Here is a 230686-nt window from a genome sequence, read left to right as displayed (position 1 = left end):
GCTGTTGAAAAGAACATCTCTGTAAAAAAAGGAGATGTCTTAGTTAATGGTTTTGTCACCCAAGGAAACAAAAGGATTTTAACAAGTGCAGAAGGAAAGGTATACGCTAGCTATTGGGTAGAGCTATCATTTGAACTGCCAACGCAAGTTGCTGTTACTAATCCGAACTCAAAAGAATTGATCATCCAGAAAAAGGTAGACAATAAACAGAAGTTTTGGAAAGAAATACAGTTGCCCGCTTTCATCCAGAAATACGTTCAGGCAGGTTATGTACAAAAGAATCACCATATAACTTATTCACTAACGGAACAGTCCATAGAACACCTCATAAGACCATTACTTTTTCAAAAAATTATGAAAGAATTACCTACAGGAACTCAATTATTAGAAGATAAAGTTTTACAGGTATCAATACAAGATGATAAAGTAAAAGGGAAGATACTTTTACTGATAAATGAAAATATTGCAATACCACATGTTATACCCCAAGGAGACGAATCATGAGCGAAACTAAACAATTAGATATTAATTTGCAAGATCCAGCAGAAGCGGTAATGCTGCTTGGCATCTCGGATAAAAATGTAAAACTTATTGAAGCGGAGCTAAAAGTTCAACTTATTACTAGAGGTGAACAAATTCAGATTATTGGTGAAGAAAAGAATGTAGAAGATGCTAGACAGCTTATGATTCAACTATTAGCAGTCATTCGAAAAGGGATCAATATCAATTTGCGTGATGTATCTTCCGCAATAGAAATGAGCTTGAACGGCACGATTGAGTATTTTTCAAGTTTATATGACGAAGAAATAGCACGAAATACAAAAGGTAAAGCGATTAGAGCAAAAACAATAGGGCAACGGGAATATATCCAAGGAATTAGACATACAGATCTTACTTTCGGAATTGGGCCTGCAGGTACTGGTAAAACGTATTTAGCGGTAGTAATGGCTACACAAGCACTTAAAAATGCTCATGTAAAAAAAATCATTTTAACACGCCCAGCAGTCGAAGCAGGAGAAAGCCTAGGATTCCTACCCGGAGACTTAAAAGAGAAGGTAGACCCTTATTTACGGCCGTTATACGATGCGCTCCATGATGTATTAGGAACAGAACAAACGGATCGACTTATGGAGCGAGGTACAATTGAAATTGCACCTTTAGCCTATATGCGAGGTCGTACATTAGATGACGCATTTGTTATTTTAGATGAAGCACAGAATACGACAAAAGCTCAAATGAAGATGTTCTTAACACGTCTGGGATTTGGTTCTAAAATGGTAATCACTGGTGATAAAACACAAATTGACTTACCAAAAGGTGCAGAATCTGGTTTAATCGTTACAGAAAAAATATTGAAAAATGTGGCGGGAATTCATTTCCAATATTTGGAGCAAGGGGATGTAGTACGTCATCCGTTAGTTGCTAAAATTATACAAGCATATGAAGAACTATAATATCCAATTCTTAAAAGAAGCAATTGTCTATGTTTAGACGGTTGCTTCTTTGTTATTTGGGAAACATTAGTGAATTGTGAAAAAAATAAGGTATAATGGAATAACTAGTTGGTGGGGGGATGAGAAGAAATGAAAAAAATCCTTATAAAGTGGAGAGAATGGAAAAATAGTAGGTATCTCCCTTTCATCGTTACTTTTATAACAGCGATTTGTTTGTTCTTTTTACTCATTGGAAATGTAAAGGAAAGTAAATATGATTTTGAATTATTCCAGCTTTCACCTGATACAATCAGAGCAGTTAAAACTATGGAAGACTCGGAAAAAACAGAGCAAGAACGTAAAAGAACAGAGCTAGAAGTCCCAGCTGTTTATCAATTTCAAGATGAAACGGCTGCTAACCAGGCTGCTATAGTTAAATCTATTTTTGATAGTGTTTTACACGTAAAAGAAAATGCAAAGCCCGAAGAAGATACCCCAGTAACTTTAGTAGGAAAACTGAAAAAAGATATGGAAGAGCTGGCAGAGAATGCGAGTTATGTTCCACTTAACGATGAAATGTTAGCTACATTAATTAACCAAAATAATATTATTTTAGAAGATTCAAAAACAAAATTATCGGAACTAGTAGAGAAGAACTTAAGTGAACCAATTAGACTGGAGAATATATCTATTTCCAGAGAAAAAATTGGTCAGCAAGTAAATAACATTTTTTTATATTCACAGGATTATAGAAATGTGCTCATTAATATTGCAAAAACCTCTATTGTACCAACGGAAGTAGAAAATGAGATTTTAACACAAGAACGAATAGAACAGGCGAAAGCAAGTGTTGAACCTACTCGTATACTTCAAGGACAAATTCTCGTTCAAAAGGGTGAAATTATTGATCGAGATGTTTATCGACAGTTGGAATTGCTTGGCATGCTTACGAATAAGGCATCCTATAAGCCATATCTTGGAGTAGCTATATTTGTTGCACTCACCATGTGGGTATTATTTGGACAAACAATCAGTAAAAGGAAAAAAACGATAAACAATTCAAAAAATTTAATTGTAGTTGCCTTCAGTGTTATTTTATCTGTACTAATGATGAAGGTAATTCAATCTGTTGCATCTAATTTTGATGTAATTATTGCGTTTTTAATCCCTACTGCAATGGTTGCAATGCTAGTTTATTTATTGGTCGATGAACGTGCAGCGTATATTTCCAATTTTGTATCAGCTGCATATGCAGGTATTATCTTTCAAGAAGGCTATACACTCGTATTTCAAATGGAAGCTTCTTTATACATATTATTTGGGGGCGTTGCAGGAATTTTCGCCATGCAAAGGATGCAAACTAATTCTCAAATATTGCGCTCTAGTCTCATCGTATCTTCTGTGAATATTGTCTTTATTATATTTTATTTGTTAATGACGAAGGCTTCATATGAAATTACGGATATATTATTTTACATCGGAGCAGCTCTTGCTTCAGGGATATTATCTGGGGCAATGACTATTGGGATATTACCTTTTTTTGAATCATTCTTTGGTATTTTATCTTCCATGAGACTCATAGAATTATCAAATCCCAATCATCCTTTGTTAAAGAAAATTTTAACCGAGACACCTGGTACATATCATCATAGTTTAATGGTGGCCAATTTAGCAGAAGCTGCTTGCGAAGTAGTTGGGGCAAACGGTTTATTGGCACGCGTTGGCTGTTACTATCATGATATTGGTAAAACAAACAGGCCAGGATTTTTCATCGAAAATCAAGTCAATGGTTATAATCCTCATGATTCTTTATCTCCAGAAGCGAGTAGAGATATTATTATTGCACATGCAGTGGATGGTGCGAAGATTTTGAGGAAACATAAATTACCGAAAGAAATTGTAGATGTAGCGGCGCAACATCATGGTACAAGCCTATTGAAATTCTTTTATTTTAAAGAGAAAGAGATTAATGATAAAGTGGAAGAAGACGAATACCGTTATCCAGGTCCAAAACCGCAAACAAAAGAAATTGCCATCATATCGGTTGCAGATAGCGTAGAAGCAGCTGTTCGCTCGATGAAAGAGCCAAATGCTGATAAAATTAAAAAATTGATACAGTCTATTATTAAAGAAAAAATACTAGACGGGCAATTCGATGAATGTGATCTATCACTAAAGGAAATAAAGAAAATGGAAGAAAGTTTTTGTACTACCATGAATGGAACATTTCACTCTCGAATTGAATATCCAAAATAATTTATGAGGAGCCAAAAATATGCTAGAACTAGATTTAATGGATGAAACGAATTCTATACCCGAAGAAACATTAGCTCTTGTAGGGAAAGTATTACAATCTGCTGGAGAACAACTTTCTGTAAAAGAGGGCAGTGAGGTTAGTGTAACCTTCGTAACGAATGAGGCAATTCAAGAAATTAATAAAACGTATCGCAACAAAGATATGGCAACAGATGTAATCTCCTTTGCAATGGAAGAGATGGGAGAAGGGGAAGTTGAAATTATAAATGCAGATATTCCAACCCTTTTAGGGGATATTATCATATCTGTCCAACGTGCAACGGAACAAGCAGAAACTTATCAACACTCATTTGAGCGAGAGCTGTGTTTCTTGGCCGTTCATGGCTTCTTACATTTATTAGGTTATGATCATGGGACTGAACAGCAAGAAAAAGAGATGTTTGGACTACAGGAATCTATATTACAAGCTTTTGGGTTAAAACGTGAAGGCCATGAACCCTCGTAAATTTTTTCGGTCGTTTATCTATGCTGCTAATGGAATTTATCACGTAGTTAAAAGTGAACAAAACTTTCGTTTTCATTTACTAGCAGCAATAGTTGTTGTAATAGCAGCAGCGGCAACTGGTCTATCTGCATTTGAGTGGATAATCATTGTGATTTCGATTTTTGGCATGTTCATGATAGAATTAGTAAATGCGTCCATAGAACGTGTCGTCGACTTGGTGACGCCGGAATTACACCCACTAGCTAAACAAGCAAAAGACTTAGCTGCTGGAGCCTGCTTAATATATGCTATTTGTACTGTAATTGTTGGTTTAATCATATTTATCCCGAAATGGTCGGGAATCATATTATAGAGGTGAATTATTTTGAATAAAGAAATGTTATTAAAAGCGTCCATAACAGCAAGAGAAACAGCGTATGTTCCATACTCAAAATTTCAAGTAGGGGCAGCACTTTTAACAAGAGATGGAGAAGTATTCCTTGGTTGTAATATTGAAAATGCATCGTTTGGATTAACAAATTGCGCAGAGCGGACTGCCATCTTTAAGGCCGTGTCAGAAGGAAAAAAAGAATTTTCTGCAATTGCTATTTCAGGCGATACAGAAGGACCTATTTCTCCTTGTGGAGCATGCAGACAAGTTATAGCTGAATTTTGTGATCCAGATATGCCTGTTTACTTAACAAATTTAAAAGGAAATGTATCGGAAACGACGGTAGCAGAATTATTACCTGGAGCCTTTAAAACGGAGGACATGGATTATGCTGCAAAATAATGAGAATTATAAATCAGGATTTATATCAATAATAGGAAGACCAAATGTAGGGAAATCTACATTTTTAAATCGAGTAATTGGGCAAAAAATAGCGATAATGAGTGACAAACCCCAAACAACTAGAAACAAAGTACAAGGTGTGCTTACCTTAGAAAACAGTCAAATGATTTTCATCGACACACCAGGAATTCATATTCCGAAACACAAACTTGGCGATTTTATGCTTAAAGTTGCCAAAAATACTCTTCGTGAAGTAGATGTAATTATATTCATGGTTAACGCAGTAGAACCAAGAGGCAAAATTGATGAGTATATAATGGAAATGTTAGAAAATAACGAAACCCCTGTATTCCTTGTGATCAATAAAATTGACCAGGTTCATCCTGAAAAATTAGTAGATATAATTGAGTCCTATACAAAGAAATATAATTTCGCGGAAGTTCTACCAATTTCTGCTCTTCAAGGTAATAATGTGGAGAAATTACTAGAAACGATTCAATCCTATTTACCACAAGGACCACAATACTACCCGGCTGACCAAGTAACAGATCACCCAGAAAGGTTTATTATTTCTGAACTAATCCGTGAAAAAGTTTTGCATTTGACGAGAGAAGAAATTCCACATTCAATTGCGGTTGTAATTGATAAAATCAAAAAAGAAGAAGATACCGAAAAAGATATGATTCGTGTTTCTGCAACAATTATAGTAGAACGAGATTCCCAAAAAGGAATTGTCATCGGTAAAAAAGGTGCTTTACTGAAAGAAGTTGGAACAAGAGCACGTAAGGATATCGAAATGTTGTTAGGAACAAATGTTTACTTAGAATTATGGGTTAAAGTACAAAAAGATTGGCGCAATAAATCAGCGCATTTGAAAGATTATGGTTTTAGAGACGATGAGTACTAAGAAAGAAGGGAAGGCAATTGCTACAAAAAGTAGAGGGTATTGTCTTACGAACTTCTCCTTATGGCGAATCGAATAAAATCGTTACCATTTTTTCACGTGAATTAGGGAAGAGAGCAGCGATGGCTCGAGGGGCAAAAAAACCAACGAGTCGTTTAGCTTCGATCTCACAGCCTTTTACGTACGGCTATTTTCTGATTCAGCAAGGAAAAGGAATGGGTACTTTGCAGCAAGGTGAAATTATTGACTCGATGCGGTCTATTCGAGAAGATATTTTTACTACAGCGTATGCAAGTTTTATAATGGAGTTAGTAGATAAATTAATCGATGATGAGGCACCAAAGCCACAGCTATTTGATATTTTGCAGCAAGCGTTACATGCAATCTCAGAAGAGTATGATCCAGAGGCGATAAGTTTGTTTGTGGAATGGAAGCTTCTCCCGACAGCTGGTATTTATCCAACGCTTCATCAATGTACCAATTGTGGTGCAACAGATGGGGAGTTTGCTTTTTCTTTTTCTCAAATCGGATTTCTTTGTCATCGTTGTTTTTCCATTGACCCATATATAATTAGACTTTCTCCATCCCAAGTGAAGCTTATCCGAACTTTCTATACAGTTCCTATCGATCAAGTAGGGAAGTTAACACTAAAAAAAGAAACGAAGGGCTTTATCAAAAAGATTGTGCGCACTATTTATAGTGAACAGGTCGGAATTCGATTAAAGTCCCAACACTTCTTGGATCAAATGGAGAAAACCCCAGAGTTTTTCACACCTAAAAAAGAAAAACCAAGTCCCGAAGAAGAGTAATTCTTTGGACTTGGTTTTTTTATTGGCTATTTTAATACTATGCTTCACACAGAGAGTTGTGAACTTATATTGAGTTGTGGAGTTAATGCATATACAAAAGAAGAGGTTTAATTAAGAATGTGAAACGATGTACTTAAACTAACGAGTGTTTTACTTCAAGAGGAAGCAAAATCATTTTTAAAAGAAAATATAGAGGTGTTAGATGACAAAATTTAATGCGAAATCAATAATATTGGACAAATTCAGTATTTCTAAATCAGATTATTTAGGTTCAGGCATGGAAGCCGAGGTTTATGCTTATGACGATAATAAAGTTGTGAAATTGTATAATGATATGTCTGATTCAAATAAGCAAAGAATTCTAAAAGGTTTTTACTCCAAGATTGATTCAAGTTCTTTGAGCTATGAGCTTCCCTTTATTTACGATACCTTTGAGGAAAACGGCATATTAGTAACTATTGAAAAACGAATTGAAGGTAATAATTTACAAAGTATGCTCTCAAAGATGAATTATATAGAACAAAATAATATGATGGAAACTTATCTTAATACAAATATTGAATTGAAATCTGTGAAAATAAAACCTAATCTCGAAGGATACATCCTATTCAATGATCAGCAGATTTCATCATTAAATATAAATAGTTGGTTTGATTTATTGAAAGAAGAAATTTTTCGAAAACAAAAGGAACTGGAGTCTTATTTAAAAAGAGATGTTGTGAATTATAGTGCAAAAGTAAAACAATTAGTAGGAATTTTGTCATTAGGGTATGAAGGTGAATATTCTTTAATTCACGGAGATTTTTATCCTGGGAACGTAATGATTAATGAGAGTGGGAAGGTTACAGGATTAATTGATTTTGGATTAATGACAATGTACGGGGACAACTTATTTGATATAGCAATAGGATGGGTATGTTTTGATATGTATAATGAGTTGAATGCAAATATATATGAGAGATATCTAAACATAATTATTTCAACACTAGGTGAAGATGTTAGAAAGAGATTATATTTCTATGTTCTAATATATAGCTATATATCTGCCAATCTTTATTCTCATAATTGCGAAGACGGTCATTATCAATGGTGTGTTACAAATTTAAATAATAAAAATTATTGGGAAGTTCTATAAGAAACGAAAAACTAACTATATCCTTAAAATAATCAATTAGTAGCAAAGATTATAACTGGAATACCTTCAATGTTTGTAGCGAAAATCCCTCTATTCGCTTAATCAGATTCAAACGATGCCTATGCTTTTGAAGCAAAAGGATTAATGCCAACTTAATAGAATTACAGACATAGGCTATTTTCACTAACGCCGCTGTTTAGTTGAAGACGAGAATGGGAGTTCTGTGTCGCATTTTACTTATAATGCGACATAAAAAAGGAAATAGACTTAAACGTCTATTTCCTTTTGCATCTCTTTCAATTTTGCTTTATGTTTAGCTTTAGGAATTGCGTAATATTGCTCAAATCGGCACAGCTTGCAAGAACAGTGAACTTTTCCTTTGCTTAATGTACCGCGTATAGGCAAGTACTCGTCTTCCAATTGAAAGACAGTGTGTAAAATCGACAACTTTTTTTGAATGATTCGCTCTCGCTGGTGGCGAGTATAGGCTTTGGTACGGTTTTTCATGTGAATCAGCTCCCTTGAGAAACCCGAGCTTGCAAGGAGCATCAAGGAATGTAGCGGTACTCCCTACAAGCTCGGTATGCTGATCAACTTGTATAAAATATTCATGGCAAAATTCCTTTCAATATGTACTAAATGATAGTACCATAGAATGAAAGAAAACACATTTAGCAAGTTGGTTAATAAGCAGTACGGCCAAAAGGTAATAAAAGAGAAGGTCTTATTCCACTTATGGATGTTTTAGTTCAAGAAGGATTAAAGCCTCTGTTGAAAAATTAGCTATAGTGATACATGAGGTCTTCGATAAAATGTTATTGGTGAGTGAAAAACCTTCGATTAATAATTGTTATCCAAGTGCATTAAAAATTTGGAACAAAATTAACAGCAGTGAATTTCCAAATGTAAAAAAACGACACAACAAATAAAAACGACATTAAATATTGTTAAGCTAACGGGTGCTTTACTTCAAGAAGGAGTGAAGCACTTTTCTTATTAAACTAACGCGAAATTTTAGTTGAGGAAGGAATCGTTAAAATTTTGTTGAAATAGAAGTATAAAGGAAATAGAGGAAATTTTGTTTTAATTAAGGAGTGAACCTACTTGAGTCAGTTAGTGTCTATAGAACCACCTGTCTTAGAGAGTGATAGCATCATAATCAGACCTTTACAACAAGAGGATGCAAGATATTTATTTTCTATTAGCTACCCTGAAGTTTGGACATATATGTTCGGTGAAATTAAAACGGAAATTGAAATGGAAAAACATGTGTCAAAAAAAATTAAACTTCGCAATTAAATGAAAGCATTACCGTTTGTTGTTGTTTTAAGAGAAACTAATGAAATTATTGGAACCACAAGTATTTACGAAATTAACCTAAGTCAGAAGTCATGTGAAATAGGTGCAACTTGGTATGCGAGTAAATTTTTAAGGACTTTTGTCAATTCTGAGTGTAAGTACCTATTACTAAATTTTTGTTTTGAGGAATTAAAGATGATAAGAGTACAATTTAAAACAGATGAGAGAAATGTCCGTTCTCAAAAAGCTATCGAACGTTTAGGAGCTATTAAAGAAGGTATTTTAAGAAAAGAAAGAATTCTTGAAAACGGATATATTAGAAATGCAGTAGTATACTCAATTACAGATGATGATTGGGGAAAAGTAAAACAAGTGATATTAGAAAAAAAGCATGAGAACAACATTGTGAAAGAATGCACATAAACTAACGAGTGCTTTACTTCAAGATGAGGTAAAGGCTTTTTTCTTATTGAACCAACGAGGCAGTTTAGTTGAAGAAAAAAATGCCACTATCTCATGGTAATATAAGGATAAATACAAAGGGGGAATACTTAAATGTCACTTATAACCATTGCAAAAGCAACCATTACGGATGCTGAAAAACTAACAGAAATTAAGAAAAGGACTTTTGATGAAGAATTGAAAAAGTGGCTTCCAAATCAAGAAAATGTAGTTGATTACAATATTCAGCCACCAGGATATTCTTCTATTGAGATGACTAAGTATATGATTAGAGAATTGGAGTACTTTAAAATCTTGCGTGGTAAAGAAATTGTAGGTGGAATAATAATAACTATTTCTGGTGCGAGTTACGGAAGAATTGACCGTATTTTCATTGACCCTAACTACCAAGGTAATGGAATCGGTTCAAGGGCAATAAATTTAACAGAGAATGAGTTTCCTAATGTTAGAACTTGGGACCTTGAAACGTCAGGTAGACAAATTAACAACCATTACTTTTATGAAAAAATGGGCTATAGAACAACCTTTGAAACCGAAGAGGAATATGGTTTTCTAAAGCAAATAGAAACTTCATCGGAAATAGAAAACTTAGTTAAAAATAAAAACATTTCAAGTACCCAATACGAGAATTGCGAAATGGCAACAACGGAGTTTTATGGTGTCAATTTAGAAGGAAGTTCATTCAGTAACAGCAATGTAATGAATAGTCATATAAGCAATTGTAATCTCAGCCACTCAAAGTTCCAAAATTTAAATCTTAGAAATTCACTGTATGCCGATTTAAATCTTTCTAACAGTGAAATGATATTCGTCACTTTAGGTGGAGTTAATTTTATTGATACAAACCTTGGAGATGAAAGTTTGCCAATCACATTTGAAAGATGTGATCTTGAAGGAAGTAAATTTAGTAACAGTAATCTAAGAAATGTAGAAATACAAAATAGTGATTTGTCTGGTATGAAAATAGATGATGTTCCAGTAGAAGAGCTTATTGATGCTTACAATCAATTGAATAAAAATAATCAAAAGAGTATCAGAGAATTTTAAATTTATCCTCTGAACATACAGTTATAGGCCCTTTTGATATTAACAAAGAACAAATAGAACTTTCGCAAAAATTCATGAAGTATGCTCTTATCTTCTGTTAATAAAAACGCAAGAATAATGGTTTAACTTGATAACCATCATTCTTGCGTTATTAATTTTAATAAAGTTTCACTTAGAACTGTAAGTGATCTTCGATATATGCTTTTACATCGGCCATTGGCATTCTTGTTTGTTCCATCGAATCTCGGTGGCGGACAGTTACTTGGCCATCTGTTTCTGAATCGAAGTCATATGTGATACAGAAAGGTGTTCCAATTTCATCTTGACGGCGGTAACGTTTACCGATAGATTGGGATTCATCAAAATCTACCATGAAATGTCTACTTAAGTCTGAGAATAGAGCAGTTGCACCTTCAGACAGTTTTTTAGACAGTGGTAAAATTGCTGCTTTGATCGGTGCTAAAGCAGGGTGGAAGCGTAATACTGTACGAATATCTCCACCTTCTAATTCTTCCTCATCAAATGCTTCACATAGGAATGCCAATGTTACACGGTCAGCTCCTAAAGATGGTTCGATGCAATAAGGTACATAGCGTTCGTTCGTAATTGGGTCAATATAATTGAAATCTTCCCCAGAATGCTCCATATGTTGTTTTAGATCAAAGTCAGTACGATCTGCAATACCCCATAGTTCACCCCAACCGAATGGGAATTTATACTCGATATCTGTTGTTGCGTTTGAATAATGAGAAAGTTCGTCTTCTGAATGATCACGTAAACGGATGCTATCCTCAGACACTCCAAGGTTTAACAACCAGTCCTTACAATAGGTACGCCAAAATTCAAACCATTCCATATCTTCGCCTGGTTTACAGAAGAATTCTAATTCCATTTGTTCGAATTCTCTTGTGCGGAACGTGAAGTTACCTGGTGTAATTTCGTTACGGAAACTTTTACCTACTTGTGCAATACCGAAAGGCATTTTTTTACGCATAGAGCGTTGCACGTTTTTATAATTTACAAATATACCTTGTGCTGTTTCAGGACGTAAGAAGATTTCATTAGTAGAAGCTTCTGTTACACCTTGGAACGTTTTGAACATCAAGTTAAATTGGCGGATTTCTGTGTAATCAAAAGCACCACAGGATGGACAAACTACATTGTGCTCTTTCATGATTTCTTCCATTTTCTCGAATGAAAGTCCGTCAATTACCATCTCAATACCTTTTTTGTCTAAAGCATCTTCAATAATTTTATCAACGCGGTGACGTGACTTACACTTTTTGCAATCAATCATAGGATCATTGAAGTTACCAATATGACCAGATGCTACCCAAGTTTTTGGATTCATCAAAATTGCTGCGTCTAAACCTACGTTATAAGGTGATTCTTGAACAAATTTTTTCCACCAAGCTTTTTTGATGTTATTTTTTAGTTCCACTCCAAGGGGACCATAATCCCAAGTATTTGCTAGACCGCCATAAATTTCAGATCCAGGAAATACAAAACCTCTTTGTTTTGCTAAACTAACTACGTTTTCCATTGTAATTGTCATTTAAAAACCTCCATTAATTTTTTCTTTTAACCCGGAACACAAAAAAACTCGTCTCCGGGCAAAAATGCCCGGGGACGAGTTTATAACCCGCGGTTCCACCCCGATTGATTGCTAAAAAACAATCCACTTTAAAAGCATAAGCTCCGAGCTGCCGTTTTCCTACAATGTGGTCTTTCACTATCTCCACTCGCTTTGGTGTAGTACTTATTAATGCTCTTCAACGCTTTATTATTTGTAGCTATTGTATCACGAGCCACTTTACTTCGCAATCACTTAGAAAGTTGTTTTAAAAAAGTGCAACATACCTTTGAACCAAACTACATAGAGAGAATAGACAAACAACAAAGTGATAAGGATTTGTTGGCTTGTCTCCTGGGTGACAAAATAGCTTCATTGATCCTATAAGTCTATTAGAAAACGATTTATTAACCCGGTCGTTGCGTAAATAATTGTTAAAGTTGGTTTACCTGAAAAGACTAATGCTAATGCAGCTAAACCAAATATTAATAGTTCTTGTAATAGTCGATGAAATCCTTTGAAAGGTATTGGAGCTGCAGGGGATTATTTTAACTAATCATTAGAAGTATAAAAATGAGACTTTTAAGGTAGGTGACCATGTTAGTTTTATTTTACGGGAATTAAGTAATAATCCTTAAAATAAGATGGTAAATATAGGATCTATTATGATTGTCTTCCCAATCTTGTTGATACCATAGTGCTCCATATTGTATGATATTAGTAATACAAAAGAAGGGACGAATCAATGTTATATTTACTAGCTATCTTTTTACCACCAGTTGCAGTATTGCTTGTAGGTAAACCATTCCAAGCATTTATTAATTTCTTATTATGTTTTTTAATTTGGATTCCTGCTGTCATTCACGCTATCTTAGTGGTTAATGAACACAAAGCGAACAAAAGAATGGTCAAGCAAGCAAAATTAATAAGCAATGCAAACAAACAATAGTTACTTAAAGTCATGCCTAATAAGGTATGGCTTTTAATTATGTCTAAATTAAGGAGGGTAGGTTATCTATACACCTTATGTCATAATGTTCTAAGACTGGAGATAAATAAATGTGACATACTAGGTAGCTACAGTAGCAAGATAATGTAGAATTATAAAAGATGAAAACCACCAACCAGGATAATGGAAGGTGGTTTATTTTAAATTAAAAGGGTGGTATATTGAACATGTTTTTGTACTTACGCCTGTTAAGATTATGTTTTTTATTCCCCCAAAAATTCTCACAAATAAGGATAAGCACAAATATGACTTAATTCCTTGAAACATTGGTATATCTAGGATTCTTAATTTTGATTGTAGGGTTTCAATATGCTACAATACTTTAGTATTAAGTATAACACTTTGAGGCGGTGAATCCAATCGAACTCAACAAACGGCAAAATGAGATTTTGGACATAGTAAAAGGAAACGGTCCTATCACTGGCGAACAAATCGCGGAGCGACTTAGCTTAACTAGATCCACTTTACGTCCAGATTTAGCTATATTAACGATGGCAGGCTTTCTTGATGCTCGACCACGTGTGGGATACTTTTATTCTGGCAAAAAAACAAGCCAAGCAATTTCAGACAATATAGCTCAAATGATGGTGAAGGATTTTCAATCAATTCCTGCAGTTGTTGATGAAAGTATGACGGTGTATGATGCTATATGCCATATGTTTTTAGAGGATGTAGGGTCATTATTTGTACTAGATAAAAATTCAATGCTTTCAGGAGTTCTTTCCAGAAAAGACTTTTTACGAACAAGTATTGGTAACCATGATTTGAACAAAATCCCAGTACATATGATTATGACAAGAATGCCTAATATAACATATTGTTTGAAAGAGGATACACTTTTTGAAGTGGCCAAGAAGTTAATGAATCGTCAAATTGATTCTTTACCTGTTGTAAAAGAAGGAAAAGAAGGGTTAGAAGTAATTGGTAGAATTACAAAAACTAATATTACTCGTGCCTTTTTATCATTAGCCGATGACCATGATCTATAAGGAGTGAAACGATGAAAATGCTAAACCTGTTTATAGTCTCGGATTCAATTGGAGAAACGGGCGAACTAGTAGCAAAAGCGGCAGTAAGTCAGTTTAGACCTGGTCTACAGCATACTAAATTTAAGCGATTTACTCATATTGATTCTTTAGACCATATTAAAGAAATTACAGAACTTGCTAAAGAGCAAGGTGCTATAATCTTGTATACACTGGTACAAACTAAAATGCGTCAAGCATTAGTAGAATACTGTAACTTATATAATTTGGAATCTGTAGATTTAATAGGACCGGTTATTAATCTATTTGAAAAAGAATTAAATGAAAAACCATTTGAAGAGCCTGGTTTAGTAAGAAAGTTAGATGAAGACTATTTCAAAAAAATTGAAGCCATTGAATTTGCAGTTAAGTATGATGATGGAAGAGATCCCCGTGGCTTACTCCAAGCTGATATCATTCTAATAGGGGTTTCGAGAACTTCTAAAACACCATTATCGCAATACCTCGCAAACAAAAGATTCAAAGTGGCGAATGTTCCACTCGTCCCAGAAGTAGAGCCACCAGAGCAACTTTTCCAAGTAGATCCAGCTAAATGTGTGGGTTTGGTAATCACACCAGAAAAATTAAATTCTATTAGAAAAGAAAGACTGAAAGCAATTGGTTTAAATGATGATGCAAGTTATGCTAAAATAGAGAGAATCAACGAGGAAATTCTTCACTTCGAGAAAATAGCTAAAAAAATAGGCTGTAAAGTTATTGATGTGACGAATAGAGCTGTTGAAGAGACTGCTAATTTAGTAATAAATCATATTCAACAAAAATAATTTAGGAATTTTTAAACCGATTCACGTTTGTGAAAAGGTTTTTTCTATTGTTTATCGAATAAATAAAGAATAGATTAATAATCTAAAATGTTTTATAATAGTAGTTTGTGGAAAAATAGCTATTAAGAGATATTTTATATGTTTTTTTTGTCGATTCTTGCAGGATTTTTCTTTCCTTTCACGAATTATTAAAGGAGCAAGTAAAGATGGTGAAAAAGTGTCGGGTCGTATAGAAGAAGAGGTAATCGAACAAGTTAGGAATAACAATGATATTGTCGACGTCATAAGTGAATATGTTCAACTTACAAAAAGAGGTCGAAACTATTTCGGTTTATGCCCTTTTCATGGTGAACAGACACCATCTTTTTCAGTAACACAGGAAAAGCAAATTTTTCACTGCTTTGGTTGTGGTGCTGGTGGAAATGTAATTACATTTTTAATGGATATTGAAAATCTTTCCTTTCACGATGCGGTTAGTAAACTTGGTAGTCGAATTGGTATGACTATTGAAGAACGTTCTTCTGGTGATACAGAGTCAAAAGCGCCTGTTTCTAAAGAGGTTACTCTGATGAAAAAAGCACATGAGTTTGCAAGTGATTATTATCATCATTTACTACTTCATACAGAGGAAGGAGAAAATGCATTACTTTACCTGGAGGAAAGAGGGTTTTCTAAAGAGATTATCGAAAAGTATAAAATAGGGTGGTCCCTACCGAAATGGGATGCTTTAACTACGTTACTTGAACGTAAAGGTATGGATTTACAAGAAATTGAGAAAACTGGGCTCATTATCCGAAAAGAAAATGAATTAAAGTATTTCGATCGATTTCGTGGAAGAATTATGTTCCCAGTTTTTGATGAAACTGGGCATGTTATCGCTTTTTCCGGTAGAATACTCGAAAAGCATGAGAATGAAGCTAAATATATGAATAGTCCTGAATCTCCGATATTCCAAAAAAGCCATGTGCTTTATAACTTGGACAAAGCAAGATTAGATATTCGAAAACAACGTAATGTAATTGTTTTTGAAGGTTTTCTCGATGTAATTGCTGCCTCTAAAGCAGGTATTGAGAACGGTATTGCAACTATGGGTACCGCTTTGACGTCATCTCATATAACAAAACTAAATAGACTTACCTCTCATGTTACGTTGTGTTTTGATGGGGACCGAGCAGGTATGGAAGCTGCTAAAAAAGCTTCTACTGCTTTACAGGCCCAACAAATACAAACGGAGATTGCAATTATTCCGGATGCAATGGATCCGGATGATTACATTAAAAACTATGGGGAAGAAGCATTTAGAACAAAGATTATTGAAAAACCACATTCTTATTTATCATTTATGATGATTGTTTCAAAAAGGGACAAAAATTTTAATAATGAAAATGATACTTTACAGTATATCCAAGAGATATTGGAAATACTGAGTGATAGAAGTTCTTCAGTTGAACGTGATTTGTATATACGTCAGCTTTCACAAGAAACGAATGTATCAGAAGAAGCAATTTATCAACACCTACGCAAAATTCAAGGAAAAAAAGCAAAACAATCTAAACAGGAATCTTCTATCCCTATAACAATTAAACCAGAAATGACGAAGATAAAGAAAGCAATATCCGCAGATGAAAGAGCTGAGCGGATATTATTATCACATATGCTTCATAATCCTAGTGTAATTGACATAGCAAGAAGAGACTTGGAAGATCAATGTTTTATCAGAGATGCCTATGAAGTAGTATTTGTTCGTTTAACTGGGTTTTATGAAGAGTATCCAGATGGAGATTATCAACGTTTTTTAGAAGTATTAAACGATGCTGAGTTAAGAAAAATAGTAATGGAAGCAGCGCTCTCAGAACGTGATCCAGAGCATGAAACAGAGGAAGTCATGGACTGTTTGCGCCATATACGAAAATACCGGATTGAACTGCGTATTAAACGTAAGTTACATGAAGCGAAAGAAGCAGAAAAAATGAGTGATATTTCAAAGGCTTTAGAACTCGCTCAAGAAGCAATACAGTTGAAAAAGTCTTTGAAAACTTTAGAGTAACTATCCGGTAGCAAAAGGAGGAATTTCTTATGGCGGACAAGTCCGAACGCACAAAAGAAACAGAAATTGAATTATCTTTAGAAGAGGCAAAAAAACAATTAATCGAATTAGGTAAAAAAAATGGTGAACTAACGTACCATGATATTGCAGAAAAATTAGCTCATTTTGAGCTTGAATCTGATCAAATTGAAGAATTTATCGATAATCTTGAAGGTAGAAATATCGAACTTAGCCGCAAAGATGGTGATGAGGAAGATTTGGATCGTTTAATGAAAGGGAAAGAAGAGACTTTCGACTTAAATGATTTGAGTGTTCCACCAGGTGTCAAAATCAATGACCCCGTTCGTATGTACCTGAAGGAAATTGGACGAGTAGACCTACTAAAAGCTTCGGAAGAGATCGCTTTAGCTGAGCGTATCGAACAAGGTGATGAAGAAGCAAGAAAACGTTTAGCAGAAGCTAACCTTCGTCTAGTAGTAAGTATCGCGAAACGTTATGTTGGACGTGGCATGCTATTCTTAGACCTTATTCAAGAAGGTAATATGGGACTTATTAAAGCTGTTGAAAAGTTTGACCATCGTAAAGGATTCAAATTTAGTACGTATGCAACTTGGTGGATTCGTCAAGCGATCACACGTGCAATTGCAGACCAAGCAAGAACAATTCGTATTCCAGTGCATATGGTCGAAACAATTAATAAATTAATACGTGTTCAACGTCAATTATTGCAAGATTTAGGTCGTGAACCTTCTCCAGAAGAGATCGGGGAAGAAATGGACTTACCAGCAGAAAAAGTTCGTGAAATTCTGAAGATTGCCCAGGAACCAGTTTCCTTAGAAACACCTATTGGGGAAGAGGATGATTCTCACTTAGGAGACTTCATAGAAGATGCAGATGCACAATCACCATCTGATCATGCCGCTTATGAACTTCTTAAAGAGCAATTGGAAGACGTTTTAGATACGTTGACTGACAGAGAAGAAAATGTATTACGTTTACGTTTCGGTCTTGATGACGGACGTACGAGAACACTTGAAGAAGTTGGTAAAGTTTTTGGAGTTACTCGTGAGCGTATTCGTCAAATTGAGGCAAAAGCATTACGCAAACTACGTCACCCTTCTAGAAGCAAGCGTCTGAAAGACTTTTTAGAATAGAATGAAGACATCCACTGCGGATGTCTTTTTCAACATTCTATGAATCTGATAATACTGGTTTACCAGATGAAAAGAGGACTAACAATGTCACTTCAGCGTAAACAAATAATAATGAATGAAATTTCATTTTGGAAAAAAAACAAGCTGCTGCCGGAGCATTATTGTGATTTCCTTCTCACTTTATACGCTCAAGGTGAAAATCAGGAAGAAGAGCAAACGGAGAATCCGTCGAAAGCAGTACTAGCAAAAAACCAAAAATATAAAGTTATATTGTATGTAGTAGTTGGTTTGTTGACTGCAATCTTGTTAGCGAGCTTATTTGTGATGACAACTGCTGTTTTTATACCTATTATTCTTGTGGCAGTTGCAATTCTTTCTTTTTTATACATAGCTATTAAACTAGTAAAAAATAAATCTTTAATGGCACCCCTGCTGTTCGTATTTTCCGCGCTTTTGCTGTTAGGTTTATCTTTTAAAGTATGGGACATATATTTTGTTGAGGAACCTTTAGTGTTAATCGGATTAATCTTCGGAAATTGTCTATTATGGCTGTTTTCCGGTTTAATGATGAAGTTAGTATATTTTAGTATTTCCGGAGTTTTAGGAGTTTTATTAATAATTGGATATTATATATTCATGTAAATGGAATTGAATAACAAAATATAGAGTGCCAACTATCATTTTTATGAAAGATAGTTGGTATTTTTTATGCCTAAAAATATTTACACCTAATAACCCAAATTATAATATATCTTTGAATTTCTTATATTTTTAGTATAATAGAAATGTAAGCGTTTTTATTTACAAAGGGGATGAAAGAAATGAATTTTGATTTAACACAGGAGCATAAAATGATCCGCAAAACTATTCGTGAGTTTTCGGATGAGGTTGTAGCGCCAGGAGCGATTGAGCGCGATAAAACGAAAGCTTTTCCAAAAGAAATCTTTAAACAGTTAGCCGACATGGGGATGATGGGCTTACCGTTTTCAGAAGAGTATGGCGGAGCAGGTGCAGATACAGTTAGTTTTGCAATCGTGACAGAAGAGTTGAGTAGAGCATGTGCTTCTACAGGAATCACTTATTCTGCACATATATCGCTTGGTGGAGCTCCACTTAATCTATTTGGTACAGAAGAGCAAAAACAAAAATATTTGGTTCCAGTATGTACAGGCGAATCCTTTGGGGCTTTTGGTTTAACGGAACCTAATGCAGGATCAGATGCAGGCGGTACACAGACAACGGCTAAAGAAGATGGCGATGATTATGTTATTAATGGAAACAAAGCTTTTATAACGAATGCTAGCTATGCAAAACACCTAGCATTAACAGCAATTACGGATATCAAAGATGGTAAAAAAGAAATTTCTGCAATAATTGTGCCTACGGATGCAGAAGGCTTCTCTGTAATTGATAATTACGAGAAGATGGGTCTAAATGCATCTAATACAACTGAGCTAGTATTGGAAAATGTAAGAGTACCAAAGGAAAACCTACTAGGGGAGAAAGGGCAAGGATTCAAGCAATTCCTTGTAACTCTTGATGGTGGCCGAATTGGTATTGGAGCAATGGCAGTTGGAATTGCACAAGCAGCTTTCGACAGAGCGCTACGTTATTCTAAAGAGCGTAAGCAATTTGGAAAAACACTTTCCGAGTTTCAGGTAACGCAATTTAAATTGGCAGATATGGCGATGAAAATTGAGCTAGCACGTACAATGGTCCATAAAGCGGCATGGTTGAAAGATCAAGGACGAGCTTTTGGGAAAGAAGCTTCTATGTGTAAACTATATGCATCCGAAATAGCAATGGAAGTAGCGGATCAAGCTATTCAAATACATGGTGGATATGGCTATATGAAAGAGTACGAAGTAGAGCGCTATATGCGAGATGCTAAATTACTAGAAATTGGTGAAGGAACTTCTGAAGTACAAAGAATGGTAATTGCTCGACATATTGGGTGTTGATAGTAGAAAATGAGCTAAGATTATGTCTAAAATGTCACAATCTAAGAAAACTTCTCTCCTAAGACTTTTAGTTTTCTTAAGAATGCAGTACAATATTAATGTTGACTAATTCTATATTAGAAAAGATTGTATTAAAAGGGAGGGTTAATTATGCAAAAAAATCCAATAATTCCATTTATCTTAATTATGGCTTTTGGTATTGGTTTAATTTTCTTCTTGTCTATGGATGGTGTAGGAAACAAAGAAGAAATTGCTGCAACTGAAGAGCATGCAGAAGGAACTGAAGGCGGAGAAGCTTCAGCTGGAGAATTTGATCCAGAAGCTTTAGCTCAAGGGAAATGTATCGGTTGTCATGGTAATAGTTATGAAGGCGGCATGGGTCCAGCTTTAGTTGGAACTGCATTGTCTGAAGACGAAGTAAAAGACGTTTTAGCAAATGGTAAAGGTGCAATGCCAGCAGGATTAGTACCTGAAGAAAACATTGACGCTATGGCGGCATGGGTTAAATCTTTAGAATAGTATGTAACGAAAAGACCTTTGATTCTGTAAAAGAATCGAGGTCTTTTTTCTTTTTTGCTATAATAGTTAATGAAGAGGTGTTGAAACAATGAATGCAAAAAATTTGTCGACTAGACTGAGAACAGTCGCTTCCTTTGTAAAAGAAAATACTACTTTGGCGGATATCGGTAGTGATCATGCTTATTTACCATGTTTTTTGGTACATGAAGGTGTCATTTCTAAAGCTATTGCCGGAGAAGTAGTCAAAGGTCCATTTGAATCTGCTCAAAAACAAGTAATAAGTGAAGGACTTCAAAATAATATTGATGTTCGTTTCGGGAATGGTTTAGAGGTCATCACGGCTAACGACAATGTCCAAACGGTTACTATAGCTGGAATGGGTGGTCCGCTTATAGCTTCTATCCTAGAAACCGGAAAAGAAAAACTTACCACTGTGGATACATTAATCTTACAACCAAATGTTCATGCCAAAGCTATACGAGTGTGGGCTATTCAAGAACAATGGAAGATAGACCAGGAAGTAATTTTAGAAGAACATGATAAAATATATGAAATTCTTGTATTAGTAAAAGGGCAAATGAAACTTTCGGAAAAGGAATTATTAGTTGGACCAATTTTGAGTAAAGATAAATCGCCTGTATATCTAAAGAAATGGACCAATGAAGTAAATGAATGGCAACGGATTGTAGATGAGCTTAACAAATTACAAGGAACTGAAGTACAGCAAAAGAAACAATTACTTGAAAACAAAATTGCCTTAGTAAAGGAGACTTTATAAGCGATGAAGGAAACAAATGGGCAACATATTATTTCCCTTTTCGAACAATGGGCACCAAAGTCTTTGGCAGTTGAAGGAGATCCAGTAGGTCTTCAAATTGGGACTCTTAACAAAACTATAACTAAAGTGTTGGTTACTTTAGATGTAAATTTAAAGACAGTAGAAGAAGCGATTGTAAATGGTTGTGAGCTAATTATTGCTCATCATCCTCCTATTTTTCGCGGATTGAAAAATATGCGAACAGATTTACCTCAAGGCATGTTAATAGAGAAATTGATAAAGCATGATATTGCTGTATATGCTGCGCATACCAATTTAGATATTGCTTCAGGTGGGGTAAATGATCTACTTGTTACTGCTTTGCAACTAGAAAACATAGATATTCTAGAGCAGACTAGCTCTGAACAACTAATGAAGCTAGCGGTCTTTACTCCTAAGGAATCAACAGAGCCAGTTAGAACAGCATTAGCAATTGCTGGTGCTGGTCAAATTGGAGATTACACGGATTGTAGTTTTACTTCAGAAGGAGAAGGAAGGTTCAAACCGTCTAGCTTAGCAACTCCTTTTATTGGACAAGCGAATGAATTAGCAGTAGTAGAAGAAGATAAAATAGAGGTTGTTTTTCCTATTTCTATGAAAAGTAAGGTGTTAAAAGCATTACTGACAAGTCATCCATATGAAGAACCTGCTTATGACTTAATATTGCTAGAGTTAGAAGTCAATGAAAAAGGACTTGGGAGAATTGGAACACTGCCGCAAAGCCAAACATTAGCTGACTACGCAGAAGTAGTTAAAAAACAACTGAATGTACCTTTTGTTCGAGTGGTAGGAAATTTGACGAAGGAAGTTAAGAAAGTTGCTGTTCTTGGTGGAGATGGCAATAAATATATACAGACCGCTAAAAGAGCTGGAGCGGATGTGTTTGTAACAGGTGATTTATATTTCCATGTGGCACAAGATGCAGAAGCTATAGGTTTAGCAGTTATAGATCCGGGTCATCATGTGGAACAAATTATGAAAATTGGTGTTGCGGAGTATATGACTAAGGTTTGTATGCAACACAAACTTGCTGTTGAATTCATCCCATCCAACATTTCAACGGAACCCTTTCAATTGATTTAAAACAATATATACAAAAAAGCTGCTCTATAGTGAGCAGCTTTTTTTATTTAACTGGATAAGGTTCAATTCGATCTACTGGTTTTGGTACTTTAATTTTAGGTAGAATTTTGGATGGTATTGTTTTTTTCGTTGTATCGTGAGTTTCAGGGTCGTTTGGATCATATTTTTCTAAGAATTGAATAACTTCTTTTACTATTGGAGTAGGTGTGGAAGCACCTGCTGTCACTGCAACATGAGAAATATTATCCAACCATTCCAATTGTAGTTCGGAAATGTCGCCAATTCGGTAAGAAGGTGTTCCAGCGATTTCCTCTGAAACTTGTGTCAATCTATTAGAATTGTTACTCATAGGATCTCCAACTACTATTAAAAGTTCGGCATCTCCAGCTTGTTCAGCAACCGCTTCTTGACGAACCTGAGTAGCTAAACAAATTTCTTTATGGACTTCAATATGAGAGAACTTCTCTTCTAATTTCTTCATTAAATCCACAACATCCCATTGAGACATTGTAGTTTGATTGGTAACGAGTAACTTATCGGTCTTAATAGTTAAATTCTCAATGTCCTCTAACGATTGAACTAGATGGACCTTGTCTGGAGCTACACCAATTGCACCTTCTGGCTCTGGATGGCCTTTTTTACCAATATAAATAATGTCATAGCCCTCAGCCGTTTTTTCTCTTATGAGATCATGCGTAACTGTAACATCTGGACATGTAGCATCTATTGAAACAAGGCCCTTTTGACGAGCTAACTCTTTCACTTCTGGTGAAACACCATGTGCGGTAAAAATAACCGTACCTGTATCGACTTTTGATAATATATCTAAGCGATTTTCTCCGTCTAACGTAATTATGCCATCCATCTCAAATGCATCTGTTACATGTTTGTTGTGGACGATCATTCCCAAAATATATATTGGCCTAGGCAGAGAAGTATCTAATGCAGCATTTCGAGCAATTACCATTGCATCCACTACACCATAGCAGTATCCTCTAGGCGAAATTTTTTGAACTAACATTTACGTAACTCCCTTCAATACGAGCATACTCATATTATAACGGAGCGGCTAGACGATTACAAAACTTTAAATTGGAGGCTGGAAAATTCTAGGTATTGATGCTCCGTTTGTTAGAGAAGCAGCAGTACTAGTTGCTCTCGCAGCTGTTGAAGCAGCTGCAGCAGCACCTAAATTACCAGTAACGGCAGTAGTAGCAGCTGGTACAGATTGAAAACCACGGTATAATTTTAACAGTGCCGGTACATTTTGTATCATAGGAGCAAATTGTCTAACCATTGGTGTAAGCTGCTGGGCAGTATTTAAGAATTTGTCGGCTGTTTGTAGGTAACCCATAGTTTTCGATACTGGTTGACCTTGTTGAAAGCCTCCTGTGGGAGCAGCAGACTGAAATTGACTAAAAAAGTTAGTAGCCGGACCTGCAGGTGCAGTTGGTGGTGGAGGAGGGGGAGCAGCCTGATTCCCTCCCCAAAAATCAAAAGAATTATTTGGAACATTCTGAGGACTTGAATTAGACATGCCAAAAAAGTCATTTCCCTGATTTTGGGCAAACGGATAAAAAGATTGGTAACGCATTTTTTCATCTCCTTTCGAACAGCAAAGACTATTATATTCTATGCAAATTGTACGTTTTATGTACAATCGTGGTACAATAAAGAAATGTGAGGGAGTGACGTACAATGTCAAAATATACAGATTATAGTTTTCAGCCTTTTTTATTAGATGCAATAGAAAAATTAGGCTTCCAAGAACCAACGCCAATTCAAAAAGAAATGATTCCACTTGTATTAAAGGGGAAAAGTGCGATTGGTCAAGCACATACTGGAACAGGAAAAACACATAGTTTTTTAATCCCAATTGTTGAAAAAATAGATGCTAGTAAAAGAGAAGTACAAGCAGTTATTACATCACCAACAAGAGAGCTTGCAACGCAAATTTATAATGAGTTGAACAAGCTAGTAGAAGGCACAGATATTCAAACAAAATTATTTATTGGTGGAACGGATAAAGCTCGTTCAATCGAAAAATTAAAAACTCAACCACAAATCGTAGTTGGAACGCCAGGTAGACTTCGTGATCTTACTGTAGAGCAAGCACTACTTGTTCATACAGCAAAAGTTTTAGTTGTAGATGAAGCTGACTTAGCTTTCGATCTTGGCTTTATCAATGAAATTGATCAATTTGCATCTCGTATGCCTGATAAATTAGAAATGTATGTATTTTCTGCTACAATTCCAGAAAAATTACAACCTTTCTTAAAAAAATATATGGATTCACCAGTCCATATAAAAATAGGCGAGAAACGTCGAGTAGCAGAGGGTATTGAATTTATTGTAACTCCGGTTCGAAGCAAATCTAGAAAGAAACGCTTGTTGGATGTAATGGAAGGTATTAATCCATACTTAGCCATTATATTTACAAATACGAAACAACATGCAGACGAAGTAGCGCATTATTTAGAAGGAAATGGTGTCAAAGTTGGTGTTGTTCATGGCGATATTTCACCTCGTGATCGTAAACGTGTGATGAAACAAATACATGAACTCGAATTCCAATATATCGTGGCAACCGATTTAGCTGCTCGTGGTATTGATATTCCTGGAGTAAGCCATGTGATTAACTATGAACTTCCAGATGATTTAGAGTTCTTCGTTCACCGCGTAGGCAGAACAGCTCGTGCTGGCATGACTGGGATCGCAATTTCTTTATATGAACCATCAGACGAAGATGCTTTAGTGCGCCTTGAAAAAATGGGGATTCCACTAGAGCATAAGGATGTCGTTAATGGTGAATGGTCTGAACTTAAAGAACGCCATGCACGTAAAAATCGTACAAAAAATGAAAATGAAATAGATGCAATCGCTAAAGCCCAAGTTCGTAAGCCTAAAAAGGTTAAACCAGGCTACAAACGTAATATGAAATGGGAAATGGATATTGTGAAGAAAAGAGAAAGACGTATTAAAAACCGTAAGAAATAAGGAGTTGTCATCATGTTATTAGGTTCACATGTTTCGATGAGTGGAAAAGAGATGCTACTGGGTTCAAGTAAAGAGGCTGCATCATATGGTGCAAATACTTTTATGATTTATACAGGAGCACCACAAAATACTAGAAGAAAACCAATTGAAGAATTGAATATTGACGCTGGTATCGCTCATATGAAAGAAAATGGGATGTCCAATATCGTCGTGCATGCTCCTTATATCATCAATTTAGGTAATACAACAAAACCTGAGACTTTTGCTCTTGGTGTAGAGTTTTTACAAAAGGAAATTGAAAGAACTGCTCATATAGGTGCTACTCAAATTGTATTGCATCCAGGAGCTCACGTAGGAGCAGGAGTAGAAGCGGGTATTGCAAGAATTGTTGAAGGTTTAAATGAAGTGCTGACAACCGATTGGCCTGTTCAAATAGCTTTAGAGACAATGGCTGGAAAAGGCTCAGAATGTGGTCGCACTTTTAATGAACTGGCACAAATTATCGACGGTGTTGTAAATAATCATCGATTGTCCATTTGCATGGATACTTGTCATATTCATGATGCTGGTTATAATATCGTGGAAGATTTTGATGGAGTCTTAAATGAATTCGATAAAATAATCGGTATTGATCGTTTAAAAGTACTTCATATCAATGATAGTAAAAATGTATGTGGAGCAGCAAAGGATCGACATGAGAACATCGGTTTTGGTGAAATTGGATTTGATGCTTTGCAGTACATTGTGCACCATCCTCAATTGATGGAAATCCCTAAAATTTTAGAAACGCCTTTTGTGGGTGTAGACGCTAAATCGAAGGAAGCTCCATACAAGCATGAGATTGAAATGCTTCGCTCAAAACAGTTTAATGCAGAAGCAATAGATGCGTTGCGCTAACATGCAAGAGCACGTTCTTTTCAAATTAAACGCTGTTTTTAGATGATTACCGAGCTTATTTATAGGGGTGTTGGTTGGTTGTAACGAGATGTTACAACCAACCAACATCTCTTTTTTCGGTAATCTGTGTATGGTGTTTTTCTATATGTCGCCCACTAACTTCGGTGCACAAGAGGCGAGGACGGTGCAGCGTTCATTTGTATCGGAAATCAGTAAGTATTATTGTATTGCAATTACCTATTTAAGAAAGAAATTTTAAGGTATTAACTTCTTTCATCCAAAAGAAGTTGGTGCCTTTTCTTTAATTTCTTTATAAAGTTCCATAGCACGTTGTTCCCCAAGTATTTGTATTAGTTTTTGTTGGATAGCAAGCGGAACCCCAAATAAAAGCCAGGAAAGGGAAATTTCTTTTAGTAATGGATAGACACTTTTTAATTCTTTGTCGGAAATTTCTATATCAAAGCCCTTTACGATTGTCTTAAACTCCTTAATAGAGCATGTTTGTAACTGTTGAACAAATTTATGGATATCCAGAATAACATCCTTCCAAGTAATATTTATTTACACATGGTGCAATATGGACTATACTAATACTTTGTAAATCGTAATCATTCTTAATTAGAATCGAGGAAAAATAATGGGAAGCCCATTGATCAACTTACATAACATTTCGTACCAATACGAGCAAACTAAGGCATTAATCGATATTAATCTTACTATTGCAGAAGGTGACTTTCTTGCGATTATTGGACCTAATGGTTCTGGTAAGTCTACATTATTGAAAATAATACTAGGATTATTAAAACCAACGAGTGGTGAAGTACTTCTTTTTGGTAAGCCAGTTAATCAGTTTAAAGAGAAAGAACGCATTGGGTATGTTTCACAAAAGTCCAATTCGTTTAATACGGGATTCCCGGCAACGGTGACTGAGGTAGTTAGAAGTGGTTTAGTAAAGAAGACAGGGTTATTTCATCGATATCCTGCAAATGTTAACAAACAGGTAAGACAAGCGTTAAAATCAGTCGGTATGGATGAATTTTCTATGAAAAATATTGGCGATCTTTCTGGAGGACAGCAACAGCGTGTTTTTATCGCTAGAGCGTTAATTAGTAATCCAAATGTATTGATACTTGACGAGCCAACTGTTGGAGTAGATAGCAAAAATGTAAAATCTTTTTATAATATGTTAAGTCATTTAAATCGGGAACATAATATTACCATTGTGTTAGTTACCCATGATGTCGATGCAGTATCCAAAAGTATAAGTCACGTTGCTTGTTTGAACCAGCGAATTCATTTTCATGGTTTTAAAAATGAGATGGACCAGATGAGTGATGAACAATTAGAGGCTTGGTATGGTCACTCAGTTCGTAAAGTCGATCATCAAAGTGAGGTAAAATCATGATTGACTCTATTTTTCACTATGAATTTTTACAAAATGCTTTTGCCTCAGGTCTAATCATCGGTTTTATCGCTCCACTATTAGGGGTTTTTATAGTTGTTCGTAGACTTTCGTTAATAGCTGATGCTTTGAGTCATGTAACATTGGCTGGTATTGCTGGTAGCTTATATTTGAGTCAGTCTGTCGGGGCATTGGCCCTATTAAACCCATTATATTTAGGAATAGTCGCATCTGTGACTGGGTCGTTGTTTATCGAGAGATTAAGAAGATTATATAAACACTATGAGGAACTTGCTATACCTATTATCATGTCTGCTGGCCTCGGTTTTGGAGCAATTTTCATCTCATTAGCAGAAGGATTTAGTTCGGACCTATTTAGTTATTTATTTGGTTCCGTATCTGCAGTAAGTCGTCAGGACTTGTGGATTATTATAGGCATTGCGTTAATTGTCATAGTATTTTTAAGTTTATTTTTTAAAGAATTATTTGTACTTTCTTTCGATGAGGAATATGCAAAAGCATCAGGACTTCCTGCTAAATGGATTCATGTATTATTTATGATTGTGACGGCATTAGTTATTGCAGGGTCGATGCGAATTGTAGGTATCTTACTCGTTTCCTCACTTATGACACTGCCGGTTGCTGCTGCTATGCGTATATCCAAAAGCTTTAAACAGGCAATTTTGCTATCTGTTATATTCGGTGAGTTGTCTGTTATTGTTGGATTGGTTAGTGCATTTTATTTGGATTTAGCGCCAGGTGGAACAATTGTTGTTACTTCAATTATCATTTTACTTCTAACTATTTTTTCTAAAAAGATAGGGAGCAAGGGAGCTGTTTCAGGGTGAATATAGAAAAAGCATGGGATATTTTAAAAAATGAAGGATTTAAAAAAACAGATAAACGCGAGCAAATACTAAGCATTTTTACCGAAACGGAAAAGTATATAACTGCTAAAGATATTCTGAATGTGATGAAAAAAGAACATCCCGGGATGAGCTATGATACAATTTATAGAAATTTAAGTACCTTTGTAAATCTGGGTATATTAGAAGAAACCGAGTTAACAGGGGAGAAACATTTTAGAATGCAATGTGAGGCTGATCATCATCACCACCATTTCATCTGTATGTCCTGTGGCAATATTAAAGAAATTCCATTTTGTCCAATGGAAGTATTGCAAAATGCTATACCAGGCTACGAAATTGAAAACCACAAATTCGAAATCTATGGTAATTGCCCATCCTGTCATTAATAAAAAGTAGCGTAGACCAGTATAAGGTCTACGCTACTTTTTTGTATATTGCTTAATCACTCAATCCAACGGATGTATTTTCATATTCCTTGTTCATAAGAGCCTTATATATAAAATCTGCTACATTTGCTCTAGTAATAGTTCTACCTGTGCTTGGCACCCCCGTTAAAGCCTCTTTATAAACACCTGTAAATTCTTTATCGTTCAAACCCATAGGGCGTACTATTGTATAGGTTAAATGATTATTTTTTATATAACGTACTGCATTCGAATGATCAGTTAGCACATTTTTAAGCATTTTTATCATTAATTTGCCCATTAAACCTGGTATCTCATTTTCTATTCCTGCCGAGGCAACATAGACAATGCGTTGGACATTATTAGCGACCATTCCGTCAACAACATTCTTTGTCATCTCTTCTAACTGCGTAGATTTTTTCATACCGGTTGTAGAGCCTAGACAAGAAATAACAGCTTCCTTATCTGCAATAGCTTCTTTAACGGCCGCTTTATCAAAAGCATCACCTTGGATAATAGTTAAACGTTCATGCACTAATTCTAATTTCGAAGGGGACCTCACAAAAGCGGTAACTTCATGTCCTTTATCTAAAGCAAGTTTAGTAAAATGCTTTCCGACACCGCCATTTGCCCCAAATACAATAATATTCATACTCTATTCTCCTTTATATTTAAGATAGCATTGCTCTAGTTATTTTAATGTTAAAAGTAAACAAGTTCTAGCTAATAAAAATAGAGTATAAAACCTCAGGGATTTTATACTCTATTATCTATTTCAGCTGTCCTAACTATTCACATGAAACTCTGAAGTTTTACTTTATAGCCATTGAAAATTCTTTTTCAATCCAGTTATTCGCTTCAATCCAATTATTCACTCGGATAACACGAGATGGAACTGGCAACTGATTATAGGGTGTATTAAATAATATTACGGGAATATCAAGTTCCTCACTAATTTCAACAGCATTATCGTGTTTGTCTTCAAAAAATGCATGAACACCATGTCTACGAGCCGTCTCTATTTTGTTATGTGTGCCAATCAGTTCAATATGATCGTATAACAACTCTTGTTGTTTAAACCAATCTAGTGTAATGTCCATGACATTATCACCACGAGCAGAGATAAAATATAACTCGTATTTTTCTTTCCAAGCAGATAATACAGCGTGTGCATCTGGTTGAATAGGGGATGTGGCATAAATAGTAGCTTCTGCTTTTTTAAACCATTCGTAAAATTCTTTTTGACTTACTGGAAATGCCTTCGTTAAATCATATTCTTTAATATCTTCTAACTGTAAATTACATTTAAATGCTTCGTTAATATGAGGAAGCAAAGAAGTAGGGGATGTTACTGTCCCGTCTATATCGATACCAAATCGTATATTCGTCAATTACACCATTCCTTACACTTGTGTTTTTTCTTGCTTTTGCTGCTCTTCTAGCTCTTTGTTTGCAAAATATTCTGCAGCAAGTTTGTCTATTTCTACTTTAAGTTCTTCGACCATTGTTTCTTCAGGTACTTTACGCACTGTTTTGCCTTTCATGAATAACAGACCTTCACCACGTGCACCTGCGATCCCTATATCTGCCTCACGAGCTTCTCCTGGGCCATTAACTGCACAGCCAAGTACTGCAACTTTAAGAGGGGCTTTAATGTGCGAGATATATTCTTCTACTTCATTTGCAATTTTTATTAAGTCAATTTCAATGCGTCCACAAGTAGGACAAGAAATTAGCGTAGCTGAATTAGAAGATAGTCCGAAAACTTTTAGTAATTCACGCGCTACTTTTATTTCTTCTACTGGGTCTGCACTTAAGGATACACGCATTGTGTTACCGATTCCCATGCTTAAAAGTGTACCTAATCCAGCGGCACTTTTGATTGATCCTGAGAAAAGAGTACCAGATTCTGTAATTCCTAAGTGAAGAGGGTAGTCAAATGCTTCGGATGCTTTACGATAAGCCTCTACAGCCAATGTTACATCCGATGCTTTCATGGAGACGATGATATCATGAAAGTCTAAATCTTCTAGTATTTTAATATGATGTAACGCACTTTCTACCATTCCATCTGCAGTTGGATAACCATATTTTTCTAAAATTTTTCTTTCAAGGGAACCAGCATTTACTCCTATACGAATTGGAATACCTTTTGCTTTAGCTGCATTTACAACTGCTTCCACTTTTTCTTTACGGCCAATATTACCTGGGTTTATACGTATTTTATCAGCACCCTGCTCTATTGCGATAAGTGCTAACTTATAGTCAAAGTGAATATCTACTACTAAAGGAATATTAATGCGTTTTTTTATCTCGCCAATCGAGTAAGCTGCACGTTCATCTGGACATGCGACACGTACGATTTGACAGCCTGCTTCTTCTAAACGTAAGATTTCAGCAACTGTTGCTTCTACATCATGTGTTTTTGTTGTTGTCATACTTTGTATAAATAGCTCGTTGCTTCCACCTATTGTTAAGTTTCCAACTCGTACTGGACGAGTTTTGGAACGATGTATTAATCCGCTCATGAAATTCTCTCCTTCTTGAGGCATATGCCATCACTATTCACCATTTTATCAGTCTTTCCAATGAAATGACAAGAAAGAACGCTCTATTTTACATTATTTACATTCAGTTGACGAAGTATAGGTAGGTAAAAGAACATTTTCGCCTGCTTTAAACGCCTGATTTATAAAATGTGGATTAAGCGTGTAGAAGTCAGTAAATCTCTCCGTATAGGTGATTGTTTCACTAGAAGGATATAGGGCAAATAAAGAATGTAGTGTATCTCCAGCCATAACTTTCACAGTTATATAATCTAACTCTTTCTCACATGTTACTGGTTGAGAGGAGTAGGCTAGTGGGATAGTTCCTTCGATCAAATCTACTTTAATAATATAGAAAGAAACTAGTAATAGAATAGTTGCTACAAATATTTTCATAAGAAAACCCCCTTACTCTAATCTATGCGAGGTAAGGGGGTACTATGTATTATCTTTTCACTGGATAGTATTTAGTCGTTAAAAAGATAATTATCAAAGTTAGTGTATAGATTACTAATTGAAGATAGTTGTTTGAAACTTGTAAAATAGCCAAAATAATAGAGATTATCATTGGAATTGTACTTGCAAAGAGAGTAGTTCTCCAAATATGACGAAATTCACCTTTTCTCTTTCTAAGCAGAAGAATAATACTACCTGTATATGCAAATATACTTATACGAACAAAAATTAACAAAGTGTTTAATACAAATAAAAATATAAAGGAGAATGGATATAAAAGCCATTGAATCTGGGCAAAATATTCTAGTAAACCTTCCATCGATTGTTGTTGGTCAGAAATTCCGTTGATGAAATAAATAAAAGAAATAATGGACATGATAAATATATAACTAAATATATATTGCATTACTTTGCCAATCGGTATAAGTCGAAAAGCAGCCATTTTTTTAGGACTATATAAGCTAGATTTAAATAATTGAAATAAACTCAAATGTTGTCACCCTTTCAATCTCATTCTAACATTAAGCAAATAAAAACATAAAGTAGCATTTGCTTTGTTAAGAAATTGTAAAGAATGTTTTAAACTATTTACAATACGTTGCTGCTTACTGAATAATAGAGAAGTATGTGAAAATTGTCGAAAATGGGAGTTGAGTATAGAGTGGAATTAAATTGGCAGGAAATACTCTTTCAATTTTTTGGTGGGCTGGGTATTTTCTTGTTCGCAATTAAATTTATGGGTGATGGACTTCAAAAAGCTGCAGGCGATAAACTTCGTGATATTTTAGATAAGTATACGACTAACCCATTTATGGGTGTATTAGTAGGTATTATTGTTACGGTGCTTATTCAGTCTAGTTCTGGTACAACAGTTATTACTGTTGGTTTAGTAAGTGCCGGATTCATGAAGCTTAGACAAGCAATCGGTGTAATCATGGGTGCAAATATCGGAACTACTATAACTGCTTTTATCATTGGTATTGATGTCGGTGCTTATGCTTTACCTATTATGGCGGTTGGGGCATTTTTGTTGTTTTTCTTTAAGAAGAATAAAATCCAAAATTTAGGGGAAGTTATTTTTGGATTTGGTGGATTGTTCCTTGGCCTCGAATTAATGAGTGGTGGGATGAAGCCGCTTAGAGAATTGACTACCTTTACTGATTTTACACTTAGTATGAGTGATAGCCCTATTCTTGGATTATTAGCTGGAACAATTTTCACACTAATCGTTCAGAGTTCCAGTGCAACTGTTGCAATTTTACAAGGTCTATATGCAGAAAACCTTCTATCATTATCAGGATCTCTACCTGTTCTATTTGGAGATAATATTGGTACAACAATTACAGCAATACTTGCCTCTCTAGGTGCTTCAGTTGCAGCTAAGCGTGCAGCAGCTACACATGTATTATTTAATGTAGTAGGTAGCATCATATTTTTAATACTGTTGACACCATTTACAATGTATGTCGAGTGGATTTCTGGTGTACTTGATCTGGAAAATAAAATGCAAATAGCATTCGCGCATGGATCATTTAATGTAGCCAATACAATTATTCAATTCCCGCTTATTGGAGCATGGGCTTATCTCGTTACTAAACTTATCCCTGGTGAGGATGTTTCAATCGAATATAAACCAAAACACTTAGATGTTCACTTTATTGAACAGTCACCATCTATCGCTATTGGTCAAGCAAAAGAAGAAATATTGCGAATGGGTGCATTAAGTGTGCAAGGACTAGAAACGACATACGCTTATTTAAAAACAAACCTTAAAAAAGATGCAGATTTAGGTTATCAAATAGAAGATGCATTAAATAACTTAGATCAAAAAATTACAGATTATTTAGTGAAAATCTCATCACAACCTTTATCAGTACAAGATTCTAACAGACATAATATATTAATGGACACAGTTCGGGATGTAGAAAGAATTGGAGATCATTTTGAAAATATCATAGAATTAGTCGATTATAAAGAAGTGAATCGTTTAATCCTTACGGAAGATGCTATAAAAGATGTTTCGGAAATGTTCGAGCTTACAATAGAAACTGTTTCTATATCATTGGAAGCATTAGATACGAGCAATGTCGAATTGGCGAAAAAAGTGTCAGAACAAGAAAATGTAATTGACAAAATGGAACGTCAGTTTAGAAAAAATCATATTCTACGTGTGAACCAAGGAACTTGCTCTGGACAAGCAGGAATTGTTTTTGTTGATATTTTAAGTAATTTAGAACGTATAGGCGATCACGCTTCCAATATTGCGGAAACTGTATTAGGTAAAAGAATATGATAGATATAATTGGTTGGATAGTAATCATTTTATGTTTTATCGTTGCTTTTATCGGCACGTTTTATCCTATAATCCCATCGGTTGTGTTTATGCTACTGGGATATGTTGTATATGGATTATTTTTCTCCTTTGCAGAGCTGACCTGGTTGTTTTGGGTAATTCAAATTCTTTTTGTTGTATTACTATTCGGAGCGGATATGGCGGCAAATGCTTTTGGAGTGAAAAAGTTCGGAGGGACCAAAGCGGGAGTGTGGGGAAGTACTATTGGGCTCCTTTTTGGCCCATTTGTTATTCCTGTAGCGGGTATTTTAATAGGACCCTTTATTGGTGCTGTCTTGGCAGAACTGATTGTGACACGGCTCGGTTTAAAACAAGCGTTTAAATCGGGAGTAGGTTCTTTAATAGGATTTTTAACTTCTTCAGTAGTAAAGATTATTGTTTTAGTGATAATGCTTATTGTGTTTATATTCTTTGTGTAAGTTCAGTCAAAAGTATGATTATAATTATTTTAGTCGATTTTAATTGAACGATTGTTCATAGTTTGATACGCTAATACATGGAAAGAATTTTCTAAAATATTCTTTAGGAGGAAACAATAATGGCATATGAATTACCAGAATTACCTTACGCATATGATGCACTAGAACCACATATCGACAAAGAAACGATGAATATTCATCACACTAAACACCACAATACTTACGTGACTAACGTAAATAACGCACTTGCAGATCATTCGGATCTACAAGGCAAATCAGTGGAAGAGTTAATCGCTAATTTAGACGCTGTTCCAGAAGCAATCCGTACTGCAGTTCGCAACAATGGTGGCGGACATGCTAACCACTCATTATTCTGGCAAATCTTATCTCCAAACGGTGGCGGAAATCCAACAGGAGAATTAGCTTCAGCAATCGACGCTAAATTCGGTAGCTTCGACGCATTCAAAGAAGAATTCGCTAAAGCTGCTACAACACGTTTTGGTTCAGGTTGGGCTTGGTTATCAGTAGCTAACGGAGAATTAGAAGTTTCTTCTACAGCAAACCAAGATTCACCGATTATGGAAGGTAAAACTCCATTATTAGGTTTAGATGTTTGGGAACATGCTTACTACTTAAACTATCAAAACCGTCGTCCAGACTACATCGGTTCTTTCTGGAATGTAGTAAACTGGGATGAAGTATCTAAACGTTTCACTGCTGCAAAATAAGAATTTTGCTAAAGTAACGTAACATCTATAATAATTGAAACTTTGCACACACTTTTTCGTCTAAAAGTGTGTGCTTTTTATGTTACACTGTTCATATGTAAATTATTTAATAAAGAAGGTGAACTCATGCGAAAAATTCCAAATAAACGTGCACAAAATATGAAGGCTAAACAACGAGCAAATATTACATTTCGTATGAACATACTATTTTTCTCGATATTTATCCTCTTTACTATGCTAATACTCCGATTAGGCTATCTCCAAATTGTTAAAGGTGAAGATTACACCCGAGAATTAGCCCGTACCGAGGAAGTACCAGTAAACACTAGTGTTCCCCGTGGTCGTATTTTCGATAGTGAAGGACGTATAATGGTTGATAATCTTCCACAGCGAGCTATTACATATACCAAAATGCAAACAACAAAATCCGAAGATATGTATGAAATTGCAGAAGAACTAAGTCTTTTAATAGAAAAAATACCAGCAGGAATTACAAAGAGTGATTTGCAGGACTTCTGGTTAAAAGAAAATCCAGAGGAAGCTCTCGAGTTAGTGAGTGATAAAGAGAGAAAAAAAATAGAAGCAAATGAAGACTTAGACAAAAAAGAGAAAAGTAAAGAAATCAACCGTTTAACTAGAAGCAGAATTACGGAAGAACAACTGAATTCATTTACTCCCGAACAATTAGAAATCATTGCTATTTATCGAGTGATGGCTTCTGGTTATGCATTATCTCCACAAATTATTAAAGGAGATGACGTAAAGGAAGAAGTTTCAGTGGAAGAATTTGCGCGGGTTTCTGAAAGACTTGGAGACTTAGAAGGAGTAAATACCACGACAGATTGGCGTCGAGTGAAAAATTCATCACTGGCTATCCTAGGCACCACAACACTACCGAAAATAGGTATTCCTAAAGACCGCTTAGATTATTTTCTAGCTCGTGATTATTCTCGAAATGATCGGGTTGGTACAAGTTATATTGAACAACAGTATGAAGAAGTTCTTCAAGGTCAAAAAAGTGTTGTAAAAAATATAACGGATGGAAAAGGAAGAGTAATTGATATTCAAACTGTTTTTGAAGGAGAGCCAGGCAAAGATTTAGTGTTAACAATGGATAGTGAAGTTCAATTAGCACATGAAGAAATTCTTGCAAAAGAACTACTTAAATATAGCAATAGCTATGGTGGTAAGTATTTAGAGCATGCTTATTTTATAATGATGGATCCTTACACCGGTGAGGTGCTTTCCCTTGTAGGAAAACAAGTCGGGCGTAATGAAAAAACGGGAGCAAAGGAAATTCAAGACTACGCATTTGGTGCATTTACCAATGCATATGAAATGGGATCCACTGTTAAGCCCGCTACAGTACTTACAGGATATCGCGAAGGTATATATTCCATTAATGGTACGTTAGTTGATGAACCTATCCGTATAAAAGGCTCAGCACCTAAGAGCTCCGTATTTAATAGGTCTGGCAGTATTCGTGTAAGTGATTTACAAGCGTTGGAGCGTTCTTCCAATGTATTTATGTTTAAAACTGCGTTTGGAGTAGCTGGTAAAAACTATGTGCCTAATCAGTCTATCAATTTTGGAACGGAAGCCTTTCTTAAAATGAGAAGTGGTTATGCTCAGCTTGGACTTGGTTCATTAACTGGTATTGATCTGCCTGGAGAGGTAAACGGGGAGACAGGTGGATTTGCAGATGGTAAGCTACTTGATCTGAGTATTGGTCAGTATGATACGTACACTACATTGCAGCTTGCGCAATTTGTTTCAACCATAGCAAACGGAGGAAACAGAATTCAACCTCATGTAGTCAAAGAGATTAGAGAACCTTCTGAAGATGGTGTTCAATTAGGGTCAGTAGTAAAAGAAATGACTCCAATCATTTTAAATACTGTAGATAACTCACGTGCAGAAATAGAACAAGTTCGTAAAGGTATGCAACGTGTCTATTTTGGTGACAAAGGAACCGCTAGAGGTGCATTTGCAAACGCTCCATTTACAGGTGGGGGGAAAACAGGAACTGCCCAAGCTAGCGAGTTTGATGCAGATTTATGGCAAACATTGAAAACTGTAAATTTAACGCATGTTGGTTTCGCACCATATGATAATCCTGAAATTGCATACGCACTTGTTATCCCAGATGCTTCCTTAGAATCATCATACAAAACCAATTTTTCTACAGCAATAGCAAAAGAACTTGTGGATAAATATTTTGATATTAAGAAAAAAAATAAAGAGACAACCGAAATTGATTCCACTTCTACCTCTCTTATAAAACCCGCATTTACAAATGCTAAAATTGATGAAGAAGAAAACGAATAATATAATTTCTTTATAAACAAAAAAGGAAGTGACGAGATTACTTCCTTTTTTAATAAGAATAAGAAAGTATATAAAAGCAAAGCGTTCTTCTTGAAGTGGGAAATCAATGGCATATCTACATTACTGTTATTTAAAACCGGGCATCTTTTTGCTCGGTTTTTTTATAGCATAAAAGATTTGTGACTGTTAGAAAAAAACTGCTAACTCAACAAAGTTAGGGTACGCGCTAGAAGGTGGAAATTTATCTTCTGGCGCTTTTTTATGTCTAGAATCTTTTTTTCTTCTATATAAAAGTTTTTTACCTTAAGCATTTGCTTTGAACTCTCAAATTTACTCTCACCCCTATTTACAAAAGCTTTACACTCCATTCATACGGTCTAAATATAGAACCTATAAAGTAAATCTTGTAAGTAAAAGAAAACAAAACAACACATAGGGGGATTTACCTGATGAAAAGCTGGAAGTATTTAATGATGACAACAATGGTTGGTTCGGCACTGGCACTAGGAGCTTGTGGAGATGATTCAACTGCAGATGAAGTTGAAAATGAAACTGGTACAGAAGAAGCAGCAACAGGTGAAACTCAAGATGAAGCAACTTTAGAAGGACAAGTATCCGGTGATGGATCAAGTACTGTAGCACCGATAATGGAAGCACTTGTTGAAGAATACGCAGCTGTACAAGAAAAAGTTAAAGTAACTGTGGGTGTATCGGGAACTGGTGGGGGTTTTGAAAAATTCATCGCTGGCACAACAGATTTCTCTAATGCATCTCGTCCGATTAAAGATGAAGAGAAAGCAGAATTAGAAGCAGCAGGAATTGATTATACAGAATTTAAACTTGCAAACGACGGTTTAACAGTTGTAGTAAGTAAAGATAACGATTGGGTTGAAGATGTAACAGTGGAAGATTTAAAGAAAATGTGGATTGAAGATGGAACAACAAAAAAGTGGTCGGATATTAATGCTGAATGGCCTGATGAAGAAATTATCTTCTACTCCCCTGGAACAGATTCAGGAACATATGACTATTTTGATGAAGTAATTTTGGATGAAGCTGACCTTGTAAAAGCAGCAACACTTTCAGAAGATGATAATGTTCTAGTACAAGGTGTTCAAGCGGATAAAAATGCAATTGGCTTCTTCGGTTACGCTTACTACCTAGCAAACCAAGATACATTAAAAGCAGTGAAAATTGAGGGTGTTGAGCCAAATAACGAAACAATTGAATCTGGAGAATATTCTCCATTATCTCGTCCATTATTTACGTATGTAAGTAACAAAGCACTAGTAGAAAATGCTGCGTTATATGATTTTATGGAATATTCTCTTGAAAATGCTGGAGATATGGCTGAAGCGGTTGGCTATGTTCGTCTTCCAGATACTGAATACGAAAAGGGTCTATCTACTCTAGAAGCTTTAAAATAAGCGAGTAAAAATTGTAACTTCAATTTGTGAGAGATGTACTTTACTAATAAGGGTTGAAGCATGTGCTATTACAGCCTGTTATACCGGGAAAATTGGTAAACGGAAAAGGTGTGGAATGGGTAGCTTCTGCTACTCATTTCTTGCGTTTTGGTAAAAGGGGGATTCACCGTGGGTCAAAAGCAAAGGGCTGACAAGCTTTCAGTACAAGAGCTTATTCAAAATTCAAGTGGTAAAAAGCAGAGAAAAATAATAGAAAAGATGATTCCAATCATCCTTTTATTGATTGCTTCTGTATCTGTACTAACGACATTTGGTATTGTTGGAACACTAATTGTTGAAACGGTCATATTTTTTAAAGAAGTAAAAATACCTGACTTCTTATTTGGTACCGAATGGTATCCATTTGCAAATACTGAACAATTATTTGGAATACTACCACTGATAGTGGGAACTTTAAAAGTTACTGCTATTGCGGTTGTAGTTGCTGTACCCTTTGGTATTGCTTCAGCAATATTTTTGAGTGAGTATGCAACTGATAAAAGTAGAAGAATTATTAAACCTGTTTTAGAAGTGTTAGCAGGAGTTCCAACTATTGTATATGGATTCTTTGCTTTAACATTTGTTACACCTTTACTTCAACAATTTATACCGGATTTAAAAATCTTTAATGCGCTAAGCCCCGGTATAGTTGTAGGGGTTATGATTTTACCAATGATCGCATCCTTATCAGAAGATGCAATGTCCTCTGTACCGAATTCGATACGAGAAGGCGCTTTAGCCATGGGTTCTACTAAATTAGAAGTAGCATTAAAGGTAGTTCTACCAGCTGCACTTTCAGGAATAACAGCTTCGGTAGTTTTAGCAGTTTCAAGGGCAATAGGTGAAACAATGATTGTTTCTTTAGCTGGTGGCTCTACACCAAAATTCGATTTAAATATTACAGAATCAATTCAAACAATGACAGCGTATATTGTCCAAGTTTCTTCAGGTGACGCAGGTTACGGTACAACTATTTATTATTCGATCTATGCAGTTGGATTTACGCTATTCCTCTTTACTTTGTTAATGAACTATCTTGCTCACGTTATTTCCAAAAAGTATCGGGAGGAATATTAATATGAGATATGTGAATCATGAAGCAGTAGTAAAGAAAATGAATAAACGATTAATAGTAAATGGTATATTCAAAACTATCTTTTTAGCAGCAACGTTATTTGCATTATTAGTTTTGGGAGTACTGTTCTACCGCATCATCTCCCAAGGGGTAGGTTATTTAACTCCTGAATTCTTCCAAAACTTTGGATCTCGTGTACCCGAAAAAGCCGGTATTAAAGCAGCGCTAGTTGGCTCAATATGGTTAATGTGTGTAGTTGCTCCAGTATCTATTATTTTGGGAGTTGGGACAGCTATTTATCTGGAAGAATACGCTACAAAAAATAAGTTGAATAATTTTATACGAATGAATATCTCAAACTTAGCAGGAGTTCCTTCTGTTGTATTCGGTTTACTAGGGTTAACAATTTTTGTTCGAGCATTAGCACTGGGAAACAGTGTATTAGCTGCTGGCTTTACAATGAGCTTATTAATACTGCCAGTAATAATTGTAGGGTCGCAAGAAGCAATTCGAGCAGTTCCACAAGATGTGCGTGAAGCTTCCTACGGTATGGGAGCTACAAAATGGCAAACAATCATTAATATTGTATTGCCTTCAGCTATACCGGGAATAATAACTGGGGCAATTTTAGCACTTTCACGTGCAGTTGGAGAAACAGCTCCTTTGGTAGTAATTGGTATCCCAGTAATTGTTCACTTTCTACCCGATAATTTACTTAGCCAATTTACAGCTTTGCCAATGCAAATTTATGATTGGGCAAAAAGGCCGCAAGAGGCTTTCCAATACGTTTCATCTGCAGGTATTCTCGTACTTATGATATTCTTGCTTCTGATGAACTCGGTTGCTATATTTATTCGAAATAAATTCCAAAAACGCTATTAAATACGATGAATATTAGGAGGAACTAAATGATGGTACAAACGTTGGAAAAAGGGTCCGCAAAACAAATGGTAGCTTCTAGCATTGTTTACGATACGCAAAAGTTAAACTTATGGTACGGGAATCATCACGCGCTAAAAAACATAGATTTACAAATTAAGGAAAATGAAGTAACTGCTATAATAGGGCCATCGGGTTGTGGTAAGTCAACATATATTAAAACGTTGAATCGTATGGTAGAATTAGTGCCAACGGTTAAAACATCCGGAGCAATCCTATATCGTGAACGAAATATCTTTGATGCAAATTATGGAGTTGAAGAGTTACGTACAAAAGTAGGAATGGTATTTCAAAAGCCTAATCCTTTTCCTAAGTCCATTTATGACAACATTGCGTATGGACCTAGAATTCATGGTATAAAAAACAAAAAGGTTTTGGATGAAATTGTAGAGAAAAGTTTACGCGGTGCTGCCATATGGGAGGAAGTTAAAGACCGATTAACTACAAATGCCTATAGCCTATCAGGTGGTCAGCAGCAACGCATATGTATCGCTAGATGTCTTGCAATAGAGCCAGATGTTATACTAATGGATGAACCAACATCTGCACTAGATCCAATTTCTACACTTAAAGTAGAAGAACTCATACAAGAATTGAAGCAAGACTATTCCATCATTATAGTGACGCATAATATGCAACAAGCAGCACGTATATCGGATAAAACAGCATTTTTCTTAAATGGAGAAGTGGTTGAATTCGATAAGACAGATGTTATTTTTTCAACGCCTGAAGATAACCGTACAGAAGATTATATATCTGGGCGTTTTGGATGATGAAAGGGGTAATTTAAAATGGTTGGAAGAGAGAAGTTTGATGCAGATTTAAACTTTGTTCAATCTTTGTTACTAGATTTAAGTAATGCAGCTATTGATAATTTAGATAGCTCAATGAATTTTCTTTTTCAGAAAAATATTGAAGGTGCTCTAGCTATACTCGAAAATGATGAGCATATTAACCGTATGGAAGAAGAAATAAATGATCGAGTAATTTTATTGATAGCAAAACAACAACCGGTAGCTACTGATTTACGTAGACTAATGGTACTTGTCAAAATTGCAGCTGATATGGAGCGGATTGGTGATTATGCATGTAATATTGCGAAGGAAACAATTCGTATAGGAAAAGACGAGCATATTGAGCCTATTGTTTTGCTTGATGAAATGCGCAATAAAACGATTAAAATGCTTAAACAAGTTCTGGATGCCTTTACAAACGAGAACATGGAAGAAGCTAAAACTATAGCCAAATTAGATGATGAAGTAGATGAAATGTATGGGCATATTATTAGAACCTTGCTCAACACAGGAGTTAATAATCCTGCTCAACTAAGCCAAGTTACTCAATTATCTTTTGTATGTCGTTATTTAGAACGATCAGCAGACCATGCAACTAATATTGCAGAACGCCTTTTATATTTATTAAAAGGGAAACATTACGAGTTAAATAATTAAATAAGTGATTGTTAAAAAACGGTAGATACCTAAATGGTGTCTACCGTTTTTTAAAAGATTTAACGTATAAAATTTTGAGCATTTGACTCAGATATCCAGGTATTAAAAAAGATCAATAAAATGATATTACTGATTTCCGTTTCAGGTGGAGAACAAAGGCTAAGACCGCCACGTCCTGTGGCAACGCCTTTGTGACCAACATTCTGTTGGCCTCCGTGGCCTTGGCTTCAGCCTCCTAGTATAATTTCTCTAGTTACCCAAAATTCACTAACATATTTCTAAGAGTTATAGGAAGACGATGGACAGGCAAACGCCTTAAGATTACCGAAAAAAAGGGTGCTACTTTGTTGTGACAACCATCACAAAAAACCAGCATCCCTAAAATTTCTCGGTAATCATATAGCAAAACTTCTGTCCAAAGTCCTTCGAAAACAATAAAAACACGTTATGACCTTAAAGGGGCGTATTTTTCTCTGTTTTTAGCGTGTAATAGTTTCAGCAATTTGTTTTAAAGACATAGAGGAATTAAGCTCGTAGTTTCCAACTTGAACGCGTCCTGCTAATCCTTGATCAGACAAATAATTATCCATATCGACTTTATTTAAAATGATGCCAGCATCTGCTAGTTTTTCACTAATTTCAGAAGATGTCATTCCAACTTCGATAGAAAGAGTCATCGAAGCAGCTGTAGGAGCTTGTTCCTCTGGTGTTTCAGTTTCAGCAGTTTCCTTGGGAGCAACTGTTTGAACTTGTTGTGCCGCATTTAAATCAAGCTGTAGCTCCGCTAACTGTTTTTTTACTTCAGTAAGTTCCTGTTGTGCCTGCTTATAAGCTTCGTCTGTAGTTGTAGCAGTGGAACTAATACTATCTTTTTCGACAAGTTCTTCTATTTGAAATGCAGCACCAGCAAGAAATAATCCAATTCCTATATTTCGAATGGTTTTATTCATTACTTACCACCACCAATTACATATTTAACTTCATCAATGGTTAATGAAGAGCGCACACTAATTTCATTTAACGAAAAACCTTGTTTATGTAGCTCTAAGACTTGGTTTTTTATAATATCATGGATAGCGGGCTTAGTTTGTTTTTTTAATGGTGTAGAGACTTTTGTAGATTCGATCAGTAATTCTTCTTCTATTACTTTAAGTCTACGGTTAATAGTACTTGTGTCCTGATAAACTGTGAATGATAATTCCTCTAACTCCGACTCCACTTTTTTGGAGGAATCCTTGAAGAAAAAAGAAACTGCGATTAGTACAATACCTATAATCATTATAATGATGGAAAAGTCCATAATACTCACCTCTTATTGTTATATTTCTACACTTATACTAACACATTCGAAAAAACTTTGAATAAATTCTTGCATTAATAGTAGATTTTATTTTGATGTATGCTATAATTGGTTAGTCGTATAAATCATGCTCAAGTTTTATATTTAATCCTGACAAAGAGTGGGAGGGACAACCATGCGCGTTAATATTACACTAGCTTGTACAGATTGCGGAGAGCGCAACTATATTTCTAAGAAAAACAAGCGTAACAATCCAGAACGTCTTGAACTTAAAAAATATTGCTCTCGTGATAAAAAAATGACTACTCATAGAGAAACTAAATAATAACCTAAACCAAAACCGATTATGGTTTTGGTTTTTTTCTATTTCTTGGAGGAATATCGATGACTAAGAAAATTATGAGAAATGCGATGAAAAAAAAATTAACCTCTTTGGATCAAGTAGCATATAATAATCAGTCCAAACAAATTGAAGAAAAGTTTTTACAACAAATAGCAGATTCATATACTACTACAATCGGATTAACGATATCTAGCTTCCCTGAAGTGGATACATGGAGTATAATAAAAGAGTTATGGAGTATAGGGAAAAAAGTAGTAGTACCTAAATGTACACCCATAGATAGATCCATGATATTTTATGAAATACAAAGTTTTGACCAATTAGAACGAGTTTATATGCATTTACTTGAACCAAATCCTCTGAAAACCAAAGCTGTTGCTTCCCAAAACATCGATTTACTCGTCGTACCTGGAATAGTTTATAGTCAACAAGGCTACCGCATTGGATATGGTGGAGGCTATTATGATCGTTTCTTAACGAAATTTAAGGGAGATACTCTATCACTGGCATTTGATATACAAGTTGTTAATGATGTTGAATATGATGTATTTGATCTACCCGTTAATAAGATAATTACACCAACGAATATTTTTCAATGCAAACAGATTCGTGAGAAGGATGAAATAGTATGAATTCAGTATACGACGTTATGCAACTTTTAAAACGATTTGGAATATATGTATACACGAAAGATCGTTTAGCCGATTTAGAAATGATGGAAGATGAAATAAGAGAGCTATATAAAATGCAAATGATTGAGTCGAAAGACTTTCAAATAGCTATATTATTATTGAAACAAGAGCAAAGTAGGAGCAAGATTTAAAGGACATCAGAGGCGATTAAGCTCTGATGTTTTATGTTTTTATAAATAAGTGAAACTTTTTACGGGTTGAATCCGTCTTATATAGGGTATGGTATAAAAGACTTGTACAATTCTATCATAATCATTGTTCTTTTTTATTGATTTATTGTTAAGAAAGGATTAAGATAAGTTCTGTTACTTTGAAATAATTATAAAATATAGATTGAAAAAGGGGAGGGTGTAGGCATGATGAAAAAAAATTGGCCAACACATTCTATTCTAATTCTTGCTATTGTGGCAACTTGGATAAAAACATATATTGTTTACCACACCAGCTTTGACATGGATATTGAAAATACAATGCAACAAGTGATACTCTTTTTAAACCCGCTTAGTTTTTTACTATTTATCTATGGGATTTCATTGTTCTTTAAGAGTCCTAAAGCTAGAAATAGATATATAGTAATTACAAGCATAATACTTTCCGCTATTGTATATGCGAATGCGGTGTTTTACCGTTTTTTCACGGACTTCATTACAATACCGGTACTATTTCAAACAAGTAATTTTGGTGACTTAGGTTCATCTGCAGCAGAAAGTATCTTTTTGACTGATATCTTCTATTTCACAGATGTTGCAATCATCATTATTGCATTGAAGTGGTTGAAAATCGGAGCAGAGGTTAAGCTAGTTAAACCAGCTGTTAGAAGAGCATATTTTGTTATAACTGCAGCAATTTTATTTTTAAACTTAGGTTTATCTGAAATTGAAAGACCACAACTATTAACAAGAAGTTTTGATCGTGAAATGCTTGTAAAGAATATTGGTCCATATAATTATCATTTATATGATATTTATATCCAATCTAAATCACATGCGCAAAGAGCGCTCGCTGATGGTAGTGAATTAGTAGAAGTAAATAACTATGTTCGTTCTAACCAAGTAGATGCAAATGAAAAAATGTACGGAGTAGCTAAAGATCGTAATTTAATCGTTGTTTCGATGGAGTCCTTACAATCTTTCGTTATTAATAATGATATGAATGGTCATGAAGTAACACCGTTCTTAAATTCATTAACGCAAGATAAAGACACATATTATTTCTCTAACTTTTATCATCAAACGGGCTTAGGGAAAACGTCTGACTCTGAGTTCTTACTAGAAAATTCACTATATCCACTTGGTGGAGGAGCGGTATTCTTTACTCATAGTGGGAATACATTCCATTCGATGGCGGAAAGCTTAGGCGAAGAAGGATATTATACAAATGTATTACATCCTAATAACAAAAGTTTCTGGAATCGCGATATAATGTACAGAGCATTGGATATCCAAAAGTATTATGATGAACAAAGTTATGTTGTGAATGAAGAGGATGCAGTTAACTGGGGTATGAAGGATATACCTTTCGTAAAACAATCAGTTGATTTGATGGCAGATATGCCTCAGCCGTTTTATTCTCGTTTAATCACTTTAACAAATCATCATCCTTTTACACTGGATGAAGAGGATAAGTTGATACCTGAGTATGATTCCAACTCAAATACACTTAATAGATATTTCCAATCGGTTCGTTATATGGACGAAGCTTTGAAGGTGTTCTTTGAAGATCTAAAAGAAAAAGGTTTATATGATAACTCTATTATTGTTATGTATGGAGATCATTATGGTATATCTGAAAATCATAACAAAGCAATGGAGCAATATTTAGAAAAAGAAATTACACCATACGAATCAGCGAAACTTCAACGTGTTCCACTATTCGTTCACATTCCAAATAGTGGCGAGGGTAAAGAAATGACTGAAACGTCTGGTCAAATTGATTTACGACCTACGATATTACATGCTTTAGGTGTAGAAACTTCAAAAGATATGCAACTTGGTGCAGATATGTTCTCTGAAGAACATGAAGAATTTGTTGTGTTCCGGGATGGTGGATTTGTAACAGATAAGTTTGTTTATGCTGGTAATGCTTGCTATGAAAATGCGACAGGGCTACAGATTGAAATAGATAACTGTCAGCCATATATAGATAGAGCAACCCAAGAACTTGGCTATTCCGATCAAATTATTAATGGTGATCTATTACGCTTTTATGATTTGAAAACAGGAAACTTATTGTTAGATGAAGCAATAAAAGAAGACAAATAAGCTAAAGCACAGACATATTTTTGTCTGTGCTTTTTCTTTGAAACAAAATGAATTTAAATTCGTCTAATACATTGTGAAGGGGGGAGTCGGTTGAAAAAAACTTTGATGTTATTACTTTGTATAGGATTCCTGCAAGGTTGTAGCGAGAAGGAATCTAGCAATGATACAGTAAAACAAGATGTTGATAGTGAAATACGAGCAGATAGTGATGAAGTAGGGAAATTAGCGAATCCAGTTAAACCTTCCATTTTGTTGGATAATAATGCCTTCCATAGTGTGGTAGGGTGGATGTCCAATGATGAAATAGTTTTTGTTATTGTTGAAAAAGGACAATGGATGATTAGAACTTATACTGTATCAACGGCTAGTTGGAGAACGATTTATTCTACAACTACTCCTATTATTCAAGCTACCATTCATCCTTCAAAAGAAATGATTTTATTACATACTTCTAAAGATTCATCCTCTGCAGAAATTCAATTTTTACATAAAAATGGTTATATTATTCAGAGCCTTTCGTTTGAATCGGCAGAAATTTATATGGATTGGCATCCCACTAATCCAAATTTAGTTGTGTTCTCTATATTTTATGAGGACTGGACTTATAATACGTTTGTATATGACGGTGCTACTCAAGATTTAACATCGATCGAAATAGAAAATCCGTTTGTAAAATGGTATGATGAAGAGAATTTAATGGTATTTAGATGGTCGGATTCTGCCTTAGATGGAAGTGAACTTTTCCTTTACTCGAACATAGATGGGACTCTGAAAAGTACTGGTGAAGAAAAGATATTGGATGTGACGAACATAGGGGAAGCTCTGCTATATGTTCAAATAAACGAAGAGAACAAACAATTTGAATATCGTTTGGAAGAGAATAATGGTAAAAGAGAATTTAAATGGGCAACGCCAGCTGTCTCTAATTACTCTGAGTGGGTCATTCCTTCTTTTTCCATCGTTTCGCCACAAGAATTACTATTATTAAACGCTAAAGAATCTCGTAATCAGGATGATCCAAGTCAAAAAAGTATACTATCGAAGATTTCTTTAGGGGGTCAAAACATATTAGGTGAAGTAGAGGAACAATCTATCATGTGCTCACCTTCTGCTAATATTTGTTTGGGCGGGTATACAAAAGATAATTGGATTCAAGTAGAGCCGCTAAAAGTTGAGAAGTGGATTTATTTAAATGAATAGAAAAAAGCTGCTGTACATATAAAAAATGTACAGCAGCTTTTTTAATTACGTTTTAGTGTAAGCTTGGTGGGAAACCTTGTTGCACAATTGTCATGACAGTAAAGAAGCCAAATACAGCCAATGTACCAAAATTAAATAGAACACCTAAAACATTCTTTTCTTTAAAAGCTTGATAAGTACCAACTACAGCTAAAAGTGTAACTAGTCCAAAAATAACCATTAATAAGTTCATAAAAGACACTCCTTTCGACATCAGAAAATGAATGTCGCATTTGCATATTTCTCTTCTATTGTAATTCTAATTTGAAGTTTTGTCGAGTAGAAAAGTGGTGAATTATCGTATAAGATTAGAAAGAGGTGATTTTATGTTAAACGTTCGAACTTATCCGTTAGGTTATATTCAAACAAATTGTTATATTGTTTCAAATGCTACGAAACAATGCTTAATTTTTGATCCGGGGGGAGAAGGAGACAAGTTAATTAGTGAGCTTCATCGATTAAAGATGAACCCGTTGGCGATTATATTAACCCATGCACATTTTGATCATATTGGAGCCGTAGACCAAGTGAGAGACAGTTTTAACATCCCGGTATATATCCATACTTCTGAGAAAAAGTGGTTAGTGGATCCTGTTAAAAATGGTTCAGCCAAATATGCAGAAATCCCATCTATTATTTGCAAAGAGGCAGATGTATTGTTGAATAAGGAGTCAGAGTTAAAAATTGGTGATTTTCATATGAAGTTAATACATACTCCCGGGCATTCGCCAGGTAGTTTAACGTATTATTTTAAAGACGATGAATTTTCAATTGTGGGGGATACGCTTTTTCAAAATAGTATCGGTCGGACAGACCTTCCAGGGGGTAATGAATCCGAACTTTTGAAGGCTATTCATACAAAACTGCTTACATTACCTGAAACCACTCTAGTTTATCCAGGACACGGTTCATCCACTACTATTGCAGCAGAAATGGAATCGAATCCGTTCTTAAATGGTTTTTAAAAGGTTCACATAGTTTTACCCTTTTAATTGGAGAAAATACACAAAAAGCAGCTCATTGAAGTGAGCTGCTTTTTGGTGAACAATTATTAATGTCCCGCACCTGGTACGTGCATGAATGTCGTGTAATATGTAAAACCTGCGAAGAAGAACATTAAGTAAGCTCCGAAGATGTACATATACATACGTTCCGAAAGGTTTAAAAACCCTAAAAGAAGGAATAATCCCGTATTTGCTAAAAATAGTAAAGAAGCTTCTGTCATATCACCTAAATAAAACATAACTGCAAAAATCCCTGTCCAGAAAGCCATTACTTTATACATATTGCCCATTTGTAGTCCCTCCTTTTACAACCATACAAATAATTCTCATATTTATTATAAATGAAAGTGATCGTACATGTAAACTGATTATTAGTTTTCTTTACACATTATACTCTCTATTGTCACAAATATGTATTATCTATGCTTTCATTATAGGACTTCTATTTGATATACGCAATTGCTACATTGTTTTTGTTTACTTTCAAGCTGAATAAATTCGTTATTTGAGAACAAAGCATCAAACTGGCCTTTTAAAAATGATTCGTGAATACTGCAAATAATATGGGGATGATTAGTTAGTTGACCTTTAAAAGGGCAATTAAAAATAGAGAATGTAATAATTTGTTTATCGTCTTTTTTTTCGATATTTGGGATATATCCTACAGCGAGAGCAGCAGCAGATAGTAGTTCTATTTTTTGGTCGAAGCTCTGATCGTTTATTTTGGCCTGTTGCATAGAATCGTATCCCGAAGTATAACTAATATTTTTTACTTTTTCGAGCGCTTCTGTACCCATTGTTTCCACTAACTCTAATAACCAGCCTAGTAACAGCTGATTTTCTTGTTTTGGAAAACTTAACTGAATAGGTTGATCTGCAACGGTATATATACGCGCTGGTCTACCGCCTTTTTTGTTGTACAGTAACTCCGAGGTAATTAATTTAGTCTCATTTAGCTTGGTTAAATGTAATCTTGCAACATTAGGATGTATGCCGAATCGATCTGCAATTTGCTGCACATTTACTGATTGTACTTGCTTAACAATATACAAATAAATTGAATACCTAGTTTCGTCCGCTAAAGCATTAGTTAGCTGTAAAGTATTTGGCACACAATTACCTTCTTTCTTCTATTAGTTATTATTATAATCAATCACATAAGAATAATAAAATAATTATAATATAACAGAAAATTTAAAAAACTACTTCCAATTTTAGATGTAAGCCAGTATAATAATCGGTACAAGCTGTTTTGCGGTCACAACTTGTATCTGGGGAAAGGAAAATTATGCAACAAGTAGAAAATGTTATTGAAGAAAAGTGCTTTCGACTACTTAGAAAAGCTCATAAATTCGGTGCTTCCGATTTACACATGATTCCTAACGAAGACAGTTATACTTATTTTTTTAAAAAAAATTCTCAAATGTTTGAAGCGGGTAAGCTACCATTGAACATTGGAGAACGCATCATCTCATTCTTCAAGTTTCTCTCCTCTCTTGATATCAGCGAAAAAAGAAAGCCACAAAGCGGTTCCTTTCAACAAGTATTTAACTCTCATAAATTCTCATTTCGTGTGTCTACACTTCCCTCCATTTTTAGCAAGGAAAGTATGGTAATTCGTCTCCAACAACATGACAACGCTAAAATTATTCATTCCCTCTCTTTGTTTAGAGATGCAACAGAAAAAATTGTAGAACTTGCCAATAATCGTCAAGGTTTGATCTTATTTGTAGGTCCTACAGGCTCTGGAAAATCCACCACTATGTATTCACTCACCAAATATTGTTCAGAAAATTTAAATCGACATGTCATTTCGTTAGAAGACCCAGTCGAGAATAGCCAGTCCCATTTACTTCAAATTCAAGTGAATGAACGGTCTGGAGTGACTTATTCGACTGGTCTAAAGGCTATATTACGCCACTCACCAGACGTTATTATGATAGGAGAAATTAGAGACGAGTCCACAGCTAAAGCAGCAATTCAAGCAGCGCTCACAGGCCATCTTGTCGTTTCAACTATTCATGCAAAGGACGGTGTGGGATCTCTTTATCGTCTTGTCGATCTAGGGGTAACCTCAGAAGAGCTAAAGCAAACAATTTCCGGTATTGTTACGCAAAGATTAGTCGTTGCATCAAAAAGCAGTGAATCTGAATTATCCGCAGTTTTTGAGATTCTATCTGATGATTTGTTAGAGGAAGCATTTCAATCTATGTATATTGGTAAAATTTATCATATTCCCTATCAATATTCTTTATCCTATCAAATAGAGAGAGGGGTTAGAGAAGGTGTTATTGAAAAAGGTTAAAGCTTATTTGGAAAGGAAGCAACAAACAATTCCTCCAAAAATGCATTCCTCTTTTTTGAGTAGATTAAGTGATCTCTTAAAGGAAGGTTATACCTTTCATGAATCCATTACTATGTTGTTGCCCTTTCATGTGAAAGACTCAGATACTGTTAGTAAAAGAATTACCGATGTACAACGAAATGGATTAAATGTGGTCGATGTATTTAAATTATTAGGTTTTCCAAATAGATTATTGTTGCCATTGAACCTTGCTTCTGTACATGGTCAATTACAACAAACGATTACTGTATTAAGCATAAATACTGCATTTTTTGAAGGTGCCAAAAAACGTCTAAATAACTTATTGATGTATCCTATCTTTTTGTTTTCGATCCTATTTTTATTGTTTACGATGTTTAGAATTTACTTCATGCCTAATATGGAATCGTTGATTGGTTCAAGGGGAAATGAGTCTTCGGACAATTCTTTAGCTTGGACAGGTTATCTTCTACAAATGCCAAATATATTTATCTTCGCAGCAATAATTGGAATCAGTTTGATTGTTTTATCCTATCTTGCCATACAAAGACTTTCATTAGAGAAGCAACTCCAAATTTATTTGAAATTACCAATAGTGAGAAGTTGGTACCGATTGCTTCTTACCAGAATATTTGCAAGAGAAATGGGTGGACTATTGGAAAGTGGCATGTCGTTACAACAATCATTTGAAGCACTTAACTACCAAAAGGAGCATCGAGTTCTTCGCTATATCGGGGAACAGATGAAAGACAAGGTAGTACATGGTGAATCATTCTCACAGGCCGTGTTCCTTTTAGATTCATTCACAACCGAATTATTTTATTTTGTTGTACATGGTGAAAATAGTGGTTATTTAGGGAGAGAACTATCTCTCTATAGTGAGTTTCTTAGTCAAGAAATAGAAAGTAAGCTATCTCGCTATATAAGTATAGTTCAACCAACGTTATTTTTAATATTAGCCATATTCATCATTGGTGCTTACTTGGCTATATTATTGCCTATTTATAACATGATTAATATTGTATAAAGGAGATATTATGAGAAAATTACTGAAAAATAACAGAGGCTTCACTTTAGTTGAAATGATGATAGTTTTGCTGATTATTTCTGTATTAATTCTTATTTCTATTCCAAATGTAACAAAGCACTCTGCAAGTATCGATGAAAAAAGTTGTCAAGCCTTTGTCAAAATGTTGGAGGGCCAAATTGCGGCATATAAAATGGATCATAAGAAAATACCTACACTAGTCGAACTTGAAGAAGGAGATTATTTACCAGGCAAAAACACAAAATGTCCTAATGGGGACAACATTACGATCAATTCCACAACAGGGAAAGTGACTAGTGGCTAACTTCGTACAGTATAAGTTTAAGTCTGACGAGAAGGGATTCACAATAATCGAGATGTTGCTTGTTTTATCAATCGTTATGGTTGTTTCTTCTTCAGTCATTTTATTGTCGGCATCTAAGCTGGAGGAAATGGAGGAAGAGAGATTTTATAAGCAACTGCATTTAGATATCCAGAGAATTCAAGCAATCTCTATTGGAGAAAACAAATATACCTATATTTATTTTATTAACAATCGAAGGAGTTACCAAGCAAGATCGGCTAATGTCATATTGTTTGAAAAAGAATTACCGAGGAATATGCATTTAGCAGATGAGAGTACGATCAAAACGATTTCCTTTCATCCAAATGGTAATCTTAACAATTTTGGAAACTTATTATTTGAAACAGAAAGAGGGGAGAAGCGAATAACTCTATATATAGGTAGAGGTGTTATAAATTATGAAAAATAGTGAAGGATTTTCTTGGCCAGAAACAGTTTTATCTTTGAGTATCATATTTATCATTACTACGACAATTTTACCGTTTCTAAATTATATGGTTGTGCATTTAGAAGATAAAAAAAGAGAATATCATTCATCGCTAGTTATGTATGAAGTTTCAAAGATGTATACCGTAGAAAATATGAAAACTGGAGGTATGCAAGTGAATAAGATTATGTATTCATATGAAATTAGTAGCGAATCAATTTGTATAGATTATGATGGGATGCAGGAAAAGAAACATAAATGTGTGTCCCTTATCAAATGAAAATTCGAGATCAGTCAGGATACACTTTACTGGAGGGGATTCTCCATTTAGCAGTATTTATGCTATTCGCTCAGGTAGTGGCTGGCACTATGTGGTGGATGACGAACGCCGAAGCAAATGTGACAGATACGACAGAAACAGAATGGGCTTTGTTCATCCAATATGCAGATTCGTATTTAACCGAAGTAGACTCCATCGCTGTTCATGATAATTCGAAAGGAATTACGATTGAAAAAAATGAAATGAAATACAAATTGGAATCCTATCAAAACGTTATTCGCAAAACAAAAAATATGGACGGTCACGAGCATATGTTAGTTAATATAGAATCTTTTTTTGTTGAAGTGATAGGAAACTCACTACGAATACGAGTGGTTTTTTTAAATGATTTAGAAAAGGAGCATGTTTTTTATGTCACATATGCTAGGTAATGAAAGAGGAGTATTTTTTCCGGCTGTAGTTATTCTTTTAATGGTTGTGACAATCTTCTTGCTGTCTATTACTGCTGCTTATCAATCCAAATATCAGACGTTTACTGCTTTAGAAATGTTTTATACAGGTGCAGCCATCGAAAAAATAGAGCTGTTCCATCGACAAAATTTGCAATAGTTGTTCATAGGGCTATTTTTATAGTTGTAATAAAAAAAGCCACTCACTATAATAAAGAATAACTTGATGGTGTTGCGGCGCCGAGAAAATTGGAATTTAGTGAGTTGGTGAATCATGTATAAGGTATATTTAGTAGGATTTATGGGAAGTGGTAAAAGTGCAATCGGTAGAAGATTGAGCTTTTTCTTAAAAATGCCTTATTACGATATGGATAAGGAAATTGTTAGAATACAAAATAGAACAATCCCTGAGATTTTTGAACAAGAAGGCGAAGCGTACTTTCGAAAAGTAGAGACAGATTTTCTTGAGAATTTCCGAAACGAATCTTGTATCATTTCGACAGGTGGTGGCGTTGCCATGAGCGAAAAAAATATTGAAGTGATGCGAAGAACTGGACTTGTATTATATTTAGATGCCACTTTTGAAGATATTTGGATGAGAATTAAAAACGACAAAAATAGACCGATTGTGCAAAACAGTACAAAGGAAGAATTAGAAAGATTGTATAGAACGAGGAGATGGTTCTATAAAAAGGCTGCACATATTTCAATTCGAACAGAACATAGACCTCTTAGACAAATTACAGAGTATGCAGGATATCAAGTGAATAGGCTCAAAGGCGAATGAAAACGTAACAATATAATTGTAATGTTCGTGTTTTACTAATTTTATCAAAAAGTATTGCTTCTGAATTACTTGAATGTTAGGATATAGACAAAGAGTGAGTTATACAGATATCGCGGATGATTATATGGGGAGAGAACGTACTAGCTGCGTCGCCGAAGGAGCAAGTAATGAAAATTATGAATCTCTCAGGCAAAAGAACTCATATAGGACGCAACTCTGGAGAGCGCTTTCGTTTATCCTACGTAAAGCCACCAAAGAGGAAAGCCATTTTTGGTAAACTTTCAGGTCCCAGGACAGAGAACCCTTGTTTTTCCAAAGGGGTTTTTCTGTCCTTTTTTGTATGGAAATGTGAAGGAGGAGATTATTTTGGCAGAACAGTTGAAACGAACACCTTTATTTGATGTATATGCAAATTACGGAGGAAAGACGATTGACTTTGGAGGTTGGGAGTTACCAGTACAATTCTCTAGCATTAAGGCGGAGCACGAGGCAGTAAGAACGAAAGCGGGATTGTTTGATGTTTCTCATATGGGTGAAATCATCTTAACAGGCACAGATAGTGAAGAATATCTTCAAAAGATTATGACGAATGATGTCTCCAAATTAGTAAAAGGCCAGGCTCAATACACAGCTATGTGTTATAAGGACGGCGGAATAGTCGACGATTTGTTAATTTACAAAATGGATGACAATCATTATCTTCTAGTTGTAAATGCTGGCAATATTGAAAAAGATTTTAACTGGATGCAGGAAAATGCTTCAGGTGATGTAACATTAGTAAATAAATCAGAAGATTATGGTTTACTTGCTTTACAAGGTCCGTCAGCGCAAGGCATTTTACAAAAGCTGACTACTCAAAATTTAGACGAAATAGGATTCTTCCGTTTTGCAAATAATGTCGATGTCGCGGGTAAAGATGTAATTGTGTCTCGAACTGGCTATACAGGCGAAGATGGATTTGAACTATATGCATCTTCAAAAGATTTAAGAGACCTATGGAGTAGTATTTTAGATGCTGGAACCGAAGAAGGTATATTACCCTGTGGTTTAGGTGCGCGTGATACTTTACGTTTTGAAGCCTGTTTACCACTGTACGGTCAAGAACTGACAAAAGATATTTCACCACTTGAAGCTAATATCGGTTTTGTTGTGAAACTTAAAAAAGAACAAGACTTCAATGGTAAATCTATATTGCTTGAACAAAAAGAGAACGGTGTACAAAGGAAGAGTATTGGAATCGAAATGATAGATAAAGGAATTCCTCGTACGGGATATCCAGTATTTGTAGATAATAAGCAAATTGGTCATGTAACATCTGGTACACAATCACCTACATTGAAGAAAAATATTGGTTTAGCTTTAATTAACGCAACATTTGCTGAACTTGGGCAAGAGGTCGAAATTGAGATAAGAAATAAACGATTAAAAGCAATTACAATAGCAACTCCGTTTTATAAAAGAGAAAAATAAGACTTAGAAAGAGGTTGTACATTGATGAAGCATCGTTATTTACCAATGACTGAGCAAGATCAAAAAGAAATGTTAGATGTAATTGGCATTTCCGCAATTGATGAATTGTTTGCAGACATTCCTGAAAAAGTTCGTTTTAAAGGTGAGTACAATATTAAACCTGCAAAAGCAGAATCTGCTCTATTGAAAGAATTGAGCCAGCTTGCTGCAAAAAATGCTGACAGTAAACAATATGCTTCCTTTTTAGGTGCTGGTGTTTATGATCATTTCAAGCCAATTATTGTAGATCATGTTATTTCTAGATCAGAGTTTTATACTGCCTATACTCCGTATCAACCTGAAATCTCTCAAGGTGAACTTCAAGCAATTTTTGAATTTCAAACGATGATTTGTGAACTAACAGGAATGGACCTTGCGAATTCTTCTATGTACGACGGTGGTACTGCACTAGCAGAAGCGGGCAACCTTGCTGCAGCTCATACGCGTCGCAAAAAGCTACTCGTATCAGAAGCAACACACCCAGAATATATAGATGTGGTGAAGGTATATGCAAAAGGACAAAATATCGAAGTAGTTACAGTGCCAATGAAAGATGGAGTAACTGATTTGATGAAATTAGAAGAATTAGTAGATGAGGATACTGCTGGAGTAATGGTTCAATATCCTAATTTCTTTGGACAAATAGAGGATTTAGCAAAAGTAGAGCAATTAACCCATGCGCAAAATGCCTTGTTCATTGTTTCGGCCAATCCGTTAGCACTTGGTGTCTTAACACCCCCGGGTAAATTTGGAGCAGATATTACAGTTGGAGATGCACAAGTATTCGGGATTTCCGAAGCTTTTGGTGGTCCACACTGTGGGTTCTTTGCAGTAAGCACTAAGCTTATGCGTAAAGTTCCAGGTCGTTTAGTAGGTGAAACAACAGATGAGGAAGGCCGTCGTGGTTATGTACTAACTTTACAGGCCCGCGAACAGCATATCCGCCGCGATAAAGCTACATCCAATATTTGTTCAAATCAGGCATTAAACGCACTTGCAGCTTCCGTTGCGATGACAGCACTTGGTAAAAAAGGTGTTAAAGAAATGGCAACTCAAAATATTGTAAAAACACATTATGCAAAACAATCCTTTGAAAAAGCAGGATTCGAAGTGCCGTATCAAGGTGCACATTTTAACGAAATTGTTGTAAAAGTAAATGGTTCCGTGGCAGATGCAAATAAAGTACTTCTTGAAAAAGGAATGATCGGTGGATTTGATCTAGGACGAGTGAACGCAGATCTTAAAAACCATGTATTAATTGCTGTTACAGAGCAGCGTACGAAAGAAGAAATAGATGCACTCGTGCAAGAAATGGGGGCTCTTCATGCATAAAGATAATCAACCACTAATTTTTGAAATTACGAAAGAGGGTCGTGTAGGTTATAACCTACCTGAACTAGATGTACCTGAAGTAGATTTGTCAACTCTATTACCAGAGGGTATGCAGCGCGTGGAAGAAGCTGAATTGCCGGAAGTATCCGAACTAGATATTATGCGTCATTATACGGCTTTATCTAACCGAAATCATGGGGTGGATACAGGATTCTATCCGCTTGGTTCTTGTACGATGAAGTATAATCCAAAAATTAACGAATCAGTTGCACGTTTCCCTGGGTTTGCGAATATTCATCCATTACAAGATGAGGCTTCTGTTCAAGGCGCAATGGAGTTAATGTACGATCTTCAGGAACATTTGATCGAAATCACTGGGATGGATGAAGTGACACTTCAACCAGCTGCAGGTGCACATGGAGAATGGACTGCGCTCATGATGATTCGTGCATTCCATGAAGCAAATGGGGATACCCAGCGTACAAAAGTAATTGTACCTGATTCAGCGCATGGAACGAATCCTGCTTCCGCAACAGTTGCAGGTTTCGAAACTATTACCGTCAAATCAAATGAGGAAGGCTTAGTAGATTTGGAAGATTTACGTCGTGTAGTAGGTCCAGATACTGCTGCTTTGATGTTAACTAATCCTAATACATTAGGTTTATTCGAAGAAACAATATTAGAATTAGCAGAGATTATCCACGGTGTGGGTGGCAAATTGTATTATGACGGTGCAAACTTAAATGCCGTTATGTCAAAAGCACGTCCTGGAGATATGGGCTTTGACTGTGTTCACTTAAACTTGCATAAAACTTTCACAGGTCCACATGGCGGCGGAGGTCCTGGTTCAGGTCCAGTTGGAGTTAAGGCTGATTTAATACCGTTCTTACCAAGCCCGGTACTCGTAAAAGAGGATGACAAATATACATTTGACTATAATCGTCCGCAAACAATTGGAAGAGTTAAACCATTCTACGGAAACTTCGGTATAAATGTTCGTGCCTATACGTATATTCGTTCAATGGGTCCTGATGGTCTTAAAGCTGTAACAGAGTACGCTGTATTGAATGCAAACTATATGATGAGACGATTAGAGGGACATTTCGATCTGCCTTATAACCGCCATTGTAAGCATGAATTCGTACTAAGTGGTCGTCGCCAAAAGAAACTGGGCGTTCGTACGCTAGATATGGCCAAACGTTTGCTTGACTTTGGTTATCATCCACCTACAATCTACTTCCCATTGAATGTAGAAGAGGGTATGATGATCGAGCCAACAGAAACGGAGTCAAAAGAAACTTTGGATGCATTCTGTGATGCAATGATTCAAATTGCAAAAGAAGTAGAAGAAAATCCAGAAATCGTTCAAAATGCTCCTCATACTACAGTTATTAACCGTTTAGATGAAACAAAAGCTGCGCGTAAGCCGGTATTAAGATATATAAAAGCATAACAGAAAAAGGGTGTGATTCTTCCAGGATCACACCCTTTTAGTTGTATCTATTAGTACTTTCAATTGCTGATAAAACACTTAATATGTTTCTAACTATCACCCCCAACCTATATTGTCTCCGGCTTTTCTTATCGAGCATGTAAATGTATTCCTTTGAAGGACATACTACTCTATTAAAATATAAAATTCTTATTGTAACTTTGTGTCCATATACGTATACTATACCTGTAAACTAAAAACTTTACAGGTGTAAAGACAACAATGGTTGATTAGTAATGAAAGAAAAACGATAGCCTCAACTTCTGAGGGTAGTTGGGTTCGTTTATATTCATGTTGGTCCTAATCGATGTCGGTATCTCTTGTTCTTTATTTAAGTCCTAGTATTGGGTTAATGCTAGAGAAAGAAGAGTATGCTTGCTTTTTAGCCTATAAAGTATTAGTTTCGCTTCCGAGTATTCTACGACTTTTACAAGTAGGTATCAGCGGCAAATTTAAACTTTTTGGAGGGTACGATGAAAAACTGGACGAAATTTGAGCTAGCTTGGCTAGGAGTCTTTACTTTAGTAAATATTTATTTGTTTTTTGCATGGGGTGACTCGTTGCTCGGTTTGATTAGCTCTCTGACAGGGATGCTATGCGTTGTTCTAGTAGCGAAAGGGAAAATCAGTAATTATTACTTTGGGATTGTCCAAACTGGAACATATGCATACATATCCTATACATACGGATTATATGGAGAAGCGATGTTAAATGGATTGTTTTACTTTCCGTTGCAGTTTGTTGGAATTTACTTGTGGAATAAAAATAAAGTTGATCAGTCAACAACTGGAGAGGATGTTAAAGTAAAGACTTTAACCAAAATACAGTGGATTCAGTTAATTGTAATTGCTGTTATAACTTCGGTTCTTTATGCATACTTCTTGCATTTAATTGGAGGTCAACAGATAAGAATTGATTCAGTTGCTGTCGTGTTATCCATTATTGCTCAAATTTTGATGATTAAACGATATGCGGAACAGTGGGTGCTATGGATTGTCGTCAACGGATTATCCATTGTATTATGGGCTATTACATTATTGCAATCAGGTGGAAACGATTGGTCGATGTTAGTGATGTGGACCGCATTTCTCGTTAACTCAATATACGGATATGTAAATTGGATAAAAATGAGCAAAGAACAAGACGACGTGGGGGGATTAATCGAAAGCGAAAGCAAACTTATATTGGAGGGGTAATATTATTCATCATAAAAAGGCTTGTCAATTAATAACTGGCAAGCTTTTTTTAGGTTATCCTAAAAACTTTTCAGCACCTTTAATCGGGGTATACCTAGTGTTTTTGAGCAATAATAGGATAAATCCATTTATCCACTACAAAAGCTATAAAAATACCAATACAATACCGTAGTAGATCTTTTCCAAGAAAACCTTTACCGAGTATTAGAGCACCCAGCAAAGTATCACGTATTGTATTAATCCAATTTGCTTGATACAGCTGACTAAATTCAACTATAAAACAAAAAATAACACTTAGATATAATGCTGCATACTTACTTCTGTGTACAAAGAAAAACCGAAAAAGAAAATACACCATCATTGCCCATACTGTATCACCGGCATGACTTTGGATAAAAGGAGGCAACGTATTAAAATATCTACTACTCAACCCAAGGGCAATAGTGAGTATAACCGCAATTACGTAAAAAATCCTTTTCGGTTCATTGGTAAAATGCAAATTTATCACTCAGTTCTTCATTAGTAGTTAAATCCAATAGAGTTTTCATCATTTTCCCAGTTGTTTTTATTTGATCGATTATTTTGCTTTGTTAGTTCTTCTATTCTCTTCTCGTAATCCAAGTTCCCATCATAGTGCCAGTTTAGCGCAACGGACATATATAGTTCGTTTAACTGGGACATAGACAGCCCTTTAGAAAGCTTGGCCATCTCTTTCACTTGGTCGTCAGAGAGTATTCCTTTGATATCTAGTTTGCGTAAATAATCTTGTCGAACTTTTGCTGTTGGAGAAGGAATTTCATACGCTCGGTCAAAACGACCAGCACGGTTAATAAGCGCAGGATCAATTTTTTGAGGGTAATTGGTTGTCCCTATGATAAATAGTCCTTCTCTGGATTGGGCACCGTCTAGGGTGTTTAAAAAGACTGAACGAGTATATTCAGGCATGGAATCTATATCTTCAATAACTAAAATAGCAGGTGCTAGTCTTGTCACAATACCAAATACTTCTTGGATGGAATGACTACCCGTAAACTCTGTAATCTGCCAATAGACAACCGGTGCTTTCGTTGATCCAGTAATTGACTTTACTAAAGTTGTTTTACCATTACCAGGGGAGCCATAAAGAAGAATACCTCGCTTATAGGGAAGTCCATATTCTTTAAAGAAATACCCATCTTGTTTAAAAAATTCATCAATGGAACGAAAAATATCTTGTTTAATACTTTCTGCTAAAAGGACATCGTCTCTACTCACAGCTGCCTGCTCTCCATAATTTCTCCGTTGGACACCATTTTCTGTATCCACCAGATAAGTTACAGACTGCATTAACAATTGTCTTAGCTTTTCGTTAATTTCTTGTAAGAAACTCAAGGCTTGATCTACCGAAGTTGAAAAAAACTGATATTCTGGCCAGGTGTTTCCTCCAGAATAGTTAAATGCAAGAGTTAAGGCCACATTATATTGTGGAAAGAAAATAAGATTGTTTTCAAATGTTTCTACAACTTCTAATTTATTCTCAAAGCTTAATGGAGACTTACTAGAAATCTTACGCTGAGCCTTTGTTTCGAAAATAGAACATAGCACTTCGTATGGAAGTAAGCCTTTTCCCATCATATCTAACAAATTTCCCTCCAGTTGAAGAATAGAGTCGCCAATATCAATTACTTGCCAATCTCCTGTTGCCCGTTCATTCAACGTAGAAATAATTCGTCTTGAAACAATAGCAAAATCATCATAATTTGGGTGAGTGATTCTAAAATCTTCTAAATGAGAAAACAAAATGTGTTTTTGCATCTAAACCCTCCAGATTGTGTGGATGAAAGAAAAAAGGTTCCTCTGTTTAGAAGAACCTTATGTATTACTTAGATTTAACTTTACCTGTCCAAGCTTTGAACCCACCTTGGAGCTGGAATAACTGTGTATATCCTTTTTTCTTTAAAAACATTGCTGCACGCGCACTTCTTGCACCACTTTGATCATACAAGTACACGGGCTTGTCTGGACGAATTTCTTTATAACGCTGACGAAATTGAGTAGAAGGAACATTTCTTGCTCCTAAAATATGTCCACCATCAAATTCTTTTGGTTCACGCACATCAATCAGCTGTGCTTTACGGTAACCCTCAATAAATTGTTCTTGCGTGAGATTGGTTACAGTTTTCTTTAAACGATATGCCGAGATTCCAGCATAGACTAAAAAGGCAACAAGTATAGCGATAACGAAGTACAATAATTCTAACACGGTCTTTCCCCTCTCTATGTTTCCTATTCATTATAAAAGAAGTGCTAGATACAATTCAATCTATTTGATAAAATGATACACGTTGTGAAGGGAGAGATTAAGGTGGAAAAGACAAAATGGTACTTCATAAATTCTGGCCCCTGCAGTCCATCATACAATATGGCGTTGGACGAAGCCTTACTGGATTGGCATAGTGAGGGTCTTATTCCCCCGGTTATTAGATTTTACGAATGGAATCCAGCAACATTATCTATTGGGTATTTTCAAACTGTGGAAAAAGAGATTGATATAGAAGCAGTGAAAAGATTAGGGCTTGGTTTTGTGCGTAGACCTACAGGGGGAAGAGGGGTACTTCACGAACATGAACTTACATACAGCGTAATCGTTACAGAGAGTTATCCAAGTATGCCAGCAACTGTAACCGAAGCTTATCGTGTTATTAGTGAGGGTTTACTGCTAGGATTTCAAAATCTTGGTTTAAACGCTTATTTTTCTGTTCCGAATACAGACGAACAGAAAGAAAATTTAAAAAACCCAAAATCAGCAGTTTGTTTTGATGCACCAAGCTGGTACGAATTAGTCGTCGAAGGAAAGAAAGTTGCTGGTAGTGCACAAACAAGACAAAAAGGTGTTATTCTACAACATGGTGCAATATTACTTGATCTTGATGAAGATAAATTAATTCAAACGTTTAAATTCTCTTCAGAAGAGATAAGAGAGAAAGTGAGAAAAGGCCTATCTCAAAAAGCTGTCTCCATTAACAAAATAATATCAAAACCGGTAACAATGGAAGAATGTAAAATTGCTTTTAAAAAAGGATTTGCAGATGCCATGGAGATAGAATTGGTCGAATATAACTTAACGCAAGAACAGAAGAATTACGTAAGACAACTAGAAGTGACAAGATATGCTAATGATAAATGGAATTATAAAAAATAAAAGTAACAATGTCTTATAGTAAATTCGAAAACTAGGAGTTAGGGATTATATTAATTAATCCTGACTAGTTTCGCTTTACTCTTCAATATATTGTGTCGTATTATAAATGAAACTACTACATGTTGTGTCAATTGCAATTTGTAGAATGGAGGAAGAGTAAATGGTAACAACTAAAAATGAAACGAACCTTACTTTAAATGTTGAAGCATTAAACAAAGATATCCAATTATTTCCACAAGTGCATTCGATTACAGAAGATATGACACTTACACATAAAGGTGTGTCAAGACTTGTCATGATCGATCGTTATTCCTTTAAGGATACGGAAAAGAAAACGTTAAAGGCAGGAGACTTTGTTGTTCTAACAGTTAAAGAAGATCCTAAATTTCCAGCGCGTGGCCTAGGGTATATCGTTTCGATTAACGAACAAGCGAAAACAGCTGAAGTGCAAATCGAGGAAGATTACCGAAGTGCGATTGACGATGCTGCCAAGATCGAATCTGGAATTATTACTCGTCCTTTAAGCGTGATTGAAAAACCTCTTGAAGTATATTACGAGCAAATTGCCAAAAGAAACGCGACAGGACTTGCGTCTGTAGAAAAAACAGAAGCAAAACGGGAAGAATGGTTTGAGAAATTCTACCAACAACTAGTTTCTTTAAAATTCATCCCAGCTGGACGAGTACTATATGGTGCAGGAACGGGAACAGATGTTACTTATTTTAATTGTTATGTGATGCCATTCGTTGCAGATTCGCGTGAAGGGATTAGTGACCACCGCAAACAAGTTATGGAAATTATGAGTCGTGGTGGTGGAGTTGGTACAAACGGTTCTACTCTAAGACCAAGAAATACGTTAGCTCGAGGAGTAAACGGAAAATCCTCTGGTTCTGTTTCATGGTTAGACGATATCGCTAAACTAACTCATCTTGTCGAACAAGGTGGTTCCCGCAGAGGTGCACAAATGATCATGCTAGCAGATTGGCACCCTGATATTGCGGAATTTATAATCTCTAAAATGCAAAACCCTCGTATTTTACGTTTCTTGATTGAAAACACAAATGATGAAACGATCAAACAACTCGCGAAGGACAAGCTTAAATTCAAACCACTTACTGTTCAGGAAGAAGCGATGTATCAAGGGATTATCAATTACAAAGCTATTCCAGGTCTAGGTGGATTTAATGCAGATATCATTCGTGATGCAGAAACAAAATTACGTGATGGCGGAACTTATTCCGTTCATAATTCTGAGTTTTTAACTGGTGCAAACATCTCCGTGACGCTGACGGATGACTTTATGAAAGCAGTAGAAGAAGACAGCGACTTTGACTTGCGTTTCCCGGCAACTGAAGCTTATTCTCCAGAAGAAATGGATTTCTACAACGAAAATTGGCATAAAATTGGCGATGTTCGTGAGTGGGAAAGAATGGGCTATGAGGTTCGAACTTATCGTACAGTAAAAGCGAAAGATCTTTGGAATTTGATCAATATTTGTGCTACTTATTCTGCAGAACCAGGTGTTTTCTTCATCGATAATGCAAATGAAAAAACGAATGCTACAGCATATGGACAAAAAGTTGTCGCTACTAATCCTTGTGGAGAGCAACCACTTGCACCATATTCTGTATGTAACTTGGCTGCTGTGAATTTAGCACAATTTGCAAACAAAGAAACTAAGACTGTGGACTATGAAGCGTTGAAAGAAACAGTAAGTGTTGGTGTACGTATGCAAGATAATGTTATCGATGCAACTCCATACTTCTTAGAAGAAAACAAAGTACAAGCACTTGGTGAAAGACGTATAGGCTTAGGTGTTATGGGTCTTGCCGACTTGTTAATCTATTGTGAAAAAGAGTATGGTTCAGATGAAGGTAATGTTTTAGTAGATGAAATCTTTAAAACAATTGCGATTGCAGCATATGAAACATCAGCAGAACTTGCTGTAGAACGCGGAAGCTTCCCATTCTTAACTGGTGAGACAGAAGAGGAAACTAATCGCTTGCGTAAGGCATTTACGGAAACAGGATTTATGAGTTCAATGCCAGAAGACATTCGAAATTCTATTTTAGAGAATGGTGTTCGAAATTCTCATTTGTTAACAGTCGCACCTACAGGTTCAACTGGAACAATGGTTGGTGTTTCTACTGGACTTGAGCCGTATTATTCCTTCACTTACTATAGAAGTGGTCGTTTAGGTAAATTTATAGAAGTGAAAGCAGACATTGTGCAAGAATATTTAGGTAAAAATGAATCTGCTGAAGAAGAAAATCTCCCAGAATGGTTTGTTACTGCGATGGAACTTGCTCCTGAAGCTCATGCAGATGTGCAATGTATCATTCAACGTTGGATTGACAGTTCTATTTCTAAAACGGTTAACGCACCACGTGGATATACGGTTGAACAGGTTGAAGGAGTGTACGAGCGTTTATATCGTGGTGGAGCTAAGGGTGGTACTGTGTATGTCGATGGAAGTCGCGACTCACAAGTTCTGACGTTAAAAGCAGAGGAAAATACATTAGAAGATCATCCAAAAGAAGAAAGAGTAGAAAAAAGACATGTAGTTTTAATAGATACGATTCAAGATTTACGCTCAACCAATGTAACGATTGGTTCAGAAGTTGGAAATACATGTCCTGTTTGTCGTAAAGGTACTGTGGAAGAAATGGGTGGATGTAACACATGTACCAATTGCAATGCTCAACTAAAATGTGGGCTGTAAAGTACAAAACCAATAACAAATTTCACGTGTACTAAGATATGATCGTTCCATGGATCTCATATTTTCCTATAATAATTCTAAAGCACAAGCTGATAAGTTCTCTTATCACTTGTGCTTTTATTTTGTTGCAATGTTTAATTACTAGCTCTTTCGCTTAAACTATAGGAAAAACAAAGGAGATTTACATGAAAGGATTATCGATTATTACTAGTATGGTTGCGGCAATTGGAACGACCATTCTATTTAAAATGTTGGATTATTTTCAATTCATCAAGTGGAATCCTATCGGATATACGAAAACTTTTCTCTTTTTAAAAGGGACCAATGTATATTTGAAATGGATTATTTTATTTTTAGTCATTTGGGGAATTTGTTTTCTTCTATACTATTTAGGATTATTATTTATTAAAATTCCAGTTTCCATCACTAGTTTTACTATAGGCCTCATCATTGCGATTGTACTTGAATGGATTATTTTAGATGCAGATTCAATAGAGAAAACGATAAAAAAAATATCGATCCCTTTTATCTGTATAGTTATAGTAGCTGTTCGTTTCATCATGGAATCGGCGATATTTCACTACAAAGATAATCCTCTAGAAAAATGAAAAATTTACCGCCCTCACTTACTATGATAAAATATACAAAGAAGTAATATAGAAAATGAGATGAGGGCTAAAAATGAAACTTAGTAAATTACGTGCAGCACTTGAAGAAAATGGAGTAGACGCTCTGTTAATTACGAATGGTCATAGCATCCGCTACATGACAGGATTCACTGGAACAGCTGGTGTCACAATAATTTCTAAAACAGATGCAGTGTTTATAACAGATTTTCGTTACACAGAGCAAGCCGCGAGTCAGATTAAAGATTTTCGTATAGTACAACATAAGAAAACAATGATGGAAGAAATTGCTACACAAGTAACAGATATGGGGATCAACTCATTAGGATTTGAAAAAAATGATGTGACGTATAGCGATTATGAACTATACAAGCAAGCTGTACAAGTCGATTTAGTGCCACTTTCAGGCCTTGTTGAAAAAATTCGCTTGATTAAGACGGACGAAGAGATTAGTATAATAAAGGCAGCTTGTCGTATTGCTGATGAAGCATATGAGCATATCGTTACTTACATAAAACCAGGTATGACTGAGCTTGAAGTATCGAATGAATTAGAATTTTTCATGCGCAAAAAAGGAGCAACTTCTTCTTCCTTTGATACAATAGTAGCTTCTGGAACACGTTCAGCACTTCCGCATGGTGTTGCTACGGATAAAGTCATTGAAAATGGAGATTTTGTCACATTAGACTTCGGTGCATTATACAATGGGTATATTTCGGATACGACACGTACGTTGGCAGTCGGGGAACCAAGTGATCAATTAAAAGAAATCTATCAAGTAGTCCTTGATTCTCAACTATTAGCTTTAGAAAAAGTTAAACCAGGAATGACTGGTAAAGAAGCAGACGCTATCGCTCGAGATTATATTGCTTCAAAAGGTTACGGGGAAGCATTTGGTCATTCGTTGGGTCATGGGATTGGTTTAGAAGTGCATGAGGGTCCTGGATTGTCATTCCGTTCCGATATCGTTTTGGAGCCAGGTATGGTTATCACGATTGAACCTGGTATTTATCTGCCGAATATTGGTGGAGTAAGAATTGAAGATGATGCTCTTGTGACAGAGAATGGTTTAGAGAAGCTAACGCATTCAACAAAAGAATTACTAATCTTATCTTAATTTGGAGGAAAAATAATGATTTCAGTAAATGATTTTAAAACAGGCTTAACAATTTTAGTGGATGGTGTATTATATCGAGTGCTAGATTTCCAACATGTAAAACCTGGTAAAGGTGCAGCATTTGTACGTTCTAAGTTGAGAAATTTACGTAACGGTGCAGTAAACGAAAAAACTTTCCGCGCTGGAGAAAAAGTGGAAAAAGCACAAATTGATAACTTTAAAATGCAATATTTATATGCAAATGGTGATCAGCATGTATTTATGGATACTGAGTCTTACGAACAAATTGAGTTAAATGAAAACCAAATCGAGTATGAATTAAAATTCTTACGCGAAAACATGGAAATACATGTAATTCAATTCCAAGGGGAAACATTAGGAGTAGAATTGCCAAAATCAGTTGTTCTTGAAGTAACGGAAACAGAGCCAGGTATCAAAGGAGATACGTCAGGCGGCGGTTCTAAAACTGCTAGTCTTGAAACTGGTTTAGTAGTAACGGTTCCATTGTTTATCAATGTTGGCGATAAGCTAATCATCAATACAGATGAAGGTTCATACGTATCAAGAGCTCAATAAATTAAAACTATATTCGATGAAGGGTCTCACATTTGTGAGGCTCTTTTTTTTTTTTTTTACAAAAAAATAGCATTGAAATATAAGTAAAAATGAGCTAAGAAAAAGGCTTTACTTCTTATTGAAGTAAAGCACGACAGTAGTTGCACAAACACTATTTAATTTTAAGGTATTTTTCATAACAAACACATTCATGAATTCGTTGGCTAGATGTTTTAAACTGTTCCATTTCGTCTCCTACATAATGTGCAAATGCATTGACTAAATGGAGTTTAGGAATGTTACTTTGAATTTTATTTTTCATTTCTTATCCTTCCAAGTAAATATGGTAGTATGAATGCACGTTAAGGAACAACATTTTTTCATACCAGTTCCGTACACATGGGTCATCTCTAGTCCAAGCTTCAAAACGATTTAGACCGATATTAATTGCTTGCTTTTCCGCTGCATGAAGTAGTTTCTCGCCAATTCCTTGTCGATAATAATCTGGATGAACAGCAATATGCCAAATCATTCCTCCTAAACCTTCTCCTCTTGAACAAACGGTCTTTTCTTCCTTTTCATACTCAACGTCAATGAGTCCAACAATTTGTCCGTTTAATTCTGCAACTAATTCAATTGCAGGATTTTCATAGCTTTTCTTTTTGTTTAAAACATTATCAAAATAAGCTGTATGCAAAAATGATAGTACTCTACATCGAAGCCAACCTATTTCATCAGAATCTTTATATGCACGAATGATCAACTAATATATTCTCCCCTTCATACCAAATTTAAGAATTTGTTTGTTTAAGTTAACATCAATACCTCTTAAATAATTCGACTAAGAACATCAAAACCCTTTCTTTACTAGAATATAGATCTAAGTATTCATCCTCATATGCACTTTTCTTTCATATTACGCTCTACGCTATCATATGTTGTTTGTATGGAAGGGGGAGGCATTGTGGAACTTCACGATGTACTTCGAGTTGCGGGAATTGGTATTTTAATAGCTATTCTTCACTTGTTTTTTGAATCTACAGGCAAAAAGGAATTTGCGTTTTTTTTATTTTTCGTTGGCTATATCTATATGACAATTGAATTATTGCGACTGTTAAAACTTTTCTTTTACGAAATATCTACATTTTTAGAATGGCTTATGATGACGAGTTAGCCTATGATCATTTACATAACAATCATTCTAGCATTTGTGCTATTGCAGCTTATAAAAGAAATTTACCCTCGCATTCATACAATTGTGTATACAATCTACATTTTTCTCTTTTTAACTTATATTTTAACCGTATTTATCATTCCTTTGGTCTCCCAGTATATCAACGTCTTACCAACTAATTTATTACCGGTCTTCAAACTACTGACATTCTCAGTCGTACTATTGTTCCTTTCACAAATAATTGAAGACCTGCTTTTGGACTATGAATATACAAGCCTGGCATCGTTATTTACTTTTACGACCAAAGCTATTTTACTCATTGTCTGGTTGAATCATATGCAACAATTTTACGACAAGTTTATATCAATTTTGGGACTACTCTCTTGAAGGAATGAACAGCTATGGAAGAGATGCTTATGTCTTTAGTGCAACCGGTTAAAGAGGTAGCACAAACTTTTTCGTACATGCTATTATTTGGATTTATCTTTATTTGTCTAGAATGGTTTATCCCGTCGAGCAAGAAATTATTGAAATTGTTATTTATGTTAATAATATGTATCTATTGTTTAGAGCCAGCTATCCGCTCTTTAGAGATGATTCAAGCGATGACAAAAGAATTAGTGACTCTCTTCTTAGGAATTTATCCAATTTTAACGCTAGGAATTGCAGCTTCTGGAGGAGCGTTTTTAATAACCTCTTGGAATCCAGCAGTTATGCTATTTGCCTCATTTACTACCGTGTTAGCTGGGAAAATATTAATACCTGCTATAATGGCTGCGTTTATATTTGATTTGATCAGTAGAATTCATCCTCCAACTTCTTTTGCCAAAATGGCTGATCTCATCCGGCTAACTTTAATAGGATCTACTTCTATTATTCTACTGTTATATAGTATTTTCATGTCCGTCAATGGTGTCATAACATGGTCCGTAAGTGGAACTGTCAATGAGACTGTAAAAAGACTTATACAAAATAATATTCCTTTTGTTGGATCTTTACTAACAGAAAGTATTAGTACGATGAAAAATTTCTCCTCATCTGCTTCGGTTATAACCGGAAACGCAGTAATTCTATCAGTGCTAATGTTAGTGTCTATTCCAACGATCCAAACAATTCTCATTGCTTTTCTATATCGTTTACTTAGTGCTATTTTGGAACCGTTTGTAGAAGGTAATATAAGTGGATTGTTAGATGACATTGGAAAAACGCTATTTGTACTATCTATTATTTCGGTATTAATTGCCTTTACATTTTTCTTCACAATTATATTAACCATGCTATTTGCAAAACTACTAATAAGTGGGAAAGGATAGTAACCATCGTTACGACACTTCTCTTTGGTATTTTAATAATTGTTCTAGTCGGTGAGTTTCTTTCTATTTTATTGGAGCATACAGATACGGAACGAAATGGATTTCTTGTAAAAATTGCAATTATCTATTGGATTCTGAGCTTTCTCTTCATATAAACAGGTTGTCTTGCATAAAGTATTGTATCCAGCATGAAAAGAAGGGTGAATCAAATTTCATTAAAACAAAAACCCACTTTTCGTTTTGTTGTTATTTGTATAGCTGTCCTTTTCATAAGTCTTCTTTTTTCTGATTTACTCACTCGTGATGAGGGGAAGGTTGTTAAACCCGAAGAAACTGTCAACCAAACTACAGAAAACCTAACTTCGATTTTAGAGAAGATAAACGGAGTGGGCAAAGTTGCAGTGTATTTCCATTACGAAGAGAACTCTGAAAAGAATGCGGAAAGTGATTTATCATTTTTCCAGTGGACAAGTGAGACTAAAAAGGACAAGGAGAATTTGATTGGAATACTAGTAGTTGCGGAAGGGGCGAACGACAAACGTATACAAAATAGTTTGATAAAAACACTATCATCTGTATTGCAAATATCTCCACATCGAATTGTGATAGAAGAAATGGAATTGGAGGATAAAAAATATGAATAAAAAGAGATCTGTATGGTTTTTAACATTATTTAGTCTAGTTGCAGTAGTAACAGTTTTTTATGTATCGGATCAACCATCACCATTCGATGGAATTGCTTTATTTTCCGATGACACGATAGATGAGGTAGGGCTAGTAGAAACGTCATCAACAAATGAGGAATCATTCGTTTCACAGAGCAATGCTTTTGAAGAAATGAGAATGGAAGTTACAGAAAAACGTAGTCAATTACGCGATCAGCTAACTACAAAAGTAGGTTCCAATGAATTCACAGCTGAACAAAAAGACGAGGCATATAACAAAATTGAAGAGTTAGTTAAAATAGATTCTACAGAAGCGATGCTGGAGTTAATCATCAAATCATTAGGTTACGATGATGCATTAGTACGAATCGAAGAGAGTGATGTTTTAATAGACGTTGTTTCTAACGAACAATCAACTAAAAAAGCATCTGAGATTATTTATGCTGTGAAACGTGAGTGGCCAAAAGCATATAATGTTGAAGTAAACTTTGATGGCCAGTAAGCTAAATAGTAATTTTGAAGAGTGCCTGAATAGGCGCTTTTTTTTTGATATAAACCAAAAGGAAGAAAAAATAGTATAAATATGCTTTTGAAGTTATTGTTATTGATAAAATAAGCGAAGACTAAAATGTTTTTGAAACCCTCTAACAAAGGACTTTCAATATATTGATAAGGCATCATTTATTTATTATTTCAGAATAATTAGCTCTATCTATTTCAAATTTACGAAAAAAAGTCTAAAATAGAATATGGAGCTATAAATAATGTAGATTAAAGGGGATTAAACAAAATGAAGATACAAGAAATTAGAGAAATTATTAAACTAGTAGATCAGTCTTCTTTAGATGAATTTTTATACGAATCAGAAGGCACTAAGATTAAATTGAAAAAGAATGAAAAAGGTTTTGTAAATTCTACGAGTGAAACGTTTGAGAGCTCAGCTATGGTCGAACAACCAAAACAAGTAGAAGTAAAAGCACCAGTCGCTCAAGAAGCACCAAAGCAACAAGTTGTAGAAGAAGCTACTACTGAAAGTGTTGTGGATAGTTCATTACATACGATTATTTCACCAATGGTAGGAACATTCTACCAATCTTCATCTCCTGATACAGCTGCATACGTAGAGGTTGGTACGAAAGTATCTGCTGATTCGATTGTTTGTATCGTGGAAGCAATGAAGCTGTTTAATGAAATTGAAGCTGAAATTGACGGGCAAGTAGTAGAAATTCTTGTGAAAGATGGACAATTAGTTGAATATGGTCAACCTCTGTTCCTCGTTAAAGGAAACTAAGAAGGGAGCTAGGATGATGAAAAAAGTACTAATTGCCAATCGCGGAGAAATAGCTGTCCGTATAATACGTGCATGTAAAGAATTAGATATTGAAACAGTCGCTGTATATTCAGAAGCGGATCGGGAAGCGCTTCATGTTCAGATAGCTGATGAGGCTTACTGTATAGGACCAAGACTCTCGAAGGATTCTTATTTGAATTTCTCTAATATTATTACTGTAGCAAAACTTACCGGTTGTGATGGAATTCATCCTGGTTATGGGTTCCTAGCAGAAAATGCGGAGTTTGCTGAGCTTTGTGAAGAATGTGATATTAAATTTATCGGACCAACTTCCTCTGCCATTAAAAGCATGGGGATTAAGGACGTTGCAAAAGAAACAATGCAAAAAGCAGGAGTTCCAACAGTGCCTGGATCTAAAGGTATTGTAGAAACGGATGAAGATGCATTGAAAGTTGCAAATGAAATAGGCTTTCCTGTAATTATCAAAGCAACAGCTGGAGGCGGCGGTAAAGGTATCCGTGTTGCAAAAGATGAGGAAGATCTTCTTAATGGCATTAAAATAACTCAAAAAGAAGCAGCAGCGGCATTTGGTAATCCTGGTGTTTATTTAGAGAAATACATTGAAATATTCCGTCATGTAGAAATACAAGTGTTAGCAGATGGCCATGGAAATGCAGTTCACTTAGGTGAGAGAGATTGTACCGTGCAGCGTCGTATGCAAAAGCTAGTGGAAGAAGCCCCTTCTCCTGCGTTGTCAGAAGCGCTTCGTGCAGAGATGGGTGAAGCAGCTGTAAAAGCCGCACTTGCTGTTGGATATGAAAGTGCAGGCACTGTAGAGTTTATCTTTGATCATATTGCTCAAAAATTCTACTTTATGGAGATGAACACACGTATTCAAGTGGAGCATCCTGTTACAGAAATGATTACAGGCGTTGATCTTATCAAACAAATGCTCTTAGTGGCATCTGGCGAAAAGTTGCCATTCGAACAAAAAGATATTAAACTTAATGGATGGGCAATTGAATGTCGTATCAATGCAGAAAACCCTTCTAAAAACTTTATGCCTTCACCAGGATTAGTTGAGTTTTACTTGCCTCCAGGTGGATTAGGAGTTCGGGTAGATTCAGCTGTATACCCAGGTTATACGATTCCCCCGTTTTATGATTCAATGGTTGCAAAGCTTATTGTTCATGCAGCAACTAGAGAAGAAGCAATTGCTAAAATGAAACGTGCACTAAGTGAATTTGCGATTGAGGGAGTCGAAACTACTATTGGATTCCATTCGAAGCTCATGAATCATGAAGTATTTAAGTCAGGAGATTTTGATACGAAATTCTTAGAAAAATATGATGTAATGAATTCATAATAAGGAGTGAATGATATGACAGAAACTACTGAACAAAAGTTTGTTCAAATGACTCCTGAAGGAAAAGAAGATCTAGGGACAATTGAAATAGCTCCCGAAGTAATTACTGTAATTGCTGGTATTGCTACAACCGAAGTAGAGGGAATTGCTGGTACACGAGGCAACTTTGCTGCAGGTGTAGTGGAACGTCTAGGGAAAAAAGTACATGGTAAGGGGATCAAAACGGAGATAAACAATGATGGCCTGTTTATAGACGTATATTGCCTAGTAAAATATGGCTCTTCCGTTCCTAAAGTTGCTAGAGAAGTACAATCTCAAATTCGTCAAGCAATTGAAAATATGACGAGTTTAACTCCTAAAGAAGTGAATGTACATATTACAGGTGTACAATTCGATACAGTAGAATAAAAGAGAAAGAGCTATTAGTTAGATAGCTCTTTCTTTTTTTGCCTTTCTAATGCGCATACTACAAAAAAATATGCTATGATTGTCTAGATAGTTACATTTAAAGGAGAACTAAATTATGAAACGAAGACAAGCTCGAGAATTAGCATTACAAGCACTATTTCAATTAGATAATCATGAAATTTCCATAGAAGAAGCTATTGGGCATGTGACGGAAGAGACAGATCCTTTCCTAACTCAAGTAGTAACTGGAGTCGTGAATTACAAAGAGGAAATAGATGCAACATTAACAGATAAATTAGAAAACTGGTCGCTTTCCAGACTTCCGAAGATTGAACGTACAGTGCTTAGAATAGCAGTATTTGAATTACTTTATAACAAAGAAACTCCAGCTAAAGTTGTCATTAATGAAGCACTAGAAATTTCTAAAATATTTGGTGACGAAAAGTCAAGTCGTTTTGTAAATGGTGTTTTATCTAAATATACTGAGCAATAATCTACATTGCCTTAAGGAGCTTATGAAGTGTCTACTACAAAAATTGATGGAAAACAAATTGCAGGTTTAGTTACAGAAAAAGTGAAAGAACGTGTGGAGAACCTAAAATCTAAAGGTGTCGTTCCAGGATTAGCAGTAGTTTTAGTAGGTAATAATCCGGCCTCACAAACATATGTAAACAACAAAGCAAAAACGTGTGAACGTTTAGGTATGTATTCCGTACAAATAGAGTTGGACGAAAATATTTCTGAAGTGGAGCTTCTTAAAAATGTAGAGGCACTAAACGTTGATGACAAAATTCATGGTATTTTAGTTCAATTGCCTTTGCCTCCTCAAATTAATGAGGACAGAGTAATCGCAGCTATCTCACCACAAAAAGATGTAGATGGTTTCCATCCGGAAAATGTGGGAAAAATGATGATTGGTCAACAATCGTTCCTTCCATGTACACCTTTTGGCGTAATGAAATTACTTGAATATAGTGATGTAGAAATTGCAGGTAAACATGCTGTTATTATTGGTCGCAGTAACATTGTTGGTAAACCAATGGGACAATTATTGCTACAAAAGGATGCTACCGTTACATACTGTCATTCTAGAACAAAGGATTTACATTCTTTTACGAAACAAGCGGATATTTTAGTTGTAGCAACTGGTAGAACTAAAATGATAGATGCAAGTTACATAAAAGAAGGTGCTGTAGTCATTGACGTAGGCATTAACCGCGACGAGAACAACAAGCTTTGTGGTGATGTGGATTTCGAATCTGCTCAAAAAGTAGCTTCTAAAATTACTCCAGTTCCTGGTGGAGTAGGTCCGATGACAATCGCAATGCTAATGGAAAATACTTGTTTAGCGGCTGAAAATACATTAACTAATAAATAATTGTGGAGCTGTTTTTCTATGAAAGACAGCTTTTAAATTGAATGACAAATACAGTGAGCTGCTAATCTGTTAATGCTACTGATTTCCGTTACATGTGGACGCTTTCCGCGGGGTGAGCGATGAGCTATCACCGTCGCTACGCGTCGTTGTGATATCTCATATGTCTCACTCATCCCGCTGGAGTCGCCACATTTCACTTCAATCAATTAAGGGAGTAGTACCTATCAATAAGATTTTGCGAAGCCTATGCTAAGAAGAATTAGATTAAGATTTAGGTCTAGATAAATCGTCTTGTAATCACTGTTGAATTTGAGAATGCTCTATTTTTATCTGCTATTTTATAAATGATTCAGTAAGTGAGTAAGTTTCGTAATTACTTATTTTAATATAAAATACGAGTTTTTATGTGATATTTTATTTAATTATCCTTTTATACAAAGAGGATTTCGTTGATTGAAGCCGTGCCCACGGAAAGCGTCCGCCTGAAGCGCTAATCAACATTGTTCACATTTCACTGTTTCATATGTCTTATGAGATTGACTCAAGTAAATTTATTTTTATACTAATGGAGTTGTTTTTGTGACTACAGAACCGAGTAAATACTTAACTGTAAAAGCCTTAACCAAATACATAAAGCGAAAATTTGATGCGGATACACATTTGCGAGATGTGTATGTTAAAGGGGAGCTTTCTAATGTGAAAGTTCATTCTAGCGGACATATCTATTTTACGCTTAAAGACGATGCTGCTCGAATTACTTCTGTTATGTTTGCCATGAATGCCAAAACATTAAAGTTTGTTCCTGAAAGTGGCATGAATGTACTCGTAAGAGGAGATATAAATGTATTCGAGGTAGCTGGACAATACCAGTTATATGCTGCTACTATACAGCCGGACGGTATAGGGGAGCTTTTTTTAGCATTTGAACAATTAAAAAAGAAATTGCAACAAGAAGGACTCTTCCATCCAAGTCGCAAAAAAGCCATACCAACATTTCCGAAAAAAATTGGTGTGGTCACTTCTAAAACCGGAGCAGCTATACGAGATATCTTAACTACATTGGAACGCCGTTATCCTATTTCTGAAGTAATCGTATATCCTAGTATCGTTCAAGGACCTCAAGCTGCGCCTTCTATTGTGAAGTCTATTGAAAAAGCCAATCGAACAGGCGACATAGACGTTTTAATCGTAGGACGAGGGGGAGGTTCTATTGAGGATCTCTGGGCTTTTAACGAGGAAGTTGTAGCTAGAGCTATTGCTAACAGCGAGATTCCAATCATCAGCGCAATTGGTCATGAAACAGATACAACTATTGCTGATTTCGTTTCTGATTTAAGAGCTCCAACTCCAACAGCTGCAGCTGAAATGGCAGTACCTAGCAAAGAAAATCTGATGCAAAATATTTTATCATTCCAATCGGCTAGCTTACACTTCATTACGAAACGTATAACAGATGAAAAAAATAGATATAACAGAGCTATGGAATCACCTGTACTGGCAACCCCAGAGAAATTATATCGTCCTTTTATAGAAAGGTTCGTTCGTACGGAACAGCAGCTACAAAGAGAAACTAGTTTTCTCTTTAAAGACAAACAACGTGATTTTTTACAAGTTCAAAATAGATTTTCTCAATTATCTCCACAAAAAGTAATTGATCAACATCATAAATCTGTACAATCCGTAACGAATCAATTGAACCAAGCTTCACTATCCACATTTGAAAAACATCGTCAGCAATTTGTTAGTTCTATTCGAACATTAGAAGCGTTAAATCCATTAAAGATTATGGATCGTGGATACAGTATTATATACAAAGAAGGTCAACTAGTTAAATCCGTAGAAAATGTAAAAAAAGATGATTCTATATTTGTTACATTACAAGATGGTCAATTAGAAGCAATCGTTAGGCGAGTTGAAGTGAAAGAAAGTGAGGATTAATATTTATGACTAAAAAGGATATTCTATTCGACGAAGCAATGCTGCAATTAGAAAATATCGTTCGTCAGTTAGAACAAGGCGACGTACCTTTAGAAAGTGCTATAGAGTTGTATCAAAAAGGTATGGAGCTTTCTAAAGTTTGTAGTGACAAATTACAAAAGGCAGAGAAACAATTAGTGACATTTATGGATGAAAACAAAGAAGATGCTGGTGGAGTCCATGAGTAATTTATTAACTTCATTTATTGAAACCAATCAGCCACTTATTGATAAAACATTACATGATCTTATAAAAGATTTAAAGGCACCTCAGCCTTTAAAAGATGCTATGCTCTATTCACTTCAAGCAGGTGGAAAAAGAGTGCGACCACTGTATACGCTTGCAGTTTTAAAAGAATTGGATGTTCAAAATGAGGATGCCATTATTGTGGCAAGTACGATTGAAATGATTCACACATACTCGTTAATCCATGATGATTTACCGGCGATGGACAATGATGATTTACGTCGCGGAAAGCCGACCAATCACATTGTATTTGGAGAAGCACTGGCTATTTTAGCGGGAGATGCTCTTATTACACTTGTTTTCGGTATAATTGCGAGACTACCAAATATATCACCTGAACTAAAAATAGCTTTAATAGATAAGTTTAGCTTCGCTGCTGGTGCTGAAGGCATGGTTGGAGGCCAAGTATTAGATATGCTTGGGGAAGGTCAAACTTTAACTTTAGAACAACTGGAAGAGATTCACTTGAACAAAACAGGTGCATTATTGTCTTACAGTATTTTGGCTGGAGCTATTATTGCCAATGTGTCCGAGGAAGTAATGAGTGCATTAGAAGAATACGCTTTTCATATTGGGCTGGCATTCCAAATTCAAGATGATATTCTTGACATAGAAGGTACATCAGAGCAATTGGGTAAAACTGCGGGGAAAGACTTAATAAGTGAAAAAAATACATATCCTTCAATTTTGACAATGGAAGGTGCCAAAAAAGAGCTTCAAAATCGGTATAATCTAGCTTTTCAAGCATTAGAAAGTATACAAATGCAGAATGGTTTACTAGTAGAATTCGCCAATTATATTACGAAAAGAACCAAATAGTAGCTAATAATTTTGTTTTTTAGCCGTTTATTGCTATGATATTAACTAGTTGTAAAGAAGGAAATCTAATAGAAGGTGTGTGATGGCAATGGATTTAACTTCAATTTCTAGCCCATCCTTTTTAAAAAGTTTAGATAATGAACAATTAAAGGAACTTAGTGAAGATATTCGATCGTTTTTAATAGGAAATTTATCCGTAACTGGTGGGCATATTGGGCCAAACTTAGGTGTTGTAGAACTGACCATAGCTTTGCATAAAGCATTTAATAGCCCAGAAGACAAATTTCTTTGGGATGTAGGACATCAAGCATATGTCCATAAAATTTTAACCGGCCGAGCGGATCAATTCGATACGTTACGTCAGTTTAAAGGATTATGTGGATTTCCAAAGCGTATTGAAAGTGAACATGATGTTTGGGAAGCAGGACATAGCTCAACGTCTCTTTCAGCTGCAATGGGTATGGCAAAAGCGAGAGATTTACAAAACAAGAAAAACTATGTGGTGCCAATTATAGGTGATGGTGCACTAACAGGTGGTATGGCGCTAGAAGCATTAAATCATATCGGGCATGAGCAAACGGATATTACCGTTATATTAAATGATAACGAAATGTCTATTGCTCCAAATGTAGGTGCTCTACACAATGTATTAGGAAGACTGCGTACTCATGGAACTTATAACAAAGCAAAAGATGAACTAGAATCATTGCTGAAAAAAATTCCAGCGGTAGGCGGAAAGCTTGCAGGAACTGCAGAACGAGTAAAAGATAGTCTGAAGTATTTACTAGTTTCTGGTGTGTTTTTTGAGGAACTTGGATTTACGTACCTTGGACCAATCGATGGCCACGACTTTGAAGCATTAGAAGAAAACTTACAATATGCGAAGAAGATGAAAGGACCGGTACTTTTACACGTTATTACGAAAAAAGGTAAAGGCTTTAAACCAGCGGAACTTGATAAAATCGGCACATGGCATGGAACAGGACCTTATAAAATGGAGACTGGGGATTTGATCAAATCCGCATCCAAAGGTCCTTCATGGAGTGCACTTGTTGCAGAAACAGCAAGGAAGCTTGCAAGAACAGATAAACGTATTGTAGCGATTACTCCAGCAATGCCAGTCGGATCTAAATTAGAAGGATTTGCATCTGAATTTCCAACTCGTATGTTCGATGTAGGTATTGCAGAGCAGCATGCTACTACAATGGCTGCTGGGATGGCTGCAGATGGTATGAAGCCAATGCTTGTTATTTATTCAACATTCCTTCAACGTGCTTATGATCAGATGCTACATGATATTTGTCGTCAAAACTTAAATGTTGTAGTCGCAATTGACCGAGCTGGTTTGGTTGGAGCAGATGGAGAAACTCATCAAGGGGTATTTGATATTTCTTTCTTACGTCATATGCCTAATATGGTTATTATGATGCCTAAAGATGAAAATGAAGGACAGCATATGGTTAAAACTGCCTTCGAATATTCTGATGGACCAATAGCACTTCGTTACCCAAGAGGAAATGGTCTTGGTGTACCAATGGATGAAGAATTGAAAACAATACCAATTGGTACTTGGGAAGTACTAAAAGAAGGTACACAGGCAGCTATCCTAACATTTGGAACAACAATTCCTATGGCTATGAAAGCAGCAGAGGTACTTGCCGAACATAATATTTCCGTTGAAGTGATCAATGCTCGTTTTATAAAACCACTAGATACAAAAATGCTACTAGACCTTCAAGCGCGTAATATTCCAATTATTACAGTGGAAGAGAGTGCGCTTCAAGGTGGTTTCGGTAGTGCGGTGCTAGAAGTTTATAATGAGAACAACCTACAAGTAAATGTACATCGTATAGGAATACCTGATATCTTTATCGAACATGGCGAAGTAAATCAATTACTGGAAGAAATTCATGTGACTACGGATGAAATTGTCAAAGTAGTGACTAAAAAAGTGAATGAACCATCTAGGTATATTCCGTCATGACTAAAATTCCGAAAGAGCGCGTGGACGTACTATTAGTAGAGCAAGGATTATTTGATACGAGAGAAAAGGCTAAACGGGCGATTATGGCAGGGCTTATTTATAAAAACGAAGAGCGTATAGACAAACCTGGAGAAAAGGTGGAAAACACCTCTGTTTTAACTATAAAGGGTCAGGTATTAAAGTATGTTAGCCGCGGTGGATTAAAGCTAGAAAAAGCGTTAGAACAATTTGACTTGAATATTGAAAACAAAATCATGCTTGATATCGGATCTTCCACAGGTGGATTTACAGATTGTGGTTTACAAAATGGAGTCAAGCATGCTTATGCTTTAGATGTAGGAAGCAACCAGTTAGCTTGGAAAATTAGACAAGATGATCGTGTAACTGTTATGGAAAAAACGAATTTTAGATATTCAACACCTGCAGATTTTTTAGAGGGCTTACCATCCTTTGCATCGATTGATGTATCATTTATTTCGTTAAAGCTTATTTTTCCAACTTTAAAAACAATTTTAGTACCTAATGGTGATGTTATTGCCCTTGTAAAACCTCAGTTTGAGGCAGGCAAAGATCGAGTGGGGAAAAAAGGTGTAATTCGAGACAAAGCAGTGCATATCGATGTTTTGAATGATATAGCTAATTTTGCAGAAAGTCAGCACTTTCAGCTAAAAAGTGCTTCTTTCTCTCCTATTACGGGTGGAGAAGGAAATATCGAATTTTTATTTCATCTTACGAACATTGTCGATGAGGAGTTCTCTCCGCATCAGATCGATTTCCATAAACTAGTAGGCGAAGCACATCAACTGCTTAAATAATCTTGCGGCTCTTGTAAAAGAGTCGCTTTTTTCTTGTTACTTTTCTAAACCAATGCTATTGTATAAATTAAATAGTATAAATATACAATGAGGTGAACCCCATATGAACAAGGGACAACGACATATTCGCATAAGAGATATTATTGCAAAACACGAAATCGAAACACAGGATGATTTAGTAGACTCTCTAAAAAATGCGGGATATAATGTCACGCAAGCTACTGTTTCGAGAGATATTAAAGAACTTCATTTAGTAAAAGTACCATTGCCAAACGGTAATTATAAGTATAGTTTACCTGCAGACCAACGCTTTAATCCTATTCAAAAATTGAGAAGAGCCCTGTCTGATGCATTTGTTAGTATCGATGGTGCAAGTCATTTTTTAGTGATGAAAACGTTACCTGGTAATGCTCATGCTATTGGCTCCTTAATAGACTACTTAGACTGGCCAGAAATTCTGGGAACTATTTGTGGAGATGACACTTGTTTAATCCTATGTAGAGAAGAACAAGACAGTCAAGTTATTAAAGAGCGCTTACTCGAAATGCTCTAAAATGAGGTGAAAACTATTGTTGAAAGAACTAACGATAAAAAACTTTGCCATTATTGATGAATTGACAGTTAGTTTTGAAGAAGGGCTTACTGTTCTTACAGGAGAAACGGGAGCAGGGAAGTCTATAATTATTGATGCGGTGCATTTGTTATGCGGTGGTAGAGGCTCGCATGAATTTATCAGACATGGCGCTAAAAAAGCAGAATTAGAGGGTTTGTTTTTAATAGCTAATCCCGGGCATGGAGTGATTAAAAAACTAGATGATATTGGGATAGATTTTGAAGACGAGTCTATTATACTTCGAAGAGATATCAATCTTTCAGGAAAAAGCGTTTGTCGAATAAACGGGAAACTTGTAACTATCGGTATTTTAAGAGAAATTGGTGCTTCTTTAATAGATATCCACGGTCAACATGAGAGCCAAGAATTGATGGATGATAAGGCACATATTCATCTATTGGATCAATTTGCAGGAGAAAGCTTAAAAGAAGTAAAAGATTCTTATCAAGAACTTTATAAGCAGTATAAAAAATGGAAAAAAGAGCTAGACAAACTATCAGAGAATGAACAACAGATTGCACACAAAATCGATCTGTATACATTCCAGGTTGAGGAAATTGTTGACTCAAACTTAGTTATTGGTGAAGAGGAACAGTTACAGGAACAGAAAAAGAAATTACAAAATTTTCATAAAGTATTTGATAAGATGAGTAGCGCCTATGATGCCATACTTGATGAATCTAAAGGGTTGGATTATATAGGAACTGCTATGGCAGATCTTCAAGATATCGCAGATATGGATAAGAATATGCTAGAGCTAAGTGAAAATGTATCGTCAGCATTTTACATATTACAGGATGCGGCTTATCAACTGAAAAATGAGTTGGATGAGATGGAATTTGATAATAACCAGCTACAAATTGTAGATGAACGCTTAGCTACTATCCAAACGTTAAAACGAAAATATGGTCCCTCTATTGAAGAGATACTTGCATACAAAGATCAGATTCAATATAGTTTAGACCAATTAGTGAATCGTGATGAGCAAATTCAAAAAATGGCTGAAAAAATACATCAAATTGAAATTGACTTGGAACTAGAAGCAACGGATTTAACAGATAAACGTAAAAGTGCAGCAAAACGATTAAGCGTTGCTATTATGGAGCAATTACAAGAACTGTATATGGAAAAGGCCACTTTTTCGGTTATGTTTCATGAGACTGTTAAACCAGTTTACAATGAAAATGGATTAGACGATATATCATTTTACATTTCAACAAACGTAGGGGAACCTTTGAAAGCATTAACTAAAATTGCTTCAGGCGGAGAACTTTCTCGAATGATGCTGGCACTCAAGAGTATCTTTTCCAAACATCAAGGTATCACATCCATTATTTTTGATGAGGTTGATACGGGAGTAAGTGGACGAGTTGCTCAATCGATTGCAGAAAAAATTGCAGGAATTGCTTCGAATTCTCAAGTACTTTGTATATCTCATTTACCACAAGTTGCTGCAATGGCAGATCAGCATTTAATGATTAAAAAAGAAGTAAGTGGAAATCGAACGTTTACTGTTTTAGAAGAAGTGCAAAACGATAAACGAGCGGAAGAACTTAGTCGCATGATGTCTGGTGCAGAAATCACAAGCACAACATTACAGCATTCGAAAGAACTATTAACTTTAGCAAAAGATCGAAAAAAAATTATAAGAAACGTCTAAAGACCTTATTTAACTAAGGTCTTTTTTTTATCAATTATTTACCTCTCATAGCCGACATTTTCTAGGACATAGTATCAATATAGGGAGGTGAAATATGCAGAAAAACTATCGAAAATGGTCGCTAATGCCACTACTCTTCTTTACTTTATTCTTCGCAAACAATTCAGCTTTTGCAGAACAGACTTCAGTAGTACCACTCGGACAGTCCATTCAAATTGATTTACATTATGGTACCGTTTTTGTAAATAATGATGTTTTAATTTCAGATGATGAATGGCTGCGCACGGGTGACTCGATTCATCTGATCAACAACAAGCCGGTGACAAATCTAATTGACGTAAAAAGTCATTTAAAAGATAGTACACAAATTATTATCCAGTATGAGCATAAAAAAGAAAAGTATACGAAAAGCATTACTCCAAATCAAATGGTGAAATTACTTCCATTTTTGAGAGATGCAACAGAAGGCATTGGTACTTTAACTTATTTTGATCCAAGTACTAAAGAGTTTGGTGCCTTAGGTCATCAAATAGTGGACCAACAGTCTGGAATTACTCCGAATTTCTCGGAAGGTTCAATATATTTATCATCAATAGAGCAGATAAAGAAAAGTACTCCAGGAAATCCTGGCTATAAAATAACCTCCCACACTTCAAATACGCTACCGATAGGTGGAGTAAATGAAAATAATGTATACGGTGTTTTCGGAAAATTGGACAATAGTGCATTAGAAAATATATCTATGCAAGAGGTAGAAATTGTAGATCCAGAAGAAATAGTGACAGGTAAAGCAGTTATGCGTACCTCCATCGATGGTAAAAAAGTTCAGGATTTCGCCATAGAAATTTCTTCTGTAGAAGGTCATATATTTCAATTTACTGTAACGGACAAAAAGCTCATAGAAAAGACAGGTGGAATCTTACAAGGTATGAGTGGGAGTCCGATTATGCAAAAAGATAAACTAATTGGTGTTATTACTCATATGTATGTGGATAGACCAGAAAATGGTGCTGCGTTAGCGATTACGGAAATGATGAAAAAGAGTCCATGAATAAATAAAGGGGTAGACCGAATTTAGGTCTACCCTTTTTACACATTTAGGTATAATATGGTTATAAAGATAATTCGACATCAATGTTATAATATTCAAAACTTTGTCGTAACGTAACGAAACTGTATTATAAAAGACTTATTTTTAACAACAATAAAGGATTTGGGCGTATTAAAGAGAATAATACCTGAGTGAAAAATTACAAAAGGTGGATGAGAAAATGGAAAAGATAAGAATTGCAATTGTGGATGACAACAAAGACTTAATTCGTACGATGGAATCTTATTTCGATCAACATCCGGAAATTGAAATTATTGGAACAGCTGTTAATGGGAAACTTTGTTTAGAGCTTTTGGAATCTACTAAACCAGATGTGTTATTACTCGACATTATTATGCCTCACTTAGACGGAATAGCCGTTTTAGATAATCTACAAAGAGACAATAAACTTAAAGATATTCATGTAATTATGCTTACCGCTTTTGGGCAAGAGGATGTTATGAAACAAGCAGTTGACCTGGGTGCATCTTATTTTATGCTTAAGCCATTTGAGTTTGAACGCTTAGTAACACAGATTAAACAAGTCGCAGGCAAAAAAGGCTTTGTTCAAGAAGCGCCTGTTAAAAATAGCCCAGAAAAAGAAGCGCTACAAAATAAGCGAATGATTGACAATATCATTACGAATGTTATTAAGGAAATTGGCGTACCTGCGCATATTAAAGGATATTCCTATCTGCGGGAGGCTATACAAATGGTATACAGTGATATCGAATTACTAGGTTCCATCACGAAAGTCTTATATCCAGAAATAGCTAAAAAGTTTCAAACGACACCATCCCGTGTAGAACGAGCAATTAGACATGCAATCGAGGTTGCGTGGAACCGTGGTAACTATGAAACTATTTCTAAACTATTTGGATACACCGTCCACCATCTAAAATCTAAACCTACTAATTCAGAATTCATCGCGATGATTGCTGATAAGATTCGTATGGAGAATATGGCTAGTTAAATTTTACTCTCTAGACTAACCTTAAATATTCAACTAAAAAATACTTCTTCTAAAGCCACCGAATTTTTTATTCGCTGGCTTTTCATTATACTCAAATTTGAAATAGAAGCTATTATACACAGTACTTTCTTCGTTGAGGAGTTTTCAGATTATAATGACTTAATACCCTTTATAACACAATTTAGTAAGACTATTTATCTGTATCAGATTTATAGGTACGAGCTTTTTAGCAGTTGCTTTTAGGTATTAATAGCGATATTTTTAGTTTATTTAAAATATATATTCTAACTTTTTCAATAGTGAGTATAATTAATATCGAGAGGTAGTGTTGCAAGTTATGATAATTATAGAAAATGATGAAATAATACTTTCTGAAGATAATGGACGAGTATTTATGACTATAAAAAAGGAACGGTATAATTTAAAAAAAGTTGATGAATTAACTAGAAATCACCCCAGACTTAAAATATTAGATTTTATGGCTGTAAAAAAAGCAGTAGATAGCGGTTCTCATGAGCCCATTGAGTTGGGCACTTGGCTAGATAGTATGGAATTAGAAATAAGCAGTGATAAAATGCAAGCGATGCTCACTATATATGAATCTCCAAAATTTATACAAGAGAACTTAGAAAGTCTTCAAATGAATATACAAAAACTTCTACAAGACAATAACATTATATTCGGTCAACAGCCCTTGGATTTAATGTCGATTAAAACAGGTAAATCATACATAATTGCAGAGGGACTTCCACCTGAGAAAGGTGCCGATGCCAATATTACTTATTTAAAACAAGCGGAAAAAACACCAGTGATCAATGAAGACGGGAAAGCAGATTACTTTGATATGAACTTCCTAGTAGAGATTAATGAGGGTTCTTGGCTTGGTGAAAAAATTCCTGCTCAGCTAGGTATGGAAGGAAAGAATATTTTAGGTGAAATAGTTCCTGCACTAATGGGTGCTGATTTTCCTCTAAAATATGATACTAAATCAGCTTATGAAGTAGAAGAGGAAGGGAAGACGGTCCTTCGTTCTAAAACTAAAGGTGTAATAGGAGAAATTAATGGAGTACTTACGGTACAAAAGCATCTAGTAATAGAAGGTGATGTTGGACTGGGAACAGGAAATTTAAAATTTGATGGATCTATCCAAGTTAAGGGAACGGTAATGGCTGGTTACTCCATATTAGCTTCAGGGGATATCTCCATTGAATCCAATGAAGGTGTACATGCGGCTGAACTGATAAAATCCACCGAAGGAGATGTGTTCATTAAAGGTGGTATTTTCGGTAAAGGGATTACAACCATCGAAGCACATCAAAATATTTTTGTTAAACATGCAAACGAATGTACGTTAGAGGCTAAAGACACGATCCAAATTGGGTTCTATGCGTTAGGAGCTACAATATTTTGTGATAAACTTGTTGTAGATGAGCGTAAAGGGAAAATTATTGGGGGTAAAGCGATTGCTATCAATTCAATTACCACGGGTTATTCTGGTAACAACTCAGAAAGAAAAACAGAGTTGATTGTCCAGGGAATTGATCGTAAAATCTTAACGGAAAATACTAAATCCAAGGCACAAGACATGATGAAGCTACAGGAAGAGTCAACAAAGCTTGACTTTAGTTTAAGTCAATTAAACAAATTTAAAAGCTCCATGTCTGTTCAACAAGTAGCTTTATACGAGCAAACTAAGCAAAAATACAATGAAACAAAGCGTAAAGTAAAAGAGTTGGATGAAGAGATACAGCGGATCCTGAAAACGTTAAGACAAACTTCGGATTATTTCATCGATATTAAAAGAGAAGCAAATCCCGGGACTGTTCTTCAAATTGGAAACAAGTCTTCCTATCTAACGAAACAAACTAAAGGGAAATTCAAATTGGAGAATGGGGAGTTAAATGTCTAATATTCCTGTCTATGCTCACCGTGGAGCTGCAGTCAAAACAGTAGAAAATTCTATGAAAGCTTTTAAAAGAGCTGTGAAACTAGGGGTAGATGGGATTGAACTAGATTTACAGCTTTCAGCAGATGGCGTACCCTTTGTCACGCATGATATCGACTTTTTTCGACTTGCCGGAAACAAGCGAAGAATTACGGATATGCTAGCGGAGGAAATTTTGCAACTAAAGCTTGGTCGAGTGTTTTACCGTAAATTTCTCTATTCCCGAGTTGTGACATTTGATGAATTCATTCGTTTTGTGACACCCTTAGGAATTAAGTTAAATGTTGAATTGAAAGAATCCTTTCTAGGGAAAAATGAAAAGATTAGAGAAGTAGTAGAAATGGCATCACCAATTGCAGATGTTCACTTTTCTTCTTTTGAATTTAGTGTACTACAAACCATACATGCGATGAAAAGTGATGTCCAAACAGCTTTTATAGGCAAAAAAAATTCTGATTGGGATTATGTGTTGTCCATTAAAGAAATAGATGCTATTCACTTCAATAAAAAATTTTATGATACTGATTTGATGAGAAGAGTGTGGGATGCTGGTTATCCGATGCGCTTTTATAATATTAAGGGGAACGAGAAGTATATTCAACATCCCCATGAGTCTGTCATTGGATGGATTACTGATTACCCTGAAAAAGTCTTGCTACAACAAAAAAGACGTTGACTATTATAGTCTACGTCTTTTTCTTTTGAAATCGTGGAGCTACTTTCCCATTTTTACGATCACGGTTCAATAGGAAGCCTGCAAAGAAGCCTAATCCAAGAACTGTAAATATTAATCCGCTTATAAATTGTATGGCCAAGCCACCAATAGGGAGGATTTGCAATCCGAAAAACGTATCTCTCATTAATTTAATCCCAAATGCTGCTAAAATTCCAGGAATTAATAACACGATTAAAGCCGCTAAACGAGCCATTTTTTCACTCCTGTTCCTACTAATTTAATTTTACTATCAACAATATGATTGTCAACGAAAGAAACTTGCGTTATGATAAATGAGAAGTGCAATAAGTTGCAGATGATTAATGGGGGTGTGCATATTCTTGCAAAACATAATAATAGTAGGCGCTGGTAATGGAGGATATGCACTTTTGAAATTAATACAACAAGCAGAGTACCTTCAAGTAAAAGCTATTGTAGACATTGATGAAAATGCTCCCGGGTTAAAACTTGCAAAAGAGAATAATATTCCTACATATACAGATTGGAAACCTCTCCTAAATGGAGATATTCAGATCATCATTGATGTCACTGGAAACAAAGAGGTATTTCATGAGCTTCTTGCAAATAGACCTGCCACTGCGGTATTAATACCAGGCGAAATCGCCAACTTAATTGTTTCACTTTTAGAAGAAAAAAATAAATATATAAACATTATTGATCAAAAAAAGATGATGCAAGAGTTAATCTTCAATTCAATTGAAGAAGGTATGATTGGTATTGATGATCAAGGTATCGTGAATTTATTCAACAAAAGTGCTGAAAAAATGACGCATATATCAGTCGATAATGCCATTGGAAAACATGTGCATGAGGTAATTTCATTAAGTGAATTACCAAGAGTGTTCGATTCAGGTAAGGTTGAGCTAAACAAAGAACTTATTCTTGAAAGCGGTACCAAAATTGTTACCTCGCGTTATCCGATGATAGATGAAGCGGGAAAACAGGTTGGTGCAATTGCAGTTTTTAAGGATATTTCGGAAGTAGTTCGACTAGCCGAAGAGATTACTAACTTAACAGAAATTCAAAAAATGCTAGAAGCGATTATTTATTCAAGTGATGACGCTATTTCTGTTGTGGATGAGGAAGGTAAAGGGATTCTTATTAACCCAGCCTATACTAGAATAACTGGCTTTAGTGAAGCTGAAGTAATTGGGCAACCCGCAACGGCAGATATTTCTGAAGGGGAAAGTATCCACTTGAAAGTGCTACAAACTCGTAAACCTATCCGTGGTGTAAATCTACGAGTAGGAAAACAGAAAAAAGATGTAATCGTCAATGTCGCACCTATTATTGTTAACCAACAACTAAAAGGTAGTGTAGGTGTTATTCACGATATGACGGAAATGCGTGGCTTAATGAAAGAATTAGACCATGCACGGACACTCATCAGAACGTTAGGCGCAACTTATAGTTTTGAAGATATCGTCGGTACATCAAACGAGATAAACTTTACAATTGAGCAGGCTAAGCTAGCGGCAAATGTTCCGATAACCGTTCTCTTAAGGGGAGAGGTCGGTTCTGGAAAAGATTTGTTTGCGCTTTCGATACACAGTGAAAGTGAACGTGCAAATCATCCGTTCCTTCGTGTTAATTGCAGCTCCTTGGAAGAGTATTTGTTAGAAACTGAGCTATTTGGTTCGGAAAAAGATGGATATATACAACATGGTTTTTTTGAACAAGCAACAAATGGAACCATTTTCTTGGATGAAGTTGGGGAACTTACGAAAAAGACACAAGCCAAACTGCTCCGTGTTCTTAGAGAAAATGCAATCATTCGAGTGGACGGGGCGACATCGATACCAGTGGATGTGCGAATTATAGCATCTAGTAGCTTGAATCTCGAAAAAGCCATGCTAGAAGGTACTTTTAGAGAAGATTTCTATTATCAATTGAATCGAATGCCCATTCATATTCCTTCCTTGCGCAATCGTAAGCAGGATATTCCGGCAATCGCGGAGCATTTACTTGTCCGATTAAATCAAGAATTTGGTCGCAATATAGAAGGCTTTTCGGAAGAAGCAATGGGAAGTTTACTATTATATGATTGGCCGGGGAATGTACGAGAGCTAGAAAACGTTATAAGTCGTTCGATGATCTTTTTGCAGCCGAACGATCGAATAGTGGAAGAGTATCACTTACCAAAATCAATGCTAGTCTTACCGAATGAGGACAAGGGAGAGACTTCACTTGGCACGCTAGCGGAGCAAATGGATGAAATGGAAAAGAAAGTATTGGCACAAACATTGAAAGTTTGTGGAGGAAACAAATCACAAACTGCCAAACAACTTAATATTTCACTCCGCACATTATATTACAAGTTAGAAAAATATCATTTAGCATAAATGGGATCACTTCAAACAATAGGGGTATTGAATATATAAGTTAGACCCATTTAACTACTAGGAGGAACTACACATGGAAATCTTTAAATATATGGAAACTTACGATTACGAACAATTGGTATTTTGCCAAGACAAAACTTCAGGGTTAAAAGCAATTATTGCCATTCACGATACTACTTTAGGGCCTGCACTTGGTGGGACACGTATGTGGAACTATGCTACGGAAGAAGAAGCTATTGAGGATGCATTGCGTCTTGCAAAAGGGATGACTTATAAAAATGCAGCTGCTGGTTTAAATCTTGGTGGCGGTAAAACCGTAATAATCGGAGATCCATTAAAAGACAAAAATGAAGAAATGTTCCGTGCTTTCGGTCGCTTCATCCAAGGGTTAAATGGTCGTTATATTACAGCAGAAGATGTTGGAACAACTGTAGCAGATATGGACTTAATCCATGAAGAAACGAATTATGTAACAGGTATTTCTGAAGCATTCGGTTCATCGGGTAACCCTTCACCAGTAACAGCTTACGGAGTTTATGTAGGGATGAAAGCTGCGGCTAAAGAAGCATTTGGTTCAGATTCTTTAGAAGGTAAAACGATTGCAGTACAAGGTGTAGGAAACGTTGCATATACTCTTTGCGAATACCTACACAAAGAAGGCGCGAAACTAATCGTTGCAGATATTAACCAAACTTCAGTTGACCGTGCAGTAAATGCGTTCGGTGCTGTTCAAGTAGATGTAAACGATATTTACTCAGTAGAAGCAGATATCTTTGCTCCATGTGCTTTAGGTGCAATTATTAATGACAATACAATTCCACAACTAAAAGCAAAAGTAATTGCTGGTTCAGCAAACAACCAGTTACGTGATACTACACACGGAGATCTAATCCATGAAATGGGCATTGTTTATGCACCAGATTATGTTATTAACTCAGGTGGCGTTATTAATGTAGCAGATGAATTAAATGGATACAACGCAGATCGTGCGATGAAACGTGTTGCTACTATTTACGATAAAATTGAGCGTATTTTTGAAATTTCCAAACGCGATGGTGTGCCATCATATGTCGCTGCTGACCGTTTAGCAGAAGAAAGAATTGCACGTGTAAGTAAATCACGTAGCCAGTTCCTTCAAAATGGCAAACATATCTTAAACGGACGTTAAGAAAACAACTAATTTCATCTAATGAACTAAAGTAGGCCGTCTTTCTTTTAAAGTAAGCGGCCTTCTTAGATGGAAATTTAAGGAGATGGGTCAGTTGGCAAAAGATTATGATGTAGTAATTATCGGTGGCGGTACGGGCGGATATGTTGCTGCTATACGTTCAGCTCAACTTGGATTAACAACAGCAATCATTGAAAAAGGAAATTTAGGTGGTACTTGCTTACATAAAGGGTGTATTCCGAGTAAAGCATTACTTCGTAGTGCTGAAGTGTATGCAACTACTAAAAATCATGCAGCAGATTTTGGTGTAAATACGGGAGAGGTCACACTCGACTTTAGTAGAGTACAGGCGCGTAAGGAGTCAATCGTCAACCAATTACATCAAGGCGTACAAGGCTTGATGAAAAAAGGGAAAATAGATGTCTACGAAGGTACTGGAAGAATGTTAGGGCCATCAATCTTCTCCCCTTCACCAGGTGGAACTATATCGGTAGAGATGAACAGTGGCGACGAAAATGAAATGCTTATACCTAAAAATGTAGTAATTGCTACTGGCTCTAGACCACGAACTTTACCGGGATTAACGATTGACGGAGAATTTGTGATGAGTTCTGATGAAGCACTTGCTATGACAGAGTTACCGAAATCTATACTAATAGTAGGTGGCGGCGTAATTGGAATTGAATGGGCATCGATGCTTAATGATTTTGGGGTAGAGGTCACAGTCGTTGAATATGCAGATCGTATCATACCGACAGAGGATAAAGATGTCTCGAAAGAAATGCAAAAGCTGCTTGCTAAAAAAGGGATAACATTTGTAACGTCCGCAAAAGTACTTCCAGAAACATTAGAAACAAAAGAAAAAGAAGTGCAAATTTCTGCTGAAATAAACGGTGAAACAAAAACCTTTGTAGCACAAAAAATGTTAGTTTCTGTTGGCAGACAAGCTAATGTAGAAGGTATTGGCATTGAAAATACAGATATCGTTGTAGAAAAAGGATTTATCCAAGTATCAGAAACATTCCAAACAAAAGAATCTCATATATATGCAATTGGGGATGTAATTGGTGGACTTCAACTGGCACATGTAGCTAGTCATGAAGGAATTACGGCGATGGAACATATTGCTGGTAAAGAGATCACTCCAATTGACTATGCATTAGTTTCACGTTGTATCTATTCAAATCCGGAAGCTTCTAGCGTAGGTATTACGGAACAACAAGCTAAGGAACAAGGATTTGATGTGAAGGTTGGTAAATTCTCATTTAAAGCGATTGGAAAAGCACTAGTATACGGCGAATCAGATGGCTTTGTTAAAATCGTTGCAGACAAAGCGACAAATGACATTCTAGGCGTTCATATGATCGGTCCACACGTTACTGACCTTATTTCAGAAGCTGGCTTAGCAATGGTTCTTGACGCAACACCATGGGAAATTGCCCACACCATTCACCCGCACCCAACTCTAAGTGAGGTAATGGGAGAAGCAGCACTAGCAGTAGACGGAAAAGCCATTCATAACTAGAAAAGCGGCGGACGCCGTTTAGCAGCGAACAGCGCTGGAAGACTTGAAGCAATCGAGATACTGGCGTCTAGTGCTAGCCAACTAGAAAAGTGTGTAAGCCCTTATGCTAGCCTAGCTATCCTAAGGTGCTTAAGATGTCCAATATTAGATAATGCAAGGATTAAAGTAAATACAAAACTGCTTGTCTATTAATAAAGGGGGAGTACTAATGACAAATCGTCATGCTGAATTAGGTTTAACAAATGAAGATGTGTTAACAATGTTTGAAACGATGCTAATGGCACGCCGTATTGATGAGCGTATGTGGTTATTAAACCGTGCTGGAAAAATTCCTTTTGTAATTTCTTGTCAAGGTCAAGAGGCAGCGCAAGTAGGAGCTGCTTTTGCGCTAGATAACACAAAGGATTATATTGCACCTTACTACCGTGATATGGGAGTTGTTTTACACTTTGGAATGACTGCCCAAGATCTAATGCTTTCCGCTTTTGCAAAAGCGGAAGATCCAAATTCGGGTGGTCGTCAAATGCCAGGACATTTTGGTCAAAAGAAAAATAGAATTCTAACTGGTTCTTCACCTGTTACTACTCAATTACCACATGCTGTGGGAGTCGCATTAGCTGCGAAAATTGAGAAAAAAGACTTCATTACATTTGTAACACTAGGAGAAGGTTCTTCTAACCAAGGGGATTTCCATGAAGGTCTAAATTTCGCGGGAGTTCATCAATTACCATGTATTACAATGGTTGAAAACAATAACTATGCTATTTCTGTACCATTTGAGCGTCAAGTTGCGAGTAAAACGGTTGCAGAGCGAGCATCTAGTTATGGAATGCCTGGTGTGACGGTAGACGGCAAAGATCCAATCGAAGTTTACCGAGTGGTGAAGGAAGCTGCAGATCGTGCGCGTAATGGCGGTGGCCCGAGCTTAATAGAAGCAGTAACTTATCGCTTAACAGCTCACTCTTCAGATGACGATGACAGACAATATCGTACTGCAGAAGACATTGCAGAAGGTAAAGCGTTGGATCCACTTATTACATTCGCAAAATATTTGCGTGATTTAGATATATTACCAACAGAATTAGAAAAAGAGATTAATGATCGCATTATGAAAGAAGTAAATGAAGCAACGGATTACGCAGAAAGTGCTCCATATGCTTCACCAGAAAGTGCGCTATTACATGTGTACGCTGAAAAAGACGGGGGGAACGCATAATGGCAATCATGTCTTATATTGATGCAATCACACTTGCAATGAAAGAAGAGATGACTCGTGATGAACGCGTTTTCGTTCTAGGGGAAGACGTTGGTCGTAAGGGTGGAGTATTCAAAGCGACAAACGGTCTCTATGATGAGTTTGGAGAATACCGAGTATTAGATACGCCTCTTGCAGAATCTGCGATAGCTGGAGTTGGTATAGGAGCAGCAATGTACGGACTACGTCCAATTGCAGAAATGCAGTTTGCTGACTTTATCATGCCTGCTGTTAACCAAATTATTTCCGAAGCGTCACGTATTCGTTACCGTTCTAACAATGACTGGACTTGCCCAATCGTTTTCCGTGCACCATTTGGTGGAGGAATTCACGGAGCACTTTATCATTCTCAATCGGTAGAAGCAATTTTCGCTAACCAACCAGGCTTGAAAATTGTCATTCCATCTACTCCATACGATGCTAAAGGTTTGTTAAAAGCAGCTATTCGCGATGAAGATCCAGTCATGTTCTTTGAGCATAAACGTGCGTATCGTCTTATCAAAGGGGAAGTTCCTGAAGAAGATTACACTATTGAAATTGGGAAAGCAGATGTGAAGCGTGAAGGGGAAGATATTACGGTTATAACGTACGGTCTTGCTGTTCATTTTGCATTACAAGCTGCCGAACGTTTAGAAAAAGACGGTATTTCTGCACATGTTTTAGATCTACGTACTATTTATCCTTTAGACAAAGAAGGAATTATAGAAGCCGCTTCTAAAACAGGGAAAGTTTTGCTAGTAACAGAAGATAACAAAGAAGGTAGTATTATCGGGGAAGTTGCGGCTATAATTGCAGAAAACTGCTTATTCGACCTAGATGCACCGATTATGCGTCTTGCTGGTCCTGATATTCCAGCTATGCCTTATGCACCAACAATGGAAAAATTCTTCATGATCAATCCAGATAAAGTCGAAAAAGCGATGCGTGAGCTAGCGGAATACTAACTTCATTAAGCAAAAAAAAGACTTTGCCGAATGAAGTTAGTGCCTCCGGCGGATGTCACAGATTTTTTTAAGGAATCATCGAGCTAGCTCGATAAAAATCTGGACACAGATACGCCAAGGCGAATTTGATAAGGAGGAACTCGAATGGCAATCGAACAAATCAAAATGCCCCAACTAGGCGAAAGTGTAACAGAAGGAACAATCGAGAAATGGTTAGTTAAACCAGGCGATCACGTAAATAAATACGATGCTCTAGCTGAGGTAAATACAGATAAAGTAACAGCTGAAGTACCGTCCTCTTTTACAGGAATTATTAAAGAGTTGATCGCAAACGAAGGAGACACATTAGCTGTCGGAGAAATCGTTTGTACGATAGAAACAGAAGGTGGGGCTTCTGAAGAAACAGTAGAGGTAAAAGAGGCTGCACCTGAAGAGCCAACTGCTGAAACTGTAAAACCTGCGGAAGTACAAAAGCATGCTGCGCCTGTAGAACGTGAAAAAGGTTCCAAAGCACGCTACTCACCTGCAGTGCTGAAAATTTCACAAGAACATGGAATCGATCTTTCTTTAGTTACTGGTACAGGTAACGAAGGGCGAATCACTCGTAAGGATCTACTGAAAATTGTAGAAAGTGGAGAAATTCCAGTAGCAAAAGTAGAGCAACAAGCTGTTTCCACGCCATCACCAACAGCAGCTGCACCTACTTCAGCTCCATCACCGAAAACAGCAGCTCCTAATGTTCCAGTGGCAGTGGGAGATATCGAGATTCCTGTAACAGGTGTTCGGAAAGCAATCGCGGCAAATATGCTACGTAGCAAACACGAAGCTCCTCATGCATGGACAATGATTGAAGTAGACGTTACGAACATGGTTCAATACCGTGACTCCATCAAGCATGAATTTAAACAAAAAGAAGGATTTAATGTTACATACTTTGCTTTCTTCGTGAAAGCTGTATCGCAAGCATTAAAAGAATTCCCAATGATGAATTCTATGTGGGCTGGGGATAAAATCGTTCAGAAAAAAGACATCAATATTTCTATAGCAGTAGCAACAGAAGACGCGCTATACGTTCCAGTTATTAAAAATGCGGACGAAAAAACGATTAAAGGTATTGGTCGTGAAGTAAACGAACTTGCTGCAAAAGTCCGTTCAGGAAAGTTAAAATCAGATGAAATGCAAGGTGGTACATTCACTGTAAACAATACTGGATCATTCGGTTCTGTTCAGTCAATGGGAATCATTAACTTCCCACAAGCAGCGATTTTACAAGTAGAATCTATTGTGAAACGTCCAGTTATTATGGATGGTGGCATGATTGCTGCGCGTGATATGGTAAACTTATGTCTTTCATTAGACCACCGTGTACTAGATGGTTTAGTTGCTGGTCGTTTCTTAGCACGTGTGAAAGAAATTCTAGAAAATATCACTAAAGAAAATACATCGGTTTATTAATAAATAGTTAAAAAAGGTAGTGCTTTTTAGCACTACCTTTTTAATTTTGCTGCGTTCCATTCCATTATTTTCTCTTTTTACTAAAGCACACCGTTATTGAAAGTAGATCTAAATCTTCCTTTGCAATAAATTTATTAAATAGTACATAAGAGATATCAAAAATGATAGAAGTACAATGATTATTGTTCCTATTGTATAAATTGCTGTTTCGGCATAATCACCACCATCAAACACTCCAGCAAATAGAGAGAATAAAATTACACTAGCGACTAATGCTAAACAAAATATACTAATATATTTGGACATATACTACCCCTTTGCAACTCAACTTTATTTACTATAGTTCATTAAGAAATACTTTAAATTCTGATAGAAATAAAACCGATGATGTTAGCTAAATATAATAGTCTACTTATTTTTCAGGATACATAGGTAGCGTTCCACACCTGGATACTTTTCTCCCAAACTCGTTATTTTAAATCCGTAATTTTCATAAAAAATTACAGCTTCTTTATCGGTTTCAGCAATAACAAAAGGTACTGGATGTTTAACTTTAATAAAACTAATCATTTTACTTCCTAGACCTTTTCCTCTATGGTTTGGAAATACTGCAATATGTTTAATTTCACACCACTTTAAATCTAAAATTTCTATTCCTATACAACCAACGACTTCATCTTCAAAGATATATCCATATAATACTCTAACTGGTGAGTGGATATATAATTCGTATTCTCGATCGATATTCCATTCCGAGGTTGCGAAGGATAAAAGTTTTCTCAAGTTTGGTTGAATAAATGGTGATATCATTTCTTCCATAAAGCACATCCATTCTTGTATTACTTATTTCAATAAAAAAGGCTTTACTTCCATATGTAATAAAGCAAAATATTAGTTGTGCAGCGACTAGAAGTTTCGTCCTTAACTTAACGACTCACCATATTGACGTCTTACTTATTTGTATTTTAACATAAATCTCCATTTGGTTTGTAACACGAAAATGCCATATGATTACTGAAAAAAGAGGAGCTAGTTGTGACGACTCTACAACTAGTTCCACTTATGTTCTATATTTCCAACATATTTTTCCCCTTACGCTATTTAGCTAAATCCAACCTTTATCCAAGAGAAGAAGTAGATAACTACCTGCACAGAGAAAAATTGCTACTTCTGTTAACAAAAACATCGAAAATTCAAGGGAAGTAAGCTTTCTTTCTCTTTTCGTTTTTTTAAAATGTCTATAGTAATAGAGAGAACATAGCAGTAGTATTATTGCCGAGATTTGGAATATATTTTCCAACAGGCTAACCAAAAAATCATCTCCTCACGTTTAGATTGAACTGTTAAGATTTTATGTCTCCATAGAATTTAAAAGAAGTAGAAATTTTAAAGTGCCAAGGAGGTTAGCGATTTACTTCAATAATATTTCTATTATCAAGTCCCTTTCGTTTACTTTTTAATTTTAATTCGATAGCATTTGAAAAGAAACGTATTAAACGAGCATTTGTTGAAGGGGAGATATATAGATGAAACTAAGTGTATTAGATCAAGCGCCAGTCACATCTGGCAATACGGCAGCAGGAGCATTAAAAAAAGCAGAAGAATTGGCTATTTTAGCAGATGAACTAGGCTATCATCGTATGTGGATGGCCGAGCATCATGGAACCGATGCATTTTCAAGTTCTGCACCGGAAGTAATTGCGGCTCACTTAGCTGCGAAAACCAAAAAATTACGTATCGGTACAGGTGGCGTGATGATGATGCACTACTCACCATTGAAGTTAGCGGAGGTTTTTAAAACCTTAAGTGCACTTTCTCCAGGTCGTATTGACTTCGGTGTAGGAAGAGCTCCAGGGGGAGATAATCATGCGATGTATGCTCTTTCGGAAGGTCGTCCTCCATTGGTCAACAATATGTATGAAAAGTTAGCAATTGCCCTGCAACTGATCAATGATGAAGTTCCAGAGGATAGCTTATACAACAGAACGATTGCCAGTCCTTCTAAAATCGTATTACCAGAAGCTTGGTTACTTGGCTCCACTGGTAATAGTGCTGTACAGGCTGGAAGAATGGGTCTTGGCTATTCGTTTGCACAATTTTTCCAAGGTGGTATGACTCCAGCGATATTAGACACATACCGTAATAACTTCACGCCGTCTGCTTTAATGGAAAAGCCAGAGATTAATGTTACATACCTTGTAACGGCTGCAGAAACCAAAGAAGAGGCTGAATTTGAAGCATTACCTCAGGACATTGCACGTTTGTCTCTTATGAAAGGGCAAATTCGTTCATTAATGACACCAGAGGCAGCGCAGGATTATCCGCTGACGGAAATGGATCGCATGATGATTCAAGAAAATCGTAAAATTCATCTAGTCGGTTCTGCAAAAGAGGTAGCGGAGACTTTACAGGAAGAACAAGGTAATTATGGTTTCGATGAAGTCATGATTTGTAGTATTCCGCATTCGCAAGAAAAACGTTTAAATGTCTATCGGTTACTTGCAAAAGAATTGATGTAGATTATAAAGATTAGACACGTTCATTATGAGCGTGTCTTTTTATTAGGAAGAATGGTCTTATCTGTGAGAATCGATCGATGCTGTCTAATAATCGATTGATGGAATCAAATAATCGATCGACGAACACCGATAATCGATCAATAGAAACCAATAACCGATCAATCACCTTCCATAATCGCTCCATCATTGTTATGTACACTTTTGAAGATCATTTTTTCAGCGGCCATTAATTCCCGCTTGAAATAAGAACAAATGTTCGGTATGATAAGTAAAAAAGAGAGATGTGATAACATGGCTAACTTTGAAGAAGATTGGAACCAATTGGATTTATCTCGATTGCAGGATCGTGGGTCGAAAAAGTGGGTAGCAATGATGTTGCCGGAGCATGTGAAGATGCTTCGAGAATATGGAGAAGAGATAAAAAAAGAGCCTCGCCCAGATTTAAATGAGTTTGACTATGAAGTTATTCATGATCAAATCGCACTCGCAATGCAACGAAACGTTGAAATCAAAATAAAACGGTGGAAAGAGGGAGAGTTTATCTATAACCGCGGTACGATCCAATGGATTGATTTGAGAAAGCGAACAATTGAAATAGAGGATCCTTTTCGCTCGTTTGAACTATCAATCGACGAAATCGTAGACGTCACCTTATCGGAATAGTAATTACGAATGGCATCATCCTTTATACATGGATGATGTTTTATTTATGAATAAATAAAAGAAGGATTTGAACCAGGAGATGTAGAAGGTAATCCAAAAGACTTAAAGTAAGTGAAAGGAGAATAACATGATAAAAGCAGTTCTGTTCGATTTAGATGGTACTTTACTCAATAGAGATGAGTCATTAAAGTTGTTTGCAGATAAGCAATACGATAGATTTAGTCACCTCATAGGTCCTATTACAAAAGATGTGTACACAGCAAGGCTTATACAATTAGACAGTCGAGGATATGTTTGGAAGGACAAAGTATATAGCCAATTAGCAGAGGAATTTGGAATTACCAAAATTACTTGGCAAGAACTACTGGAAGATTATTTGAGTGAATTTAAGTATTGCTGTGTACCTTTTGATAATCTTTTATTAATGCTAGAGAAATTGAAGGAGAGAAAGATGTTAATAGGGATGATTACGAATGGATTCGGTCAGTTTCAAATGGACAATATAATGGCTTTAGGAATAGAAGATTATTTCCAAACAATTTTAATTTCTGAATGGGAGGATGTTAAAAAGCCAGATCCCCAAATATTTTTACGGGCTGCCGACAAACTTGGGCTCCAACCAAACGAATGCGTATTTATCGGTGACCATCCAGATAATGATATGCGAGCGGCTAAACATGTAGGGATGAAGGGTATTTGGAAGAAAGATATGCAATGGAAGGATGTGGATGTTCAAGCAGAGTATGTTGTAGATAATCTAATGGAAATCCCAACTATAATCGATGAGTTGGTGAGAGGTAAAAACGGAAAATTGTCCGTTTTGTAATCCTTATAAAGGTTAAAACAGAATATTGTATTTGGAAATGAAACTAGCTATTTTTTCAGTGGAAAAACGAGCCAGATATATTAATGGGCTGTTGTGTCATAGTTCCGATAACACAGCATAAAAATGTATTTGAACTGAGGAAATAATGGAACGATACATATGAACTGCTTTTAATGGCAAAAGAGTACCTTGATGATTTGCATCTGCCAGGTGGAAAATAATAAGCCTTTAGCTGGAAAGGTCAAATAAAGTTTAAGGGAGGGAAGGAGATGAGAAAGCAAGTAATAATCTTGCTCATATTAGCTAGTATTTGTATAAAACCAACCTCTATCTTTGCAAATGGCACGAGTTATTTTGAAGAGCCTACCACTCCTACTGGACATGTCTTACCACTGGAGGAAAGTGTGATCAGTATAGAGAGTGAAAAATTATATATAGAAATTGAACAAGAAGGAGAAGTATCACCCTATCAAATGATGCTTGCAAATATTCGAGTAATATATGAAATGGAAAACAAAACGGAAGAAAATCTTCTAGTACCTATAGCATTCCCTCAGCCAGGTATGTCAAGCGAATGGAGTGTAGACTTAGATGGAACGGATATCTCTATAACCGGTAATACTCCTTTTTACCCAGAAGAATTAATAGGGAATAAACCACACAGGGAATGGATCGATCCAAGAACAGGGCAAACATATTCCTTTAGAGGGTATGATCTAATAGGAGCATCCGGTAAATTAGGAGCAAAAACATTTAATATCACTTTGAATGCAAAGAGCAGACATACTTTAACTATTGAATACAAAGCAGATTTAGGTATAGATGAGAGAGCCAATCTCCATCCTATTTACCGCTTAGATTACCTGCTGCATCCAGCGTCCTATTGGAGTGAATTTAAAAACTTAGACATAGAAGTTAAAGTTCCAAAAAGGGCTAGTGTCTATGTGAATTTACCATTACAAAAAGAAGATAATACGTATGTAGGGGCGTTTGATACACTTCCTGAAGGAAATCTCGTAGTATTCCTATCCCCGCATTCTGGTTTACTGTTTAACCTTTTTACTTCTAGAAGTGTAGCTCTACTTGCACTTGTTATAATGCTACCCATTTATTATGTGATAATCCGGTTAATGAAGCGAACTTCCCTAAAACATCAAAAGGGCATATCACTAATTATTTTGGGGGTATTTGCTTTAGCAGGTTTGGATATCGTAAGACATAAAATACTAGGATACCCAATAACTATAGTTCAATATATCCTTTACATCATATGCTTATTAATTTTATGGTGGATGTGGAGTCGAGTATTTAGAAAGAATGGAAAGTTAGAGAGGAATAGTAACGACTGATTGTATAAGTATAATCCGCAAGTTAACACATGATTTTAATGTTGAACTGCTTGAAGATTCTTCACAAGGAAAAGTGATATTAAGAATTACGTAGAAACACAAGAGTAGGTGAAGAAATGGAGTTTTCAAAGCTAGTTATAGAAACGGAAAGGTTCATCATACGTCCTTTTCAAAAAGAGGATTATAGTAATTGGTACGAGCAGTTTGACAACAGAATGCCCTCACAATATAAATATGATGATGGTCGCCCTTTAAAAATGCCTACTTCTACTGAAGAATGGTTTGTTGAATGGATTAAAGGCTTTAATGAATTAGCTAAAAAAGATGAAATGTACATTCTTGGGATATTCCGTAAAGAAGATGGAGTAAACGTTGGAAAGGTTGAACTTATAACTATTTTACGAATGGATTACCAGTGGGCTATGATGGGTTACTCCATTCACAATCAGTATTGGAACAATGGGTATGGTTTGGAAAGTGTATTAGCAGCTACTGAAGCTTTCTTTTCCACTTTGAATTTTCACCGAATTGAATTACATATTAATATCGATAATTATCCCTCGATACGCCTCGCTGAAAAAGCTGGATTTATCTTTGAATGTGAAAGAAAAGAGTTTTCGCTAGAGAATGATCAGTGGACTGACTTTTTGATTTACTATAAAAATCATAAAATAGAATGATATAAACAAAAATTGTACATAAATAACCAGGTTCATTGAACTTGGTTATTTATTTAATTTCAACGTATTAGCGAACAAAATACAGGAGAAACAGGATAAATTCAATTTCTTTTCCTTTTTTAAAATATTTGTGCGTCCTAAGTAGCCTCACCGTCGCCTAAAAGGTAGGAACAATTAAAGGGGGTTTACGCTTGGAACAGAAAACACTGATATCACGGATTCAGAAAGGTGAGGACGAAGCTTTTGCTGAACTAGTCACTCCTTTGATTGAGAAGGGTTACAGGACCAGTTTCGGTATCCTGAAGTCGAAGGAACAGGCAGAAGAAGTTGTCCAAAATGCTTTGGTTGAGGCATATCGAAATATCATGAGTGGAAAAGAAATTACTTATTTCAACACCTGGTTTTATAAACTGGTTTCTCACCGATCCATCGACGCTTGGAGAAAGAATGAACGCTTGAAAGAATCCCCGTTTGAAGTCGATGTGGTAACGGACAAGTATAGCGTGATGGAATGTCTACTAAAAGAGGAAACCGAAAACGAGATTAAAAAGGGCATATCATCCCTCGATAACAGTGACTACAAAATCGTACTCATCCTTTACTATTACCAAGAGCAAGCAATCCAAGAAATAGCAGAATTGCTGGGACTGAAAAGCTCTACGGTCAAATCCCATCTTCGCCGGGCAAGGAATGCTCTGAAAAAAAGGTTGATCGAAAATCAGTTTATAGGGGTGAATACACAATGAAAATCGATGAATCCGTGAAGAAAGAAATTCAAGAAGAGATGGATAAAATCCAGACACCACCTTCCTTATACGAATTTGCTAAAAATATTAGCAAAGAGTCGAAAAATAGAACAGACGTTGAAAAGTCAACAGGAAGAAAAAGAGGAAGGAGAAAACTGCATTTTGTAGTAGCTGCGGTTATCAGTTTTGTAATCCTAACAGGTTCCGCATTCCTTAGTCCAACCATGGCGGAAGTAGTATCGAAAATTCCGTATTTAGGGCAAATATTTTATAAACCTATTCAAGAAGTAATCTGGGAAGATTTGGCGAAAGAAGGGTATCAACTATCAACTATTGGCATGGGGAAATGGGAACAGAAGCCATACTTTGACATAGAGCTGAATGGAACGGAAGAATACGTCAAGCAAGAAGAGGGCAAAGTTATAAATCTTTTGAATGAAATTTTGGATAAAAGGGGGTATGACAACTACGAGTTAATGGTTTCTGCCAAGAATGAGAATGAGGTGTCATCCGTTCAAAAAGAGATAGACAAACAAAGGGAGGAACTGGGTGAGAAGTTGATGTCAGACTTGGAGGGAGCAGGATATCCGATTATGAATGTTAACACATACGGCCCTGTAGTCAGTGTGTACATTCCAATAGCTGATGAAGCTAAGAAAGTAGAAATCTACAAGGCGGCGATTGAACTATTAAAAGCAAACGAAACACCAAAACAGGTACAAGTTATAACTCGAGACCTTTCAGAAGAGGAAATCGAGAGTCGATGGATGCCCGTTATGAGTAGCATAGAAGAAGAACTCTTTCTAAAAAAAGAATATGAGGTAGCTGACATTAGATATTCTTACAACCCTGAAAAAGTAACTATTACCATCATGACTAATATGAAATCGTCGGATATAGAAGATAATCAGACGACCATCAAAATAAGTAAAGAAATTATTGAGTTCCTGAATAGCGAAGAAGTTAAAAGAATGACAGAGAATCAGAAATATGAGTTAATTATCCAAGACAAAAACGGCGATGATTTTCTGTTTTAACGAATCACACAAGCTGTAGCTACAGACACTAATGTTTTCTTAAAGGGAAATTTTGTTATTCAAATGCTATTCTCTTACCTTAGCTTGCTATGTTTCAAAGTAATTAAAATAAATGACGATAAATCGAGGGGATGATTTTATGGGATTTCCTGAGTTAGAAACGAATCGACTGAATTTAGTTCAAGTAAGAGAGGAACATACAGAAAGCTTTTTCGAAATTATGTCAAAAGATGAAGTGACTAAATATTACGGTATGGATAGCTTGAGAAGTATAGAAGATGCTAGAAAAATAGTTGAGTCCTTCCAAAGCACATATGAAAGTAAAAGAGGTATAAGGTGGGGCATAGTATTAAAAGATACAGGTGATTTTGTAGGTACATTAGGTTTAAACAACCTGAGCACTTATAGTAAGAAAGCTGAGATTGGGTTTGAATTGCACCCTTCTCATTGGAATAATGGAATTACCTCCGAAGCAGTAAAAGAAGTTTTAAGATACTCGTTTGAATATTTGGAGCTGATCAGGATTGGTGCAGTGACTTATCCGCAAAATGAGCCATCTATACAATTATTAGAGCGTCTAGGTTTTACTAAGGAAGGTTTGTTGAGGGGATACCTCTATCAGAATAATCAATCACACGATGCTTTCATTTTTTCGTTGTTAAGAACTGAATGGACAAAAATAAAATGAAGCTAAAGGGGACTATTATTAAATAGTCGAATATCGAAATAGTTATGGCTTAGTTCTCCTTGGGAAAGAACTAAGCCATTCCTAATTAGAATTTTCTATTGAATTTAATTTTGTACTACTGAATGGGATGAGGTAAAGAATTCCATCGTGTTTTTCTCAAGATGTTCCACCAAAATAATATTTCGATATTTGGTCAATGAATAACTTTTCCAGGTCTCCTTTCTTTTTAACAATGATGAAGGTGGAAACAGTAGGTAATTCAAATAAATCAAAATGGGGCTGCATTACTTTCCCTTCTAATAGCTCACGTCGAACAATCGAGTGAGGTAAAAAGGAGACACCTAGATCATCTTGTACAAAACGTTTGGCAATATGTGCCTGCGTTACTTTCATCGTTCGGACTCCACTAATGTGTTTATGTAACTTCACAAGAAGATCGTCCCAGAAAACAGGATGATGATGTGTAAACAAATAGTTTTTCTGTAAAACTTCCTTAATATCAATCGGTGGACCGCTTTCCTCATCATAAGTATCTACTGGCATAACAAATAATATAGGATCCTCATAGATGGAGATGGATTCTACTCCTTTTCTTTGTGCATCGAGTGCCGAAATGCCAATGTTGACTTCGCCAGCATCTACAAGCTCTTCAATCAGATAGGATTCCTCCACCCGAATATGTATTTCTAAGTTAGGTTGTAGCTTCATAAATGACCGTAAAAAATAGGGAAGGATGGTTTCGGCCATGAGAGGTGAAATCGCAATCGTCCAAGTCTGACGATAACCTTGTTTAAAGGCGTGCATCTTGTGAATCGTATTTTCCGTACTATTTACTAACTTTTGTGCTTCAGGTAGAAAATATTTTCCTGCCTCAGAGAGAGTTACTCGATTATTTTGTCTGTCAAAAAGAGCGGATCCTAAATGCTCCTCCAGTAACTTGATATGAACAGTCACACTTGGTTGAGACATCAATAACCTCTCAGAGGCTTTTCGAAAGTTTAGTGTTTCTGCAGCGGTACAGAATGTTTTTAACCACTGGTATTCCATCTAAACACCTTCTTTGATTAATAATAGTAATTAATACGATTATATATATTTAATTTTTATTATCAAGTTTTTCTCATATACTAAAGAAAAGGAGGAGTTATAAATGTATCAAAAGGGACTAAAAGATGTAGTAGCAGTTCATACGAAAATTGCTTCAGTGGATGGGGACATTGGGGAGCTAAGATATAGAGGAATACTAGTAGACAAATTAGTAGCAACTAAATCATTTGAAGAGTTGGCAACTTTTATATGGACGGGAGAAATAGATGTTGCGAAAGACTCTAAGATGAATCATTATAGAGAGCTACCTTCCCACATAAAAGCGGTAATAGACGTGCTTCCTAAAGAAGTTTCTTTAATGGATGCGATGAGAACAGCTATATCTGCATTTGCACATCCATCATTTAAAGCAACGCCAATAGAGGAGCAGGCGGTTATATTAACAGCCGGACTTCCGATGATAGTAGCTAGACATTACCGAAACCAACTAGGGCTTCCGATTATTGAAGCAAACAACGATCTTTCACACACAGCAAATTATTTATGGATGTTAACTGGAGAAGTACCAAGTGAGGTTCAAGTGGAAGCGTTAGAAACGTACTTAAAACTTACGATGGAGCATGGTTTAAACGCATCGACCTTTGCGGCTCGTGTAACAATTTCAACTGAGTCAGATTTAACAGCCGCCATAACTTCAGCACTTGGGACGATGAAAGGACCTCTCCATGGAGGAGCACCGTCCGGAGTTATTACTATGCTAAACGAATTCAAAGATCCCACGCAAATCCGTACTATCGTAAAAAATAAAATAGAAAATGGCGAAAAGATCATGGGCTTCGGACATCGAATATATAAAACAGAGGATCCTCGTTCCATTTTACTGCGAGAGAAATGTAGCGAGCTTCAAGGTAAAGATCCATGGTTAGATATAGCAACAATCGCCGAAAAAGAAATTATTGAGTTACTTGCCGAATATAAACCGGGTAGAAAATTATACACAAATGTAGAATATTATGCAGCAGCCATCATGCGATCCATTAATATGCCATCAGAATTGTTCACTCCAACATTTAGTGTTGCAAGAATAGTTGGATGGACTGCACATGCTATAGAACAACTGGAAGACAACACAATTTTTCGACCACAATCTATCTACGTAGGAAAATTAAAATAACTTATGAAAGATGCCGTTTTGGAAATACAGAACGGCATCTTTTTTGATGAGAGAGGGAAACCTCTTCGCCAAGGCGAATATATAAATATGGTGTAACCGGAAGGGGAGTCATGTTGAAATATTTAATAATGGGAGCAACGACGTTACTCTCAGGAATCATATTATTCGGGATGACATGGATTGCAGTGGCTATTTATTCAACTAGATTAGGGGGATATGAGAATTTTTCAGCAGCTATGTCAGCTATAGGTTATTTTCCGATATTTATAAGTATTATATTAGTTTTAACTGGTATTAGTTTTTTTGTAATGTCCTTTAATAAATACTTAGTAGATGAGAAAACTACTGTGGATTGAATAACAACGGTGAAGAGTATAAATTTAATCGGCTATAAATTAACTGAATAACGAAACTTTTCTATCTCTTTATTAGTATAGTAATTAGTAAGAATACAAAAGGGGAGAAATAGAAGAATGACTAATACGACTATGGCTTTGAGAAATGCCAATGTAATAGACGTGGAAACTGGACATATAACGTTGAAAAACATCATGATAAAAAATGGCCGAATTGCGAGTGTAGAAAATACAAAAGCACAGGAAGAAAAGTTAAACACAGATGTTGTTGTGCTAGATCTCCAAGGAAAATGGATTATACCAGGACTTATAGACATGCATGTACATATAAAAGAAGGGTATGCACCGCTGTTCACTGCTTCTGGTGTAACAACTGTGCGGAATACTGGAGGTAATGTTCATGAGTTAAAGGATATGATTCATGCCTCAATGGAAGCGCCTGTCCCCCGAGTTATTTCAGCTGATCGTATTATTGACGGGCCACCTGGTTTATGGGGTGAAACAAGTCCTTGGAGTATGAATGCGGAAAGCCCTGAAGCTGCAAAAAAAGAAGTAAGAAGACAAGTGGTAGCAGGAGCAGATTTCATCAAAGTATATGGTTGGTTACCTAAAGAGGTGATGGAAGCAGTTGTTGAGGAAGCCAAAATATACAACAAAGAAGTGAGCTGTGATTTAGTCTATTCAAAGGATGTTACGGCAATAGATGCCGCAAAAATGGGCATCCAATGGAATGAACATGCTTCTGGAATCTTACAAGATATGTATCCAGAATGGACAATGCAAGCCGATGCCAATGTGTGGAATTCTATCAAATGGGAACAACCCGATCTGGAAAAAATAGAACAGGTATGTAAAGTACTTATCGAAAACAAGGTTATTATTTGCCCAACAATGGTGTTATTGGATCAAGCGAAACTTCTAGAGAACTACTGGTATCCCAAAAATGAAGTAACGACGAAGCTAGAAGAAAATGATGGATTGGTTAATCAGTGGAAATACTTTTTAAGCCATACAGCTTCATTGGAAAGTCTGGGGAGACAAGCAACGATGAATAAAGCGATTGCAAAAGTGTACTTTGACTTGGGTGGACAGATTGTTGCTGGAACTGATACCCCTGCGGGAATATTCACGATACCCGGAATGGCGCTCCACCGTGAATTAGAACTGTTTGTAGAGATTGGCCTGACCGAAATAGATGCTCTTCGTGCGGCAACTATAAATGCAGCTAAAGCTTTAAAACGTCCAGAACTCGGGGTGATTAAAGAAGGAGCAATTGCAGACATTGTCATATTAGATGAAAACCCATTAGTAAATATAAAGTATACCCAAAAGATTAATAGAGTGATAAAAGGAGGGAAAATATATACACAAAATGAGCTATTCGAAGAAGTTCCAGATGGAGAAACTGTTTTGAAAAATTTAGAATCATTTATGGAATTATTTGAGTCAACTATTAGTTAATAAATGAGGAGGATACGTAGTTTGAAAATAATAGATACTGTCCCTTATTTTTTCACAAACTATGAAGCTACAACCCAATCTTTACGTGAGTACTTTACTGCGTTTCCAGAAATATTTGAGGAGTATTTCACTAGACATTGTAAAAATACCGAGGAAAGACATGTGCAATCAATTGAAAAGTATCCACAGCATTTCAATGCGATCAAAGAAGTACATAAAAGTATTCAAATAATTATTCAAGAAATTGCAGGAGCGTATAACAAAAAATATATTATATCATTCCCCGTTGATATTAATTTGATCGTTGGTGGATTTGGGTCGAATGCGTACACCTATCAACAGATAATACCGAATATTACGTTTGCATTAGAAAAACTTTCCCCCAACCCAGATCATTTACGCGTAATTGTTGCTCATGAATTTGGGCATCTTGTTCAAAATATTATATCGGATAATCGGGGAATGGATTGGTCCAAGGTGCAATGGACAAATCCGCTTAATTCGCTTTACAGAGAGGGAATTGCAACGGATTTATCAAGGCAGGTAGTAGATCTTATGCATCCTTCTATCTATTTTTCTTATAATGATGAAGGGAAAGACTGGTATGATTTTGCTCAAGCAAACACTACAAAGATTAAACAAGCATTTAACGAAGATTACAAAATATTGACTACAGAAGAAATATTTCATGAATGGTTCTCTATTAATGGTGGTCGAAAATTTGGATATAATAGATTGGCCTATTTTTTAGGTGATCTTTTCGTTCGAAAATACAAGGGAAAACATGGAGAAATAGCTACTATTACTGCTTGGAAGGATCCGGCATTTGAAGTGAATATAGCACAGTGGCTATCTCAAGAGGGAGAAGAAATATATGTCGAATAATCTAGAAGAATACAATGATCCTATTTCATATGATATAGAAAATGACACCTATACGGGAGAACTGAAAATGCTTGAGGAATGGGCCATCAAACAGGGGGGACCAGTACTAGATTTGGCATGCGGGACGGGAAGAATAACGATTCCTTTAGCGCAAAAGGGACATAACATGATTGGTGTAGACATACATGCAGGAATGCTTGAACTTGCGAAGAAAAAAGCAGATCAAGCAAATATACAAATTGAATGGTTGGAGCAAGATTGTACAATGCTTCAATTAGATCAAAAAAGTCCATTAATATATATGGTGGGGAACTCATTTCAACATTTCCATACAAATGCACAACAAAACCTTGTCCTAAAATCTATACATAATCTTTTAGAACAAGAAGGCATTTTTATATTTGGAACGAGATTTCCGAATGCGGAAGAATTACTGCAACCAACTACAGAAGAGTATTGGAAAACTTACACCGATACCCTGGCAAATAAAAAAGTCAATGTGTATACAATCAGTAATTATGACCCGCTAGAACAAATTCAGCACTATACAACCATAAGAAAGTTTATGGATGATAACCATGTGGCAGAAGAGAGAAAAACAAATATTAGCTTGAGGTATACATATCCAAAGGAAATGGAACGACTGCTTATCGAAAACGGATTAGATATATTGCATGCCTATGGAAATTGGGAAGGCTCCCCCCTAATTAGAGAGAGTAATGAAATGATTTATATATGTAGAAAAATATAAAATGTACAGGGCTGTTAATATAAATAATCCAAAAGATTGTGTATCAACCTGGAAATTAATCAGCGGTATAAGACTGTAATGGAGGGGAGAAATTAGTTTGTCTAAAATAGCTATTATTTCAGATATTCATGGTAATTTAACTGCGTTAGAATCGGTGCTAAAGGATATTGAAAACCGTGGTGTGAATCAAATATTTTGTTTAGGAGACTTGGTCGGTAAAGGTCCGCGTGGTTCGGAATGTATTGAACTTGTTAGAAAGCATTGTGATGAAGTCATTTATGGGAATTGGGATGTGTTTATCCGAGAAGAGATAGATAATGAAATTATTAAATGGTCACAAAGTCAGCTAACAGAAGATGATTTTAACTACTTGGCCTCCTTACCTTTCCATCTTGAATTTGAGCTAAATGGCAAGATGATACGTTGTTTTCATGCATCACCAAGAAGTGTTTTTGAACGAATTGCACCCGAATATCATTCATTAGCAGAGTGTTTGTCTCTTTTTGAAAATAGTGAAGAAACCAAATCACATCATTCGAAGCGTACTCCAGATATTGTGTTTTATGGAGATATTCATCTAACTTTATTAAGAAGTTATGAAATCGGTACCCTTTGTAATGTAGGAAGTGTGGGTTTAGATTTAGTTGATGCTACTTATGTTATTGTGGATGGTTCGCATGGAACTAATTCGATTAATTTTGTACGAGTTCCTTATGACAGAGAAGCAGAGCTTATGGCTGCAAGAGAACTAGGAATGGTAGGTTATGAGCAATATTATAAAGAGATTATGTATGATCAATTTATCAAAACGAAAAATAATGAAGGGAGTGGTGGGTGAAAGTATAGTGGTCTGCATTTGTCGTAAACCTGGAGGTCATACCCCAAGCGATACGTTTATGTATTTGCCAGAAGAGAAGATTGTATTTATGGGAGATTTAGTTACCGAGAATCTACACTTACCAATTTTTAATCCGGATGTATACATATATATCCTAAACCAGGTAAAAGAAATGGATATCATAACTTTCGTTCCAGGACACGGAAATATAGGGAATAGAGAACAATTGATATCCTTAGAACGTTATATTTTATTTTTAATTTACAGCTCACTAAGTGCGTTAGAAAATAATCATACTATTGATACATATGTTTCAGGCTTTATTACACCAAAAGAATGGACCGAGTGGAAAGGTGTAAATGGTATTAAGAATAATCTGACGAGTATATATAATTTTTATTCAAAAGCTAATTCAACTAAAGAATAATTTTATTGGGAAGTTGGAAAAGAAGGGGTGAGGTTTTTATGGAGTATAAAGGATCTAGCGTATACGATCAAACAGATTTTTTAAAAAATTACATGACTAGAAGAAACAGAAGCGATAGCCCAAATAATGCCATTGAAGGACCAATTATGTATGAGTTAATCGGGAGTTTTCAAGATAGTAGCATCTTAGACTTAGGGTGTGGTGATGCATCTTTTGGTAAAGAACTTTTACAGTTAGGAGCAAAAAACTACACAGGAATAGAAGGTTCGAAACAAATGGTGGAAGTGGCACGCTCTAACATACTGAAACAAAACGGGACCATACACTTGGAAACAATGGAATCTTATAATTATCCACAAGAGGCATTCGACCTTGTAACATCTCGATTTGCCATCCATTACGTTTCAGACATAAATAGGCTTTTCCAAGAAGTTCACAAAACACTTAAAGAAAACGGTAAATTTGTTTTTAGTATCCAGCATCCACTTACAACTTCATCTTTTGCTAGTAAGGAATCTGGTGATAAACGCGGTAACTGGATTGTCGATGACTACTTCCATGAGGGAGAAAGAAAAGAGCCGTGGATCGACCAAATAGTAGTTAAGTATCATCGAACAATCGAACATTATTTTATGGCACTTAAACAAGCGGGCTTTTCAGTTCTAGATTTACGTGAAGGTACACCCAAGCGTGAAGATTTTAGTAGTGAAGATGAATTTATGAGGAGACACCGTATTCCCATCGTCCTTGCTTTTTCTTGTGTAAAGTAAATTAACGCATTGATTATCCTCCTAATCCCGTCATGAAAATCAATGTGAACTTAACTAAAACAGGAGGAAGTGAATGTACATTTTAATCATCGGTTTTTTTATTCTCTTTCTTATCTCAACAACCATAGGACTTCTTATGATGGTCAAGCTTAGAAAGAAAAATAAATATAATGTGGTAACTGGAACTATTGGGTTAGGAACAGGAGTTTTTTGTTTAATAGCTAGCATATTATTTTATTTCAATAATATTTAAGGATATTAAAAGAAGCAGGACCAGGAAAACTAACAGGCAAACTAAAAAAAAATCTATTGAATACATTAAGTGCAGTGCCAACTTTAAAATAACTAACCAAAAATTAAGTATTGGCAGTTCCTTGTATGCATTGAAAATGACTTTTATATAACGATAGAGATTAAAATTCGAAGAGGATAAATACTTTTGGAGGAAAATACGATGAAAAAGTTTGTTTTTATATTTGGACCCCAAGCAGTTGGAAAAATGTCGGTAGGTCAAGAATTAGCTAAGGAAACAGGGTTAAAGCTATTTCATAACCATATGACAATTGACTTATTGGAGCCACTCTTTGGATTTAGTACGGAAATGTGGAAATTAACACATCTATTTAGGCGGGAAATATTTAAGTCATTTTCAAAAAGTGATAGTTATGGAATGATTTTTACTAAGATATGGTATTTTGATAAAAAAGAAGATTGGGATGAAATAGAAAATATGTGTCAAATAGTAGCATCAGAGGGAGCTGATATTTATTTTGTAGAATTAGAAGCTAAAGTAGAGGAAAGGTTAATACGAAATAAGTCTACTCATAGGCTTGAACATAAGCCAACTAAAAGAAATATTAAACAATCGGAACAACATTTATTAGAGACTATGGAAAGTAGTAGACTGAATTCAAAAACAAATGAAATCAAGAGAGAAAATTATATCAGAATAGATAATACAGATTTGAGTCCGGAAAAAGTTGCTCAATTAATAAAACAAAATTTTCAATTGTAGTGTTCACAGACTTTTATGAAATAACTAAAACTACATAAAAATATAGGTTCAATATTTAAAGCAAGTCTGCGTTCTTAGAACATAACGTGTGGAAAAGAGTAAGAAAAACAGAAGCATTATTAATAGATTTAGGTAGCTAAAAGTTAGACATATATTTAGGAGGAGAAACGATGACTTGGTCTTTTATTTGGTTAGCCGCAGGAATTGCTGTTGCGGGATATTTTATTGGAGATGGGTTAAAGAACTTTAAAAATCCAGATGCGAAAAACTTTATTGATTCCTTAGATGAAGGTGATGAACATGAATTGATTAAAGAAAATGATGTGCATTATTTTATGGGTATATCGAAAGAAGATGCTAAGTCATTAATCCAAGAGCATTCGGATATTCCACATCTTGTTATAAATAGCCAAGTATACTATCCGAAAGGGAAATTACGAAAATGGTTATTGGATGTGTGATAGTGAATTTCCTCAGTTAAATTTATTGAATCTGTGCCTTAAATGGATGTGAAGAGTAGTGTTTAACTTATGTTCGACACTCATATGGTATGTAGGATTTACAAAGAATAGGAGGCAATGACTTTGGAACAAAACACGTCGTCTGTTTACACTCCACCTAAACATTTTCTTTCAGCAGCAACTATTGTGCTCAACGAACACAAGGAAATTCTGCTTATTAAAGGTCCTATAAGGGGTTGGGAAATGCCCGGTGGAATAGTTGAGGAAGGTGAGTCTCTGACAGATGCTGCAATAAGGGAAACTAAAGAGGAGTCAGGAATTGATATTGAAGTTGTAAAATTCTGCGGAGTTTTTCAAAATGTGAATAAGTCCATTTGCAATACTCTTTTTTTAGCCAAGCCAACTGGTGGCATCTTAACTACTTCTCCGGAGAGTTTAGAAGTGGGGTTTTTCCCTATCGAGCAGGCTTTGAAAATGATAACTATTGAAAATTTTAGACAAAGAATAGAATACTGTCTTGATAGTAGCAAACATCCATTTTGTGTGGAATTTGAAAATCTGTGAAAATTGGTAATCTCATATGATTCAATCACTATACACAATCGAGCAATTTAAGCATCTCTATTCTTAAACTGACATCACCATAATATAGTCACACAAATTTTAGTAATATAATATGAGAAAGTGGGAAATTGAATGATTTATGAAGCCGATGTTCATGTAAGGGAAAAGTTATTACCTATGTTTAATAATATGGATAGCACTATTGTTCTTTCATATCTCCAAGGACATATGGGAACTGCTTGGGTTGATGACCTTGAGAATCCAACGGTTGCGCAGATAACTGTCGGTATTTTTGTATACTTTGCAGGAGACCCTAATACAGAAGCAGCAGAAGAATTACTAAATAATCTATCTGATTTCAGTCTTGTAATTGTCGATACGGAAGAGTGGAAAAGTCGTATAGAAACTGTTCACATAGGAAAAATTGAAAAGTTTGATCGGTATAGATTTGAAAAGAACCCAGTGCATTTAGATAGGACACATTTACAGAATCTATTGTCTACATTACCAGAAGGCTACGAAATAAAGAAAGTGGACAAAAAAATAGTAAATGCGCCTACTTTCCACGAAGTTTCCGAGGACTTTGTGAGTCAGTTTGAATCTATTGATGATTTTATAGACAGAGGGATCGGATATGCTATTTTACATGATGGAAAAATTGTTTCGGCAGCAACTTCTTTTAGTATATATGACGAAGGTATAGAGATTGAAATAGCTACAAATTCTGATTATCGAAAGAAAGGTTTAGCGACTATTGTAGCGTCCGCCTTGATATTGGATTGCCTAGATAAAGGAAAGTATGCTAGTTGGGATGGAGCCAACCCTGAGTCAGTTAAATTAGCAGAAAAGCTAGGGTACATATTGAAAGAATCGTATGATACATATTTCATTAATAATACAAAGTAGTTTTCTAAGTCATCTCTTTTTTTATAGATTGAGGGCTAGGTACTTAAAATACTTATTGATTTAGATGAGAGATAGGAGTGCGATTATGATAGAGAATGAACTGTATGTTTATCACATTGTCACTAGGAAAAAAATGAGTATAGGACAAATTATTAACTTTGATAAGAACCAAAAGAATACCTTATATAGTTTCTTTTTTGAAAAGGAGCAATTAAATTCTAAAGGAGAGGACTTTTTTCATATCTTACATGAACATTATTCAAGTGAAGGAATGTCTTTGAATACCGAAGATGCCAATGTTGCTATTAAGTATGCCGGTCAGACGATAAGAGCTATTAGAGAAGTGATAGTAGAAATGGTAAGACTTCAAGAATATCCAGAATACCCTTCTAGAATGTCTTGTTTATATGCTACAAAAAAATATGAAGACGTATTGAAATGGAAAGAATTATTTATTTCCTTTGATCGAAAGGTTTTGCAGATAGTTAAGCTTCGAGTTATGGGGAATTCTTTTGAAGGTGATGGAAATCTCCTACCAAAGGAAGATGGAGTTCCTTTTTCTCGAAAAATAGAACAAGCAAGAGAATATTGGAGGGGAAATATGAACAATGAGTTACCAGAACTCTTAATAGACGGAGAAATAGAAGTGGTTGAAATCATAGATGATTTTACTGTATAACACCCATATTGTTTGAATATGGCTAACTCTTAAGGGACTAATGAATTAGCTCATTTAAAAGAGGTATTATTGAAAGTGTGTTGAAATAAGTAATATGTAATTCAATTCTGATTTTTTGATGGATAAGGCGTGATTTTTACCGTGATAACCAAAAGAAAGAAGTTGATTAAGGAACTCTAGAGTAAAATAGGTTGATAATAGAAAGGAATTATATTATGCAAAAGTGTACTAACTGCAACTTTCCGTTTAAATGGGGCAAAATTTACAAATCTATCATGTGGTTTTACAAGCCAATTCAATGTGAACAATGTGGGACTGCTCATACGATATCTTTTTCCTCAAGATTTCTAGCATCTTTTATGGTACTTCCAATACCAATTTTTGGTCTAATTTTGTCGCCCTCTGAAAATGAATATATAAATGTTTTAATAGGTATTAGCATTAGTTTTGCATGCTCATTATTAATACCATATTTCGCTAAATATGAGAATAATACATAATAAATTTAGAGTTGTGAAAACCTAAAGGGAAATGATTTATAGTCTACATATTGAGCTATTAATACATTTCTCGGCTCTGTTCAACCAAAGTAGCTGCTTATTTGAATAATATTTTTTTGTTTTTATGAATTTTTATAATATTAAATATATTGAATATTTTATAGGGGAATAGGAGCTGTTTATTAGGGATGGAATTTATAAGTAGACATTTAGCTAGAGATTTATTATTGCCAAGACATCGTGATAGCCTCTTGGCAAATGCTTTAAAAGATTTAACATCTGACTCTAATGTGCTGGCTATTTATCTAGCGGGTTCTTTGGCTAGGGGAAACTATGATAATTATTCCGATATTGATATACATATAATAGTTTCCCCTGAGAGGAAAGCCGATTATATAAAGGATAAACGTCATAGAGCAAAAAAATGGGGGGAAGTGCTGTTTTATGAAGACTTTAATCCTTCTTCGCCGGTAGTAGTTACTCATTATGATTCCTTTATAAAAGTAGATAGTTGGTATCATTCACCTGCAGAAGTTGTAGCTTCCATCTGGTTAAAAGGGTATAAAGTTCTCTATGATCCAAATAATATTATTAACAAAATCATCAAGGAATCATCATACGAGGTATATAAACCGTCATCTGACGAAGTTATTTTTTGGAGAGGAAAACTTCTTGCTTTCATACATGAAATATACAGATCGGTAATGAGGGGAGAAATATATTACGCTTTATCTAATTTAGATAGAGTACGATGGCTAGTTGTTTATGGATGGTATTTGGAGATGGAGGAACATTTAGATAGTGCATACGGTGTTTGGTCAAAAATAGAGGGGAAAAGAAGTAAATTAAATGAAAAACAGTTAGCTCTTTTAGAAAGCTGGGATTGTGGACGTTATCCGGATCAAATTATGAAAACAATGGTTAGTATGGTTCCAGAAATCCTTCGACTAAATAAATATCTAAGTAATCAAGTTAATATCGAAGAAAATGAAGACCATATTAAAAAAATTATAGAGATGGCAGTACCTTATAACTTACCTAAAAACGATTAGTTTGCTTTACATACATTAATAAGTAATATCCTAACCAAAAAGGAGTGGTATTAGTGAAAGAGAATAAGCCAAGTGTTTTAGTGCTTGGAACTTTTCATATGAGTGAATACGAAGAACTACATTCACATAAACGACAAGAGGAAATGGAAGAACTAATCAATCAAGTAGTGAAGTTCAAACCAACTAAAATAGCAGTTGAAATGGTAGCCGATATGAACGATAGTTTAAATATTAAATATAAACAGTACAGATTTGGGAATTATAACCTAGAGATGAACGAGATATACCAAGTGGGCTTTCGCATAGCTACAAGATTTGCGCATGAACAGCTCTATGCAGTAGATTGGATGGGTAAAGCTGATCTGAGTTATGTTGAAATGGAGAAGTGGTTAAAAGAAAACCAACCCGAACTTTACAAGGAAATATTTGAAGGGTTATATTTTCCGGAATTTACGACTAATAAAAGTGTCTTGGATTATTATAGAGAACTCAATGAACCTACCTGGTTAAATCAATTACATAAGGTATATTTAAATATGTCACGTATAGGAGACTTCGATAATTATATTGGTATGGAATGGTTGAGTTGGTGGTACAAACGAAACTTAATTATTTAATCTAATTTAACTCGTTTAGTACATTCAGGAGAAGAGAGGATATTATTGATTGTTGGGTGTTCTCATAGCTCTATCATTACAAAGTTCCTGGAAGAAAGTGAAGCTTTTAAGATCGAAAACCCTTTGGATTATCTTTCTTAAAGGAAAAGAGTAGAAAGTGAGTGGTGTGAATATGCTTGACCGAAAATTATTTGCTGCATTTTTTACTTCGGTAATTTGCTATTTCATTGTGCCGCTCTTTTTCGATTATTCTTCTGAATCTTATTTTGTTATAGGATTGTCTGTGAGCATTGTTACAGTACCGATACTTTTCGTGGTGGGTATACTTTCTTCGTTAGCATATGAATCATTTAACTTTAGTAAAAATATTGGTTTGTCTTATTTAATACATTTAGGATGTGCCTTACTTTGTGCATTCCTTTTTTCATTAACAGCTACAGGAGTTTTGGTTACTGCTGTACTTATCTCATTTGTTTACGCAACAATCTTTTTCATTATCGATAATCTAAGTAGATATATAGAAGGGCTAGCAAAGAACAGTGAGGGCAAATTAAAAAGGGCTGTTGATATTTCAACTCAAGATGGAGATTCAAGAAAAGACTAGTAGGCGGTGGCTTTATGTTTAAGAAAAGTATTGAATACTCTTTAATGTATTTTGTAGTATCTACTCTTTGGCAATTAGTTGTAAATGGTGAAATTAGATGGATAGATAATATTATGATTTGTATTATTATCTTTCTGATTTTAATGATTTATGAGTGGTCGAAAAAACCTTATAATTGGAATAAGGGTAAACAATGAATAATTTTTTTCAATTTAATGGCAGCTTTTTAGCTATTTATAAGAGGTTAAAGGAATATGAAATAATTTGTCGAATATTATCTATAATGATTAAAAAATGAATCGCGCGCGTATTAGAGAAGACAACTCTAATACGCTTATTTATTGAGGAAGAGTGCCCCTTAAGTTTTGGACTTAGTAAGTATACGGTGGGAGGGATTAATAATGACAACGTATAATAAGCATTCAGACTTATTATAAAGAAAAACTTTATGCTACTAATCATATCTATTGCCTTGTTGGTGGTCACATTGGGATTTTGGGTAGGAATTCCTGTTTTTGTAATTGGGAATATACTTTCTAAGTTTAATATTCCTGTTTTCATTCATATTGTTTGTATATCGATTTCAGTAGGTTTATTTTTTTCCTTATATTTTATTCCATTCCATTTAAAAGTTGCTCATTTAGTTGGGGAGATGAAAAATGAAAGTACCATAAAAGCATTCAGTCGTTTGCAGCTGGTATTTGTACTATTAAGTGCAACAGCATTTTATGTAATAATTAATGTAGTTCTTGTTCTATAAGGGAAGTAATTTACTCGATATTTGGTATTCTGATAAATAGTAAAAAATATATACGATGGGGATGGTATTTTGAATAATAATATTTTGATAGTAGAGGACGATCATTATATCAGCAATATGATTAATGAGACTTTAACAAAACAAGGCTACAACGTAACTGCAGTTTTTGATGGAGAAGAAGCATTAAAAGTATCAGATTCGCACAACTTTGTTCTAATTATACTTGATCTGATGCTCCCTAAAATAGATGGAATGGAATGTTTGAAAATCATTAGAACGAAGAGTATGGTTCCCATTCTAATCATGTCTGCAAAGGGCGAGGATGTAGACAAAGCACTCGGACTTGGATTTGGTGCAGATGATTATATATCAAAACCGTTTTCCATCATTGAGTTAGTTGCAAGGGTCAATGCGATTATTAGAAGACAAGCTCACTATACGAAAGTTTCTGATCTAAATAATGAATCTAGCAATGAAATAATTACAATTGGCGATTTGACTGTTGATATGAATAACTTTTCTGTAAAAAAAAATAATGTCGATTTAAAGCTAACTTTAAAAGAGTTTAGTATTTTAAAACTGTTTATAAGCAAACCTAACCAAGTTTTTACTAAAGCTCAAGTTTATAGCCTAGTTTGGCAAGATGACTATTACGGTGATGAAAATATTATCAATGTACATATAAGACGCCTTAGAGAAAAAATTGAAGATGAACCTTCTAAGCCCAAATATATCAAGACATTATGGGGGATTGGTTATAAATTAGGGGAGGTAACATGACTTATTTAATACTAATATTATTAGCAATTTCTATATTTTTTAATATATACTTCCTGCGAAGTCGCTCAAAAAAGAAGAATGACATCATTTACATGGAAAAGAAGCTACAAAAAATTACTTCTGACAAAACCGATGAAAAACTGATGCTATACACGAGTGATAAACAGATTCAATCTCTATTAATACAAATAAATAGCCTATTAGAACATAATCAGAAAACAGTCGCGGATTTTCATGGGGTAGAAAGATCGATGAGAAAGATGCTCTCAAACGTTTCTCATGATTTAAAAACTCCTCTAACAGTTATTCTTGGTTATATAGAAATTATATTAAATGATAAAACAATTAGTCCTGTAAAAATGAATTCCTTACTCCAAACAATTAATTTGAAAACAGTGGAAGTACTCGATTTAATTTCTCGTTTTTTTGAACTTGTTAAAATTGAATCTGAGGACAGTAACTATGAAAACTCCAAAATTGATTTAAATGAGGTTTGTCGGAAAGTAATACTAGAATACTATGAAATACTTACCACAAAAGAATTCGAAGTGTCTGTTGAAATCCCTGAAGAGTCAACGTATGTCTGGGGAAATATAGAAGCAATTGAACGTATACTTAATAACTTAATTTCAAATTCGATTAATTACGGAGCAGAAGGTAAAATGATAGGTCTTAAACTTACAAGTTTAGGTGATTGTGCATACATAGAAGTCTCTGATAAAGGTAAAGGGATTAGCGAGCACGATAAAGATCGTGTCTTTGAAAGGCTTTATACAATGGAGGATTCTAGAAATAAACTCTATCAGGGTAGTGGAATAGGATTGACGATTACAAAAAGATTAGTGGAACAAATGAACGGAACTATATCTGTAAAAAGTATCCCATTTCAACAGACAACCTTTACTATCCAATTAAAACGATTGTCTTTTTAATAGGTTGTTTGAATCCGTACATAGCAACTTAAGATTTTTGTAAGAAACGAGTAAGAAAAAAGAGATTTTCCATGTTTACAATAGAAAATAAGAGAAGGAGGGGAAATATGACCTATATTATTCAAACAAACCATCTAACAAAAGATTTTCAAGGCAAAGCAGTCGTTTCCAATGTGAATCTGCATGTAAAAAAAGGAGAAATTTATGGCTTCTTAGGTCCCAACGGTGCTGGTAAAACGAGCATCATGCGAATGATTATGAATTTGATCAAACCAACTAGTGGCGAGGTAGTCATTTTTGATGAAAAATTGACATCATCATCTTATGAGATACTAAAACGAATGGGAAGTATTATTGAGTATCCTATTTTTTATGATCAGTTAACTGCCGTTGAAAATTTAGAGCTACACTGTGAATATTTGGGCTACTATAACAAAAATGCCATTAAGTCGGCTTTAGATTTAGTGAAGCTGAAAGAGTATGAAGGAAAGGCCGTAAAGGATTTTTCGTTAGGTATGAAGCAGCGACTTGGAGTAGCTCGAGCTATTGTAACGAAACCTGAAATTCTAATTTTAGATGAGCCTATAAATGGACTAGATCCGGAGGGTATTAAGGAATTTCGAAACCTTTTTCAAATGTTAAGTAAGGATTATGGAATGACATTGTTAATATCCAGTCACATCCTAGGCGAGATTGAGCAGATTGCGAATACAATAGGGGTGATTAAAAATGGAAAGCTTATAGAGGAAGTATCAATGGATCAGATTAGACTTCAAAATACTGAGTATATTGAGCTTAAAACTAATGATGTTAAAAAGGCTGCATTTGTAATCAATGAAAATCTGAGTATTTCTAACTTCAAAGTACTAGATGATTCCACAATACGTATTTACAACTTAGAAATACACCCAGGTGAAATAGCCAAAAAACTCGTGTTAAGTGGTGTATTAGTAGAATCTATTAACAAAAAAGATAATACGTTAGAAGACTATTTTTTAAAGCTGATCAATGGAGGCGTAACCCATGATTAAACTTATTAACTTGGAGATAAAGAAGTTCAAATTGATAAAATATTGGAAAGGTGTGCTCGGAGCTAATCTGGGGTTCATTATATTTATCGGTATGGTTTATTTTTTGAATAAGGTCGAAGAAGAAATACCTTTTGATAATTTTGAAATGGCTTCAACTATTATTTCTGCAGTTGTAAGTGCAACTTTCATCATTTTCGCATCGGTAATCCTTGCAAAGTTAGTAATTGATGAATACAAAAATAAATCAATCGACTTAATGTTTACGTATCCTATCAGCAGAAAGAAAATTATGTCCGCAAAACTAATAATTGTAATGGTGTTTACTTTTATGACCGTATTGTTTTCGACACTATTTTTGAATGGACTTGTCTATATAATGGATGTCACTTTTGATATTTTGCCAGGAGATATTAGTATACAAGAGCTCATTAATAGCGTGTGGAAAAGCTTTTTCATTGCTTTCGCTGCTGCAGGCTTAAGTCTTATCCCATTACTAATTGGGATGTTGCGAAAATCTTCATCAGCCACAATAGTCTCTTCCATATTTTTAGTGACATTGACAAGTTCGGTAAGTAATAACTTCACATTCTCTTCAGTCATGACAGTTTCCATTTCACTAGCTTTGTTAGGAATAATTATAGGTTGGCTATCCATTAGAAATGTAGAAAAAACAGATTTATAATAACTTAGAAATACAAACAGTACGTTAAAGTTAATAAGAGTTATTATATAGGAAAATAAGCTTGGATAAGTATTTCCATGCTATATTTTCCTATTTTTATTTTTGCATAGTGATTTGACATATCGAGAAAAATCGATATACTATTTCTTATGGATTATATTGATGTATTTAAAGCATTATCTAACGAAACACGTCTTAATATTTTACAGTGGTTAAAAGAACCAGAGAAGCATTTCCCTAAACAAGGCGCTCACATACCAAAGGAGGTTAGCTTTAAAGGCGGAGTATGTGTAGGGGACATACAAGAAAAAGCCAAAGTTTCTCAATCTACGGTATCTCACTACTTAAACTTAATGCAGAAAGTAGGTTTGCTGGAATCTGTTCGTTATGGTCAGTGGACTTATTATAGAAGAGACGAAGAAGGCATTCGTCAGTTAGCTGAATATTTTAGAACGGAAATCTAAGTTAATCTGATTTTCGTTATTTTTTTCTTTTTAATATCGATAATTCTAGATATCTAAATACAACGAAACGTTCGGAGGAGTTAAAATATGCGTTATATTGCATATATATTTGCGTTATTTGCAGGAGTAGCCCTTAGCTTTGAAGGTGCTATTTATGCTGAGCTAGGTAAAAACATAGGGAAGCTAGAGACCAGTTTTTATAATTTTTTTATGGGTTCTATTATTCTTGGCTTACTATGGATATTTTTTGGTAAAGGTAAAATATCACATGTTGTTGAAGCGCCAAAGTGGACTCTACTGGGTGGTGCATTAGGAGTCGTATATTTAACAGCTATTGTCATTAGTGTTCCGTTTGTTGGTGTTGGCATAACGATGGTTGCCGTTATTCTAGGTCAATTATTAATGAGTATGATTATTGAGCATTATGGTTGGCTCGGAAGTAAGAAAGCCAAAATTAATAAGGAAAAAATATTTGCTGTGATATCAATGGTTATCGCACTTATTTTAGTTAACTAGGAGGTTTAAAAAAATTGAGTATATTTATGATTCTTTTTACTTTACTTGGTGGGATCACATTGAGTGCACAATCAGCTATAAATGGTACATTTAGCCGGAAAGCAGGAACAATTGAAACAACTTTCCTAACCTTTTTAACTGGTTCTATGTTTTTAGCTATCCTTATTCTCTTCTTTGGGCAAGGAGATATATTTGCCATCTTCAAAGCACCTGTTTGGCAATTAAGTGCGGTATTTTTAGGAGTATTATTTCTTTTGTTTAACGTCTTTGCAGTTCAAAAAATAGGAGTTATTGCAACCAGTATTACTGTTATCACAGGACAACTAATGATTGGGGTTGTAATTGACCATTTTGGTTGGTTTAACAGTTTGATCATTACACTTGATATGAAACGTTCGTTAGCTTTACTGTTTATGATTATTGCCTTATATTTTATCTATAAAGGAAATAAACGCTCTCATGAGGAGGCAACTGAATAGTAATTTACTATATAAAAGTGTCCCAACTATTGCTAACGTTGGAACACTTTTTATTTATATTCTTAATAAACCTGGCTGCTGAGTATTTTAGTTTTTTAGTGTTTTCTAAAATTAGGACATGTAGAAGGAAGATATTCATTTGCATTCAAGATTAGATATAATTGATATTATCTGGACCATTCTGATTTTTGGAATTATCTCGATTTTCATCATAAATCTATTAATCGTTTGGGGTTTTTTCAAAAGTAAAAGGAACAATTAAATCATATAGAAGAAAAGTTGTAGGGGTGAATTAGTTTCAATCGAGGTAATAAATTATTTCCATTGGTATTTATCAAGATATCCTGGTGATGAAGCTATTGAAAACTATAGAATAACAGAAATTCGCTATAAAATGGAACCTCTAATCGTTTCAATCGTATTAAAGGAACGCAGCAGTTTAGTTTACGAAAGGACTAGATATTTGAGGTGAAATATAGAAGGTCTAAAGGGGGAAAAGTTGAATGAATAAGAGTTTACAGGCATTTTCTATTATCTTTTTAGGTATATGTATTGTTATTAGTTCTTGGTTCATATCTGAGGCTTTGAAGACTAATAATAGTGAAATTGTTGAAAGTCAAAATGAAAAAGTACAAAACGAAAACCGTTACGAACATATAATGATAGTTACTGACTATTTTAGAATTTTTGATAAACAAACAGGCGAATACTGGGAACAAATTGGTGGCGGAGATTGGGAGAAAAATACACCTATATTAAACCCTAACAAGTAATTACATCTCTAACGGGCACTTTACTTCAAGAAGGAGTAGAGCCTTTTTTCTTATTGAACTATAAGTAGGTGTTTTTGGGAAAATACGGAAGTATTTGTTATAGCGCAGATTATTCCAAGTTCAGAGACAGAATTATTATTAAAAGGTAGGTAGAAATATGATTACTAAAGAGGTCTACGAACTAATTCAGAAGAATAAAACACATTTTCTCCTGTTTAATTCCGTCGTGCTATTTGCATTTGGTGCAGCTTTCTTTCCATTAGTCATCCCAATGACAGAAGGTTTTTCACTGTATCTTTTTTCTATATATATAATTGTGTGCTTCTATGTTAGTAGCATTTATATCGGGCTTTATCAAAAATGGATTAAAGTATTTATTTCTGTATTACTTATAAATAGTGCTGGTCTAATAGGAAGGGTAGCATTGGAATGGGGAGAATATGGTATTTCTACATATTTAACATTTCCAATCGTCAGTAGTTATATTCTATCTGTACCATTTTTCGTAACTGTTTTGTATGTAATGATAAAAAAAGTACAACACAATAAAAGACAGTTAGATACAAGATAGATCTTTTTATAAGGATGCTTTTTTCATTTGGTTCAACGTTCTACCAATGGAATCGATAGAGGATAATACCACTATTAAAACAATGAGGTGTTGTTTTGAAAATGAGAATGTTTTTAATACTTGTTGGGATATTATTTGTTTCAACTTGTAGTAAAGAAAACCTTAATGAACAACACGAAGTTTATTTATCAAACAAAGGGTGGGAAATTAGAGAGTCAATCGAAGTTGAAACATATATATTAGATATTCCTGATGAAATGCTTAGTAATTATGAAGCGAGTGGAATTACATTTTTGAATGAGTATTTAGGTGAAGAAATTACACAGCATTCCTATGAGTTGAAAGAAGAAGATGTTGAAGGGGAACGTTTGAAAGCAGTAATATTAGAAGTAAAAGAAGAGATTATTGGGGGGTATGGAATTCTTCCAAGTTGGAGCCCTGGTACATTTAATTTAGACGATCAAGAACGTCTAATCAATGAACAAAAAATTAAACAATAATATTCAACACTGTTTAAAAATTAAGTTCTTATTAATAACGGGTGAATTACTTCAATATGGAGTAAAGTCTTATTCCTTATTAAGCTAGGAATTTTTTTTTGTTTCTTTAAGCTGAACATCCACCTCTTGAAAGACTTCTTTGCGATGTAGAATTGTTGACTATCAATCATTGGGAGCTCTTCGTAATACAATAATAGAAGATTTTCCTGCACTGTTTGCCCCAAATAAGCTCACTACCTCCCCAAGTTTGATGCTAAAACTAAGGTTGTCGCTAGCTTTTTTTGTACCGTATATGATCTATAAATTTTTGACAGTTAAGATCATATTTGTTCCTTCTAAATAAGACTTTGGAAATTACTATATCAAAGAGTTGTGGGGGTCGTGTCTTAAGAACACTAACGGGTGCTTTACTTCAAGAAGGAGTAAAGCCTTTTTCTTATTGAACTAACGAAGCATTTAGTGCAATAAGAGGATTTTTTCGAGAGAGTACAGAAGTAAATAATATCTAGAGGATATTCTATTTATGTCAGGAAGTGCTTGCAATTAAAAAGAAACTAAGTGGGATGAAAAAAGTACCGTTAATTACATTTTCGATATTTTTTAGTATTGGTCTTATATTATCAATTATTGAAGAAGATACGTTTTTTAGAAATTTGCATTTAATGGGTATTATTGTTTGTCTAGGACATTGGATATTATTACAACGTGAAAGGATTAAGGAATAATGGTCTTGTCATATCAAAGTAAACTCTCTTATATAACCTAGCGGTGTGCTTTAGCTCAAGTGTGGCTGCCTTTAAGGGTAGCTTTTTTTATTGAACTAACGCGGCAGTTTAGTTGAAGAAGCAGGTAGAATTTGGATGCATATTGAAGTAGATAATATAATAATGAAAATTTTTCAAGTAACTGTATCGAAGGAGAAGTGAAAAAGAATGGAAAAAGTACAAATTAGACTAGCGGAACAGAAAGATGCTGTGAATATGCTTGAAATTCAGCGTGCAGTTTTATCAGAAGAACAATATTTACTGTCGACCATAGAAGAATTTAACCAGTCCGTAGAGGGTCAAAAAGCGTGGATTCAATCGAAGATAGACAATGAACGTGAAACAATTTTAGTAGCAGAGATAGAAAATGTTGTTGTTGGATGGCTTGTCTTTCAATCATCAAACCGCAAAAGGTTGAGTCATACAGGTTCCTTTGGCATGATGATTGATAGTACCTTTCGGGGAAAAGGAATTGGGAGAGCTTTATTGCAAGAATTACTAAATTGGGCAGAACAAAATCGGTACATTGAGAAAGTAAGCTTAGGTGTATTCTCTACTAATATTAATGCTATATCTCTTTATAAAAAAATGGGCTTTATCGAAGAAGGAAGAAAAATTGGTGAGGTTAAGCTGAATGATAATGAATATATAGATGATGTATTGATGTATATAAACGTAAAGAATTAACTTGGACATTCGTGGCAAATCTTTGGGTGCTTTAATTACATTTTTCATCTTCAACTAACGGCTGCATTAAATAAGTAAGGGTAGCTTTTTCTTATTGAACTAACGAATAAAGGGTACTATTGGGAGGTAATAAAGGTGTCAATTAAAGGTCTTAACCATTTTTTATTTTCAGTTTCTAACTTAGAAAATTCTATTGATTTTTACAAAAATGTATTTGAATCTAACTTGTTAGTAAAAGGTAGAAGCTCTGCCTATTTTGATTTAAATGGTATGTGGCTTGCCCTCAATGAAGAGAAAGAAATACCTCGAAATGAAATAAGCCAATCATACACACATATAGCTTTTTCGATTGAAGAAGCTGAATTTGATAAAATGTATGAGAAACTGAAAGAATTAAATGTGAACATTTTGTCAGGTCGTCCAAGAGATGAAAGAGATAGGAAGTCTATTTATTTTACTGACCCAGATGGTCATAAGTTTGAGTTTCATACAGGCACATTACAAGATAGAATACATTATTATAAACAATAAAAAGCACATATGGAGTTTTTCGATTAAAGGATTTCCTTGTTGAACTACGGGTGCTTTAGTAAAGTGCTTGTTCAACTAAAACGGCAGGTTAGTAGAAGAAGAAAAAGGATTTTTTGTATTTAACACGAAAATAAATAGGTGAGATATGGAAGCAAAATATTGTCGATTTTGAAGATGCAGATTCGTTGTATGTACAAAGAGGTCAATTTTCACCTCTAAAAAAGAAGGAGGAAATTTTTTATGCTGTTTATGTTGATTGTCAAAGCCTCGAAGAATTCGGAAGCCGGAAACCTCCCAAGCCCCGAGCTCATGGAAGCCATGGATCAGTACAATGAGGATTTAGTTAAGTCTGGCGTACGGGTTATGGCTAAAGGACTTCATCCAAGTTCAAATGGGATTCGCCTTGCGTTTCCAGGGGAAAAGCCGGTGGTTACGGATGGCCCATTTAAGGAAACGAAAGAATTGATTGCCGGGTTCATTCTGATTGATGTGAAGTCGAGAGAAGAAGCCATCGAGTGGGCCATACGGATGCCGGACCCGCAAGGACATGGGGAAGGTCAGATTGAATTACGTCAAGTATTTTAGGTGTCGGAGCTTACCGAGGAACTTTTAAACAAGAACTGAAGCTAACTATTGGTTGGCGGCTTTTGTTTCTCATTCCACTAACGGGTGCTTTACTTCAAGAAGGGGTAAAGCCTTTTTTATTATTGAACTCCCATGAAAATTAAAAAATGCTCAAAATATACAAAATTGCATAACAAAAGAGACTCAGAAATTGCTTTTTTAAAAAAAGGCTGAGCCTTCAGAATGTTTATATTAAGTTAAAAGGTAAATCAAGAATCAACTCCATTCTTGTAAGAATAAAGGGTGGCTGGTGCAATAACCAGAGTAGGATTAATCTCCCATGAGTGCTACTCGTATAGAGTGCGACAGTCTGTGATGCACCGTGGTCGTCGGAGTCAGACTAACGGATGGGCTCAATGGCACCATAGTTGATCGACCTTCTTCGCCAGCCGTAGTATCCTATACCCGATTTTCACATTTTCATTCTCTGTGGTGAAGCGCTGATTTTGCGCTTCATGGATGGCTAACGGGGCAGGTGTGCGGCCGAGCCTAGGTCGTATCATATTCCCGCCGGGAAAGAACTAGCCATTCACTCGTAGCGAGTCTTGGAGGGTTAATGGTAACATTAGCCTTTAAGCGTAGACAGTTAGGTGGCGGGCGGAAAGCCAAATGGTTGAAGGGATTGAGCCCCATAATGTTAGTAAATCGAGAGGGTTGATGCCTTATCTGCGGCAGAAAAATACATTCTATTCTTCGTTAAAGGCAAGAAGGATAAAACCTCTCTGGGGTCAGAGACCTTGGCACGTCACACATGGATATGATACGGCAACTCGGGAGGACCCTACCGGTCTCTTCTTATAGAAGAGTATGGCATACAAGTGATAATAAGCAAGGAAACCAAATGCCGTGTAGGGAGTCGGATAGTAGCGTAGTACCAATGAAGTTGGGTAATGCTGATGGAGGAAAGGCTGCTACCAAGTTATCACCCTTACTAGGGACACATTTACTACACGCGGAGGTAGGAATACTAAATGGAAACAAAACTATTTAGGATAGCAGAATTAGCAAAATCTTATCCTAAAATGAAATTTACATCTATTGTACATTTACTAAATAAGCAACCTCTAGTTCAATGCCATCATGAATTACCTAATAAGAAGGCAACTGGGATTAATGGCACAACTAAAGAGCAATACAGTCAAACACTAGAGGAAAATATAGTGGATTTAGTAAGTAAGCTTAAAAGTAAAAGTTATCATCCAGTTCCCGTAAGGAGAATGTATATTCCCAAGCTTAACTCCAACAAGAAAAGACCGTTGGGGATACCGGAACATGAAGATAAGATTGTACAGAAAGGCATTACAAAAATATTAAATGCTATCTATGAAAACGATTTTCTAGACTGTTCTTTTGGGTTCCGCCCAAATCGTAACTGCCACGATGCTTTGAAAATATTAAATTATTATATGGAAAGAAATCAGTAAATTATATAGTAGATGTAGATATCAAAGGGTTCTTTGACAATGTTGACCACATATGGATGATGGAGTTCTTAAAACTGCGAATCGCTGACCCTAACTTACTAAGAATTATTGGTAGGTTTCTTAAAGGTGGATACATGGAGGAAGGAAAGAAATACAAGACAGATAAAGGCACACGGCAAGGTGGAGTAGTGTCTCCGATACTTGCCAATCTATACCTCCATTATGTCCTGGACCTGTGGTTTGAGAAGGAAGTTAGAAGAAAGTGTAAAGGACATGCATACATAGTTAGATATGCCGATGATTGTGTGCCACGAAAGCAAACGAAGTGTGCTTGAGAAGTAAACTTTGTAAGCTATGCTGCACTTAAGATGAGAGAAGGCCTCTCGCAATCGCTATACAGGTAGAGATTGCAAACCACCCTAAGGTGCTATAGTCAAAAGCTATGGTATTGAGCGTTAGGGGAAAAGGCAGAGCATGACTCTGTCAGGTATGTATTAAGGAGACGAAAACCATTGAACCGCTGATGAAGTATCGAAAGCGTAGAGATGTCATCAAAACTGAGGGGGAGTCATTAACTCAGGATAAGTTCGGAGGAAACCTGTTTACTGTCCGTTCGGTGACCGGTATAAAGGCGGCGTGAACTTAATACAGGCTTTTGTGTGGAACGTGGGAACCTACGACATGGATGCTAAGGGAGAGATTTCAAGTGGAAGCCCCACAAGAATCGGAGTACCAATGCCATGTATAGGGGCGGAATAACTCGTAGTAGCGATGAAATCTCCTAACGGAGATGGAGCGAAGGGGTTATATTATTCAGTTTTATATACAAGTCAACCAACAAACTGGGAGGAACTTATGCATAAAACAAAGCCATATGTTATATCCAAAAACGTAGTATATGAAGCTTTTCTAAGAGTAAAAGCAAACAAAGGGTCAGCAGGAATTGATGAACAATCCATAGCAGAATTTGAAGAAAATCTCAAAGATAATCTGTATAAAATATGGAACCGAATGTCATCTGGTAGTTATTTTCCTCCAGCTGTTAAAGCTGTAGAAATACCAAAGAAAGCTGGGGGTACAAGAACACTTGGAATCCCAACTGTGGCGGATAGAATTGCACAAATGACGGTGAAATTATATTTTGAACCTTCGGTAGAACCATTCTTTCATGAAGACTCCTATGGATACAGACCGAAGAAAAGTGCCATTCAAGCGTTAGAGATCACTCGGAAAAGATGTTGGAAGTACAATTGGGTACTTGAATTTGATATTAAAGGTTTATTTGATAATATAGACCATGATTTATTGATGAGAGCGGTAGAAAAGCATACAAAAGTAGAATGGATAAAGCTATATATCAAAAGATGGTTAAAAGCACCGTTTCAAACGAATAAAGGAATAAAAGAACGTACCTCTGGCACACCGCAAGGTGGGGTCATAAGTCCGGTATTAGCAAATCTATTTCTTCATTATACGTTTGATAAATGGATGGAAATCAATCATCCTAACAATCCATTTGCTAGGTACGCAGATGACGCAGTCATCCACTGTAAGACAGAGGAAGAAGCAAAGAAGTTGCTTGAATCCCTAAACAAGAGAATGAATATATGTAAACTCGAACTTCATCCAACTAAAACCAAAATTATTTATTGCAAGGATGCAGATAGAAAAGAAGAGCATGAAAATATATCGTTTGATTTTCTAGGGTATACGTTCAGACCGAGACTGTCGAAAAACAGGTGGGGGAAACACTTTGTGAATTTCACTCCTGCTATCAGCAATAAATCTAAGAAATCAATTCGGCAAAAAGTAAGAAGTTGGAAACTGCAACTGAAGGCATATAAGGAACTCTTTGACTTATCGATGATGTTTAACTCAGCTATTCAAGGATGGATTAATTACTATGGGAAGTTCTACAAATCCGAAATGTATTCTAGTTTGAGGCATATTAATAAAGCCTTAATCATGTGGGCAAGAAAGAAATATAAAAAACTTGCTCGTCATAAGAAAAATGCGGAACGTTTTATGGGTAGGATTGCTATTCAGAATCCTAAGCTCTTCAAACATTGGGAACTAGGAATAAAGCCTACGGCTGAATAATGGGAGCCGGATGAGTTGAGAGGCTCACGTCCGGTTCTGAGAGGGGCTACTGGGGAGGTTCCAGTGGTCTACTTGCCTTGTTTGTTGCTTCCAATATAAGAGCGAAGCTCAGGAATTCTTCAATCATTGAAGCTGAGATTACAGAAGTTTAACTTAGAAATAGCTGAGGATAAAACCAAAATTATTCCCTTCGGGAGATCCGCAGAGAAAGATGCAAAACTAAAGGGAAATAGAAAACCTGACACCTTTGATTTCCTAGGTTTTACACACTATTGTGGAAAGAGTAAATCTGGATACTTTCGTGTGAAGCGGAAATCAAGCAGGAAAAAGCTACAAGGTAAACTAAAGAATCGAAGGAATGGATAAAGAAGAACCGAAATAATGATATTCATATGATTATGGATAGATTTAAACGCTCGCTTGTAGGTTATTACAACTATTATTGCATCACGGATAACACTCCAAGTGTTCACCGCTTTAAAGACAAAATCCAATATTTACTGTTTAGATGGTTCAACAGAAGAAGTCAAAGAAAATCCTTTACCTGGGATAAATTCAATCTCTTTCTTCATAAATATCCGTTACCTTCACCAAGAATTAAGGTGAATATATACAACTTAAGAAAAGAGATTAGCTACATTTTGTGAATGGTGACTAGGAAGAGCCGTGTGCGTAAATAGCGCAAGCACGGTTCTGTGAGGGGGGAGGAACACAATCTACCGTGAGGTAGAGAGGTTCTCTTCTACTCGACTAATAAAATGGGGGTGAATTTTTGAAAAGAAACAAAGTAGTAATTTTCATTATATCTGTGATTTTTTTATTGTGCTTAGTGTGGATTTTATTTCCTAATAAAAGTACAGAAGTAAAAAGTTTCACCTATGAGATAAAGGAAAACAATGACGAACTTATTATTGAAGTTAACTATCAATTCACTATCAATACAGGCATTTTAGTTATGCAACTATTATTTTAGACAGTTTTTATTATCAACGACTTAAGAATCAAGAATCTATTGAACCCATTTTTTTAAACGGTGGAGTATCTGGTTCTACAAGAATAATTATTAACAAAGAGGACTTAACTTCAGACTTTATTGAATCGTTAAAATCAAAGGATAGGAATCCTTTTCGTGCTATAAGTATCGGTGAAGAAATTATTTTGTAATAAATCAACTCCCATGAAAATTAAAATCTTCGATTTAGAGAAAAAGGCAATACGAAATCTGACGCAGCCCAATAATTTTTTAAAAAAGTGCAGCGCCTAAAAGAGAATTAAATTGTGGGTTGGATTAGGAGGCATTTGGTTCAGTGATTGTCACGTTGTAACCTAAGTTTTCAAGTCTTCGAACAGAATATCGTACAATTGATTGTTCTTTTTGTTTGTCAAAGTAATCTTCCCCTAAGTCTACGTACATTTCTTTGCGTGTTAGGAGATAATAGCTGATTCTTAAAATGGCATGAGCCACCGATATCCCTGCCCGCTTTTTACCCTTTCTTGATGCAGTACGCCTATACAAGGATCCCAAGTAGGTTTTGGATCCTCTAACAGAATGAGCTGCTTCAATTAATGCCGATTTCAAGTACTTGTTTCCTTTTTTCATGTTGGTTGATTTCCTCTTGCCCGCACTTTCATTATGTCCAGGTACTAATCCTGCCCAGGAACATAAGTGCGCCGAACTGGGGAATTGCTTCTCCACTTCTGTACCGACTTCGGCTAAAATTTGTTCAGCCATTCGAGTGGCGATGCCAGGAATGGAATCCAATCGTTCTATATCTTCTTGATGGGAGGATAACCTAGTAGCCACCTCTTCGTTTAATAGCTCAATCTGCTCAGTTAGAAATTCTATATGGACCAGAATGGTTTTCAACATGAGACGTTGATGTGGATTGATATATCCTCGAAGAGCTAGTTCTAGTTCACTCTTTTTCTTCTTCATTGATCGGCGGGCAAAGCTAGCTAATTTCTCAGGATCATTTTCGCCATCGGCGATAGCACGAAGCATATCAAGCGATGAAACACCCATGATGTCGGAGACAACGGAACCGAGTTTGATATTCGCTCCTTCTAAAACCTTTTGAATCCGATTATGTTGTCTCGCACGCTCTTCAATAATACTTCGACGGTATCGAACTAACTCTCGCAATTCCCGCTGATTTCGGTCTGGAATAAAACTTGCTTTAAGTAGACCATGACGAAGAAGTTTGGCAATCCATTCGGCATCCTTTACATCGGTCTTGCGACCTGGTACTGCTTTCATATGTTGAGCGTTCACTACTAAAAATTCAATGCTCTCGGCTTCTAGCAAGTTAACAATAGGCTTCCAAAATACACCTGTACTCTCCATTGCTACGTGAGTACAACCATGCCCCTTAATCCAGTCAATTAACTGTAATAGAAATACAGTTTTAGTGGAAAACGTTTGAATCTCCTTTCCTTTTGGGGTAATAATACAAGCAGTAATGGAATCCTTATGGACATCCATCCCACAAGCACGTTCAATGATTACTTCCATTGTAATCATCCTTTCTACGGCAAATAGTATTGGAGGCTGGTGCAATAACCAGAGTAGGATTAATCTCCCATGAGTGCTTCCCGTAAGGGAGCGACAGTCTGTGATGCACCGTGGTCGTTGGAGTCAGACTAACGGATGGGCTCTATGGCACCATAGTTCATCGACCTTCCTCTCCCAGCCGTAGTATCCTATACCCAGGTTTTCACATTTTCATTCTCTGTGGTGTAGCGCTGATTTTGCGCTACATGGATGGCTAACGGGTGCTTTAGCAAAATATGGACACCATTTTTGATGGTCTATCTTTATGTCCAAAACATTAAGTTGGTACGTCTTGATAAGTTTCGTAGAGATCCATTGTGCTTCACATAGTGGAGAAAAAAGCTAATGATTTCCATTAGTTTTAGCGAAGCGTACGCTCAACTTGGTATTAAAATCTATAAATTCAAGACTCTGTTTATTAAATAAAAGAAAAATATTTTTCTTAAATCACGAAGTGATGTAAACCATTGATATCTCAATGTTTATAGAGGAAGGTTAGTTCTACAAGGAATTTCATTCCGATATGAAGAATAAAGAAAATAATTATCAAATATAATGGGAAGGAAATGAGTCGAGATTAGAGAACTACTATAAATGACATTCCTAATTTGCTGTTTAAATTAAGAAAAAAACTTATAAGGGCTATGGAGTGAAAAAAACAAATAATAAATCTATTGTTTCATTAACATAAGAAGTATTAACTATAGTCATACCTTATATTGGCTTAACTCTTGGTATACTTGGACTTGTTAAATCATCTAAAAGTATTGTTGAAATTGAGGGATCCAATAAAAGAGGTTTGGCTATTTCAGGTAGGGTCTTTAGTATTGTAGGGATATGTTTTCAATTACTTCTAATTTTCCTTCTGATTTTGTCAATCAGTGTTTATTTCATTACTGATCCTAAGTGGTAATATAATCTCACTCATTAGTTAAACAAATTCATTCTTATGGTTCACACCCCATAAATACCCTATAATTGGGGCAATACGAAAAATAAAAAATAGATGGGAAGAAATCCAAAATGAATACTATTAATAACATGATTATGAAGATTTCGTCTGTATTTTCTCAGTTAGAAGAAGTGGAAGGTGTTGTACTCTCTGGCTCTCTTTCAACAAATACCCAAGATGAACACTCTGATATAGATTTGTATATTTATGGTAATCAGAAAATCCCTACAAGCACTCGCAAAAAATTGTTAGAACCGTTTTCGGATTATATGGAGATTAATAACCAGTATTGGGAAACAGAAGATGATGGAATGCTAAATGAACCCAATATTGGTATAGAAATTATATATAGAAATTATGCTGGGATTGAAAACGAACTTATGAAAACGGTAGTGAATTTCCAGGCTCGGGTTGGTTATACTACATGCTTTTGGAGTAATTATTTAAATTCCGAAATACTATATGATCAAAATGGTCGATTAAAGAAACTAAAGGATAAAATTAACGTAGCCTTTCCAAAAGAATTAAAAGAAAATATCCTTAACAAAAATTACCCTTTATTAAGAGACAGTGTTACATCCTACTATTTTCAAATCGAGAAAGCTCTAAAAAGAAAAGACTACATAAGTGTCAACCATAGAGTTGCTGCGTTACTTGCAAGTTACTTCGATATCTTATTTGCGATTAACGAGTTGCCACACCCTGGAGAAAAGAAATTAATTAAGATCGCACAAAAAACATGCAAATATCTCCCAGACAAAATGGAAGAAAACATAATCATGATTCTTAGCAACAATACCATAACACTATTAAGTGACATAAATGACCTTGTTGACAATTTAGATGATTTTTTAAAAAGGAATAACTTATAACCTTATCCAACTGTAGTTCCAGGCTTTAAATAATCAATACAAAGAAAACAACCTGACTGGTAAAACCGTGAATCGATTGAGTTTAAAGCCACCAATAGAAGCTTCATAGTTATTCCATTATCGGGCGCGATTCTTTAATAAGAATCGCTTTTCTTATATACAGTTAGGTGGCGGGCCGAAAACCAAATGGTTGAAGGGATTGATCTCCATAATGTTAGTAAATCGAGAGGGCTAATGCCTTAAGCACAGCAGAAAGCTATATCTTATCCATCGTTAAAGGCAAAGGACGTTTGGGGAGAATAAGCAGTTGATAGTTTGAATCCAAACACAGATTTAACTGCTTGGACTGATGTGGAAGAATCACTTAAAATAATGCAATAAAAACTCTCAAGTCAAGAGGAATTGGAAGCGTATAGAAAAGTAGTTAAAAACGTGATACAGGGTGTAATGCATTCAATATTAGTTATGATTGATGGTGGCGATGAACTTGCTGACAAATTTTTAGTTGATTTAATTGATAGAGACACTAAAGAATCACTACAAGAAGATATTGCATTCCACGAAGAATTTTATGGTTATTTACTTGATAAAGAAGAGGTGTAAGGTAGTTTCCTTATTAAGCTCCCATGAAAATTAAAAAACGTACAATAGCTATAAAATTGCATAAAAAAAAGAGACTCAGAAAATGCTTTTTTTTAAAAAGGCTGAGCCTTCGGAATGTTTATATTAGTTGAAAGGTAAATCAAGAATCAACTCTATTCTTGTAAGAATAAAGGCAAGCTGGTGCAATAACCAGAGTAGGATTAATCTTCCAAGAGTGCTACTCGTATAGAGTGCGACAGTCTGTGATGCACCGTGGTCGTTGAAGTCAGACTACCGGATGGACTCAATGGCACCATAGTTGATCGACCTTCTTCGCCAGCCGTAGTATCCTATACCCGTTTTTCACATTTTCATTCTCTGTGTTGAAGCGCTGATTTTGCGCTTCATGGATGGCTAATGGGTGCTTTAGTTAAACAAGTGGCTGCCTGTAAAGGTAGCTTGTTCTTATTGAACTCCCATGAAAATTAGTTCTTCAAAAAATGAAAAAATGACAATACTTAAGAAGACCCCTACTTAAACATAAAAAAAAGAGGAGAGCGTAAATAAGTCTATGGATTAAGGTCAGTAACAGTATTGACACTTCCTAACCATTTTCATTCTCTGTGGTGCAGCATTTTTTTGTGCTGCATGGATGGCTAACGCAGCAGTTTAGTAGAAGAAGAAAATGGGAGTTTTTATGTCGCATTTGACACATATTGTGCAATAAAAAAAGTGTTTAGAAATAACCATTCTAAACACTAAGCATAATCTAATCAGGTGTGTTGCCTAACTTGTTTTGACTTTCTAATACAGAACTGTCATATGCAATTAAAGCTACATCTAATTGTTCCTCTAGTTGTTTTATTTCCTTGAGTTGCTCATGATTTAGTTCTGCAAATTTTGTTTCTTCCAAAAGACTCACATCCTTCTACAAGTATTATTTTAAGTATGAGAATTTTTTTGGAATTTAAACTTAATATTTACAATAAAACCGATTGTATTACCGGTATTGTCCATTTCTAATGAACAATTCGACCATAATGTGTAATAAATGGGCAGGTGCTTATTCAACTAACGGGTGCTTTACTTCAAGAAGGAGTAAAGCCTTTTTCTAATTGAACTAATGTGGAGTTTAGTTTAATAAGCAAAATGGATTTTTGATGGTTTTAAACGGAAAATTAATTTATAAATGTAACCTTGTTTCGTTTCAAACGTATTCAAGTAAAGACGCAGATTAGTTTTATTAAAGGATTTATGATGAAAAACTACATAATTTAGGCTAAGAGGTAATTTATGGAACCACTCATTTGGGTCTTGTTTGGATTTATAGTTTGTTTTTGTTTTGGTTTGGTACTGAATATACTACTTAAGACGACAGAAAAAAGAGATTGGCTTATTACATTCTTTATAAGTTTAGGTATAGCAATTATAGGAGTGCCTATATTACTATATTAAACATACCATTTGGATGAAGACTAACAGATGTTTATTAAGCTAACGGGTGCTTTACTTCAAGTTTTCAGGTGGTACTTTTTTATAACTAATGTGGTAGGTTTGTGTAAGTAGAATTCAGAATGTTCAAGGAAATATGAGGGGATATAAGTGAAAAATAATTTAATTTCAATTTCTATTTTTAGTTTAGCAATATCTATTGTAATAGGCAGTTGGTTAGTAGCTAATGCCAACAAAGATGTCTATCCAAGTCAAACTGTTCAGGAAGAAAATGATGTTAAAGAAGAGGTAAAGAAATTACTAACACAAGAAGAATTAGCATCGTATTTAGGTTTAAGTGTTGAGGAAAGTAAAAAATTAGGTCCTGTTGGGGGACCACCTACTAGCACGAGTGTACTTCCCTATATAAAAATTGTTGATAAAGTTTATTATTCAAAAGATGCTATCGATAAGTGGTTAGTAGAATATGGCACTGCACATCTGAACAATTAAACTTACGGTTGCTTTACTACAAGAAGGAGTAAAGCTTTTTTTCTTATTGAACTAACGCAGCAGTTTAGTTGAACAAGCGAAAAGGGGTGTAAAGTGAAGAAAGTAATAATATTCAATATAATATTTTGTCTACTTGTTATTTTTATTTGTTACACTTATTTTGACTCTAAATCGAGAAGTGCTGTTGCTTATAATTATGCAGCAAGCTATGTTGAAACAAATTACGAAATAAGAAGAGAGAACATACAACCCTTGGAAATTAATTATCGTATAGGTATGGGTTTATTTGAAATTCTTCTTGAGGATGTATCAACAAAGGAAATTTTCTCGTTTGAAGTAGACATTAGAAAAGATTATTCATTGTACTACTTTAAGGATCTTACCTATGTTCATAGAAAGAATGAAGGCGTTCAATAAAATAGGCTTCTTCAACTCCCATGAAAATTAAAAAATGCTCAAAATATACAAAATTGCATAACAAAAGAGACTCAGAAATTGCTTTTTTAAAAAAGGCTGAGCCTTCAGAATGTTTATCTAGTTGAAAGGTAAATTAAGAATCAACTCCATTCTTGTTAGAATAAAGGCAGGCTGGTGCAATAACCAGAGTAGGATTAATCTCCCATGAGTGCTACTCGTATAGAGTGCGACAGTCTGTGATGCACCGTGGTCGCTGGAGTCAGACTAACGGATGGGCTCAATGGTACCATAGTTGATCGACCTTCTTCGCCAGCCATAGTAACCTATACCCGTTTTTCACATTTTCATTCTCTGTGGTGTAGCGCTGATTTTGCGCTACATGGATGGCTAACGGGTGCTTTAGTGAAATATAGAGTTGGATAATACAGCTCTTTTTTTGTTCAACTAAAGCCGTAATATCTCTAGGCAAACCATAATATCTTTGGAAAAAGGACGTTATGATCCTTCAATCACATTAGCATTTAAGTTAGCTCGTTTATTTAATTGTCATATTGAAGATATTTTTATTTATGAGGAGGACCATCAATGAAACACAATAGAGCAATTTTTGTAATTTTAGGTTTCATTATGCTAATAAATACACTTCTAATTAATGGTGCTTATATTTTTTCAGGTAAGTTTCCAGAAGCATTAATGGCAATTGCTTTAACGATTATGGCGTTCTGTTTAGCTTATTTAGCACCCCACTTTTCTGCAAAAGATGAGCGGGCTCAAAAAATCCGTGAACGTGCAGTATATATTAGTTATTTTTGGGGTATTAGTTTTGCCGTTATTTTAATGATTATTTTCAACCCTACATCGTCGCTTAACCTTGCTGCCTTTCAAGTATTATCACTATTCATGGCATTATATATTTCTACTGTCTTTTTAAATATGGTTTATTATGCAAAAAAATATTAAAAACATTGTTAACGTTGCCAAATAAAAGTAAGGTAAAAACCTCGTTTAGGGAGCAGTAGAGTTTAAAAGGATATAATGGTGAATCCATTATTATTAGATATACCATTACAAATAGAGACAGAAAGGTTATTATTACGAGCACCTAGGCAATCAGGGGACGGTACTATTGTTAATGATGCAATTAAAGAATCTTTTAATGAATTAAAGGCTTGGTTGCCTTTTGCACAGACACTCCCTACTGTGGAGGAAACAGAAGTGAATTTGAGAGAAGCATATATTAACTTTTTCAAAAAAGATAGTTTACGTTTCCTGATTTTCCATAAAGACACTAATGATTTTATAGGAATAACAAGTTTCGAAGGTTTAAACTGGGACATCCCAAAAAGTCATATAGGTTATTGGATTAACACAAGATTTAGAGGTAACGGATATATGTTAGAAGCGGTAAAAGGATTATGTGAATTAGGTTTAAATCATATTAACTTTAAGAGAGTTGAAATTAGTTCATTTGCACGTAGCTCCTTTTCATACTTGTTTCTCGACAATTCAAGTATAAAAGAATCGGAAGTTACGTGCATTTTTTTATGTGCAATTGTAGAAATACCCCAACAAATATTATAGAACTAAAAAATAGAGATAGATGGTTCTGTAAGAAAATAACACAGTTTTATATTAGTCTCGATGAAACATAACATAAGTAAATGAAGTTTTTAAAAAGATCATCTAGAACGCTGATTTATAGCGCTTTAGACGGTATTTTTTATCCGAAAAGGAGAAACTTTTATATTTATTTTCAGGTACCGGGCACTAAAAAAAGTTGAATACGAAATGCGACTACCTCTAAAACGACTTAAGTTAAAATACCTTGATTTTGCTGTGCCAATAAAAGTGCTTGTACACGCGAAGTGACACCAAGTTTACTATAAATGGTGGAAATATAGACACGAACAGTTCCTTGGGAAAGGTCTAGCTCATTTGCAATTTCACGATTCTTGGCCCCTGCAATAATAAGCTTGAGAATATCTTTTTCACGCGGTGTTAACGGCTCAATTACTTGTTTAATACCTTTTAAAAGAGGTATGCACTCCTTGAGTTTGGCTAAATGGTCTTGTAGAAGTGGATTCCAATTTCCTACATAAGAAGGGTTACGGAAATAACGTTCAATAATTGGTAAGACCCCCTTTTCATCAAGGAACGTTCGGATGTATCCATACGTTGCAGCCAATTGAAAGGCATCATGTAACGTCTTAAATGCAACGTCATGATTAGTCATTTGATCATGGCAAATGACTTCTAGTACAGTCGCTTCTATAAGTGTCGCCAGCTGTCCTTCTTGTTGAGCTTCTGTTTTTACTTGAATAATAGTATGTAATGCTTCCTCATTGAGAGAGCTCTTTAATAGGAAACGTGTATACGTAAGCCGCCAAAATGGTTCATATGATTTGGTGATATCTAGTAAAAACTTTGCACTTTCAAGTTCCCCATTTAACAAGTGACAATGAGCTTGCATTATTTTTAGTGTGTTTTTCCAATGTTTTTCGTTTACCTTCTCTGTAATTTGTTGAAGCATTGCCTGTGCAGAAAGTAATTGATCGTGCATAATATACATTTGTGCTTTCAATATGTACATAGGAACATATAAATCCGGCCTGTAATTTTGAAGACCACTATTAATCACAATGGCTAATTCCTTTTCTGCCTCAGTTATTTCATTTAATTCATAGAGCATCGCCACACCAACAGCAAAAATATAAGGTGAAACAACTAGTGTATTCAGTTCGGTATGTCTGAATAACTGCGTGACTTTCGATATGTCCTCGCTTGAAATTAATTTCCCTTTTGAGGCTAATCCCATTCTCAGTAGGTTTATTTCATAATTATTATATGAAATGTCAAGGCTATCCCACTCGGATGACTTCCCCTCGTTCGAAAGTTGTGACTGTAGCAACGATAGAACATAAGGTAGTTTGTCACCGAGCCCGACAAAATAATAGGCTTTCGTTCGGATATAAAGGTTCGTTAAGGCCTCATTTTGTGGGTCATCCATCCACTTTTCTGCCAGGTGTAACGCCTCTAACTCATCCATTAGCTCTTGAGCTAGTTTAAATTGTAACGTTAAAACGGTATTCATAAATCCAGAAATAAGGACCCCATAACTTAACGGGGAAGAAACTTCCCGTAACAAACGTAACCATGCTATGAATTTTCCGGGTTGCACAGATGAAAGAAGTGTTAATAGATGTTCGTCTATAAAACTTACTGCAACGTCATATATTTTATATTTTATAGCGAGCTCAATAGCTTGAATTAACTCGCTCTTTGCATAATAAGTGAAGACCGCTTTTTTTACAATTTGTTTAGTGGTAGGGGCATCATAACGTTTTGCTAACTCATTTCGTAACGCATCTTTAAATAGATGGTGGTATCTATAGGTTATTACAGTGGATGGTAACTGAAAAGTAAATAAGCCATCTTCCACAAGTTGCTGTAGCAAAATTGCGCTATCTGTACGTCCTGTTAACTCGTTACAAAGTGTTGGGTCCAACTCTTGTAAAAGAGAGGTTTTGAGTAAGAAATCCTGAATATCTAAAGGTAGTTTATGAAAAATTTCCTGCCATAAAAATTCGGTTGTGAAAGACTGATACGGCACTATGGTCATATTCTCATTTTCATAGGCGAGGGTTGTCAATATTAAGCCCGAAATCCATCCTTCTGTTTTGTCATAAATGTTTTGTATGTGTGATTCACTCAGTGTTCGATTTGTTGCTTGTGTTAAAAATAACTTGGTATCCTGACGATTGAATTTCAAATCAGACAAATTCAATTCCTGAACCCATTGTTTAACACGCCATTTAGCAAGTGGAAAGGGGATAGCTCTTCGTGATGTAAAATACAGGTGCACATTATCTGGTAAGTACTCAATGGATTGAATGAGAAAGTCATGAATTTGTTGGTCTTGAATGAAATGGTAGTCATCTAACACAATAGTGATTGGATGATGATATGCTGTTAATTCTTCTATTAGCCTATAAAGTCCAATTTTCAGCAAGCTCTGATTTGGGATTTGTAATAAAGAGACAATCGTATCTTCAGACATTGTTTGATAAGCATCATTGATGGCTTTAACTAAATAAGTCCAAAATTGAATGGGGTCGTTATCTCCCTCATCTAGTGCGACCCAAGCAACGGATTCTGGAATTTTTCTAAGATACGCACTTAGTAAAGTTGTTTTACCGTAACCTGCAGGTGCTCGCAGTATCGTAACTTTTTTATAGCTGTTGGCTTTGAATAGGGCATTTAGATGAAAACGTTCAATATATTGTGATGAAAGCTTTGGTATGATTAATTTGGTAATATTTAGCATTGGTTCCAACCGAAAGTACCTCCTTTCAAGTAAAGAAATCTTTATGAAGAGATGATATGTTATCTACTATTTTACTCTAGATTATCTATGATATCGAATGTTAATCTTCTTAATATTAACATTTGTCAGTATTGCGGAGTTAAAATTTCTATTAAAATAATTAGGAGAGTGCATAAAATTGGGAATTCCTGTTCTACATGTTAGCCTATCCTCTCCATATATTATTTAGAATTTCAAAAAACATAGAAATTTCTTTTGAATGATCTCTTTATGTGAGAAAGGATGATTTTGGATTGATGAAATGAAAAATGACAGTAAAAGATAGCCGGAGTAAACAGAGTAGTGTTAAGAATCAAAACATTACCATTCCTCAGTATTGTATTGTTTCCTCTATACAAGTAAAAGAAAAATAAATTGATTTAACTATTTAAATAATATAAGAATGGAGAATTTTTATTGAAGAGGATATGGGTGTTTTTGTTGGTCGGAATATTCACTCTTTTGGTCTTTTGGATTCCTTTTGCTTCAGCCGAAAATGTGAAAATCGACTATGTAGCATTAGGAGATTCTTTAGCAACTGGGCACACACCATATGGAGTTAAGGTAGGTAGGGGCTTTACAGATATGATCAGTGAATCAATTGCAAAAGAAGGAATGTTAGGCTCGTTCACAAAGGCTTATGCGGGTTCTGGTGAAACTAGTGTTGGTCTACTAGAAACATTGAAGCGAGCTGATGTGCAACAATCTTTAAAGGAAGCTGAACTTATTACAATTATTAGTGGAGCAAACGATTTTATCGACGAAATGTACGACCCTAGCAATGGACATATTGATGCGGATGTTGCTAAAGCAACTACGCTATTGAACACGGTTGCAGGAAATTTGTCTACTGCGATTAAACAAGTGAAGTTGTTGAATCCAGGTGCGGATATATATATGTATGGTTATTTTTTTCCATTACCACATCTAACTGACGAGGCAACTAAATTTCAACTGCAACTTGCTTTTACTATGATGAATTCTAAAATGAAAGCAATTGCAGAAAGTGAAGGGATTCACTTTGTCGAGGTAGCATCTCTGTTTGATTTAAACGGAAAAAATTACCTGGAAAAACCAGAAGATATACACCCTAATGAGGCTGGATATCAAGTAATGGCTGATCAATTCTTTCAAAACTACACGATTCCTGTAAATGGTCCTTTTCCAAGTGCTTCCGGTGAATGGGGCAATAAAATCCAAAAAGCAGAATCTGTTGTACCTGACAAAAAGTGGATTATTACATTGAACAAGGAGGTTCGTTCTACTAGTGTACAAAAAGCAATTTACGTAGTGAAAGACGGGGTAAGCCTTGTCCGAGTTGGAGTAGAAATATCTAAAGACAATCCAAAACAAATTATTATTACGGCTCCAAAACAAGGCTATAAATCAGGATCATATCAATTGATGATTACGAATGATTTACAAGATAAGTCTGGAAAGTCTTTAAAAACAAACATACTATTGAACTTTCAAATTAAATAAAAACTTAGGAGGAATAATGATGAAAAAAAATCTAATAAAAAGTACAGTAGCAGCGGCGGTATTATCAAGTTCGATTTTGGCATTTTCTCCAATCGCATACGGGAAAACAACTTCAGTTGATTTAAGTGCAATGAAGAATGAATTAAATAAGGCAACGGAGCAATATGTTAATCCTGCATTAACGGGACTGCTTGCTCCAAGCAGTTCATTATACGTTACATTAAACAGTGTTAAACAAAACTACGAAACTACAAAAAAAACAATCAATGCTTCATCACTCTCTACAAAAAACAAAGCAGCAAAGTTAAGTGAGCTTGATGCTGTATATAATGAAAAAATTAACAAAGGTCTAGTTTCATATATTGATGCATATAACTATGCGACAAAATATTTAGCGCCAATCATGAAAGAAATGCAAGAAGCAGAAGCGGAAAATGATTTTGCAGCTGTTGTAAAAGGGTATCACCAATTGTCTAATCAATTAAAAAATAGAACGTCGATTCTCTATCGTTTTTCTGGCAAAGCAGCTCGTGATTTATTGTTAGAAAACTATAAAAAACCTGCGGATGCAATTCGTAATGAGCTAGCGTTACCAGTAACACTTTATATGAAAATGACAGAGCTTAATACAATATATGCTGCTGGTAAAAAAGAAGAGGCGTTAAAAGCATATGCAGAAGTAGAAGTTTTATTGAAGACTTTACCTGCAACGAATAAATATGCACCGACATTATTGAAAGAAGTAGAAAAGATTAAAACACTAATGAATGCAGCACCTATATTGCCATCACCAAACACAGCGCAAGAGACATTAGATGCAAAAGTTGCAGTATTAATCACTGAATTAAATGCTAGTTATAGTAAAAATATTGCCGTTTCATCTAAAATTTCTAATGCTTTAGTTGTTGCGATTAAAGAAGATATTAGTGTTGAAGCATTTTCTCAAGGATTTTATACAACATTAGTTACTGGATTAAGTATTACAAAAGTTAATGGAAGTGCTCCAACATCGCTGGAAGCATTAGCTGCTATGAAAATGGCTTTTGGTGAAGCAAAATCATTAGCAGATTTGAAAGGGAAAACAATCGTCCTTCCTATAACTGTTAATAATGGTTCAGATCTAGACGTTAAACTTACAATCGTATTTGAATAAAATGACTATCCTATACTAGAATGGTTACATTATATAACAATGGGAAGTGTTGTAAGTACAGACGCTACAAAAGTTATGTTGGATAACACAGAGCTGAAAATCGGATAAATTGGAAAAGTGCCTAGACAAGGGGTGTTGTAAAATAATCAAAGGAAAGATGAGGACTTCTCTTAATCCATCGAATTACGATAGCCGAACTGGATATAGCAATTGCAGAATTAGAAGCAAGAGGATATGAACTTGTAAACGCGATTATAAAGAAATAGTTACTGATTATAAGGGTTATAACAACTATAAAGATAACATTGGTACTAAGTGGAAATACAGTGACAGCTCAGAAAGTGTGAAACGGTGTAGGGCAATGATGAAGCGAATTACTTCTGTGACGAAGGAATCTGTATGACTGATGCAATAATATTAATTTACTTTTTTAACCATTTATTTTAATTTTTTTTTAGAAACAGTCTAATCCACTAAGGAAATAGTTAAAGATATTTTTCACGTTATAGTAATCTTTAGGTTCTTCAACTCCCATGAAAATTAAAATCAAGAGAACTTGGTATGAAGGAAAGACCCGGGAGAATCTGCATACCAAAGATAATATCGGAGAACCGATAGAATTCATTATCCAGATAAGAACAGAATTTACTTCTGCTTTCGGAGATTTGGCTAGATAGTAAATACCAAGAAGAAATGGCACTGACTACCCTTTTTACTCCTTTTTCAACTAAACCAGCTAATAGTTTGTCAATATTTTCACTAAAAAAATTATTCATTTTGTGAATGGCATCATTTTGGATTAAATGATAATCGTCGAATACGATATGTAGTGTTTGCGGAATCGAACCAATCTCACTTAAAAAAGAATCAATCAGAAATTCTAACGATGTCTGATCTTGCAAATTAAATAAAGGAAGAAGAATTTTACCTATATCCGTTTGGGTGCTTTCAGATATATTATGAACAACATATTTCCAAAAACTAATAGGATCATTATCTGCATCATCTATGGAAAGCCATGCAACCGGATCCTTCAATAAATTAAACCACTGACTAAGAAGAGTTGTTTTACCATACCCTGCAGGTGCTTGTATTAATGTTACTTGTTTTGATGCATTACTACGAAGTAAATCATATAACCTATCTCGTTCAACCGTTTCAGCAAAAGCTTGTGGAGCGGTTGTTTTTGCATTTAGCAAAACCATTTGCATCTTGTTATCACTCCTTGTGGGTACTTTTTTTATTGTGGTGGTTCAATTAATCTATATCTATAGTTTATATCTTTTTTGAAATGGGGATAGTCACGAATTTTTTGGTATTTATCACGAAGGAGGATATTCTACAAAAGCTAAATATCTTCTTTATAGGAAATTGAATCACACAAGATATATATTATTTATTCATTTATTCTTTTGTGTAAGATAATAATGCAGGAAGAGAGAAGTCTATGAAATATTAAAAAACTTTGTTAAGTAACTGTTAGTTGGAGTAAAGTAGTCTCATACACTTAGCTGATGATTGTTCTTGCGACTAATAAATGGGGTGTTGAAACTTTACACAGTCCTTTCAAATATTTTATGGATCCAGAAATCTTTAAAGTATACTTTTATTGGTTTCATTAGTCTTAGACGCAGTTGATAATTTCTTTAGGGTTCCTGGTATGTCTAACTGCGATGTTCAATTAGTAGGTGAAATTCCTAATCTTGTTAAACAGTCTAAAATAACAAGTTCCTGATCCTCCTGGGTCAAACGATGTTCTGATACGCAGAAGGGGCGCATAGACAGCTAGCCGTATGGACTTACATAGTGATTAGCTCTGATGGTCATAAACTTACTTTTACACAAATTTATGTCACATCAGGAACAAAAAGTGTTGCAAGAAAAATTAACTAATTATTACTAGAGAGCGTTCCAATCGGAGCGTTCTTTTTATATACTTTTCACAAAAATGGAGCTTAAGAGAAATTTTAAATATTTTTAGTCACTATTAACATTCCTCAGTATTCATATAAACAAAAGTAGTTTAATGTTAGAAGGTATATGATTTGAACAATTCAGAGTATTTAAAAATGCTCTACAAAGGGGAGAAAGTATGAAAAGAAAACTATGGAAAGAAATAATGGTGGCAGTTTTATTAGTTTCAAGTATTTTGTCATTTTCACCAATTGCTTACGGAGAAACAACTTCCATTCAACAATCGATTGATGCAGTAAAAATGGAAATGAAAAAAGCGGCTTTAATCTATGTAGAACCTGCATTAAAAGGGGACCTTGTATCGAGTTCTTCACTTGACGCAGTGTTAAACAGCGTAAAGAAAAATTACCAAGAAACAAGAAAAATCATTCTTGCATCTAGTCTTTCAGAAAAAGAAAAACAGGCTAAATTGAAAGAGTTAGAGGCGTTGTATCATGAGAAAATAGAAAAAGGGCTTATCCCGTACATCGATGCTTATAACTACGCAACGAAGTATTTAGATCCTTTACTTAAAGAAATAAAAGAAGCGGAAGCAAAAAATGACTTTTTGGCAGTTGAAAAAGCCTATCATAAGCTATCAGTTCAACTAAAATCAAGAACATCTATTTTATATCGCTTCACAGGTAAAGCACCTCGTGATCTACTGCTACAGAAGTATAAAAAGCCGGCAGATAACAAGCGTGATGAGATGATGGTTCCTGTGACGATCATCATGAAGTTAACAAATGCACAACAGGTATATCTTGCTGGAAAAAAAGAAGAAGCGGTAAAGTTGATAGAAGATATCCCATCACTTGTAGCAAAACTATCCAGTACAAATGCGTTCCATCAAGCATTAATAAAAGAGTTGGAGAGACTTCAAGGAATCTTCTTCCCAACACCTGTAACTCCGGTAGTTCCTACACCACCAATAACAGGTGGTAGTGGAGGAAGTGGAGGTTCATCAGAAACTCCGGCAGAAAGTGCATTACGTTTAGCGAAGGCAAATGCAATAGCGGAGATTACAAACTATAAAGTTGAAGCAGATTACTCAACAACAAATTGGATAATCATCTTAAACTTAAAAACAACTGGAAAGAACTTAATCAATTCCGCAAAGACAACAATAGAAGTTACACAGGCATTAGATGATGCTAAAGCAGCGATTACACTCATCGAAATTAAATCGTCAGTTTCTACTATCAGTGGAATAACTGTGAACAGTGTACCTGCGATGGTAGATGTGTCGGATTCAAAGATTTATAACGTCGAACTACCAATAGGGACTGTTTTAGCAAACCTAACAGCGGCAAATGTCATTGCAACACCAACAAACGTAAAAGCATCTATAGGAACAGCAACAACGACTGATGGCGGTGCCACATGGAAAGTAGCGGTTACCTCAGAAGACGGTAAGTCTACTACAACCTATACTATAAATGTAACTGTCACTCCTCAATAAAAATAAACGAAACGTTGCGCTATAAGCTGATAAGTCAGTGAAATGTGTGGAATGAAAGATATTCTAACTGCTAAGTTCAATTAGTAGGTGAAATTCCTACTCTTGTTAAACAGTCCAAAATAACGAGTGCCTAATCCTCCTGGGTCCAACGATGCGCTGATACGCAGAAGGGGCTAAGTCAGGTGAAGTCGTACCCGGTAGTGCCGGGGCGGGGTTCTTTAAAAGATTTCTACGGTTAGGAAAACGAATCCATGTAAGCAGGGTAAGCAAGTGTACAGTGTGAAATGTGAAGCTAGGAGTTCACTGTGCATCCCTATAGCCGAAATACTATAGTGGCGATCGACGAATTGACTGTTAAACCGGTCGTTCTTATACCTGGATAGTGGAAACCTAAGGAAATCAAAAAAAGGGATGAGCTTAGTGGAACGTTTGAAGTCTTGCAAGTGGAGGTATTTCAGTACCAGTGATGCACGCAAGATGGCAGCGGGTTCATAGTAGCATAGATAGCTAGCCGTATGGACTTACATGGTAACATGCGAGAAGGAGAAAACTAGCAGGAGCGAAGGAACCCAGTCAGTCGTAAATAAGTTACGGTTGATGGCACGCCGTATGCGATGAAAGTCGCCTGTACGGTGTAGGCTCGTTATAAAACTGAAAGATAGAGAAGGTATAAGGCGAGAATAGCGGATTCATAGGTGCAACGATTACAGGTATAGGAACGCCTGCAACAGTTTTACAATTAGGTGAGATAACTACTAGGACAGCTTCAACAACTGAAACAGGAACAATAGCTTGGTCATCAAGTACTCCTTCAGTTGCTACTGTAGATGCTAGTACAGGCCTAATAACTGCATTAACACAAGGAACGACGACGCTTACTTATACAAGTACTAGCGGTGGAACTAATACAGTTAGTGTAACGGTTTATCCAAAAGCAGCAGTAGTTAATCCAAGCTACCCAGGTATATCTACAACAAGTGGTCCTGTAGCGCCGACACTTTCTGGCTCTGATGCTAGTGCGACAGATAAAAGCTTTTCTTTGGGGATGTTTGTTGGCATATCTGGGACCTTTTACACTTTAACTGGAGTACTAGATGTATCTAGTACTGGTACTATCACAATTATTTACGTTGGTAGAGATGTTAATGGTGTAGTGATTGAAAAAGGTTCAGTAGTTTTAAGCGTAACTTCTTAAAAAATTTAAACGTTTGAAGTAACCTGTGCCGATGTACCACGCAATTCAATATTTTGAGCACCCATTCGGGTGCTCTTTTTCTTTATGTCGCATTCGGAACATAATGCGGCATAAGTTGGATTTTACAAAAGTACGATTGTAAGAATTCTTGTTCAACTAGCGAAGCAGGTGTGCGGCCGAGCCTAGGTCGTATCATATAGCGGCTGGGATTCCCGCCGGGAAAGAACTAGCCATTCACTCGTAGCGAGTCTTGGAGGGCTAATGGTAACAGTAGCCTTTAAGCGTAGACAGTTAGGTGGCGGGCCGAAAGCCAAATGGTTGAAGGGATTGAGCTCCATAATGTTAGTAAAACGAGAGGGGTGATGCCTTACCTGCGGCAGAAAACTACATTTTATTCTTCGTTAAAGGCAAGAAGGATAAAACCTCTCTGGGGTCAGAGACCTTGGCACGTCACACATGGATATGATACGGCAACTCGGGAGACCCTACCGGTCTTTTCTTATAGAAGAGTATGGTGTACAAGCGATAATAAGCAAGGAAACCAAATGCCGTTGTAAGGAGTCGGATAGCAGCATAGTACCAATGAAGTTGGGTAATGCTGATGGAGCCTTGCGGTGTGCCTTTATCTGTCTTGTATTTCTTTCCTTCCTCCATGTATCCACCTTTAAGAAACCTACCTATTATTCTTAGTAAGTTAGGGTCAGCGATTCGCAGTTTTAAGAACTCCATCATCCATATGTGGTCAACGTTGTCAAAGAATCCTTTAATATCTACATCTACTATATAATTTACTGATTTCTTTTCCATATAATGATTTAATATTTTCAAAGCATCGTGGCAGTTACGATTTGGGCGGAACCCAAAAGAGCAATCTAGAAAATCATTTTCATAGATGGCATTTAGTATTTTGGTAATGCCTTTCTGTACAATCTTATCTTCGTGTTCCGGTATCCCTAATGGTCTTTTCTTGTTGGAGTTTAACTTTGGAATATACATTCTCCTTACGGGAACAGAATGATAACTTTTACTTTTAAGCCTACTTACTAAATCCTCTATGTTTTCCTCTAGTGTCTCACTGTACTGCTCTTTAGTTGTGCTATTAATCCCCGTTGCCTTCTTATTAATTTTGGTTTTAGTTGGATGAAGTTCGAGTTTACATATATTCATTCTCTTGTTTAGGGATTCAAGCAACTTCTTTGCTTCTTCCTCTGTCTTACAGTGGATGACTGCGTCATCTGCGTACCTAGCAAATGGATTGTTAGGATGATTGATTTCCATCCATTTATCAAACGTATAATGAAGAAATAGATTTGCTAATACCGGACTTATGACCCCACCTTGCGGTGTGCCAGAGGTACGTTCTTTTATTCCTTTATTCGTTTGAAACGGTGCTTTTAACCATCTTTTGATATATAGCTTTATCCATTCTACTTTTGTATGCTTTTCTACCGCTCTCAATGTAGCATCTAATAAACCAAGTAAGGTAGTAGTTATTATAGAAATAACTGGGACTGATAGTAATGGTAAATTATTATTCAGGGCAAAAGGGTATGAAGATGTTGGAGGTCAATTTGAATATGATCTGACTTCCACAAGAGAATGAATATTTAAATGATGGTCAACAAGTGCTTATATAACCAAATGGTGCTGTGCTTAGTTAAACAAGGGCTATCACTTTTTGAAGAATAGGGGTGTAGAAATAATATTTTGCTATTCGTTATCTAGTTGAATAAGAAAAGAATGATATCTATTAACCGATGGTGTTCTTTTCGTCCACATTATTTCTATTAGGTTGAACAAGCTCTTTTTTCTTATTTCACTACGAAGCAGTTTAGTTGAATAAACATACGGAGAAATTGCTTTCTTAATATTTTGTTGAAGTAAATGAGATCATATGTTGTATAAAAGGATAGATCTATACAGGTGTACTCTCATGTTGATCTATCCTTTCTTTTTAACCTATAAAATGTGTGTCATTCTATTAATTATTGGGTTTTACAACTATTTACTTCACTTTTCTGCCCTCTAATGCTCCAAAATATGCTAGAATAAAACATATGTTCGTAATGGAGTTAACATAGATAATTCTAGGAGGAATACGATGGAGAAAATGAGTTATATCAAAAATTGGAACTTGGATAAGATTTTTCTAGGTGGAAGCAATTCAAATCAATTTTTAGATTATGTAAAGCAATTGGAAGTTCTTGTATGCGATTTAGAAAGATGTGTTAAATCATTTAATCCTCCAATATCAAGAAATGAAGTGGCTAACTTGCGAAATTTAGTGGTATATATTGGAGAAATTTGCATCAACTTGTCACAAGCCAATTCATTTATCACCTGTCTTCTTTCACAAAACACAAAGGATCAAGATGCAGCAACTTTGCGAGGAAAAGTAGGTCAAATAGAATCCAATTTTGAAAAAGAATTATCAAAGGTGAAAATAATATTAGCAAATACAGAGCAGGATGTATGGGAATTTTTAATTGAAACTAAAGAATTAGAAGATTATAGAGTTGTTCTGAATGAATGGCGGGAAAATACAAATACGCATTTATCAGATGATGAGCAAAATTTAATATCTGATTTAATGGCTGATGGATATCATTCATGGGGTCATTTTTATAATGCATTAGTAAGTAGTATTAACCTAAATATTCAAGTTGATGGAGAAGAAAAGAATTTATCAGTAGGGCAAGCTATTAACTTACGATCTCATCCTAATGAGGAAGTGCGAAAGGAATCTCATAATGCTTTAGAATCTATATGGGAAGAAAAAGAAGAGCTATTTGCAAAAATATTAAATCACATTGCTGGCTTCCGTTTACAAGTACAAAAAAAGTCTGGAGTAAAAAGTGTATTAGAAGTACCTTTGAAAGATAACAGAATGAAGGAAGAAACAATGAATGTCATGTGGTCAGTGATTAGTAAATATAAAAAACCTTTCTCGGATTACTTGAATCGAAAAGCTGAAATGATGGGCGATTCTAGCATGAAAGCTTATAACTTTTGGGCTCCCTTTACCAAGAGCAATCAAACGATACAATACGACGAAGCGGCTGAACTAATTACGGAACATTTTAGTCAGTTTGGAACCGAATTAGAAAATTTTGTTAAGCAAGCTTTTAATGAGGGGTGGATAGAAGCTGAAGACCGCGACAATAAGTCAGCTATCCCATTTTGTGCTGGTTTTCCGCTTACTAGTGAATCACGAGTTTTTATGACCTTTGGGGGTACTTTTTTAAATGTGTTAACTCTTGTTCATGAATTGGGTCATGCATTTCATAATTATGCTATGAAGTCTGTTAATGGGGTGAATAAACGTTATCCTATGAGCATCGCAGAAACAGCTTCAACCTTTTCAGAAATGATTATTTTTGATGCCGCAATGAAAAAGGCAAAATCAAAAGAAGATAAATTGATTATATTAGATGAAAAATTAAAACGTAGTGTCATGAACTTTATGAATATCCATTCGAGATTTTTATTCGAACAGAGATTTTATGAAGAGCGTAAAGAAGGGATTGTTTCATCAAAGCGTTTAACTCAGTTAATGGAAGAAGCAATACATGAAGCGTATGACGGATCCTTAGAACAGCCTTCCACTTACTCTTGGGTATGGACACCACATTATTATATTACGAAATCTCCTTTTTATAATTTTCCATACACTTTTGGGTATTTATTTGCTTTAGGTATCTTTGAAAAGGCAAAGGAGAAAGGAAAAGAGTTTGAAAAAGATTATCTGAACTTACTTCGTGATTCAGGAAGTATGACCGTAGAAGATTTAGTTATGAAACATTTAGGAGAAGATATTACTTTGGAGGAATTTTGGGGAAAAGGAATGGAAATGTGTGTGAAAGATGTGGAGGAATTTTTAAAATTAACTTCATCAGATGATATTGAATAAGGAGTTGTTGATTCGATAACTCCTACTTGTATTTGATATGTGCGGTTGCTCAACAAATACAGTCACATTATTTAGGTTTATTTAAATGAGAAAAACATACGACAAATGAACTTCTTTTAGTAGTGCGCTTACAAATATCTTTGTGAAAATTTTTACTTAACTAAAGGGTGCTTTAGCGGAACGTGGATTGCTTTAACAACTCATGAAACAAAGACCACAGAGTAAATAAAGCGGTGATTTAGTGTAAGGAGGTACTCATTTGAAGAAAATAATAATAGGTTTAGTAGTTACTCTGATAATGTTTTTTTTATACTTTTATCAGTCGCCAATTCTTAGTACAGGCGAAGCTATAAACAAAGCAGAAAAATATTTTCTAAATCCCCCAGAAGAGTGGAAAAACTCAATATCTTTCAATGATTTAGAGGAAATCCCACCTGAAAATATTAGTGTGAATCTCGCACAAAAGCAAGGGTATTGGAATGAAATAACGAATAACATGAAGTGGGAAGTTACAATTAAATACACTGGACAAGAATTAACTATAGTGATGGACGCATACACTGGAGAATTTATAAATTTATATGGACCATTAAATTAAAACCATTACTCCTATTGAACTAAAGCAGCAGGTTAGTTGAAGAAGGAATCCAATAATTAAGAAATTTCTTTTGAAAACACTTGGAACGAAAAAACAAATATTAGTATTAGGCAGTATTGGGGTACGATACAAGTAGATAAATGATTTAATAATAATGTTATGGTATAATTGGGAAAAAAAGGAGTGGTCTTATGAAAAAGATAATTCTTTCAGTCTTATTGCTAGTCTTAGCCTTTCCTACTTTTTTTATAAAAACAGAAGCTGCAATGCCTACGCCTACAAAAATTATGTGGGATAACATGGAGCTTAAAACAGGACAAATAGGTAGGGTGACGATGTTAAAATCAGGATTTACCATATCTAAATATGAAAATGGTGAATTTCGTCCAGCTAGAGTTGTTAAAAAAGGTGAAGTATTTAGAGTTTACGGAATTAAAGTAGAAACTTACGCAACTCATTTAGATTTGGGCAACAATTTATGGGCATATCTTAGCAGCCATAGAAGTGATGGTAGTAATGTTTATTTTCAAAAGACCGTTAATTATGAAACACCCTCAAAGTCTAAATTAGCATTGCTAAAAGAGTATAATAAATAATTTCAAGAAAACCATTATTTTTAATCAAATAACGTGTGCTTCAACTAAAGATCATCGGGTAGCTTAAGCTGCCCTTTTTTCTAGAATTCATATAACTAATTGGTTATATGTGAAAGGTGAGGGGATGATAATGCCAGATGTTTATCGAGCATTAGGTGATTCAACGCGGCGAGGTATATTAAGTATGCTTAAACATGGAAACAAAACCCAAAAAGAGTTAGTCAAAGCATTTGATATTTCTCAACCAGCAATAAAGAAGCATTTGAATATTTTATTGGAGGAAAAAATTATTTCAGAGAGCTGGGATGGGAAGTATCGTATCTATTCATTAAATCCTGAGGTTCTCCAAATTGCCTACAATGAGGTGCATCAGTACATCGGAGAACTACTTGATAATCAGCTCGTAAGTCTAAAAAACTATGTAGAAAAAGGAGAATTTCAAGATGAACTGGATTAAGGATTCTATAAAGAGAGAAATTATTGTTAACGCCCCTTTGAAGCAAGTTTGGGATGCATTGACTAAGCCTGAGCATTTAAATCGTTGGTATACAAAAAATGCTGTGATAGATTTTCGTATAGGTGGAAAAGGATATATGAATCATGGATGGGAGGCAACATCTCAGGGTGTTTTTACAGAAATAGATACAATGAAACGTTTTGTACTTCAGAGCCTTGATGGCGATTTTACTACCATTACTTCATTAGAAAAAGTTAAAAATGGAATTCAAGTGAGTATTGAGTATCAGGCTACCTTTATTGGTGAAATGAATCAATATAAAAAGGAAAATATGTTGTTTGGAACAAGTCAATTCTTAGAAAATCTAAAGAGTGTCTATGAAACTGGTACCGATAATCGTACAAAGTTCTGGAAAGCATGGATAGGTATTGCTCACACAACAAACGAAGGGGAGAGAGGTACAAGAGTTTTACAGGTGAAGGAAGGTTCGGTAGCTGCAACTGCTGGACTTAAACCTGAAGATATTATAGTGGAGATCGATGGAGAAGAAATTGAAGGATATAAATCATTTGAAAAAACATTGAATGAAAAAACTGTCCATTACAGTGTTAATTTAACAATAGTCAGGAAAAGTGAAAGGTTACGGATAGACTGTCTTGTGGATGCTTATCCTGTACCTTACTAATATTATGAAAAACATGCTATCTAAGAGCGTCTCTTTTTAACTTATGCCTCTATTTCATTTTATGAAAATGAATTAAAGAATATAGATATATTTCTTCTTCAACTAAAGGGTACTTTACTTCAAGAAGTACATTGTGTTTTTTGGGGGGACTTTTTAGTTGGTTTATGACATACCTTCTTAAAAGGAGGGATAATATGTTAAAAAGGATATTGATTATTACTGGAATACTTATAGTGGGAATAGGTTCATTTAACCTGTTAAATAAACAATCAGAAGTTGATACTGCTATTGCCAATAAAGAACCAGAACCTTTATCTACTAAAGAAAATGAGCTCCATTTTTCTACATTGAACGAGGTAACTGAAAAAATCCATGAGAAGTATGATGAGTTGGAATTTGGTGTAAGTTCAAATTCGGAGATAAAATTGAGAGTACAAGTTAAAGAGAATGAAGAATATTTTAATTCAGTAAAAAAGGATATTGAGTCCATTGCAAAAAATGCAATTAAATCTTCCACGTTAAAGGACTATACAGTTGTTGTAGAAAGAATGGATTTATCTTTTGTTACTGTAGAAACTGAAAATATAAACAAAGAACTCTCACATATAGCATTGAGTCTAATGGAAGGTCTTAAACACAACGACCTATTCGAAAATATAAATACTGAGTATCAAAATGAGTTTGAAAAATCTATTACCATTCAAACTTCCATAAAAGGTTCAGATAAAGATGCACATGAGTTAGCAATGGAAATTGAAGCTACAGTGAATGAAATCCTACATTCTAAGGAACTAAATTCTATATCTAATACTGACTCTTATGAAATTAAAATATTGAATGCCAAAGGGAAAAAAGTAAATTAGTTAATATTGGCATCCCTTCTTCTACTTAACGGGTGATTTAGTTCAAGGGAGTAGAGCCTTTTTTTTATTGAACTAAGCGGCAGGTTAGTTTAAGAGTGTTGTTTAACCTGTATTCAACAATCGGGTTCGATTATTAGAAATTGGAGGGGTGGAATAATGAATGATTTTTATACTGCATTAAGTTATGTAAATAAAATGATTTACGAGCCAAATGACTTAACTGTAAAATCTGTTCAGGAAGAAAAGCAAAATTCTAAGTATGGGGCTGGTACATTTCGGTTATCTTCGAAAACAGTTCGTTTCAGAGTTGCAAATATAACCCCCACAAAATTAGGACAGTTTGTGGCATTTGGGGAAAAAGACGAAAATAATAAAAACCAACCATTTACATATGAGGAAACACCTGATTTATTAGTTATAACTACTTTTCAAGATGATAGTAAGTTTGGACAATTTATTTTTCCAAAAGAAATACTTTTCAAACATAATATTCTTAGGTCCAGTTCAACAAAGGGGAAAATGGCAATAAGAGTTTATTCTAGTTGGGATAACCCGACTAGTGAGCAAGCGTTGAAAACTCAAAAATGGCAGTTGCCTTATTTTGTAGATATGAGTGATCAGATTAAATTACCCATAGACAAAATAATAGAACTCTATTCGCTTTAATACCATGGGCACTGACCTAAACAAATGAGACAAATAAAAACACCTTTCGTTGAAAAACGGGTATACAATACCTAAATTCAATGCGGAGGTGTTTTTTCTATGGGGACAAGAGTTAGTTATCCAGCAGAAGTGAAAATGAAGGCAATTGAAATGCGCTTGGCTAAGGTGCCGGTAAAAGAAGTAATGGATCAGTTGAACATTCGTAATAAGACGCAATTAAAGACATGGATGCGGTGGTATCGAAATGGAGAAATCCACCGTCTCCATCAACCAATTGGTAAACAATATACCTTCGGTAAAGGGCCAGAATACGACAGTGAGACAGCCAAGTTACAGTTGGAGAATCGGTACTTGAAACAGCAAATTGAAGTCTTAAAAAAGTACGCAGAATTGGAAAGGAAGTGGCGCCAAAAGTAGTCATCCAATTAGTCAAAGAATTAAAGGACATTATGCCAATAGGCGAGATTTGTCGGCACCTAGGTGTAGGTCGCTCATCCTACTATCGTTGGAGAAAGAATGCGGATCAACTCACTCAAAAAGAAATTCGAGATCAGCAGATTGGCGACTTATGCAAACAACATAGGTTCCGATATGGTTATCGCAAGATTGCCACTCTGTACCCAGGAGTTTGTGAGAAGACTGTGCAGCGTATCATGCAAATAAATGGTTGGCAATGTAAAGTTAAGGTGAAGAAACGCAAGCGTACCGGGCAGCCCGCATATGTCGCACCGAATTTATTGGCACGGGATTTTACAGCATCTAAGCCCTTGGAGAAGTTAGTCACAGATATTACGTACTTGCCTTTTGGCCAATCGATGATGTATCTTTCTAGTATTCTAGATGTCTACAATGGGGAGATTGTGGCACAAACTATTGGATTTAAACAAGACACCGACTTTGTGTTGGACACGCTCTATCAATTGCCTGAGCTACCCGAAGGGTGTATTCTGCATAGTGACCAAGGTTCCGTTTATACATCCTATGCTTATCAAAAAGCAGTCAAAGAAAAAGGAATTATCATGAGCATGTCCCGCAAAGGCACGCCAGCTGATAATTCCCCTATCGAAACGTTTCACTCCTCGCTAAAGTCAGAAACGTTCTACCTCGACGAAATTTACCGCACAACTAATGCGCGTGTGATAAGTATCGTCGAAGAATACATTACTTATTATAACAATATCCGTATTCAAACGAAACTAAACAGCCAATCGCCGGTTCAATACCGTCAATTGGCTGCATAATAGGGGTTTTTATTCTTGTCTCAAAAAGGGTAGTCAGTGCCATGCAAACGGGCGTTATTGTTTAATAAATGACTCTATTCTTATTCACCTAACAGGTGCTTTACTTTAAAATTCAGGTAGGTCATGCTGACGATTTAGCTTGGTAAAAGAGATACACAAACAATGTAAGGATTATTCAACTAACAAGGTGCTTACTTCATTAAGAAGTGAAGCACTTTTCTTATTGAAGTAAAAAACTGATTTTTTCAAAAAGTTAATCTAATTTTAGTGCTCAAAGGTTATAATTAGAGTTAGAAAAAAATCTCAACTAATGGGTGATTACTTTATTAATGAGTAAAGCACTTTCTAATCGAGCTAAGAAGCAGAAGCAGTAATAAGGAATTATATGTTGAATCAGACATTGTGGTGATTTTAATAAATAAATTTTATTTAGACTATTGGGAGGAATTTGATTGAAAATCGAACAAAAATTATATGAATCAGTTATTGAACTTATAGAAAAGAGATACCCCGTTGGTTGGGGTGGAGCTGCGGCGATTGCTTTAGAAGATGGGTCTATACATACTAGTGTAGCTCCTGATGTTATAAATGATTCAACTGTAGTATGTATGGAAACTGGTGCTATCTTAGAAGCTCATAAATTAAATAAAAAGGTGACACACTCACTTTGTGTTGTCCGCGACGACGAGAAATCTAAATTCAAAGTCCTTTCTCCCTGCGGGATATGTCAAGAAAGGTTGTTTTATTGGGGCCCAAATGTAAGAGTTGCAGTTACACTGCCTGGTCAAGAACTAACTTTTAAATCATTATCAGAAGTTCAACCTTACCATTGGACAGGGGCTTATGATGAATACAAAGAAAAGTGGAATATTCTAAAGTAACTTCTTCCACTTAACGAGGTGCTTTACTTCAAGAAGGAGTAAAGACTTTTTTCTAATTGAACTAAAGCAGCAGTTTAGATGAAGAAGGAATCGAACCTCTTGCATGGAAATAGGCTAAGCATAGTTATAAAAAAAGAGTGCGTCTCTACCAACAGTAGAGACGTTTTTATGTTGAATAATCTTTTTTCAATATAAGTTATACTCGAATTGCAACGAAAAGGTCATCTCATTCATCTAACGTTTGTAAGAAGAGAACGGAGGGAAGTCATTGCTTTTGCAAAACACATTTATAAAGGCTCAGAAAGGGGATAAAAAAGCATTTCTTCAATTAGTAGAAAGTGATAAAGAAAAGCTTTATAAAATGGCATATTTATATGTTAAGAACGAGAATGATGCTTTAGATATCGTTCAAGAAACAATCACTAAAGCGTATGCCAGTATAAAGACTGTAAAAGAGGAAAGGTATTTCAGTACATGGCTTACGAGGGTTCTTATCAATACAGCGTTGGAGTTTTTAAGAAAATCATCCAAAATAATCCAACTTGACGAAGAGATACCGGAGAGACAGTTTCCGAATGTGAAAATTGAAGAAAAACTGGATTTATTACATGCAATAGAACAGTTAGAAGATAAATATAAGACGGTCATTATTCTTCGTTATTATAGGGATTTACCTGTGCAACAAATAGCAGTTTGTCTAAATTGTCCTGAAGGAACAGTGAAATCGAATTTACATCGGGCAGTTCAAAAGCTGAAACAGTTTTATCAGGGAGGACAAGTAAATGGACAAGGATATTAAAAAATCAATTGATTCAATTCCAGTACCTAAACAAAAGCTAGACGCAGCCATTGAAGAAGGGTTAAATACAAGCGAAAAACAAATTATGCCTAAAAGGAAAAAAATAGGGATACTCGTGATGTCATGTGCTGTGGCATTTGGTTTACTGATTAGCTTAGGGTTTCTTTCTCCTACTATGGCTGGTGTGCTTGCAAGGGTACCTTTACTTGATTCCATTTTTACATCAGTTGGTGATAAGGGTTTACGAGTTGCTATCCATGATGAAAATGCAGTTTTGTTAAACGAAACGATAACTAGCAATGGAGTTTCATTAAAGGTTCAGGAAGTGTTATATGATGGTACACGCCTTGCGTTTTCATTTGTACAGGATAAAGCTGAATCGATTACTACACACCGTATTGAAGTAAACGGTGAAGAAATCAACGCTCCAATAAGTATGAATGGTGAGTATTTAGCAAACGGACAATTTGTTGGACTTATCCAAATGTATCCAACAGAGTCCTTACCAAAAGAGTTTAATTTAAACGTATCCATAATAAGAATAGGTGAGACCATAGGTGATTGGCAGTTTGAAACACATGTATTACAAACCGATAATCATCCTGTGAATTTAGGGATAGGGCAACAGGCTGAATTAAATGACCTTTCCTTTGAAGTGAAAAAATTCGAGAGTACAGATTCAGCTATAAGTTTGCACATATTTTTTAAAGGAACTCCCGAAGCTTTATATAATCATCAAAAGGAAAGATTAGAATTATTCTTGTTAGACCAAAATGGAAATTCTCTACCCGTGATAAGTCAATCAGGTTCAGGTGATGAGAAAGGTATGCTTCACAAATACGTGTACGAACCGCTTAGTGAGGAAGTAAGTGATCTTACAATTAGTCCTTTCTTTGTGCCGGAAATCACTGAAAGGAAGGAGAATACAGAAATATTGGAACAAAATCGTTTGCCCTTAACAATTTCACAAGGTGAGATGGGAGATATAGTGGTGACGAGAATGGAAGAAGAAAACGAACTAACTGCAGTTTACTTTGAATCGACAAGTTCATTCCCGTTCGGTACAAATTTTGAGATGAATCATTTATGGGTGGGAGATAGTGACGGTAATTATTTAATTGCAGAAGGAGGTTATCCTAAAGCGATTGGTAAAAATAAATATAAAATGTATATTAACGATACAAAAGACAATGGAGAAATAATTATTAAAACAATTAATATTCCAAAAATGACGCTAAATCAAGAAGCTCAAATTACAGTCAAAATTCCACGATAAGGCTACCAGCTGAGATTCTGGTGATGATTCTATGCCTTCATTTAGAAGTGAATTTACTCTTTATAAACTAACGGATGCTTAACTTCAAGAAGGAGTATCCTCTCGACTTCTAGAATACAAAGATATGGACAAATTCTATGTCAAGGTGGGTAAGAGATGGGGTTGTTAGGGAGAGTGGTTTTTTTGCAAAGATTACGAGTTGAGCTAGTGGAAAAAAGAAAACAAGTTACCAATGACCTTCAAATTGATGAAATTGACAAGCAAATACGGAAGATAAATCTAGAGATACAGAATATTAGTAGATTGGCAGAATAAAGTACAATTCCCTTCTTAATAACGGGTGCTTTACTTCAAGAAGGAGTAAAGCTTTTTTTTATTGAATTAACGAAGCAGGTTATAGGGGCGTATATGAATAAACATAAAAAGACATTCATTTTTGAAAAGGTAATACTATTAATTTTGATAGTGGCAATTGATATTTAAATATGCTGAGTTTAGCAGAACATATTATGTATATTGCTATGACAGTCAAATAAGCATTGTTCAAATAACGAAATTAAGTTCTTGATATCATATTAGGAAATAATGTTTAAATAAAGGAGGTATATAAAATGGATGAAAAAAAAGATACAGAAATAAAACGCTCTTCAAAAGCAGAAAACATTTTACCTCAGATTAATAGTAAAACTAAGCTAGGAGACTTACGAAAAATCGCGAAGGACATTAAAAAAGATCACGAACTAGCTATGGAACTTTGGTCAACCGAAGAGTTTTTGCCTAGATTATTAGCAATCTTAATTATGGACAAAAAACTTCTTTCACAAGATGTGCTAAATAAGCTTGATAAGGATATGCAGACTCACAGTTTTGTTGAGCGAAATAACTTAATGGATTGGTTAATGGCTAATCAGCTCACCAAAGACAAGAAGAATATTGTATTGATGGAGTCATGGGAAAATAGTCCTTCTGCTCTTCAAAGGCGAGCTTTCTGGTATTATCAAGGGCGATTACGATGGACTGGACAAACACCTCCTGATAACACCGCAGACTTGCTATCTGCATTAGAAGCCAATATTACACAGGAAGAACCGGAAGTTCAATGGGCTATGAATTTTACCGCAGGCTGGATAGGCGTTTATGATGAAAAGAATCGTGCACGTTGTATTAAACTTGGTGAGAGAACGGGTCTTTACAAAGATGAAATAGTAGCAAAAGGATGTACTCCCAGCTATTTGCCTGAGTTCATTACGATTGAATTTAACAAACGACATAGTAATTAGTTACCTAATTTATTGGGTGCCTACTCATATAGAGTGCGTCAGACTAACGGATGGGCTCGATGACATATAGTTGATCGAACTTCTTCGCCAACCGTAGTATCCTATACTCATTTTTTCATTTTAATTCTCTGTGGTGTTGTGCTAGTTTTGTGCAACATGGATGGCTAACGGGTGCTTTACTTCAAGAAGAGGTAAAGCATTTTTTTAATTGAAGTATCGCCGCAGGTTAGTTTAATGAGAAAAAACAGAATAATGCGAAACTACTAACGCTATTCATACGTATATAGACTAAAGGAAGTGTGACCAAATGAAGAAAGTTAATGTATTTATTATTGTTCTTATGCTACTTTCAATGACCTGTTTATTAGCTTATGATTTCTTTCCTGTTTTAATTGATCTCATTTACTTGCCACAATCACTTGTTGTTGCACTCTTGATAATCATAGTTATTTTCAGTATTTTATCTAACAGGTTTCAAAAAGGTAACTCAAGATTAATTCTACTTTGGCAATTGGTTTCAATGTTGTATATGTTTTTGTTAGTTGTTGCATTTACAGTTCTCGGTGGTATTTCACAAGTCGGAATTTCTTTAAATAATCCAGTCTTATGGGTTGTTATTCTTATTAGTATTTATGAGATATACGTACAAAGTAAAAAAGTAAAAGTATCAAATTCGATTACTTGAAGAAAGCGTACTACTTCTGATTTAAACACTTAAGAACACCAACTTTCTATATATAAATTATCATATTTACGAATTCCAAACTAATAAGTTTCCAAATTTTTATTCGACCATAATGTGTAATAAAAGAGACGGTGCTTATTCAACTAACGGGGCTGTACTTCATGAAGGAAAAGCCCTTTTCTTATTGAACAACGTGGCTGGTTAGTTGAATAAGGGTTTAATAAATGTAACTATTTGAAAAATTTGAATGATGTTATAATTTGAATATAAAGGGGAGATTTGAAATGACGAGAAATAAGATTTTTGAATGGATTGGATTTGTCATCATTATCATTTCGATATATGCTAATGCTTCTTTTCGTGCAGATGGTATTACAACTGGTACAGGAATAAATTTAAGCGTAATCGGAATAGTTGTGGGTGTAATTCTTACTTTTACATTTTTCTTTATTAGGAAATATAGAAATAAAGAAGCATTTAACAGATCTGTAAATTAAATAGCTAACCAGTTTCTACATTTTTTTTCAAATGGTTGCTTTACCTCAAGAAGGAGTAATGTTTTTTTCTTATTGAATTAAAGCCACAGGTTATTTTAATAGAAGGATGTAGAGGAGGATTAGATGAATAAATATTGTAAGAGTGCATTACATCAAATTAAAGTCGCTGTAACTACAATTGTTGAGATGATAGAAAAGTTAGAAGAAAATGACTTGCAAAAAAGACCTACACCCAGTAAGCATTCCATAGGAGAACTGCTAGAACACATAGCTATTATTTGTGTAGCCGATTCACTTATATCGGACGGCGCATCCCAAGACAAGATGAATAAATTTTATTCAAGTATTTCTTATAAAAGTCTAAATGAGATAAAAGAAGCATTAATAAACAATCATCAATTTTTAGAAGATAAATTTATGAATTTTACAGAAGTCGAACTTCAAGAGGAAATTAGTTCTTATTGGGGCGTAACATATTCACGATATGAATGGTTGTTAGAGATTGTAGCTCATATTTATCATCACAGAGGGCAATTACACTCTATGCTTGTTCATTGTTATGGGATAGACCCAAAAACTCCATTGTTTGAATAGAACTTTACTATTCAACAAACGAGTGAGTTAGTAAAATATTCGCTTTCCGAATAATCAATTTGGTTTTTTCAAAAATAGACAAATAACATTAAAACTTAAATAAGTTTTAGTACCTAGTATCATGATAAAACACTGTTATAATTGGACAACATAAAGAACCTGCTCAGATTAGTTAATCAGGAAGGGGCAAGAACAATGAATAGATTTGTATTGCCACACATGTATTTGTTTTTTGGAATCATATTATTTATTTTGGCAGAATTCACCGTTCCTGCAGGAGGCTTTTATTGGCTTACATTTTTCATTTCAATAACATGCATTGTTACTGGTGTGATATGGAATGTCATTTTGTTATTATTTAAAAAGAGAAGTTAATCGAATAGCATAACTTATACCAATGAATTAAACTAACGAGGTGCTTTACTTCAAGAAGGAGTAAAGCCTTTTTTCTTATTGAACTAAAGCAGCAGTTTAGTTGAAGAAGCGATTGGTAACTATATTGGATTGAGTTCCAAATGTAAAGATATAAATACATAAATAAGGTGGTTTACTGATGGGTGTATTGTCCTTAATTGCAGGAGTTATTTGTATAGTTATTTCGTTGTTTATTTTCATACCCAGTATAAAGAAAGCTGATTCTACTAAGGAAAAGTGGAGTGAGTTTTTTGATTTTGTTTTAGACCCTTTTACAGGATTAACAGCTTTGTTTTACTTAGGACTTCTACTAATGCTATATGGCTTATTTAGGATATCAAGTTTGCTTTGATTATTATACTAACGGGTGCTCTACTTCAACAAGTGGTTGCCAGCAAGAGTAGCATTTTCTTATTGAACTAAAGAAGCAGAATTGTTAAAAAAGCAATTCTAAAGCAGTAGTTTAGTTCAATAAAAATAAAAATAAAGAAGATAATTTGCTTGTTTTAAAACAAATTATCTACTTCATATGACAATCTATAAGCTCATTTATGAGACGATTTTTAGACCAATTGCAGCACCTAAGACCATCCCTATAAAAACAAGTCTTCTCCAATCTTTTGATTCCCCATATAATAGCATACCTAAAATTGCCCCACCAGAAGCACCAATTCCTGTCCAAATTGCATAAGCTGTTCCCATAGGAAGTGTTTTCATTGAATAAGCAAGAAATATAAAACTAGCCCCAAACGCGAGAATTAATAGAACTAATGATTGCCAATTACGGTCATTGTGCAATTTATTTATCATACCAACACCAAACATTTCAAATACGCCTGCAACAACCAAAGAAACCCACGCCATTAAGATTCAACTCCTTCTTTATCGATGTCTTTAGTAACTAATTTCAAACCAATTACCCCTCCCAATAAAACTAAAATTAAAATAACTTTTGCTATTTTAAATGGTTCACCAAAAAATACGATGTCCGAAAAAACTGTTCCGGCTGTACCTAGTCCTACAAAAACCGCATAGACAGTCCCAACAGGCAGTTTTTTGCCAGCCATAATCATTAAATAAAAACTAACGATAATAGCAATAACAGTTCCAGTCCAAGTCCAAAAGTCATCTGCATGTTTTAATCCAATAACCCAAAAAACTTCGAAGAAAGCAGCGAGTGCTACTTTAACCCAGTTTGTATTCATTTAAATAACCCCTCCTTTTATATTCTATAAAAACAAAAAAAGCCCGAGAGACAACTGTATGAAAACAGTTTCTCCCAGGCTTTTATCCTTCCGTGACACAGCATAGCTGTGAGTTTTCTCTCGGACCAGACCAACATAGATAGTTGCGGAACCCTAGAAAACATTTAATGTATGCAATTAACTTGTATTATACACAATATTAGAATGAAAATCTATCTTCTTACACTAAGGGGCTCTTTACCTCAAGAAGGAATTAAGCTTTTTCCCTTATTCCACTAGAGGGGCTGGTTAGTGGAAGAACAATGTAGAATTACTATATTGGAGGTGATGGAAATGTTGAGAAGTGACTATGCTATAAAACGTAATAATTCTCCGAATATCGAGGTTATCAAAGATATATTATCAAAATGGGTGTGGGATGATGATTTCACTTATCGCTATTTTTTAAGAGGTGTACACATCAAGAATAATATTTGTACATATGAAGCTTACGAGGATAAAAAGTTGGTAGGTTTAATAACTGCTTGGAAATCTGCATTTCATCCATCTTGTACATACTTTTCAATGGTTACAAAACAACATACTGGAAATGAAATTGAAGCTGTTTTAATCGAAGCTTTATACAACTTTAAAAATATTCAATTACCACTACAAACTTCTATTTGGGAATCTTCGTATGGACTAAAAACATTCTATGAAGAAGTTGGTTTCTTAGAAGTTAGAAGGACATATATGCCTTTGTTAAGAACCTCAATGATGGATTTCCAACAAGTCTTCCCTGATGTTAATGAACAAGATATCTGCATACAAGACTTTGATAGTATAGATAATCACAAAGAACTAAAATTCAAATTGATAAACCTTGTAAGAGAAAACTATGAGATAGCTCATTCAGTTAATCCTGTTGGAGTTCACAGCTTTCAGAAATGGGAAGAGCTAATTTTTAATGAGGATACAATTAAAAGTGGAAGTTTTGTTATTTTAAAGAATAATGAGATACAGGCTTATTCCTTGTTACATTATTCGAATACCCCCAATCAATTTGAATTTGGATGGAGAGGATGTAGGAAGAAAACGGATGTTCGAAATATGTTAATTTTAACAGCATCCCAAATAAATTATGCCTTTGAAAAAGGAGTAAAATATATTGAAGCTGAAGTAGATACTACTGACTATTTTTCAGTAGAAATGTTAAAATTCTTTCCCTTTTCTCCAGCTCCGACATTATTGACTGTTCAAAAAAAGGACATATGATGATTAGTGTTCTGCAATATTGTGAAAGTCTACACTTAAACTAACGTGCTTATTTAAACAAGTGGTTGCCTGCCGGTGCAGAGGTAGCTCCTTTTTCTAATTAACTACCGTCGCTCGGTAATGCAAGAGTTCTGGCTCCTTTTGCTCTGGTTATCTCATGGTATATTACGAATATCTAGAGATACTTTAAAAAACAGAAATCCAAATGATGGTATTATATAATATTATATAAAAACATAACTGGGGATGAGGTAATTGAGACCTTTATTAAATAAAGAAATAAATGTACAAGAGTTTCGTAATTTCTATTGGTTGAAAGAAGAGTTGCAAACATTTTGCAGAGAGAATGGGATGAGTGCTTCTGGTTCTAAGATTGAGATATCGGACAGAATTGCAATTTTTCTTCAAACAGGGAAAATACAAAAGCCACTGAGGAAAGTAAAGTGCTCTTCGAAAGAAACAACAGCAACAGATTTAAGTCTTGATACTGTCATTACTGAAAATCATCGTTGCAGTCAAGAAGTAAGAGCCTTTTTCAAAACGGCGATTAATCCTAAGTTTCACTTTTCAACTTATATTCAAAACTATATTAAGAACAATATTGGAAAGACATATAATGATGTTGTAAATGCTTGGAATGAAGAAGAGGAAAGCAAGAAAGACCCTTCTTACAAAAAACAAATAGGTTCACAATTTGAATACAATCAGTTCACCAGAGACTATTTCGCGGATTCAGAAAACAAGGAGAAAAATCGAGAGGATGCAATTAAAGCATGGAATAGGATTAAAATGCTACCTGGTAGCAACAAATACCTTTCAAAGAATGACCAGAGATCCATTAATCTTACTTCTGAAGTTAAGGAATAAGGAATTTAAACAGTGTAAAGAAGTTGAATAAATGAAAGGACCTTTAGGATATCTTTATTGTTCTTTTTACATTTTCGGCGCAGTTGTATTGATTTTCACAGTTGTATTTTTTAATCCAGATGAATTTGGCATAGCAAATAGGTTTGGTTTACCAAACTTTCCAGATCATCCATTTAGGATGATATTGGAAGGTGTTTCCCTTATCATCATTTATGGTTATATACGTTTAAAGATGAGGATTCTGGTTAATGATTTTATATTCATTTGGATGGCCTGGTATTGTCAACATGACAGATCCACAATATCATTTTAGTATCGGTGAAGAATCATATTCTCTTTGGATTACTGAAGATTCTGGGACAATAATGAACTCAAAAGACACGCATACGGTTTATACGTTATCTAGTAATTCAGTCCAAAAAATTTATGAGTTTGTTAATAAAGGATAAGAAGGTATAAAACGTATAGGGGGTATATTTGGGTGTTTAAAAAAAATATACAAGCCGTTATTTGGGCTTTCATTGCTATTGTTCTCGTTATGATTTGGCTCTTGCCACGAGGAGATGACAAGGAACAAATAGCAGGTGAAATTAATAATCATTGGAACGTTGCAAACATAAATCATATTGAAGTAATTGATGACAATAAATCAGTTGCTTTTTCCCAAACTGTTGATGGTAATGAGATGGAAGTGTATCTAGAAAAATCGTTGTTTTCTTGGGAGAAAAAAAGTGACTATTCCTTTAACCCAGAAGGAATAACTGAACCAATCCATCTTTCATTTTTTAGTTCTCCTTTTAGCAATGAAGAAGAATTTAATGCTGTTTTACTAAGGGTATTCGATAAAGAGATTGATAGCGTACAAATTGTCAAAGGTGACGATACAATTCATAATTTTAAACTTCTTACTAAGGATTCAGGTAAGAAATTTGCATTGTTTAGAACGAAAAGTGATGAATTATTTGATGCTGAGTATATTGCTTACAATAGCGAGGGTGAAGTAGTTTATATGAAGCCAGCACAATAATCTTTTAAGGTACATAATAAAATTCTAAGTACTAACGAGAGCTTTACTTCAAGAAGAGGTAAAGTTTTTTTATTGAACTAATAGAGTTTCGTTCTATAACAGGATAAAATCGGTCACATAAAATGTACGATTTTTCGAGCTATTCAATATGTCGAATAAAATTTAATTGGCAGTAAATGAAATTATTTAACTATATAACTCGTTATAAGAGGAGAGAGGAAAAACAAGGCATCTCTAAAATTGTTTTAGAAGGAGGTTCATATGGAAGAAGAGTTGAAGTGGATTCAAGAGGTATTAACTGGCAATAAGCAGGCGTATTCTCACATTATTGATAAATACAAAAACCCGCTATATGCGACTGTTTTACGGATGACGAAAAATCCGCAAATTGCTCAAGACTTAGTTCAAGAGGCATTCATAAAGGTATATCACCAACTAGGAAAGTTCGATCATAAGGGATCGTTTTCTAGTTGGATTTATCGGGTGACTATAAACCATTGTATGGATGAGTTTAGAAAGAAAAGCTACCAATTGAAACAAGTACAAATAAACGAAGAAAGAGTTGAAGATTCTAATCATCCAGAGATAATTTTATTGAAAAAGGAAAAAAGTAGACAGTTAGAACGATTGATCTCGACGCTTCCTGAAGATGAAAGACTGATTATTCTATTACGATATGTGAATGAATTAAGTTATGAGGAAATAAGTGAACTGGTTGAAGTTCCCCTTTCAGGAGTTCGAAATAAACTTCACCGAGCAAAGAAAAAAATGAGAGAAACAATAAATCGTGAAGGAGGATATTTTTATGAACTGTCCGAAGGCCGATAAACTTTCCCAGTACGCGGATAACCTACTAACACAGCAAGAACACTCTCAAATACATATACATCTAAACACTTGTGTTACTTGTTCGAGTATTGTTCAACTTTTTAAAGAGGAACAGGAATTTTTAAAGATTAATTTACAATCACCAACATTACCAGATCATTTTGCATCACTTGTATTGGAACAACTGGAACCTTATGAACAGAAGGATGTTCGAAGAAAAAGAATGATTTGGAAACGTATCGTTCTACTGGCTGCAAGTATTATGTTAGCTGTAGTTTTAACTGCAACATTAAGTCCTACCTTTGCCCAGATAATAAGTGGCATGTTTAGTACCAAGCAGGTCGATGAAGGATTAAATATGGCATCAGTTGATGGGCTAGGTGAAAGGGTTGATTTGGAAGTGTCAGATCAACAACTTACATTGAAAGTGGAGGACGTAATTGTAGATTCATCGCGAATAGCATTGTCTTTACAAGTCATAGATGAAAAAGGTATTGTAGTAAGGCCAAATATAGATCATTCAATAAAAGGTAACCAAATCTCCGTTTCTGGTTTTAATGGTGAGTACAATTATACAATGGGTTACAGATTGGATGGAGGATTAGATTATAATTCTTTTCAAGTATTTATTGATGAACCTGGATTAGAGAAAGTAACAATCAACTTTCATCTGGTAGAATTAAATGGCAAACAGGGAAACTGGGACTTAGAAATACCAGTGGAAATAACAGGGAACAAAGATATCAAAAAAAGTGTGAATCTTAATAAAGAAAAACAGACGATAAATGGCGTAACAATTAATTTAAAAGAAATAAAATTCGCACCCACATCGAATAGTTTGCTGTATGAAACTTCATACGAAGCATCAGAACAATTAGTAATCGAGAATGATTTTAAAGCTTTAAATGAACAGTACGGATTGGATACCAGGGAACTTGCTTCCTATGGAACATCTATTAAATATCATATAGAAAATAAGGAAAACAATGTCATAATGAAATTTTCTCCATATATTCAGGACGAACCTATGGATGATAAAATAATCATTAGTTCTGCAAACGAAAAAGGTAAAATAGGGCATGCTGCCTGGAAAGAAGTATTTGTACCTGATAAAAATGACAGCAATCTCACATTTGTATTGGATGGTGTTTATAAAGTAATTCCCACTAATTTTTCCGTTAAGTTTAATCCTAAAGAAGTAAAAGAGAATCCTGTAACGTTTAAATATATGGGAAAAGAAGTAACAATAAAAAAGGCTGAATTACAAAGTAGTGCCAATACAAGTGATCCAGGTATATTTGAAATTGAAATGGCAGTGAATCAAGAAAGTAATGAAATGGAATTTGGTAAGTGGGTGTTGAAAGAAAATACTGGAAGGTATTTTAGACTTGATAGTGAAACTACGACAGGAGAGATGGAAGATTACAACCATACGCTCTACTTCAAAACGACTGGTTTAGATGACATCCCGGAAGAAATGTCTTTACACCTTCTTACTGCAACTAGCTATTATGAGGCAGATAACAAATGGCGAGTTCCTTTATATGAATAAATAAGTCAATAGGATAGAGAATGGAGAACCAAGTATCTTCCTCAATAAATCCTAATATCGAAGTATTGCTTTTTATACTTTCTATAGGATGTTCTACCGTTAAATTGAGGGTCAAGAGCAACTAGTTAGTTCTTTCTATTCAGGTGAGATGCCATAAGTGATACGTTAAAAATCCAAGCACAAAAAGATAATAGTGTTAGTCTATTGATGTGCAAATTAAGAGATTTTTTTAGCCTCAATCCTAAATGGTTCCCTACAAATCACACTTTATTTTAAAGCTACAAAGATGTAAAAACCACTTTCCATAAGTTATTGGAAAGTGGTTTTTTCATGAAGCAAAGGTAGTGTATCTTTTGCTCTTTTGTTTATGTATGGCATCTACTTGGTGTATTAGTATAAGTTCCGTATTTAGAGTTAGTCTACTAGAAGTGCATCAAATGGCGACGTTCCAAAATCTAATGTGCCGTCAATGAAATTGGGAGTTAACATTAAAATCCCTATTATATAATAAATATACTTCACATTAATCAAGCTCTACATCATTATCTTTATTGCAAATGCAACAATATTAGTTTAAGGTGAATGTAGATTTTATTATTGCATTTACAACAAAGATATTTACGGAGGAGCTATTTATGAAAGAAATTTTGCGTGAAATTGGCATGATTGCTAGGGCATTGGATTCCATCAGCAACATAGAATTCAAAGAGTTTGAACTAACAAAAGGTCAGTACTTGTACCTGGTGAGGATTTGTGAGAACCCGGGAATTATCCAGGAACAGTTAGTAGAGATGATTAAAGTGGACCGGTCTACGGCAACTCGTGCTATCCAAAAACTAGAGTTGAACGGCTTTATTGAGAAAAAAGGTGCCGCGAACAATAAAAAGATCAAAAAACTATATTCAACGGAGAAAGGGAATACGGTCTACCCATTCATTAAAAGAGAAAATGAATACTCCAACCATGTTGCATTAGAAGGATTTTCTGAAAAAGAAGCAGAAACCACATTCGATTTTTTGCACCGAATCAGAAAAAATATCGAAAAAGACTGGGAATTAGTTAAAAAGGGAAACAAAAGAAACTATTAATATACTAAAGGAGTTGCCTTGTTTAATGACGATAAAGAAATGTACTCTTGAAGATTCACTTAACCTCCAAGCCATCAGTGTGGAAACCTTTACTGAGACTTTTAAGGACCATAATTCCCCTGAACACCTAAATGCCTATTTGGAAAGGGCATACAACGTGAACCAACTAAAACAAGAATTAACTAATCAGTCTTCACAATTCTTTTTTGTTTATTATAATCAGGAAGTCGCTGGATACCTCAAAACTAATACTGGTGATGCCCAATCGGAAGCAATGGGTGATGACTCACTTGAAGTCGAGCGTATTTATGTGAAGAAGAAATTCCAAAAACATGGGTTAGGGAAGCATCTACTCAATAAAGCAGTGGAAATCGCGAAAGTACAGAAGAAAGAGAAAATCTGGCTTGGCGTATGGGAAGAAAATGAAAATGCCATTGCGTTCTATAAGAAAAAAGGGTTTTTGCAAACGGGTGCTCACTCTTTTTATATAGGCGATGATGAGCAAGTGGACTTGATCATGACCAAAATACTCTGATATTATTTTGTGAAAGGGAGAACGTAGTGTATATCGCGAACTTTCCAGATAAAGAATCTATTATTCGAACCCTGCTAAATTGGATAGATGAACCGCTTACGGACCGTAAAGCTGTATATGAGTTGTTTAAAAGTGAGGGGGAGTGGGCAAGTGTAAACTTTACACTTGAAGCAAATATTTCTTATTAAACGAACAGGCTTTACTTCAAGAAGAGGTAAAGCCGTTTTTTAATGGGCTAACGTAAGCAGTTTAGTTTAAGAAGGAATTCTGAGGACGATTGGTGAAATAACCAATCAGTATATTCAAAAGGTAATTATTTTGATTGGGGTGAGTAACATAATTATTCGAAAGCTTATCTCCGCGGTAATGGCTTGTGTCTTGGTTATGGTAAATTTTTCATTCTCAGGACAGACAGGTCTTGCAATCATAGTTGGTATTTATCTATTTCCAATTCTTTTAATTTATGGAGTACCAGCATCTGTTTTCTCTGATTTCGTTACAAAAAAACTAAAATCTTTTCCTAGAGTAATTTTGGCATTATTTATGCACTTATTCCTAGCTGCTTTGTTTGTTGTAACTCCAGCTTTACTTTCTGGTAGCGAAATATTCAACTTTTACTTCATTATTTCTCTTTTATCTTCTTTTCTGTTCTACTGTAGTGATGAATTTCTTAGGTCAAAATTAGCCAAATACTTGTATCAGAAGGTTTTTTTGTCTGAAAGAGCTAAAGAGTTATGTAAAAAGATTGGGAACTTGAGAATTTAGAGAGGTAGTATCATCTTGTTTAACGAACGTTATCGAAAGGGAATAAGATATCTTTTCTTATTGAATGAAAGTCGCTGGTTAGTCAATAATACTGACGAGCGAAACTAATGATAGCTATAAAACATAAATAATCTTTTAAGGAACGATGGAAGCAATGACTGAAATGAATAAAAGGACGGTATTATGGATTAATAAAAAGCCCAATTTCTCAATTTAATACTGAGAAATCAGGGTTTTATTTGATATACAATCGTTTTGTTGTGTACGAACTCAAGCAATTCTAGCAGTATCTTTTATAAATGTGAGCGCCTAGCTGGCCATGAACCTTGTAGTTTACGAAGTTGTACAATTTGTCCTGTATGATAGGCATCATGCAAAAGGATATTTAGATATTGTTGCCAAACTGGCAGAGAAGGACATTGTTGATCTAATTGTGCTTCCTGAAGGGATGTTAATGAAGATTGTAAGGCATCATGGACGTGAAGCGTTCGACTCACTGTCTCTTGCCAAGCCTCTTCCTCATTAGGTCCACCTTGGACAAATGTGTCATCATTATTTTGTGGAACAACAAATGTGTCATCTTGAAGTAAGCGGGAAAGTAAACGCTCTTTAAAGATTAGTAAATGGTTTACATTTTCCCAAATTGTATTAGTGGCCATTCCAACAGGTTTCCAACATGCTTGTACAGCGGTAAGATTCTTTAACGCTTCTGATATTGGTGGGTACCATTCTTCTTCGTAAAAAACTTGGTTGATTCCATTTTGCAAGATTTCTTTTTTACTCATTAGGATAGCCTCCTTTTTGTAACTATCTAAACTTGGTATATTAGTTACCTCCACTTAAAAATATAAAGGTTTTTTAGAAGAGTTATTTTCAATACAAACTATAGAATTCTCTTAATGCACAAATTAGTAACGGGGAAATTAATATCACAAAATCCCCGACAACCGTAACACTTTCATACTTGTTACAAATTTTCAAATTGGAGATATTCTAAAACATTTCCGAAAGGGTCTCTAAAACTAATATATTTTCCTGGAGGACAATTAGTTGGTTCGTCTATAACAAAATTCACTTCTCTCTCTTTTAAGAATTTAACTTTTTCATAAATATCTTCAGTTCGCAATCCTAATACAACTCCTGATATATCTTGAGTGTAGGTTGCATTATCGTTCTCTTCTAAAATAAGTGGTAACTCTCCGTGAACAAGTGACGCAAGCTTAGGGTTATATTGTTTGCTTAATTCAAAACCTAAAATATTGGTATAAAAGTCGATTGCTTTGTTTAAATTGGGCACATAAATGCTTATAACACAAACTTCACTTTTCATATTAATCCCCCATTTTTGGTATTATTATATATATTCTATACTCCTTAATAATCATCCTTCTTTGGAAATATATTTTCATTAGATTTACTCATTAACTAACGTGCGAGACTTTCCATTTTCCTAAGGTGTTACTGCGCTTAGAAGAGCCTTATAAGAAAGTTTTTACGTTAAGAGTATTTGGAGAACTTTCCTTTAAACAAATAAGTGAACTCTGTGAGAGAACAGAAAGGTGGGCGAGAGTCACATTCCACTGAGCCAAACTTAAAAAATTCAAGATTTGTTTAAGGAGGAAGAAATAAGTAATATGTCACATAAAGATATTAGGAGTAAAGCTTTTTGTCTTATTGAACTAAAGTAAGAAGATTAGATCGGGAAAGGAAATACGTGCAAAAATACAACTTAAAACTACTGGATTGAGGAGTAAAGGAATGAAAAAAGATAAAAAAAGAGATAAAAAAATACATCGAATAGCAGACGAAGAACGATATAAAGAAGTAAAGGAAATGACAACAGAGGAATGGAACGTGAAACTGGAAGAAAAAAATAAGGCTAAAACGGGGAAGATGAAAGATAAAAAACGAATGGGGAAAGTACTAGGTAAAGTAATACATGGGACGACACCAGAAGAACGATTTAAAGAAATACACGGAATAACAATAGAGGAATGGAATGCAAAACTTGAGGTGAAATTTAAAGACAAAACAGGAATGACACCAGATGAGTGGTATGTAAAACAGGTTAAAACTACAACCCCTTTTGATATTATTAATGAACGCTACGGTACTGTTACAGAGGATGATATAAAGCTTGTTAAAGATTTGCAGTTATTTGGATTAAAAGATGGCGTAATAAATATATTACTTGATTATGTTGCAATTTTTAGTAGCATTGGGATGGTTCACCCGTTGGTAAGAGAAATGGGTGAAAATTGGCATAAGGAAAATATATTAACTGTTGAAAAGGCGATTAACTTTGTTAGGGAAGAACATAAGAAGTACACAGAGTAAACAGAGAAATAGTTATTAGTAGGGTGTCCCTTGAAGAAGAAAATGGGAGTTTTTATGTCGCATTTGACACATATTGCGAAGTAAAAAAGCCTTCAATTTTTAAGAGGACTTATAATCAGCAAGTTATGTTTTATCAATTACCGAAGTTTGTAGCTTCGGTTGTTCCTTTAATGTTATCTAGCATTTTTTGAGCAACCTCAAAAAACTAATCTCAACAGTATATCTTACTTGTTTAAAGACTAATATATCTCCTTCTTCAGTATCATCTATAGATTGCAAAAGTTGAACCTTGGGCTTCTAGTCCGTTCTATGAGCATCTTTGATACCCTTAATGGCACGTTCGTAGGATTCATCATTTTTTATTTTTTGTTCAAATACTTTTTTATTGGCAACAAAAATAAAGGATTTCTGGATGTTTACTGATTATTTCTTTCCAATAATAGTCTTTATCACGTAACCATATAGAAATGCAGATTTGACAAAATTAGAAGAGAAATATATTCCTGACCCTAACCCAGGAACAGGTGGAATTCATAATGTTGAAAAAACTGCTGGTGTATGGGGGAATGATAGTGAATACGCTGAATTACTTAAAAAATTTATAAATAAGTAAAGGATGATAAATCTGTCAACAAAAGAAGCAATGAATATATATTTTCAGAAGAGGAAAGAGTTAGCATCTGAAGGCTTAGATTTTTCATTTAAAACACCAGTAAATAATGATGATGGAAATCTAATAATCTATGAAGGTGAAGTTGATGAGGAAGAATATATCTCGTGGAAACCTATAGAAATGAATGTTTCACAAGATTATAAAAGATTAGAAGATGAATTTGAAGTAAATTTGAATAAATCAATAATTGATTATTTTAACTCATATTGGTTTGCTGACTTAGATGGTTTTTTTAAAGAGCACTATATAAAATTAGAACCGGTCCTACCGAATGAAGAAATAAGTTCTTTTAGAGAGTCTTTGAGAGGATATAAAAATAATCACGGGGATAGTTTAGTAAAGATACCTATTGGAATTGAGGGAAATGGGTTACTAGTCGTTGTCGAGAACGATAGTGGAATAGTTAAATTAGAAGATTTTGAAAGAGGTACTTTTGAGTATATTGCTGAGAATATTCAAGACTTAATTAGAAATTTAAGATTGAAAAGGTAGCATTAATTATCGTCGTCAATTTCTTTGATTAAGAGTGGTTGTACAATTATAGATATTAAATAAATGGCTGGGAAGTTAGTTAGGAATAACAATTTAGTTTGATTAATTAGAATGAACAGTAGATATGCTTTTAAATGCTTGTCTACTGTGCTTTTTCTCTTCAACTTACCTGGGAAGAAAGGCTATTGGTTTTAGATGAAGGAATTCTTTATATACTATCTACGAGGCATTGATCCAAGAAGGATTAACGCAAAAACGACGGAAAATCAAAGGCGCTAGATAATGGTAAAAATCTTGCAACTTTAAATGAAGGGGAAACAGTCGAACTTCACCAATTAGTAATTGTTTGAGAGTTTAAATCTTGGTTCTCATTTATGGTTGTAAGACAATTCCCAGCTCATTTTTTATGAACATTTTTAAACCAACCTTTATCTATACCAATGCCTTTTTATTAATCTTTTAATGTATCATTCTGTTTATATTTGTTTGCAATTGATTCTAAATCTAACTTCTTATAATTTCCCCAATTCACCTTTGCAAACGTATCAGCTTCAAACCTTACTGCTAATATTTCTTCAAAAGGTTCCTTATCGGATTGGTCAGTAAAGGGTGGTGAATACCATTTAATTTCCACAGTTTTCACTTGATCTAATTTCGATAAGCCTGCTAACATTTCCTTAGTTTTCTTTAACAAAGCATTTTTTGAACCCTCATTAATATCTTTGTCGTATATTTTAACTAAGAAGATACCTTTAACTTCATATACCTTATATTCATCTTTGATAATTGATCCAATAGTAGATTCAATAGCGGTAGGTTCATGACTTACGTCACCACATCCAGCTAGTATAAATACTGTTGCGAAAAATACTAATAACACTAATAACTTTTTCAAATAAAAACCTCCGGGTGTATATTTACCACTATTATACAACACATATTAGGAAAACGGAGTGCTTTAGTTAAAGAGATATAAAAGCTGCATAGATGTTCTATCATTCTTATTATTAATTATTATGCTGAGTGTTATAAAGAATGGAAAGTGTATAAATGATTTTTTATCCGTCTAGAAATCACGGGAGCTTTACTTCAAGAAGGGGTAAAGTTTTTTTCTTTTTAACTAATGGAAAACAGCAAACGTTTATACAATTAATGAATGATCGCAATGAGGTAGTTGAAGTTCTCCGCGTATCTGGAGAAGCCTGTTATCATGTAAAGATAAAAGTTAACACACAAGAGCAATTAAATCTTTTTGGATACAATTCTCGAGTATGGGAATTATACTGTACATTTATCCATAAAAGAGATTAAACAACAGAATCCGGTGATTGCCACATGATAAAAGAATACGCGAGTGAAATATACTATTTCTTACCAGCTAAATCGGGAAGCAAAAGTGTTCCTTCTGGTCATGCTGTTCGTTGAGGGAACGGAATTTACTAATAGACAGTAGAAATAATCCGAATAAAAATGGTTCCGATCATACTGATGATGGGAATCATTTTTTCTTTTTGGCTATGTGGATTCTAGCCAACCATGCAAGAGAAGATGAAGCAGCTGAGTATTTAATAAATCTTAAAGTTAATTCTTGCACTTTGCAAGTAAACGGTGTATATATTATATAGAGGTGAAAACATGGAAAACAAACGTGAACTATTTCAAGTACTTACTCGCAGATTTGGACTTCTTAATAAAAATTGTTGTTCAGTTGGAACCGTGGATATATCACTGGTACAAAGTCACATTCTTTATGAAATAGATAAGCAAACTACCCCATCGATGCAACAAATTGCAGAAACGATAGCTATGGATATAACTACTTTTAGTCGGCAAATTCAGACACTTATTAAAATGGATTTAGTAAAGAAAACGCCATCTGCTGCAGACAAAAGGGTATATCTTTTATCCCTTACAGTACAAGGTAAATTTGTCGCTACAACCATTGATGTATCAATGAATGAATACTTAGAGGAAGTATTTTCGCATATGAATGAATTTGAGAAAGAAACAGTTATTCGTTCTATTAAATTACTTAATCAAGCCATGTCCAAATCAAGTGTTTGTTGTACACCTTTAATATAAGCAATTTAAGTATTGCTTTAAAAAATATGTATTACTTGCAAAATACAATTAATGAGAACATGTAAATAAAACTTAATGGAGGTATGGAGAATGAAAAACATTGAACTGAAACAAGTAACCTCTGGTGGATGCTGCGGACCTGCTACAAAAAATTATTTAGATGTAGCATCAACTTTAAACAAGGAATTACCAATAGCGATTATAGGTGCTGGTCCTGTAGGTTTAGCAGCGGCTGCTCATTTAGCTAACATCGGTGAACGTTTTATATTAATCGAGTCAGGTGATAGTGTTGGGAGTAATATCCTGAACTGGGGACATGTACGGTTATTCTCGCCATGGCAATACAATATTGATAAGATAGCTAAAAAAGTTCTAGAAGATCATGCTTGGAAAGCACCTATTTTAGATGACCTTCCATTGGGAAGTGAATTAGTCAACGATTATTTGATACCTTTAGCAAATTTACCTGAAATAAAACCTTTTCTATTACTAAATACAAAAGTCGATTTTATCAGTAAAAAAGGGTTAGATAAAATGAAATCTGCTAATCGTGAAAAATCGTCCTTTGTTTTATACCTGGAACAAAATGGAGTATCAAAAAGAATGGAAGCAAGGGCAGTTATAGATGCTACGGGAACTTGGTCACATCCAAATCCGATAAATGCTGATAATGTTTGGACTAAAGAAGAGAAAGAATTAAAACAACATATATATTATGGTATTCCAGATATTAAAGGGGAGCAAAAGGGAAAGTTTAAAGGTAAAAGAGTTGCTGTTGTTGGTGGAGGTCATTCAGCCATAAACACGATTTTAGAATTATCACAGTTAGATGATGATGTAGAAATTTCGTGGATTATGCGAAAGAAAACAGTAGAAGATGCTTACGGTGGAGAAGATAAAGATGCTCTGGAAGCAAGAGGGGAGTTGGGAAGTCGTATTCACCAATTAGTTGATGCTGGTCAAGTAAAGATCTATACCTCATTTTTTATTCATCAATTAAATAAAACAAAAGATGGAATCGCAATCACTGGAGAATTAGAAGGTGTTGAACAAACACTTTCTACCTTTGATGAAATCATTGCAAACACAGGCAGCCGCCCAGACTTCTCATTTGAAAGAGAAATCAGACTAAACATAGATACTGCTACAGAAAGCGTCGAAGCACTTGCTCCATTAATTGATCCAAACCTTCACAGTTGCGGTACTGTTCGACCTCATGGGGAAGAGATATTAAGACAACCCGAAAAAGACTTCTATATAGTAGGAATGAAAAGTTATGGTCGAGCTCCAACATTCTTGATGGCAACTGGTTATGAACAAGTTAGATCTATTGTGGCCCATTTGACTGGAGATTTTGAATCGGCTAAAAAGGTAGAACTAGATTTACCGGAAACTGGTGTATGTAGTGTTAGTTTGGTACCACAAAATTCTGAACAATCATGTTGTGGAACTGAGGTATCCAATTGTTAGAGGTGAATTTAAGTGACTGTAAATAACGGTGCTAATTTAGCTAAAGATTATTTTAATTGCTATTAAAAATGGTTAGAGAAGCGGGTACTAATATCTTAAAGGCTATAGAAATAGAAATATTAAGTAATAGAGTTCTCAGGAAATTTAAATCAAAACTTGATTAGTGTAAAAAATAACACCGTTCATAACTAGAACGGTGTTATTTATGTTTTGATATTTTTGTTCATGGAGGTTTACACGTTACTTCTTATTGTCAGTGGCAGGATAGTTGAATAAGTAAGTGAACACCGCAGGGGCTATGTAGGAATATTTTTAAGTAATAATGGAATGTTCTGAAACCAATAGAAAATTTAACCGTCTATTGATGGAGACGGTAAAAATGGGAGGTAGAATTATAGCTTTTATTTTAATTATTCCTAACCAAAAGAAAGGTGTTATTGGTATAGGTGGATGTATCAAGAAAAACATGAAATATAGTTATTCATGAAATAAGTTGCGTAGCTGTGTCAATCTTTAAACCTGTAAATTTGCAAACTGGCGTAGTGATGAATCGTGAAAAGTAAGAATTTCTAAATGAAGTAAGCATTTGTTCAACTAAAAAGTATATTAGTTGAACGAGTGGCGGTCTGTTGGAGAGCTTTTTCTTATTGAACCAACGAAGTAGTTTAGTTAAAGATGGAATACTTATCGTAGAAAATAAAAGAATTAAAGGGGGAAGCATAGCTATGTGGATAATATTTGGGGCTATTGCAGTAGTAGCAACTCTTATAAATCTTTATATGTATACAGTAGGAAAGGATTATAAGCTTGCTATGGCGATAGGTTTATCATTTACAGCTTTAACACTTTGTTCAGAATACAGTCTTGTATCCCAGTGGGTAAATGTGGAAGATTGGGCAGCTTTATTGGATGTAGTACCTGGTATGGAAAGGGTATTATGGTTTTTGACAATTGTTTCTATCTTACTAAATATAGCACCTATACTTTTAGAAGGAAAAGGTAAGAAATAATTACTTATTGTCACTTCATTTATATGCCAATTATTGTGTTGTTATTTCTGTATAACCTAAGGGAGGCTTTACTTCAAGAAGGAGTAAAGCCTTTTTTCTTAAAAACTAACGCAGCAGTTTAGTTCAATAAGTTCGAAAAAAATATACTAGATAATAAGTGGGAGGGACTAAATGATGAAAAGACTAAATCTATTCCTTTTGATAGTTTTGGGAGTTGTTACTAGTTTTGGTTGTGAAGAAGAGAGCAAGGATAATGAACTGGTCATGGAAGGCATTGTGGCTAAGGTAGACGATCGTGAAGTCTTTATTTATGAAGAACTAGAGGGAGATGCAATGATTCTATCTGAAGAAGAGGTCATTTCAAAATCGTTACAAGCATCATACTTTGGCTTTGATACAGAAATTTCTGGTATTGAATTAGGAGACAAAGTAAAAGTTTGGTATGACGTCATGGTTGCAAGTTTACCCGGGTCTGGTCATGAACAAAAATCGAAGTAATAAACAAATAATAATGAAATGAAAAAGAGAGATCATTGAATTACGAACTTTAATCCTTTTTCAACTACCGGTGCTTTACTTCAAGAAGAATAAAGGAAATAAAGCTGTAATGGAGAATTATTATCGGAAGGTATTGGAGGTGTAAGGCGTGTCCAAAATAGATCTATTGACAGTTACTCACGATCCCAAAGGAAAAAATATAAAGCTATTTACTGAATTACAAAAAGAATTTGAAGGTATTTATTCAGAGATTTTCATTGCAATTAGTGAGGAATCGTCAATTGAATTAATAAAGGAAATGGAAAGAAGCATGTTAAATGTTAAAGTAATTCCTAAAGAAGGTGCAGCACAGGCACGTAGAAAAGCATTAAACTTTAGTCTCACTGGTAATAGTCAATTTTATCATTATTGTGACTTTGATCGAATATTAACTTGGGGAAAGAACCATTTAGATGAATTAAAAAATATAGTATTAGACATACCAAATCATGATTATCAAATTTTAGGTCGTACCGAAAGAGCAATGAAAACACACCCTGTAGAATGGATTGAAACAGAGAAGATTACAAATAAAATCTGTTCTTTAGAACTAGGTAAAGAAGTTGATATCACAGCTGGTTCTTGTTCTTTTTCAAGGGAAAGTGCTGAATACATAGACAGAAATTCAAAAGAAAAAATGACGGATGCTGAATGGGCAATGATTGCACTTAGAATCGCGAAATTAGATGTAGACTATCGCTCCGTAGAAGGCTTAGAATACCACGAAGAAACGAATGGAATTACAAGGATTATTAGTGATTCTGAAAAATGGTTAGGTCGATTGCAGCTTAGTTTAATTATCAGTGAAACTGCAATTAAAACAGGCAAGTAATATTCCTTCTTTATCTAACGGCTGCTTCACTGGGTAGAGCCTTTTTCCTAACTAAACCAAAGTCGCAGTTTAGTTTAAGGCGATAATACTAACGAAACAGTTTAATAGAAGAAGTGATCATTGATTATGTTGCTTTCCCAAATGATGTAGAAAAAGTTTCTCGAAAAATTTATGCTGCGATACCAAAGTAGTAATATTAAAAGGATTATTGCCAATTTAATAGAATTATAGACTAGGATGTATTTTGACTAACGCAGCAGTTTAGTTGAAGAGTAAATTCTGCAGTAATAGATGGTATAACTTGAGAGATTTTTAAAAATTGGAGGAATTGAAGTATGGCGAAATCTATATTAGAAACTATATCTGAATTAACAAATACCAAGCAGTGGTTAGAAGCTTTTCCTATTATGAAACAATTACGAACTGATTTAACAGAAGAAACATACGTAGAGTTACTTCAAGATATGAGTAAAGATGGATATAAACTATACGCAATGTACGTTGAAAATGAAATAGTATCATTAGCTGGATTAAGTTGGAGAATTAACTTTTATAATAAGCGTCATATTTTTATTTATGATTTAGTAACTGATGTGTCTCAACGGTCATTTGGTTATGGAGAGAAATTGTTACAGTACATACACGATTGGGCTAATGAAAATGGGGCAGAGTATGTAGCTTTAGAGTCAGGTTTACAAAGAATTGATGCACACCGATTTTATGAAGATAAACTAAACTATGACAAATGGTGTTATTCCTTTAGGAAAAGTTTGTAATTCGGTTTTAAACTCTAATTATTTTTTGTTTCAAATAAAGGCTACCTACTTCAAGAAGGGGTAGAGCTTTTTTCTTATTGAACTACCTTAGAGTTTAGGTGAATAAGATTAGTAAGGAAAATTTTAATTTGGTTTTTATAAGAAAATTGAAATCAACATTGGGATATATTGTATTGCGTAAATGACACACATAATAGCAAATACGCATATAAATGTTGTTAATGGGTGAGGTAACTTATTGGAACGACTAATTAAAAAAATACCAATCAAGATTAGAATAATGACAAATAAAAATGGTGACATATTATAGCCTCCCTCTTTTCATTTTTAAGATTAACATTTAAAGGTGAAAATTTCTAGAATCCTTTGATAAAATGCAGCATATGTATATTGCGAACAAAATGTACATTAGAAGAAAAGGTTCTTATTCAGGTTAATATAGAGTGATTTAATGAATAATTTAGTTAATACATAAGACAGGGAGTTGAGATAGTTAATGCAGACTATTTTTGTTGATTGGGGTGGAAATAATGTGAAACTTACCTGGATGCCCCAAAAGAAATTAACTGAGTCTTTAAAAGTGACAAGTGTTCATGCAGTATGCATTAAAGATGGGAAAGTACTACTAGCTCATATAAAAGATCGAGGGTTTAATTATCCGGGTGGACACGTGGAGACTGGTGAGAAAATAGAAGAAGCCATACTACGCGAAACATATGAAGAGGGATATGTGAAGGGAACAATTAAGTACATAGGTTCAATTGAAGTGAGCCATAAAGAAAACCTATCCTTTGATTCAAGAGGAAAGTATCCCTTGATTGCTTATCAAGCTTTTTTTAGAATGGATGTTATCGAATGTTTACCTTTTCTCCGAGAACATGAATCGTCTGCTCGAATTTGGGTTGAACCCTCTGAAGTACCATTTGTAATTAATGACCATGAACTTTCAGAATTAATTTTAGTCCATGCGTTAACCCTATGTTCTTCTTGAATTAAAGTGGAGCTATACTTCAAGAAGGGGTAAAGCCTTTTTTTCATTTTAAACTAAAGGTGCGGTTTAGTAGAACAACAAGTTTACAGAGCGAATAATAAAATGAAAATATTGTAAAATAGGCTCGAGAGTGGAGAAAGTTCTTGAAAAATAATGCAATAAGAGTCAGGTGAAGTGGGAATTATTATTTATTCTCCAGTAAGTGAAGATTTACTTTTATCATTAAATAAAGGCGAAATGGGTTTTTGATAATTTAATTGTGAAATTTGTTTAAAAATGGAACCTCAATTCCTTTGAAACGGATTCAAGTAAAGCTACAAATTAGTTGGAGTCGTCCTAAAAAATATTTATTTGAGAGGATAGAGTTATTATGGAAGGATACTTAAGTATTGGTTTTATGATTATTGGATTTCTTATATTATATTATGTGATTCAAGCAGCAGTAACAAAAGGAATTAACAATTCAGCTATTGGCAAATTACTTGAAAAAGAACAAGGGGAAAGAATAAAAGAAAGATTAACGGTTGAAGATGTGCTTGAAAGTTATAAAAGAAGAAATGATAACGATAAGAGTTGATGCTATCCTAATTGAATTGTTCACCTAATGATGTGCTTTAGTTAAACAAGTAGCTGCCTGTAATGATAGCTTTCTTATTCACCTAACGCAGCAGCTTAGTTCAACATAACATAAGTATATTCACAGTGAGTCTGACTAGGAATAGATTGGAAACGATTAATTATAAAATACCGATAATTTAAACTATTTATAGCTATAAAACGTATATTAATATTTTGAGGTACGATGGAAGCGATCACTGAATGAAAGGTGGAAAATGTATGCATTGGGTGATGTGGATTATTTACGGCTCCGCAGTGGCTTTAATTTTAGTTAGTTATCTAGTGGATGTTTTGACTCGAAGGAAATATAACTTAAATAAACAGGAAAAGACTTTAAACCAGAGTTCAGCTGAAGCAGAAGCTCTTCGAGAAGTGGGACGGTATGACAATCATAGTGGAACGCTTTAAATGAATGAACGAGTGCTTTACTTCAAGAAGGAGTAAAGCTTTTTTTAATAAAATATGGAGGTTAATAGAAAAACTAGTTTTAAAAATTTACGAAACCAAGTAATTACTTAATCGTATATATTATAAGAATATTTAGATATATAAAATTTTATGAAAGGGGATAATTCGTTTTGATCCGAAAACTACTAACTAGTGCTATTACTATTCTATTTTTAATAGTTTTGAGTTTTGGCATTACATATTTTACGCATACAAAATTCATTGACTATTCATGTTTTATTGGTTTAGCCGCTACCGCTGTAATTTGGTTTTTTACTTCTAAAGGCGATGGTTTTAGTACTAGACGTTTGGATATGAGTATACAAGGTTCCACAGGTATAAGAATGGAAGAGAAAAAGTTTGAGTTTTCTCCGAATATTGTTTTCCTTACGTCTGTGACCTACACCATTATAACAACCGCAGCATTGCTTTTTCATTACAGAAGTTATTTTTAAATTCAAAAGGATTATATAGTCCATTCTAACGGATAACAAAACTAGAGAGTTGTGGACTACATGGGGTTGCGGATGTTTAGATTAGTAGGATTTCTTGTTGCTCAAACTGGTGCTTTACTTCCAAAAAGAGTAAAGCATTTTTTCTTCTTATTCAAAGCGGCAAGGTAGTTTAATAGTAAAATTTAGAATTTGGGGGAGTTTATGAAGAAAGCAAAGCATCCACTTGTCATTGCTGTTGCTGCGGTTTCTGGTGGTGGAAAAACAACAATAACAACACATTTAAACGAAATCTTGCAAAACTCTAAAACGCTTTATTTTGATGATTACAATTTCGAAGGCCTTAATAGCATTATAGAATGGGTGGCCAATGGATCTAATTATGATGATTGGAACTTGGCTCCTCTAATTACAGATTTAGAGTCATTGCTTACCGAACCCTTAGATTATATAATAATGGACTTTCCGTTTGCCTATAAACACTTTAAAACAAGTAAATTAATTGATTTTACGGTGTTTATTGATACTCCTTTGGATATTGCTATGGCACGTAGAGTAACAAGAGATTTTAAGTATAGTTCAGTTGAGAATATTTTACTGGATATGAATAGCTATATTTCACAAGGCAGACAGGGTTATCTTGAGATGCTTAATACCATAAAACCGAATTCCGATATTATTGTTGACGGGACTTTATCGATATCTGAAATTGTAAGCATTATTTCTCAAAGTATAGTTAATGTATATGAATAGCTTACTTAGAATTTTTTTAAACTAACGTTACAGTTTAGTTGAATGATGGCTTGAATTCAATATATATTCGTCTGTATAATAATTCTTATAAACGGACAGAAGAGGCTATATTTACTTATGAGAGTTGTGGTTATTTGAGCTTGTATTTTGCTTATGTAATGGTAGGGCTTGCCATCGCAATGCCTGTAGGTGCAATCACTGTCGAAATGACAAAACAAGGGTTGAAAAATGGATTTATACACGGATGGGCAGTTGGATTAGGCGGTATGACAATTGATATTACATTAATCATTTTGCTATCAACAGGTCTTGCTTCTATCTTGGCGCTACCTATCATTCAAATTCCCATGTGGCTTATTGGAGCTGTGTTTTTGTTATACTTGGGTTATGATTCAATAAAAAACGCAGATAAAGATATCACTTTATCGGGTGAGAGAGTAACAAAATCTTTTTTTAGCTCATACAAGAATGGTCTTCTTGTGGCTATTTCCCCAGGTAATCTAGTTTTTTGGGTGAATGTATTTGGAGTAGTACTTGCAAAAAATTATGCAACCGATGAAAGTCACTTTTTCATTATTGCGTTAGGGATTTTAAGTGGAATTTTGCTACATGATATTGGATTACTCAGCATTATATCCATCACTCGAAAAGCACTAAATCGAAACATGATTAAATGGTTAACAATAGTATCAGGGACTTTATTAATTTGTTTTGCAGGATATTTTATTTATGAGTTTATTCAAAATGTGAAGTTATTTTTATAATACATTTTCATTGATGAGTGCTTTACTTCGAGAAGGAGTAAGCATTTTTTCTTGTTTTTTTATAGCGTTTAACGACACTCAAAAGGAAATTAATTGATAATGGGATCTGTAATGAAGTATAAAAATCGGAAATACTAATGTTAAATGTACAACTTAAGCCCCTCTTTATTTATAATCTGGCATAGATTTGAAATAAGAGGTGTTTTTATATTTCAAATCATTGGTTGAGGTAACAATGCTAGTTTTAAAAAAGAAAAGCCTCTGGATTATCTTAATGTAATAAGACAGAAAAATGGAACTTTTCTAATTCTATAACGTATTTCATTTAACATCAGAATATAAATTTAACTTTGGAAGAATCGTGGTGGGAGTTGTATGTCTATTAAACAAATAAAAAAAATTGGAGGCATCTTATTCTTGATAAGCATGTGTTTTCTGTTTGCGGGCTGTCTGGAAGAAAATACTGAACCCCAAGTAGAAGCGGTTGTTTCCTCAGAAGACAAAAATATAATAGCAGTCCAAGCTGTTCTTGAATCGGAATTTACAGTTCCGAACGAAGAATATTTGGTTATTGTCAAAAATATCGATAAAAAAATGACCGAAATAGGTAGCAACACACCTGAAGCAAATGAAGTAAATGGAGTCGAAGAGTCGGGGGTATCAGACGAATGGCGTGCATACGAGGACTTAGTGAAAAAAACTTATGGACCTTACTTTACGGATAATGCTTATGATTCCCTTATTTCGAATGTTATAGCTTTTAAATATCATTATGGATATTTAGGCTTTGACGAAAATCTTAGATACAAGATGAAGGTTAGTAATATACAAGTAACAAAAAGTGAGAACATTAACACTCCTAAGTTTTATGACTTTACCGCTCAGGTAGAATATACGAATAATACTGGAGCAGTTTCCCAACACGAAGTAAAAGGTACCGCAATTCTAGCTGAACCAGGAAAAATTGGGAAGTTTGAAATACGAGACGATGGTGGTTTAGGAGAACAAGTCCGGTAGATTCATAAAATAAAAAGGGGTGTAAATTTAGTCTTTTATTGAAGTAGTATGGAGAGTGGTGGGGTAAGTTGAGTGGAGATGGTTTAGTTTGGTTAATTCTTTTGTTATTGATATTACTTATTGATGGAACAGCTATCCATTTACACAAGAACAATAAATTGTCTTTATGGATTTCTGGGATCATTATGGTCTTACTTGTTCCAATTATTGGGTTTACAGTAGGGTCAATATTTTTAAAAATTTCCAGAGTGGTTGATCCCACTGATACACACGAAGGTTCTGCATTCGCAGCTGCATTTATCGCAATGGTCCTTTTGGCTAATGCTTTAGTTTTCTTCATAACTGGGATAGTCTTAATAATAGTTAGATTTTTCAAAACTAAAAAAAGTTAACATCTAACGTAATTGCTACGTTGTTAAAATAGAAAATGGATAGGGGCAATTCAGTCCGCATTTATGGGAAGGTAACGTGATCTATTTTATGATAATTTGGGAAGTTACACTTAAATGAACGTGGCAGGTTAATTTAAAGGGCTCATGGTCATTTTAACTTGTGTTTTTAGAGGAGTATTTTGGGATGACGCTAAAAATAAACTTAATTAAAGCAATTTCTTATTTAATTACAAAATTAGCTGGTGCAGGGTTCTTATTGTTTGTTATATCTATTTATCTGTTACTTTCGTTTGGAAAAGATATGTACGAATTTGTAGAAGGAATTTCTAGCGGGTTCCTTTGGATAATCGTTTTTGGTTATGGCATTTTGTGTTCGCTATTGATTGACTTGTGGGTACTTAAAGTTCCAAACTCCAGTTTAACAGTGAAAATCCTACTATATATTCTAGCAGGTTATGGTTTTTTTATCATAACGATGGATGTTTCTTTTATGTTATTTGCTGGTACAATCGGAGCGTTATGTTCTTTAATATTTTATGTTGGAACATTATTATCTTTCCGTTTCCAGTCCTTTAAATATGTGTTTTCTATCGTTGTGCCATTAATTATTATCATTCTAATGGATGTGGACTTTACGGAAAAGGAACAATGGATTGAAGTGAAAAGTGAAACTTCATATACAGCAACTTTTGACCACTTTAATGGGAAACATGAAATACCTATTCTAGCAAAGACTGATCAAACTATTACCTTGTCCTATGATTTCAACCCAACTAACGATGGAGGGCATGGGTTTTATATGCTAAACGGAAAAAATAAGCTAGTAGGATTGACTGAAGTTAGTGAGGAAGTGTTGAAATTGGAGGTTCAAAAAGCTGGAGTTTATAGAATGGTTGTAACAGGCGATGATGTAAAAGGCAACTTTAAAGTAAAATGGAGTATAAGTGAAACTTATTAAGTTATGGGGTACGACATACCGAATTACCAGTAATTTTTCTTCTTATAATCAAGGGGATTTGAATCAATAAGAAAATACAGTAAGTGACGCAATGAATATGCATTATTTACACTTGCTACGGAGGTACTTATGAAAACTCACTATTATTTAGGGGGGTTTAACAATTTCTTTCCAGAGAATCTGAGTAGGGTGCTACTGGAGGATATAACTGATATAAAATCATTGGCTATGATTAGCTCGAATCCATCTATTTATGAAGATGATGGTTCTACGGAACGCTCGTGGCTTGAGCAGGCTGGCATTATGTTTGATGAATATCATTTAATTAATTATCGGGTACAGAAGGAAAAGGCCAAAACAATAATTAAAAATGCATCGGTCATCTTTTTGTTTGGTGGGGATACTCTTAAACAGAATGGTTTTTTGATGGAATATGATTTATCGGATTCGATTAAAAAAAGCAGCGCCGTTGTGATGGGGGCAAGCGCTGGTGCAATAAACATGTCCGCTAAATGGTTATGCTCGAAATACTTTGGATATAAAGTGGAAGCAAGCTCTGTTTACGATGGGATCGGTCTTGACAATTTCTCCATACTGTCTCATTTTGATCTTGAAAATAACATTGCACTGGTTCAAAAAGAACTATCTCTCCTTGCGGAAGAACTAAACATTTATGCGTCGAACAAAGATTGCGCAGTTCGTGTAAAGGAAGACAAAATAGACGTTTTAGGCAATGTTTATTTAATTTCAGATTCAAAGATTCAGAAATTGGATGAGACACTCTAGTTGTACTGAGTGATTAGGTTTAACTGTATTCACTTCTTCAACGCCTATTGTAATCGAGTGTGACTATTGATGTGCCTTTAATATTAATTCAACTTATGCAGCAGATTTTTGCAATTGTGTTAAATAAGATAATCTATGAAAATTATTGTAGAGGTGGGCAATATAAATACATTCCTTAAATGGTTCATGGCATCCTTTATATTGGGGATTGTTGCGTTATTGGCAGTTTTTTTGGTGGCAAGGCTAACTGGTGAAATAAATCAAAGCATCTTGTTAGTTAGCACTTTAACTATATTCGCTTTAATAGTATTTTCGTTATTTAGTATTGTTAAAGCCAATTCAAATAGAATCAGAAGAGAATTAGTTATCTCCGTAATTTTTGTCATAATTCCTTTATCAGCATTAGTAATAAATGGGTTTATTTTTATTATTTACTTTGTAGGCAAATAAACAATAAACGTTAGTCCGTCAACGTTTAAAACAATTCAAAAGAATTATAATGAAATGATACAAACAAAATATTTGTTTTTGTAAAATAATGATTCACAAACTTATATGGAGGAAAAATTATGAAAATAACTCAGCAGTGGAATCAGGAAGACAGTGATTATATTCGTAAAAAGGTAATTGAACACAATCTTTCTAAGCTGCCAGATGAAGTAAAACACCCAGTTAAAAACATTAGCTTTATCCTTAGAGATGAAAGAGAGAAAATTTTGGGAGGCATTACAGGAACGATTTTTTGGTATCACTTACATATTGATTTTTTATGGGTAGATGAATCGCTTAGAGGTAAAGGATATGGTAGACAGTTATTACATAATATAGAGGAAATCGCTAGAGAGAACAGATGCAACCTCATTCAACTAGATACATTTAGCTTTCAGGCCCCAAATTTCTATCAAAGATATGGTTATGAAGTAGTTGGCGTAATAGAAGAACATCCTAATAAAGATAATCAACAGTATTATCTGTCAAAGAAACTTACTTTTACTTATTGAGGTATCTTGTTCACCTTTAAAAAAATTAAAAAACGGTCCCTATCTCCTATAAGTTATACTTAGAATAACTTGGTAACGGGGGTTCTTTAGTGAAACAATTGGCTACCTTTATGGGTAGCTTTTCTTATGAAATTTGGTTGCAGTTTCCGGAACTCCATTTATTGCCTGAGAAATAAAATGGTAAGGGAAGATGAAGTTGAAAGAGAATATTTGAAAAAACTTATACGTTGACATATACCCATAGGGGTAGTAGTATTGATTTCAGTTGCTATCAATCATCTATTTCGCTCGTAACTAAAAGTATTGTTTGAAAGCACTTAAGTTAAAATATTTACAAATACCCTAAGGGGTAGTAAAATGCGAGATAGATGAAGAAATAAATTAAAATGAGGTGAGATATTGGAATACGATGCAAAGGTTACAGCAAGAATGAAAAAGATGGAAGGTCAGCTTAGAGGGATATTACGTATGATGGAAGAAGAGAAAGATTGTAAAGATGTGATTACACAACTAAGTGCAGTCCGTTCTGCAGTGGATCGTACAATAGGTGTTATTGTCACGGATAATTTAGTGGAATGTTTATCAAAAGAGAATGCAGATACTTTAGACAAAAATGCAATAGTTAAGCAAGCGGTGGATCTACTAGTAAAAAGTCGATAAGACTTTTTATTTTTCAAATAAAAAATACCTATACAGGTAAGGGGATAATATGGAAAAGAAAAGAACAACTATCGTTTTATTTAGTGGAGATTATGACAAGGCAATGGCAGCGTACATTATTGCAAATGGAGCAGCTGCGTATGATCATGAAGTGACAATCTTCCATACATTCTGGGGTATAAATGCACTACGTAAACAAGAATCTGTAGCGGTGCAAAAAGGATTTTTAGAAAAAATGTTTGCAAAAATGATGCCAAGAGGTGCGGAAAAGTTAGGCTTATCAAACATGCAGATGCTAGGCATGGGACCAAAAGTGATTAAGCATGTAATGAAAAAACATAATGCTCTAACGCTTACACAGCTTGTTGAATTGGCACAAGAACAAGATATTAAACTTGTGACATGCACAATGACGATGGATTTACTGGGTCTTCAAAAAGAAGAGTTATTAGATGGTATTCAGTACGCAGGTGTTGCAGCATATTTAGCAGATGCAGAAGATGGTACCGTGAATTTATTTATATAAGAGGTGACATATATGAAGATAGCTATTTTAATTGCAATTGTGGTCGCATTTTTTGTTTGGCGTATAATGCCAACAAAAGGGGTAAACTCTATATCGACTGCAGAGCTTAAAACAATTATTAATGATAATGATAAAGTATTTGTTGATGTACGAACACCCGGTGAATATAAAGCACGCAATATTCGCCAATTTAAAAATATCCCCCTTGGATCAGACTTTTCGAAACTACCAAAGGATAAAGAAATTCTTGTCATTTGTCAAAGTGGTATGCGTTCAAATCAGGCTTGTAAACAGTTAAAAAAATTAGGCTATACAAAAGTAACAAATATCCGTGGTGGCATGAGTGCATATTAGGAGGAGAAAAATATGAAAACAATTCAACCAGAAGAAGTACAAGCGAAAATAGAGGCTGGAGAAGCGGTGAAGTTAATAGATGTGCGTGAAGTGGATGAAGTGGAAACAGGACATATTCCAGGTGTCATTCATATTCCGCTAGGATTGTTGGAGTTTAAAATGAACGAGCTTGATAAATCAGAAGGTTATATTATGGTATGTCGTTCGGGTGGACGTAGTGGTAAGGCAACAGCTCTTTTACAATCGCATGGTTTTGATGTAACGAACATGGATGGCGGAATGCTCGCTTGGAATGGCGAAGTAAAGTAAAGATAAATTTTTTTAAAAATATTAATACCCTAGTAGGTATGGATGGAGAGTTCATATGGTTAAATCGGATGTACAGTTAGATGCAAAAGGCTTAGCTTGTCCAATGCCAATAGTAAAAACTAAAAAGGCAATGAACGAAGTAGCTGAAGGCCAAGTATTAGAAATTCAAGCGACAGATAAAGGCTCAGTGGCTGACTTAGCGGCTTGGTCAAAAACAGTTGGTCATCAATATATTGGTTCACATGAAGAGAATGGAGTGTTCTATCACTATATTCGTAAATGCAATCCTGAAGTAAGCGAAGCAGTTGAAAAAACATTTGAACATACAATTTCAAATGAAGAGGCTTTAAATGGTAAAGGTTTAATCTTAGATGTTCGCGAGGCTGCGGAATATACATTTGGTCATATTCCAGGTGCAAAGTCAATCCCAATGGGCGAATTAGCTGAACGCTTAACTGAATTGAACAAAGATGAAACAATCTATGTGATTTGCCGGACAGGTACTCGCTCCGATTTAGCAGCGAAGCAATTAGCTGAAGAAGGTTTTAACAATATTTATAACGTCTTACCTGGGATGACAGGGTACGAAGGCGAATTACAGAAAGAGGTAGAATAATATGTCCAATAAAGTAGCAATTATTGCATCAAATGGTGGATTATTTGATGCCTATAAAGTATTTAATATTGCAACAGCGGCAGCAGCTTCTGAAAAAGAGGTAGCGATCTTCTTCACATTTGAAGGGTTAAACCTTATTCATAAGCAAGGTATGCACGGACTTGAAATGCCAGCAGGCAAGGAACACTTTGCAGTAGGATTCGCTAATTCTGGAGTTCCCTCAATCCCACAATTAGTAGAAATGGCGCAGGAGTTGGGCGTGAAATTCATCGCTTGTCAAATGACGATGGACGTGATGGGCTTAACAAAAGCAGATTTAGTAGAAGATATCGAAGTGGGTGGCGCAGTTACTTTCTTGGAATTTGCGAAAGATGCAGCACCAACATTAACGTTTTAACGGGTTGCTGCTGCTATCCATATATCTAATTCTTAACTATTGGTTCCGGTAGCTCTTCGCTTCCAGAACCAAAAAAAATAACGAAAATATACCTACGGGGGTAAAATAATGACAGTAAACATTTGGACAGCGGCTGATGTAGCACGCAAAGTCATTGATAACAATGAATTATTTATTTTAGATGTGCGAAATGCAGATGCATTTGCTGATTGGAAAATTGAAGGCCACAAATTTAATTACTTAAACATTCCATATTTCGAACTTTTAGATGGGGTAGAAGAAATCTTACCACAAATTCCAACAGACAAAGAGATATTGGTTGTTTGTGCAAAGGAAGGCTCATCTATCATGGTAGCAGAACTGCTAGCAGAAGCTGGTCTTGAAGTGGCCTATTTAGAAGGCGGGATGAAGTCTTGGTCGATGTATATAGAGCCAGTTAAAGTAGGTGAACTTTCTGGTGGCGGTGAGCTTTATCAATTCGTCCGTTTAGGAAAAGGCTGTCTTTCCTACATGGCAGTTAACGAAGGTGAAGCAGCAATTATTGATGCTGTACGTTTTACCGATGTTTTTATAAAATTCGCAGAAGAAAAGGGTGTCCAAATTAAGCACGTATTTGACACGCATTTACACGCTGACCACATTTCAGGAGGTCGTCATATTGCTAGTCAAACGGGTGCCGCGTATTACTTACCGTCAAAGGATGCAGAAGAGGTGGTATTCGATTTCACACCTTTAACTGATGGCTTAACAGTAAAACTTGGCAATTCGGAAATTGAAGTAGGTGCGCTTTACTCTCCAGGTCATACCATTGGATCCACTTCTTTTGTAATCGACAAAAAGTACCTATTAACAGGCGATATTTTATTCATTGATTCCATCGGACGTCCTGACTTAGCTGGTCTTGCAGATGACTGGGTAAGAGATTTACGTCAGACGTTATATAGTCGTTACCGCTCATTAGCAGAGGATTTAATCGTACTACCTGCTCACTTCATGATTATTGAAGAGCTAAATGAAGACGGGACAGTGGGCAAGCGTTTAGGAGATCTATTCGTAGAAAATCATGGCTTAAATGTAGAAGATGAGGAAGTATTCCGCTCAATGGTGACAGATAACTTACCGCCTCAGCCAAATTCGTACGAAGAAATTCGCCACGTTAATATGGGGAAAGTTACGCCAAGTAACGAAGAACAAACAGAAATGGAAATTGGCCCTAACCGTTGTGCAGTACGCTAAGTTAAAAAAATTCTTATAAAATACAAACTACGAGAAGAGGAAATACTCATGAATATTACAAAAACTTTAGATGCAAAAGGCTTAGCTTGTCCAATGCCAATTGTTCGAACTAAAAAAACAATAGATACGATTAACTCAGGTGAAGTGCTAGAAGTACTTGTAACAGATAAAGGCGCTTTAAATGACTTTACAGCATGGGCTGCAGCGGGTGGACATAAAATTGTTGAACAAAAAGAAGAAAATGGGGTATTTTTCTTCTACATTCAAAAAGCATAAGAGCATATAGAACGAGTAGAGCTATTTCTACTCGTTTTCATTTTCCAAAAGGAGGGTCATTATGGATTTATCCATTACATTTATCGTCGTTATTTTTGCACTCGGATTTGTAGGTTCATTTATATCAGGAATGTTAGGGGTTGGGGGATCGATTATTAAATACCCCATGCTACTTTACATCCCCCCACTATTTGGACTTGCCGCATTCACCGCACATGAGGTATCAGGTATTAGTGCTATTCAAGTATTATTTGCTTCACTTGCCGGTGTTTGGGCATACCGAAAAAGTGGGTTGCTCCATAAAGAAATAATAATTTACATGGGTGGAGCAATTTTACTCGGAAGTTTTATTGGTAGTTATGGATCAGGATTTTTATCAGAAGAAGCCGTCAATGTCGTTTATGGCATACTTGCTGTGATTGCAGCAGTGATGATGTTTATCCCGCGTAAAACAGTTGAAGATACAACGGTCATCTCGTTTAACAAAGTAGTGGCTAGTAGTCTGGCGCTTATTGTCGGTATTGGCTCAGGTATTGTTGGTGCAGCCGGTGGATTTTTACTTGTACCGATTATGTTAACCGTTTTAAAAATACCAACTAGAATGACAATTGCAACTAGTTTAGCAATCACTTTTATCTCGGCGATTGGTGGTAGCGTCGGCAAAATCATCACGGGTCAAATTGATTATTGGCCAGCATTTATTATGATTATTGCTAGTATCATAGCTGCACCACTTGGCGCAAAAATTGGTCAAAAGATGAATGTTAAGATATTACAATGGTTATTAGCATTGCTGATTGCTGGGACTGCGATTAAAATTTGGGTGGATATAATACAATAACAATTTTAGGGATTAACATTATACCGTTGTGAAAACTTTGGTGTTGAAAATATAAAAAGAAACAGGGGATCCAGCTTATGTATTTGCTGTATCTCCTGTTTTAGAATATAGAATAGCTTAAGATCTGATGGAAAAGTTACTATTTTAGCAGAAGCAATAAGGAAATAGATAAATTTGCTGAATCACAACTATCAGAAACAGAAACTTTAGGATTTACATTTCTATAGTTCACACTAGCAAGTTGCTGCTGACTTGTTCCAGTTTATTTGAATACATCGTACCGTTTCTTACCGTTTTATTGCAAATATATATCTAACAGGCTTATTCCGACATCCTCCCCTAAAAGTAGTTGTAATAGAATAGATTTTATTATTTCGATTTATTGTAATGCAGCAGGTTTTTTTACAAAGGGGTAGAAGTACTTATTATTAAGGGTTTTATTATCAAAAATTTTTATAGGAGGGATATTTCTGAGCAATTCTAATATAAATTTTACGAATAGAATGCTAAGGATATGGAAGAAAGCAGAAAACCATGCCCAATCATCAAGAGTAAAGGTGTTACAACCTGTTCATCTCCTTACTGCTTGTTTAGATGAGAAAACAGGAGTACTTGGAGAGATATCTCGAAAAATCACTTTAGACAAGAGTTTATTGAAAGATGTGATGGAGGATACTTCTATTCAGCATCAGACATTTAGTGTTTTTCTCAATGTCCAAGTTACGGAAGAAGTAAAAAATGTATTGGAAGTTGCTATTATTTATATGAAGAAGTATAACCAAATCTATGTAAATGAAGGTCATTTGCTTAAAGCGTTAATAACAACTAATGTAGTAGACCATTTTTTATCAGATGATAACCGAAAAACAATTTTATCACTCGGTACTACCTCAAGAGATATGATTACTCATATTGGAAATTATACAGTCCCAATCATTAACAAACATCTTATCCGTAAAGTGAATAAAAAGGAAATTAACGAACTTGTTCATTTTATTGGAAAAAATTTTTCGAATGAGTGGTCTCAAACTATAAGAGAAGCATTCTCGTTAAATAAGCCACCGGTATATGTTGCTTTCGATGATAACGGAGATATTATAGGGTTTGCTGCTTATGATATATATAAGAATAAAAAATGTTATTTCGGTCCGATGGGCGTGTCATTATCAAACAGAGTTAAGGGGATAGGATATTCTTTACTACATCACTGCTTAAAAGACATGAGTGATATTGGTTATGAGTATGCAATTATTGGACAGGCAGGTCCGATAGAGTTTTATGAAAAAGCATGTAACGCTGTTGTAATTCCTTCTAATAAAGTTTAGCGTGTAAACCAGCGTTTACCCCTTATATCCTACCTTCTGGATTTTGGTTAGGTAAATAAATAGAAGGATTTTTGTGTTTGGATGACTAAGTTAATTTTGGTCCAAGAATAAAAATAGGACGGTGGCAATGTGGAGTTAATATCGCACAATATCAAAAGCATTGGAATTGGAATTGTAGTTTTATTGCTCGAGATGGTGTGGGTTACCGTCTTTGCTAACGCTAATAGGACTTATTCTGCATCAGACGTATTAGGAGATTATGCAGATTTAAATGCAGAAAAACCATTTGTAGATATTCAAAGTTACGATTTAGAAAAAGAGAATCTATTTACACCAATTGAAATTCCAGAAGAAACGCAACTGGAACTAATTGAGTCTTTTAAAAACGCAAAATTTAAAAGAGTAACAGATGTTTCACTAGATATAGATTACAGAGTAAATATTATATTTAATACAGGATATGCAATGTGGGCGGATACGGATAAAAAATTAGTAAATTTAATTGATGGATACGAATAATATACAATCGAAAATGATAGTGAATTCTTTGAGATTTTAAAGAATGCTACTGAATTGTAAGTCTAAATTATGATTTCACTAAAGCTAGTTATAAATATGAAACGTTCTACCCCCATTTTCGTAGATATTATTAAGGGGGATGATGAAAGATGGGCTTTTTAATAAATTTCGTAATTATTGCTTTGTTTATTTTTCCTTTTATTGCACTAATACACGAATCAGGGCACGCTTTTTTTGTTAAGTTATTTGGTGGAGAAATTAGTGAATTTGCGATTGGAAATGGAGAAGTATTATGGAAGAAGAAGTTCTTTATTATTAAGAAAGCTTATTTCGTAGGTGGAAGAGTTGTTGCTAAGAATATGGAGGAATTTAGTAAAACACAGAAAGCAATCTTTTTCTTTGGTGGGGTAATCTTTAATTTTCTATCTGCATTTGTATTAGATTTGTTAATGGGATATGAATTTGGGGTTTTTCGAAACTACCTCGATAGTTTTATTTTTGTTTCTTATTTTAACGTGGTTATTAATCTCGTTCCTCTTACTACAATCATCGGAACAAGCGATGGGAAAAAATTAGTGGAACTTTATAAAACGAAATAATGATGGGTTGAATTTCTAATTCAACAAAACCGGTACTTAACTTCAATAAAGAATACTAAAAATAATCAGAAAATTGAAACTTTAAATTTTCTGATTCGTATAAAACGTAACGGATGTAAGGAGTTCATGGGATGAAACGCTTTATGTATTATTTTGTTTAGCTCTATTTATTGGTTTCATCTGTTATTTAGGAAGCCGCTTTTATATGAATTTAAAATCCATTGCCCAAACAACGTTCGATACCAAATTATTCATTGTTTACAGCGTCTTTTTTTCGGTCATTATTGGGATGCTATTTGTGCTATCTGTATTGATCAAAGACATTCAGCAACAGAAAACATTGGATGTGCTTGGGATGAATAAATTGTAGTAAAAACAAGATTAGTTACTTTTATTGTAGATTAGTTAATACACATTCATAAGGGGATAATCAAATGGAAAATGAGCAGAAAGCGAATGAAGTATTCATTGTAGGGGATAAGAAATTCACAAATGAGGATGAAGCAACCCGATACGAAAAGAGACATAAGAAGGCGGATAGAGTTGATTTCTTTGCTGGCTTAACAGATATACTATTTTATCCATTTGTGTTATTGGGTAAGTGGATAATCAAGTTGTTTTTTTCATAGAAGGGGCTTTCCTTTAATGTCGCATTTCCTTGTAGTCAAAAAGGCTTTGATATGAAGGAATCATCTTTTGACTGATATGTTTAATTGTTTACTTGTATAGGGTGGTCGGGAGACGTGGGACAAATAATAACACCCTTAGTTTTTTCATCCTTCTACCGAATAATATAGATATAAAGACGGAAGGAGGCGATATTATGACAGAAAGACAACCCCCACGCACCATCTTTATTATTTGGGCAATGCTTGTGGGACTTTGCACCCCGTTTGTGGTATTTTTCTTGCCACTAGTGATATCTACCGTTTTGTATGAGCAAGAGCAAAACATTGCCTTATTCATTCCAGCGGTAAATTTTTGGGTCACTGCATTTGGATTGGCACTACTCCTAACGGGTCTATTGTTGCTCGCATGGAAACGAAACAAGAATATGTACTCGGTTTTCGGGTCTTTATTGGTTGCATCTCTTATTTCTTTATATGCTTCTTCGCTCAGTTACACAGCTATCCAAGAAGATCAAATGGTGCTCCAGAAGTTTAACAAGACACATATCTATCCTTGGGAAGACATGGAGAAAGTAGAGTATGTATATGTATATGGTGCTAATGGAACTTATTATTTTACCGCGAAAAATGGAGATAAATGGAGTTTATCTGAAAATTTCTTGCTAGATACAGGAGCGCAATCGAGGTTCTATAGTAGATTGAGGACGTATGAAGTGGAATTGATTGAAGAAGAAATAGTAGCGGATTAGTTCTATTCAAAGATTTTTAGCAAATGAATATATGGAGATTGCATAATATATTTAATGCGTAATTCGAACAGAATTTTAAAAAGTTTATGTTTAGAAAACGAGTTTAATTAAAGGAGTTTGCTATGGAGATTTCATTAATTAGGCATGGTAAATCACTATGGACCGAAAATGATAGAATCACTTTTGCAGAATTTAAGAATTGGGTTGAAAAGTATGACTTTAACGGTGTAATTGAAGAATCAACATTCCCTCAAATCACTATTGAAAAAGTAGCAGTTGCAAAGGTTGTAGTTACCAGTGATTTAAAAAGGTCTATTGACTCAGCATGCTTATTAAATCCAGTATCCAAAACAATTTCGGATCCTTTATTTCGAGAAACAGAATTACCTGCTCATCCATCAATATTATTTAATCTGAAATTAAAGCCAAATAACTGGGCGGTAATTTTAAGGATATTATGGTTTTGTGGCTATTCTAAGGAATGCGAATCTTATAGTAAGGCGAAATTGAGAGCAACCATGGCTTCACAACAACTAATAAATTACGCCAATGAACATGAATCAATAGTTTTAGTTGGTCATGGTTTTTTTAATATGTTAATCGCAAAGGAATTGCGGAAAATGGGTTGGAAAGGCACAAGAACAACTGGTGTAAAAAATTGGAATTGTACTACCTATTCCTTGTTAACCTAGAGAGGCGAGCATTCCTATATTAAGTGAGTCGTGTTTTTCTACGGGAGCCTTTTCTTCAAGCAGGAGTAAAGACTTTTTCTCCTCAAAAAAGCCTCAGATAAATAGAAGAGGAGGATTTTAGTGTCCTGGATAAAATTATGTTTAATTTTAATAATTGTTTTTGTCCTTATTTCAATAGTTAAGCTTTTTCTGAGGAACCTACTCCAAATTGAGAAAGTAAAAAAGGATTTTTTTTCATTTAATTACATAAACAAGTCACATCGAAAAATTGATAAAGGTTTAAGAATTCTTTCTGCGGTTACTTTAATCACTCTCTCTTATGTACTGTTGTTTTATTATGAAGAATTAATTTCTCTTTTATTAATTCCCTTAATTGTTTTTATGGTACTGGATTATATAGTAAGAGCGTTTTTTGAATGGAAATATACAGAACATCCGAAACAATCTATTTTGACTATATCGGAAATGTTTCTAATTTTAATAGCAATAATAGTTGTTTTTGAATTTAAATTACTCGTTCCCTGTTAAATTAAGGGTTGGATAAAATGAGAGAGGAAATTGAAACTTAAAAGTACATGTATTTCAGGAATTGAAGATAAGAATAGGAGGTATTGGTAATCGATCCTGTTTATCTTCTTTTTTGTCTTTTTTATTTCTAATGGGGAGATTCCTAAAAATGTTGGATAATCTGTATGTTACAAACATGCTTTTTACATTTGGCTATGTTAAAGGTAAAAGTTGATTTTTAGAAAAAGCATTATGAATTTTACCTACTTCTAAAAGTTTTTGAAAGAATATACTTAAACTAACGGTACAGTTTAGTTGAAGAAGGAACTTATCGATAATTGAAAAAATAAAAGTCAGGAGCTAGATATGGGGACTGACAACTGAATGACTTCTATTGCTTCTTTTTATTAACTTATACACAACATTCAATTTAAAATGAAACTTCTCTCTAAATCTAACGTAAAAAAAATAAACAGAGAAATTTATACAAAGAATTAAGGGGGGAATTATGAAGAATTTAAGTTTGTCCATACAAAAGTATATACTGGGTGTCGTTGGGATTATTTTATTAAGCTGTGTACCTATTCTCTTTACTCAAGGAAGTCTTTTCAATTTTAAACTGTTTTTTAAAGAGTTTATTAGTGTATGTACGGCTTTGATAACCCCAACTGAATGGCATCTCAATTACAAATCATTCAACAAATCATTAACAACAATAGAAACGATTCCATTTTCTCTAAGTAGTTACTTTGAGGGGCCATATCTTTATTCTATGACAATACTTGTTCTTGCATTATTATTTTCTCTATTCGTATCCTTTCTATTTGCTGTATTGACAGCAAGTAGCAAAGGAAATTTTAAAAAGCTTATGTCACGTGTTTCTGAACTTTTAACGGCCATTCCTGATACCACATACATATATATTTTTCAAATTGCAGTTGTACAAGTTTATTTAATTACTGGCTATCGTTTTTTATCTTTTTATAGTTTAGGTGGGGAGAAGGTTTACACAGCACCTATTCTCTGCTTAGCTGTCGTGCCGACTATCTTATTTTTTAAACTTTTCGTAGTCCTGTTCGCGGAAGAGATGGAGCAGCCCTATGTAGATCTTGCAAAATCTAAAGGGTTATCGAAAATGCAAATTTTGATTAAACATTGTACGTCGAATGTCTTAAAAAGTATCTTCCATCAATCAAAATCAATTGTCTGGCTTACATTGTCTTCCTTGTTAATCATTGAATATCTTTTTGGTATTCAAGGGATTCTCTACTATTTACGCAATGATTTTAGTCCACAGGGCATAACCTTTATATTAATTTCCATTTTCACGCCATTTTATGTTTTTTATCAAATAGGAGAAAGAATGGTAAATAAGGGAGAAACGGAGCGAAATGTTCTTTTTGAGAAAATGCATATGCCTTTATTTGATAAAGAACAATGGAAATCTATCTTCCTGATGAAAAGTAAAAAGAGTTTCAAGGTAAAACTCAATCCTTTTAATAATTTAATCTACAAGATTCCACTGTTCATTTTATTATCCTTGTTAACAATAAGCCTTGGCTATTTCTTTTTATATGATGATCATATTGAACAGATTAATTTTGTCTATAATGAAGCCGGAAAAATTGTGAGTAGAGCTCCACACCCACCATCTTCAAGCATGATATTCGGTACAGACCCATATGGCTATTCTATATTCCAACAGCTACTAGTTGGTATTAAGTATACAATTCTCGTAACATTGATTATAGCGACCATTCGTGTAGTAGTTGGATATATCTTTGGGGTTATTTATGTTTTCTTTTTAAACAGAAAAGGCAGAAAAATAATCAACTCTATAGCTGATGGTATGCACTTTTTACCTTTGACATTACTAGTGTTTATTTTACTTGCACCAGTCTTGACCACTTCTACGGGAACTTGGGATACAACTCTTGGGGAAAGATTATTTATTCAAATAATGATCATGTCCCTTATTGTATTACCGGTAACAACTAGTCTCATTGGAAATGAAATGAATGATGCACTAAAAAAAGAATATGTACAAAGCTCGGTGGTGATGGGGGGCTCTCTCATTTGGATTATCATCAAACATTTGAACCCTCAATTATGGAATAAGCTATTATTGTATTGGACACAGCATGTGGTTCAAGTTCTACAAATGTTTGTTCATTTAGGTATATTATCTCTTTTTGTTGGGGGTGCAAGTCTCTATGAGGACTCTCCTTATCGTTTAGTTCCTGAAATATATGAGCTATCTGGAATGATTTCTATTTCAAGAGAAGTATTTACGACAATGCAATATTGGATGATTATTCCTCCAATTTTAGTATTTATGTTATTAATTTATTGTTTTAATAAGTTAGCAGAAGGGATCGCTACCAAAGATTCGAGAAAAATTCTGAAAAAGAAACAAAAAAGAAAATCATTAATGGTCAATGAAAAGTCAGAAAATTTGACCGAGAAAGCAACTTTGCCACATGATTTTAGTCGTGTTTATAATAGGCTTTAATTACAGATGCATCAGCTCATAATTGCTAAAACGCTTTTCAACCTCTGTATTTCTGCGTTGTTTACTATATAGAGGGCTAACTGGTGCTTTATTTCAAGAAGGAGTAAAGCCTTTTTTCTTAATGAACTAAAGTAGTAGTTTAGTTAAATAAGATATCAAAGGACGGAACAACAGATAGGGGTTATTTATGAGAACTATCACTATTAGTCTAATATTCTTATTTTTTCTTACTGGATGTTCACAAAGTGTGGGTAATCCAACAGCAAGCGATATAATAAATGAAAATGAAGATGCAGATATCTTTCAATGGAATGGTTTAGTTTATTCGTATGCTTCCAACATAGAGAGGGTTCAAGAATTAGAACTTATAAAAGGCGAAGAACTCGGCGAAATCACTAGACAAACCAGTAATAAGTGGTTATTTAAAGATGGTGCAGCTACTGAATTACCAGTAGGGACGAAAATATATGAGTCCAATGATGATGATACCTATAATTTGATTATTGAATTGGAAGAGGAAGAAATTGTTTACGTAGTCTTACTTGAAGGATAAAAAAATACTTCTTCAAGTAACGAGTGCTTTACTTCAACAAGGGATAAAGGCTTTTTCTGATTATAAATGGAAAATTTATATAATATTGGTACATCTATTTGTTTCAAACGTATTAAAGTAAAGCAGCAAGTTAGTTGAATAAAGAAGATTGAAAGGCAAGTAATTCATAAAAAAAGGGGGGGTAGAAGGTGGACTTATTACTCTGGATAACTACTGGTTTCATGCTAATCGGATTAGTTGTTCTCGTTACTATGAAAAAAGGTATGGAAAGTAAGGTCGCTTTTATAAAAGCAAATATGGACAAGGAGGAAAATTCCTCAAAAGCTAAATCCGTAATTTGGTGGATAAGGAGTACCACTGCTTGGGGAGTAGGGGGTATATTTCTTGTTGTTTGGTGGTTTAATAATTATTTTGGATAACAGTCGGTTTCATATGTACTTAAACTAGCGGATGCATTACTTCAAGAAGGAGGAAAGCCTTTTTTCTTATTGAAGTAACGCGGCAGGTTAGTTTAGTTGAATAAGAGCTAATTATTATTGGGGGCTTATTATATGAAATATTTCTTGAAGTTAAATGTTGTTAGTATTCTGTACGCTCTTATGGTATTTGTTCCTCTTGAACTTATGTTAAATGTGTATAGAATTAGTAGACTGACAAATTGGGAAATTAGGACGGTAAATATTCTAGCGGGCATAACGCTTATTATTAAGATTATAGGTGGTACAATACTAATCCTTATCTTAACAAAAAAGTGGTTGCGTGGACGAAAGGCGAACTTTTTCACAGTAATTCTTTGGGTACCCTATTTTGTTCTTCTAATTTATGTAATCGCATCTTTATTTCCAATAACTAATGGTGGAGATACCCCCAATCCTGTTACTGGTCTTTTAGCAACAGGAGGATTGATAGTTTATCCGTTCTATATACTAATCCTCAATTTTGCCTGTATAAAAAATGATGATAAAACAATTGGGACTGTGTAATATAGAGGATTTTTTGCGGAGTTGTACTTATCACTAGCGGATGCTTTACTTCAAGAAGGAGTAAAGCCTTTTTTCTTATTGAACTAACGCGGCAGGTTAGTTCAATAAGAAAATCTAGTCTTATTCAACTTCCATGGTAGAACGTAATTTTCTTCCACATTCTGTGTTGAAGCAGGACTTCACGTAATAAATAATAACACTTCCACTCATAATTTAAATGAGTGGAGATAGAGAATGTCTAATAATTAGAATGAATTACAAGGTTAGTCATTCGGATTTAATATAGCTAGCATCTGATGATCTTCCCAAGAACCATTAATCTTAACGTTTTTCTTAGCTATTCCTTCTTTATGGAAACCAGCCTTTTCTAATACTCGAATGGAACCAATGTTAACTGGCATAACTCCAGCTTCAATTCGATGTAATTTTAGAATTTCGAAAGCATAATTAACAACTAAATTAGTAGCTTCCGTAGTATAACCTTTGCCATTATGTTCTTGGTCTAAGGAATAGCCTAAAAGTGCACTTTCACGAGGCCCACGGAAAACTTGAAACAAACCAATAGTACCTATAAGAATATCATCATTAATTTTAAAAATTCCGAACCTATATTCTATTTCTTTTTTTGTATTTTGTTCCCATTTTTCGATTAATTCTTTCTGAGTTTCTAAAGTCCAGTAATTTTCTGGGTGATTTATAGAATAGTTTTCAAAAAATGCTCGATTTCTCTTTTCTAAACTTAGTAATTCGACAGCATCTGAGAGTATAAGAGGTCGTATATATACATTGTTATTTTTGGACATCTAACCTTCCTTTCTGTATGTATGTAACTTATAAAATTATATCACGCAGATAATGTGTAATAAAAGAGACGGCGCTTAGACAACTACCGGGTGCTTTATTTCAAGAAAGGGTTAAGCCTTTTTGTTTAATGAACTAACGCGGCAGGTTAGTTGAATAAGCAGGTATTTTTAGAAGGTTGTAGAAGCAGTTATTGTAAGGGGATTTATTTAAGAAGATTAAAAACAGTAAATTGTAATGAGAAAAGGGGATTCAAATGAATTTAAAGCATTTTCTTTCTGGTGCTTCAGTAGCGTTTGCGGTTATTCTGGTTAGACTAATTGATGAATATGTAATCGACATTCCTACGTTGTTAGGTGCATTTATGGTAGCTATTTTTTCAGGGGTTGTTGTCAAAGCTATTCAATCCATACCAACATTAGATAGAGAATTAAAAAAACCTACGTATTTGACTTTTTGGATAATAGCTTTTGTCTGTTTATTAGGTTCTTTCCATTTCTTCGATTTATAATAATAGAACTCAGGATGCAGTCTTTATTATTTCTACCAGGTCGTATGGATTAAAAACTATCTTTTTGATATGTACTGATGTACTATCTAATAGATTAATTAACTGAAATTTCTTTACTTACGAGTGCTTTACTCATAGAGGTTTCTAGTTTTATCGGTAAAATATGTTTGTCAAAGGGGCATTCTATGGATATCTTTCTTATAATACTTATGTATTTTTTTATCATTATTTCAAATGTTATTGGGTTTATATATTACAGAAAAAAGAAAAGTCTATATTTTGCTGCCTTTATAATATTGTTATTAGCAGTTTTATTTGGGACAATCGGTGGGGCATTAGCAGTATATATTATTCGTGATGCTTTTGCAATATTTTATGGTTTCCAATTAGGCCAATATCTAATAGTAAACAGTATTATTGTTTTTCTTATTGCCATTTTAGTAACTGCAATAAAGAAATTTAGGAACTGAAAAATGTAATTTACGATTATTGAACTTTAGGGTGTTTACTCATCATATAAATCATACAGAACTTAGTCCAAAACCATTGTGATAATAACTGGAAAAGATAATTGATCAAGTAGTTAAATACATAGTAAATAAGTATCCAAACATGAAACACGAAATTTCATATATCCTTTATGATACTGGGGAGGATAGGGTAATTTCGATTATGCTGCAGTAATTTTAACTACAGAAAAATCCTGGTTTATGTAAATAGATTTACCAAAAGTTGAATGAGAAGTAACGTAAAAATATGATGTGAAACCACATTCTCTTTTTATTGACATAAAGTTGGTAGTTTAGTTGAGTAATGGGTTCTTATAATTAGAAGGAGCGATGTTTTGTGTATCTGCTTTTATCAATTGTTTTAAGTACTATTTTAGGATTAGTGCTACTTTTTTTTGATACATATTTAGCCGGTATTATTGCTTTTGGAATTGTTGTAGGTTGTTTGTTTAGAGGTTTATATTTACTAAACGAAATTCGTAATGGCCTTGAAATTTCGCCTAAAAAGGATAAAGTTCAAGTAGCCTATGAAAATTACTTGAAAGAAAGAGAGAATGAGAACCATTGAACATTTCTCGTGCCTTTTTCATGTAGTCGACAAAAATCTTGCATGGTGAGATTCTGCTAGGATTAAAAAAAGCACTATTCACTAAAAGTGAATAGTGCTCTCATTGGTGCCAACATCAGGCGTTTGAGCTAATGTTTAGTCGTTCGCATCATCAACTGAATCGTTTACAGAACCTTCATCCTGCGTTTCTGGCTCTTCATTTTCTTCTACGTCCTCTATTTTTTCTTCCTCATTATTTGCTTCGTTTTCAATGCCTGTATCATTTTCTCCATCATCCTCTAACATTGGGTCATTTACTTCAATATCCTTTATTTCCGTATCCTCGTCATCTCCACAAGCACCAAGTATTAATAAAGATGATAAAGCTAATGGTAAAGCAATCATTTTTCTTTTCATGTTTTCTTCCTCCAGTATATATTTAAGATTTGTAGGCTTAGTTTATATGTACCTCTATTTACTAGATTTAAACTTATGAGTTTTCTAACAACAAAAAAAGTAGATAGAATAAATCAGTCTCTATCTACTTTCAAATATAATTTTTGTGATTATTCTTGTTTTTTTAACCCTTGAACGCGATTTAAATTAGCGATAGTGCCACCATCAACGCGTAAGTCAATACCTGTAATGTATGAAGCGGCATCGCTAAGTAAGAACTCAACAGCTGTAGCAATTTCAGATGCTTCACCTTCACGTCGTAAAGGCGTAATCTCCAGCATCATTTTCATCTGCTCTTGTTGGGAAGCTTCTTGGCGACCCATAGGCGTATTTATCGTACCAGGTGAAATGGATGTAATTCGAGCACCTTTCTGCCCCCAAGCCCAGGCTTGGTCTTCTACAATTAGAAGCACTCCTAATTTAGAAAGACTATATGATGCACCTGAGTCGCCTTGGGAAAATTGTTCCATTGTTTCAATTAGATTATCAGCCAACGGATTTTTTAAGATTTCTGTATAAGGTCCTTGTCGAGGAGCCATGTGTCCACTCATAGAGGAGATACAAACAACTGAAGTACCTAAAGTTGCTAGTGGAAGAAATGCATCTAATATAATTCCTGTACCTACTAAATTCACCTCTGTAATGCGTTTAGAATCTGCCATTGTAGGTGATAGACCAGCAGTGTGAACAAGACCTTTCAACGTACCTAACTGGGAAGCTTTTTTGGCTAAGAGAGCAACATTTTCTTTTGAAGTGATATCAACAGTTTGATAGTGTACATCAGTAATACCTTTAGCTGCCAGTTCTTCTTTCGTTAGGATCAATCGTTCTTCCGAAACATCTGCTAATAATAGAGTTCCTTTATTACCGACTAGTTCAGCAGTTGCTTTACCCATTCCACCTGAACCACCTGTAATTACATAAACGTTTTTTGTCATGTTTACTTCCTCCTATGCTTGTTATACCATTATTGTAAACGCATTCGTCCATGAAGTAACAAGACAGTTTCACTCAAAATGTCCAGAGGGGTGTCACAATTGAAAATAGGCAAAGAAACGATCATTGAAGCATTTTTACAGTTGTTACACAAAAAAAGCTTTGAAGAGTTGTCAGTAAAAGAAATTATTCAAAAGGCTGGGTTTTCTCGCTCTACATTTTATCTGCACTTTGCAGATAAATATGAGCTGATGGAGGATGTAAGACGCACCTTGAATGGACATTTCCTATCATTTTATGAAATGGAATTCAACCAATGGGGTAAACCAATGACTCTTCACTTATGCGAACATATTTTTGAATATCGTTCGTTTTATGAATTAGAATTCTCAGATACGAACGCTATTCAAAAACTGTCCAATAGATTGGCGGCTCATTTACTACTTGTATTCGATGATCAGGATTATGCCATATTTGCCAGTTATGGAACGATTGGATATTTAACAATTTGGGTAAAAAATTCTTTTCAAATGAGTCCAGCTGAAGCGGCTGAGAAGTTATTGAAAATTGGTTTTACCAATTGGACGAAAAAAATAGGATATGAGATTTAACGTGTAATAAGAATCATCAGCAACGAAAGGAGATAAAGATGAGAACATTACTGGAGTTAATCCAAATTATTTTTCTGTTTTTTATTGTAGTTGGCATAATCACCTTTGTAATAAATTCAATTTACTTGAAAATAGGAATTACTGCAGAAAAATATGCTGGTTTCGTTTTTATTGCCGCTTTTGTTTTATTTTTTGTTCTTTATAGAAATAAGTGGCAATTTAGTGGTTGGTATAAAGGGAAAGGGAGACAAAAATCCCGAAGAAACTATCAAAATACCTTATTTTAAGTGCAATATTTTTACTGTTATTACCACCGGTATTAAATCTTTTTACATAATTACTGCAGCACTAAACTTTTACGCCTTTCGATTATTACTCGATGAATCTGTATAAACTCTTTGTATAGATTGATACTAAGTAAGAAAACAAAAAGGAGAGATACAATGGCTGTTTGTCCTCTATGTAACTCATTAAAAGTATTAAATATCGATTGCCCAACATGCAATTCCCCGCTAGAGAACTCAGGAAAAGTATCTGATTTTTTAGATCCGTATGGTCATTATAATGACGAGGAGACGGTAAAAATGGGGGATGGCTATCCAAACACAGCCAAAGATCAAATATGTCCACATTTAATGGTCTGTCCAACTTGTGAATATAATGTTGTAAAGTTCATACAAGAGGAGTAACAGTCATGTATAAACGACGAAAAACTCAAGTAAAAATTCTACTTGAGTTTTTCTTCGCTAATTTTGCATATCACTTAGACCTGGACTATGTTCATTTGGCATTTCGGGCATCAATGGTACTGGAAAACCAGCGGGCGGATCAGTAACCATCATAGTACCCCCATTACGACTAGGAGTAGTACCCTGAATTATTTCAGCCAATCTATTTGGATCTAGTCGGAAGTTAAATGCGGAATTGTGATAACCCATATCTATATACTTTCGACATTCTGGGTATTTGTTAATATCATAATTCGGGACAGGGAAGAGTTTGCCCCATTGTACTCCTAACGTTTCTAATGCTTTTGCAAATGCATTCTGATGAGAATTATCCCGTACAATAAGGAACGCAAGCGTTTCTCGGAATGCCTTGTTAGAGCTCATTTCATATATCCTCGTTTTTTGTAGCACACCCGTAGATTCTAGCACAAGATTGTTGAGTAAATCTCCGATTAAATTACCGTGACTGTAAACCCATGATCCATTCCAAGGATTCCCTGCTGCATCTACTGGCAATGAAGCTTGAGCACCAATGATAAAGTGGTGTGGATTGGCGTGTTTGACGGCATCATTTAGTGGTGCCCCATCTACACCTGCATTGCCAGGAACAGCAGATTCACCGGAATCATTTAATAATTGGTTGATCGTATTTTGTACAAGTTCTACATGTGCAATTTCCTCTAGAAATACGCCACGCAATAAATCGCGGAATTGCGTATCTTTCCCTCTAAAGTTGGAACTTTGGAAAAAGTACTGCATCATCGTTCGCATTTCACCATAATGACCGCCTAATATTTCTTGTAAAACCTTTGCGGCAGCTGGATCTGGCTGGTCTGGAACAATTTGGTTTATCAATTCTTCTTTGTAATAATACATACCTCATCCTCATTTCAGTGTTATTCATGTAGTATTAGTAACATTAATGTCTTTATACACTAAATTTAATATGGAATTTATTTGTGAAAGCGATTGAAGATTAATAGAATGAAAGAAAGGGAACAGATAATAAGTGAATGAAAGGATGTGCTTTTCGTGATTTATGTGAAGATATTATTTCAAGTTTTAGTAATCTCAAGCTTCATCTTTTTTGTTAGTGGGCGTTTAATGGGCTCACAGATTAATTTCATCAAACGTATTTTGGCAGTAGTAATAAGCGTTTTCTTTACTTCCTTTGTATATTGGTATGCTTATTTGCGCGGAACAGATTTCATGTCTGAGAGTTTTGTTTATACATACATGGATGTCAGCACAATCATATGGATTGGAAGTATGTTGCTCATCTCTATGTTACTGTATCTTTTCTTTGAATTATTTGATCCAATGGCCATTGGAGAGAAAGGGCAAAGAGTATCGGGCAATAAATCCATATGGATTCGTTTACGAAAACAGTGGCGTGGTCAGAGGCGAATGAGACAAGTTGTCCAAATTGCTATGAAAAATGGTATTTCACGGACCATAAAATATTCGAAGTTTAAAGAAAGCGAACGTGAACTAGCAAAAGCTTTTAGACAAACATTGGAGCAATCTGGTGGGATTTTTGTGAAGTTTGGGCAAGTACTTTCTACAAGAGGAGATATATTGCCTGTGGCTTTCATAAAGGAACTCGAATTACTTCAGCAGCATGTAAAACCTTTAACCAATGAACAGGTCAATTCCATTTTAGCAGCTCATCTACCATATAATATGGAGGATATGTTTGTTGAATTCGATTTGACACCTCTTGCATCAGCATCTATAGGGCAAGTACATAAAGCTATTCTTCGTGAAAACAATAAAGAAGTAGTAGTGAAAATTTTACGGCCTGATATAAAAGATATGATGCGTGATGATTTAAATATATTAGTAGACTTTGCTTCATGGTTCTCTGACAAATCTACATGGGCTGAAAAACTTGGGTTTCGCGAGCTTGCAATTGGATTTGCAGAAAATTTAAGAGAAGAAGTTAATTTTGAGATTGAAATGCGAAATGCTATCCAAGTCACTACTGCCTTGCAAGATAGTTCGTATAAAGTGAGAATACCTCATATATACACGGAACTAAGCAATAATCATTTAATTGTTTTTGAATACATTCATGGACAGAGTGTAGCAAATGGAGATACGTTATTTAGATCACTTGGAGCGGACAGAGAACAGTTTGCAAGGACTGTCTTATATTCATTTTTTGATCAATTACTGTATTCTGGAATCTTTCATGCAGATCCACATCCAGGCAATATCTTTATAGATGATGTAGACGGAACTCCTATTTTCTTAGACTTTGGAGCTGTGGGTCGATTGGCACAACCTCAGCAGGAAGGTATGAAGTTATTCTTATTAGGCATTCAACACAATGATGCGGATATTCTCTTTGATGCACTGTCACTACTAGTGGAAGATGTAGATCATGTTGAGCGAGAGAAGTTAGAACATGCAATGGCGCAATTATTGTTGCGGATTTCCTATATTTCTCATATTCCAACAGAGGAATTGATACAAGCCTTCTTTGAAGTAGTCCATAAATTCGGATTATCTTTCTACCCATCGGTAGGAATTGCACTTAGAGCACTGATCACACTTGACGGAACATTACACATGATAAAAAGGGACTTTGACATTTTTAATGAAGCGAAAGAATATTCTACTGAATATATGGCTTCGTTATGGAAAAAGCCATTTAAACAACCAAAGCAGACAATAGAGCGGTTGGAAGAGGAATTCGCATTACTATTACCTACCTTACGTAAAATACCAAGAAGAGTAGATCATCTCATTCAGCGAGTGGAAAGTGGCAAAATTACGTTACATCATGATATCTTTTCAGATAAAAGTAATTCTATGTTTGTTACGCAATTATTTTCTCGCTTCATCTTGCTTATGGTAGGCATTACTTTCGGTATTATATCCGTTGCCCTCCTTGCAATTGGTCAGTTTATAGAGGCAGAATTTGCAGTCTACTTGAATACAGCAGCATATGTGGGACTGTTCTTATGTGCGGTATTACTCGTTAGACTATCGATACAGGCTATACGATTGATGAAAAGTGACCGGTAACTCTATATTACTCAAAAAACCCCATTTCTATTTGAAATGGGGTTTTTTGAGTCAGAGTATTGGCATTTTTATTATGGTAATGATAAAGCGGGGTGTTCCCAGTAGCTATCTGCCACGAAAGAGAGATTTTCTGGATTAAAGTTTTCAAAGTTAATTTTATTTAACGTTTCTTTGCTCATTAGAACTACCATTACATCTCCATTTTCCACATTGCCATAACGATCTGTTAGGGGCGCTTGTACTATTAATGTGGCTTGGCTAACATCATCAAGTGCGTTCATCGCCTTCATAAAGTCTACTGTACGGTTTAATATGGACAACTTTAAGGATTCAGCAGATTTAAAGTTTTGCTCTAATGCAATCGTTTCGACTACACCACTTTCAAATCTAGAAGAAAGTACGGCATCTTCTTTTTCTTGCGGGGTTATTCCGAAATCTTGCATAATTAATGCTGCTGCAATTACTTCTGGTGTTTTATGACTTTGTACCATTTTTTCTTTTAGCTCTTCTTTTGCCATTTTTTTATAAAATGGCAAGGCAGAAATATCTTCTTTAACTGTTTGTTCCTTTTCTGTATGGTCTATTATATTTGCAAAAGTTACTATTCCTAAGAGGAAGATTATCAATATAAACCACCAGTATAAATGTTTTTTTGTAGTATCGGCCAAAGTAAAACTCCTTTCGCTAGAGGAACCCGTCAAGTATCATATGCATACTAGAAACTAAGTTATGTCTATAACTTCTATAGTCGCGGATTACTATAGTTGAATTAACCTTGAAGACTACTTACAATGGAAAAGAAAGTATGAACGAATAGGAGTCGATATAATTGTATAGAACGGTAAATGATTTTATAACGGATTGGTCTGATGCAGCAGAGGGGACATTAAGCGTGCTCCAGTCATTAACTGATGAAAAATTAGATCAAGCGATTGTTGAAGGACATAGTACTCTTGGTTGGTTAGGGTGGCATCTTGCGACAAGTCCCGTATTTTTCGCAGGATTAGTAGGATTAAATGTGGAGGCAGCCGTTGATAAAAACAAAGAAGCAGTAACGGTTAAAGACATTGTCGAAACATATAAAAAAATCGTCGAGGCAGTTAAAACGGAAGCGAAAACTAATCTTACAGATGACAGATTGATCGAGAAGATTCAAAGCTTTGCAGGAGAAACAACTAGAGGAGTTTTGCTACACAAACTTCTTGATCATCAAACACATCATCGTGGTCAAATGACGGTCCTTCTACGTCAAGCAGGACTTCCTGTACCGGGTGTTATGGGACCAACGAAAGAACAACAACGAGGTTAATGAATACAAAAGAAAAGCAGGATAACCACTATTATGGTTATCCTGCTTTTTAGTATTACGTAGTTTAGGAAGATTTAGATTAAATAAACCGATCTAAGAATTCTAACATTTTACTATACACAAATATTTCATTTTGTTTTTTGGAGAAACCATGACCTTCATCCGGTAGAACAATATATTCCACATCTCTGCCTTTTTCCTTCAATGCAGCGACAATCTGGTCGGATTCTTTTTGGACAACACGAGGATCATTAGCTCCTTGGATAACTAGCATAGGTTTTGTCATCCCATCTAAATAAGTAATTGGAGAATCCTCTATGAACTTCTCCTTGTCTTTTACTGGGTCACCTACCCATTGAATCATAAATGATTTCCAAAACTCAGGTACGGAATCTACAAATGAGAATAGATTACTAGGACCGAATATATCTACAACTGCCTTGAAATACTCGGCATGGCGTCCGTGTAGTAAAAGAGACATATAACCACCATAACTTCCACCAAGTAGGAGAATCTTATCTCTATCCACATATCCTTCTTTTATTAACCATTCTAATCCTTCCAAATTATCCAGGCGGGGTCCATGTCCCCAATCACCTTCTACCATTTTCATGAACTTCAAGCCGTAGTTAGAAGAGCCGCGGAAGTTTGGTGCGAAAATGGAATACCCTCTGTTTAGAAGGAATTGGAACATGGAACGAAACCATTTTCTCTCCAGGGATTGAGGACCACCATGTGGCCACAGAATAACATGGCCATTGGAATACTCTTCTTTTGCTTGGAAAAGTAGGGCCTCGATTTCTAGACCATCAAAAGAAGGGTAAGTTAAAATAGTAGGTTCTACTAGTATCTCCTCTGGAACCCCTGGAATTCGAAAACGAGTTAACTCTTCCCATGATTCGCTGTTATCTTTCGATACAAAGACATTGTTTGGTCTTGTAGAAGTTCTTCCTTGGATATATAGATTACCTGATGGCATAATGACTACTTTTTCTACGACACTAGTCGGTGCTTTGACTTCTTTAAGTGTCTCACTTGTTAAATGGAATTCATAAAGCCGGTCTTCTACTCCATAAGATCCAACTAGATAGAGGCTCGCTGTTTTCTTAGAAAAATGGATACTAGAAAAATCCTCTTTCTCTATTTCTAAGACTTTCTTGAATTCCTTCGCTTCTAAGTCGAACTTCGCTAAATAGGTTAAATCAGAATTATAATTTGTTAAAAAGTAGATTTCTGTTTCTGAAGTGTAAAGTGCTTCTGATACTGTGTGCTGCTCTTTCGTCTCAGGCGTCATAAGGAAAGTCTCATTACCAATATGAACATAGGCTAGAGAGTATGTATTTCCAAATTGTTTACTTGAAACAAAAGTTTTTTCAGCTGGAGAAACAGCCTCTATAGAAGTAGGAGCAATTGTTCCTTCCAATAAAACTTTATCTTCTCCGGTTTCTATATCGTATAGATGACTATTAAGGAAGGAAGCATTTCCTGTTGTTGTTGAATAATAAAGACGTTTTCCATCTGTCGTCAAGTAGTTGAAGAAATGTCGTTCGCCTTCATTACTACGAAGTGAAATAAGTTTTCCACCTTGAGGCGAAAGGGCGTAAATTTGTGTATTCTCATCTCCATCTGTATCAAAACCAGCCACCATAAATTCACCAGTTTTAGCGTATGTTAAGAAATCTACACTTTGATTATTAAATGTTAGTGGATACGGGAATTGGCTTGGTAAATCCATTCCCCAAATATTAAAGTGACCATTCAGATTTGAACTAATTACTAATTGCTTTTCATCAGGACTGACAGTGAAGTTTTCCACCGTTAAAGTCTGAAAAAATTGTTCTACTTCTGGCTTATCAAATGTGACCATTCTCATTCCCCAATTCTATTAAGATTTTTCCATTTTACCATATAAAATAGTGATTTAAATTTAAATTCACAAAATAATGAATATATTCTAAAAAATTTAAGGATTAGCGCATTTTAAACAATGTATTTAATGTTGATATACAATAGCTCTTTCATCCAACACTCTTCTGATGTAAAATATCATTAGGTTAAAGTAACACCAGAGGGGGAAGCGAAAGCGATTTTATGACTATACAAGATATGAAACAAACGGAATTTAAAGAAGCAACACTTTCCGAGTGGGAGCAAGTTGCCGTTAAATCACTTAAGGGTAAATCATTAGAATCTCTTTCTACCAAGACTTTAGAGGAAATTATTTTGAAACCGCTTTATTCATTAGCCGATTTGGAAAATATGTCTATACAACAAACAAATTCTATACGAAGCGCTAAACAAACTGCTGATTGGCTCATTGCACAGCAGGCGACGGGGAATACCAGTGAAGATATATTAATAGATTTACAAGATTCCTTAGCAAAAGGAAATAACATAATACATTACAAGCTAGAAGCTCATCATCAGTGGACTAAATCCCAATTGGAAGAATTATCTGCTTTGGTTGAGCTACATCCAGTACTGCTTGATATATCTCATGATCCAACATTCATACATAGTTTCAAAACAATCAAAGGTGCTGTTAAAGGATCTAGTGATACGGATATGCCTCATACAAGAACTGTTTACTTGGATGGGACAGCTATTCACCAAGCAGGAGGCGACGCTGTTAGTGAGTTAGTGAGTGTCTTACTACAGGCAGATTACATGACTCAAAAAAGCAGTATAGAGAGAATCGCAGAAAAAGCATTCGCTCAATTTTCTGTGGACACTAATTTCTTTATGGAAATTGCGAAAATCCGTGCATTTCGGGTACTTTGGAAAGCATTTGGAGAAGCACATGGACAGGAGAATATCAATGCTATTCCTGTCCATGCTGAAACTTCCTTGAGATCATTCTCAGCACTTGATGCAACTGTGAATATTTTACGAGCAGCAAATAGTACGCTTGCGGCAGTACTTGGAGGTGCGGACAGTGTAACAAGCTTTCCACATGACATATTAACAAGTGCAAATCCAACATCTAAGAGAATTGCACGGAATATGCAGTTAGTATTAAAGGAAGAGACACATATTCAACGAGTGATGGACGCTTCAGGTGGCTCTTATTACATTGAGACACTGACGAAACAATTAGTTGAAAAAGCATGGGCATTATTCTTGGAGTTGATAAAAGAAAAGTCATTCGAATTAGCAACGGTTAAACTGCAAGAAAGAGCAGAGTCCAAATGGGAAGAACAGTTGGAAACACTTGCTACTCGCAAAAAATCTTTAATCGGGACTAATGTGTACGCTAACCCAGATGATTCTTTAATATTCAAGCTGAATGATACAGGCTATAAACGATTAGCAGAACCATTTGAACAATTGAGACAAGCATTTTTGAGCAATCCTTTAATAACTGCTATTTTTCCATATGGCCTTTTAAAAGAGTACAAAGCTCGTATGGATTTCGTAAGTGGGTATTTAACTTCTATTGGTTTGAAATCAATAGTTGCACCCGAGAACTTAAAGCCGTTTGAGATGCAAAAATGGATTGACGAAAATGAAATAGACTACGGGGTCTTTGTTGGAAACGATGAGCAGTCAGCTGGATTAGTTCCAGCTATCCTAAATGAAAATATATCGATTCCACTAGATGTTGCAGGTCAGTTTGAAGAGTATGCTGATTGGCTAGAAGCTGGATTAAACGGTAGAATTTTTGCAGGGCAATCTCTTTTTGAAAAAGGCTTTGAACTGTTAGCACTTGCAAAAAAGGAGGATTCAAATGACCATGCCTAATTACGATAAAGTATCTATTGAACAGGTGTTACAAAAAGAAAGTAACGCAACACCTAGTGCAACTGAATCCTTTTTAACGAATGAAGGAATTCATTTAAAGTCCTTATACAATCGAGAAGATTCATCTACCTTACCGCATGTAAATGACTTACCTGGGATTGCTCCAAACACTAGAGGACCTTATCCGACGATGTATGTGGCAAAGCCTTGGACGGTCCGCCAATATGCTGGATTTTCAACAGCAGAAGAAAGTAACGCTTTCTATAGAAGAAACTTGGCTATGGGTCAAAAAGGCCTGTCCGTTGCATTCGATTTAGCAACGCATCGCGGCTATGACTCCGATCATGAACGTGTTACAGGGGATGTTGGGAAAGCAGGAGTAGCCATAGATTCGGTGGAAGATATGAAGATTTTATTTGATGGGATTCCGTTGGATAAAATGTCTGTGTCGATGACGATGAACGGAGCAGTTCTCCCAATTTTAGCTTTCTATATTGTGACTGCAGAAGAACAAGGAGTAACTCCGGATCAGTTAGCCGGGACGATACAAAATGACATATTAAAAGAATATATGGTGCGTAATACGTATATATATACTCCAGAAATGTCGATGAAAATTATTGCGGACATATTTGCTTATACAGCTAAAAAAATGCCTAAGTTTAACTCTATCTCTATATCTGGCTACCATATGCAAGAAGCTGGGGCTACTGCGGATATAGAATTAGCCTATACGTTGGCCGATGGCTTAGAATATGTACGAACAGGTCTAGAAGCTGGAATAGATATTGATGCCTTTGCACCTAGACTTTCGTTCTTCTGGGCAATCGGCATGAATTATTTCATGGAAATAGCGAAAATGCGTGCAGCTCGTAGAATATGGGCACAAATGATGCAAAGCTTTGATCCAAAAAACCCTAAATCTCTTGCTCTTCGTACGCACTCACAAACATCTGGTTGGAGCTTAACAGAACAAGATCCATTCAATAATGTGACAAGAACTTTAGTAGAAGCTAATGCTGCTGCAATGGGTCACACGCAGTCACTTCATACAAATGCTTTAGATGAAGCGATAGCATTGCCAACGGATTTCTCTGCCCGAATTGCTCGAAATACTCAATTATTCCTCCAGGAAGAAACGAATATGACGAAAGTAATCGATCCATGGGGCGGATCCTATTATGTTGAAACATTAACAAATGAATTAATGGAAAAAGCTTGGACTTTGATAGAAGAAATTGAAGAGTTAGGCGGTATGGCAAAAGCGATTGAAACGGGCTTGCCTAAGATGAAAATAGAAGAAGCAGCTGCAAAAAAACAAGCGCAAATCGACTCTTCGAAAGAAATAATCATTGGGGTTAACAAATATCGTTTGGAACAAGAAGATGCAATAGATATTTTAAACATAGATAATACAGTCGTTCGTCAAAAACAAATGGAGCGCTTAGACAAAGTCAAAGCAAACCGTAATGAAAAAGCAGTTCAAAAAGCATTAGCAGATTTAACAGAAACCGCAAAAAATGGGGAAACCAATTTGTTAGAAGCTGCTGTTATAGCGGCTAGAGAACGTGCTACTATTGGAGAAATCTCCGATGCTATTGAAGTAGTGGCTGGAAGACATAAGGCGGTGATCCGTTCAGTGAGTGGTATATATAGTGCTAACTTTAATGATGCAGAAGAGATTAATGCAGTAAAACAAATGGCAGAAGACTTCCGTGAAAATGAAGGCCGTCGTCCACGTATTTTAATCGCCAAAATGGGTCAAGACGGACATGACCGTGGAGCTAAGGTTATTGCAACTGCATTTGCTGATTTAGGATTTGACGTAGATATTAGCCCGCTATTCCAAACACCTGCAGAAACTGCACTGCAAGCAGTCGAAAATGATGTCCACGTTGTTGGTGTAAGTTCTTTAGCAGCTGGTCATATGACATTAGTTCCTTCATTGAAAGAGGAATTGGCTAAGCTTGGTAGAGAGGATATACTAATTGTTGTTGGTGGTGTAATTCCAGCTCAGGATTATGCTTTTCTACGTGAAAATGGTGCCTCCGCTATTTTCGGACCAGGAACAGTTATTCCGGTTGCTGCACAAAAAGTGATCGAAGAGATATACAAGCGTCTTGGCTACGAGGAAGTGGAAGGTTAATGTCAAAAACGGATAATAATAACGAATCTTCTATGCATGTGATGAATGGCATTAAATCGCAACATGATGGGGTGGGGAAAGCTTCTATTAAAAAGTTTTCTAAAAGAAAGCCTCTTCAAATTAATGAAGAGGAATATATCCGACAAATTCAAAGTGGCTCCAGGCTGCATTTAGCTAAAGCTATAACGTATATTGAGAGTACAGTAAATGATCAACAGCAAATTGGACAGCAATTACTAAAAAACTTACTTCCGTGTACTGGCAATAGTATACGTATTGGAATAACAGGGGTGCCTGGAGTAGGAAAAAGTACATTTATCGAGGCATTTGGTAAAATGCTTTGTGATCAAGGATATAAAGTTGCGGTATTAGCCATCGATCCTAGTTCATCTTTGACTGGAGGCAGTATTCTCGGAGATAAAACGAGAATGGAAGAGCTTGCTAAGCACCCGAATGCGTTTATCAGACCTTCGCCTACTGCTGGGACACTTGGTGGCGTGCATAAAAAATCTCGAGAGACAATGCTTCTCTGCGAGGCTGCTGGATACGATGTCATTTTAGTGGAAACGGTTGGAGTCGGTCAAAGTGAGACAATAGTAAGGGGTATGGTTGATTTCTTTTTGTTATTAGCGCTTACAGGTGCCGGAGATGAATTGCAGGGGATGAAAAAAGGAATCATGGAGCTTGCGGATGCTATTATTGTCCATAAAGCAGATGGATCCAATGAAAAGCTAGCTAAAAAAACGGTTGCGGAGTACAAACAAATCCTCCATTTTTTAGCACCGTCTTCACCTAATTGGCAAACTCCAGCACTTGCAGTATCTTCGCTATATAAAATTGGATTAGATGTAGTATGGGAAAATATACTACACTTCCAGCAAGTGATGAAAGAAAAGTCGGTTTGGCAACATAGAAGAAGAGAACAAACAATTGAATGGTTTAAAACGATGATTGTGGATCGATTATACGATGACTTTTTTTCATCCACTATTAAAAAGCAAGCTATGGCAACTTTAGAACATTTAGTGCGAGATGAAAAAATAACAGTTTCCCAAGCGGTGGACGATCTATTTTCCTCGAATCCAAACGGATAATCTGATAAGATTAACATAGTAAAAAAAGGAGAGTGGCATAAATGAATATGGATTTCAATTTATATATGAACGATATACTAGTACAAGCTCGTGGAGAAATGGACGCAGCAGGTTATGAGCAACTTGAAACACCTGAAGCAGTAGATGCAGCATTTGCTCGTCAAGGAACAACTTTAGTAATGGTAAACTCTGTATGTGGATGTGCTGGAGGAATTGCACGCCCTGCTGCGGCAAACTCTGTACATTATGATAAACGTCCAGACCATTTAGTAACTGTTTTTGCTGGTCAAGACAAATTGGCTACTCAACAAGCGCGTAATCTATTCGGAGATGATCACTTGCCTTCTTCTCCATCATTTGTTCTGTTAAAAGACGGACAACCTGTAGCAGAAATCGGTCGTCACGAAATAGAAGGTCATGCACCTACTTCTGTCATTACACATCTTCAAGAATTATTTGAAGAATACTGCGAAGAAGTTTAAATAATAAAAACCAGCGGAAGCATATAGATGCATTCGCTGGTTTTTATCATTTCTCAAAGATCCATAAATTGAACTTTTTTAATATATTATGGCGATGAACAGGTAAACATCATAAGATTTTGCAAGAAAAAGAGATGCTGGTTGGTTATGACATCGTCACAACCAACCAGCATCCCTAAAATTCACTTGGTAATAGAATGGCAAACACCTGTTCAAAGACCTTTGGACACGATAGTAACAGGTTTTGACATTAAAGGATGAAGCTTAGACCGAATAGTAATGTAGACATTACCATTACAAAAATCATTAAATACACAATAATTTTACGAAAAGTTTGGTTGCGCATAATTTCTCTCCTTTAGCTTGTACCTTTATTTTAACAAAAACATAAAAATGCACAAGAGGTAGAGATTTTTTTTTGAAATAGGTACAATAGAAAAAGGGTTATTTTAAATTTTCTGTAATCACTTGATATTGGAATCTTAGGGACAGTCATTATCATGAGAGATTCCATCAGCTCATTGTAGATAGCCTTTTTCATAGATAGAATCTTTGCATAGAAATACGTTCTAATGTTGTTATTATCTGCATGCGGATGGTGACAATATAATTTTGCAAAATCTATCAGTTTATTACGACACATTTTTTGATAGAAGTGAAAGTTGGCAACTTCGGTGGGTCTAGTGAGAAAGTCGGGACCCCAAAGGAGTATACTTAAAAAGTAGGAATACTTACTGCCGTATGCAGTCAATTCAGAAAAGGGTCATAATGACACAGGCTCGACGTCGGACTGCAACGAATATCAATAGTATTATTTTATAGTCATTTAATAGAGGGGTGTAAAAATGGAGAAAATTGATCATATCGGGATTGCTGTTAAAAGTATTGAAGACTCTCTTCCTTATTACATAGATACATTGGGATTAAAACTATTACATATTGAAGATGTTCCATCAGAAAAAGTTCGTGTAGCGTTTATCGATAGCGGGAATGTCCATTTAGAATTACTTCAACCAATCGATGATACAAGTACGATTCATTCGTATATTGAAAAAAAGGGTGAAGGTATTCATCATATAGCTTTTGGAGTTACTAGTATACAACAGCGTTTGGACGAGCTGAAAGAAAAGGGCGTCCGACTTATACAGGAAACTCCAAAAGCAGGTGCTCATGGTGCTCAGGTAGCATTTATACATCCAAAAGCATCTCGTGGAGTGCTTTACGAATTAGTCGATAAAACCGGGGGAGAGAAATAATATGGATATTTATGAAAAAATCAATGACTTATATGATCGCAAACGTAAAATCGAACTTGGTGGCGGAGATGAACGTATTGAGAAACAGCATGAAAAAGGGAAGCTGACTGCCCGGGAACGAATTGAATTATTAGTAGATAAAGGTTCATTTGTAGAGTTAAGTCCTTTTATCAAACATCGTACTGTAGACTTTGGTATGGATAAGCAAGAGGGCCCAGGTGATGGAGTAGTTACTGGGTATGGGAAAGTAAATGGTCGTCCCATTTATCTGTTTTCACAAGATTTCACTGTCTTTGGCGGAGCTTTAGGAGAAATGCATGCACTCAAAATTGCAAACGTCATGGATTTAGCAGCTAAAAACGGAGCACCTTTCATAGGGTTAAATGACTCTGGTGGTGCTCGTATTCAAGAAGGTGTTGTATCACTGGATGGATATGGTCAAATTTTTTATCGTAATGCTATTTACTCGGGTGTTATTCCTCAAATCTCTGTCATTTTAGGACCATGTGCTGGTGGCGCAGTGTATTCGCCAGCTATAACTGACTTTGTGTTTATGACGGATGAAACGAGCCAAATGTTTATCACAGGTCCTAAGGTAATTGAAACTGTTACCGGGGAGAAGATTTCTGCAGAAGATCTTGGTGGTTCAAAAGTACATAACACAATTAGTGGAAATGCACATTTCCGTGGGAAAACTGAAGAGGAAGTATTAGAAAGCGTTCGATTACTTTTAAGTTATTTACCACAAAGCTTTGAAGAAAAACCTACTATCGCTGATGTACCAGAAGAGGATGATAATCGTCCTGACTTAGCAGATGTCGTACCTTATGAAGCTATTCGCCCATACGATATCCGAAAAGTTATTGATCAAGTAGTAGATACAGGTTCTTTCTTAGAAGTACAAAAAGAATTTGCGAAAAATATCGTGATTGGTCTTGCACGTATTAAAGGAGAGGTAGTTGGTTTAGTTTGTAACCAACCAAAAGTAATGGCTGGAGGTTTAGATATAGATTCTTCGGACAAAGCAGCTCGATTTATACGTTTTTGTGATGCCTTCAATATTCCAATTATTACATTTGAAGATGTTACTGGATTCTTCCCAGGTATTAAACAAGAACATGGTGGAATTATTCGCCACGGTGCCAAAATCCTATTTGCTTATTCTGAAGCAACCGTTCCTAAAATAACCGTTATTTTACGAAAAGCATACGGCGGCGCTTATGTTGCGTTGAATTCCAAGTCAATTGGAGCAGATGTGGTATTCGCATGGCCAAATGCAGAGATAGCTGTAATGGGACCGAACGGCGCTGCCAATATCATTTTCGCCCGTGAAATTGCACAAAGTGAAGATCCTGAAGCAGTTCGTGCAGAAAAAATTGAAGAGTACCGTGAGAAATTTGCGAATCCATACGTAGCCGCTTCAATGGGAATGGTAGATGACGTAATTGATCCAAGAGAAACTCGTATTAAACTTATTCAATCTTTAGAGATGATGCGTAATAAAAAAGAAACTAGACCAAACAAAAAACATGGTAATATTCCATTATAAAAAGGAGACTTTTCAATGAGTCGATTAGTTGAGGAATTTTTAGAATTAGTTCAAATAGATTCAGAAACAAAGCATGAAGAAGTAATTGCACCAATTTTAAAAGACAAATTAGAGCAGCTTGGATTTACTGTTGTGGAAGACGATTCTGCTTCTAAAACAGGACACGGAGCTGGCAATTTAATCGCAACATTAAAGGGTTCAAATGCAAATGTAGATCCAATATACTTTACAGTCCATATGGATACTGTTGTACCTGGAAAAGGCATTAAACCCGTTATTAAAGAAGATGGT

Annotated in this window: 260 protein-coding genes, 7 pseudogenes and 3 riboswitches (2 of these 270 running past the window's edge); of the genes and pseudogenes, 223 read left to right on the top strand and 44 right to left on the bottom strand. The window is 35.1% G+C overall.

From position 1 onward, the window contains the following. The 9 genes from MKX53_RS10600 to MKX53_RS10560 form a co-directional block, all read left to right on the top strand. Nucleotides 1–504 carry the 3' end of a sporulation protein YqfD gene (locus tag MKX53_RS10600; RefSeq protein WP_340830917.1) on the top strand. 603 nt of this gene lie to the left of the window's left edge, so 504 of the gene's 1107 nt are visible here — the last part of the coding sequence; its start codon lies off the left edge, out of view; its stop codon occupies nt 502–504. After that, nucleotides 501–1454, top strand: coding sequence for a PhoH family protein (locus MKX53_RS10595; protein WP_093538505.1), 954 nt, complete (start codon nt 501–503; stop codon nt 1452–1454). Before MKX53_RS10600 ends, MKX53_RS10595 begins: the two co-directional genes overlap by 4 nt. A gap of 129 nt (nt 1455–1583) precedes the next feature. Continuing rightward, on the top strand, nt 1584–3689 hold the full coding sequence (locus MKX53_RS10590; RefSeq protein WP_340911144.1) for an HD family phosphohydrolase: 2106 nt from the start codon (nt 1584–1586) through the stop codon (nt 3687–3689). A 19-nt stretch (nt 3690–3708) separates the two neighbouring features. Then, entirely contained in the window at nt 3709–4194 is a 486-nt protein-coding gene (gene ybeY / locus MKX53_RS10585) for an rRNA maturation RNase YbeY (protein ID WP_340762738.1), read from the top strand. Further along, nucleotides 4181–4546 (top strand): diacylglycerol kinase family protein, encoded by a 366-nt coding sequence (locus MKX53_RS10580; protein WP_093538508.1) that lies wholly within the window; start codon nt 4181–4183, stop codon nt 4544–4546. Before ybeY ends, MKX53_RS10580 begins: the two co-directional genes overlap by 14 nt. Nucleotides 4547–4558: 12 nt before the next feature. After that, on the top strand, nt 4559–4966 hold the full coding sequence (locus MKX53_RS10575) for a cytidine deaminase (protein WP_093538509.1): 408 nt from the start codon (nt 4559–4561) through the stop codon (nt 4964–4966). Continuing rightward, nucleotides 4953–5873, top strand: coding sequence for a GTPase Era (era, locus tag MKX53_RS10570; RefSeq protein ID WP_093538510.1), 921 nt, complete (start codon nt 4953–4955; stop codon nt 5871–5873). The genes MKX53_RS10575 and era overlap by 14 nt, the downstream gene beginning before the upstream one ends. A 17-nt stretch (nt 5874–5890) precedes the next feature. Next, nucleotides 5891–6679: a DNA repair protein RecO gene (gene recO, locus MKX53_RS10565; protein WP_093538511.1), complete on the top strand. Its 789-nt coding sequence runs from the start codon at nt 5891–5893 to the stop codon at nt 6677–6679. 202 nt (nt 6680–6881) lie between these two features. Next, complete coding sequence (locus MKX53_RS10560) at nt 6882–7814, top strand: aminoglycoside phosphotransferase family protein (protein WP_340911141.1); 933 nt, start codon at nt 6882–6884, stop codon at nt 7812–7814. Nucleotides 7815–8081: 267 nt separating this feature from the next. Here the strand turns inward: MKX53_RS10560 and MKX53_RS10555 are convergent, their stop codons facing one another. Beyond that, nucleotides 8082–8321 carry a hypothetical protein gene (locus MKX53_RS10555; protein WP_340911138.1) on the bottom strand — a complete coding sequence of 80 codons (240 nt, stop codon included), beginning with the start codon at nt 8319–8321 and terminating at the stop codon, nt 8082–8084. 597 nt (nt 8322–8918) lie between these two features. Here MKX53_RS10555 and MKX53_RS10550 point away from each other — a divergent pair. The 3 genes from MKX53_RS10550 (at nt 8919) to MKX53_RS10540 (ending at nt 10622) form a co-directional block, all read left to right on the top strand. Then, on the top strand, nt 8919–9113 hold the full coding sequence (locus tag MKX53_RS10550) for a GNAT family N-acetyltransferase (RefSeq protein WP_340911135.1): 195 nt from the start codon (nt 8919–8921) through the stop codon (nt 9111–9113). Then, entirely contained in the window at nt 9114–9536 is a 423-nt protein-coding gene (locus tag MKX53_RS10545) for a GNAT family N-acetyltransferase (protein ID WP_340911133.1), read from the top strand. Nucleotides 9537–9668: 132 nt separating this feature from the next. Further along, nucleotides 9669–10622 (top strand): GNAT family N-acetyltransferase, encoded by a 954-nt coding sequence (locus MKX53_RS10540; RefSeq protein ID WP_340911131.1) that lies wholly within the window; start codon nt 9669–9671, stop codon nt 10620–10622. A gap of 172 nt (nt 10623–10794) precedes the next feature. Here MKX53_RS10540 and MKX53_RS10535 read toward each other — a convergent pair whose 3' ends face one another. After that, the gene (locus tag MKX53_RS10535; RefSeq protein ID WP_340911129.1) at nt 10795–12177 is read right to left on the bottom strand and encodes a glycine--tRNA ligase; all 1383 of its coding nucleotides are present in this window, start codon (nt 12175–12177) and stop codon (nt 10795–10797) included. A gap of 399 nt (nt 12178–12576) precedes the next feature. Next, nucleotides 12577–12726: pseudogene (locus MKX53_RS19720) on the bottom strand (DUF2568 domain-containing protein); the annotation flags it as partial. Nucleotides 12727–12940: 214 nt separating this feature from the next. On the opposite strand from MKX53_RS19720, the gene MKX53_RS10530 reads away from it, so the two are divergent. The 10 genes from MKX53_RS10530 (at nt 12941) to MKX53_RS10485 (ending at nt 22595) form a co-directional block, all read left to right on the top strand. Beyond that, nucleotides 12941–13144: a YqaE/Pmp3 family membrane protein gene (locus MKX53_RS10530; RefSeq protein ID WP_340769596.1), complete on the top strand. Its 204-nt coding sequence runs from the start codon at nt 12941–12943 to the stop codon at nt 13142–13144. Between the two features lie 410 nt (nt 13145–13554). Beyond that, complete coding sequence (locus MKX53_RS10525) at nt 13555–14193, top strand: helix-turn-helix transcriptional regulator (protein ID WP_175496337.1); 639 nt, start codon at nt 13555–13557, stop codon at nt 14191–14193. An 11-nt stretch (nt 14194–14204) separates the two neighbouring features. Beyond that, a complete protein-coding gene (locus tag MKX53_RS10520) occupies nt 14205–15014 on the top strand; it encodes a pyruvate, water dikinase regulatory protein (RefSeq protein WP_093538518.1) in 810 nt (269 codons plus the stop codon). 217 nt (nt 15015–15231) lie between these two features. Next, nucleotides 15232–17061 (top strand): DNA primase, encoded by a 1830-nt coding sequence (gene dnaG, locus MKX53_RS10515; protein ID WP_340769595.1) that lies wholly within the window; start codon nt 15232–15234, stop codon nt 17059–17061. A 29-nt stretch (nt 17062–17090) separates the two neighbouring features. Continuing rightward, complete coding sequence (gene rpoD, locus MKX53_RS10510; protein ID WP_093538519.1) at nt 17091–18215, top strand: RNA polymerase sigma factor RpoD; 1125 nt, start codon at nt 17091–17093, stop codon at nt 18213–18215. An 84-nt stretch (nt 18216–18299) separates the two neighbouring features. Then, nucleotides 18300–18857, top strand: a complete 558-nt coding sequence (locus tag MKX53_RS10505; RefSeq protein ID WP_340911126.1) for a hypothetical protein — start codon at nt 18300–18302, stop codon at nt 18855–18857. Nucleotides 18858–19036: 179 nt separating this feature from the next. Continuing rightward, nucleotides 19037–20176 carry an acyl-CoA dehydrogenase gene (locus tag MKX53_RS10500; RefSeq protein WP_340762696.1) on the top strand — a complete coding sequence of 380 codons (1140 nt, stop codon included), beginning with the start codon at nt 19037–19039 and terminating at the stop codon, nt 20174–20176. Nucleotides 20177–20326: 150 nt separating this feature from the next. Further along, nucleotides 20327–20695 (top strand): cytochrome c550, encoded by a 369-nt coding sequence (cccA, locus tag MKX53_RS10495; RefSeq protein ID WP_093538370.1) that lies wholly within the window; start codon nt 20327–20329, stop codon nt 20693–20695. An 88-nt stretch (nt 20696–20783) separates the two neighbouring features. Next, on the top strand, nt 20784–21473 hold the full coding sequence (locus MKX53_RS10490; RefSeq protein ID WP_340911124.1) for a tRNA (adenine(22)-N(1))-methyltransferase: 690 nt from the start codon (nt 20784–20786) through the stop codon (nt 21471–21473). Nucleotides 21474–21476: 3 nt separating this feature from the next. Then, nucleotides 21477–22595 carry a Nif3-like dinuclear metal center hexameric protein gene (locus MKX53_RS10485; protein ID WP_340911121.1) on the top strand — a complete coding sequence of 373 codons (1119 nt, stop codon included), beginning with the start codon at nt 21477–21479 and terminating at the stop codon, nt 22593–22595. 43 nt (nt 22596–22638) lie between these two features. On the opposite strand, the gene MKX53_RS10480 is transcribed toward MKX53_RS10485, so the two are convergent. Both MKX53_RS10480 and vrrA read right to left on the bottom strand, forming a co-directional pair. Next, nucleotides 22639–23616 carry a 4-hydroxy-3-methylbut-2-enyl diphosphate reductase gene (locus MKX53_RS10480; RefSeq protein ID WP_340911118.1) on the bottom strand — a complete coding sequence of 326 codons (978 nt, stop codon included), beginning with the start codon at nt 23614–23616 and terminating at the stop codon, nt 22639–22641. A gap of 66 nt (nt 23617–23682) precedes the next feature. Then, on the bottom strand, nt 23683–24189 hold the full coding sequence (vrrA, locus tag MKX53_RS10475; protein WP_340762691.1) for a VrrA/YqfQ family protein: 507 nt from the start codon (nt 24187–24189) through the stop codon (nt 23683–23685). A 104-nt stretch (nt 24190–24293) separates the two neighbouring features. Here vrrA and MKX53_RS10470 point away from each other — a divergent pair, with 104 nt between their 5' ends. From MKX53_RS10470 to MKX53_RS10450, 5 genes are all read left to right on the top strand, one after another. Beyond that, nucleotides 24294–25592 carry a DEAD/DEAH box helicase gene (locus MKX53_RS10470; RefSeq protein WP_340911116.1) on the top strand — a complete coding sequence of 433 codons (1299 nt, stop codon included), beginning with the start codon at nt 24294–24296 and terminating at the stop codon, nt 25590–25592. A gap of 12 nt (nt 25593–25604) precedes the next feature. Then, nucleotides 25605–26489 carry a deoxyribonuclease IV gene (locus MKX53_RS10465; RefSeq protein WP_340911114.1) on the top strand — a complete coding sequence of 295 codons (885 nt, stop codon included), beginning with the start codon at nt 25605–25607 and terminating at the stop codon, nt 26487–26489. A gap of 637 nt (nt 26490–27126) precedes the next feature. Continuing rightward, nucleotides 27127–27894 (top strand): metal ABC transporter ATP-binding protein, encoded by a 768-nt coding sequence (locus tag MKX53_RS10460; protein ID WP_340911113.1) that lies wholly within the window; start codon nt 27127–27129, stop codon nt 27892–27894. Further along, complete coding sequence (locus MKX53_RS10455; RefSeq protein WP_093538378.1) at nt 27891–28739, top strand: metal ABC transporter permease; 849 nt, start codon at nt 27891–27893, stop codon at nt 28737–28739. Before MKX53_RS10460 ends, MKX53_RS10455 begins: the two co-directional genes overlap by 4 nt. Continuing rightward, complete coding sequence (locus tag MKX53_RS10450) at nt 28736–29146, top strand: Fur family transcriptional regulator (RefSeq protein WP_340762687.1); 411 nt, start codon at nt 28736–28738, stop codon at nt 29144–29146. The genes MKX53_RS10455 and MKX53_RS10450 overlap by 4 nt, the downstream gene beginning before the upstream one ends. Nucleotides 29147–29198: 52 nt before the next feature. Here MKX53_RS10450 and MKX53_RS10445 read toward each other — a convergent pair whose 3' ends face one another. From MKX53_RS10445 to MKX53_RS10425, 5 genes are all read right to left on the bottom strand, one after another. Then, nucleotides 29199–29816, bottom strand: a complete 618-nt coding sequence (locus tag MKX53_RS10445) for an NAD(P)-dependent oxidoreductase (protein WP_340911112.1) — start codon at nt 29814–29816, stop codon at nt 29199–29201. Between the two features lie 160 nt (nt 29817–29976). Continuing rightward, a complete protein-coding gene (locus MKX53_RS10440; protein ID WP_093538381.1) occupies nt 29977–30555 on the bottom strand; it encodes a hypothetical protein in 579 nt (192 codons plus the stop codon). Between the two features lie 12 nt (nt 30556–30567). Next, nucleotides 30568–31692, bottom strand: a complete 1125-nt coding sequence (gene ispG / locus MKX53_RS10435) for a flavodoxin-dependent (E)-4-hydroxy-3-methylbut-2-enyl-diphosphate synthase (protein WP_093538382.1) — start codon at nt 31690–31692, stop codon at nt 30568–30570. A gap of 93 nt (nt 31693–31785) precedes the next feature. Continuing rightward, nucleotides 31786–32106 carry a hypothetical protein gene (locus MKX53_RS10430; protein ID WP_340911109.1) on the bottom strand — a complete coding sequence of 107 codons (321 nt, stop codon included), beginning with the start codon at nt 32104–32106 and terminating at the stop codon, nt 31786–31788. A 49-nt stretch (nt 32107–32155) separates the two neighbouring features. Continuing rightward, entirely contained in the window at nt 32156–32656 is a 501-nt protein-coding gene (locus MKX53_RS10425; RefSeq protein WP_340911107.1) for a DUF1189 family protein, read from the bottom strand. 171 nt (nt 32657–32827) lie between these two features. On the opposite strand from MKX53_RS10425, the gene MKX53_RS10420 reads away from it, so the two are divergent. From MKX53_RS10420 to phoU, 9 genes are all read left to right on the top strand, one after another. Continuing rightward, the gene (locus MKX53_RS10420) at nt 32828–34459 is read left to right on the top strand and encodes a Na/Pi cotransporter family protein (protein WP_340911104.1); all 1632 of its coding nucleotides are present in this window, start codon (nt 32828–32830) and stop codon (nt 34457–34459) included. Then, on the top strand, nt 34459–34938 hold the full coding sequence (locus MKX53_RS10415) for a DUF456 domain-containing protein (RefSeq protein WP_340913321.1): 480 nt from the start codon (nt 34459–34461) through the stop codon (nt 34936–34938). The genes MKX53_RS10420 and MKX53_RS10415 overlap by 1 nt, the downstream gene beginning before the upstream one ends. Nucleotides 34939–35057: 119 nt before the next feature. Continuing rightward, on the top strand, nt 35058–35666 hold the full coding sequence (locus tag MKX53_RS10410) for a superoxide dismutase (protein WP_093538385.1): 609 nt from the start codon (nt 35058–35060) through the stop codon (nt 35664–35666). A 126-nt stretch (nt 35667–35792) separates the two neighbouring features. Then, the gene (locus MKX53_RS10405) at nt 35793–37994 is read left to right on the top strand and encodes a peptidoglycan D,D-transpeptidase FtsI family protein (protein WP_340911102.1); all 2202 of its coding nucleotides are present in this window, start codon (nt 35793–35795) and stop codon (nt 37992–37994) included. Between the two features lie 449 nt (nt 37995–38443). Further along, a complete protein-coding gene (locus MKX53_RS10400) occupies nt 38444–39421 on the top strand; it encodes a PstS family phosphate ABC transporter substrate-binding protein (RefSeq protein ID WP_340911099.1) in 978 nt (325 codons plus the stop codon). Between the two features lie 258 nt (nt 39422–39679). Next, on the top strand, nt 39680–40537 hold the full coding sequence (gene pstC / locus MKX53_RS10395) for a phosphate ABC transporter permease subunit PstC (protein WP_407691724.1): 858 nt from the start codon (nt 39680–39682) through the stop codon (nt 40535–40537). Between the two features lies 1 nt (nt 40538). Next, on the top strand, nt 40539–41417 hold the full coding sequence (pstA, locus tag MKX53_RS10390; RefSeq protein ID WP_340911094.1) for a phosphate ABC transporter permease PstA: 879 nt from the start codon (nt 40539–40541) through the stop codon (nt 41415–41417). Nucleotides 41418–41443: 26 nt separating this feature from the next. After that, nucleotides 41444–42247: a phosphate ABC transporter ATP-binding protein PstB gene (pstB, locus tag MKX53_RS10385; protein ID WP_419958589.1), complete on the top strand. Its 804-nt coding sequence runs from the start codon at nt 41444–41446 to the stop codon at nt 42245–42247. A gap of 18 nt (nt 42248–42265) precedes the next feature. Next, complete coding sequence (phoU, locus tag MKX53_RS10380) at nt 42266–42925, top strand: phosphate signaling complex protein PhoU (protein WP_093538391.1); 660 nt, start codon at nt 42266–42268, stop codon at nt 42923–42925. Nucleotides 42926–43404: 479 nt separating this feature from the next. On the opposite strand, the gene MKX53_RS10375 is transcribed toward phoU, so the two are convergent. Beyond that, nucleotides 43405–43875, bottom strand: coding sequence for a hypothetical protein (locus tag MKX53_RS10375; protein ID WP_340769560.1), 471 nt, complete (start codon nt 43873–43875; stop codon nt 43405–43407). After that, nucleotides 43875–44225, bottom strand: coding sequence for a hypothetical protein (locus tag MKX53_RS10370; RefSeq protein ID WP_340911092.1), 351 nt, complete (start codon nt 44223–44225; stop codon nt 43875–43877). The genes MKX53_RS10375 and MKX53_RS10370 overlap by 1 nt, the downstream gene beginning before the upstream one ends. Before the next feature lie 175 nt (nt 44226–44400). On the opposite strand from MKX53_RS10370, the gene rpmG reads away from it, so the two are divergent. The 5 genes from rpmG to MKX53_RS10345 all read left to right on the top strand — a co-directional run bounded on the left by rpmG (nt 44401) and on the right by MKX53_RS10345 (nt 48721). Then, on the top strand, nt 44401–44550 hold the full coding sequence (gene rpmG / locus MKX53_RS10365; protein WP_093538394.1) for a 50S ribosomal protein L33: 150 nt from the start codon (nt 44401–44403) through the stop codon (nt 44548–44550). A gap of 59 nt (nt 44551–44609) precedes the next feature. After that, a complete protein-coding gene (locus MKX53_RS10360; protein ID WP_340911090.1) occupies nt 44610–45200 on the top strand; it encodes a 5-formyltetrahydrofolate cyclo-ligase in 591 nt (196 codons plus the stop codon). Continuing rightward, complete coding sequence (locus MKX53_RS10355) at nt 45197–45391, top strand: YqgQ family protein (protein WP_093538396.1); 195 nt, start codon at nt 45197–45199, stop codon at nt 45389–45391. The genes MKX53_RS10360 and MKX53_RS10355 overlap by 4 nt, the downstream gene beginning before the upstream one ends. Nucleotides 45392–45616: 225 nt before the next feature. Next, entirely contained in the window at nt 45617–47521 is a 1905-nt protein-coding gene (locus MKX53_RS10350; RefSeq protein WP_340911088.1) for an LTA synthase family protein, read from the top strand. Between the two features lie 90 nt (nt 47522–47611). Beyond that, the gene (locus MKX53_RS10345; RefSeq protein WP_340911086.1) at nt 47612–48721 is read left to right on the top strand and encodes a YqgU-like beta propeller domain-containing protein; all 1110 of its coding nucleotides are present in this window, start codon (nt 47612–47614) and stop codon (nt 48719–48721) included. A gap of 52 nt (nt 48722–48773) precedes the next feature. Here the strand turns inward: MKX53_RS10345 and MKX53_RS10340 are convergent, their stop codons facing one another. Then, a complete protein-coding gene (locus MKX53_RS10340; RefSeq protein WP_340769555.1) occupies nt 48774–48953 on the bottom strand; it encodes a DUF2759 domain-containing protein in 180 nt (59 codons plus the stop codon). A 133-nt stretch (nt 48954–49086) separates the two neighbouring features. On the opposite strand from MKX53_RS10340, the gene MKX53_RS10335 reads away from it, so the two are divergent. After that, nucleotides 49087–49725: an MBL fold metallo-hydrolase gene (locus MKX53_RS10335; RefSeq protein WP_340911083.1), complete on the top strand. Its 639-nt coding sequence runs from the start codon at nt 49087–49089 to the stop codon at nt 49723–49725. A gap of 86 nt (nt 49726–49811) precedes the next feature. On the opposite strand, the gene MKX53_RS10330 is transcribed toward MKX53_RS10335, so the two are convergent. Both MKX53_RS10330 and MKX53_RS10325 read right to left on the bottom strand, forming a co-directional pair. Next, entirely contained in the window at nt 49812–50054 is a 243-nt protein-coding gene (locus MKX53_RS10330) for a DUF2626 family protein (RefSeq protein ID WP_090563733.1), read from the bottom strand. A 141-nt stretch (nt 50055–50195) separates the two neighbouring features. Beyond that, entirely contained in the window at nt 50196–50876 is a 681-nt protein-coding gene (locus tag MKX53_RS10325; protein ID WP_340911081.1) for a helix-turn-helix transcriptional regulator, read from the bottom strand. Between the two features lie 176 nt (nt 50877–51052). Here MKX53_RS10325 and comGA point away from each other — a divergent pair, with 176 nt between their 5' ends. The 12 genes from comGA to pnuC all read left to right on the top strand — a co-directional run bounded on the left by comGA (nt 51053) and on the right by pnuC (nt 60950). Further along, nucleotides 51053–52069 carry a competence type IV pilus ATPase ComGA gene (comGA, locus tag MKX53_RS10320; RefSeq protein WP_340911079.1) on the top strand — a complete coding sequence of 339 codons (1017 nt, stop codon included), beginning with the start codon at nt 51053–51055 and terminating at the stop codon, nt 52067–52069. After that, nucleotides 52056–53114 carry a competence type IV pilus assembly protein ComGB gene (gene comGB / locus MKX53_RS10315; protein WP_340911076.1) on the top strand — a complete coding sequence of 353 codons (1059 nt, stop codon included), beginning with the start codon at nt 52056–52058 and terminating at the stop codon, nt 53112–53114. Before comGA ends, comGB begins: the two co-directional genes overlap by 14 nt. 10 nt (nt 53115–53124) lie before the next feature. After that, the gene (gene comGC, locus MKX53_RS10310; protein WP_340911074.1) at nt 53125–53439 is read left to right on the top strand and encodes a competence type IV pilus major pilin ComGC; all 315 of its coding nucleotides are present in this window, start codon (nt 53125–53127) and stop codon (nt 53437–53439) included. Further along, nucleotides 53432–53887 (top strand): competence type IV pilus minor pilin ComGD, encoded by a 456-nt coding sequence (gene comGD, locus MKX53_RS10305; protein WP_340762560.1) that lies wholly within the window; start codon nt 53432–53434, stop codon nt 53885–53887. The genes comGC and comGD overlap by 8 nt, the downstream gene beginning before the upstream one ends. Then, nucleotides 53877–54185, top strand: coding sequence for a hypothetical protein (locus MKX53_RS10300; protein ID WP_340911072.1), 309 nt, complete (start codon nt 53877–53879; stop codon nt 54183–54185). Before comGD ends, MKX53_RS10300 begins: the two co-directional genes overlap by 11 nt. Then, nucleotides 54182–54616: a competence type IV pilus minor pilin ComGF gene (gene comGF, locus MKX53_RS10295; protein WP_340911071.1), complete on the top strand. Its 435-nt coding sequence runs from the start codon at nt 54182–54184 to the stop codon at nt 54614–54616. Before MKX53_RS10300 ends, comGF begins: the two co-directional genes overlap by 4 nt. Next, nucleotides 54597–54794 carry a hypothetical protein gene (locus MKX53_RS10290; RefSeq protein WP_340911069.1) on the top strand — a complete coding sequence of 66 codons (198 nt, stop codon included), beginning with the start codon at nt 54597–54599 and terminating at the stop codon, nt 54792–54794. The genes comGF and MKX53_RS10290 overlap by 20 nt, the downstream gene beginning before the upstream one ends. Nucleotides 54795–54908: 114 nt before the next feature. Further along, on the top strand, nt 54909–55421 hold the full coding sequence (locus MKX53_RS10285; protein WP_340911067.1) for a shikimate kinase: 513 nt from the start codon (nt 54909–54911) through the stop codon (nt 55419–55421). 116 nt (nt 55422–55537) lie between these two features. Further along, nucleotides 55538–55632: riboswitch (glycine riboswitch) on the top strand. Nucleotides 55633–55635: 3 nt separating this feature from the next. Beyond that, nucleotides 55636–55720, top strand: a riboswitch (glycine riboswitch). Between the two features lie 67 nt (nt 55721–55787). Further along, the gene (gene gcvT, locus MKX53_RS10280; RefSeq protein WP_340911066.1) at nt 55788–56891 is read left to right on the top strand and encodes a glycine cleavage system aminomethyltransferase GcvT; all 1104 of its coding nucleotides are present in this window, start codon (nt 55788–55790) and stop codon (nt 56889–56891) included. Nucleotides 56892–56915: 24 nt separating this feature from the next. Next, the gene (gene gcvPA / locus MKX53_RS10275; RefSeq protein ID WP_340913319.1) at nt 56916–58262 is read left to right on the top strand and encodes an aminomethyl-transferring glycine dehydrogenase subunit GcvPA; all 1347 of its coding nucleotides are present in this window, start codon (nt 56916–56918) and stop codon (nt 58260–58262) included. Next, on the top strand, nt 58255–59715 hold the full coding sequence (gene gcvPB / locus MKX53_RS10270; RefSeq protein ID WP_093538412.1) for an aminomethyl-transferring glycine dehydrogenase subunit GcvPB: 1461 nt from the start codon (nt 58255–58257) through the stop codon (nt 59713–59715). Before gcvPA ends, gcvPB begins: the two co-directional genes overlap by 8 nt. A gap of 512 nt (nt 59716–60227) precedes the next feature. Further along, on the top strand, nt 60228–60950 hold the full coding sequence (gene pnuC, locus MKX53_RS10265) for a nicotinamide riboside transporter PnuC (RefSeq protein ID WP_340911063.1): 723 nt from the start codon (nt 60228–60230) through the stop codon (nt 60948–60950). 94 nt (nt 60951–61044) lie between these two features. Here pnuC and MKX53_RS10260 read toward each other — a convergent pair whose 3' ends face one another. The 3 genes from MKX53_RS10260 to MKX53_RS10250 form a co-directional block, all read right to left on the bottom strand. Then, nucleotides 61045–61458, bottom strand: a complete 414-nt coding sequence (locus tag MKX53_RS10260; RefSeq protein ID WP_340769545.1) for a ribosomal maturation YjgA family protein — start codon at nt 61456–61458, stop codon at nt 61045–61047. An 11-nt stretch (nt 61459–61469) separates the two neighbouring features. Continuing rightward, complete coding sequence (locus tag MKX53_RS10255; protein ID WP_340911060.1) at nt 61470–62744, bottom strand: ATP-binding protein; 1275 nt, start codon at nt 62742–62744, stop codon at nt 61470–61472. Nucleotides 62745–62808: 64 nt separating this feature from the next. After that, a complete protein-coding gene (locus tag MKX53_RS10250) occupies nt 62809–63192 on the bottom strand; it encodes a rhodanese-like domain-containing protein (RefSeq protein WP_093538415.1) in 384 nt (127 codons plus the stop codon). Nucleotides 63193–63294: 102 nt separating this feature from the next. On the opposite strand from MKX53_RS10250, the gene MKX53_RS10245 reads away from it, so the two are divergent. The 5 genes from MKX53_RS10245 (at nt 63295) to efp (ending at nt 69172) form a co-directional block, all read left to right on the top strand. After that, nucleotides 63295–64131 carry a lipoate--protein ligase family protein gene (locus MKX53_RS10245; protein WP_340911058.1) on the top strand — a complete coding sequence of 279 codons (837 nt, stop codon included), beginning with the start codon at nt 63295–63297 and terminating at the stop codon, nt 64129–64131. Nucleotides 64132–64291: 160 nt separating this feature from the next. Then, complete coding sequence (locus MKX53_RS10240; RefSeq protein ID WP_340911055.1) at nt 64292–66853, top strand: vitamin B12-dependent ribonucleotide reductase; 2562 nt, start codon at nt 64292–64294, stop codon at nt 66851–66853. Nucleotides 66854–67038: 185 nt separating this feature from the next. Beyond that, a complete protein-coding gene (locus MKX53_RS10235) occupies nt 67039–67461 on the top strand; it encodes a hypothetical protein (protein ID WP_340769541.1) in 423 nt (140 codons plus the stop codon). 73 nt (nt 67462–67534) lie between these two features. Next, nucleotides 67535–68596, top strand: coding sequence for a M24 family metallopeptidase (locus tag MKX53_RS10230; protein ID WP_093538419.1), 1062 nt, complete (start codon nt 67535–67537; stop codon nt 68594–68596). Between the two features lie 15 nt (nt 68597–68611). Then, a complete protein-coding gene (gene efp / locus MKX53_RS10225; RefSeq protein ID WP_093538420.1) occupies nt 68612–69172 on the top strand; it encodes an elongation factor P in 561 nt (186 codons plus the stop codon). A 151-nt stretch (nt 69173–69323) separates the two neighbouring features. Here efp and MKX53_RS10220 read toward each other — a convergent pair. Continuing rightward, nucleotides 69324–69914: pseudogene (locus MKX53_RS10220) on the bottom strand (GNAT family N-acetyltransferase). A gap of 201 nt (nt 69915–70115) precedes the next feature. Here MKX53_RS10220 and MKX53_RS10215 point away from each other — a divergent pair. From MKX53_RS10215 to MKX53_RS10120, 20 genes are all read left to right on the top strand, one after another. Beyond that, the gene (locus MKX53_RS10215; RefSeq protein ID WP_093538422.1) at nt 70116–70325 is read left to right on the top strand and encodes a SpoIIIAC/SpoIIIAD family protein; all 210 of its coding nucleotides are present in this window, start codon (nt 70116–70118) and stop codon (nt 70323–70325) included. Nucleotides 70326–70726: 401 nt separating this feature from the next. Further along, complete coding sequence (locus tag MKX53_RS10210) at nt 70727–71638, top strand: stage III sporulation protein AE (protein WP_093538423.1); 912 nt, start codon at nt 70727–70729, stop codon at nt 71636–71638. A gap of 200 nt (nt 71639–71838) precedes the next feature. After that, complete coding sequence (locus tag MKX53_RS10205; protein ID WP_340911053.1) at nt 71839–72282, top strand: hypothetical protein; 444 nt, start codon at nt 71839–71841, stop codon at nt 72280–72282. Next, nucleotides 72275–72805: a SpoIIIAH-like family protein gene (locus MKX53_RS10200; protein WP_340911050.1), complete on the top strand. Its 531-nt coding sequence runs from the start codon at nt 72275–72277 to the stop codon at nt 72803–72805. Before MKX53_RS10205 ends, MKX53_RS10200 begins: the two co-directional genes overlap by 8 nt. Nucleotides 72806–73093: 288 nt before the next feature. Continuing rightward, entirely contained in the window at nt 73094–73594 is a 501-nt protein-coding gene (gene accB, locus MKX53_RS10195) for an acetyl-CoA carboxylase biotin carboxyl carrier protein (RefSeq protein WP_340911049.1), read from the top strand. A gap of 13 nt (nt 73595–73607) precedes the next feature. Beyond that, on the top strand, nt 73608–74960 hold the full coding sequence (gene accC / locus MKX53_RS10190) for an acetyl-CoA carboxylase biotin carboxylase subunit (protein WP_340762550.1): 1353 nt from the start codon (nt 73608–73610) through the stop codon (nt 74958–74960). A gap of 15 nt (nt 74961–74975) precedes the next feature. Continuing rightward, on the top strand, nt 74976–75368 hold the full coding sequence (locus tag MKX53_RS10185; RefSeq protein ID WP_093538428.1) for an Asp23/Gls24 family envelope stress response protein: 393 nt from the start codon (nt 74976–74978) through the stop codon (nt 75366–75368). A 115-nt stretch (nt 75369–75483) separates the two neighbouring features. Continuing rightward, nucleotides 75484–75861 carry a transcription antitermination factor NusB gene (gene nusB / locus MKX53_RS10180; protein WP_093538429.1) on the top strand — a complete coding sequence of 126 codons (378 nt, stop codon included), beginning with the start codon at nt 75484–75486 and terminating at the stop codon, nt 75859–75861. Nucleotides 75862–75888: 27 nt separating this feature from the next. Then, on the top strand, nt 75889–76746 hold the full coding sequence (gene folD / locus MKX53_RS10175) for a bifunctional methylenetetrahydrofolate dehydrogenase/methenyltetrahydrofolate cyclohydrolase FolD (protein WP_340762549.1): 858 nt from the start codon (nt 75889–75891) through the stop codon (nt 76744–76746). A 579-nt stretch (nt 76747–77325) separates the two neighbouring features. Next, on the top strand, nt 77326–78684 hold the full coding sequence (xseA, locus tag MKX53_RS10170) for an exodeoxyribonuclease VII large subunit (RefSeq protein ID WP_340911046.1): 1359 nt from the start codon (nt 77326–77328) through the stop codon (nt 78682–78684). Nucleotides 78685–78689: 5 nt separating this feature from the next. Beyond that, on the top strand, nt 78690–78911 hold the full coding sequence (gene xseB / locus MKX53_RS10165) for an exodeoxyribonuclease VII small subunit (protein ID WP_340762547.1): 222 nt from the start codon (nt 78690–78692) through the stop codon (nt 78909–78911). Then, nucleotides 78904–79788 (top strand): polyprenyl synthetase family protein, encoded by an 885-nt coding sequence (locus tag MKX53_RS10160; protein ID WP_340911044.1) that lies wholly within the window; start codon nt 78904–78906, stop codon nt 79786–79788. Before xseB ends, MKX53_RS10160 begins: the two co-directional genes overlap by 8 nt. A gap of 88 nt (nt 79789–79876) precedes the next feature. Further along, nucleotides 79877–81772: a 1-deoxy-D-xylulose-5-phosphate synthase gene (dxs, locus tag MKX53_RS10155; protein WP_093538479.1), complete on the top strand. Its 1896-nt coding sequence runs from the start codon at nt 79877–79879 to the stop codon at nt 81770–81772. After that, a complete protein-coding gene (locus MKX53_RS10150; RefSeq protein WP_340911041.1) occupies nt 81769–82587 on the top strand; it encodes a TlyA family RNA methyltransferase in 819 nt (272 codons plus the stop codon). The genes dxs and MKX53_RS10150 overlap by 4 nt, the downstream gene beginning before the upstream one ends. 103 nt (nt 82588–82690) lie before the next feature. After that, nucleotides 82691–83140 carry a transcriptional regulator AhrC/ArgR gene (ahrC, locus tag MKX53_RS10145; protein ID WP_340911038.1) on the top strand — a complete coding sequence of 150 codons (450 nt, stop codon included), beginning with the start codon at nt 82691–82693 and terminating at the stop codon, nt 83138–83140. Nucleotides 83141–83156: 16 nt separating this feature from the next. Continuing rightward, nucleotides 83157–84860 carry a DNA repair protein RecN gene (gene recN, locus MKX53_RS10140; RefSeq protein WP_340911034.1) on the top strand — a complete coding sequence of 568 codons (1704 nt, stop codon included), beginning with the start codon at nt 83157–83159 and terminating at the stop codon, nt 84858–84860. A 94-nt stretch (nt 84861–84954) separates the two neighbouring features. Next, nucleotides 84955–85911, top strand: coding sequence for a SpoIVB peptidase S55 domain-containing protein (locus tag MKX53_RS10135; RefSeq protein WP_340911032.1), 957 nt, complete (start codon nt 84955–84957; stop codon nt 85909–85911). A 220-nt stretch (nt 85912–86131) separates the two neighbouring features. Then, nucleotides 86132–86923, top strand: a complete 792-nt coding sequence (gene spo0A, locus MKX53_RS10130; protein WP_340911030.1) for a sporulation transcription factor Spo0A — start codon at nt 86132–86134, stop codon at nt 86921–86923. A 337-nt stretch (nt 86924–87260) separates the two neighbouring features. Then, entirely contained in the window at nt 87261–88832 is a 1572-nt protein-coding gene (locus MKX53_RS10125) for a DUF342 domain-containing protein (protein ID WP_340913318.1), read from the top strand. Next, nucleotides 88825–89544 (top strand): glycerophosphodiester phosphodiesterase, encoded by a 720-nt coding sequence (locus MKX53_RS10120; protein ID WP_340911028.1) that lies wholly within the window; start codon nt 88825–88827, stop codon nt 89542–89544. The genes MKX53_RS10125 and MKX53_RS10120 overlap by 8 nt, the downstream gene beginning before the upstream one ends. A gap of 10 nt (nt 89545–89554) precedes the next feature. Here MKX53_RS10120 and MKX53_RS10115 read toward each other — a convergent pair whose 3' ends face one another. Then, entirely contained in the window at nt 89555–89797 is a 243-nt protein-coding gene (locus tag MKX53_RS10115) for a DUF2627 domain-containing protein (protein ID WP_093538441.1), read from the bottom strand. A 127-nt stretch (nt 89798–89924) separates the two neighbouring features. On the opposite strand from MKX53_RS10115, the gene MKX53_RS10110 reads away from it, so the two are divergent. The 6 genes from MKX53_RS10110 (at nt 89925) to MKX53_RS10085 (ending at nt 98293) form a co-directional block, all read left to right on the top strand. Further along, nucleotides 89925–91946: a sigma 54-interacting transcriptional regulator gene (locus MKX53_RS10110; RefSeq protein WP_340911026.1), complete on the top strand. Its 2022-nt coding sequence runs from the start codon at nt 89925–89927 to the stop codon at nt 91944–91946. 73 nt (nt 91947–92019) lie between these two features. Next, complete coding sequence (gene bcd / locus MKX53_RS10105) at nt 92020–93114, top strand: branched-chain amino acid dehydrogenase (protein WP_093538443.1); 1095 nt, start codon at nt 92020–92022, stop codon at nt 93112–93114. Nucleotides 93115–93208: 94 nt separating this feature from the next. Then, nucleotides 93209–94639: a dihydrolipoyl dehydrogenase gene (gene lpdA, locus MKX53_RS10100; RefSeq protein ID WP_093538444.1), complete on the top strand. Its 1431-nt coding sequence runs from the start codon at nt 93209–93211 to the stop codon at nt 94637–94639. Between the two features lie 208 nt (nt 94640–94847). Beyond that, nucleotides 94848–95855: a thiamine pyrophosphate-dependent dehydrogenase E1 component subunit alpha gene (locus tag MKX53_RS10095; protein WP_093538445.1), complete on the top strand. Its 1008-nt coding sequence runs from the start codon at nt 94848–94850 to the stop codon at nt 95853–95855. Then, nucleotides 95855–96838 (top strand): alpha-ketoacid dehydrogenase subunit beta, encoded by a 984-nt coding sequence (locus MKX53_RS10090; RefSeq protein ID WP_093060707.1) that lies wholly within the window; start codon nt 95855–95857, stop codon nt 96836–96838. Before MKX53_RS10095 ends, MKX53_RS10090 begins: the two co-directional genes overlap by 1 nt. A 144-nt stretch (nt 96839–96982) precedes the next feature. Then, nucleotides 96983–98293 (top strand): dihydrolipoamide acetyltransferase family protein, encoded by a 1311-nt coding sequence (locus tag MKX53_RS10085; RefSeq protein ID WP_340911024.1) that lies wholly within the window; start codon nt 96983–96985, stop codon nt 98291–98293. 108 nt (nt 98294–98401) lie between these two features. Here the strand turns inward: MKX53_RS10085 and MKX53_RS10080 are convergent, their stop codons facing one another. Together MKX53_RS10080 and MKX53_RS10075 are read right to left on the bottom strand one after the other, a co-directional pair. Next, nucleotides 98402–98599, bottom strand: a complete 198-nt coding sequence (locus MKX53_RS10080; protein WP_340911022.1) for a hypothetical protein — start codon at nt 98597–98599, stop codon at nt 98402–98404. A gap of 102 nt (nt 98600–98701) precedes the next feature. Next, complete coding sequence (locus MKX53_RS10075) at nt 98702–99112, bottom strand: GNAT family N-acetyltransferase (RefSeq protein ID WP_340911019.1); 411 nt, start codon at nt 99110–99112, stop codon at nt 98702–98704. A 707-nt stretch (nt 99113–99819) separates the two neighbouring features. Here MKX53_RS10075 and MKX53_RS10065 point away from each other — a divergent pair. Continuing rightward, nucleotides 99820–100812, top strand: a complete 993-nt coding sequence (locus tag MKX53_RS10065) for an LLM class flavin-dependent oxidoreductase (protein ID WP_093538453.1) — start codon at nt 99820–99822, stop codon at nt 100810–100812. A gap of 10 nt (nt 100813–100822) precedes the next feature. Here the strand turns inward: MKX53_RS10065 and MKX53_RS10060 are convergent, their stop codons facing one another. Next, nucleotides 100823–100999, bottom strand: coding sequence for a hypothetical protein (locus MKX53_RS10060; protein ID WP_340911018.1), 177 nt, complete (start codon nt 100997–100999; stop codon nt 100823–100825). A gap of 104 nt (nt 101000–101103) precedes the next feature. On the opposite strand from MKX53_RS10060, the gene MKX53_RS10055 reads away from it, so the two are divergent. The 7 genes from MKX53_RS10055 (at nt 101104) to MKX53_RS10025 (ending at nt 106801) form a co-directional block, all read left to right on the top strand. After that, entirely contained in the window at nt 101104–101475 is a 372-nt protein-coding gene (locus MKX53_RS10055) for a YolD-like family protein (RefSeq protein WP_175496332.1), read from the top strand. Nucleotides 101476–101602: 127 nt separating this feature from the next. Then, complete coding sequence (locus MKX53_RS10050; protein WP_340911016.1) at nt 101603–102301, top strand: HAD family hydrolase; 699 nt, start codon at nt 101603–101605, stop codon at nt 102299–102301. Between the two features lie 269 nt (nt 102302–102570). Continuing rightward, the gene (locus MKX53_RS10045; RefSeq protein ID WP_340911013.1) at nt 102571–103650 is read left to right on the top strand and encodes a hypothetical protein; all 1080 of its coding nucleotides are present in this window, start codon (nt 102571–102573) and stop codon (nt 103648–103650) included. 116 nt (nt 103651–103766) lie between these two features. Beyond that, on the top strand, nt 103767–104330 hold the full coding sequence (locus MKX53_RS10040) for a GNAT family N-acetyltransferase (RefSeq protein WP_340911010.1): 564 nt from the start codon (nt 103767–103769) through the stop codon (nt 104328–104330). Nucleotides 104331–104521: 191 nt separating this feature from the next. Further along, nucleotides 104522–105076, top strand: a complete 555-nt coding sequence (locus tag MKX53_RS10035; RefSeq protein WP_340911008.1) for an RNA polymerase sigma factor — start codon at nt 104522–104524, stop codon at nt 105074–105076. Continuing rightward, nucleotides 105073–106113 carry a DUF4030 domain-containing protein gene (locus MKX53_RS10030; RefSeq protein ID WP_340911005.1) on the top strand — a complete coding sequence of 347 codons (1041 nt, stop codon included), beginning with the start codon at nt 105073–105075 and terminating at the stop codon, nt 106111–106113. The genes MKX53_RS10035 and MKX53_RS10030 overlap by 4 nt, the downstream gene beginning before the upstream one ends. A 139-nt stretch (nt 106114–106252) precedes the next feature. After that, nucleotides 106253–106801 carry a GNAT family N-acetyltransferase gene (locus MKX53_RS10025; RefSeq protein WP_340911004.1) on the top strand — a complete coding sequence of 183 codons (549 nt, stop codon included), beginning with the start codon at nt 106253–106255 and terminating at the stop codon, nt 106799–106801. Nucleotides 106802–106957: 156 nt separating this feature from the next. On the opposite strand, the gene MKX53_RS10020 is transcribed toward MKX53_RS10025, so the two are convergent. Further along, nucleotides 106958–107848, bottom strand: a complete 891-nt coding sequence (locus tag MKX53_RS10020; protein WP_093538461.1) for a LysR family transcriptional regulator — start codon at nt 107846–107848, stop codon at nt 106958–106960. A 103-nt stretch (nt 107849–107951) separates the two neighbouring features. Here MKX53_RS10020 and MKX53_RS10015 point away from each other — a divergent pair, with 103 nt between their 5' ends. The 36 genes and pseudogenes from MKX53_RS10015 (at nt 107952) to MKX53_RS09845 (ending at nt 135499) form a co-directional block, all read left to right on the top strand. Then, nucleotides 107952–109022, top strand: coding sequence for a citrate/2-methylcitrate synthase (locus tag MKX53_RS10015; protein ID WP_340911001.1), 1071 nt, complete (start codon nt 107952–107954; stop codon nt 109020–109022). A gap of 110 nt (nt 109023–109132) precedes the next feature. Next, complete coding sequence (locus MKX53_RS10010; protein ID WP_340762525.1) at nt 109133–109378, top strand: hypothetical protein; 246 nt, start codon at nt 109133–109135, stop codon at nt 109376–109378. Nucleotides 109379–109495: 117 nt separating this feature from the next. Further along, nucleotides 109496–110839 carry an amidohydrolase family protein gene (locus MKX53_RS10005; RefSeq protein ID WP_340910999.1) on the top strand — a complete coding sequence of 448 codons (1344 nt, stop codon included), beginning with the start codon at nt 109496–109498 and terminating at the stop codon, nt 110837–110839. Nucleotides 110840–110860: 21 nt separating this feature from the next. Continuing rightward, complete coding sequence (locus MKX53_RS10000) at nt 110861–111724, top strand: hypothetical protein (protein ID WP_340910997.1); 864 nt, start codon at nt 110861–110863, stop codon at nt 111722–111724. Then, nucleotides 111714–112475 carry a class I SAM-dependent methyltransferase gene (locus MKX53_RS09995; protein WP_340910996.1) on the top strand — a complete coding sequence of 254 codons (762 nt, stop codon included), beginning with the start codon at nt 111714–111716 and terminating at the stop codon, nt 112473–112475. The genes MKX53_RS10000 and MKX53_RS09995 overlap by 11 nt, the downstream gene beginning before the upstream one ends. A 97-nt stretch (nt 112476–112572) precedes the next feature. After that, the gene (locus MKX53_RS09990; protein ID WP_340910993.1) at nt 112573–113313 is read left to right on the top strand and encodes a metallophosphoesterase family protein; all 741 of its coding nucleotides are present in this window, start codon (nt 112573–112575) and stop codon (nt 113311–113313) included. Continuing rightward, nucleotides 113267–113740 (top strand): hypothetical protein, encoded by a 474-nt coding sequence (locus tag MKX53_RS09985; protein ID WP_340913405.1) that lies wholly within the window; start codon nt 113267–113269, stop codon nt 113738–113740. The genes MKX53_RS09990 and MKX53_RS09985 overlap by 47 nt, the downstream gene beginning before the upstream one ends. Before the next feature lie 38 nt (nt 113741–113778). Continuing rightward, the gene (locus tag MKX53_RS09980; protein WP_340910989.1) at nt 113779–114510 is read left to right on the top strand and encodes a class I SAM-dependent methyltransferase; all 732 of its coding nucleotides are present in this window, start codon (nt 113779–113781) and stop codon (nt 114508–114510) included. A gap of 73 nt (nt 114511–114583) precedes the next feature. After that, entirely contained in the window at nt 114584–114763 is a 180-nt protein-coding gene (locus MKX53_RS09975) for a hypothetical protein (protein ID WP_340910986.1), read from the top strand. A 201-nt stretch (nt 114764–114964) separates the two neighbouring features. Then, a complete protein-coding gene (locus MKX53_RS09970) occupies nt 114965–115525 on the top strand; it encodes an AAA family ATPase (RefSeq protein ID WP_340769510.1) in 561 nt (186 codons plus the stop codon). 170 nt (nt 115526–115695) lie between these two features. Next, nucleotides 115696–115986 (top strand): DNA-binding protein, encoded by a 291-nt coding sequence (locus MKX53_RS09965; protein ID WP_340830809.1) that lies wholly within the window; start codon nt 115696–115698, stop codon nt 115984–115986. 123 nt (nt 115987–116109) lie between these two features. Further along, nucleotides 116110–116550, top strand: coding sequence for an NUDIX hydrolase (locus MKX53_RS09960; protein WP_340769508.1), 441 nt, complete (start codon nt 116110–116112; stop codon nt 116548–116550). Between the two features lie 132 nt (nt 116551–116682). Beyond that, a complete protein-coding gene (locus MKX53_RS09955; RefSeq protein ID WP_340769507.1) occupies nt 116683–117456 on the top strand; it encodes a GNAT family N-acetyltransferase in 774 nt (257 codons plus the stop codon). 85 nt (nt 117457–117541) lie between these two features. Beyond that, nucleotides 117542–118135 (top strand): DUF2441 domain-containing protein, encoded by a 594-nt coding sequence (locus MKX53_RS09950; RefSeq protein WP_340762514.1) that lies wholly within the window; start codon nt 117542–117544, stop codon nt 118133–118135. Nucleotides 118136–118350: 215 nt separating this feature from the next. After that, entirely contained in the window at nt 118351–118635 is a 285-nt protein-coding gene (locus MKX53_RS19715) for a TIGR04104 family putative zinc finger protein (protein ID WP_445678264.1), read from the top strand. 188 nt (nt 118636–118823) lie between these two features. Beyond that, nucleotides 118824–119687, top strand: a complete 864-nt coding sequence (locus MKX53_RS09945) for a nucleotidyltransferase domain-containing protein (RefSeq protein ID WP_340910982.1) — start codon at nt 118824–118826, stop codon at nt 119685–119687. A gap of 98 nt (nt 119688–119785) precedes the next feature. Next, nucleotides 119786–120445, top strand: a pseudogene (locus MKX53_RS09940) (DUF5694 domain-containing protein). A gap of 16 nt (nt 120446–120461) precedes the next feature. Beyond that, nucleotides 120462–120908: a hypothetical protein gene (locus MKX53_RS09935; protein WP_340910980.1), complete on the top strand. Its 447-nt coding sequence runs from the start codon at nt 120462–120464 to the stop codon at nt 120906–120908. Between the two features lie 487 nt (nt 120909–121395). Continuing rightward, nucleotides 121396–121668 (top strand): hypothetical protein, encoded by a 273-nt coding sequence (locus MKX53_RS09930; protein ID WP_340910978.1) that lies wholly within the window; start codon nt 121396–121398, stop codon nt 121666–121668. Nucleotides 121669–121737: 69 nt separating this feature from the next. Beyond that, entirely contained in the window at nt 121738–122448 is a 711-nt protein-coding gene (locus MKX53_RS09925; RefSeq protein WP_340910977.1) for a response regulator transcription factor, read from the top strand. Beyond that, a complete protein-coding gene (locus tag MKX53_RS09920; RefSeq protein ID WP_340910976.1) occupies nt 122445–123380 on the top strand; it encodes a sensor histidine kinase in 936 nt (311 codons plus the stop codon). Before MKX53_RS09925 ends, MKX53_RS09920 begins: the two co-directional genes overlap by 4 nt. A gap of 107 nt (nt 123381–123487) precedes the next feature. Further along, on the top strand, nt 123488–124411 hold the full coding sequence (locus MKX53_RS09915) for an ABC transporter ATP-binding protein (protein WP_340910974.1): 924 nt from the start codon (nt 123488–123490) through the stop codon (nt 124409–124411). Continuing rightward, the gene (locus tag MKX53_RS09910) at nt 124404–125093 is read left to right on the top strand and encodes an ABC transporter permease (RefSeq protein ID WP_340910973.1); all 690 of its coding nucleotides are present in this window, start codon (nt 124404–124406) and stop codon (nt 125091–125093) included. The genes MKX53_RS09915 and MKX53_RS09910 overlap by 8 nt, the downstream gene beginning before the upstream one ends. Before the next feature lie 149 nt (nt 125094–125242). After that, nucleotides 125243–125557: an ArsR/SmtB family transcription factor gene (locus tag MKX53_RS09905; RefSeq protein WP_093533782.1), complete on the top strand. Its 315-nt coding sequence runs from the start codon at nt 125243–125245 to the stop codon at nt 125555–125557. Between the two features lie 87 nt (nt 125558–125644). Continuing rightward, on the top strand, nt 125645–126073 hold the full coding sequence (locus MKX53_RS09900; protein WP_340762501.1) for a DMT family transporter: 429 nt from the start codon (nt 125645–125647) through the stop codon (nt 126071–126073). 14 nt (nt 126074–126087) lie between these two features. Continuing rightward, nucleotides 126088–126552 (top strand): DMT family transporter, encoded by a 465-nt coding sequence (locus MKX53_RS09895; protein ID WP_340830792.1) that lies wholly within the window; start codon nt 126088–126090, stop codon nt 126550–126552. A 503-nt stretch (nt 126553–127055) separates the two neighbouring features. Then, nucleotides 127056–127325 (top strand): hypothetical protein, encoded by a 270-nt coding sequence (locus MKX53_RS09890; RefSeq protein WP_093533789.1) that lies wholly within the window; start codon nt 127056–127058, stop codon nt 127323–127325. A gap of 157 nt (nt 127326–127482) precedes the next feature. Then, the gene (locus MKX53_RS09885; protein ID WP_340910969.1) at nt 127483–127896 is read left to right on the top strand and encodes a hypothetical protein; all 414 of its coding nucleotides are present in this window, start codon (nt 127483–127485) and stop codon (nt 127894–127896) included. A gap of 101 nt (nt 127897–127997) precedes the next feature. Next, nucleotides 127998–128396, top strand: a complete 399-nt coding sequence (locus MKX53_RS09880; protein WP_340913316.1) for a DUF4830 domain-containing protein — start codon at nt 127998–128000, stop codon at nt 128394–128396. A 932-nt stretch (nt 128397–129328) separates the two neighbouring features. Next, nucleotides 129329–129847 carry a GNAT family N-acetyltransferase gene (locus tag MKX53_RS09875; protein WP_340910968.1) on the top strand — a complete coding sequence of 173 codons (519 nt, stop codon included), beginning with the start codon at nt 129329–129331 and terminating at the stop codon, nt 129845–129847. Nucleotides 129848–129982: 135 nt separating this feature from the next. Then, the gene (gene fosM, locus MKX53_RS09870) at nt 129983–130378 is read left to right on the top strand and encodes a FosM family fosfomycin resistance protein (protein ID WP_340910967.1); all 396 of its coding nucleotides are present in this window, start codon (nt 129983–129985) and stop codon (nt 130376–130378) included. A gap of 240 nt (nt 130379–130618) precedes the next feature. Then, entirely contained in the window at nt 130619–130963 is a 345-nt protein-coding gene (locus MKX53_RS09865; RefSeq protein WP_340910966.1) for a YciI family protein, read from the top strand. Nucleotides 130964–131973: 1010 nt separating this feature from the next. Continuing rightward, nucleotides 131974–132761 (top strand): annotated as a pseudogene (locus MKX53_RS09860) (reverse transcriptase domain-containing protein). 520 nt (nt 132762–133281) lie between these two features. Beyond that, nucleotides 133282–134526 (top strand): group II intron reverse transcriptase/maturase, encoded by a 1245-nt coding sequence (gene ltrA / locus MKX53_RS09855; RefSeq protein WP_340910964.1) that lies wholly within the window; start codon nt 133282–133284, stop codon nt 134524–134526. A gap of 392 nt (nt 134527–134918) precedes the next feature. Beyond that, the gene (locus MKX53_RS09850; RefSeq protein WP_340910962.1) at nt 134919–135173 is read left to right on the top strand and encodes a hypothetical protein; all 255 of its coding nucleotides are present in this window, start codon (nt 134919–134921) and stop codon (nt 135171–135173) included. A 125-nt stretch (nt 135174–135298) separates the two neighbouring features. Continuing rightward, complete coding sequence (locus tag MKX53_RS09845; RefSeq protein WP_340910960.1) at nt 135299–135499, top strand: hypothetical protein; 201 nt, start codon at nt 135299–135301, stop codon at nt 135497–135499. A gap of 315 nt (nt 135500–135814) precedes the next feature. Here the strand turns inward: MKX53_RS09845 and MKX53_RS09840 are convergent, their stop codons facing one another. Next, nucleotides 135815–137038 carry an IS110 family transposase gene (locus MKX53_RS09840; RefSeq protein ID WP_340910958.1) on the bottom strand — a complete coding sequence of 408 codons (1224 nt, stop codon included), beginning with the start codon at nt 137036–137038 and terminating at the stop codon, nt 135815–135817. A 1062-nt stretch (nt 137039–138100) separates the two neighbouring features. Between MKX53_RS09840 and MKX53_RS09835 the strand changes: the two genes are divergently transcribed. Then, nucleotides 138101–138901 (top strand): nucleotidyltransferase domain-containing protein, encoded by an 801-nt coding sequence (locus tag MKX53_RS09835; protein ID WP_340910955.1) that lies wholly within the window; start codon nt 138101–138103, stop codon nt 138899–138901. Between the two features lie 402 nt (nt 138902–139303). After that, nucleotides 139304–139504: a hypothetical protein gene (locus tag MKX53_RS09830; protein WP_340910954.1), complete on the top strand. Its 201-nt coding sequence runs from the start codon at nt 139304–139306 to the stop codon at nt 139502–139504. A gap of 748 nt (nt 139505–140252) precedes the next feature. Here the strand turns inward: MKX53_RS09830 and MKX53_RS09825 are convergent. Continuing rightward, nucleotides 140253–140396: a hypothetical protein gene (locus MKX53_RS09825; protein WP_422193388.1), complete on the bottom strand. Its 144-nt coding sequence runs from the start codon at nt 140394–140396 to the stop codon at nt 140253–140255. A 689-nt stretch (nt 140397–141085) separates the two neighbouring features. Here MKX53_RS09825 and MKX53_RS09820 point away from each other — a divergent pair. The 5 genes from MKX53_RS09820 (at nt 141086) to MKX53_RS09800 (ending at nt 143425) form a co-directional block, all read left to right on the top strand. Beyond that, on the top strand, nt 141086–141427 hold the full coding sequence (locus tag MKX53_RS09820) for a helix-turn-helix domain-containing protein (protein WP_093534077.1): 342 nt from the start codon (nt 141086–141088) through the stop codon (nt 141425–141427). 93 nt (nt 141428–141520) lie between these two features. Further along, complete coding sequence (locus MKX53_RS09815) at nt 141521–141844, top strand: histidine kinase (RefSeq protein ID WP_340910949.1); 324 nt, start codon at nt 141521–141523, stop codon at nt 141842–141844. A 457-nt stretch (nt 141845–142301) separates the two neighbouring features. Next, nucleotides 142302–142433, top strand: coding sequence for a helix-turn-helix transcriptional regulator (locus MKX53_RS09810; protein WP_340913314.1), 132 nt, complete (start codon nt 142302–142304; stop codon nt 142431–142433). Beyond that, nucleotides 142430–142804 (top strand): hypothetical protein, encoded by a 375-nt coding sequence (locus tag MKX53_RS09805; protein WP_340910947.1) that lies wholly within the window; start codon nt 142430–142432, stop codon nt 142802–142804. Before MKX53_RS09810 ends, MKX53_RS09805 begins: the two co-directional genes overlap by 4 nt. Nucleotides 142805–142882: 78 nt before the next feature. Next, on the top strand, nt 142883–143425 hold the full coding sequence (locus MKX53_RS09800) for a GNAT family N-acetyltransferase (protein ID WP_340913312.1): 543 nt from the start codon (nt 142883–142885) through the stop codon (nt 143423–143425). 229 nt (nt 143426–143654) lie between these two features. Here MKX53_RS09800 and MKX53_RS09795 read toward each other — a convergent pair whose 3' ends face one another. Further along, nucleotides 143655–146168: a LuxR C-terminal-related transcriptional regulator gene (locus tag MKX53_RS09795; RefSeq protein WP_340913311.1), complete on the bottom strand. Its 2514-nt coding sequence runs from the start codon at nt 146166–146168 to the stop codon at nt 143655–143657. Nucleotides 146169–146624: 456 nt separating this feature from the next. Between MKX53_RS09795 and MKX53_RS09790 the strand changes: the two genes are divergently transcribed. Then, on the top strand, nt 146625–147689 hold the full coding sequence (locus MKX53_RS09790) for an SGNH/GDSL hydrolase family protein (protein ID WP_340910945.1): 1065 nt from the start codon (nt 146625–146627) through the stop codon (nt 147687–147689). Between the two features lie 16 nt (nt 147690–147705). Next, nucleotides 147706–148842, top strand: a complete 1137-nt coding sequence (locus tag MKX53_RS09785; protein ID WP_340910943.1) for a hypothetical protein — start codon at nt 147706–147708, stop codon at nt 148840–148842. 524 nt (nt 148843–149366) lie between these two features. Here MKX53_RS09785 and MKX53_RS09780 read toward each other — a convergent pair. Beyond that, a complete protein-coding gene (locus MKX53_RS09780) occupies nt 149367–150053 on the bottom strand; it encodes a hypothetical protein (protein ID WP_340910941.1) in 687 nt (228 codons plus the stop codon). A gap of 881 nt (nt 150054–150934) precedes the next feature. On the opposite strand from MKX53_RS09780, the gene MKX53_RS09775 reads away from it, so the two are divergent. Further along, nucleotides 150935–152257: a hypothetical protein gene (locus MKX53_RS09775; protein WP_340910939.1), complete on the top strand. Its 1323-nt coding sequence runs from the start codon at nt 150935–150937 to the stop codon at nt 152255–152257. 691 nt (nt 152258–152948) lie between these two features. Further along, nucleotides 152949–153167 (top strand): annotated as a pseudogene (locus tag MKX53_RS19710) (Ig-like domain-containing protein); the annotation flags it as partial. A gap of 735 nt (nt 153168–153902) precedes the next feature. On the opposite strand, the gene MKX53_RS09770 reads toward MKX53_RS19710, so the two are convergent. Then, entirely contained in the window at nt 153903–154910 is a 1008-nt protein-coding gene (locus MKX53_RS09770) for a reverse transcriptase domain-containing protein (RefSeq protein ID WP_340910936.1), read from the bottom strand. A gap of 643 nt (nt 154911–155553) precedes the next feature. Between MKX53_RS09770 and MKX53_RS09765 the strand changes: the two genes are divergently transcribed. From MKX53_RS09765 to MKX53_RS09685, 17 genes are all read left to right on the top strand, one after another. Then, entirely contained in the window at nt 155554–157362 is a 1809-nt protein-coding gene (locus MKX53_RS09765; protein ID WP_340910933.1) for a M3 family oligoendopeptidase, read from the top strand. A gap of 259 nt (nt 157363–157621) precedes the next feature. Then, nucleotides 157622–157960 carry a hypothetical protein gene (locus tag MKX53_RS09760; protein ID WP_340910930.1) on the top strand — a complete coding sequence of 113 codons (339 nt, stop codon included), beginning with the start codon at nt 157622–157624 and terminating at the stop codon, nt 157958–157960. A gap of 191 nt (nt 157961–158151) precedes the next feature. After that, complete coding sequence (locus MKX53_RS09755; RefSeq protein WP_340910928.1) at nt 158152–158556, top strand: hypothetical protein; 405 nt, start codon at nt 158152–158154, stop codon at nt 158554–158556. Between the two features lie 130 nt (nt 158557–158686). Then, on the top strand, nt 158687–159013 hold the full coding sequence (locus tag MKX53_RS09750) for an ArsR/SmtB family transcription factor (RefSeq protein WP_175496133.1): 327 nt from the start codon (nt 158687–158689) through the stop codon (nt 159011–159013). Next, nucleotides 159000–159698, top strand: coding sequence for an SRPBCC domain-containing protein (locus MKX53_RS09745; protein WP_340910926.1), 699 nt, complete (start codon nt 159000–159002; stop codon nt 159696–159698). The genes MKX53_RS09750 and MKX53_RS09745 overlap by 14 nt, the downstream gene beginning before the upstream one ends. A gap of 194 nt (nt 159699–159892) precedes the next feature. Beyond that, a complete protein-coding gene (locus tag MKX53_RS09740; protein WP_340910924.1) occupies nt 159893–160561 on the top strand; it encodes a DUF4030 domain-containing protein in 669 nt (222 codons plus the stop codon). A gap of 156 nt (nt 160562–160717) precedes the next feature. After that, nucleotides 160718–161227 carry a MepB family protein gene (locus MKX53_RS09735; RefSeq protein WP_340910922.1) on the top strand — a complete coding sequence of 170 codons (510 nt, stop codon included), beginning with the start codon at nt 160718–160720 and terminating at the stop codon, nt 161225–161227. A 99-nt stretch (nt 161228–161326) separates the two neighbouring features. Further along, nucleotides 161327–162468, top strand: a protein-coding gene (locus MKX53_RS09730; protein WP_340910158.1) for an IS3 family transposase whose coding sequence is annotated in 2 segments (ribosomal slippage) — nt 161327–161597 and nt 161597–162468 — 1143 coding nt in all. Because the reading frame shifts where the segments join, the coding sequence is not laid out codon by codon here. Nucleotides 162469–162920: 452 nt separating this feature from the next. Continuing rightward, the gene (locus MKX53_RS09725; protein WP_093533855.1) at nt 162921–163349 is read left to right on the top strand and encodes a cytidine deaminase; all 429 of its coding nucleotides are present in this window, start codon (nt 162921–162923) and stop codon (nt 163347–163349) included. 268 nt (nt 163350–163617) lie between these two features. After that, nucleotides 163618–164148, top strand: coding sequence for a sigma-70 family RNA polymerase sigma factor (locus tag MKX53_RS09720; protein WP_340910921.1), 531 nt, complete (start codon nt 163618–163620; stop codon nt 164146–164148). After that, a complete protein-coding gene (locus MKX53_RS09715) occupies nt 164132–165424 on the top strand; it encodes a DUF4179 domain-containing protein (protein ID WP_340910919.1) in 1293 nt (430 codons plus the stop codon). Before MKX53_RS09720 ends, MKX53_RS09715 begins: the two co-directional genes overlap by 17 nt. Nucleotides 165425–165607: 183 nt before the next feature. Continuing rightward, nucleotides 165608–165739 (top strand): hypothetical protein, encoded by a 132-nt coding sequence (locus MKX53_RS09710; protein ID WP_281249734.1) that lies wholly within the window; start codon nt 165608–165610, stop codon nt 165737–165739. Between the two features lie 296 nt (nt 165740–166035). Further along, nucleotides 166036–166704 (top strand): DNA alkylation repair protein, encoded by a 669-nt coding sequence (locus MKX53_RS09705; protein WP_340910918.1) that lies wholly within the window; start codon nt 166036–166038, stop codon nt 166702–166704. A 307-nt stretch (nt 166705–167011) separates the two neighbouring features. Further along, complete coding sequence (locus MKX53_RS09700) at nt 167012–167389, top strand: hypothetical protein (RefSeq protein WP_340910916.1); 378 nt, start codon at nt 167012–167014, stop codon at nt 167387–167389. A gap of 284 nt (nt 167390–167673) precedes the next feature. Continuing rightward, on the top strand, nt 167674–167886 hold the full coding sequence (locus MKX53_RS09695) for a hypothetical protein (RefSeq protein WP_340910915.1): 213 nt from the start codon (nt 167674–167676) through the stop codon (nt 167884–167886). A 123-nt stretch (nt 167887–168009) separates the two neighbouring features. After that, nucleotides 168010–168480: a DinB family protein gene (locus tag MKX53_RS09690; protein WP_340762426.1), complete on the top strand. Its 471-nt coding sequence runs from the start codon at nt 168010–168012 to the stop codon at nt 168478–168480. Nucleotides 168481–169033: 553 nt separating this feature from the next. Continuing rightward, entirely contained in the window at nt 169034–169246 is a 213-nt protein-coding gene (locus MKX53_RS09685; RefSeq protein ID WP_340910914.1) for a hypothetical protein, read from the top strand. A 197-nt stretch (nt 169247–169443) separates the two neighbouring features. Here MKX53_RS09685 and MKX53_RS09680 read toward each other — a convergent pair whose 3' ends face one another. Continuing rightward, nucleotides 169444–169758: a DMT family transporter gene (locus MKX53_RS09680; protein WP_340910912.1), complete on the bottom strand. Its 315-nt coding sequence runs from the start codon at nt 169756–169758 to the stop codon at nt 169444–169446. Continuing rightward, nucleotides 169758–170099: a DMT family transporter gene (locus MKX53_RS09675; RefSeq protein WP_340910911.1), complete on the bottom strand. Its 342-nt coding sequence runs from the start codon at nt 170097–170099 to the stop codon at nt 169758–169760. Before MKX53_RS09675 ends, MKX53_RS09680 begins: the two co-directional genes overlap by 1 nt. Before the next feature lie 69 nt (nt 170100–170168). Then, a riboswitch (guanidine-I (ykkC/yxkD leader) is annotated at nt 170169–170267 on the bottom strand. Between the two features lie 165 nt (nt 170268–170432). On the opposite strand from MKX53_RS09675, the gene MKX53_RS09670 reads away from it, so the two are divergent. From MKX53_RS09670 to MKX53_RS09650, 5 genes are all read left to right on the top strand, one after another. Next, entirely contained in the window at nt 170433–171353 is a 921-nt protein-coding gene (locus MKX53_RS09670; protein ID WP_340910909.1) for a GNAT family acetyltransferase, read from the top strand. A gap of 255 nt (nt 171354–171608) precedes the next feature. Next, nucleotides 171609–172220: a DUF6434 domain-containing protein gene (locus MKX53_RS09665; RefSeq protein ID WP_340910907.1), complete on the top strand. Its 612-nt coding sequence runs from the start codon at nt 171609–171611 to the stop codon at nt 172218–172220. Nucleotides 172221–172701: 481 nt separating this feature from the next. Further along, nucleotides 172702–173247, top strand: a complete 546-nt coding sequence (locus MKX53_RS09660; protein WP_340762421.1) for a hypothetical protein — start codon at nt 172702–172704, stop codon at nt 173245–173247. Nucleotides 173248–173508: 261 nt separating this feature from the next. Further along, nucleotides 173509–174075, top strand: a complete 567-nt coding sequence (locus tag MKX53_RS09655; RefSeq protein WP_340910906.1) for an RNA polymerase sigma factor — start codon at nt 173509–173511, stop codon at nt 174073–174075. Beyond that, on the top strand, nt 174053–175627 hold the full coding sequence (locus MKX53_RS09650; RefSeq protein WP_340910904.1) for a DUF4179 domain-containing protein: 1575 nt from the start codon (nt 174053–174055) through the stop codon (nt 175625–175627). Before MKX53_RS09655 ends, MKX53_RS09650 begins: the two co-directional genes overlap by 23 nt. Nucleotides 175628–176047: 420 nt before the next feature. Here MKX53_RS09650 and MKX53_RS09645 read toward each other — a convergent pair. Beyond that, a pseudogene (locus MKX53_RS09645) lies at nt 176048–176149 on the bottom strand (YitT family protein); the annotation flags it as partial. A 113-nt stretch (nt 176150–176262) separates the two neighbouring features. On the opposite strand from MKX53_RS09645, the gene MKX53_RS09640 reads away from it, so the two are divergent. From MKX53_RS09640 to MKX53_RS09630, 3 genes are read left to right on the top strand one after another with little or no spacing between them, the layout of a single operon-like run. Further along, nucleotides 176263–176715, top strand: coding sequence for a MarR family winged helix-turn-helix transcriptional regulator (locus MKX53_RS09640; RefSeq protein WP_340910902.1), 453 nt, complete (start codon nt 176263–176265; stop codon nt 176713–176715). 25 nt (nt 176716–176740) lie between these two features. Further along, nucleotides 176741–177250, top strand: coding sequence for a GNAT family N-acetyltransferase (locus MKX53_RS09635; protein ID WP_340910900.1), 510 nt, complete (start codon nt 176741–176743; stop codon nt 177248–177250). A 26-nt stretch (nt 177251–177276) separates the two neighbouring features. Further along, the gene (locus tag MKX53_RS09630; protein ID WP_340910898.1) at nt 177277–177438 is read left to right on the top strand and encodes a hypothetical protein; all 162 of its coding nucleotides are present in this window, start codon (nt 177277–177279) and stop codon (nt 177436–177438) included. Between the two features lie 273 nt (nt 177439–177711). Here MKX53_RS09630 and MKX53_RS09625 read toward each other — a convergent pair whose 3' ends face one another. The 3 genes from MKX53_RS09625 to MKX53_RS09615 all read right to left on the bottom strand — a co-directional run bounded on the left by MKX53_RS09625 (nt 177712) and on the right by MKX53_RS09615 (nt 179345). After that, entirely contained in the window at nt 177712–177861 is a 150-nt protein-coding gene (locus tag MKX53_RS09625) for a hypothetical protein (RefSeq protein ID WP_340762418.1), read from the bottom strand. Between the two features lie 447 nt (nt 177862–178308). Continuing rightward, nucleotides 178309–178800 (bottom strand): DinB family protein, encoded by a 492-nt coding sequence (locus tag MKX53_RS09620; RefSeq protein ID WP_340910896.1) that lies wholly within the window; start codon nt 178798–178800, stop codon nt 178309–178311. Nucleotides 178801–178982: 182 nt separating this feature from the next. Continuing rightward, nucleotides 178983–179345 (bottom strand): VOC family protein, encoded by a 363-nt coding sequence (locus MKX53_RS09615; protein ID WP_093533902.1) that lies wholly within the window; start codon nt 179343–179345, stop codon nt 178983–178985. Between the two features lie 125 nt (nt 179346–179470). On the opposite strand from MKX53_RS09615, the gene MKX53_RS09610 reads away from it, so the two are divergent. Together MKX53_RS09610 and MKX53_RS09605 are read left to right on the top strand one after the other, a co-directional pair. After that, complete coding sequence (locus MKX53_RS09610) at nt 179471–179599, top strand: sigma factor-like helix-turn-helix DNA-binding protein (protein WP_445678263.1); 129 nt, start codon at nt 179471–179473, stop codon at nt 179597–179599. A 174-nt stretch (nt 179600–179773) separates the two neighbouring features. Then, entirely contained in the window at nt 179774–180352 is a 579-nt protein-coding gene (locus MKX53_RS09605) for a hypothetical protein (RefSeq protein ID WP_340910894.1), read from the top strand. A 177-nt stretch (nt 180353–180529) separates the two neighbouring features. Here MKX53_RS09605 and MKX53_RS09600 read toward each other — a convergent pair. Continuing rightward, nucleotides 180530–180757, bottom strand: a pseudogene (locus MKX53_RS09600) (hypothetical protein); the annotation flags it as partial. A 70-nt stretch (nt 180758–180827) separates the two neighbouring features. Between MKX53_RS09600 and MKX53_RS09595 the strand changes: the two are divergent. Then, a complete protein-coding gene (locus tag MKX53_RS09595; protein WP_340910891.1) occupies nt 180828–180965 on the top strand; it encodes a hypothetical protein in 138 nt (45 codons plus the stop codon). 30 nt (nt 180966–180995) lie between these two features. Further along, nucleotides 180996–181517 carry a SecY-interacting protein Syd gene (locus tag MKX53_RS09590; protein ID WP_340913309.1) on the top strand — a complete coding sequence of 174 codons (522 nt, stop codon included), beginning with the start codon at nt 180996–180998 and terminating at the stop codon, nt 181515–181517. Between the two features lie 451 nt (nt 181518–181968). Here the strand turns inward: MKX53_RS09590 and MKX53_RS09585 are convergent, their stop codons facing one another. Beyond that, the gene (locus tag MKX53_RS09585) at nt 181969–182412 is read right to left on the bottom strand and encodes a hypothetical protein (protein ID WP_340910888.1); all 444 of its coding nucleotides are present in this window, start codon (nt 182410–182412) and stop codon (nt 181969–181971) included. A 155-nt stretch (nt 182413–182567) separates the two neighbouring features. On the opposite strand from MKX53_RS09585, the gene MKX53_RS09580 reads away from it, so the two are divergent. The 39 genes from MKX53_RS09580 (at nt 182568) to MKX53_RS09390 (ending at nt 210686) form a co-directional block, all read left to right on the top strand. Beyond that, complete coding sequence (locus MKX53_RS09580) at nt 182568–182828, top strand: Lrp/AsnC ligand binding domain-containing protein (protein ID WP_340910886.1); 261 nt, start codon at nt 182568–182570, stop codon at nt 182826–182828. 324 nt (nt 182829–183152) lie between these two features. Continuing rightward, nucleotides 183153–183599 carry a MarR family winged helix-turn-helix transcriptional regulator gene (locus tag MKX53_RS09575; protein WP_340830684.1) on the top strand — a complete coding sequence of 149 codons (447 nt, stop codon included), beginning with the start codon at nt 183153–183155 and terminating at the stop codon, nt 183597–183599. Nucleotides 183600–183689: 90 nt separating this feature from the next. Beyond that, a complete protein-coding gene (locus tag MKX53_RS09570) occupies nt 183690–185069 on the top strand; it encodes an NAD(P)-binding domain-containing protein (RefSeq protein ID WP_340910884.1) in 1380 nt (459 codons plus the stop codon). A 725-nt stretch (nt 185070–185794) separates the two neighbouring features. After that, the gene (locus MKX53_RS09565) at nt 185795–186079 is read left to right on the top strand and encodes a hypothetical protein (RefSeq protein ID WP_340910882.1); all 285 of its coding nucleotides are present in this window, start codon (nt 185795–185797) and stop codon (nt 186077–186079) included. Nucleotides 186080–186250: 171 nt separating this feature from the next. Further along, entirely contained in the window at nt 186251–186577 is a 327-nt protein-coding gene (locus MKX53_RS09560; protein ID WP_340910880.1) for a DUF3221 domain-containing protein, read from the top strand. A 148-nt stretch (nt 186578–186725) separates the two neighbouring features. Further along, on the top strand, nt 186726–187448 hold the full coding sequence (locus MKX53_RS09555; protein ID WP_340910879.1) for a hypothetical protein: 723 nt from the start codon (nt 186726–186728) through the stop codon (nt 187446–187448). Between the two features lie 335 nt (nt 187449–187783). Then, nucleotides 187784–188224 (top strand): GNAT family N-acetyltransferase, encoded by a 441-nt coding sequence (locus tag MKX53_RS09550; RefSeq protein ID WP_340910877.1) that lies wholly within the window; start codon nt 187784–187786, stop codon nt 188222–188224. Between the two features lie 496 nt (nt 188225–188720). Then, entirely contained in the window at nt 188721–189215 is a 495-nt protein-coding gene (locus MKX53_RS09545) for an NUDIX hydrolase (RefSeq protein ID WP_340910875.1), read from the top strand. Nucleotides 189216–189585: 370 nt separating this feature from the next. Further along, nucleotides 189586–189792: a hypothetical protein gene (locus MKX53_RS09540; protein WP_340910873.1), complete on the top strand. Its 207-nt coding sequence runs from the start codon at nt 189586–189588 to the stop codon at nt 189790–189792. 260 nt (nt 189793–190052) lie between these two features. Then, complete coding sequence (locus MKX53_RS09535) at nt 190053–190241, top strand: hypothetical protein (RefSeq protein WP_340762404.1); 189 nt, start codon at nt 190053–190055, stop codon at nt 190239–190241. Between the two features lie 170 nt (nt 190242–190411). Then, entirely contained in the window at nt 190412–190735 is a 324-nt protein-coding gene (locus MKX53_RS09530) for a hypothetical protein (protein WP_340830677.1), read from the top strand. 201 nt (nt 190736–190936) lie between these two features. Continuing rightward, entirely contained in the window at nt 190937–191485 is a 549-nt protein-coding gene (locus MKX53_RS09525; RefSeq protein WP_340910870.1) for a hypothetical protein, read from the top strand. A gap of 134 nt (nt 191486–191619) precedes the next feature. Then, complete coding sequence (locus MKX53_RS09520; protein ID WP_340913307.1) at nt 191620–192249, top strand: LysE family transporter; 630 nt, start codon at nt 191620–191622, stop codon at nt 192247–192249. A gap of 375 nt (nt 192250–192624) precedes the next feature. Beyond that, nucleotides 192625–193266, top strand: coding sequence for a hypothetical protein (locus MKX53_RS09515; protein WP_340910867.1), 642 nt, complete (start codon nt 192625–192627; stop codon nt 193264–193266). A 68-nt stretch (nt 193267–193334) separates the two neighbouring features. After that, nucleotides 193335–193658, top strand: coding sequence for an ABC transporter permease (locus MKX53_RS09510; protein ID WP_340910865.1), 324 nt, complete (start codon nt 193335–193337; stop codon nt 193656–193658). Nucleotides 193659–193842: 184 nt separating this feature from the next. After that, the gene (locus MKX53_RS09505) at nt 193843–194616 is read left to right on the top strand and encodes a hypothetical protein (RefSeq protein WP_340910863.1); all 774 of its coding nucleotides are present in this window, start codon (nt 193843–193845) and stop codon (nt 194614–194616) included. Between the two features lie 129 nt (nt 194617–194745). Continuing rightward, complete coding sequence (locus MKX53_RS09500; protein WP_340910860.1) at nt 194746–195402, top strand: Type 1 glutamine amidotransferase-like domain-containing protein; 657 nt, start codon at nt 194746–194748, stop codon at nt 195400–195402. A 569-nt stretch (nt 195403–195971) separates the two neighbouring features. Next, a complete protein-coding gene (locus MKX53_RS09495; protein ID WP_340910858.1) occupies nt 195972–196403 on the top strand; it encodes a GNAT family N-acetyltransferase in 432 nt (143 codons plus the stop codon). A 399-nt stretch (nt 196404–196802) separates the two neighbouring features. After that, nucleotides 196803–197063, top strand: coding sequence for a metal-sensitive transcriptional regulator (locus MKX53_RS09490; protein WP_093533934.1), 261 nt, complete (start codon nt 196803–196805; stop codon nt 197061–197063). Nucleotides 197064–197112: 49 nt separating this feature from the next. Beyond that, nucleotides 197113–197589, top strand: coding sequence for a DsrE/DsrF/DrsH-like family protein (locus tag MKX53_RS09485; RefSeq protein ID WP_340830670.1), 477 nt, complete (start codon nt 197113–197115; stop codon nt 197587–197589). 12 nt (nt 197590–197601) lie between these two features. Then, nucleotides 197602–197943 carry a rhodanese-like domain-containing protein gene (locus MKX53_RS09480; protein WP_340830669.1) on the top strand — a complete coding sequence of 114 codons (342 nt, stop codon included), beginning with the start codon at nt 197602–197604 and terminating at the stop codon, nt 197941–197943. A 12-nt stretch (nt 197944–197955) separates the two neighbouring features. After that, the gene (locus tag MKX53_RS09475; RefSeq protein ID WP_093533940.1) at nt 197956–198252 is read left to right on the top strand and encodes a rhodanese-like domain-containing protein; all 297 of its coding nucleotides are present in this window, start codon (nt 197956–197958) and stop codon (nt 198250–198252) included. Nucleotides 198253–198307: 55 nt separating this feature from the next. Then, on the top strand, nt 198308–198868 hold the full coding sequence (locus tag MKX53_RS09470) for a sulfurtransferase TusA family protein (RefSeq protein WP_340762391.1): 561 nt from the start codon (nt 198308–198310) through the stop codon (nt 198866–198868). A gap of 1 nt (nt 198869) precedes the next feature. Beyond that, complete coding sequence (locus tag MKX53_RS09465) at nt 198870–199265, top strand: DsrE/DsrF/DrsH-like family protein (protein ID WP_340762390.1); 396 nt, start codon at nt 198870–198872, stop codon at nt 199263–199265. A 108-nt stretch (nt 199266–199373) separates the two neighbouring features. Beyond that, nucleotides 199374–200501 (top strand): MBL fold metallo-hydrolase, encoded by a 1128-nt coding sequence (locus MKX53_RS09460; RefSeq protein WP_340910855.1) that lies wholly within the window; start codon nt 199374–199376, stop codon nt 200499–200501. A 48-nt stretch (nt 200502–200549) separates the two neighbouring features. Then, complete coding sequence (locus tag MKX53_RS09455) at nt 200550–200777, top strand: sulfurtransferase TusA family protein (protein ID WP_340762388.1); 228 nt, start codon at nt 200550–200552, stop codon at nt 200775–200777. 61 nt (nt 200778–200838) lie between these two features. After that, entirely contained in the window at nt 200839–201618 is a 780-nt protein-coding gene (locus tag MKX53_RS09450; protein WP_340769361.1) for a sulfite exporter TauE/SafE family protein, read from the top strand. Between the two features lie 557 nt (nt 201619–202175). Continuing rightward, nucleotides 202176–202943, top strand: coding sequence for a GNAT family N-acetyltransferase (locus MKX53_RS09445; RefSeq protein ID WP_340910852.1), 768 nt, complete (start codon nt 202176–202178; stop codon nt 202941–202943). A 129-nt stretch (nt 202944–203072) separates the two neighbouring features. Continuing rightward, nucleotides 203073–203462 (top strand): hypothetical protein, encoded by a 390-nt coding sequence (locus tag MKX53_RS09440; protein ID WP_340910850.1) that lies wholly within the window; start codon nt 203073–203075, stop codon nt 203460–203462. A gap of 149 nt (nt 203463–203611) precedes the next feature. Further along, complete coding sequence (locus MKX53_RS09435) at nt 203612–204061, top strand: site-2 protease family protein (protein WP_340910848.1); 450 nt, start codon at nt 203612–203614, stop codon at nt 204059–204061. A 205-nt stretch (nt 204062–204266) separates the two neighbouring features. After that, the gene (locus MKX53_RS09430; protein WP_340910845.1) at nt 204267–204431 is read left to right on the top strand and encodes a hypothetical protein; all 165 of its coding nucleotides are present in this window, start codon (nt 204267–204269) and stop codon (nt 204429–204431) included. Between the two features lie 64 nt (nt 204432–204495). Further along, a complete protein-coding gene (locus tag MKX53_RS09425; RefSeq protein ID WP_340910843.1) occupies nt 204496–204690 on the top strand; it encodes a hypothetical protein in 195 nt (64 codons plus the stop codon). A 194-nt stretch (nt 204691–204884) separates the two neighbouring features. Then, nucleotides 204885–205439, top strand: a complete 555-nt coding sequence (locus MKX53_RS09420) for an LPXTG cell wall anchor domain-containing protein (protein ID WP_340910842.1) — start codon at nt 204885–204887, stop codon at nt 205437–205439. Between the two features lie 122 nt (nt 205440–205561). Continuing rightward, nucleotides 205562–206131, top strand: a complete 570-nt coding sequence (locus MKX53_RS09415; RefSeq protein WP_340910839.1) for a histidine phosphatase family protein — start codon at nt 205562–205564, stop codon at nt 206129–206131. A gap of 120 nt (nt 206132–206251) precedes the next feature. After that, entirely contained in the window at nt 206252–206659 is a 408-nt protein-coding gene (locus MKX53_RS09410; protein ID WP_340910837.1) for a DUF4181 domain-containing protein, read from the top strand. Between the two features lie 487 nt (nt 206660–207146). Further along, nucleotides 207147–209150: an ABC transporter permease subunit gene (locus tag MKX53_RS09405; protein ID WP_340910835.1), complete on the top strand. Its 2004-nt coding sequence runs from the start codon at nt 207147–207149 to the stop codon at nt 209148–209150. Nucleotides 209151–209337: 187 nt separating this feature from the next. Further along, a complete protein-coding gene (locus MKX53_RS09400) occupies nt 209338–209703 on the top strand; it encodes a hypothetical protein (protein ID WP_340910831.1) in 366 nt (121 codons plus the stop codon). A gap of 188 nt (nt 209704–209891) precedes the next feature. Continuing rightward, nucleotides 209892–210122, top strand: a complete 231-nt coding sequence (locus MKX53_RS09395) for a hypothetical protein (RefSeq protein WP_093534000.1) — start codon at nt 209892–209894, stop codon at nt 210120–210122. Nucleotides 210123–210254: 132 nt separating this feature from the next. Continuing rightward, entirely contained in the window at nt 210255–210686 is a 432-nt protein-coding gene (locus MKX53_RS09390; protein WP_340830645.1) for a hypothetical protein, read from the top strand. A 263-nt stretch (nt 210687–210949) separates the two neighbouring features. Here the strand turns inward: MKX53_RS09390 and MKX53_RS09385 are convergent, their stop codons facing one another. Beyond that, complete coding sequence (locus MKX53_RS09385; RefSeq protein ID WP_340910829.1) at nt 210950–211489, bottom strand: GNAT family N-acetyltransferase; 540 nt, start codon at nt 211487–211489, stop codon at nt 210950–210952. A 254-nt stretch (nt 211490–211743) separates the two neighbouring features. On the opposite strand from MKX53_RS09385, the gene MKX53_RS09380 reads away from it, so the two are divergent. The 3 genes from MKX53_RS09380 (at nt 211744) to MKX53_RS09370 (ending at nt 213075) form a co-directional block, all read left to right on the top strand. After that, nucleotides 211744–211998 (top strand): hypothetical protein, encoded by a 255-nt coding sequence (locus MKX53_RS09380; protein ID WP_340910827.1) that lies wholly within the window; start codon nt 211744–211746, stop codon nt 211996–211998. Nucleotides 211999–212183: 185 nt separating this feature from the next. After that, on the top strand, nt 212184–212468 hold the full coding sequence (locus MKX53_RS09375; RefSeq protein WP_340910825.1) for a 3-isopropylmalate dehydrogenase: 285 nt from the start codon (nt 212184–212186) through the stop codon (nt 212466–212468). 376 nt (nt 212469–212844) lie between these two features. Continuing rightward, nucleotides 212845–213075: a hypothetical protein gene (locus MKX53_RS09370; protein WP_340910822.1), complete on the top strand. Its 231-nt coding sequence runs from the start codon at nt 212845–212847 to the stop codon at nt 213073–213075. Nucleotides 213076–213210: 135 nt separating this feature from the next. On the opposite strand, the gene MKX53_RS09365 is transcribed toward MKX53_RS09370, so the two are convergent. Together MKX53_RS09365 and MKX53_RS09360 are read right to left on the bottom strand one after the other, a co-directional pair. Beyond that, the gene (locus tag MKX53_RS09365; RefSeq protein ID WP_093534023.1) at nt 213211–213471 is read right to left on the bottom strand and encodes a hypothetical protein; all 261 of its coding nucleotides are present in this window, start codon (nt 213469–213471) and stop codon (nt 213211–213213) included. 149 nt (nt 213472–213620) lie between these two features. After that, on the bottom strand, nt 213621–214448 hold the full coding sequence (locus tag MKX53_RS09360) for an SDR family oxidoreductase (protein WP_340910820.1): 828 nt from the start codon (nt 214446–214448) through the stop codon (nt 213621–213623). Between the two features lie 99 nt (nt 214449–214547). Between MKX53_RS09360 and MKX53_RS09355 the strand changes: the two genes are divergently transcribed. The 3 genes from MKX53_RS09355 (at nt 214548) to MKX53_RS09345 (ending at nt 215746) form a co-directional block, all read left to right on the top strand. After that, nucleotides 214548–215057 carry a TetR family transcriptional regulator gene (locus MKX53_RS09355; protein WP_340830639.1) on the top strand — a complete coding sequence of 170 codons (510 nt, stop codon included), beginning with the start codon at nt 214548–214550 and terminating at the stop codon, nt 215055–215057. Between the two features lie 38 nt (nt 215058–215095). Further along, complete coding sequence (locus tag MKX53_RS09350; RefSeq protein WP_340910819.1) at nt 215096–215344, top strand: hypothetical protein; 249 nt, start codon at nt 215096–215098, stop codon at nt 215342–215344. A 156-nt stretch (nt 215345–215500) separates the two neighbouring features. Continuing rightward, entirely contained in the window at nt 215501–215746 is a 246-nt protein-coding gene (locus MKX53_RS09345) for a hypothetical protein (RefSeq protein WP_093534031.1), read from the top strand. A gap of 57 nt (nt 215747–215803) precedes the next feature. Here MKX53_RS09345 and MKX53_RS09340 read toward each other — a convergent pair whose 3' ends face one another. Then, entirely contained in the window at nt 215804–216661 is an 858-nt protein-coding gene (locus tag MKX53_RS09340; RefSeq protein ID WP_340910817.1) for a manganese catalase family protein, read from the bottom strand. 156 nt (nt 216662–216817) lie between these two features. Here MKX53_RS09340 and MKX53_RS09335 point away from each other — a divergent pair, with 156 nt between their 5' ends. Further along, nucleotides 216818–218818, top strand: a complete 2001-nt coding sequence (locus tag MKX53_RS09335; RefSeq protein WP_340830636.1) for an ABC1 kinase family protein — start codon at nt 216818–216820, stop codon at nt 218816–218818. A gap of 71 nt (nt 218819–218889) precedes the next feature. On the opposite strand, the gene MKX53_RS09330 is transcribed toward MKX53_RS09335, so the two are convergent. Next, nucleotides 218890–219486: a hypothetical protein gene (locus MKX53_RS09330; protein WP_340762357.1), complete on the bottom strand. Its 597-nt coding sequence runs from the start codon at nt 219484–219486 to the stop codon at nt 218890–218892. 161 nt (nt 219487–219647) lie between these two features. On the opposite strand from MKX53_RS09330, the gene MKX53_RS09325 reads away from it, so the two are divergent. Continuing rightward, the gene (locus tag MKX53_RS09325; RefSeq protein ID WP_340762356.1) at nt 219648–220127 is read left to right on the top strand and encodes a DinB family protein; all 480 of its coding nucleotides are present in this window, start codon (nt 219648–219650) and stop codon (nt 220125–220127) included. A gap of 79 nt (nt 220128–220206) precedes the next feature. On the opposite strand, the gene MKX53_RS09320 is transcribed toward MKX53_RS09325, so the two are convergent. Next, nucleotides 220207–221994: a S9 family peptidase gene (locus MKX53_RS09320; RefSeq protein WP_340769315.1), complete on the bottom strand. Its 1788-nt coding sequence runs from the start codon at nt 221992–221994 to the stop codon at nt 220207–220209. A 224-nt stretch (nt 221995–222218) separates the two neighbouring features. Here MKX53_RS09320 and MKX53_RS09315 point away from each other — a divergent pair, with 224 nt between their 5' ends. The 4 genes from MKX53_RS09315 to MKX53_RS09300 are packed head-to-tail and all read left to right on the top strand — an operon-like array spanning nt 222219 to nt 227590. Next, on the top strand, nt 222219–223868 hold the full coding sequence (locus tag MKX53_RS09315) for a methylmalonyl-CoA mutase family protein (protein ID WP_340910816.1): 1650 nt from the start codon (nt 222219–222221) through the stop codon (nt 223866–223868). Next, on the top strand, nt 223861–226014 hold the full coding sequence (gene scpA / locus MKX53_RS09310) for a methylmalonyl-CoA mutase (protein ID WP_445678281.1): 2154 nt from the start codon (nt 223861–223863) through the stop codon (nt 226012–226014). Before MKX53_RS09315 ends, scpA begins: the two co-directional genes overlap by 8 nt. Then, nucleotides 226014–227108 carry a methylmalonyl Co-A mutase-associated GTPase MeaB gene (gene meaB, locus MKX53_RS09305; RefSeq protein ID WP_340762352.1) on the top strand — a complete coding sequence of 365 codons (1095 nt, stop codon included), beginning with the start codon at nt 226014–226016 and terminating at the stop codon, nt 227106–227108. The genes scpA and meaB overlap by 1 nt, the downstream gene beginning before the upstream one ends. A gap of 41 nt (nt 227109–227149) precedes the next feature. Further along, nucleotides 227150–227590 carry a BrxA/BrxB family bacilliredoxin gene (locus MKX53_RS09300; RefSeq protein WP_093534047.1) on the top strand — a complete coding sequence of 147 codons (441 nt, stop codon included), beginning with the start codon at nt 227150–227152 and terminating at the stop codon, nt 227588–227590. A gap of 250 nt (nt 227591–227840) precedes the next feature. Here the strand turns inward: MKX53_RS09300 and prli42 are convergent, their stop codons facing one another. Beyond that, the gene (gene prli42 / locus MKX53_RS09295) at nt 227841–227936 is read right to left on the bottom strand and encodes a stressosome-associated protein Prli42 (protein WP_175496143.1); all 96 of its coding nucleotides are present in this window, start codon (nt 227934–227936) and stop codon (nt 227841–227843) included. Between the two features lie 499 nt (nt 227937–228435). On the opposite strand from prli42, the gene mce reads away from it, so the two are divergent. The 3 genes in view from mce to MKX53_RS09280 are tightly spaced (at most 15 nt apart) and all read left to right on the top strand, a layout consistent with a single transcriptional unit that may run on beyond the window. Next, nucleotides 228436–228846, top strand: a complete 411-nt coding sequence (gene mce, locus MKX53_RS09290; RefSeq protein WP_340910815.1) for a methylmalonyl-CoA epimerase — start codon at nt 228436–228438, stop codon at nt 228844–228846. Nucleotide 228847: 1 nt separating this feature from the next. Further along, on the top strand, nt 228848–230395 hold the full coding sequence (locus tag MKX53_RS09285) for an acyl-CoA carboxylase subunit beta (RefSeq protein WP_340830630.1): 1548 nt from the start codon (nt 228848–228850) through the stop codon (nt 230393–230395). A gap of 15 nt (nt 230396–230410) precedes the next feature. Continuing rightward, on the top strand, nt 230411–230686 hold the 5' portion of the coding sequence (locus MKX53_RS09280; protein WP_340910813.1) for a M20/M25/M40 family metallo-hydrolase. Its footprint extends 837 nt past the window's final position; only the first 276 of its 1113 coding nucleotides appear in the window; its start codon is at nt 230411–230413; the stop codon falls past the right edge of the window.

The sequence above is a fragment of the Psychrobacillus sp. FSL K6-4615 genome (genome assembly GCF_038008225.1).
GTDB lineage: Bacteria > Bacillota > Bacilli > Bacillales_A > Planococcaceae > Psychrobacillus > Psychrobacillus psychrotolerans.
This window is presented reverse-complemented; position numbering and strand designations above follow the sequence as displayed.

Coding starts and splice junctions, on each gene's coding strand:
- MKX53_RS10595 (WP_093538505.1), top strand. CDS start 501: ATGAGCGAAACTAAACAATTAGATATTAATTTGCAAGATCCAGCAGAA.
- MKX53_RS10590 (WP_340911144.1), top strand. CDS start 1,584: ATGAAAAAAATCCTTATAAAGTGGAGAGAATGGAAAAATAGTAGGTAT.
- ybeY (WP_340762738.1), top strand. CDS start 3,709: ATGCTAGAACTAGATTTAATGGATGAAACGAATTCTATACCCGAAGAA.
- MKX53_RS10580 (WP_093538508.1), top strand. CDS start 4,181: ATGAACCCTCGTAAATTTTTTCGGTCGTTTATCTATGCTGCTAATGGA.
- era (WP_093538510.1), top strand. CDS start 4,953: ATGCTGCAAAATAATGAGAATTATAAATCAGGATTTATATCAATAATA.
- MKX53_RS10560 (WP_340911141.1), top strand. CDS start 6,882: ATGACAAAATTTAATGCGAAATCAATAATATTGGACAAATTCAGTATT.
- MKX53_RS10555 (WP_340911138.1), bottom strand. CDS start 8,321: ATGAAAAACCGTACCAAAGCCTATACTCGCCACCAGCGAGAGCGAATC.
- MKX53_RS10545 (WP_340911133.1), top strand. CDS start 9,114: ATGAAAGCATTACCGTTTGTTGTTGTTTTAAGAGAAACTAATGAAATT.
- MKX53_RS10540 (WP_340911131.1), top strand. CDS start 9,669: ATGTCACTTATAACCATTGCAAAAGCAACCATTACGGATGCTGAAAAA.
- MKX53_RS10535 (WP_340911129.1), bottom strand. CDS start 12,177: ATGACAATTACAATGGAAAACGTAGTTAGTTTAGCAAAACAAAGAGGT.
- MKX53_RS10530 (WP_340769596.1), top strand. CDS start 12,941: ATGTTATATTTACTAGCTATCTTTTTACCACCAGTTGCAGTATTGCTT.
- MKX53_RS10520 (WP_093538518.1), top strand. CDS start 14,205: ATGAAAATGCTAAACCTGTTTATAGTCTCGGATTCAATTGGAGAAACG.
- rpoD (WP_093538519.1), top strand. CDS start 17,091: ATGGCGGACAAGTCCGAACGCACAAAAGAAACAGAAATTGAATTATCT.
- MKX53_RS10505 (WP_340911126.1), top strand. CDS start 18,300: ATGTCACTTCAGCGTAAACAAATAATAATGAATGAAATTTCATTTTGG.
- MKX53_RS10500 (WP_340762696.1), top strand. CDS start 19,037: ATGAATTTTGATTTAACACAGGAGCATAAAATGATCCGCAAAACTATT.
- cccA (WP_093538370.1), top strand. CDS start 20,327: ATGCAAAAAAATCCAATAATTCCATTTATCTTAATTATGGCTTTTGGT.
- MKX53_RS10490 (WP_340911124.1), top strand. CDS start 20,784: ATGAATGCAAAAAATTTGTCGACTAGACTGAGAACAGTCGCTTCCTTT.
- MKX53_RS10485 (WP_340911121.1), top strand. CDS start 21,477: ATGAAGGAAACAAATGGGCAACATATTATTTCCCTTTTCGAACAATGG.
- MKX53_RS10480 (WP_340911118.1), bottom strand. CDS start 23,616: ATGTTAGTTCAAAAAATTTCGCCTAGAGGATACTGCTATGGTGTAGTG.
- vrrA (WP_340762691.1), bottom strand. CDS start 24,189: ATGCGTTACCAATCTTTTTATCCGTTTGCCCAAAATCAGGGAAATGAC.
- MKX53_RS10470 (WP_340911116.1), top strand. CDS start 24,294: ATGTCAAAATATACAGATTATAGTTTTCAGCCTTTTTTATTAGATGCA.
- MKX53_RS10465 (WP_340911114.1), top strand. CDS start 25,605: ATGTTATTAGGTTCACATGTTTCGATGAGTGGAAAAGAGATGCTACTG.
- MKX53_RS10460 (WP_340911113.1), top strand. CDS start 27,127: ATGGGAAGCCCATTGATCAACTTACATAACATTTCGTACCAATACGAG.
- MKX53_RS10455 (WP_093538378.1), top strand. CDS start 27,891: ATGATTGACTCTATTTTTCACTATGAATTTTTACAAAATGCTTTTGCC.
- MKX53_RS10445 (WP_340911112.1), bottom strand. CDS start 29,816: ATGAATATTATTGTATTTGGGGCAAATGGCGGTGTCGGAAAGCATTTT.
- ispG (WP_093538382.1), bottom strand. CDS start 31,692: ATGAGCGGATTAATACATCGTTCCAAAACTCGTCCAGTACGAGTTGGA.
- MKX53_RS10430 (WP_340911109.1), bottom strand. CDS start 32,106: ATGAAAATATTTGTAGCAACTATTCTATTACTAGTTTCTTTCTATATT.
- MKX53_RS10410 (WP_093538385.1), top strand. CDS start 35,058: ATGGCATATGAATTACCAGAATTACCTTACGCATATGATGCACTAGAA.
- MKX53_RS10405 (WP_340911102.1), top strand. CDS start 35,793: ATGCGAAAAATTCCAAATAAACGTGCACAAAATATGAAGGCTAAACAA.
- MKX53_RS10400 (WP_340911099.1), top strand. CDS start 38,444: ATGAAAAGCTGGAAGTATTTAATGATGACAACAATGGTTGGTTCGGCA.
- pstC (WP_407691724.1), top strand. CDS start 39,680: ATGATTCCAATCATCCTTTTATTGATTGCTTCTGTATCTGTACTAACG.
- pstA (WP_340911094.1), top strand. CDS start 40,539: ATGAGATATGTGAATCATGAAGCAGTAGTAAAGAAAATGAATAAACGA.
- pstB (WP_419958589.1), top strand. CDS start 41,444: ATGATGGTACAAACGTTGGAAAAAGGGTCCGCAAAACAAATGGTAGCT.
- phoU (WP_093538391.1), top strand. CDS start 42,266: ATGGTTGGAAGAGAGAAGTTTGATGCAGATTTAAACTTTGTTCAATCT.
- MKX53_RS10375 (WP_340769560.1), bottom strand. CDS start 43,875: ATGAATAAAACCATTCGAAATATAGGAATTGGATTATTTCTTGCTGGT.
- MKX53_RS10370 (WP_340911092.1), bottom strand. CDS start 44,225: ATGGACTTTTCCATCATTATAATGATTATAGGTATTGTACTAATCGCA.
- rpmG (WP_093538394.1), top strand. CDS start 44,401: ATGCGCGTTAATATTACACTAGCTTGTACAGATTGCGGAGAGCGCAAC.
- MKX53_RS10360 (WP_340911090.1), top strand. CDS start 44,610: ATGACTAAGAAAATTATGAGAAATGCGATGAAAAAAAAATTAACCTCT.
- MKX53_RS10355 (WP_093538396.1), top strand. CDS start 45,197: ATGAATTCAGTATACGACGTTATGCAACTTTTAAAACGATTTGGAATA.
- MKX53_RS10350 (WP_340911088.1), top strand. CDS start 45,617: ATGATGAAAAAAAATTGGCCAACACATTCTATTCTAATTCTTGCTATT.
- MKX53_RS10340 (WP_340769555.1), bottom strand. CDS start 48,953: ATGAACTTATTAATGGTTATTTTTGGACTAGTTACACTTTTAGCTGTA.
- MKX53_RS10335 (WP_340911083.1), top strand. CDS start 49,087: ATGTTAAACGTTCGAACTTATCCGTTAGGTTATATTCAAACAAATTGT.
- MKX53_RS10330 (WP_090563733.1), bottom strand. CDS start 50,054: ATGGGCAATATGTATAAAGTAATGGCTTTCTGGACAGGGATTTTTGCA.
- comGA (WP_340911079.1), top strand. CDS start 51,053: ATGCAACAAGTAGAAAATGTTATTGAAGAAAAGTGCTTTCGACTACTT.
- comGC (WP_340911074.1), top strand. CDS start 53,125: ATGAGAAAATTACTGAAAAATAACAGAGGCTTCACTTTAGTTGAAATG.
- MKX53_RS10300 (WP_340911072.1), top strand. CDS start 53,877: ATGAAAAATAGTGAAGGATTTTCTTGGCCAGAAACAGTTTTATCTTTG.
- comGF (WP_340911071.1), top strand. CDS start 54,182: ATGAAAATTCGAGATCAGTCAGGATACACTTTACTGGAGGGGATTCTC.
- MKX53_RS10290 (WP_340911069.1), top strand. CDS start 54,597: ATGTCACATATGCTAGGTAATGAAAGAGGAGTATTTTTTCCGGCTGTA.
- MKX53_RS10285 (WP_340911067.1), top strand. CDS start 54,909: ATGTATAAGGTATATTTAGTAGGATTTATGGGAAGTGGTAAAAGTGCA.
- gcvPA (WP_340913319.1), top strand. CDS start 56,916: ATGAAGCATCGTTATTTACCAATGACTGAGCAAGATCAAAAAGAAATG.
- gcvPB (WP_093538412.1), top strand. CDS start 58,255: ATGCATAAAGATAATCAACCACTAATTTTTGAAATTACGAAAGAGGGT.
- pnuC (WP_340911063.1), top strand. CDS start 60,228: ATGAAAAACTGGACGAAATTTGAGCTAGCTTGGCTAGGAGTCTTTACT.
- MKX53_RS10255 (WP_340911060.1), bottom strand. CDS start 62,744: ATGCAAAAACACATTTTGTTTTCTCATTTAGAAGATTTTAGAATCACT.
- MKX53_RS10240 (WP_340911055.1), top strand. CDS start 64,292: ATGGTAACAACTAAAAATGAAACGAACCTTACTTTAAATGTTGAAGCA.
- MKX53_RS10235 (WP_340769541.1), top strand. CDS start 67,039: ATGAAAGGATTATCGATTATTACTAGTATGGTTGCGGCAATTGGAACG.
- MKX53_RS10230 (WP_093538419.1), top strand. CDS start 67,535: ATGAAACTTAGTAAATTACGTGCAGCACTTGAAGAAAATGGAGTAGAC.
- efp (WP_093538420.1), top strand. CDS start 68,612: ATGATTTCAGTAAATGATTTTAAAACAGGCTTAACAATTTTAGTGGAT.
- MKX53_RS10210 (WP_093538423.1), top strand. CDS start 70,727: ATGGAAGAGATGCTTATGTCTTTAGTGCAACCGGTTAAAGAGGTAGCA.
- MKX53_RS10200 (WP_340911050.1), top strand. CDS start 72,275: ATGAATAAAAAGAGATCTGTATGGTTTTTAACATTATTTAGTCTAGTT.
- accB (WP_340911049.1), top strand. CDS start 73,094: ATGAAGATACAAGAAATTAGAGAAATTATTAAACTAGTAGATCAGTCT.
- accC (WP_340762550.1), top strand. CDS start 73,608: ATGATGAAAAAAGTACTAATTGCCAATCGCGGAGAAATAGCTGTCCGT.
- MKX53_RS10185 (WP_093538428.1), top strand. CDS start 74,976: ATGACAGAAACTACTGAACAAAAGTTTGTTCAAATGACTCCTGAAGGA.
- nusB (WP_093538429.1), top strand. CDS start 75,484: ATGAAACGAAGACAAGCTCGAGAATTAGCATTACAAGCACTATTTCAA.
- xseB (WP_340762547.1), top strand. CDS start 78,690: ATGACTAAAAAGGATATTCTATTCGACGAAGCAATGCTGCAATTAGAA.
- MKX53_RS10160 (WP_340911044.1), top strand. CDS start 78,904: ATGAGTAATTTATTAACTTCATTTATTGAAACCAATCAGCCACTTATT.
- dxs (WP_093538479.1), top strand. CDS start 79,877: ATGGATTTAACTTCAATTTCTAGCCCATCCTTTTTAAAAAGTTTAGAT.
- MKX53_RS10150 (WP_340911041.1), top strand. CDS start 81,769: ATGACTAAAATTCCGAAAGAGCGCGTGGACGTACTATTAGTAGAGCAA.
- ahrC (WP_340911038.1), top strand. CDS start 82,691: ATGAACAAGGGACAACGACATATTCGCATAAGAGATATTATTGCAAAA.
- MKX53_RS10135 (WP_340911032.1), top strand. CDS start 84,955: ATGCAGAAAAACTATCGAAAATGGTCGCTAATGCCACTACTCTTCTTT.
- spo0A (WP_340911030.1), top strand. CDS start 86,132: ATGGAAAAGATAAGAATTGCAATTGTGGATGACAACAAAGACTTAATT.
- MKX53_RS10125 (WP_340913318.1), top strand. CDS start 87,261: ATGATAATTATAGAAAATGATGAAATAATACTTTCTGAAGATAATGGA.
- MKX53_RS10120 (WP_340911028.1), top strand. CDS start 88,825: ATGTCTAATATTCCTGTCTATGCTCACCGTGGAGCTGCAGTCAAAACA.
- MKX53_RS10115 (WP_093538441.1), bottom strand. CDS start 89,797: ATGGCTCGTTTAGCGGCTTTAATCGTGTTATTAATTCCTGGAATTTTA.
- bcd (WP_093538443.1), top strand. CDS start 92,020: ATGGAAATCTTTAAATATATGGAAACTTACGATTACGAACAATTGGTA.
- MKX53_RS10095 (WP_093538445.1), top strand. CDS start 94,848: ATGACAAATCGTCATGCTGAATTAGGTTTAACAAATGAAGATGTGTTA.
- MKX53_RS10090 (WP_093060707.1), top strand. CDS start 95,855: ATGGCAATCATGTCTTATATTGATGCAATCACACTTGCAATGAAAGAA.
- MKX53_RS10085 (WP_340911024.1), top strand. CDS start 96,983: ATGGCAATCGAACAAATCAAAATGCCCCAACTAGGCGAAAGTGTAACA.
- MKX53_RS10080 (WP_340911022.1), bottom strand. CDS start 98,599: ATGTCCAAATATATTAGTATATTTTGTTTAGCATTAGTCGCTAGTGTA.
- MKX53_RS10075 (WP_340911019.1), bottom strand. CDS start 99,112: ATGGAAGAAATGATATCACCATTTATTCAACCAAACTTGAGAAAACTT.
- MKX53_RS10065 (WP_093538453.1), top strand. CDS start 99,820: ATGAAACTAAGTGTATTAGATCAAGCGCCAGTCACATCTGGCAATACG.
- MKX53_RS10060 (WP_340911018.1), bottom strand. CDS start 100,999: ATGATGGAGCGATTATGGAAGGTGATTGATCGGTTATTGGTTTCTATT.
- MKX53_RS10055 (WP_175496332.1), top strand. CDS start 101,104: ATGGCTAACTTTGAAGAAGATTGGAACCAATTGGATTTATCTCGATTG.
- MKX53_RS10050 (WP_340911016.1), top strand. CDS start 101,603: ATGATAAAAGCAGTTCTGTTCGATTTAGATGGTACTTTACTCAATAGA.
- MKX53_RS10045 (WP_340911013.1), top strand. CDS start 102,571: ATGAGAAAGCAAGTAATAATCTTGCTCATATTAGCTAGTATTTGTATA.
- MKX53_RS10040 (WP_340911010.1), top strand. CDS start 103,767: ATGGAGTTTTCAAAGCTAGTTATAGAAACGGAAAGGTTCATCATACGT.
- MKX53_RS10030 (WP_340911005.1), top strand. CDS start 105,073: ATGAAAATCGATGAATCCGTGAAGAAAGAAATTCAAGAAGAGATGGAT.
- MKX53_RS10025 (WP_340911004.1), top strand. CDS start 106,253: ATGGGATTTCCTGAGTTAGAAACGAATCGACTGAATTTAGTTCAAGTA.
- MKX53_RS10020 (WP_093538461.1), bottom strand. CDS start 107,848: ATGGAATACCAGTGGTTAAAAACATTCTGTACCGCTGCAGAAACACTA.
- MKX53_RS10015 (WP_340911001.1), top strand. CDS start 107,952: ATGTATCAAAAGGGACTAAAAGATGTAGTAGCAGTTCATACGAAAATT.
- MKX53_RS10010 (WP_340762525.1), top strand. CDS start 109,133: ATGTTGAAATATTTAATAATGGGAGCAACGACGTTACTCTCAGGAATC.
- MKX53_RS10005 (WP_340910999.1), top strand. CDS start 109,496: ATGACTAATACGACTATGGCTTTGAGAAATGCCAATGTAATAGACGTG.
- MKX53_RS09995 (WP_340910996.1), top strand. CDS start 111,714: ATGTCGAATAATCTAGAAGAATACAATGATCCTATTTCATATGATATA.
- MKX53_RS09985 (WP_340913405.1), top strand. CDS start 113,267: ATGATCAATTTATCAAAACGAAAAATAATGAAGGGAGTGGTGGGTGAA.
- MKX53_RS09980 (WP_340910989.1), top strand. CDS start 113,779: ATGGAGTATAAAGGATCTAGCGTATACGATCAAACAGATTTTTTAAAA.
- MKX53_RS09975 (WP_340910986.1), top strand. CDS start 114,584: ATGTACATTTTAATCATCGGTTTTTTTATTCTCTTTCTTATCTCAACA.
- MKX53_RS09970 (WP_340769510.1), top strand. CDS start 114,965: ATGAAAAAGTTTGTTTTTATATTTGGACCCCAAGCAGTTGGAAAAATG.
- MKX53_RS09965 (WP_340830809.1), top strand. CDS start 115,696: ATGACTTGGTCTTTTATTTGGTTAGCCGCAGGAATTGCTGTTGCGGGA.
- MKX53_RS09955 (WP_340769507.1), top strand. CDS start 116,683: ATGATTTATGAAGCCGATGTTCATGTAAGGGAAAAGTTATTACCTATG.
- MKX53_RS09950 (WP_340762514.1), top strand. CDS start 117,542: ATGATAGAGAATGAACTGTATGTTTATCACATTGTCACTAGGAAAAAA.
- MKX53_RS19715 (WP_445678264.1), top strand. CDS start 118,351: ATGCAAAAGTGTACTAACTGCAACTTTCCGTTTAAATGGGGCAAAATT.
- MKX53_RS09945 (WP_340910982.1), top strand. CDS start 118,824: ATGGAATTTATAAGTAGACATTTAGCTAGAGATTTATTATTGCCAAGA.
- MKX53_RS09920 (WP_340910976.1), top strand. CDS start 122,445: ATGACTTATTTAATACTAATATTATTAGCAATTTCTATATTTTTTAAT.
- MKX53_RS09915 (WP_340910974.1), top strand. CDS start 123,488: ATGACCTATATTATTCAAACAAACCATCTAACAAAAGATTTTCAAGGC.
- MKX53_RS09910 (WP_340910973.1), top strand. CDS start 124,404: ATGATTAAACTTATTAACTTGGAGATAAAGAAGTTCAAATTGATAAAA.
- MKX53_RS09905 (WP_093533782.1), top strand. CDS start 125,243: ATGGATTATATTGATGTATTTAAAGCATTATCTAACGAAACACGTCTT.
- MKX53_RS09900 (WP_340762501.1), top strand. CDS start 125,645: ATGCGTTATATTGCATATATATTTGCGTTATTTGCAGGAGTAGCCCTT.
- MKX53_RS09890 (WP_093533789.1), top strand. CDS start 127,056: ATGAATAAGAGTTTACAGGCATTTTCTATTATCTTTTTAGGTATATGT.
- MKX53_RS09885 (WP_340910969.1), top strand. CDS start 127,483: ATGATTACTAAAGAGGTCTACGAACTAATTCAGAAGAATAAAACACAT.
- MKX53_RS09880 (WP_340913316.1), top strand. CDS start 127,998: ATGAGAATGTTTTTAATACTTGTTGGGATATTATTTGTTTCAACTTGT.
- MKX53_RS09875 (WP_340910968.1), top strand. CDS start 129,329: ATGGAAAAAGTACAAATTAGACTAGCGGAACAGAAAGATGCTGTGAAT.
- MKX53_RS09865 (WP_340910966.1), top strand. CDS start 130,619: ATGCTGTTTATGTTGATTGTCAAAGCCTCGAAGAATTCGGAAGCCGGA.
- ltrA (WP_340910964.1), top strand. CDS start 133,282: ATGCATAAAACAAAGCCATATGTTATATCCAAAAACGTAGTATATGAA.
- MKX53_RS09850 (WP_340910962.1), top strand. CDS start 134,919: ATGATTATGGATAGATTTAAACGCTCGCTTGTAGGTTATTACAACTAT.
- MKX53_RS09840 (WP_340910958.1), bottom strand. CDS start 137,038: ATGGAAGTAATCATTGAACGTGCTTGTGGGATGGATGTCCATAAGGAT.
- MKX53_RS09835 (WP_340910955.1), top strand. CDS start 138,101: ATGAATACTATTAATAACATGATTATGAAGATTTCGTCTGTATTTTCT.
- MKX53_RS09805 (WP_340910947.1), top strand. CDS start 142,430: ATGAAACACAATAGAGCAATTTTTGTAATTTTAGGTTTCATTATGCTA.
- MKX53_RS09795 (WP_340913311.1), bottom strand. CDS start 146,168: ATGCTAAATATTACCAAATTAATCATACCAAAGCTTTCATCACAATAT.
- MKX53_RS09785 (WP_340910943.1), top strand. CDS start 147,706: ATGATGAAAAAAAATCTAATAAAAAGTACAGTAGCAGCGGCGGTATTA.
- MKX53_RS09780 (WP_340910941.1), bottom strand. CDS start 150,053: ATGCAAATGGTTTTGCTAAATGCAAAAACAACCGCTCCACAAGCTTTT.
- MKX53_RS09775 (WP_340910939.1), top strand. CDS start 150,935: ATGAAAAGAAAACTATGGAAAGAAATAATGGTGGCAGTTTTATTAGTT.
- MKX53_RS09765 (WP_340910933.1), top strand. CDS start 155,554: ATGGAGAAAATGAGTTATATCAAAAATTGGAACTTGGATAAGATTTTT.
- MKX53_RS09755 (WP_340910928.1), top strand. CDS start 158,152: ATGAAAAAGATAATTCTTTCAGTCTTATTGCTAGTCTTAGCCTTTCCT.
- MKX53_RS09750 (WP_175496133.1), top strand. CDS start 158,687: ATGCCAGATGTTTATCGAGCATTAGGTGATTCAACGCGGCGAGGTATA.
- MKX53_RS09745 (WP_340910926.1), top strand. CDS start 159,000: ATGAACTGGATTAAGGATTCTATAAAGAGAGAAATTATTGTTAACGCC.
- MKX53_RS09740 (WP_340910924.1), top strand. CDS start 159,893: ATGTTAAAAAGGATATTGATTATTACTGGAATACTTATAGTGGGAATA.
- MKX53_RS09735 (WP_340910922.1), top strand. CDS start 160,718: ATGAATGATTTTTATACTGCATTAAGTTATGTAAATAAAATGATTTAC.
- MKX53_RS09715 (WP_340910919.1), top strand. CDS start 164,132: ATGGACAAGGATATTAAAAAATCAATTGATTCAATTCCAGTACCTAAA.
- MKX53_RS09705 (WP_340910918.1), top strand. CDS start 166,036: ATGGATGAAAAAAAAGATACAGAAATAAAACGCTCTTCAAAAGCAGAA.
- MKX53_RS09700 (WP_340910916.1), top strand. CDS start 167,012: ATGAAGAAAGTTAATGTATTTATTATTGTTCTTATGCTACTTTCAATG.
- MKX53_RS09695 (WP_340910915.1), top strand. CDS start 167,674: ATGACGAGAAATAAGATTTTTGAATGGATTGGATTTGTCATCATTATC.
- MKX53_RS09690 (WP_340762426.1), top strand. CDS start 168,010: ATGAATAAATATTGTAAGAGTGCATTACATCAAATTAAAGTCGCTGTA.
- MKX53_RS09685 (WP_340910914.1), top strand. CDS start 169,034: ATGGGTGTATTGTCCTTAATTGCAGGAGTTATTTGTATAGTTATTTCG.
- MKX53_RS09680 (WP_340910912.1), bottom strand. CDS start 169,758: ATGGCGTGGGTTTCTTTGGTTGTTGCAGGCGTATTTGAAATGTTTGGT.
- MKX53_RS09675 (WP_340910911.1), bottom strand. CDS start 170,099: ATGAATACAAACTGGGTTAAAGTAGCACTCGCTGCTTTCTTCGAAGTT.
- MKX53_RS09670 (WP_340910909.1), top strand. CDS start 170,433: ATGTTGAGAAGTGACTATGCTATAAAACGTAATAATTCTCCGAATATC.
- MKX53_RS09655 (WP_340910906.1), top strand. CDS start 173,509: ATGGAAGAAGAGTTGAAGTGGATTCAAGAGGTATTAACTGGCAATAAG.
- MKX53_RS09650 (WP_340910904.1), top strand. CDS start 174,053: ATGAACTGTCCGAAGGCCGATAAACTTTCCCAGTACGCGGATAACCTA.
- MKX53_RS09640 (WP_340910902.1), top strand. CDS start 176,263: ATGAAAGAAATTTTGCGTGAAATTGGCATGATTGCTAGGGCATTGGAT.
- MKX53_RS09635 (WP_340910900.1), top strand. CDS start 176,741: ATGACGATAAAGAAATGTACTCTTGAAGATTCACTTAACCTCCAAGCC.
- MKX53_RS09620 (WP_340910896.1), bottom strand. CDS start 178,800: ATGAGTAAAAAAGAAATCTTGCAAAATGGAATCAACCAAGTTTTTTAC.
- MKX53_RS09615 (WP_093533902.1), bottom strand. CDS start 179,345: ATGAAAAGTGAAGTTTGTGTTATAAGCATTTATGTGCCCAATTTAAAC.
- MKX53_RS09605 (WP_340910894.1), top strand. CDS start 179,774: ATGAAAAAAGATAAAAAAAGAGATAAAAAAATACATCGAATAGCAGAC.
- MKX53_RS09590 (WP_340913309.1), top strand. CDS start 180,996: ATGAATATATATTTTCAGAAGAGGAAAGAGTTAGCATCTGAAGGCTTA.
- MKX53_RS09580 (WP_340910886.1), top strand. CDS start 182,568: ATGATTTTTTATCCGTCTAGAAATCACGGGAGCTTTACTTCAAGAAGG.
- MKX53_RS09575 (WP_340830684.1), top strand. CDS start 183,153: ATGGAAAACAAACGTGAACTATTTCAAGTACTTACTCGCAGATTTGGA.
- MKX53_RS09570 (WP_340910884.1), top strand. CDS start 183,690: ATGAAAAACATTGAACTGAAACAAGTAACCTCTGGTGGATGCTGCGGA.
- MKX53_RS09565 (WP_340910882.1), top strand. CDS start 185,795: ATGTGGATAATATTTGGGGCTATTGCAGTAGTAGCAACTCTTATAAAT.
- MKX53_RS09560 (WP_340910880.1), top strand. CDS start 186,251: ATGATGAAAAGACTAAATCTATTCCTTTTGATAGTTTTGGGAGTTGTT.
- MKX53_RS09550 (WP_340910877.1), top strand. CDS start 187,784: ATGGCGAAATCTATATTAGAAACTATATCTGAATTAACAAATACCAAG.
- MKX53_RS09545 (WP_340910875.1), top strand. CDS start 188,721: ATGCAGACTATTTTTGTTGATTGGGGTGGAAATAATGTGAAACTTACC.
- MKX53_RS09540 (WP_340910873.1), top strand. CDS start 189,586: ATGGAAGGATACTTAAGTATTGGTTTTATGATTATTGGATTTCTTATA.
- MKX53_RS09535 (WP_340762404.1), top strand. CDS start 190,053: ATGCATTGGGTGATGTGGATTATTTACGGCTCCGCAGTGGCTTTAATT.
- MKX53_RS09525 (WP_340910870.1), top strand. CDS start 190,937: ATGAAGAAAGCAAAGCATCCACTTGTCATTGCTGTTGCTGCGGTTTCT.
- MKX53_RS09515 (WP_340910867.1), top strand. CDS start 192,625: ATGTCTATTAAACAAATAAAAAAAATTGGAGGCATCTTATTCTTGATA.
- MKX53_RS09505 (WP_340910863.1), top strand. CDS start 193,843: ATGACGCTAAAAATAAACTTAATTAAAGCAATTTCTTATTTAATTACA.
- MKX53_RS09500 (WP_340910860.1), top strand. CDS start 194,746: ATGAAAACTCACTATTATTTAGGGGGGTTTAACAATTTCTTTCCAGAG.
- MKX53_RS09495 (WP_340910858.1), top strand. CDS start 195,972: ATGAAAATAACTCAGCAGTGGAATCAGGAAGACAGTGATTATATTCGT.
- MKX53_RS09485 (WP_340830670.1), top strand. CDS start 197,113: ATGGAAAAGAAAAGAACAACTATCGTTTTATTTAGTGGAGATTATGAC.
- MKX53_RS09480 (WP_340830669.1), top strand. CDS start 197,602: ATGAAGATAGCTATTTTAATTGCAATTGTGGTCGCATTTTTTGTTTGG.
- MKX53_RS09475 (WP_093533940.1), top strand. CDS start 197,956: ATGAAAACAATTCAACCAGAAGAAGTACAAGCGAAAATAGAGGCTGGA.
- MKX53_RS09470 (WP_340762391.1), top strand. CDS start 198,308: ATGGTTAAATCGGATGTACAGTTAGATGCAAAAGGCTTAGCTTGTCCA.
- MKX53_RS09465 (WP_340762390.1), top strand. CDS start 198,870: ATGTCCAATAAAGTAGCAATTATTGCATCAAATGGTGGATTATTTGAT.
- MKX53_RS09460 (WP_340910855.1), top strand. CDS start 199,374: ATGACAGTAAACATTTGGACAGCGGCTGATGTAGCACGCAAAGTCATT.
- MKX53_RS09455 (WP_340762388.1), top strand. CDS start 200,550: ATGAATATTACAAAAACTTTAGATGCAAAAGGCTTAGCTTGTCCAATG.
- MKX53_RS09450 (WP_340769361.1), top strand. CDS start 200,839: ATGGATTTATCCATTACATTTATCGTCGTTATTTTTGCACTCGGATTT.
- MKX53_RS09435 (WP_340910848.1), top strand. CDS start 203,612: ATGGGCTTTTTAATAAATTTCGTAATTATTGCTTTGTTTATTTTTCCT.
- MKX53_RS09430 (WP_340910845.1), top strand. CDS start 204,267: ATGAATTTAAAATCCATTGCCCAAACAACGTTCGATACCAAATTATTC.
- MKX53_RS09425 (WP_340910843.1), top strand. CDS start 204,496: ATGGAAAATGAGCAGAAAGCGAATGAAGTATTCATTGTAGGGGATAAG.
- MKX53_RS09420 (WP_340910842.1), top strand. CDS start 204,885: ATGACAGAAAGACAACCCCCACGCACCATCTTTATTATTTGGGCAATG.
- MKX53_RS09415 (WP_340910839.1), top strand. CDS start 205,562: ATGGAGATTTCATTAATTAGGCATGGTAAATCACTATGGACCGAAAAT.
- MKX53_RS09405 (WP_340910835.1), top strand. CDS start 207,147: ATGAAGAATTTAAGTTTGTCCATACAAAAGTATATACTGGGTGTCGTT.
- MKX53_RS09400 (WP_340910831.1), top strand. CDS start 209,338: ATGAGAACTATCACTATTAGTCTAATATTCTTATTTTTTCTTACTGGA.
- MKX53_RS09390 (WP_340830645.1), top strand. CDS start 210,255: ATGAAATATTTCTTGAAGTTAAATGTTGTTAGTATTCTGTACGCTCTT.
- MKX53_RS09385 (WP_340910829.1), bottom strand. CDS start 211,489: ATGTCCAAAAATAACAATGTATATATACGACCTCTTATACTCTCAGAT.
- MKX53_RS09380 (WP_340910827.1), top strand. CDS start 211,744: ATGAATTTAAAGCATTTTCTTTCTGGTGCTTCAGTAGCGTTTGCGGTT.
- MKX53_RS09375 (WP_340910825.1), top strand. CDS start 212,184: ATGGATATCTTTCTTATAATACTTATGTATTTTTTTATCATTATTTCA.
- MKX53_RS09365 (WP_093534023.1), bottom strand. CDS start 213,471: ATGAAAAGAAAAATGATTGCTTTACCATTAGCTTTATCATCTTTATTA.
- MKX53_RS09360 (WP_340910820.1), bottom strand. CDS start 214,448: ATGACAAAAAACGTTTATGTAATTACAGGTGGTTCAGGTGGAATGGGT.
- MKX53_RS09350 (WP_340910819.1), top strand. CDS start 215,096: ATGAGAACATTACTGGAGTTAATCCAAATTATTTTTCTGTTTTTTATT.
- MKX53_RS09345 (WP_093534031.1), top strand. CDS start 215,501: ATGGCTGTTTGTCCTCTATGTAACTCATTAAAAGTATTAAATATCGAT.
- MKX53_RS09340 (WP_340910817.1), bottom strand. CDS start 216,661: ATGTATTATTACAAAGAAGAATTGATAAACCAAATTGTTCCAGACCAG.
- MKX53_RS09320 (WP_340769315.1), bottom strand. CDS start 221,994: ATGGTCACATTTGATAAGCCAGAAGTAGAACAATTTTTTCAGACTTTA.
- MKX53_RS09315 (WP_340910816.1), top strand. CDS start 222,219: ATGACTATACAAGATATGAAACAAACGGAATTTAAAGAAGCAACACTT.
- scpA (WP_445678281.1), top strand. CDS start 223,861: ATGCCTAATTACGATAAAGTATCTATTGAACAGGTGTTACAAAAAGAA.
- meaB (WP_340762352.1), top strand. CDS start 226,014: ATGTCAAAAACGGATAATAATAACGAATCTTCTATGCATGTGATGAAT.
- MKX53_RS09300 (WP_093534047.1), top strand. CDS start 227,150: ATGAATATGGATTTCAATTTATATATGAACGATATACTAGTACAAGCT.
- prli42 (WP_175496143.1), bottom strand. CDS start 227,936: ATGCGCAACCAAACTTTTCGTAAAATTATTGTGTATTTAATGATTTTT.
- mce (WP_340910815.1), top strand. CDS start 228,436: ATGGAGAAAATTGATCATATCGGGATTGCTGTTAAAAGTATTGAAGAC.
- MKX53_RS09285 (WP_340830630.1), top strand. CDS start 228,848: ATGGATATTTATGAAAAAATCAATGACTTATATGATCGCAAACGTAAA.